Origin of the sequence: Halobacillus andaensis (assembly GCF_014636475.1) — a bacterium.
In the GTDB taxonomy this organism is placed as follows: Bacteria; Bacillota; Bacilli; order Bacillales; family Halobacillaceae; genus Halobacillus_A; species Halobacillus_A andaensis.
Genome location: NZ_BMEL01000001.1, coordinates 115,344 through 346,029 on the forward strand (window position 1 = coordinate 115,344; position 230,686 = coordinate 346,029).

Annotated in this window: 242 protein-coding genes, 7 tRNA genes, 1 other RNA gene, 1 pseudogene, 2 riboswitches and 5 other annotated features (2 of these 258 only partly in view); of the genes and pseudogenes, 212 read left to right on the top strand and 39 right to left on the bottom strand. The window is 39.1% G+C overall.

Translation table 11 applies throughout. The features are described from left to right. From IEV27_RS00575 to uvrC, 8 genes are all read left to right on the top strand, one after another. Nucleotides 1-129: the 3' portion of a DUF350 domain-containing protein gene (locus IEV27_RS00575; RefSeq protein ID WP_188375520.1), read on the top strand. The gene continues 279 nt to the left of window position 1, outside the view; 129 of the gene's 408 nt are visible here — the last part of the coding sequence; the start codon falls outside the window, past its left edge; it ends in the stop codon at nucleotides 127-129. A 357-nt stretch (nucleotides 130-486) separates the two neighbouring features. Continuing rightward, nucleotides 487-2,196 carry a long-chain-fatty-acid--CoA ligase gene (locus tag IEV27_RS00580; protein ID WP_188375521.1) on the top strand — a complete coding sequence of 570 codons (1,710 nt, stop codon included), beginning with the start codon at nucleotides 487-489 and terminating at the stop codon, nucleotides 2,194-2,196. 85 nt (nucleotides 2,197-2,281) lie between these two features. Next, the gene (gene fadR, locus IEV27_RS00585) at nucleotides 2,282-2,869 is read left to right on the top strand and encodes a fatty acid metabolism transcriptional regulator FadR (RefSeq protein WP_188375522.1); all 588 of its coding nucleotides are present in this window, start codon (nucleotides 2,282-2,284) and stop codon (nucleotides 2,867-2,869) included. A gap of 17 nt (nucleotides 2,870-2,886) precedes the next feature. Beyond that, nucleotides 2,887-3,660, top strand: a complete 774-nt coding sequence (locus IEV27_RS00590) for an enoyl-CoA hydratase (RefSeq protein ID WP_188375523.1) — start codon at nucleotides 2,887-2,889, stop codon at nucleotides 3,658-3,660. A 17-nt stretch (nucleotides 3,661-3,677) separates the two neighbouring features. After that, nucleotides 3,678-4,451 (top strand): electron transfer flavoprotein subunit beta/FixA family protein, encoded by a 774-nt coding sequence (locus tag IEV27_RS00595; protein WP_188375524.1) that lies wholly within the window; start codon nucleotides 3,678-3,680, stop codon nucleotides 4,449-4,451. A 27-nt stretch (nucleotides 4,452-4,478) separates the two neighbouring features. Next, nucleotides 4,479-5,459: an electron transfer flavoprotein subunit alpha/FixB family protein gene (locus IEV27_RS00600; RefSeq protein WP_188375525.1), complete on the top strand. Its 981-nt coding sequence runs from the start codon at nucleotides 4,479-4,481 to the stop codon at nucleotides 5,457-5,459. A gap of 188 nt (nucleotides 5,460-5,647) precedes the next feature. Continuing rightward, nucleotides 5,648-5,962 (top strand): thioredoxin, encoded by a 315-nt coding sequence (gene trxA, locus IEV27_RS00605; protein ID WP_082233655.1) that lies wholly within the window; start codon nucleotides 5,648-5,650, stop codon nucleotides 5,960-5,962. Nucleotides 5,963-6,077: 115 nt separating this feature from the next. Further along, on the top strand, nucleotides 6,078-7,871 hold the full coding sequence (gene uvrC / locus IEV27_RS00610) for an excinuclease ABC subunit UvrC (RefSeq protein ID WP_188375526.1): 1,794 nt from the start codon (nucleotides 6,078-6,080) through the stop codon (nucleotides 7,869-7,871). 15 nt (nucleotides 7,872-7,886) lie between these two features. Here the strand turns inward: uvrC and IEV27_RS00615 are convergent, their stop codons facing one another. Then, nucleotides 7,887-8,324: a YslB family protein gene (locus IEV27_RS00615; RefSeq protein ID WP_229734778.1), complete on the bottom strand. Its 438-nt coding sequence runs from the start codon at nucleotides 8,322-8,324 to the stop codon at nucleotides 7,887-7,889. A 292-nt stretch (nucleotides 8,325-8,616) separates the two neighbouring features. On the opposite strand from IEV27_RS00615, the gene IEV27_RS00620 reads away from it, so the two are divergent. The 23 genes from IEV27_RS00620 to IEV27_RS00730 all read left to right on the top strand — a co-directional run bounded on the left by IEV27_RS00620 (nucleotide 8,617) and on the right by IEV27_RS00730 (nucleotide 32,000). Further along, on the top strand, nucleotides 8,617-9,237 hold the full coding sequence (locus IEV27_RS00620; protein ID WP_188375528.1) for a succinate dehydrogenase cytochrome b558 subunit: 621 nt from the start codon (nucleotides 8,617-8,619) through the stop codon (nucleotides 9,235-9,237). 54 nt (nucleotides 9,238-9,291) lie between these two features. After that, nucleotides 9,292-11,043, top strand: coding sequence for a succinate dehydrogenase flavoprotein subunit (sdhA, locus tag IEV27_RS00625; protein WP_188375529.1), 1,752 nt, complete (start codon nucleotides 9,292-9,294; stop codon nucleotides 11,041-11,043). Between the two features lie 15 nt (nucleotides 11,044-11,058). Further along, entirely contained in the window at nucleotides 11,059-11,823 is a 765-nt protein-coding gene (gene sdhB / locus IEV27_RS00630) for a succinate dehydrogenase iron-sulfur subunit (protein ID WP_188375530.1), read from the top strand. Between the two features lie 648 nt (nucleotides 11,824-12,471). After that, complete coding sequence (locus IEV27_RS00635) at nucleotides 12,472-14,796, top strand: sensor histidine kinase (RefSeq protein ID WP_188375531.1); 2,325 nt, start codon at nucleotides 12,472-12,474, stop codon at nucleotides 14,794-14,796. Further along, nucleotides 14,793-15,440, top strand: coding sequence for a response regulator transcription factor (locus tag IEV27_RS00640; protein WP_188375532.1), 648 nt, complete (start codon nucleotides 14,793-14,795; stop codon nucleotides 15,438-15,440). The genes IEV27_RS00635 and IEV27_RS00640 overlap by 4 nt, the downstream gene beginning before the upstream one ends. Nucleotides 15,441-15,533: 93 nt before the next feature. Next, nucleotides 15,534-15,758, top strand: coding sequence for a helix-turn-helix domain-containing protein (locus IEV27_RS00645; protein WP_101844523.1), 225 nt, complete (start codon nucleotides 15,534-15,536; stop codon nucleotides 15,756-15,758). Between the two features lie 151 nt (nucleotides 15,759-15,909). Beyond that, on the top strand, nucleotides 15,910-16,353 hold the full coding sequence (locus IEV27_RS00650) for a MarR family winged helix-turn-helix transcriptional regulator (RefSeq protein ID WP_188375533.1): 444 nt from the start codon (nucleotides 15,910-15,912) through the stop codon (nucleotides 16,351-16,353). Between the two features lie 26 nt (nucleotides 16,354-16,379). After that, the gene (gene racE, locus IEV27_RS00655; protein ID WP_188375534.1) at nucleotides 16,380-17,201 is read left to right on the top strand and encodes a glutamate racemase; all 822 of its coding nucleotides are present in this window, start codon (nucleotides 16,380-16,382) and stop codon (nucleotides 17,199-17,201) included. A gap of 84 nt (nucleotides 17,202-17,285) precedes the next feature. Then, entirely contained in the window at nucleotides 17,286-18,353 is a 1,068-nt protein-coding gene (locus IEV27_RS00660) for a GerMN domain-containing protein (RefSeq protein WP_188375535.1), read from the top strand. Nucleotides 18,354-18,471: 118 nt separating this feature from the next. Beyond that, nucleotides 18,472-19,239 (top strand): ribonuclease PH, encoded by a 768-nt coding sequence (gene rph / locus IEV27_RS00665; RefSeq protein ID WP_188375536.1) that lies wholly within the window; start codon nucleotides 18,472-18,474, stop codon nucleotides 19,237-19,239. Nucleotides 19,240-19,242: 3 nt separating this feature from the next. Beyond that, on the top strand, nucleotides 19,243-19,839 hold the full coding sequence (locus tag IEV27_RS00670; RefSeq protein ID WP_188375537.1) for an XTP/dITP diphosphatase: 597 nt from the start codon (nucleotides 19,243-19,245) through the stop codon (nucleotides 19,837-19,839). A 12-nt stretch (nucleotides 19,840-19,851) separates the two neighbouring features. Further along, nucleotides 19,852-20,376, top strand: a complete 525-nt coding sequence (locus tag IEV27_RS00675) for a metallophosphoesterase (RefSeq protein WP_188375538.1) — start codon at nucleotides 19,852-19,854, stop codon at nucleotides 20,374-20,376. Nucleotides 20,377-20,530: 154 nt separating this feature from the next. Continuing rightward, nucleotides 20,531-20,604 (top strand) — tRNA-Gly (locus tag IEV27_RS00680). Nucleotides 20,605-20,627: 23 nt separating this feature from the next. Continuing rightward, nucleotides 20,628-20,701: transfer RNA gene (locus IEV27_RS00685), tRNA-Arg, on the top strand. Nucleotides 20,702-20,896: 195 nt separating this feature from the next. After that, the gene (locus IEV27_RS00690) at nucleotides 20,897-22,090 is read left to right on the top strand and encodes a C40 family peptidase (RefSeq protein ID WP_229734780.1); all 1,194 of its coding nucleotides are present in this window, start codon (nucleotides 20,897-20,899) and stop codon (nucleotides 22,088-22,090) included. Nucleotides 22,091-22,290: 200 nt separating this feature from the next. Continuing rightward, a complete protein-coding gene (locus tag IEV27_RS00695; RefSeq protein WP_188375540.1) occupies nucleotides 22,291-23,025 on the top strand; it encodes a hypothetical protein in 735 nt (244 codons plus the stop codon). A gap of 148 nt (nucleotides 23,026-23,173) precedes the next feature. Then, the gene (locus IEV27_RS00700) at nucleotides 23,174-23,776 is read left to right on the top strand and encodes a YitT family protein (RefSeq protein ID WP_188375541.1); all 603 of its coding nucleotides are present in this window, start codon (nucleotides 23,174-23,176) and stop codon (nucleotides 23,774-23,776) included. A 281-nt stretch (nucleotides 23,777-24,057) separates the two neighbouring features. Next, nucleotides 24,058-25,038: a tetratricopeptide repeat protein gene (locus IEV27_RS00705; RefSeq protein ID WP_188375542.1), complete on the top strand. Its 981-nt coding sequence runs from the start codon at nucleotides 24,058-24,060 to the stop codon at nucleotides 25,036-25,038. 172 nt (nucleotides 25,039-25,210) lie between these two features. After that, nucleotides 25,211-26,497, top strand: coding sequence for a trigger factor (tig, locus tag IEV27_RS00710; protein WP_188375543.1), 1,287 nt, complete (start codon nucleotides 25,211-25,213; stop codon nucleotides 26,495-26,497). A gap of 299 nt (nucleotides 26,498-26,796) precedes the next feature. Further along, nucleotides 26,797-28,074 carry an ATP-dependent protease ATP-binding subunit ClpX gene (clpX, locus tag IEV27_RS00715; RefSeq protein ID WP_188375544.1) on the top strand — a complete coding sequence of 426 codons (1,278 nt, stop codon included), beginning with the start codon at nucleotides 26,797-26,799 and terminating at the stop codon, nucleotides 28,072-28,074. A gap of 302 nt (nucleotides 28,075-28,376) precedes the next feature. Continuing rightward, complete coding sequence (gene lon / locus IEV27_RS00720; RefSeq protein WP_373868071.1) at nucleotides 28,377-30,641, top strand: endopeptidase La; 2,265 nt, start codon at nucleotides 28,377-28,379, stop codon at nucleotides 30,639-30,641. After that, on the top strand, nucleotides 30,631-31,218 hold the full coding sequence (yihA, locus tag IEV27_RS00725; protein WP_188375546.1) for a ribosome biogenesis GTP-binding protein YihA/YsxC: 588 nt from the start codon (nucleotides 30,631-30,633) through the stop codon (nucleotides 31,216-31,218). Before lon ends, yihA begins: the two co-directional genes overlap by 11 nt. A gap of 47 nt (nucleotides 31,219-31,265) precedes the next feature. Continuing rightward, on the top strand, nucleotides 31,266-32,000 hold the full coding sequence (locus IEV27_RS00730; protein WP_245345277.1) for an amino acid ABC transporter ATP-binding protein: 735 nt from the start codon (nucleotides 31,266-31,268) through the stop codon (nucleotides 31,998-32,000). Nucleotides 32,001-32,257: 257 nt separating this feature from the next. Here IEV27_RS00730 and IEV27_RS00735 read toward each other — a convergent pair whose 3' ends face one another. After that, complete coding sequence (locus IEV27_RS00735) at nucleotides 32,258-32,740, bottom strand: LiaI-LiaF-like domain-containing protein (protein ID WP_188375547.1); 483 nt, start codon at nucleotides 32,738-32,740, stop codon at nucleotides 32,258-32,260. A gap of 258 nt (nucleotides 32,741-32,998) precedes the next feature. Between IEV27_RS00735 and hemA the strand changes: the two genes are divergently transcribed. From hemA to hemL, 6 genes are read left to right on the top strand one after another with little or no spacing between them, the layout of a single operon-like run. Next, nucleotides 32,999-34,372 (top strand): glutamyl-tRNA reductase, encoded by a 1,374-nt coding sequence (gene hemA, locus IEV27_RS00740; RefSeq protein WP_188375548.1) that lies wholly within the window; start codon nucleotides 32,999-33,001, stop codon nucleotides 34,370-34,372. Between the two features lie 14 nt (nucleotides 34,373-34,386). Next, the gene (locus IEV27_RS00745) at nucleotides 34,387-35,205 is read left to right on the top strand and encodes a cytochrome c biogenesis protein (protein WP_188375549.1); all 819 of its coding nucleotides are present in this window, start codon (nucleotides 34,387-34,389) and stop codon (nucleotides 35,203-35,205) included. Nucleotides 35,206-35,224: 19 nt separating this feature from the next. Next, on the top strand, nucleotides 35,225-36,154 hold the full coding sequence (gene hemC, locus IEV27_RS00750; protein WP_188375550.1) for a hydroxymethylbilane synthase: 930 nt from the start codon (nucleotides 35,225-35,227) through the stop codon (nucleotides 36,152-36,154). Then, nucleotides 36,154-36,912, top strand: a complete 759-nt coding sequence (locus tag IEV27_RS00755) for a uroporphyrinogen-III synthase (RefSeq protein ID WP_188375551.1) — start codon at nucleotides 36,154-36,156, stop codon at nucleotides 36,910-36,912. The genes hemC and IEV27_RS00755 overlap by 1 nt, the downstream gene beginning before the upstream one ends. A 4-nt stretch (nucleotides 36,913-36,916) precedes the next feature. Continuing rightward, on the top strand, nucleotides 36,917-37,894 hold the full coding sequence (gene hemB, locus IEV27_RS00760) for a porphobilinogen synthase (RefSeq protein ID WP_188375552.1): 978 nt from the start codon (nucleotides 36,917-36,919) through the stop codon (nucleotides 37,892-37,894). Between the two features lie 22 nt (nucleotides 37,895-37,916). Further along, nucleotides 37,917-39,200, top strand: coding sequence for a glutamate-1-semialdehyde 2,1-aminomutase (gene hemL, locus IEV27_RS00765; RefSeq protein WP_188375553.1), 1,284 nt, complete (start codon nucleotides 37,917-37,919; stop codon nucleotides 39,198-39,200). Between the two features lie 235 nt (nucleotides 39,201-39,435). Here the strand turns inward: hemL and IEV27_RS00770 are convergent. After that, nucleotides 39,436-39,593 (bottom strand): annotated as a pseudogene (locus IEV27_RS00770) (transposase); the annotation flags it as partial. Between the two features lie 97 nt (nucleotides 39,594-39,690). On the opposite strand from IEV27_RS00770, the gene IEV27_RS00775 reads away from it, so the two are divergent. After that, nucleotides 39,691-40,614, top strand: coding sequence for a LysM peptidoglycan-binding domain-containing protein (locus tag IEV27_RS00775; protein WP_188375554.1), 924 nt, complete (start codon nucleotides 39,691-39,693; stop codon nucleotides 40,612-40,614). Here IEV27_RS00775 and IEV27_RS00780 read toward each other — a convergent pair. Then, on the bottom strand, nucleotides 40,611-40,799 hold the full coding sequence (locus IEV27_RS00780; protein WP_188375555.1) for a YszA family small membrane protein: 189 nt from the start codon (nucleotides 40,797-40,799) through the stop codon (nucleotides 40,611-40,613). The two genes, IEV27_RS00775 and IEV27_RS00780, sit on opposite strands and share 4 nt — an antisense overlap. Before the next feature lie 86 nt (nucleotides 40,800-40,885). Beyond that, nucleotides 40,886-41,110, top strand: a binding site (T-box leader). Nucleotides 41,111-41,161: 51 nt separating this feature from the next. On the opposite strand from IEV27_RS00780, the gene IEV27_RS00785 reads away from it, so the two are divergent. From IEV27_RS00785 to yajC, 33 genes are all read left to right on the top strand, one after another. After that, complete coding sequence (locus tag IEV27_RS00785; protein WP_188375556.1) at nucleotides 41,162-43,804, top strand: valine--tRNA ligase; 2,643 nt, start codon at nucleotides 41,162-41,164, stop codon at nucleotides 43,802-43,804. A 65-nt stretch (nucleotides 43,805-43,869) separates the two neighbouring features. Beyond that, nucleotides 43,870-45,150 carry a bifunctional folylpolyglutamate synthase/dihydrofolate synthase gene (locus IEV27_RS00790; RefSeq protein WP_188375557.1) on the top strand — a complete coding sequence of 427 codons (1,281 nt, stop codon included), beginning with the start codon at nucleotides 43,870-43,872 and terminating at the stop codon, nucleotides 45,148-45,150. Nucleotides 45,151-45,223: 73 nt separating this feature from the next. Continuing rightward, the gene (locus IEV27_RS00795) at nucleotides 45,224-46,960 is read left to right on the top strand and encodes a sensor domain-containing diguanylate cyclase (RefSeq protein WP_188375558.1); all 1,737 of its coding nucleotides are present in this window, start codon (nucleotides 45,224-45,226) and stop codon (nucleotides 46,958-46,960) included. Nucleotides 46,961-47,183: 223 nt separating this feature from the next. Next, entirely contained in the window at nucleotides 47,184-47,939 is a 756-nt protein-coding gene (locus IEV27_RS00800) for a prepilin peptidase (RefSeq protein ID WP_188375559.1), read from the top strand. Between the two features lie 351 nt (nucleotides 47,940-48,290). Then, on the top strand, nucleotides 48,291-49,124 hold the full coding sequence (locus IEV27_RS00805; protein ID WP_188375560.1) for a hypothetical protein: 834 nt from the start codon (nucleotides 48,291-48,293) through the stop codon (nucleotides 49,122-49,124). A 191-nt stretch (nucleotides 49,125-49,315) separates the two neighbouring features. Continuing rightward, a complete protein-coding gene (gene radC, locus IEV27_RS00810) occupies nucleotides 49,316-50,005 on the top strand; it encodes a RadC family protein (protein WP_188375561.1) in 690 nt (229 codons plus the stop codon). 151 nt (nucleotides 50,006-50,156) lie between these two features. Further along, nucleotides 50,157-51,197 carry a rod shape-determining protein gene (locus tag IEV27_RS00815; RefSeq protein WP_188375562.1) on the top strand — a complete coding sequence of 347 codons (1,041 nt, stop codon included), beginning with the start codon at nucleotides 50,157-50,159 and terminating at the stop codon, nucleotides 51,195-51,197. Between the two features lie 12 nt (nucleotides 51,198-51,209). Next, nucleotides 51,210-52,091 carry a rod shape-determining protein MreC gene (gene mreC, locus IEV27_RS00820; RefSeq protein ID WP_188375563.1) on the top strand — a complete coding sequence of 294 codons (882 nt, stop codon included), beginning with the start codon at nucleotides 51,210-51,212 and terminating at the stop codon, nucleotides 52,089-52,091. After that, nucleotides 52,088-52,615, top strand: coding sequence for a rod shape-determining protein MreD (gene mreD, locus IEV27_RS00825; protein WP_188375564.1), 528 nt, complete (start codon nucleotides 52,088-52,090; stop codon nucleotides 52,613-52,615). The genes mreC and mreD overlap by 4 nt, the downstream gene beginning before the upstream one ends. A gap of 44 nt (nucleotides 52,616-52,659) precedes the next feature. Beyond that, a complete protein-coding gene (gene minC, locus IEV27_RS00830) occupies nucleotides 52,660-53,346 on the top strand; it encodes a septum site-determining protein MinC (protein ID WP_188375565.1) in 687 nt (228 codons plus the stop codon). Further along, nucleotides 53,339-54,136 (top strand): septum site-determining protein MinD, encoded by a 798-nt coding sequence (gene minD, locus IEV27_RS00835; RefSeq protein WP_188375566.1) that lies wholly within the window; start codon nucleotides 53,339-53,341, stop codon nucleotides 54,134-54,136. The genes minC and minD overlap by 8 nt, the downstream gene beginning before the upstream one ends. A 120-nt stretch (nucleotides 54,137-54,256) precedes the next feature. Further along, on the top strand, nucleotides 54,257-55,009 hold the full coding sequence (locus tag IEV27_RS00840; RefSeq protein WP_188375567.1) for a M23 family metallopeptidase: 753 nt from the start codon (nucleotides 54,257-54,259) through the stop codon (nucleotides 55,007-55,009). After that, nucleotides 54,996-55,853 carry a site-2 protease family protein gene (locus IEV27_RS00845; protein WP_188375568.1) on the top strand — a complete coding sequence of 286 codons (858 nt, stop codon included), beginning with the start codon at nucleotides 54,996-54,998 and terminating at the stop codon, nucleotides 55,851-55,853. The genes IEV27_RS00840 and IEV27_RS00845 overlap by 14 nt, the downstream gene beginning before the upstream one ends. Before the next feature lie 16 nt (nucleotides 55,854-55,869). Then, nucleotides 55,870-57,285 (top strand): ribonuclease E/G, encoded by a 1,416-nt coding sequence (locus IEV27_RS00850; RefSeq protein WP_188375569.1) that lies wholly within the window; start codon nucleotides 55,870-55,872, stop codon nucleotides 57,283-57,285. Nucleotides 57,286-57,320: 35 nt separating this feature from the next. After that, nucleotides 57,321-57,393 (top strand) — a sequence feature (ribosomal protein L21 leader region). Between the two features lie 13 nt (nucleotides 57,394-57,406). Then, complete coding sequence (gene rplU / locus IEV27_RS00855) at nucleotides 57,407-57,715, top strand: 50S ribosomal protein L21 (protein WP_188375570.1); 309 nt, start codon at nucleotides 57,407-57,409, stop codon at nucleotides 57,713-57,715. An 8-nt stretch (nucleotides 57,716-57,723) separates the two neighbouring features. Then, nucleotides 57,724-58,053, top strand: a complete 330-nt coding sequence (locus IEV27_RS00860; RefSeq protein ID WP_188375571.1) for a ribosomal-processing cysteine protease Prp — start codon at nucleotides 57,724-57,726, stop codon at nucleotides 58,051-58,053. A 13-nt stretch (nucleotides 58,054-58,066) separates the two neighbouring features. Then, the gene (rpmA, locus tag IEV27_RS00865; RefSeq protein WP_079530402.1) at nucleotides 58,067-58,357 is read left to right on the top strand and encodes a 50S ribosomal protein L27; all 291 of its coding nucleotides are present in this window, start codon (nucleotides 58,067-58,069) and stop codon (nucleotides 58,355-58,357) included. A 145-nt stretch (nucleotides 58,358-58,502) separates the two neighbouring features. Then, nucleotides 58,503-59,018, top strand: coding sequence for a Spo0B domain-containing protein (locus IEV27_RS00870; RefSeq protein ID WP_188375572.1), 516 nt, complete (start codon nucleotides 58,503-58,505; stop codon nucleotides 59,016-59,018). 13 nt (nucleotides 59,019-59,031) lie between these two features. Next, nucleotides 59,032-60,315, top strand: coding sequence for a GTPase ObgE (obgE, locus tag IEV27_RS00875; protein ID WP_188375573.1), 1,284 nt, complete (start codon nucleotides 59,032-59,034; stop codon nucleotides 60,313-60,315). Nucleotides 60,316-60,329: 14 nt separating this feature from the next. Continuing rightward, the gene (thrR, locus tag IEV27_RS00880) at nucleotides 60,330-60,779 is read left to right on the top strand and encodes a transcriptional regulator ThrR (protein WP_188375574.1); all 450 of its coding nucleotides are present in this window, start codon (nucleotides 60,330-60,332) and stop codon (nucleotides 60,777-60,779) included. A gap of 18 nt (nucleotides 60,780-60,797) precedes the next feature. Then, entirely contained in the window at nucleotides 60,798-61,664 is an 867-nt protein-coding gene (gene pheA / locus IEV27_RS00885) for a prephenate dehydratase (protein ID WP_188375575.1), read from the top strand. Nucleotides 61,665-61,849: 185 nt separating this feature from the next. Continuing rightward, nucleotides 61,850-62,866: a SafA/ExsA family spore coat assembly protein gene (gene safA / locus IEV27_RS00890; RefSeq protein WP_188375576.1), complete on the top strand. Its 1,017-nt coding sequence runs from the start codon at nucleotides 61,850-61,852 to the stop codon at nucleotides 62,864-62,866. Beyond that, entirely contained in the window at nucleotides 62,856-63,818 is a 963-nt protein-coding gene (locus tag IEV27_RS00895; RefSeq protein ID WP_188375577.1) for an aminoglycoside phosphotransferase family protein, read from the top strand. The genes safA and IEV27_RS00895 overlap by 11 nt, the downstream gene beginning before the upstream one ends. Before the next feature lie 34 nt (nucleotides 63,819-63,852). Next, complete coding sequence (gene nadE / locus IEV27_RS00900) at nucleotides 63,853-64,590, top strand: NAD(+) synthase (protein WP_188375578.1); 738 nt, start codon at nucleotides 63,853-63,855, stop codon at nucleotides 64,588-64,590. 70 nt (nucleotides 64,591-64,660) lie between these two features. Then, nucleotides 64,661-65,227, top strand: coding sequence for a YhcN/YlaJ family sporulation lipoprotein (locus IEV27_RS00905; RefSeq protein ID WP_188375579.1), 567 nt, complete (start codon nucleotides 64,661-64,663; stop codon nucleotides 65,225-65,227). A gap of 74 nt (nucleotides 65,228-65,301) precedes the next feature. Next, on the top strand, nucleotides 65,302-66,054 hold the full coding sequence (locus IEV27_RS00910) for a YebC/PmpR family DNA-binding transcriptional regulator (protein WP_188375580.1): 753 nt from the start codon (nucleotides 65,302-65,304) through the stop codon (nucleotides 66,052-66,054). A 74-nt stretch (nucleotides 66,055-66,128) separates the two neighbouring features. Next, nucleotides 66,129-66,452: a BofC N-terminal domain-containing protein gene (locus IEV27_RS00915; protein WP_188375581.1), complete on the top strand. Its 324-nt coding sequence runs from the start codon at nucleotides 66,129-66,131 to the stop codon at nucleotides 66,450-66,452. Between the two features lie 120 nt (nucleotides 66,453-66,572). Beyond that, nucleotides 66,573-67,190, top strand: coding sequence for a Holliday junction branch migration protein RuvA (ruvA, locus tag IEV27_RS00920; protein ID WP_188375582.1), 618 nt, complete (start codon nucleotides 66,573-66,575; stop codon nucleotides 67,188-67,190). Nucleotides 67,191-67,209: 19 nt separating this feature from the next. Then, complete coding sequence (gene ruvB, locus IEV27_RS00925; RefSeq protein ID WP_188375583.1) at nucleotides 67,210-68,211, top strand: Holliday junction branch migration DNA helicase RuvB; 1,002 nt, start codon at nucleotides 67,210-67,212, stop codon at nucleotides 68,209-68,211. Further along, on the top strand, nucleotides 68,208-68,408 hold the full coding sequence (locus tag IEV27_RS00930) for a DUF2905 domain-containing protein (RefSeq protein ID WP_373868060.1): 201 nt from the start codon (nucleotides 68,208-68,210) through the stop codon (nucleotides 68,406-68,408). The genes ruvB and IEV27_RS00930 overlap by 4 nt, the downstream gene beginning before the upstream one ends. 20 nt (nucleotides 68,409-68,428) lie before the next feature. After that, complete coding sequence (gene queA, locus IEV27_RS00935; protein ID WP_188375584.1) at nucleotides 68,429-69,454, top strand: tRNA preQ1(34) S-adenosylmethionine ribosyltransferase-isomerase QueA; 1,026 nt, start codon at nucleotides 68,429-68,431, stop codon at nucleotides 69,452-69,454. A gap of 30 nt (nucleotides 69,455-69,484) precedes the next feature. Continuing rightward, a complete protein-coding gene (tgt, locus tag IEV27_RS00940) occupies nucleotides 69,485-70,621 on the top strand; it encodes a tRNA guanosine(34) transglycosylase Tgt (protein WP_188375585.1) in 1,137 nt (378 codons plus the stop codon). A 14-nt stretch (nucleotides 70,622-70,635) separates the two neighbouring features. Beyond that, a complete protein-coding gene (yajC, locus tag IEV27_RS00945; protein WP_188375586.1) occupies nucleotides 70,636-70,899 on the top strand; it encodes a preprotein translocase subunit YajC in 264 nt (87 codons plus the stop codon). Between the two features lie 111 nt (nucleotides 70,900-71,010). On the opposite strand, the gene IEV27_RS00950 is transcribed toward yajC, so the two are convergent. Continuing rightward, nucleotides 71,011-71,391, bottom strand: a complete 381-nt coding sequence (locus tag IEV27_RS00950; protein ID WP_188375587.1) for a TIGR04086 family membrane protein — start codon at nucleotides 71,389-71,391, stop codon at nucleotides 71,011-71,013. 124 nt (nucleotides 71,392-71,515) lie between these two features. Between IEV27_RS00950 and IEV27_RS00955 the strand changes: the two genes are divergently transcribed. From IEV27_RS00955 to IEV27_RS00965, 3 genes are all read left to right on the top strand, one after another. Then, on the top strand, nucleotides 71,516-72,805 hold the full coding sequence (locus tag IEV27_RS00955; RefSeq protein WP_188375588.1) for an ArsB/NhaD family transporter: 1,290 nt from the start codon (nucleotides 71,516-71,518) through the stop codon (nucleotides 72,803-72,805). A gap of 57 nt (nucleotides 72,806-72,862) precedes the next feature. Beyond that, nucleotides 72,863-73,510 (top strand): DUF421 domain-containing protein, encoded by a 648-nt coding sequence (locus IEV27_RS00960; RefSeq protein WP_188375589.1) that lies wholly within the window; start codon nucleotides 72,863-72,865, stop codon nucleotides 73,508-73,510. A gap of 206 nt (nucleotides 73,511-73,716) precedes the next feature. Continuing rightward, nucleotides 73,717-74,994 (top strand): Zn-dependent hydrolase, encoded by a 1,278-nt coding sequence (locus tag IEV27_RS00965; RefSeq protein ID WP_188375590.1) that lies wholly within the window; start codon nucleotides 73,717-73,719, stop codon nucleotides 74,992-74,994. 19 nt (nucleotides 74,995-75,013) lie between these two features. On the opposite strand, the gene spoVB is transcribed toward IEV27_RS00965, so the two are convergent. Then, entirely contained in the window at nucleotides 75,014-76,567 is a 1,554-nt protein-coding gene (gene spoVB / locus IEV27_RS00970) for a stage V sporulation protein B (RefSeq protein WP_188375591.1), read from the bottom strand. A 125-nt stretch (nucleotides 76,568-76,692) separates the two neighbouring features. On the opposite strand from spoVB, the gene IEV27_RS00975 reads away from it, so the two are divergent. The 7 genes from IEV27_RS00975 to dtd all read left to right on the top strand — a co-directional run bounded on the left by IEV27_RS00975 (nucleotide 76,693) and on the right by dtd (nucleotide 85,513). Further along, nucleotides 76,693-76,992, top strand: coding sequence for a post-transcriptional regulator (locus IEV27_RS00975; RefSeq protein WP_188375592.1), 300 nt, complete (start codon nucleotides 76,693-76,695; stop codon nucleotides 76,990-76,992). A gap of 115 nt (nucleotides 76,993-77,107) precedes the next feature. After that, nucleotides 77,108-79,381: a protein translocase subunit SecDF gene (secDF, locus tag IEV27_RS00980; protein ID WP_188375593.1), complete on the top strand. Its 2,274-nt coding sequence runs from the start codon at nucleotides 77,108-77,110 to the stop codon at nucleotides 79,379-79,381. A gap of 103 nt (nucleotides 79,382-79,484) precedes the next feature. Beyond that, on the top strand, nucleotides 79,485-79,817 hold the full coding sequence (locus tag IEV27_RS00985) for a LapA family protein (protein WP_188375594.1): 333 nt from the start codon (nucleotides 79,485-79,487) through the stop codon (nucleotides 79,815-79,817). Nucleotides 79,818-79,873: 56 nt separating this feature from the next. Then, the gene (recJ, locus tag IEV27_RS00990) at nucleotides 79,874-82,201 is read left to right on the top strand and encodes a single-stranded-DNA-specific exonuclease RecJ (protein WP_188375595.1); all 2,328 of its coding nucleotides are present in this window, start codon (nucleotides 79,874-79,876) and stop codon (nucleotides 82,199-82,201) included. Beyond that, on the top strand, nucleotides 82,191-82,703 hold the full coding sequence (locus tag IEV27_RS00995; RefSeq protein ID WP_188375596.1) for an adenine phosphoribosyltransferase: 513 nt from the start codon (nucleotides 82,191-82,193) through the stop codon (nucleotides 82,701-82,703). The genes recJ and IEV27_RS00995 overlap by 11 nt, the downstream gene beginning before the upstream one ends. Before the next feature lie 146 nt (nucleotides 82,704-82,849). Continuing rightward, on the top strand, nucleotides 82,850-85,051 hold the full coding sequence (locus IEV27_RS01000; RefSeq protein ID WP_188375597.1) for a RelA/SpoT family protein: 2,202 nt from the start codon (nucleotides 82,850-82,852) through the stop codon (nucleotides 85,049-85,051). Nucleotides 85,052-85,066: 15 nt separating this feature from the next. Continuing rightward, complete coding sequence (gene dtd / locus IEV27_RS01005) at nucleotides 85,067-85,513, top strand: D-aminoacyl-tRNA deacylase (protein ID WP_188375598.1); 447 nt, start codon at nucleotides 85,067-85,069, stop codon at nucleotides 85,511-85,513. A gap of 29 nt (nucleotides 85,514-85,542) precedes the next feature. On the opposite strand, the gene IEV27_RS01010 is transcribed toward dtd, so the two are convergent. After that, entirely contained in the window at nucleotides 85,543-87,024 is a 1,482-nt protein-coding gene (locus tag IEV27_RS01010) for an N-acetylmuramoyl-L-alanine amidase family protein (RefSeq protein WP_188375599.1), read from the bottom strand. Nucleotides 87,025-87,191: 167 nt separating this feature from the next. Further along, nucleotides 87,192-87,423 (top strand) — a binding site (T-box leader). Nucleotides 87,424-87,493: 70 nt separating this feature from the next. Here IEV27_RS01010 and hisS point away from each other — a divergent pair. The 3 genes from hisS (at nucleotide 87,494) to ssrS (ending at nucleotide 90,806) form a co-directional block, all read left to right on the top strand. Next, entirely contained in the window at nucleotides 87,494-88,771 is a 1,278-nt protein-coding gene (hisS, locus tag IEV27_RS01015) for a histidine--tRNA ligase (RefSeq protein ID WP_188375600.1), read from the top strand. Next, a complete protein-coding gene (gene aspS / locus IEV27_RS01020; RefSeq protein ID WP_188375601.1) occupies nucleotides 88,771-90,540 on the top strand; it encodes an aspartate--tRNA ligase in 1,770 nt (589 codons plus the stop codon). Before hisS ends, aspS begins: the two co-directional genes overlap by 1 nt. Before the next feature lie 77 nt (nucleotides 90,541-90,617). Then, nucleotides 90,618-90,806: non-coding RNA, 6S RNA (gene ssrS, locus IEV27_RS01025), on the top strand. 50 nt (nucleotides 90,807-90,856) lie between these two features. Here the strand turns inward: ssrS and IEV27_RS01030 are convergent. Further along, nucleotides 90,857-91,465 carry an RsfA family transcriptional regulator gene (locus tag IEV27_RS01030; RefSeq protein WP_188375602.1) on the bottom strand — a complete coding sequence of 203 codons (609 nt, stop codon included), beginning with the start codon at nucleotides 91,463-91,465 and terminating at the stop codon, nucleotides 90,857-90,859. An 85-nt stretch (nucleotides 91,466-91,550) separates the two neighbouring features. Continuing rightward, nucleotides 91,551-92,825, bottom strand: coding sequence for a replication-associated recombination protein A (locus tag IEV27_RS01035; protein WP_188375603.1), 1,275 nt, complete (start codon nucleotides 92,823-92,825; stop codon nucleotides 91,551-91,553). Nucleotides 92,826-92,947: 122 nt separating this feature from the next. Between IEV27_RS01035 and IEV27_RS01040 the strand changes: the two genes are divergently transcribed. From IEV27_RS01040 to IEV27_RS01130, 19 genes are all read left to right on the top strand, one after another. After that, nucleotides 92,948-93,640 (top strand): YczE/YyaS/YitT family protein, encoded by a 693-nt coding sequence (locus IEV27_RS01040; protein WP_188375604.1) that lies wholly within the window; start codon nucleotides 92,948-92,950, stop codon nucleotides 93,638-93,640. After that, nucleotides 93,585-94,004, top strand: a complete 420-nt coding sequence (gene cymR, locus IEV27_RS01045) for a cysteine metabolism transcriptional regulator CymR (RefSeq protein WP_188375605.1) — start codon at nucleotides 93,585-93,587, stop codon at nucleotides 94,002-94,004. The genes IEV27_RS01040 and cymR overlap by 56 nt, the downstream gene beginning before the upstream one ends. 16 nt (nucleotides 94,005-94,020) lie before the next feature. Further along, entirely contained in the window at nucleotides 94,021-95,160 is a 1,140-nt protein-coding gene (locus IEV27_RS01050; RefSeq protein WP_188375606.1) for a cysteine desulfurase family protein, read from the top strand. A gap of 14 nt (nucleotides 95,161-95,174) precedes the next feature. Continuing rightward, a complete protein-coding gene (gene mnmA / locus IEV27_RS01055) occupies nucleotides 95,175-96,287 on the top strand; it encodes a tRNA 2-thiouridine(34) synthase MnmA (RefSeq protein WP_188375607.1) in 1,113 nt (370 codons plus the stop codon). A 65-nt stretch (nucleotides 96,288-96,352) separates the two neighbouring features. Continuing rightward, a complete protein-coding gene (locus IEV27_RS01060; RefSeq protein ID WP_188375608.1) occupies nucleotides 96,353-97,015 on the top strand; it encodes a tetratricopeptide repeat protein in 663 nt (220 codons plus the stop codon). Between the two features lie 21 nt (nucleotides 97,016-97,036). Then, nucleotides 97,037-99,367, top strand: a complete 2,331-nt coding sequence (gene recD2 / locus IEV27_RS01065; RefSeq protein ID WP_188375609.1) for an SF1B family DNA helicase RecD2 — start codon at nucleotides 97,037-97,039, stop codon at nucleotides 99,365-99,367. A 52-nt stretch (nucleotides 99,368-99,419) separates the two neighbouring features. After that, nucleotides 99,420-99,596: a YrzR-like zinc ribbon domain gene (locus IEV27_RS01070; RefSeq protein ID WP_188375610.1), complete on the top strand. Its 177-nt coding sequence runs from the start codon at nucleotides 99,420-99,422 to the stop codon at nucleotides 99,594-99,596. Then, nucleotides 99,596-100,663 (top strand): AI-2E family transporter, encoded by a 1,068-nt coding sequence (locus IEV27_RS01075; RefSeq protein ID WP_188375611.1) that lies wholly within the window; start codon nucleotides 99,596-99,598, stop codon nucleotides 100,661-100,663. Before IEV27_RS01070 ends, IEV27_RS01075 begins: the two co-directional genes overlap by 1 nt. A 46-nt stretch (nucleotides 100,664-100,709) precedes the next feature. After that, nucleotides 100,710-100,920, top strand: a binding site (T-box leader). A 66-nt stretch (nucleotides 100,921-100,986) separates the two neighbouring features. Further along, the gene (gene alaS / locus IEV27_RS01080; RefSeq protein WP_188375612.1) at nucleotides 100,987-103,623 is read left to right on the top strand and encodes an alanine--tRNA ligase; all 2,637 of its coding nucleotides are present in this window, start codon (nucleotides 100,987-100,989) and stop codon (nucleotides 103,621-103,623) included. Between the two features lie 66 nt (nucleotides 103,624-103,689). Then, nucleotides 103,690-103,959 carry an IreB family regulatory phosphoprotein gene (locus IEV27_RS01085; RefSeq protein WP_188375613.1) on the top strand — a complete coding sequence of 90 codons (270 nt, stop codon included), beginning with the start codon at nucleotides 103,690-103,692 and terminating at the stop codon, nucleotides 103,957-103,959. After that, nucleotides 103,959-104,375, top strand: a complete 417-nt coding sequence (ruvX, locus tag IEV27_RS01090; protein WP_188375614.1) for a Holliday junction resolvase RuvX — start codon at nucleotides 103,959-103,961, stop codon at nucleotides 104,373-104,375. The genes IEV27_RS01085 and ruvX overlap by 1 nt, the downstream gene beginning before the upstream one ends. 13 nt (nucleotides 104,376-104,388) lie before the next feature. Beyond that, nucleotides 104,389-104,673 (top strand): DUF1292 domain-containing protein, encoded by a 285-nt coding sequence (locus tag IEV27_RS01095; RefSeq protein ID WP_101844373.1) that lies wholly within the window; start codon nucleotides 104,389-104,391, stop codon nucleotides 104,671-104,673. Between the two features lie 164 nt (nucleotides 104,674-104,837). Continuing rightward, nucleotides 104,838-105,992: an endolytic transglycosylase MltG gene (gene mltG, locus IEV27_RS01100; protein WP_229734784.1), complete on the top strand. Its 1,155-nt coding sequence runs from the start codon at nucleotides 104,838-104,840 to the stop codon at nucleotides 105,990-105,992. A gap of 100 nt (nucleotides 105,993-106,092) precedes the next feature. Further along, complete coding sequence (locus tag IEV27_RS01105) at nucleotides 106,093-106,722, top strand: O-methyltransferase (protein WP_188375616.1); 630 nt, start codon at nucleotides 106,093-106,095, stop codon at nucleotides 106,720-106,722. Nucleotides 106,723-106,753: 31 nt separating this feature from the next. After that, nucleotides 106,754-107,398 carry a uridine kinase gene (gene udk / locus IEV27_RS01110; RefSeq protein ID WP_188375617.1) on the top strand — a complete coding sequence of 215 codons (645 nt, stop codon included), beginning with the start codon at nucleotides 106,754-106,756 and terminating at the stop codon, nucleotides 107,396-107,398. 248 nt (nucleotides 107,399-107,646) lie between these two features. Next, complete coding sequence (gene greA / locus IEV27_RS01115; RefSeq protein WP_188375618.1) at nucleotides 107,647-108,129, top strand: transcription elongation factor GreA; 483 nt, start codon at nucleotides 107,647-107,649, stop codon at nucleotides 108,127-108,129. A 110-nt stretch (nucleotides 108,130-108,239) separates the two neighbouring features. Continuing rightward, the gene (locus tag IEV27_RS01120) at nucleotides 108,240-108,971 is read left to right on the top strand and encodes a YrrS family protein (protein WP_188375619.1); all 732 of its coding nucleotides are present in this window, start codon (nucleotides 108,240-108,242) and stop codon (nucleotides 108,969-108,971) included. Between the two features lie 30 nt (nucleotides 108,972-109,001). Then, nucleotides 109,002-109,694 carry a 5'-methylthioadenosine/S-adenosylhomocysteine nucleosidase gene (mtnN, locus tag IEV27_RS01125; protein ID WP_188375620.1) on the top strand — a complete coding sequence of 231 codons (693 nt, stop codon included), beginning with the start codon at nucleotides 109,002-109,004 and terminating at the stop codon, nucleotides 109,692-109,694. A gap of 66 nt (nucleotides 109,695-109,760) precedes the next feature. Further along, the gene (locus tag IEV27_RS01130; RefSeq protein WP_188375621.1) at nucleotides 109,761-109,988 is read left to right on the top strand and encodes a YrhC family protein; all 228 of its coding nucleotides are present in this window, start codon (nucleotides 109,761-109,763) and stop codon (nucleotides 109,986-109,988) included. A 50-nt stretch (nucleotides 109,989-110,038) separates the two neighbouring features. Here the strand turns inward: IEV27_RS01130 and sigK are convergent, their stop codons facing one another. The 8 genes from sigK to IEV27_RS01170 form a co-directional block, all read right to left on the bottom strand. After that, entirely contained in the window at nucleotides 110,039-110,752 is a 714-nt protein-coding gene (sigK, locus tag IEV27_RS01135) for an RNA polymerase sporulation sigma factor SigK (RefSeq protein ID WP_188375622.1), read from the bottom strand. A 112-nt stretch (nucleotides 110,753-110,864) separates the two neighbouring features. After that, nucleotides 110,865-111,242, bottom strand: a complete 378-nt coding sequence (gene mnhG, locus IEV27_RS01140; RefSeq protein ID WP_188375623.1) for a monovalent cation/H(+) antiporter subunit G — start codon at nucleotides 111,240-111,242, stop codon at nucleotides 110,865-110,867. Beyond that, entirely contained in the window at nucleotides 111,223-111,534 is a 312-nt protein-coding gene (locus tag IEV27_RS01145) for a monovalent cation/H+ antiporter complex subunit F (protein ID WP_188375624.1), read from the bottom strand. Before IEV27_RS01145 ends, mnhG begins: the two co-directional genes overlap by 20 nt. Continuing rightward, on the bottom strand, nucleotides 111,534-112,010 hold the full coding sequence (locus IEV27_RS01150; RefSeq protein WP_188375625.1) for a Na+/H+ antiporter subunit E: 477 nt from the start codon (nucleotides 112,008-112,010) through the stop codon (nucleotides 111,534-111,536). Before IEV27_RS01150 ends, IEV27_RS01145 begins: the two co-directional genes overlap by 1 nt. Before the next feature lie 7 nt (nucleotides 112,011-112,017). Beyond that, the gene (locus IEV27_RS01155; protein WP_188375626.1) at nucleotides 112,018-113,505 is read right to left on the bottom strand and encodes a Na+/H+ antiporter subunit D; all 1,488 of its coding nucleotides are present in this window, start codon (nucleotides 113,503-113,505) and stop codon (nucleotides 112,018-112,020) included. Further along, nucleotides 113,498-113,836 (bottom strand): Na(+)/H(+) antiporter subunit C, encoded by a 339-nt coding sequence (locus tag IEV27_RS01160; protein ID WP_188375627.1) that lies wholly within the window; start codon nucleotides 113,834-113,836, stop codon nucleotides 113,498-113,500. Before IEV27_RS01160 ends, IEV27_RS01155 begins: the two co-directional genes overlap by 8 nt. A gap of 3 nt (nucleotides 113,837-113,839) precedes the next feature. Then, the gene (locus IEV27_RS01165) at nucleotides 113,840-116,173 is read right to left on the bottom strand and encodes a Na+/H+ antiporter subunit A (protein ID WP_188375628.1); all 2,334 of its coding nucleotides are present in this window, start codon (nucleotides 116,171-116,173) and stop codon (nucleotides 113,840-113,842) included. A gap of 235 nt (nucleotides 116,174-116,408) precedes the next feature. Beyond that, nucleotides 116,409-116,561: a sporulation histidine kinase inhibitor Sda gene (locus IEV27_RS01170; protein ID WP_188375629.1), complete on the bottom strand. Its 153-nt coding sequence runs from the start codon at nucleotides 116,559-116,561 to the stop codon at nucleotides 116,409-116,411. A 333-nt stretch (nucleotides 116,562-116,894) separates the two neighbouring features. Here IEV27_RS01170 and IEV27_RS01175 point away from each other — a divergent pair, with 333 nt between their 5' ends. Genes IEV27_RS01175 through IEV27_RS01210 form a run of 8 tightly spaced genes read left to right on the top strand, consistent with a single transcriptional unit; the run spans nucleotide 116,895 to nucleotide 121,895 of the window. Further along, complete coding sequence (locus IEV27_RS01175) at nucleotides 116,895-117,413, top strand: YqeG family HAD IIIA-type phosphatase (RefSeq protein ID WP_188375630.1); 519 nt, start codon at nucleotides 116,895-116,897, stop codon at nucleotides 117,411-117,413. Then, entirely contained in the window at nucleotides 117,413-118,513 is a 1,101-nt protein-coding gene (gene yqeH / locus IEV27_RS01180) for a ribosome biogenesis GTPase YqeH (RefSeq protein WP_188375631.1), read from the top strand. Before IEV27_RS01175 ends, yqeH begins: the two co-directional genes overlap by 1 nt. A gap of 10 nt (nucleotides 118,514-118,523) precedes the next feature. Then, complete coding sequence (aroE, locus tag IEV27_RS01185) at nucleotides 118,524-119,360, top strand: shikimate dehydrogenase (RefSeq protein ID WP_188375632.1); 837 nt, start codon at nucleotides 118,524-118,526, stop codon at nucleotides 119,358-119,360. A 1-nt stretch (nucleotide 119,361) separates the two neighbouring features. After that, the gene (gene yhbY, locus IEV27_RS01190; protein ID WP_188375633.1) at nucleotides 119,362-119,652 is read left to right on the top strand and encodes a ribosome assembly RNA-binding protein YhbY; all 291 of its coding nucleotides are present in this window, start codon (nucleotides 119,362-119,364) and stop codon (nucleotides 119,650-119,652) included. A 15-nt stretch (nucleotides 119,653-119,667) separates the two neighbouring features. Further along, nucleotides 119,668-120,237, top strand: a complete 570-nt coding sequence (locus tag IEV27_RS01195; RefSeq protein WP_245345279.1) for a nicotinate-nucleotide adenylyltransferase — start codon at nucleotides 119,668-119,670, stop codon at nucleotides 120,235-120,237. Next, nucleotides 120,221-120,781 (top strand): bis(5'-nucleosyl)-tetraphosphatase (symmetrical) YqeK, encoded by a 561-nt coding sequence (gene yqeK, locus IEV27_RS01200; protein ID WP_188375634.1) that lies wholly within the window; start codon nucleotides 120,221-120,223, stop codon nucleotides 120,779-120,781. The genes IEV27_RS01195 and yqeK overlap by 17 nt, the downstream gene beginning before the upstream one ends. Nucleotides 120,782-120,816: 35 nt before the next feature. Continuing rightward, nucleotides 120,817-121,170, top strand: coding sequence for a ribosome silencing factor (gene rsfS, locus IEV27_RS01205; protein ID WP_188375635.1), 354 nt, complete (start codon nucleotides 120,817-120,819; stop codon nucleotides 121,168-121,170). Next, nucleotides 121,167-121,895 carry a class I SAM-dependent DNA methyltransferase gene (locus IEV27_RS01210; protein WP_188375636.1) on the top strand — a complete coding sequence of 243 codons (729 nt, stop codon included), beginning with the start codon at nucleotides 121,167-121,169 and terminating at the stop codon, nucleotides 121,893-121,895. The genes rsfS and IEV27_RS01210 overlap by 4 nt, the downstream gene beginning before the upstream one ends. 66 nt (nucleotides 121,896-121,961) lie before the next feature. On the opposite strand, the gene comER is transcribed toward IEV27_RS01210, so the two are convergent. Further along, on the bottom strand, nucleotides 121,962-122,765 hold the full coding sequence (gene comER, locus IEV27_RS01215; protein WP_188375637.1) for a late competence protein ComER: 804 nt from the start codon (nucleotides 122,763-122,765) through the stop codon (nucleotides 121,962-121,964). Between the two features lie 75 nt (nucleotides 122,766-122,840). On the opposite strand from comER, the gene IEV27_RS01220 reads away from it, so the two are divergent. The 3 genes from IEV27_RS01220 (at nucleotide 122,841) to IEV27_RS01230 (ending at nucleotide 126,335) form a co-directional block, all read left to right on the top strand. Continuing rightward, on the top strand, nucleotides 122,841-123,440 hold the full coding sequence (locus IEV27_RS01220) for a helix-hairpin-helix domain-containing protein (protein ID WP_188375638.1): 600 nt from the start codon (nucleotides 122,841-122,843) through the stop codon (nucleotides 123,438-123,440). Between the two features lie 71 nt (nucleotides 123,441-123,511). Beyond that, entirely contained in the window at nucleotides 123,512-124,096 is a 585-nt protein-coding gene (locus tag IEV27_RS01225; protein WP_188375639.1) for a ComE operon protein 2, read from the top strand. 70 nt (nucleotides 124,097-124,166) lie between these two features. Beyond that, nucleotides 124,167-126,335, top strand: coding sequence for a DNA internalization-related competence protein ComEC/Rec2 (locus IEV27_RS01230; RefSeq protein WP_188375640.1), 2,169 nt, complete (start codon nucleotides 124,167-124,169; stop codon nucleotides 126,333-126,335). 43 nt (nucleotides 126,336-126,378) lie between these two features. Here IEV27_RS01230 and IEV27_RS01235 read toward each other — a convergent pair whose 3' ends face one another. Next, complete coding sequence (locus tag IEV27_RS01235; RefSeq protein ID WP_188375641.1) at nucleotides 126,379-126,513, bottom strand: YqzM family protein; 135 nt, start codon at nucleotides 126,511-126,513, stop codon at nucleotides 126,379-126,381. A 333-nt stretch (nucleotides 126,514-126,846) separates the two neighbouring features. Between IEV27_RS01235 and holA the strand changes: the two genes are divergently transcribed. Further along, complete coding sequence (holA, locus tag IEV27_RS01240) at nucleotides 126,847-127,869, top strand: DNA polymerase III subunit delta (RefSeq protein WP_229734785.1); 1,023 nt, start codon at nucleotides 126,847-126,849, stop codon at nucleotides 127,867-127,869. Nucleotides 127,870-127,966: 97 nt separating this feature from the next. Here the strand turns inward: holA and rpsT are convergent, their stop codons facing one another. Beyond that, nucleotides 127,967-128,227: a 30S ribosomal protein S20 gene (gene rpsT, locus IEV27_RS01245; protein ID WP_188375642.1), complete on the bottom strand. Its 261-nt coding sequence runs from the start codon at nucleotides 128,225-128,227 to the stop codon at nucleotides 127,967-127,969. Nucleotides 128,228-128,379: 152 nt separating this feature from the next. Between rpsT and gpr the strand changes: the two genes are divergently transcribed. The 36 genes from gpr (at nucleotide 128,380) to IEV27_RS01425 (ending at nucleotide 164,381) form a co-directional block, all read left to right on the top strand. Beyond that, nucleotides 128,380-129,477 (top strand): GPR endopeptidase, encoded by a 1,098-nt coding sequence (gene gpr / locus IEV27_RS01250; RefSeq protein WP_188375643.1) that lies wholly within the window; start codon nucleotides 128,380-128,382, stop codon nucleotides 129,475-129,477. A 79-nt stretch (nucleotides 129,478-129,556) separates the two neighbouring features. Continuing rightward, nucleotides 129,557-130,726, top strand: a complete 1,170-nt coding sequence (spoIIP, locus tag IEV27_RS01255; RefSeq protein WP_188375644.1) for a stage II sporulation protein P — start codon at nucleotides 129,557-129,559, stop codon at nucleotides 130,724-130,726. 14 nt (nucleotides 130,727-130,740) lie between these two features. Then, nucleotides 130,741-131,010: a hypothetical protein gene (locus IEV27_RS01260; RefSeq protein ID WP_188375645.1), complete on the top strand. Its 270-nt coding sequence runs from the start codon at nucleotides 130,741-130,743 to the stop codon at nucleotides 131,008-131,010. Between the two features lie 91 nt (nucleotides 131,011-131,101). Beyond that, entirely contained in the window at nucleotides 131,102-132,916 is a 1,815-nt protein-coding gene (gene lepA / locus IEV27_RS01265) for a translation elongation factor 4 (protein ID WP_188375646.1), read from the top strand. Between the two features lie 66 nt (nucleotides 132,917-132,982). Then, nucleotides 132,983-134,122, top strand: coding sequence for a radical SAM family heme chaperone HemW (hemW, locus tag IEV27_RS01270; RefSeq protein ID WP_188375647.1), 1,140 nt, complete (start codon nucleotides 132,983-132,985; stop codon nucleotides 134,120-134,122). 98 nt (nucleotides 134,123-134,220) lie between these two features. Continuing rightward, nucleotides 134,221-135,243 (top strand): heat-inducible transcriptional repressor HrcA, encoded by a 1,023-nt coding sequence (gene hrcA / locus IEV27_RS01275; RefSeq protein ID WP_188375648.1) that lies wholly within the window; start codon nucleotides 134,221-134,223, stop codon nucleotides 135,241-135,243. A gap of 137 nt (nucleotides 135,244-135,380) precedes the next feature. Then, nucleotides 135,381-135,932 carry a nucleotide exchange factor GrpE gene (grpE, locus tag IEV27_RS01280; protein ID WP_188375649.1) on the top strand — a complete coding sequence of 184 codons (552 nt, stop codon included), beginning with the start codon at nucleotides 135,381-135,383 and terminating at the stop codon, nucleotides 135,930-135,932. A 39-nt stretch (nucleotides 135,933-135,971) separates the two neighbouring features. Further along, nucleotides 135,972-137,801 carry a molecular chaperone DnaK gene (gene dnaK / locus IEV27_RS01285; protein ID WP_188375650.1) on the top strand — a complete coding sequence of 610 codons (1,830 nt, stop codon included), beginning with the start codon at nucleotides 135,972-135,974 and terminating at the stop codon, nucleotides 137,799-137,801. A gap of 155 nt (nucleotides 137,802-137,956) precedes the next feature. After that, nucleotides 137,957-139,084, top strand: a complete 1,128-nt coding sequence (gene dnaJ, locus IEV27_RS01290; RefSeq protein ID WP_188375651.1) for a molecular chaperone DnaJ — start codon at nucleotides 137,957-137,959, stop codon at nucleotides 139,082-139,084. Nucleotides 139,085-139,195: 111 nt separating this feature from the next. Continuing rightward, nucleotides 139,196-140,128 carry a 50S ribosomal protein L11 methyltransferase gene (gene prmA, locus IEV27_RS01295; RefSeq protein ID WP_188375652.1) on the top strand — a complete coding sequence of 311 codons (933 nt, stop codon included), beginning with the start codon at nucleotides 139,196-139,198 and terminating at the stop codon, nucleotides 140,126-140,128. 11 nt (nucleotides 140,129-140,139) lie between these two features. Then, the gene (locus IEV27_RS01300) at nucleotides 140,140-140,886 is read left to right on the top strand and encodes a 16S rRNA (uracil(1498)-N(3))-methyltransferase (RefSeq protein WP_188375653.1); all 747 of its coding nucleotides are present in this window, start codon (nucleotides 140,140-140,142) and stop codon (nucleotides 140,884-140,886) included. A 150-nt stretch (nucleotides 140,887-141,036) separates the two neighbouring features. Continuing rightward, a complete protein-coding gene (deoC, locus tag IEV27_RS01305) occupies nucleotides 141,037-141,708 on the top strand; it encodes a deoxyribose-phosphate aldolase (protein ID WP_188375654.1) in 672 nt (223 codons plus the stop codon). Nucleotides 141,709-141,833: 125 nt separating this feature from the next. Then, nucleotides 141,834-142,007 carry a 30S ribosomal protein S21 gene (rpsU, locus tag IEV27_RS01310; protein ID WP_082233792.1) on the top strand — a complete coding sequence of 58 codons (174 nt, stop codon included), beginning with the start codon at nucleotides 141,834-141,836 and terminating at the stop codon, nucleotides 142,005-142,007. Between the two features lie 20 nt (nucleotides 142,008-142,027). Beyond that, nucleotides 142,028-142,474 carry a GatB/YqeY domain-containing protein gene (locus tag IEV27_RS01315; RefSeq protein ID WP_188375655.1) on the top strand — a complete coding sequence of 149 codons (447 nt, stop codon included), beginning with the start codon at nucleotides 142,028-142,030 and terminating at the stop codon, nucleotides 142,472-142,474. A gap of 169 nt (nucleotides 142,475-142,643) precedes the next feature. Continuing rightward, a complete protein-coding gene (locus IEV27_RS01320; RefSeq protein WP_229734894.1) occupies nucleotides 142,644-143,939 on the top strand; it encodes an NfeD family protein in 1,296 nt (431 codons plus the stop codon). A 3-nt stretch (nucleotides 143,940-143,942) separates the two neighbouring features. Further along, on the top strand, nucleotides 143,943-144,932 hold the full coding sequence (gene floA / locus IEV27_RS01325; protein ID WP_188375657.1) for a flotillin-like protein FloA: 990 nt from the start codon (nucleotides 143,943-143,945) through the stop codon (nucleotides 144,930-144,932). Between the two features lie 29 nt (nucleotides 144,933-144,961). Then, the gene (locus IEV27_RS01330) at nucleotides 144,962-145,486 is read left to right on the top strand and encodes a YqfB family membrane protein (protein WP_188375658.1); all 525 of its coding nucleotides are present in this window, start codon (nucleotides 144,962-144,964) and stop codon (nucleotides 145,484-145,486) included. 67 nt (nucleotides 145,487-145,553) lie between these two features. Next, complete coding sequence (yqfC, locus tag IEV27_RS01335; protein ID WP_188375659.1) at nucleotides 145,554-145,853, top strand: sporulation protein YqfC; 300 nt, start codon at nucleotides 145,554-145,556, stop codon at nucleotides 145,851-145,853. After that, a complete protein-coding gene (gene yqfD / locus IEV27_RS01340) occupies nucleotides 145,850-147,034 on the top strand; it encodes a sporulation protein YqfD (RefSeq protein WP_188375660.1) in 1,185 nt (394 codons plus the stop codon). The genes yqfC and yqfD overlap by 4 nt, the downstream gene beginning before the upstream one ends. Before the next feature lie 2 nt (nucleotides 147,035-147,036). Continuing rightward, the gene (locus IEV27_RS01345; RefSeq protein WP_188375661.1) at nucleotides 147,037-147,993 is read left to right on the top strand and encodes a PhoH family protein; all 957 of its coding nucleotides are present in this window, start codon (nucleotides 147,037-147,039) and stop codon (nucleotides 147,991-147,993) included. Between the two features lie 54 nt (nucleotides 147,994-148,047). Further along, complete coding sequence (locus tag IEV27_RS01350; protein WP_229734788.1) at nucleotides 148,048-150,174, top strand: HD family phosphohydrolase; 2,127 nt, start codon at nucleotides 148,048-148,050, stop codon at nucleotides 150,172-150,174. A gap of 4 nt (nucleotides 150,175-150,178) precedes the next feature. Continuing rightward, nucleotides 150,179-150,646: an rRNA maturation RNase YbeY gene (gene ybeY / locus IEV27_RS01355; RefSeq protein ID WP_188376780.1), complete on the top strand. Its 468-nt coding sequence runs from the start codon at nucleotides 150,179-150,181 to the stop codon at nucleotides 150,644-150,646. Beyond that, nucleotides 150,621-150,995, top strand: coding sequence for a diacylglycerol kinase family protein (locus tag IEV27_RS01360; RefSeq protein ID WP_188375662.1), 375 nt, complete (start codon nucleotides 150,621-150,623; stop codon nucleotides 150,993-150,995). Before ybeY ends, IEV27_RS01360 begins: the two co-directional genes overlap by 26 nt. Before the next feature lie 28 nt (nucleotides 150,996-151,023). After that, nucleotides 151,024-151,929: a GTPase Era gene (gene era / locus IEV27_RS01365; protein WP_188375663.1), complete on the top strand. Its 906-nt coding sequence runs from the start codon at nucleotides 151,024-151,026 to the stop codon at nucleotides 151,927-151,929. A gap of 98 nt (nucleotides 151,930-152,027) precedes the next feature. Further along, nucleotides 152,028-152,168 (top strand): YqzL family protein, encoded by a 141-nt coding sequence (locus IEV27_RS01370; RefSeq protein ID WP_188375664.1) that lies wholly within the window; start codon nucleotides 152,028-152,030, stop codon nucleotides 152,166-152,168. A gap of 14 nt (nucleotides 152,169-152,182) precedes the next feature. Next, entirely contained in the window at nucleotides 152,183-152,935 is a 753-nt protein-coding gene (gene recO / locus IEV27_RS01375) for a DNA repair protein RecO (RefSeq protein ID WP_188375665.1), read from the top strand. A 41-nt stretch (nucleotides 152,936-152,976) separates the two neighbouring features. Further along, nucleotides 152,977-153,153 (top strand) — a binding site (T-box leader). A gap of 59 nt (nucleotides 153,154-153,212) precedes the next feature. Further along, nucleotides 153,213-154,100, top strand: coding sequence for a glycine--tRNA ligase subunit alpha (glyQ, locus tag IEV27_RS01380; RefSeq protein WP_188375666.1), 888 nt, complete (start codon nucleotides 153,213-153,215; stop codon nucleotides 154,098-154,100). Further along, nucleotides 154,093-156,177 (top strand): glycine--tRNA ligase subunit beta, encoded by a 2,085-nt coding sequence (glyS, locus tag IEV27_RS01385; protein ID WP_188375667.1) that lies wholly within the window; start codon nucleotides 154,093-154,095, stop codon nucleotides 156,175-156,177. Before glyQ ends, glyS begins: the two co-directional genes overlap by 8 nt. Nucleotides 156,178-156,259: 82 nt before the next feature. Further along, nucleotides 156,260-156,889: a transcriptional regulator CcpN gene (gene ccpN, locus IEV27_RS01390; RefSeq protein ID WP_188375668.1), complete on the top strand. Its 630-nt coding sequence runs from the start codon at nucleotides 156,260-156,262 to the stop codon at nucleotides 156,887-156,889. Nucleotides 156,890-156,921: 32 nt separating this feature from the next. Beyond that, nucleotides 156,922-157,731, top strand: a complete 810-nt coding sequence (locus IEV27_RS01395) for a pyruvate, water dikinase regulatory protein (protein WP_188375669.1) — start codon at nucleotides 156,922-156,924, stop codon at nucleotides 157,729-157,731. Between the two features lie 198 nt (nucleotides 157,732-157,929). Then, the gene (locus tag IEV27_RS01400; protein WP_188375670.1) at nucleotides 157,930-158,388 is read left to right on the top strand and encodes a YaiI/YqxD family protein; all 459 of its coding nucleotides are present in this window, start codon (nucleotides 157,930-157,932) and stop codon (nucleotides 158,386-158,388) included. 41 nt (nucleotides 158,389-158,429) lie between these two features. Continuing rightward, the gene (gene dnaG / locus IEV27_RS01405; protein WP_188375671.1) at nucleotides 158,430-160,256 is read left to right on the top strand and encodes a DNA primase; all 1,827 of its coding nucleotides are present in this window, start codon (nucleotides 158,430-158,432) and stop codon (nucleotides 160,254-160,256) included. A gap of 30 nt (nucleotides 160,257-160,286) precedes the next feature. Further along, nucleotides 160,287-161,414, top strand: coding sequence for an RNA polymerase sigma factor RpoD (gene rpoD, locus IEV27_RS01410; protein ID WP_188375672.1), 1,128 nt, complete (start codon nucleotides 160,287-160,289; stop codon nucleotides 161,412-161,414). Nucleotides 161,415-162,138: 724 nt separating this feature from the next. After that, nucleotides 162,139-162,504: a cytochrome c550 gene (gene cccA / locus IEV27_RS01415; RefSeq protein WP_188375673.1), complete on the top strand. Its 366-nt coding sequence runs from the start codon at nucleotides 162,139-162,141 to the stop codon at nucleotides 162,502-162,504. A gap of 63 nt (nucleotides 162,505-162,567) precedes the next feature. Then, the gene (locus IEV27_RS01420; RefSeq protein WP_188375674.1) at nucleotides 162,568-163,266 is read left to right on the top strand and encodes a tRNA (adenine(22)-N(1))-methyltransferase; all 699 of its coding nucleotides are present in this window, start codon (nucleotides 162,568-162,570) and stop codon (nucleotides 163,264-163,266) included. Continuing rightward, complete coding sequence (locus IEV27_RS01425) at nucleotides 163,266-164,381, top strand: Nif3-like dinuclear metal center hexameric protein (RefSeq protein ID WP_188375675.1); 1,116 nt, start codon at nucleotides 163,266-163,268, stop codon at nucleotides 164,379-164,381. The genes IEV27_RS01420 and IEV27_RS01425 overlap by 1 nt, the downstream gene beginning before the upstream one ends. Nucleotides 164,382-164,421: 40 nt before the next feature. Here IEV27_RS01425 and IEV27_RS01430 read toward each other — a convergent pair whose 3' ends face one another. Continuing rightward, nucleotides 164,422-165,369 (bottom strand): 4-hydroxy-3-methylbut-2-enyl diphosphate reductase, encoded by a 948-nt coding sequence (locus IEV27_RS01430; RefSeq protein WP_188375676.1) that lies wholly within the window; start codon nucleotides 165,367-165,369, stop codon nucleotides 164,422-164,424. A 166-nt stretch (nucleotides 165,370-165,535) separates the two neighbouring features. Between IEV27_RS01430 and IEV27_RS01435 the strand changes: the two genes are divergently transcribed. Together IEV27_RS01435 and IEV27_RS01440 are read left to right on the top strand one after the other, a co-directional pair. Further along, nucleotides 165,536-166,858 (top strand): DEAD/DEAH box helicase, encoded by a 1,323-nt coding sequence (locus IEV27_RS01435; RefSeq protein WP_188375677.1) that lies wholly within the window; start codon nucleotides 165,536-165,538, stop codon nucleotides 166,856-166,858. 14 nt (nucleotides 166,859-166,872) lie between these two features. Further along, nucleotides 166,873-167,766, top strand: a complete 894-nt coding sequence (locus IEV27_RS01440) for a deoxyribonuclease IV (RefSeq protein WP_188375678.1) — start codon at nucleotides 166,873-166,875, stop codon at nucleotides 167,764-167,766. Between the two features lie 233 nt (nucleotides 167,767-167,999). Here IEV27_RS01440 and IEV27_RS01445 read toward each other — a convergent pair whose 3' ends face one another. After that, complete coding sequence (locus IEV27_RS01445) at nucleotides 168,000-168,284, bottom strand: DUF2624 family protein (RefSeq protein ID WP_188375679.1); 285 nt, start codon at nucleotides 168,282-168,284, stop codon at nucleotides 168,000-168,002. Between the two features lie 165 nt (nucleotides 168,285-168,449). Here IEV27_RS01445 and IEV27_RS01450 point away from each other — a divergent pair, with 165 nt between their 5' ends. Both IEV27_RS01450 and IEV27_RS01455 read left to right on the top strand, forming a co-directional pair. After that, on the top strand, nucleotides 168,450-169,154 hold the full coding sequence (locus tag IEV27_RS01450) for a lytic transglycosylase domain-containing protein (protein WP_229734791.1): 705 nt from the start codon (nucleotides 168,450-168,452) through the stop codon (nucleotides 169,152-169,154). Between the two features lie 118 nt (nucleotides 169,155-169,272). Continuing rightward, nucleotides 169,273-169,689: a CD225/dispanin family protein gene (locus IEV27_RS01455; protein WP_188375680.1), complete on the top strand. Its 417-nt coding sequence runs from the start codon at nucleotides 169,273-169,275 to the stop codon at nucleotides 169,687-169,689. 36 nt (nucleotides 169,690-169,725) lie between these two features. On the opposite strand, the gene ispG is transcribed toward IEV27_RS01455, so the two are convergent. Next, nucleotides 169,726-170,835 carry a flavodoxin-dependent (E)-4-hydroxy-3-methylbut-2-enyl-diphosphate synthase gene (gene ispG / locus IEV27_RS01460; protein ID WP_245345282.1) on the bottom strand — a complete coding sequence of 370 codons (1,110 nt, stop codon included), beginning with the start codon at nucleotides 170,833-170,835 and terminating at the stop codon, nucleotides 169,726-169,728. A gap of 252 nt (nucleotides 170,836-171,087) precedes the next feature. Here ispG and IEV27_RS01465 point away from each other — a divergent pair, with 252 nt between their 5' ends. Continuing rightward, on the top strand, nucleotides 171,088-171,732 hold the full coding sequence (locus IEV27_RS01465; protein ID WP_188375681.1) for an NfeD family protein: 645 nt from the start codon (nucleotides 171,088-171,090) through the stop codon (nucleotides 171,730-171,732). An 8-nt stretch (nucleotides 171,733-171,740) separates the two neighbouring features. Here IEV27_RS01465 and IEV27_RS01470 read toward each other — a convergent pair whose 3' ends face one another. Continuing rightward, the gene (locus IEV27_RS01470) at nucleotides 171,741-172,241 is read right to left on the bottom strand and encodes a DUF1189 family protein (protein ID WP_188375682.1); all 501 of its coding nucleotides are present in this window, start codon (nucleotides 172,239-172,241) and stop codon (nucleotides 171,741-171,743) included. Nucleotides 172,242-172,460: 219 nt separating this feature from the next. On the opposite strand from IEV27_RS01470, the gene IEV27_RS01475 reads away from it, so the two are divergent. The 15 genes from IEV27_RS01475 (at nucleotide 172,461) to phoU (ending at nucleotide 184,703) form a co-directional block, all read left to right on the top strand. Next, a complete protein-coding gene (locus IEV27_RS01475) occupies nucleotides 172,461-174,098 on the top strand; it encodes a Na/Pi cotransporter family protein (RefSeq protein WP_188375683.1) in 1,638 nt (545 codons plus the stop codon). 197 nt (nucleotides 174,099-174,295) lie between these two features. After that, nucleotides 174,296-174,369 (top strand) — tRNA-Met (locus IEV27_RS01480). 111 nt (nucleotides 174,370-174,480) lie between these two features. Further along, nucleotides 174,481-174,556, top strand: a tRNA-His gene (locus IEV27_RS01485). Between the two features lie 4 nt (nucleotides 174,557-174,560). Next, nucleotides 174,561-174,637: transfer RNA gene (locus IEV27_RS01490), tRNA-Ile, on the top strand. Nucleotides 174,638-174,650: 13 nt separating this feature from the next. Further along, a tRNA-Ser gene (locus tag IEV27_RS01495) sits at nucleotides 174,651-174,743 on the top strand. Nucleotides 174,744-174,816: 73 nt separating this feature from the next. Then, nucleotides 174,817-174,892, top strand: a tRNA-Phe gene (locus IEV27_RS01500). Between the two features lie 194 nt (nucleotides 174,893-175,086). Further along, nucleotides 175,087-175,701, top strand: coding sequence for a superoxide dismutase (locus IEV27_RS01505; RefSeq protein WP_188375684.1), 615 nt, complete (start codon nucleotides 175,087-175,089; stop codon nucleotides 175,699-175,701). A gap of 105 nt (nucleotides 175,702-175,806) precedes the next feature. Beyond that, nucleotides 175,807-177,042 (top strand): MFS transporter, encoded by a 1,236-nt coding sequence (locus IEV27_RS01510; protein WP_188375685.1) that lies wholly within the window; start codon nucleotides 175,807-175,809, stop codon nucleotides 177,040-177,042. Between the two features lie 89 nt (nucleotides 177,043-177,131). Next, nucleotides 177,132-179,264: a peptidoglycan D,D-transpeptidase FtsI family protein gene (locus IEV27_RS01515; RefSeq protein ID WP_188375686.1), complete on the top strand. Its 2,133-nt coding sequence runs from the start codon at nucleotides 177,132-177,134 to the stop codon at nucleotides 179,262-179,264. 207 nt (nucleotides 179,265-179,471) lie between these two features. Beyond that, nucleotides 179,472-180,377, top strand: coding sequence for a phosphate ABC transporter substrate-binding protein (locus tag IEV27_RS01520; RefSeq protein WP_188375687.1), 906 nt, complete (start codon nucleotides 179,472-179,474; stop codon nucleotides 180,375-180,377). A 140-nt stretch (nucleotides 180,378-180,517) separates the two neighbouring features. Further along, nucleotides 180,518-181,438: a phosphate ABC transporter permease subunit PstC gene (gene pstC, locus IEV27_RS01525; protein ID WP_188375688.1), complete on the top strand. Its 921-nt coding sequence runs from the start codon at nucleotides 180,518-180,520 to the stop codon at nucleotides 181,436-181,438. After that, nucleotides 181,438-182,325 (top strand): phosphate ABC transporter permease PstA, encoded by an 888-nt coding sequence (gene pstA, locus IEV27_RS01530; protein WP_188375689.1) that lies wholly within the window; start codon nucleotides 181,438-181,440, stop codon nucleotides 182,323-182,325. Before pstC ends, pstA begins: the two co-directional genes overlap by 1 nt. A gap of 96 nt (nucleotides 182,326-182,421) precedes the next feature. Next, on the top strand, nucleotides 182,422-183,189 hold the full coding sequence (gene pstB / locus IEV27_RS01535) for a phosphate ABC transporter ATP-binding protein PstB (RefSeq protein WP_188376783.1): 768 nt from the start codon (nucleotides 182,422-182,424) through the stop codon (nucleotides 183,187-183,189). Between the two features lie 75 nt (nucleotides 183,190-183,264). Next, a complete protein-coding gene (gene pstB, locus IEV27_RS01540) occupies nucleotides 183,265-184,023 on the top strand; it encodes a phosphate ABC transporter ATP-binding protein PstB (RefSeq protein WP_188375690.1) in 759 nt (252 codons plus the stop codon). Between the two features lie 20 nt (nucleotides 184,024-184,043). Further along, nucleotides 184,044-184,703 (top strand): phosphate signaling complex protein PhoU, encoded by a 660-nt coding sequence (phoU, locus tag IEV27_RS01545; protein WP_188375691.1) that lies wholly within the window; start codon nucleotides 184,044-184,046, stop codon nucleotides 184,701-184,703. A gap of 45 nt (nucleotides 184,704-184,748) precedes the next feature. Here phoU and IEV27_RS01550 read toward each other — a convergent pair whose 3' ends face one another. Both IEV27_RS01550 and IEV27_RS01555 read right to left on the bottom strand, forming a co-directional pair. Beyond that, nucleotides 184,749-185,258, bottom strand: a complete 510-nt coding sequence (locus IEV27_RS01550) for an endolytic transglycosylase MltG (protein ID WP_188375692.1) — start codon at nucleotides 185,256-185,258, stop codon at nucleotides 184,749-184,751. Beyond that, nucleotides 185,255-185,626 (bottom strand): hypothetical protein, encoded by a 372-nt coding sequence (locus IEV27_RS01555; protein WP_188375693.1) that lies wholly within the window; start codon nucleotides 185,624-185,626, stop codon nucleotides 185,255-185,257. The genes IEV27_RS01550 and IEV27_RS01555 overlap by 4 nt, the downstream gene beginning before the upstream one ends. A 179-nt stretch (nucleotides 185,627-185,805) precedes the next feature. On the opposite strand from IEV27_RS01555, the gene rpmG reads away from it, so the two are divergent. The 4 genes from rpmG (at nucleotide 185,806) to IEV27_RS01570 (ending at nucleotide 188,849) form a co-directional block, all read left to right on the top strand. Continuing rightward, a complete protein-coding gene (rpmG, locus tag IEV27_RS01560) occupies nucleotides 185,806-185,955 on the top strand; it encodes a 50S ribosomal protein L33 (RefSeq protein WP_188375694.1) in 150 nt (49 codons plus the stop codon). A 45-nt stretch (nucleotides 185,956-186,000) separates the two neighbouring features. Further along, nucleotides 186,001-186,576, top strand: a complete 576-nt coding sequence (locus tag IEV27_RS01565; RefSeq protein ID WP_188375695.1) for a 5-formyltetrahydrofolate cyclo-ligase — start codon at nucleotides 186,001-186,003, stop codon at nucleotides 186,574-186,576. 58 nt (nucleotides 186,577-186,634) lie between these two features. Further along, nucleotides 186,635-186,817: a protein YqgO gene (gene yqgO / locus IEV27_RS20180; RefSeq protein WP_507762583.1), complete on the top strand. Its 183-nt coding sequence runs from the start codon at nucleotides 186,635-186,637 to the stop codon at nucleotides 186,815-186,817. A gap of 490 nt (nucleotides 186,818-187,307) precedes the next feature. Then, entirely contained in the window at nucleotides 187,308-188,849 is a 1,542-nt protein-coding gene (locus IEV27_RS01570; protein WP_188375696.1) for a rhomboid family intramembrane serine protease, read from the top strand. Here IEV27_RS01570 and IEV27_RS01575 read toward each other — a convergent pair. After that, nucleotides 188,833-189,690 carry a hypothetical protein gene (locus tag IEV27_RS01575; protein WP_188375697.1) on the bottom strand — a complete coding sequence of 286 codons (858 nt, stop codon included), beginning with the start codon at nucleotides 189,688-189,690 and terminating at the stop codon, nucleotides 188,833-188,835. The two genes, IEV27_RS01570 and IEV27_RS01575, sit on opposite strands and share 17 nt — an antisense overlap. A 138-nt stretch (nucleotides 189,691-189,828) precedes the next feature. Here IEV27_RS01575 and IEV27_RS01580 point away from each other — a divergent pair, with 138 nt between their 5' ends. From IEV27_RS01580 to IEV27_RS01605, 6 genes are all read left to right on the top strand, one after another. Continuing rightward, nucleotides 189,829-191,283: a spore germination protein gene (locus IEV27_RS01580; RefSeq protein ID WP_188375698.1), complete on the top strand. Its 1,455-nt coding sequence runs from the start codon at nucleotides 189,829-189,831 to the stop codon at nucleotides 191,281-191,283. Between the two features lie 64 nt (nucleotides 191,284-191,347). Then, a complete protein-coding gene (locus tag IEV27_RS01585; protein WP_188375699.1) occupies nucleotides 191,348-191,572 on the top strand; it encodes a YqgQ family protein in 225 nt (74 codons plus the stop codon). Then, on the top strand, nucleotides 191,565-192,518 hold the full coding sequence (locus tag IEV27_RS01590; protein WP_188375700.1) for an ROK family glucokinase: 954 nt from the start codon (nucleotides 191,565-191,567) through the stop codon (nucleotides 192,516-192,518). The genes IEV27_RS01585 and IEV27_RS01590 overlap by 8 nt, the downstream gene beginning before the upstream one ends. Nucleotides 192,519-192,755: 237 nt before the next feature. Continuing rightward, a complete protein-coding gene (locus IEV27_RS01595; RefSeq protein ID WP_188375701.1) occupies nucleotides 192,756-194,615 on the top strand; it encodes an LTA synthase family protein in 1,860 nt (619 codons plus the stop codon). Nucleotides 194,616-194,754: 139 nt separating this feature from the next. Beyond that, the gene (locus tag IEV27_RS01600; protein WP_188375702.1) at nucleotides 194,755-195,441 is read left to right on the top strand and encodes an ABC transporter ATP-binding protein; all 687 of its coding nucleotides are present in this window, start codon (nucleotides 194,755-194,757) and stop codon (nucleotides 195,439-195,441) included. A gap of 14 nt (nucleotides 195,442-195,455) precedes the next feature. Further along, complete coding sequence (locus tag IEV27_RS01605) at nucleotides 195,456-196,241, top strand: ABC transporter permease (protein WP_188375703.1); 786 nt, start codon at nucleotides 195,456-195,458, stop codon at nucleotides 196,239-196,241. A 47-nt stretch (nucleotides 196,242-196,288) separates the two neighbouring features. Here the strand turns inward: IEV27_RS01605 and IEV27_RS01610 are convergent, their stop codons facing one another. After that, entirely contained in the window at nucleotides 196,289-196,453 is a 165-nt protein-coding gene (locus IEV27_RS01610; RefSeq protein WP_188375704.1) for a DUF2759 family protein, read from the bottom strand. A gap of 156 nt (nucleotides 196,454-196,609) precedes the next feature. Between IEV27_RS01610 and IEV27_RS01615 the strand changes: the two genes are divergently transcribed. Beyond that, entirely contained in the window at nucleotides 196,610-197,233 is a 624-nt protein-coding gene (locus IEV27_RS01615) for an MBL fold metallo-hydrolase (RefSeq protein ID WP_188375705.1), read from the top strand. Nucleotides 197,234-197,271: 38 nt separating this feature from the next. Here IEV27_RS01615 and IEV27_RS01620 read toward each other — a convergent pair whose 3' ends face one another. After that, nucleotides 197,272-197,517 (bottom strand): DUF2626 domain-containing protein, encoded by a 246-nt coding sequence (locus IEV27_RS01620; protein WP_188375706.1) that lies wholly within the window; start codon nucleotides 197,515-197,517, stop codon nucleotides 197,272-197,274. A 252-nt stretch (nucleotides 197,518-197,769) separates the two neighbouring features. Between IEV27_RS01620 and IEV27_RS01625 the strand changes: the two genes are divergently transcribed. Beyond that, nucleotides 197,770-198,153 (top strand): Spx/MgsR family RNA polymerase-binding regulatory protein, encoded by a 384-nt coding sequence (locus IEV27_RS01625; protein ID WP_188375707.1) that lies wholly within the window; start codon nucleotides 197,770-197,772, stop codon nucleotides 198,151-198,153. A 363-nt stretch (nucleotides 198,154-198,516) separates the two neighbouring features. Here the strand turns inward: IEV27_RS01625 and comGF are convergent, their stop codons facing one another. The 6 genes from comGF to comGA are packed head-to-tail and all read right to left on the bottom strand — an operon-like array spanning nucleotide 198,517 to nucleotide 202,003. Beyond that, nucleotides 198,517-198,963, bottom strand: a complete 447-nt coding sequence (comGF, locus tag IEV27_RS01630) for a competence type IV pilus minor pilin ComGF (RefSeq protein ID WP_188376784.1) — start codon at nucleotides 198,961-198,963, stop codon at nucleotides 198,517-198,519. Continuing rightward, a complete protein-coding gene (locus IEV27_RS01635) occupies nucleotides 198,926-199,243 on the bottom strand; it encodes a type II secretion system protein (protein ID WP_188375708.1) in 318 nt (105 codons plus the stop codon). Before IEV27_RS01635 ends, comGF begins: the two co-directional genes overlap by 38 nt. After that, entirely contained in the window at nucleotides 199,233-199,700 is a 468-nt protein-coding gene (gene comGD / locus IEV27_RS01640) for a competence type IV pilus minor pilin ComGD (protein WP_188375709.1), read from the bottom strand. Before comGD ends, IEV27_RS01635 begins: the two co-directional genes overlap by 11 nt. After that, complete coding sequence (gene comGC, locus IEV27_RS01645) at nucleotides 199,666-199,962, bottom strand: competence type IV pilus major pilin ComGC (RefSeq protein WP_188375710.1); 297 nt, start codon at nucleotides 199,960-199,962, stop codon at nucleotides 199,666-199,668. Before comGC ends, comGD begins: the two co-directional genes overlap by 35 nt. Nucleotides 199,963-199,977: 15 nt before the next feature. After that, nucleotides 199,978-201,036 (bottom strand): competence type IV pilus assembly protein ComGB, encoded by a 1,059-nt coding sequence (comGB, locus tag IEV27_RS01650; RefSeq protein WP_188375711.1) that lies wholly within the window; start codon nucleotides 201,034-201,036, stop codon nucleotides 199,978-199,980. Then, nucleotides 201,011-202,003 (bottom strand): competence type IV pilus ATPase ComGA, encoded by a 993-nt coding sequence (gene comGA / locus IEV27_RS01655; RefSeq protein ID WP_188375712.1) that lies wholly within the window; start codon nucleotides 202,001-202,003, stop codon nucleotides 201,011-201,013. The genes comGB and comGA overlap by 26 nt, the downstream gene beginning before the upstream one ends. 100 nt (nucleotides 202,004-202,103) lie before the next feature. Between comGA and IEV27_RS01660 the strand changes: the two genes are divergently transcribed. Continuing rightward, nucleotides 202,104-202,589 (top strand): shikimate kinase, encoded by a 486-nt coding sequence (locus IEV27_RS01660; RefSeq protein ID WP_188375713.1) that lies wholly within the window; start codon nucleotides 202,104-202,106, stop codon nucleotides 202,587-202,589. A 46-nt stretch (nucleotides 202,590-202,635) separates the two neighbouring features. Further along, nucleotides 202,636-202,809: a YqzE family protein gene (locus IEV27_RS01665; RefSeq protein WP_188375714.1), complete on the top strand. Its 174-nt coding sequence runs from the start codon at nucleotides 202,636-202,638 to the stop codon at nucleotides 202,807-202,809. On the opposite strand, the gene IEV27_RS01670 is transcribed toward IEV27_RS01665, so the two are convergent. Both IEV27_RS01670 and IEV27_RS01675 read right to left on the bottom strand, forming a co-directional pair. Beyond that, nucleotides 202,806-203,615 carry a YqhG family protein gene (locus IEV27_RS01670; protein ID WP_188375715.1) on the bottom strand — a complete coding sequence of 270 codons (810 nt, stop codon included), beginning with the start codon at nucleotides 203,613-203,615 and terminating at the stop codon, nucleotides 202,806-202,808. The two genes, IEV27_RS01665 and IEV27_RS01670, sit on opposite strands and share 4 nt — an antisense overlap. After that, nucleotides 203,612-205,249, bottom strand: coding sequence for a DEAD/DEAH box helicase (locus tag IEV27_RS01675; RefSeq protein WP_188375716.1), 1,638 nt, complete (start codon nucleotides 205,247-205,249; stop codon nucleotides 203,612-203,614). The genes IEV27_RS01670 and IEV27_RS01675 overlap by 4 nt, the downstream gene beginning before the upstream one ends. 168 nt (nucleotides 205,250-205,417) lie before the next feature. Continuing rightward, nucleotides 205,418-205,508: riboswitch (glycine riboswitch) on the top strand. A 3-nt stretch (nucleotides 205,509-205,511) separates the two neighbouring features. Next, nucleotides 205,512-205,597: riboswitch (glycine riboswitch) on the top strand. Between the two features lie 63 nt (nucleotides 205,598-205,660). Between IEV27_RS01675 and gcvT the strand changes: the two genes are divergently transcribed. From gcvT to gcvPB, 3 genes are read left to right on the top strand one after another with little or no spacing between them, the layout of a single operon-like run. Next, complete coding sequence (gene gcvT, locus IEV27_RS01680; RefSeq protein WP_188375717.1) at nucleotides 205,661-206,761, top strand: glycine cleavage system aminomethyltransferase GcvT; 1,101 nt, start codon at nucleotides 205,661-205,663, stop codon at nucleotides 206,759-206,761. A 19-nt stretch (nucleotides 206,762-206,780) separates the two neighbouring features. Beyond that, nucleotides 206,781-208,130, top strand: a complete 1,350-nt coding sequence (gene gcvPA, locus IEV27_RS01685; protein WP_188375718.1) for an aminomethyl-transferring glycine dehydrogenase subunit GcvPA — start codon at nucleotides 206,781-206,783, stop codon at nucleotides 208,128-208,130. After that, the gene (gcvPB, locus tag IEV27_RS01690) at nucleotides 208,123-209,586 is read left to right on the top strand and encodes an aminomethyl-transferring glycine dehydrogenase subunit GcvPB (RefSeq protein WP_188375719.1); all 1,464 of its coding nucleotides are present in this window, start codon (nucleotides 208,123-208,125) and stop codon (nucleotides 209,584-209,586) included. The genes gcvPA and gcvPB overlap by 8 nt, the downstream gene beginning before the upstream one ends. Nucleotides 209,587-209,619: 33 nt before the next feature. Here the strand turns inward: gcvPB and IEV27_RS01695 are convergent, their stop codons facing one another. Then, nucleotides 209,620-210,000, bottom strand: a complete 381-nt coding sequence (locus IEV27_RS01695; RefSeq protein WP_188375720.1) for a rhodanese-like domain-containing protein — start codon at nucleotides 209,998-210,000, stop codon at nucleotides 209,620-209,622. A 418-nt stretch (nucleotides 210,001-210,418) separates the two neighbouring features. Between IEV27_RS01695 and IEV27_RS01700 the strand changes: the two genes are divergently transcribed. From IEV27_RS01700 to IEV27_RS01710, 3 genes are all read left to right on the top strand, one after another. After that, entirely contained in the window at nucleotides 210,419-212,989 is a 2,571-nt protein-coding gene (locus IEV27_RS01700; RefSeq protein ID WP_188376785.1) for a vitamin B12-dependent ribonucleotide reductase, read from the top strand. A 135-nt stretch (nucleotides 212,990-213,124) separates the two neighbouring features. Then, a complete protein-coding gene (gene mntR, locus IEV27_RS01705) occupies nucleotides 213,125-213,562 on the top strand; it encodes a transcriptional regulator MntR (RefSeq protein ID WP_188375721.1) in 438 nt (145 codons plus the stop codon). 78 nt (nucleotides 213,563-213,640) lie between these two features. Continuing rightward, nucleotides 213,641-214,534, top strand: a complete 894-nt coding sequence (locus IEV27_RS01710) for a patatin-like phospholipase family protein (protein ID WP_245345283.1) — start codon at nucleotides 213,641-213,643, stop codon at nucleotides 214,532-214,534. 15 nt (nucleotides 214,535-214,549) lie between these two features. On the opposite strand, the gene IEV27_RS01715 is transcribed toward IEV27_RS01710, so the two are convergent. Then, nucleotides 214,550-214,948, bottom strand: coding sequence for an SA1362 family protein (locus IEV27_RS01715; RefSeq protein WP_188375723.1), 399 nt, complete (start codon nucleotides 214,946-214,948; stop codon nucleotides 214,550-214,552). A 306-nt stretch (nucleotides 214,949-215,254) separates the two neighbouring features. Here IEV27_RS01715 and IEV27_RS01720 point away from each other — a divergent pair, with 306 nt between their 5' ends. The 21 genes from IEV27_RS01720 to IEV27_RS01820 form a co-directional block, all read left to right on the top strand. After that, entirely contained in the window at nucleotides 215,255-215,746 is a 492-nt protein-coding gene (locus tag IEV27_RS01720; protein ID WP_188375724.1) for a YqhR family membrane protein, read from the top strand. Nucleotides 215,747-215,816: 70 nt separating this feature from the next. After that, nucleotides 215,817-216,248 (top strand): type II 3-dehydroquinate dehydratase, encoded by a 432-nt coding sequence (gene aroQ, locus IEV27_RS01725; RefSeq protein WP_188375725.1) that lies wholly within the window; start codon nucleotides 215,817-215,819, stop codon nucleotides 216,246-216,248. A gap of 19 nt (nucleotides 216,249-216,267) precedes the next feature. Then, the gene (locus tag IEV27_RS01730) at nucleotides 216,268-217,329 is read left to right on the top strand and encodes a M24 family metallopeptidase (protein WP_188375726.1); all 1,062 of its coding nucleotides are present in this window, start codon (nucleotides 216,268-216,270) and stop codon (nucleotides 217,327-217,329) included. Nucleotides 217,330-217,343: 14 nt separating this feature from the next. Further along, nucleotides 217,344-217,901, top strand: a complete 558-nt coding sequence (gene efp / locus IEV27_RS01735) for an elongation factor P (protein WP_188375727.1) — start codon at nucleotides 217,344-217,346, stop codon at nucleotides 217,899-217,901. 643 nt (nucleotides 217,902-218,544) lie between these two features. Next, nucleotides 218,545-219,522: a stage III sporulation protein AA gene (gene spoIIIAA, locus IEV27_RS01740; protein WP_188375728.1), complete on the top strand. Its 978-nt coding sequence runs from the start codon at nucleotides 218,545-218,547 to the stop codon at nucleotides 219,520-219,522. Further along, nucleotides 219,467-219,976 carry a stage III sporulation protein SpoIIIAB gene (gene spoIIIAB, locus IEV27_RS01745; protein WP_188375729.1) on the top strand — a complete coding sequence of 170 codons (510 nt, stop codon included), beginning with the start codon at nucleotides 219,467-219,469 and terminating at the stop codon, nucleotides 219,974-219,976. Before spoIIIAA ends, spoIIIAB begins: the two co-directional genes overlap by 56 nt. A gap of 18 nt (nucleotides 219,977-219,994) precedes the next feature. Beyond that, a complete protein-coding gene (gene spoIIIAC / locus IEV27_RS01750; protein ID WP_101844256.1) occupies nucleotides 219,995-220,201 on the top strand; it encodes a stage III sporulation protein AC in 207 nt (68 codons plus the stop codon). A 6-nt stretch (nucleotides 220,202-220,207) separates the two neighbouring features. After that, nucleotides 220,208-220,606 (top strand): stage III sporulation protein AD, encoded by a 399-nt coding sequence (gene spoIIIAD / locus IEV27_RS01755; RefSeq protein ID WP_188375730.1) that lies wholly within the window; start codon nucleotides 220,208-220,210, stop codon nucleotides 220,604-220,606. A gap of 15 nt (nucleotides 220,607-220,621) precedes the next feature. Next, nucleotides 220,622-221,782, top strand: a complete 1,161-nt coding sequence (gene spoIIIAE, locus IEV27_RS01760; RefSeq protein ID WP_188375731.1) for a stage III sporulation protein AE — start codon at nucleotides 220,622-220,624, stop codon at nucleotides 221,780-221,782. A 12-nt stretch (nucleotides 221,783-221,794) separates the two neighbouring features. After that, nucleotides 221,795-222,403 (top strand): stage III sporulation protein AF, encoded by a 609-nt coding sequence (spoIIIAF, locus tag IEV27_RS01765; protein ID WP_188375732.1) that lies wholly within the window; start codon nucleotides 221,795-221,797, stop codon nucleotides 222,401-222,403. Next, nucleotides 222,396-223,007 (top strand): stage III sporulation protein AG, encoded by a 612-nt coding sequence (gene spoIIIAG, locus IEV27_RS01770; RefSeq protein ID WP_188375733.1) that lies wholly within the window; start codon nucleotides 222,396-222,398, stop codon nucleotides 223,005-223,007. Before spoIIIAF ends, spoIIIAG begins: the two co-directional genes overlap by 8 nt. A gap of 12 nt (nucleotides 223,008-223,019) precedes the next feature. Continuing rightward, nucleotides 223,020-223,553 carry a SpoIIIAH-like family protein gene (locus tag IEV27_RS01775; protein ID WP_188375734.1) on the top strand — a complete coding sequence of 178 codons (534 nt, stop codon included), beginning with the start codon at nucleotides 223,020-223,022 and terminating at the stop codon, nucleotides 223,551-223,553. A 154-nt stretch (nucleotides 223,554-223,707) separates the two neighbouring features. Next, nucleotides 223,708-224,199, top strand: a complete 492-nt coding sequence (accB, locus tag IEV27_RS01780; protein ID WP_188375735.1) for an acetyl-CoA carboxylase biotin carboxyl carrier protein — start codon at nucleotides 223,708-223,710, stop codon at nucleotides 224,197-224,199. Nucleotides 224,200-224,215: 16 nt separating this feature from the next. Beyond that, entirely contained in the window at nucleotides 224,216-225,571 is a 1,356-nt protein-coding gene (accC, locus tag IEV27_RS01785; RefSeq protein WP_188375736.1) for an acetyl-CoA carboxylase biotin carboxylase subunit, read from the top strand. A gap of 17 nt (nucleotides 225,572-225,588) precedes the next feature. Next, on the top strand, nucleotides 225,589-225,987 hold the full coding sequence (locus IEV27_RS01790) for an Asp23/Gls24 family envelope stress response protein (protein WP_188375737.1): 399 nt from the start codon (nucleotides 225,589-225,591) through the stop codon (nucleotides 225,985-225,987). 121 nt (nucleotides 225,988-226,108) lie between these two features. Continuing rightward, entirely contained in the window at nucleotides 226,109-226,489 is a 381-nt protein-coding gene (gene nusB / locus IEV27_RS01795) for a transcription antitermination factor NusB (protein WP_188375738.1), read from the top strand. Between the two features lie 16 nt (nucleotides 226,490-226,505). Beyond that, nucleotides 226,506-227,357 carry a bifunctional methylenetetrahydrofolate dehydrogenase/methenyltetrahydrofolate cyclohydrolase FolD gene (gene folD / locus IEV27_RS01800; RefSeq protein WP_188375739.1) on the top strand — a complete coding sequence of 284 codons (852 nt, stop codon included), beginning with the start codon at nucleotides 226,506-226,508 and terminating at the stop codon, nucleotides 227,355-227,357. A 13-nt stretch (nucleotides 227,358-227,370) separates the two neighbouring features. Then, nucleotides 227,371-228,717, top strand: a complete 1,347-nt coding sequence (xseA, locus tag IEV27_RS01805) for an exodeoxyribonuclease VII large subunit (RefSeq protein WP_188375740.1) — start codon at nucleotides 227,371-227,373, stop codon at nucleotides 228,715-228,717. After that, a complete protein-coding gene (locus IEV27_RS01810) occupies nucleotides 228,714-228,950 on the top strand; it encodes an exodeoxyribonuclease VII small subunit (RefSeq protein ID WP_188375741.1) in 237 nt (78 codons plus the stop codon). The genes xseA and IEV27_RS01810 overlap by 4 nt, the downstream gene beginning before the upstream one ends. Next, nucleotides 228,950-229,831 carry a polyprenyl synthetase family protein gene (locus IEV27_RS01815; protein ID WP_229734805.1) on the top strand — a complete coding sequence of 294 codons (882 nt, stop codon included), beginning with the start codon at nucleotides 228,950-228,952 and terminating at the stop codon, nucleotides 229,829-229,831. Before IEV27_RS01810 ends, IEV27_RS01815 begins: the two co-directional genes overlap by 1 nt. A gap of 704 nt (nucleotides 229,832-230,535) precedes the next feature. After that, nucleotides 230,536-230,686 carry the start of a hypothetical protein gene (locus IEV27_RS01820; RefSeq protein WP_188376787.1) on the top strand. 449 nt of this gene lie beyond the right edge of the window, so 151 of the gene's 600 nt are visible here — the first part of the coding sequence; it begins with the start codon at nucleotides 230,536-230,538; its stop codon lies off the right edge, out of view.

Consider the following 230,686-nt stretch of genomic DNA (forward strand, 5'->3'; position numbering starts at 1 on the left):
ATCTTTGAATTTCTTACTCCTTCTTTTAAAATTGATGAAGAGATCGCAGCAGATAACCGTGCGGTAGGCTTTATTTCTCTGATTATCTCTGTCGGATTGTCATTTGTAATCGGAGCCAATATTATGTGAGGAGGCTGATGTTGGAGACTTTAGCAAAGGTTTTAATGGTAGTGGCAGCCCTTTTTATCATTATTGGGGTTATTTATATGGTGATTGTTTAAGCTTTCCTGTTACAGGAAAGCTTTTTTTCGCTGGTGATGTTTCTATTAATGGTTTCGGAATTCACTCCTTGTTAGCGGACCCACGGGCAACCCTTTTTGCGAAGTACGCGATGCAGGGTCTCGACTCGTCCATTTCCCTGTATGTAATGAACAGAACCAAAAAAATTAAATTTAATTCTCAATATTTACAATAATTTAAATAATATTTCAAATTTTTGAGATATATCGTTATAATGAAGGTACAATACAGTGGGAGGGAAGTAAAATGACAATTGGAACACGTCCATGGCATGTGCATTACCCACCTGAGATTCCTACTAGCATGACGTATGATGAGAAGCCGCTGCACCAGTATTTAGAAGAGAGTGCTAAAAATTACGGAGAAAAGAAAGCGCTTTATTTTTTAGGGAAAGAATTAACCTACAATGATGTTTATGAAGATACTAAAGCGTTCGCAAGCTATTTGCAAAAGCTAGGTCTTGAGAAAGGCGATCGCGTTTCGATTATGCTGCCAAACTGTCCGCAGTCAGTCATCGCTTATTATGCTATTCTGATGGCAGGCGGAATCGTCGTTCAAACAAATCCTCTTTATATGGAAAGAGAGTTGGAATATCAGCTTAAAGACTCAGGAGCTAACATGATCGTATGTTTAGACGTTCTTTACCCGAAAGTGGCTAATGTAAAAGCGAACACAGAGCTTGATCATGTAATTGTAACCGGGATAAAAGATTATTTGCCTTTTCCAAAAAATAAGATTTACCCTTTTATCCAACGTCGGCAATACCAAATGTTAGTGAAGCCTGAACAAACGACAGACACGCATTTGTGGCACCACATGTTAAACGAAAGCAGTGGTCAAGTATCGCCAGTAGACATTAATGCTAAAGAAGATTTAGCTTTATTACAATACACTGGAGGTACAACTGGGTTTCCTAAAGGGGTCATGCTGACTCACTATAACCTTGTTGCTAATACTCAAATGTCCATGAAGTGGCTCTACAAATGTGAACCGGGAGAAGAATCGGTATTAGCGATTTTGCCATTTTTCCATGTGTATGGAATGACTTCTGTCATGAATCTATCTGTGATGATGGGGAATAAGATGATTCTAATGCCTAAGTTTGAACCTGAAGATGTGCTTAAAGTAATTAATAAACAGAAGCCAACTTTATTTCCAGGAGCCCCAACCATTTATATAGCTCTTTTGAATCATCCGGATCTAAAGAAGTATGACCTGTCATCTATTGAAGCTTGTCTAAGTGGGTCTGCTCCTCTTCCTGTAGAAGTTCAGGAGAGATTTGAAGAGGTAACCGGTGGGAAGTTAGTAGAAGGCTACGGTTTAACGGAGACATCTCCAGTTACACACTCCAACTTTATTTGGACGAATCGAGTGAGTGGCAGCATTGGTGTACCTTGGCCGGATACCGATGCGAAAATTTTTAAAATGGAAGCAGATGAAGAGGCTGATCACGGAGAAATTGGAGAAATCGCAGTAAAAGGTCCACAAGTTATGAAAGGTTACTGGAAGAAGAAAGAAGAAACGGATCAAGTGTTAAGTGAAGATGGCTGGTTCCGTACAGGTGATATGGGGTATATGAGCGATGATGGATATTTCTACGTGGTCGACCGTAAAAAAGATATGATTATTGCAGGAGGATTTAACATTTATCCTCGTGAAGTAGAAGAAGTCCTATATGAGCATGAAGCCGTTCAAGAAGCTGTCATTATCGGTGTACCGGACCCATATAGAGGGGAAACGGTGAAAGCATTTATCGTTAAAAAACCAGGTAAAACCGTTACTGAAGAAGAGCTAAATGAGTTTTGTAGAAATAACATGGCTGCTTTTAAAGTGCCTAGAATCTATGAATTCCGTGACGAACTGCCGAAAACAGCCGTAGGTAAAATCTTAAGAAGGACTTTGGTGGAAGAAGAAAAAAAGAAAATGGAGGATTCTGAACCGCTGCAGAGTTCCTAGTTTTCTTTATTGACAGAACTATTTTTGGAATGTAATATAATAAGTGAATGACCATTCATTCATTTTCGTTAAGGCAGGGGATTACATGAATAAAAACAAACCTAAGTACAAACAAATTATCGATGCAGCGGTTGTAGTTATTGCTGAAAATGGATATCACTCCTCGCAAGTATCTAAAATCGCTAAAAAAGCAGGAGTGGCGGATGGAACCATTTACTTGTATTTCAAAAATAAAGAAGATATTTTAGTTTCACTATTTCAAGACAAAATGGGCCAGTTCATAGAGAAGATTGAACATGAAACCACATCCAAGCAGTCAGCTGAAGAGAAGTTATTGACTTTAGTTGAAACTCATTTTAAACAGTTGGCTGCTGATCATCATTTGGCTATTGTAACACAGCTCGAGCTTAGGCAATCCAACAAGGAGCTCCGTTATAAGATTAATAATGTGTTAAAACGTTACTTAGCTGTTATAGATCACATCGTGGATGAGGGGATTCAAGAGAAACTGTTTCGAAATAACCTGAACCGCAGGCTCGTTCGTCAGCTTATCTTTGGAATGATGGATGAAGCCGTAACAAATTGGGTAATGAAGGAACAGAAATATAACTTAGAAGACCAAGCGAAAGACGTCCATAGCTTAATTGTCTATGGCCTGGCCGAACCAAAATGACGAAGGAGAGATAAAGTTTGTCTACTTTACACGTTGAAACAACTGGAAACGTAGCAACCATCACGATCCAGAGCCCGCCAGCAAATGCACTTTCCAGTTCGATATTAAATGATTTATCAATTGAATTAGATAGTATTGAAAAGAATAAAGAAATTAAAGCCATTTTACTAAAAGGTGAAGGGAAATTCTTTTCAGCTGGAGCTGATATTAAAGAATTTACATCTTTTCAAAGTTCCTCAGATTCAGGTGGATTAGCCGGTAAGGGGCAGGAACTGTTTGATCGAATTGAACATTTTCATATTCCAATTATCGCAGCTATTCATGGAGCTGCGTTAGGGGGCGGACTAGAGCTCGCTATGGCCTGCCATATTCGTTATGTAGCTGATGATGCAAAACTTGGTCTGCCTGAGCTAAACCTTGGAATTATTCCTGGGTTTGCAGGTACTCAGAGGCTGCCTAGGCACGTAGGAGCCGCTAAAGCTTATGAAATGATTTTAACGGGAGTGCCAATATCAGGTGAAGAGGCTGTTAAAGTTGGCTTAGCTAACCAAAGTTTCAGTAATGACAGCCTATTACAAGAAGCTGAAAAAACTGCACATCTTATCGCTTCTAAGAGTGGGCCAACCATTAAACAGGTGATGAACTTAATTCCTTATGCGTATACGACTCAATTAAAAGATGGAATTAAGAAGGAAGCAGAAGCCTTTGGCGATGTTTTTAAAAATGAAGATGCGCGCGAGGGTGTGCAAGCTTTCATCGAAAAAAGAAAACCCGAATTTAAGGATCAATAGTTTAGGAGGGAATAGCAATGAACATTTATGTACTGCTAAAAAGAACATTTGATACGGAAGAGAAAATTTCTATAAACAATGGAAGAATTGATGATGATGGTGCTGAATTTATCATTAATCCTTACGATGAGTATGCGGTAGAAGAAGCAATTAACTTGCGTGATGTTCACGGTGGAGAGGTGACCGTTGTTACAATTGGCGAAGAAGATGCGGAGAAACAGCTGCGAACAGCTTTAGCTATGGGCGCGGATAAAGCTGTCTTAGTGAACACGGAAGATGATCTCGAGGAAGGTGATCAATTTACAACCGTAAAAATTTTGGAGGCCTTCTTTGAAGACAAAGAAGTGGATCTCATCCTTGGTGGTAATGTGGCCATCGATGAAGCGAGCGGACAGGTAGGACCCCGGCTGGCTGAACGATTGAATATGCCTTGTGTAACAACAATTACAAGTATTGAAATTGATGGCAGTGACGTTCAAATCGAACGCGATGTGGAAGGTGACGTTGAAAAAGTAGAAACGACCTTGCCACTTATAGTGACGTGCCAGCAAGGATTAAATGAACCTCGCTATCCTTCTTTACCAGGTATTATGAAAGCGAAAAAGAAACCATTAGAAGAACTTGAAATTGACGACTTAGATTTGGATGAAGATGAGGTGGAAGCTAAGACGAGAACGACTGAAATCTTCTTGCCTCCGGAAAAGCAAGCAGGTAAGGTACTTGAAGGAGAAACGGATGATCAAGTAAAAGAATTAGTATCGCTATTAAAATCAGAAGCTAAAGTTCTTTAAGAAAGTTTTTCGGAAAGGAGACTTATAATGAGTAAAAAAGTATTGGTAATAGGTGAAGCTCGTGAAGGTACGCTAAGAAATGTAACATTTGAAGCAATCGCAGCAGCGAATATTATTAGTGATGGTGGAGAAGTAGTTGGTGTTCTGTGTGGTGAAGGGCAGTTAGAAGAAATGGGTAAAGAAATGATTTATTATGGTGCTGACCGTGTAACTACTGTAGCAAACGAAAATTTGAAAACGTATACATCCGATGGATACGGCCAAGCTCTACAAGCCGTGATTGATGATGAATCTCCTGAAGGGATCGTCATGGGACATACTTCTATTGGTAAGGATATAACACCTAAGCTTGCCAGCAGATTGGAATCAGGGCTGATTTCAGATGCTACAGAAGTTGTGGCAGAAGACGGAAAGATTGTATTTACGAGACCGATTTACTCTGGTAAAGCATTTGAAAAGAAAGAGATCACTGACGGTATTATTTTTGCGACGATCCGCCCGAATAATATTCCGGCTGGTCAGCGAGATGATTCTCGCATGGGAGAGGTTACAGAGAAAAGCGTAGAAGTCGGTAATATTCGTACCATTATTAAAGACATTATTCGTAAGTCTTCGGATGGTGTGGATCTATCAGAAGCAAAAGTCATTATAGCTGGGGGACGCGGTGTGAAAAGTGAGGAAGGCTTTGAGCCGTTAGAACAGCTTGCCGAAGTTCTAGGAGGTACAGTTGGGGCTTCTCGTGGAGCGTGTGATGCGGGTTACTGTGATTATTCCTTGCAAATTGGTCAAACAGGAAAAGTAGTTACACCAGATCTTTACATTGCTTGTGGCATCTCAGGAGCCATTCAACACTTAGCAGGAATGTCTAATTCGAAAGTCATTGTTGCCATTAATAAAGATCCAGAAGCCAATATTTTCAACGTTGCAGATTACGGTATTGTAGGAGATTTATTTGATGTCGTACCAAAACTGATTGAAGAGATTAAGCAAATGAAGGTAAACGCGTAAGTTTTAGCTCGAATAAAAAAGGTTAAAGTAGGAGTGTATCTGCTTTAGCCTTTTCTATTTTAAGAATGTTTTAATGGATGTTTTTCTTTCGTTAGCTTCTGCTTTTGTCGCATAAACAAATTGTTAGTCAGTTAAAATAGAAAGTGATATACTTTGTAAAGACTAAAAGAACGAGGAGGTTTTTTATAATGGCACTTGTTAAAGCAACAGATCAAAACTTTACAGAAGAAACTGGCGAAGGCTTAGTCCTTGCAGATTTTTGGGCACCTTGGTGCGGCCCTTGTAAAATGATTGCTCCAGTACTTGAAGAGCTTGATGAGGAAATGAGTGATCAAGTTAAGATTGTTAAACTTGATGTAGACGAAAACCAAGAAACGGCAAGTAAGTTCGGGGTAATGAGTATCCCTACGTTACTGCTTTTCAAAGATGGTAAAGTAGTAGATCAAGTAATAGGCTTCCAACCAAAAGAAGCGCTAGCTGAATTAATTACAAAGCATTCCTAATCTTAATGAACATTACAAGGCCACGCTGCTAAGCAGCGTGGCTTTTTGCTGTATAACATTTCCTAAATGTGGTACCTTTTCTATAAGAACCTCTAGGAGAGCGGGGTGTACAACCATGAATAACAATATTAAAGAAAAGCTGGCTGTACTACCTGGACAGCCGGGCTGCTATTTGATGAAAGATAGACACAATACCATTATCTATGTAGGGAAAGCTAAAGTGTTAAAAAATAGAGTGAGATCATATTTTACTGGAGCTCATGATGGGAAGACGCAGCGCCTTGTGCAGGAGATAACAGACTTTGAGTATATAGTGACGACTTCAGAGATTGAAGCATTAATCTTAGAAATGAATTTAATTAAGAAGCATGACCCTAAGTACAATGTAATGCTGAAGGATGATAAAACTTATCCATACTTAAAAGTAACTTCTGAACGTCATCCGAAGCTGATTGTTACTCGTAAAGTGAAAAAAGATAAAGGGAAATACTTCGGTCCTTATCCAAATGTTATTGCAGCAAGAGAAACAAAGAAGTTGTTAGATCGATTATATCCACTCCGAAAATGTAATACCATGCCCGATCGCGTTTGCTTATATTACCACATGCACCAATGCCTTGGACCGTGTGAATTCCACGTATCTAAAGAAACCAATCAGGATATTGTTCAAAGCATAACCTCCTTTTTAGGAGGGGGACACAAAGAGATAAAGAATGATTTGAAAAATAAAATGCACGAAGCTTCAGAAAAACTGGATTTTGAAAGAGCAAAAGAATACCGTGATCAAATTGAACATATCGAATCTGTTATGGAGCAGCAGAAAATGACGATGAATGATCAAGTAGACCGTGATGTGTTTGGATACTCTTACAATAAAGGTTGGATGTGCGTTCAAGTATTTTTTATACGTCAAGGAAAGCTAATTGAGCGCGATGTAGCTTTATTTCCATTTTTTGATGACCCTGAAGATACGTTCTTAAGTTATATTGGACGATTTTACTTGCATCAAAACCACCCATATCCGAAAGAAATGCTAGTACCTGTAGGAACGAATACAGAAGTTCTAGAAGGCGTGGTAGATTCAAAAGTAGTCATACCAATGCGTGGACGTAAGAAAGAGCTTGTGCAGTTAGCTATGAAGAACGCAGAAATTTCATTAGAAGAGAAGTTTGCTTTGATAGAAAGAGACGAAGAGCGAACGATAAAAGCCGTGGAAACACTTGGAGAAAAGTTAAATATAGAAACACCTCACCGAATTGAGGCCTTTGATAACTCGAATATCCAAGGAGCCGATCCTGTTTCAGCCATGGTAGCGTTTATAGATGGCAAGCCGAATAAAAAAGAATACCGTAAATACAAAGTGAAAAATGTGCAAGGACCGGATGACTATGACACGATGAGAGAGGTTATTAGAAGACGCTATACACGCGTTTTAAAAGAGAAGCTCCCGCTGCCAGATTTAATTGTCGTCGATGGAGGCAAAGGACAAATGACAGCAGCCTTAGATGTGTTGGAAAATGAGCTTGGGCTTGAAATTCCACTTTGTGGATTAGCAAAAGACGACAAACACAAAACGAGTGAATTACTTTATGGGTCCCCTCCGGTGATTGTAGATCTAGAGCGTAACTCTCAAGAATTTTATCTCGTCCAGCGGATTCAAGATGAAGTTCACCGTTTTGCTATATCATTCCACAGACAGCTTAGAGGCAAAGGAGCCATTCAATCAGAACTGGATCAAATTCCAGGAGTTGGTCAAAAGCGTAGAAGATTATTATTACGCCACTTTAAGTCTATTAAAGAAATCAAAGAGGCTTCTCCAGACGATTTAACTAAGCTGGGGGTGCCTACGCCAGTAGCTCAAACAATATTAGACGCTTTAAATCAAGAAGAAGAGCCAGCTGATGAATAACAGCTGGCTCTTTTTTTATTTTTCTTTTGTTGCTGTGATTTCAATTATGTTTTCTTTCGTTAGTACTTCTTCCATGCATTCATATGTATCTCCGGTTATCGATTGTGCAGTTTCTGCAAGAAATCCGCATTCCAGTCTAAAATCTACGGGGAAAATTTTTTGGTTTAGCCTTTTCTCTACAATGTGACCCTGCAGGTGAAAAACTAATTCTCTTCTTTTTTCTTTTTTTAGCTGAAGTTCGCCCCAACCCATGTATTGAAAGAATTCATATAATTCTTCAAACGTTTCTATTGTCGTTTCGCGAGCAATATTCTTGCCCATAAAATAAAGCAGGTAAGGAGCATCTTTACCAAGAAAGTCTGGCAAAGTATAATATCGCAATAAATCGAAGCCCGCTCCGGTAGCAACTAGCGATGAAATATTTTCTGTTGATAACTTAGCTGTATCTTTCATGACGCTCATTCCTTTCTACCCATTATTATCGCTTGAAAAAGAAAAACTCGCAATAGTATTTCATACATTTTAAGGAATTGTGATAAATGCTTCATTTCCTGAATTTATGAACAGGTTTTCTTGACGGTATTACTCGATAGAAGTACAATAAACGTGTCACAAATTGTACATTTAGCAGTTTTGAAAAAGGAAACATGGGGATTTCCTATCTTTTTTATTCGCTTATAAAAGCGCTTAACTGACTGAAAAGTGTGCATCATTATATTTTGCAATCATCTTGAGGGGGGTAAACATGGCAGGAACACGCGGATACGTTAACCGAAGATTACATTCACTATTAGGGGTAGTCCCAATCGGAATATTCCTAATCCAGCACTTAACTGTGAACTTTTTTGCAACACGTGGCCCAGAAGCGTTTAACTCGGCAGCTCATTTTATGGAGAGCTTACCGTATCGTTACGTTCTGGAGATTTTTATTATCTTCTTACCACTGTTGTTTCACTCCATTTATGGAGTATACATTGCATTCACGGCTAAAAGTAATCTGAAGACCTTTGGTCACTTTAGAAACTGGATGTTTATGTTACAAAGATTCACAGGTATCATAACGCTCATTTTCATTGCGTGGCACGTGTGGGAAACTCGTATAGCGATTGGATTTGGCTGGGCAGAATTGAACTATCAGTTGATGGAAGGCATCCTTACTGATCCATTCTTTTTCTGGTTCTACATAGTAGGGGTAATCTCCACTACGTTCCACTTCTCTAATGGCCTATGGTCCTTCTTTGTAAGCTGGGGTATTACAGTTTCACCACGTTCACAACAAATCATGACTTATGTGAGCATTATTGTATTTGTTGCTATTTCCTACGTAGGTGTACGTACATTAATTCAATTTGCCTACGGAGTTTAAAAGTTTCATTGCACTGAAACGCGATAGAGAAAGTCAAGGGAGTGAGCATTAATTATGAGTAATCGAAATATAGTAATTGTTGGTGGAGGTCTTGCAGGCCTGATGGCAACAATTAAAGCAGCAGAGCAAGGTGTTCATGTTGACTTGCTCTCAGTAGTGCCTGTTAAGCGCTCTCACTCTGTTTGTGCACAAGGTGGTATTAACGGTGCCGTTAATACAAAAGGTGAAGGAGATTCACCTTGGGAACACTTTGATGATACGGTATATGGAGGAGATTTCTTAGCAAACCAGCCGCCAGTTAAAGCAATGTGTGATGCGGCGCCAGGTATTATCCACTTATTAGATCGTATGGGTGTTATGTTTAACCGTACACCGGAAGGGCTTCTTGATTTTCGCCGCTTCGGAGGTACGCAACACCATAGAACAGCATTTGCCGGAGCAACTACTGGCCAGCAGCTGCTCTACGCTTTAGACGAACAAGTTCGTCGTCACGAGGTGAATGGTCTTGTAACCAAGTATGAAAATTGGGAGTTCCTATCCGCCATTATTGATGATAAAGGGGTAGGACGTGGTGTTGTAGGTCAAAACTTAAGCAACCATGAGATTAAAGCATTTCCAGCAGATGCCGTGATTATGGCGACTGGTGGTCCAGGGATTATCTTCGGAAAATCAACAAACTCAGTTATTAATACAGGTTCAGCTGCTGCTGCCTTGTACCAGCAAGGTGTTGATTATGCGAACGGGGAGTTTATTCAAATCCACCCGACAGCTATTCCAGGAGATGATAAGCTTCGTTTAATGAGTGAATCTGCTCGTGGTGAAGGTGGACGAGTATGGACTTATAAAGATGGAGAGCCATGGTACTTCTTAGAAGAGAAATATCCGGCTTACGGAAACCTTGTACCGCGAGATATTGCAACACGTGAAATCTTCGATGTCTGCGTGAACCAGAAGTTGGGGATCAACGGAGAAAACATGGTTTATCTTGATTTATCACACAAAGATCCTAAAGAACTAGATGTAAAACTTGGCGGTATCATCGAAATCTATGAAAAATTTGTAGGAGAAGACCCAAGGAAAGTTCCGATGAAGATCTTCCCAGCTGTTCACTATTCGATGGGCGGCATGTGGGTTGATTTTGATCAAATGACAAATATCCCGGGCATTTTTGCTGCAGGTGAGTGCGATTACAGTCAGCATGGAGCAAACCGTTTGGGAGCAAACTCTCTATTATCTTCTATTTATGGCGGAATGGTAGCCGGCCCTAATGCCGTGAAGTATACGGAAGACTTGGAAACGATTTCTGATGAGATGACGTCAGCTTTGTTTGACCAAAAGGTTAAGGAAGAGCAGGAAAAATTCGAAGCGATTATGAATATGGACGGCGACGAGAATGCTTACCAGCTTCATAAAGAATTAGGTGAATGGATGACCGATAATGTGACGGTTGTTCGGGATAATGAGAAGCTTCTTCAAACCGATGAGAAGATTGTGGAGTTAATGGAACGTTATCAACGGATTAACATTAATGATACATCAAGATGGAGTAACCAAGGTGCGATGTTTACTCGCCAGTTATGGAATATGCTTCAGCTTGCCCGCGTAGTCACTCAAGGAGCGTATAACCGTAACGAAAGTCGTGGAGCTCATTATAAACCAGCGTTTCCTGACCGTAATGATGAAGAATGGTTGAAAACTACTGTTGCTAGTTATGACAAAGAAAATAATAAACCAGTTTTCCGTTACGATCCAGTAGACACGAGTCTAATTGAGCCTCGTAAACGTGATTACTCGAAGAGCAAATAAAGGAGGTCCATCATCATGAGCGAAGATAAATCGATAACGTTTATTATCACTCGTCAGGACGATCCGGAATCCCAGCCGTATGAGGAAACCTTTGAGATTCCTTATCGTAAGAATATGAACGTTATTTCTGCTTTAATGGAGATACGCCGTAACCCAGTGAATGCAGATGGAAAATCAACTACTCCTGTGTACTGGGATATGGGATGTTTAGAAGAAGTATGTGGAGCTTGTTCGATGGTTATCAATGGTTCCCCCAGACAATCATGTACAGCTCTAGTGGATAAATTAGAGCAGCCAATTCGTTTGGCTCCGATGACAACATTCCCGGTAATGCGTGACCTAGCTGTAGATCGCAGCCGTATGTTCGATTCATTGAAAAAGGTGAAAGCTTGGGTTCCCATTGATGGAACTCACGATTTAGGTCCAGGACCTAAAATGCCCGAAAGTAAACGTCAATGGGCTTATGAACTTTCTAAATGCATGACTTGCGGCGTATGCTTAGAAGCCTGCCCGAATGTAAATAGTAAGTCTGACTTTATTGGTCCAGCCCCTCTTTCTCAAGTACGTCTGTTTAACTCACATCCAACAGGAGCCATGAATAAGAGTGAACGATTGCAAACCATTATGGATGAAGAAGGCTTAATGGGATGCGGTAACGCTCAAAACTGTGTAGAGTCTTGTCCTAAGGGGATTCCTCTAACAACGTCTATTGCAGCCTTAAACCGTGATACGGCAATCGAATCATTTAAAAGCTTTTTTGGAAGTGACCAGCGCGTGTAATAGTAAGAATAAAAAAATACCTCTGCGATTTAGCAGAGGTATTTTTTTAGGTTGTTGAAAAAGCTTTGACGGATAGAGTAGGGTATTAGATTATGGTTCCTTCATAGTTGCCTGGTGAAAAGGAACAGGGAAAAGCGCCGCTTTCCACGGGGCAAGATGGAAAGTCTCCTCGGTCTGAGACCTCCGGTGTCTTTCCTGTCTGCTCGTCCCGAAGGAGTCGTCACTTTTTCCATTCCTTTTATCAAATTGGGGTTTGGAACCATCGTAGATTGAATGCCCGGCTGCAAACTCTGTTTCCGTAAGTGCACAGATTATTTTTTAAAAATGATCGATTATTAAAAAAGGATTTTAGGAAACGGCGAGACTCCTAAGGGAGATACGAATCAGGTGTGACTCCGGAAGGCTTAAGCTTGAGGAGGCACACCATTCGCACCTGGAAAGGGAGTCGTTTCCTAAAACCCTTTATTCTATCAAAGGAAAGAACCTTACACATGGGAAAAAAATGTAGAGACACCTAAAGTTTCTCTACAAACTGTAAAGCTATCTTTGCGATTTAGCGGAGGTATTTTTTTATGGGAGAAAAGGGTTGTCGCACTTGATGTGAGTAGTATAATAGAAGGGATTCACAAGTTAAAAGGTGGAGTACGAATGGCTTCAATTAATAAAAAAGAACTATTAATTCTTTTATTTATTTTAGGATCTGCAAGTTATATTACATTTATTTCTATCACCCAGCCATTTCTAGGAATTGAAGTGGTCCAGAAAGAAGACGATTGGATTATTTCTAAAATAAATGGGGACAGTTGGGCGGATAAAGAGAATGTACCCGTTGGTGCCACGATTGAATCTGTGAACGGGGAAGCACCCGAACAGCACTATTCTATTACAATGTTTCAAAACCTTGAAAATGCGAATTCTTTTACTTTAGAAGATGAGGGGACGCGTTTATCTTATAACGGCATTGAGCAGACTTCAGCTACTCACTGGATATTCTTTGTTATTATTCCAGTATTGTTTTTGATAGGTGTGCTCTGGATTTCTCATCTTGTGTATCAAAAGGTTGATCGCCGCTATTCCGTACATTTACTCATGCTCTTTTTTCTAACCATTGGTTTGGGCTACATTAGCAATAGCGGAGCTGTAAGGGATAATATGTATAGCGTGTTTTTAAACACGTTTCTTTTCTTAATCTCTATAGTGATTTTAATTCATTTCTTATACAAGTATTTTTCAGAACTTGGCATCTTCTGGTTCTCTAAACGATGGTATTATGCCCTTTATTGGATGGTAGGGATTGTTACTATTGTTGAAAGTATATTTTTAATGAGCGGGCAATATCCGACATTTATTTACCATATTCCACGAATACTGTTGTTAGGTCTATATAGTGTCTTGTTTTTCATTATTTACCGAGGGCTTTATTTACACAGGAATGATTCATATCGTACGTTGTTTAAATATGTATGTATTGGAATGACGATTGCATTCCTTCCTTATATTTCCCTTTACCTTATCCCTGCATTATCCATAGGAGTTAAATTGATTCCTATAGAATTTGCAGCCTCGTTTCTCATTGCTCTGCCTGTAACGTTTATGTACCTGGTTACTCGAGAGCAGTTAATAGATATTAACTTCTATATGGGAAGGTTAAGGTATTACGTATTATTATCAGTGGTACCGAGTCTTTTAATTACCATTGCGCTCTCTATTATTTTAAATCAATCGTTATCGTTTGTTTATTATTTTGAGATTTTTATCGTGATCAATGTGATTCTTATTCTTTTTCTCTCAATTAAAGAAGTGCTGGACTTTAAGCTGCAGCAATATCTATTTGCAGCACGCTACAGTTACCAAGAAAGTATGCACCGCATGTCAAAAAATATGAAAGATCAAACGAATGCGGTGGATTTAATGAAAGTGCTAAGAAATGAAATTAGCAATGTTTTAAATGTGCGTGACATCTATATTTATTCGAAACATAACAAAAAAACGTTGTATTGTGTGTATGACCCTATTCCTGAAGATATATTAGATCATTTTGAGAAATATTTTTCTACTCATAGTTATGATATTGGATCGATTATTGAAACTGAAAAAGGCTTTGGCGTTATAGTAGGATACTCATTAGAAAAAATTACAATGCTCTGGTGTAGAGGTAAAAAAGACTTCACTACCTTAAATCGTGATGAAAAAACGTATTTACAAACGATTTCTCACAATGCCAATATCGCTATTGAAAATATGAACCTCATCGAAGATCTTCTTAAGGAACTCAGAACTTTAAGAAGCGATCAAACACAGCAGTATCCAGCGTGGTTGTCGCGACTATTATTTTCCATTGCAGAGAACCAAAGAAAACAGCTTTCTATCGATCTTCATGATACTGTATTACAAGAACAGCTTTATTTATACAGGAGAATGGATGATTTGATCGGTAAGCGCAAAGATTTACCGAAAACGTTAAACTCTGAGTTAAACATGTTCAAAGAATCCATTTTAGATAGTATCCATCTCATTAGAGAGACATGTAATGAACTGCGTCCTGCTTTTATTGAAGAATTAGGATTAGTTCATGCATTGGAAGACTTAATTGAACAATATCAGTTACGTTCGAACTTTACCGTTTATTTTACACATGAAGGCTTTCATGCAGACTTGGATCAAGAAAGGGTCCTGGCCATTTTTCGAATCGTGCAAGAGCTATTATCGAATGCCATGAAACATTCGGAAGCGAAAATTGTTAAATTAAGCCTTGCGAATGATCACGAAGGGGTTACTCTTATTTACTCTGATGATGGGCAAGGTATGGATTACTCTTTTCAAAGAGACTTGTTTTCCCACATTGGTTTATCGGGTATCGAACAACGTGTGCATGGTCTAAATGGAAGTCTTACGATAGACACTGCCCCGGGCAAAGGGTTTAAATCAACGATTTCCTTCCCTTACACCGTTAGCAAGGAGGCAACAGTATGACGCAAGTATTAATTGTAGACGACCACCCTGCAGTAGGGGCCGGGACGAAAGCAATGCTGGAACAGGAAGAAGATATGAAGGTTGATGTGATCGATCAACCGGAAGAGGCGGAAGCGATGTTAGCTTCCAATATGTATGACATCGTGCTTCTTGATTTATATATGCCTGGAATGAGCGGGGTCGATCTCGCAAAAAAATTACGTAAACATCATCCGGATTTAGCTATCCTTATTTATACGGGGTTTGATCTGAGTACTCATTTTAATATGTTGGTTGAAGCGAACATTAACGGGTTTGTAAGTAAAACAGCCTCTAGTGAACAGCTTATCAATGTGATTCGTTGTGCGCTTCGTGATGAAGTGGTGCTTCCGCTGCACCTTTTTAAGCAACTGCGGCGTTCTGAAGCTAGCGTCAGCCACCATTCGGAAAATGAGGGGATTAATTTATCTTTAAATGAGAAAGAACAATCCATTCTAAAAGAAGTCGCCTCAGGTCTGACCAATAGAGAAATCGCTCAAACTCTTCATATGTCACAGCGAAGCGTTGAATACACGCTTACCGGAATATTTAATAAACTGTCTGTAAAATCGCGAACGGAAGCCCTTTTTAAAGCGCAAGAACTAGGACTAGTGTCTAAAACGTAAACGACCGGCACAGGGCCATCCCTCCCTTCATACGATATTATGACTAAATAATTCCCTCCGATAAAGCTCTAGATAACAAGGAGGGGTACGCTTGTGAAGGAGGAGGGCTATAGGCCAGCACAAATTCTTACGAAACGCGAGCGCGAGGTTTTCGAGCTTTTAGTGCAAGATAAGACGACGAAAGAAATTGCTGAAGAATTGTTCATTTCGGAAAAAACGGTGAGGAATCACATCTCTAATGCGATGCAAAAGTTAGGCGTAAAAGGGAGATCTCAAGCAGTAGTGGAGTTACTACGTATGGGTGAACTTAAACTTTAGCGGAATAAGACGTCGTAGAAAACCTTTCAGGCATTGGAAGCTTATATTTTCATGCCTGGGAGGATTTTCATTTTTATGAAGTTTACCTTGAATTATGGAGAAAAAACAGTGAGAATATAAGGAATAGACTAATTTGCGAGGAGTGCTTTATGTGTCACATCCATCATCTACTATTGCTGATATTGAAAAAGAATTAAGGTACATAGCAGGAATTATCAAACAGAAGGGTAGAGAGATTTTAGACCATTATCCGATTACTGCCCCTCAGTTCGTTGCGCTCCAATGGTTATTAGAAAAAGGCGATCTAACGATTGGAGAACTTTCTAATCACATTCATTTAGCGTGCAGCACAACGACAGATTTAGTAGATCGAATGGAGAAGAATGCTTTAGTTGAACGTGTGCGTGATCCTAAAGATCGCCGCGTCGTCCGTATTCACGTTTTAAATAAAGGAAAACAAATTATACACGAGGTGATAGAAAAGCGACAAGAGTACCTCCAGGGTGTGCTTAACGACATGCCAAAAGAGGACGTGGAAACACTTAATAAATTATTAAGCCTTTTGCATGAAAATATGTTGGAGACATCTAAGTAGAAACAACAACGAAAAGAGGGGTTGAATTGCGACAGCCAATTGGAGTTATTGATTCAGGCGTCGGCGGACTTACAGTAGCAAGAGAACTAATGAGACAGTTACCTAAAGAAAAGTTTATTTACTTAGGTGATACTCAGCGCTGTCCTTATGGTCCTCGTCCTAAAGAACAGGTGAAACGCTATACGTGGCAAATGGTCCATTATTTATTAGAAAAAGATATTAAAATGTTAATCGTAGCCTGTAATACAGCAACAGCTTATACCCTGCAGGAACTTCAATCGACATTGTCTATACCGGTGATTGGTGTGATTGAGCCGGGTGCACGAGCAGCCATTAAAAGCAGTCAAAACAAACAGATTGGTGTAATTGGGACAGAAGGTACCATAAGCAGTGAAGCTTATCCAAGAACATTAAAAGCGATTGACCATTCTATTTCAGTGGATGGATTAGCTTGTCCTCCTTTTGTTCCCATGATTGAAAACGGTATTTTATCGGGGAATGAAGCTGAAAAGATCGTGGCAGAAACATTACAGCCTTTAAAGAATAAAAATGAGATGGATACATTAATCCTTGGCTGTACCCATTATCCACTCATTAAACATTTAGTCCAAACTGAGATGGGACCAGCTATTCAAGTGATTAGTTCAGGGGAAGAGACAGCCCGGGAAGCGAGTTTAATATTAGCTTATCACGGTTTGCTTGAACAAGGGAATATACTGCCAACCCATGAATTTTACACTACAGGTAATATGGAGAAATTTCGGAACATAGCCAATCGTTGGTTTGAGGCCCCTATTCAAATATTAGAACGTGTTAATCTTGATACAAAGCAAAGCTCCGCTAACTAATGCGGAGTTTTTTATTTGTGCATGGTCTATTCCCACAAATAGCTCGTATATATGATAGTACAAACTATCATGGGAGGGAAAGGCATGAAAACATGGGGGATTAAGCCCTTATCTATTATTGCTTTTATAAGTATTGGGTTGCTGACAGGCTGCCTGTTTGAGGGGGAGCAATCCTTAGAGGAGATGGATGGACCTCCTGAGGAAGAAGCAACCAATACAGAGGTAACTAGCGATAATATGGAGAATGATGAGGGAGAAGACATAGAAGAAGAGACATCAACTACTGTACAAAGAGAGTTATATTTACTTGATTCAAATGGAATGGTCGTTCCTCAAACGCTTGAACTACCAGCGTCTGAAACAGTGGCGGCACAAGCTTTAGAATATTTAGTGAAAGATGGACCAGTAACAGAGTTATTGCCATCAGGTTTTCAAGCCGTCCTTCCAGCTGGTACTCAAATACAAGGAGTGAACCTGAAAGACGATGGCACGATGATCGTAGACGTATCTCAAGAATTTGAAGAATACGAAGCGGAAGAAGAAGAAAAAATTCTTCAAGCGATGACGTATACACTGACACAGTTTGATGGAGTAGATCGGATTAAGCTATGGATAAATGGGCACGAGCAAGAGACAATGCCTGTGAGTGGAACCCCAATTTCTGAAGGGGTTTCCCGCTCTGACGGGATTAACTATCAAGAAAGTTCAGTGAATGATTTAGTCAATAGTGAGCCTGTAACCGTCTACTATCCTTCTCAACAGGATGGACAAGAGGTTTACCAAGTTCCAGTTACTACACGAGTCACTAGTGAAGACGACCTTTACACTTCGGTGGTACAATCGCTACTTAATGGCCCGGAACTTGGTACGTCTCTTTTGCAGCCCTTTAATGCTGGTGCTGAAGTGATGGATACTGAATTAAGTGAAGGTGTGCTGACTGTTTCTTTCAATGAAGCTATGCTGACTGGAGAAGAAACGAAAGCTCTCTCTGAAGAGGCGCTAACCAGCTTAGTCATGAGTCTAACGAATTTACCTGACGTTGAATCCGTTCAAGTCAAAGTTGAAGGTGTAGAAGAAGTTTTGAATGAAGCCGGTGAAGTAATAAGCGAACCAGTAACGTTAAATGATGTGACAAAAGTGAAAGGCTTATAATTTTATTCCTGGAGAGCCACTCTAAAACATAGTGGCTCTTTTTTGATTCTGTAAACCGGAAGTCGATTATGTTAAGATTAGCAAGGATGAACCTTGACTGCATAAGGAGGAAACGTTAATGAGAAGTGACCAAAGAGAAAATAATGACTTAAGAAAAATTACTATAGAGACAGACTATGTAAAACACCCTGAGGGCTCCGTTTTAATTAGCTTTGGGGATACAAAAGTTATATGTAACGCAAGTGTTGAAGATCGTGTACCTCCTTTTCTTCGAGGACAAGGTAAAGGTTGGATTACAGCCGAATACGCTATGCTTCCTAGAGCAACGGAACAAAGAAACATAAGAGAATCATCAAAAGGAAAAGTGTCTGGCCGTACGATGGAAATTCAACGGCTAATTGGTCGTTCCTTACGGGCGGTTGTAGATCTTGATAAAATCGGTGAACGAACGCTGTGGGTAGATTGTGATGTTATTCAAGCTGACGGCGGCACAAGAACAGCATCGATCACTGGTGCGTTTGTGGCCGTGGTTTTAGCATTTGGGAAATTAGTAGATAAAGGCACGATTAAGGAGCTTCCAATACAAGATTATCTAACGGCAATTTCTGTCGGCGTCATTGAAAATGAAAAAGAAATCTTGGACCTTTGTTATGAAGAAGACAGCAAAGCTGAGGTTGATATGAATGTAGTCATGACTGGCAAAGGAGAATTTGTTGAGCTTCAAGGAACAGGAGAAGAAGCCACATTCTCAATGAATCAATTACAAAAAATGCTCTCATTAGCTGAAAATGGGGTAAATGAATTAGTAGGTTTACAAAAAGAAGCGATTGGAAAATGGGCAGAAGTAATCGATCGTAAACAAACTTCCAGCGTAGCAGGTGAATAATTGATGAAGGAACTTGTCGTAGCTACTAAAAACGAAGGTAAAGTGGCAGAATTTCGGTCTATGTTTTCTAAGTATGGAATTGAGGTAAAATCATTATTAGACTTCAATGAACCAATCAAGGACATTGTGGAAGACGGGGATACTTTTGAAGAGAATGCAGCAATTAAAGCTGAAGCTATAGCCTTCCAATATGAAATCCCTGTCGTGGCTGATGACTCTGGATTAGAAATTGATGCTTTAAATGGGGAACCAGGCATTTACTCAGCAAGATATGCCGGCGAAGAGAAAAATGATCAAAAAAACCTTGAGAAGGTACTTAGCCAGATGGAGGGTGTACCAGAAAGTGAACGCACAGCTAGATTCGTTTGTGCGGTAGCTGTCGCTCGTCCAAATCACGAGACATTTGTGAAAAGAGGAACATGTGAAGGGGTAATTGCCAATTGCCCGCGCGGTACTGAAGGATTTGGATACGATCCAATTTTTATTCCTAAAGGATCAAATCGTACGATGGCTGAGCATTCAGCAGAGGAAAAAAATTCGATCAGTCATCGCAAAAATGCTATTGTAAAGATAGAGCAATGGCTGCAACAACTTTCCTAAGAGGTGATCACCATGCCAAAAGTTTTAATTATAAGTGATACTCACGGACTCACTGATGAAATTTCTGAGGTTAAACAACGTCACCAGGACGTAGATGCGATGATCCACTGTGGAGATTCTGAGTTAGATTGGGACTCTAAAGAACTAAAAGGTTTCTACTATGCCAAAGGGAACTGTGATTTTGAAGCTGAAATGGAAAATGAACAAGTTTTTTCGGTAGGGGATGTAACCTTTTTGGTCGTTCATGGTCATTTGCATCAAGTGAAATCCACACTGATGCCTCTATCCTACCGGGCGGAAGAAACGGGCGCCTCTGTCGCATGTTTTGGACACTCCCATATGGCAGGAGCAGAAAAGGTTGACAACAAGCTTTTTATTAACCCGGGAAGTGCCCATCTTCCTCGTGACCGTAAAGAGCCAACCTATGCCATTCTAGAGTGGGAAGACTTAAATAAGGTTAACCTGCAATTTTATCATGTAAACGGCGAACCATTGCCGGAGCTTAAAATGGAAACATCACTTACAGCAAAGAATTAAATTCTTTGCTGTGAGGTTGTTGACAAACAGCTAATAAATTTATATACTTATTCTTGTCCGAAAAAACAGGGCATTACATAATTATTTTACAACACTGCTTCAGCTTCATTTAGAAGAGGTATGAAAGAACATGGCTAATGAAATTTTATTTAATGCGGGTGTAGTTTAATGGTAAAACCTCAGCCTTCCAAGCTGATGACGAGGGTTCGATTCCCTTCACCCGCTCCATTACAATATACATACTATTTTTTGTCCCAGTAGCTCAGCTGGATAGAGCAACAGCCTTCTAAGCTGTGGGTCGCAGGTTCGAATCCTGCCTGGGACGCTAACTCCAAAAACGCTGAATCTCTTGTGTATCAAGGGATTCAGCGTTTTTCTTGTTTTAATATATAAATAGCTTAACACCAATTTTCTGTCCTATACTGGGATTTGATACAATAGAGATAAATTTTTGTGAAAATAAACTAACTATACTATTTAAGGAGATCTATATTTGTGGAAGTTCTTCAAGAGACCAATAGTGATTATTATTATAATAGCTTTAGGAATAGGAATTTTTATTTCTAAAACGGATTTTTCACCTTCAGACCCATTGATTGAAGAGGCGGAGAAGCACATAGGAATTGCACACCGGGAAGGTGGAGCATTCCCGGAGCAAGGCTTTGACAGTTCAGGTTTTGTTCAATACGTCTTTAATGAAGTGCTCGGTTTTATGCTTCCTCGTACTCTAGATCAACAAATGGAACAAGGTAAAGAAGTGAATCGTGAAGACATTGAAGAAGGTGATGTCTTGTTCTTCAGTAAAGATGGTGGAAGCGTTTCTCATTCGGCCATCTATATGGGAGATGATCGGCTTATCCATCCTACCGTTTCAAAAGGAGTAGAAGTAACCCATTTTAATGATAACAGCTATTGGAGCGGCAACTTCATTGAAGCAAGGAGAATATCAGAACCGCCTGATATAGCTGAAGATAACGATATTGTGGCTGTGGCTCAGCAATATCTAGATGTTCCTTATGAATTTGGAGGAGAAACACCAAATGGCTTTGACTGTTCTGGTTTTGTGCAGTATGTGTTTGATGAAGTAAGTGATATTTATCTGCCACGAACTACCGATCAGCAGTGGCAAGCGGGTGAAGAAGTAAATATAGAAGATATACAGCCAGGCGATGTTTTATTTTATAGTGATACGTACCGCGAAGGGATCTCTCATAATGGAATTTATATAGGAGGCGGTCAATTCATCCACGCTTCAAGAACTCAGGAAGTCACGACATCCTACGTGAGTGAAGAATATTGGCAGGAGAAATTCACGGGCGTTAAAAGGTTTAATCAGCTGAAAGTTTCTAGTGACGATCCCGTCGTATCTGAAGCTGCCAGGTACATCGGAGAAGTCCCGTATCAAAGTGGAGGGACAACCCGCGCAGGATTTGATACAGCTGGATTTATTCAATATGTGTTCCGTGAAGCAGAAGGGATCCAACTTCCGCGAACTGCTGATGAGCAGTGGGAAAAGGGCGCACATATTGATAAGGAAGACCTTCAACCAGGAGACCTCGTGTTTCTCGAAGCCACTCATTTAAATCCTGCAATTTATGTTGGAAATCATCAAGTCGTTCACGTGACGCCAGATGATGGTGTGACAGTGACGAATATCGAAGCTAGCAATTACTGGGGACCGAAGTTTTTTGGTGCGAAACGAGTGGAAAAATGAGTAAGGTCTCTCGTCAAAATTTACGAACTCCCCTAAAAATGCTGAATCCTTAAAAAGGTTCAGCATTTTTTTATATTGTAAAACTAATTAAGGTGATCGGGTAATATAGTGTAAATAGAGGAGGGGGAAGCCTGATCATTATCTTCGAGCAAACGAGTCATGTTAACTGGTGGGCAATTGCAGGATCAATCGCTTCGGTTTTGGCGGCAATTGTTGCAGTGATTACGGTGTGGTTTCAAAAGTATAAATACGATAAGGAAAGAAAACCTATAATTTCTCCCTTGGTAAAGAAGTATGAATTAACCATTGTAGACATATTAACGGATTGGGAGACTCGTCGTAAAGTAGATAAGAAGTGGTCAGAGATTACTTTTCAACTTAAAAACTTTGGTAAAGAGCCAGTTATTGATATGAACTATAGGTATTCATTTAAAAACTACGAAATCATTAAAACTTACCTTAAGAATATCCAATTAAATAATGAATGTAACTTAGAACTCAAAGAACCGACGTTCATTAAAAGAAAAAAAGAGTTACTTTTAAAAGAGGCATCATTAACCGGTATTGACGGGGAAATGAAAATTAATTATAAGATTAGCAGGCCTATTTTAAATGGAAATCCTATTAGTCCTGAGAAAGAGATCGAGGTGAACCTGCCCAGTTACTTTATTATTCTAACTAATTTTTTACTAAAAAACCCTAACAGTAGATTGGATTTTTTCTCTTTATCAAGTATTCCTTTTCCAAAGTTAGAGTTAACGATTTATTGTAAAGACACGGATCAAAGGATTTGGATGACCGTTTATGAATTATATTGGGATAGTAGAATGAGCAGTTCATTAGGTATTAACGGCGGCCATTATCAACTGATATTAAATTCAAAACATACTTTTACGAAGAAAATGAAAAAGAGGAATATCTTTCTAATAAGTTAACAAAAGAAGACAAACCAAATTTTAACGTTTGAATTGTCTTCTTTATATTTTTTAAATGATTGCCGGATTATCGTTCGACCTGATTTTCATGAAGCCTCTTACCGCGACATAGGTATAGAGTAAGATATCAACCCTAAGGAGAATAGACATGAAAGTTCTCTATAAAAAAATGATGGCTATCGTTGTAGGGAGTTTGCTCTTATCTGTAGGAATCAATTTATTTCTCATTCCTGATCGAGTGTTAGACGGAGGAGTGATCGGGCTTGGATTAATCGCAAACTATATGTGGAATATAAAAGTAGGCTTTACGATTATTTGTATTAGTTTTCCGATCTTTATGCTGGCATGGTTTAATTTTCGTTCTTACTTCTATAACAGCTTACATGGATTATTAATTTCGTCTTTTCTCATAGACTTTTTTAGCAATGTGAGAGCTTATCACTTTCCATTAGATCCTGCCATAAGTTCTATTATTGGCGGGATATTCGTCGGAGGTGGTATCGGATATATGCTGAGACATCAGACAAGCACTGGTGGAACAGATTTACTCGCTCAAATGATTGCCAAGCTTTTTAAACTCAATGTTGGTTTCGTTATATTATTTATCGATTTGGCTGTGATCATAGCAGGAGGTTACTTGTTTTCCGCTCAAACTTTAATGTTATCAATTATTACTATTTCTAGTGTGGCACTAACAACAATGCTAATCACATCTAATAAAGTAACATCTCTTTTCACTCATTTTGGGTAACAGGTTTAGAAAAGTGTGGTGAAATGAAATGAAGCGACGTTATGTGCTATAATTGCCGCAATACATACTTCGAAGATAGTAGAGAAAAAGAGGCGTCTAGATCGACGCCTCTTATCTGTTCTATATTTATTAGGGGGGGTACGTTAATAGCTGTTCGGCCTCCTATTTTAATATACGGGTGTCCACGAAAATTTATATTTGAATTTGTGAGTTTTCGTTTAATGGTGGACCAATTGGATAGAATAAATGGGTGATGGTAAAGAAAATAGGAAGGGTGTCTTATGGAAAAACATAACGGGGATATTGTATTGTTCCCAAAATGGAAATCGACATTAGAAAACACTGGATTTCAAGCGGTTAAAGAAAAAAGGTATAAAGATGCCGTGGAAAGTTTTGTACCACTTGTAGAACACCAAGTAGCTAATCATGAGGTTATTACAGGGCTGCTAATGAGTTGGATTGAATTAGGTAATTATGCGGAAGCTGAAGATTTGTGTCAAGAACAGATGAAAAATGAAGAAGATCATTATTATGAGTATCTACATATATATATTACGATTTTGTTCCAGTCTAATCGTTATCGAGAATTAGTTGATCTAATAGACGAAGTATTTGAGACAGAAGATGTTCCGACTCAGAACAGAACACAGTTATGGCAGATGTATGAAGTGACGAAAAAGCTTCTGCAAGATGTACATAAAAAAGAGAGTGATCAGCTCATCGATGAGTTGAAAAAGGCTATGGAGAAAGGTGACCTTCACAAACAATGGGTAGCTGTTAACCAGTTGAAGAAGCAGCCTTTACCTTCAGATTTAACGTCCTTTCAAGAGTGGCTGGTTGATGAGAAAGTACATCCGATTATAAAGACAGGGATTGTTTTCTGGCTAAGAGATGAGGGGTTTTCAGAAGAAGTAGCTATTCAAAAATTTGGTCATCAAGTGAGAATATCTCCTTCTAAATTAAACAGCTTTCAATCTGATTATATTATTCAGCAAATAAAAATGAGACTGGGTTCTATAGAACAAAGCAATCCAACGATGTTTAAATTGATCAATGATTTGTTAAAACATTATTGTTATGTCAGATACCCACTATTTCCTTCTGAAGAAGAAGTCGATAATATTGTTGAAGCGTTGAAGCAGTTAGGTCATGATTATCTTCAATTACCTTATGAGGCACAAGATAATATGCCAGAAGTAGCTAGATATAAGGAAGAAATTGAACTTTGTGAGCAGCATTATATGATTCTAATAGGGGAGTAATCCTTTTTTCATTAAGTTTTTGCTCGTAGCTATAGGACAATTGTTGAAAGCACGTTACATTATGTTATAATGTAATGGTTGCAAATGAGATTCGTTGAAAATAGAATCATAGAAACAATCATTGATCGTCATTTGGCGAACAGGAAATTATAGATGTTGGAGGGAATTTTTTATGTCAGCAAAGTGGGAAAAAAAAGAAGGTAACCAGGGGACACTTACTGTAGAAGTGCCTGCTGAAGATTTTAACAAAGCCTTAGACGAAGCATTTAAAAAGGTAGTAAAACAGGTTCAGGTACCAGGATTCCGTAAAGGGAAAGTACCTCGTAAACTATTTGAACAGCGTTTTGGTGTAGAATCCCTTTATCAAGATGCGATTGATATCGTACTTCCAAAAGCTTACTCCGATGCTGTAGAAGAAACTGGAATTGAGCCAGTTGATCGTCCAGAAGTTGATGTAGAGCAAATTGAAAAAGGTCAACCCCTTGTATTCACAGCTGATGTTATTGTAAAACCTGAAGTGAAGCTTGGAGACTACAAAGGCCTTACGTATGAAGAACAAAGCACAGAAGTTACAGATGAAGATGTAGAGAATGAACTTAAACAACAGCAAGAACGCCAGGCTGAACTAGTCGTTAAGGAAGACGGAAAAGTTGAAGATGGCGATACAGTCGTTATGGATTTTGAAGGCTTCGTTGATGGAGAAGCATTCGAAGGCGGCCAAGCAGATAACTACTCTCTAGAAATCGGTTCTGGATCTTTCATCCCTGGTTTTGAAGAGCAGCTTATCGGTAAAGCAACTGGTGAAGAAGCAGACGTTCAGGTAACATTCCCTGAAGAGTACCATGCAGAAGACCTTGCTGGTAAAGAAGCTACTTTCAAAGTTAAAATTCACGAAGTTAAAGGGAAAGAACTTCCTGAGCTTGACGACGAATTTGCTAAAGATGTGGACGAAGAAGTTGAATCTTTAGATGAACTTAAAAAGAAAACACGTGAACGTTTAGAAGAGCAGAAGAAAACAGATGCTGAAAATCAAAAACGTGACACACTTGTTCAAAAGGCTTCTGAAAATGCAGAAGTTGAAATTCCGCAAGCTATGGTTGATACAGAGCTTGACCGCATGGTTAGTGAATTTGAACAACGTCTTCAAATGCAAGGCATGACAAAAGACATGTACTTCCAGTTTACTGGTCAAGACGAAGATGCTTTACGCGAGCAAATGCAAGAAGACGCTGGCAAGCGTGTGAAGACAAACTTAACTCTTGAAGCTATTGCTGAAGCTGAGAATGTTGAAGCAAATGAAGAAGACGTTAACGCTGAGCTAGAAAATATGGCTTCTATGTACCAAACAGATGTTGCTCAGCTAACTCAAATGCTAGGTGGCAATACAGATATGGTGAAAGAAGATCTTAAAGTACGTAAAGCAATCGACGTACTAGCGGAAAATAGTAAAGCTGAATAATAAGTTTAGAAGACAAGGGAGCAATTGCCCCTTGTCTTCTCCTATATTTTTCATTCCTTATGTAAGATGAATGAATCTCTCTTGTTTTTACATATACTAATCATGTACCTATTATTTGACTTATAGTCCATATGTCTACATAATGAGGTTGATGTAATAGTAAACGCACACCTCTATATAGGTATTGCTTTTTTGTTTTTAGTTAATCTGGTATGATGGGCAAAAGACACGAATGCACAGCAGCCAAGATTGATTTCGTAGTCGCAGCTATTGCGTCATTTTATAAAGGGGTGAATGGTATGTTTAAATTTAATGAAGAAAAAGGTCAGCTTAAGTGCTCATTTTGCGGAAAAAGCCAAGAACAAGTTCGTAAGTTAGTAGCTGGTCCTGGCGTTTATATATGTGACGAGTGTATTGAATTATGTACAGAAATTGTAGAAGAAGAGCTGGGAAATGAAGAGGAAGTGGAATTTAAAGAAGTTCCAAAACCTCAAGAAATCCGCAGTATCTTAAATGATTACGTTATTGGTCAGGATCAAGCGAAAAAGAACTTATCTGTGGCCGTTTATAACCACTATAAGCGTATTAATTCTGGAGTTAAAAATGATGATGTAGAACTTGCAAAAAGTAACATTCTTATGCTTGGACCAACGGGTAGCGGTAAAACATTACTTGCTCAGACATTGGCCCGCATTTTAAATGTTCCTTTTGCCATTGCAGATGCCACATCATTGACAGAAGCTGGTTATGTTGGTGAAGATGTAGAGAATATTCTTCTAAAACTTATCCAAGCAGCAGATTATGATGTAGAAAAAGCAGAAAAAGGTATTATTTATATCGATGAAATTGATAAGGTTGCTCGTAAGTCCGAGAACCCTTCAATCACTCGTGATGTTTCAGGTGAGGGTGTTCAACAAGCATTGCTCAAAATTCTTGAAGGCACGCAAGCCAGTGTGCCGCCTCAAGGAGGAAGAAAGCATCCTCATCAAGAATTTATTCAAATCGATACGACAAATGTACTCTTCATCGTTGGGGGAGCGTTTGATGGTATCGAACAAATTATTAAGCGTCGTTTAGGTAAGAAAGTTATCGGCTTTGGCGCGGGTCAAACGGACGTAGAGGCAGAGAAAAGTGAGCTTCTTACTAAGGTGCTTCCAGAGGATCTGTTAAGCTATGGCCTTATTCCGGAATTTATTGGACGTCTGCCGGTCATTGGAAGCCTTGAACAATTAGATGAGGAAGCCCTTGTTGAGATTCTAACTGCACCGAAAAACGCTCTCGTTAAACAGTATCAGAAGCTTCTTCAGATTGACCACGTAGAATTAGAATTTGAAGAAGATGCATTACGTGAAATTGCACGTCTGGCGATTGAACGTAAAACGGGAGCACGTGGATTGCGTTCCATTATTGAAGGTATTATGCTTGACGTGATGTATGAACTGCCTTCTCGTGATGATATTGAGAAATGTATTATTACGAAGGATACCGTCAAAGAAGAGAGCAGTTATCCAAAGTTAATTCTAACGGACGGAACAGTGGAAGATGAGAATAAAGAAACTCCGAAAGAAAGTGCTTAAACAGCCTACTTTTAGGGCAATTTAATCTTTATTTAAAAACCGCGCTGCGAATAATTGTAGCGCGGTTTCTGTTTTACATAACTGTTTTGTTGGCATGATAATGTTACTGCGTGTTTATAATAAAACTAAGCTTCATTAAAGAAATTGCAGGCTTTAGGCCTATTCCTTACGTTTTACTTTCTCATTAGATTTCTATATGATTAACTTACAATTCGCATTATTTGGAGGTGCACACATTGTCTGAAAAACATAATATTAAGCTTCCCCTCCTTCCTCTAAGAGGTCTTTTAGTGTACCCTTCGATGGTACTGCACCTTGATGTAGGTCGAGATAAATCTGTCAATGCACTAGAACAAGCCATGATCGAAGATAATCAAATTTTTCTTGTATCTCAAAAAGAAGTAAATATTGATGATCCTTCAATTAGTGATATGTACGAAATTGGTACTGTAGCACGTGTGAAGCAAATGGTAAAGCTCCCTAACGGTACAAATCGAGTGTTGGTCGAAGGTCTTTTTCGAGCAACTGTTGACCATATCCAAGAAGGCGAGACATACTACGAAGCTGATATTACGAAGCTGGAAGATATCCACGAAGATCGAAATGAAGAAGAAGCCCTTATGCGTACGCTTCTTAGCCAGTTTGAGCAATATGTCAAAGTGTCTAAGAAAGTAAGTAAAGAAACGTATAATACTGTAGCGGATGTTGAATCACCTGGACACTTGGCTGATTTAATTACTTCTCATTTACCTATTAAAATTAAGGATAAACAGAAAGTTCTCGAAACACCGCACGTGAAACAGCGTTTGAAACACTTAATTGAATTGATTGGTAATGAAAGAGACGTACTTCAAATCGAACAAAAGATTGGCCAGCGTGTGAAGAAGTCTATGGAGAAGACACAAAAAGAATATTACCTTCGTGAACAGATGAAGGCCATTCAAAATGAATTAGGCGATAAAGACGGAAAAACAGGTGAAGTCAGCGAGCTTCGTGAAAAAATTCAAGAAGCACAAATGCCTGAGCGTGTACTCAAAGTAGCAGAAAAAGAGTTGGGTCGATACGAAAAAGTACCTCAAAGCTCTGCGGAAAGCTCAGTTATTCGTAACTACATTGAATGGCTGGTTTCTTTGCCTTGGGTCCAAGAAACCGAAGACAACTTAGATGTCAATCATGCGGAAACTATTCTTGATGAGGATCATTATGGATTAGAAAAAGTTAAAGAACGTGTATTAGAGTATTTGGCAGTTCAGCAGCTGACTCAATCCATTAAAGGACCAATTTTATGTTTAGTAGGCCCTCCAGGTGTGGGAAAGACATCGTTAGCGAAATCGATAGCTCGAGCCATTAACCGTAAATTTGTAAGGATTTCTCTTGGCGGGGTGCGTGACGAGGCTGAAATTCGAGGTCATAGAAGGACGTACATTGGAGCCATGCCGGGTCGAATTATTCAAGGAATGAAACGGGCAGAGACCATCAATCCTGTATTTTTACTTGATGAAATTGATAAAATGGCGAGCGACTTCCGTGGGGATCCATCTTCAGCGATGCTGGAAGTGTTAGATCCGGAGCAAAATAGCACGTTTAGCGATCATTTTATTGAAGAACATTACGATTTATCTAACGTCATGTTTGTTGCCACAGCAAATACAATGACTTCCATACCTGGCCCTCTCCTGGATCGTATGGAGGTTATATCAATTGCTGGGTATACAGAAGTGGAAAAGCTTCACATTGCGAAAGAACATTTGCTTCCAAAACAAATTAAAGAAAACGGATTAACGAAAAGTAAGGTTCAATTTAAAGATGAAGCCTTATTAAAATTAATTCGGATGTATACGCGGGAAGCCGGCGTGCGTAATTTAGAACGTCAGTTAGCCGGTGTGTGCAGGAAAGCGGCTAAAATCATCGTCTCAGGGCAGAAAAAGCGCGTTGTCGTCACAGAGAAGCAGCTAGAAGAGCTTATAGGACGTCCTAAGTTCCGTTATGGTCAGGCAGAGCTTGAGGATCAAATAGGGGCTGCTACAGGCCTTGCTTACACAGCTGCTGGCGGAGATACATTATCTATTGAAGTCTCCATTTATCCAGGCAAAGGAAACCTTACGCTTACAGGTAAGCTAGGAGACGTGATGAAGGAATCAGCTCAAGCTGCCTTTAGCTATATACGATCTCGAGCAGACGACTTGAAAATTGACCGTGACTTTGTTGAAAAAAATGATATTCATATTCATGTGCCAGAAGGAGCGACACCAAAAGATGGTCCCTCTGCAGGGATTACAATGGCTACCGCTTTAGTTTCAGCCTTAACAGGCAGAGCTGTGAAAAAGGAAGTTGGAATGACAGGTGAGATTACACTCCGTGGCCGCGTTCTCCCTATTGGCGGACTAAAGGAGAAATCGTTAAGTGCTCACCGAGCTGGTTTATCAAAAATCATTATTCCGTCAGATAACGAAAAAGATTTAGAAGATATTCCTGAAAGTGTCCGTGAGGGGCTTACTTTCATCCCTGTTAAACATTTAGATGAAGTTCTTGAGCAAGCATTAACGGAGAATGGCTATGAAGGTTAATCATGCTGAGATTATTATTAGCGCTGCAAGTAAAAAACAATATCCTAATGAGCCCATTCCAGAGATTGCCCTCGCAGGTCGCTCAAATGTTGGGAAATCATCCTTTATTAATAAAATGATTCAACGAAAAAATTTGGCGAGAACTTCCTCTAAACCTGGAAAGACACAAACATTGAATTTCTATCGTATCAACGAGAAGTTTCATTTCGTTGATGTGCCAGGTTATGGTTATGCTAAAGTGTCAAAGAAAGAACGTGCCAAATGGGGAAAGATGATGGAGGAATATTTTGCAGAGCGTGAGCAGTTACGTGCGACTGCTCTTGTGATTGATATTCGTCATAAACCTACTGAAGATGATTGTATGATGTACGACTACCTAAAACACTTTGATTTGCCTGTCATGGTAATCGCTACGAAGCTTGATAAGATCAAAAAAGGACAGCGTAATAAGCAAATCCAGTTGATCTCCACTACCCTTGAAATGGAAGAGGAAGATCAGCTAATCCCGTTCTCATCTGAAACCGGGGAAGGAAAGGATTTGGCTTGGAGATCTATGCTGTCTCATTTAGAGTTATAAGCAGCACCACTCCTTAAGGGGTGGTGCTTTTTCAGGAGGTTATTCGTATGAGTGAGAAAATACTTGAAGTAAGGGGCTTATATAAGTCATTCGGTGATTTGCAGGTACTGCAGAACATAAATTTCTCAGTACAGCAGAATGAAGTCGTCTGTTTAATTGGAGCTAGTGGTTCCGGTAAAAGTACATTACTAAGGTGCTTGAATTTTTTAGAAATAATGGACAGCGGTGAAGTGATCCTCCAAGGGAAACAAGTTAATCCTAACAAAGATCGTTTAAATAAAATCAGGCAAAATATAGGAATGGTGTTTCAACAATTTAATTTATTTCCCCACAAAACCGTGATTGAAAATGTAACAGAAGCACCTATACACATAAAAAAAGTGAAAAAGAAACAAGCAGAAGAAGATGGAGAAGCTCTTTTAAGAAAGGTAGGTTTAAGAGAGAAAGCCTATGAGTACCCTTCAAGGTTGTCGGGAGGCCAACAGCAGAGGGTCGCTATTGCACGAGCACTCGCCATGAAACCAGAAGTTATGCTGTTCGATGAACCAACTTCTGCCCTAGACCCCGAACTTGTCGGCGAAGTTCTCCAAACGATTAAGACTCTGGCGAAAGAAGGGATGACCATGGTTGTGGTTACTCATGAGATGGGATTTGCGAGAGAGGTAGCTGATCGAGTTGTTTATATGCATGAAGGGAAAATAGTAGAAGAAGGTAGTCCTCTAGAAATATTCGAAGATCCAAAAGAAGAACGCACAAAATTGTTTTTACGTTCGATGTTATAAAAATGAAGCTGCGTAATTACCGCAGCTTTTTTTATAACCCATCCATACAGATCGTAAAAATGAAAGGTTTCCTTGCGTTAGGAAGAGTAAAGGATTGGGGAAACGATTTGCTTTCCGTGACCATATACGACGTACCGGACTTAATTGAACTTAGGTCCTTTTCTCTAGTAAAAAATGAAGGAACTGTATGATCATGTTTACATGGGTATAACATTTTTTGACAGCGTGAATGAGCTTCATTATAGCAGCTGATTTTTTTAAGAACGCTTCTTTAACAGATAAATTCCTAAGATAACTAATACAATTGGCCAGAACTGTTCAATCCAGCTAATAAGAGTGTAAATGAAGCTGAACCAGCTGGGATTAGAAGTGGAAAACAATCCAAATCCAGCTAAACCTAATAACACTAGAGCAGGAAGGATCCCGGATTTTGTTTTTATGTACTTCAATAAAAAAGCAAAGCCGACGATCATAGGATAAATCGCCCAATGATCGATCCAAAAAGAATAACGGTCCTTACTGTGAAAATGAAGTCCTAACCCGAGTAAAATAACCCCGGCTATAATATTTGAATAGTCTTTCGTCAGGTAACTATGTAGTAGGAACGCTGCTCCAATTATGATTAAGATGGTGGGCCATGAGTAAAAAGCACTGAAATAGGGTATATTTAATTGGCGAAGAAGAAAATATATTCCTAAACCAATTAATAGGTAGCCGGCAAAAGCATTTTGTTTTTTCATTGTTAAAATCCTCCAACAGTACATACTTTCGGTTGCTTATCTTGCGCAATTCGGCATGATTTGATATATTACAGACGGGTTATAATTTATACTCGTTCTAATTTGAAAATAATTTAATAAATATTAATAATTTAAGATAAATATATCCTAACATAAGGATTTCAAAATCTGTTCATATTTTTCTCTTAGAATAGTGAATGCTCATGTTATAATAAGTGATATGTGATTAGATAGGAACGTTGAGATGGGGTGGATGGAATGCATATTTTAACAATAGGCCTAAATTTTAAAACAGCCCCTGTGGAAATTCGAGAAAAGCTTACATTTTCCGAAGAGCAGCTTCCAGAGGCGATGAAGGACTTGAATCGTCAAAAAAGTGTGCTCGAAAATGTAATTATATCTACCTGCAATCGTACGGAGATTTACGCAGTGGTGGATCAGCTTCATACTGGACGTTACTATATTAAACAATTCTTAGCAGACTGGTTTGATATAGATAAAGAAGATTTCTCTCCATTTCTTACGATTTATGAAGCAGATGGAGCAATGGAACATTTATTCCGTGTAACGTCTGGTCTTGATTCCATGGTGCTTGGTGAGACGCAAATTTTAGGTCAGATTAAGCAAGTCTTTCATAAGGCGCAGCAGGTTAATACGAGCGGGACAATTTTTAACCAGTTGTTCAAGCAGGCTATTACGATGGCTAAGAAAGGCCACAAAGATACAGGGATCGGTGAAAATGCTGTATCCGTTAGTTATGCGGCTGTAGAGTTAGCACGTAAAATATTTGGCGATCTTGTTCATAAGCACATTGTCATCATTGGTGCTGGTAAGATGGGCGAGCTTGCTGCGAAGAACTTACATGGTTCTGGAGTAAAAAAAGTTACAGTAATGAACAGAACGTTATCAAAAGCCCAAGTGGTTGCTAAACAATTTAATGGACAAGCTACAACAATGGAAGACCTTAATCATGTATTAAGGGATGCTGATATCGTGATTAGTTCTACTGGTGCTTCCGATTATGTTCTGACGAAAGAACAAATGGAACCTATTCATAAAAGCCGTAAAGGTAAGCCGCTTTTCTTTGTAGATATTGCGGTTCCACGAGACCTTGATCCTGCAATGGAAAACTTGGATAGCGTGTTTTTATATGATATTGATGATTTACAAGGGATCGTCGATGCAAACTTGGCGGTTAGAAAACAAGCCGCAGAAGAGATTGGATTAATGATCGAAGCGGAAATTGTGCAGTTTAAAGAATGGCTTCAAACGATTGGGGTCGTTCCGGTAATTTCTGCCCTGCGTGCAAAAGCATTGAACATTCAATCAGAAACCATGGAGAGCATTGAGCGGAAGATGCCAGATTTAACAGAGCGGGAAAAGAAAGTATTGCGCAAGCATACGAAAAGCATTATCAATCAAATGCTGAAGGAACCGATTCTTCAAGCTAAAGAATTAAGCGCTAAACCTGAAGCTGAAGAATCTTTACGCTTGTTCACTCAAATCTTTGGTATTGAGGAAGAAGTAGAAAAGGAACTGCAAGAACAAGAGAAAAAAAACGAGAATATAGCAAAGTCGAATGAAGAAGGAACATTTTCCATTCCCACACTTAGTAAGATTGTGAACTCTTAAGGGTGGAGACAGCCATGTTTGATTTTAAATGGGTTTATGAATTAGTCCTATTGCTATATGGTCTAAGTTTAATTGGATATTTTATTGATTTTATTCAAAATAACCGGAAGGCCAACCAAGCTGCCTTCTGGTTACTTAGTTTGGTCTGGGGGTTGCAAACCCTTTTTTTATTCGTTCAAGTTTTTGTGAATGAAAATTTTCCTATTATGAACATTTATGATGGACTTTTTTTTTACGCTTGGATTCTAGTAACGTTTTCGTTAATCATTAACCGTCTATTTAGAGTGGACTTCCTTGTATTTTTTACTAATTTACTCGGTTTCTTTGTGATGTTGATCCACATATCAACTAGAGCTCAAAGTGTGTTGGACGACCAGGGAGTTGCACTTGTTCATGAAATGTTAGTCGTTCATATTACGCTCGCTCTTATCTCGTATGGATTCTTTACACTCTCATTTATTTTCTCACTGCTGTATTTATTGCAATATCGATTATTAAAACAAAAGAAATGGAATGCAAAGTTGTTTCGTTTAGGTGATTTGACGAGACTCGATCACTTTTCATATATAGCTGTGATTTCAGGTATGCCGCTCCTTCTCATTGCACTTATTTTAGGGGTGACCTGGGGATACGTCTCTGAAGATACATTCTATTGGTACGATTCTAAAACATTAGGTTCAATATTAGTTCTTATCGTATATGGAATTTATTTATTTTTAAGAGTGGTAAGAGGTTACCAGGGAAGAGCAATATCTATTTTTAATAGCGCAGCATTTCTATTTCTACTTATAAACTTCTTTTTATTTGGCTCATTATCAAACTTTCATTTCTAATCCTTGAGGAGGACTTTCAGTGCGTAAAATCGTTATAGGCTCGCGTAAAAGTAATCTAGCCATTACTCAAACAGAATGGGTAATTGAACAATTAAAAAAAGTGGACCCATCTTATGATTTCGAAATTAAAAGAATTTCAACCAAAGGAGATCGTATTTTAGATGTGACACTTTCTAAAGTAGGCGGCAAAGGACTTTTTATTAAAGAAATCGAACAGGCAATGTACGACAAAGAAATCGACATGGCTGTTCATAGTATGAAAGATATGCCGTCTGTAGTAGCTGAAGGATTAATGGTGGCGTCCGTGCCAGAACGTGAAGATCATCGAGATGCTTTTATTTCAAATGGAAACATTGGGTTGAAGCACTTAAAAGAGGGAGCAATTGTAGGTACAAGCAGTTTGCGCAGAGGAGCACAAATTAAAGCCTTTCGCCCTGACCTGGAAATTCAATGGATTCGCGGAAATATTGATACTCGTCTTAGAAAGCTTAAAGAAGAAGGTTTTGATGCGATCATACTAGCTGCTGCTGGATTAAAAAGAATGGGCTGGAGTGACGACCTTGTTACAGAATACTTAGAGCCAGAGGTATGCGTTCCTGCCGTTGGTCAAGGTGCCTTAGCCATCCAATGTCGTGAGGAAGATACTGAGCTTGTAGAGTATTTAAAAAAGATTAATCATGACTATACCGACATTACCGTAGCTGCGGAGCGTAAATTTCTTCATGACTTAAATGGAGGGTGTCAAGTTCCGATCGGTGGCTATGCCTATTTAAAAGGGGATGAGATCACGCTTACCGCATTAGTAGGTAAGCCGGATGGTTCAGTTATCCTGCATGAAACGGTAAAAGGTAAGGATCCAATTGCTGTAGGAAAGCAAGCTGCTGACCTTCTTAAGGAGCAAGGGGCTGTAGAGATCGTCGAGAAAGCTAAAGAGGAGTACGGTCAATAATGAACCCCTTAGAAGGCAAGAAGGTCTTAGTCACAAGGCCTTCTTCTCAAGCGGGTGGATTACTTCAGAGGTTAGAGAGAGCTGGTGCCAGCCCTCTCCATATACCTCTCATTGAATTTCAATTACATGATTCTAAAGAAAATGAGCGTATTTTATCTAAACTTCACGACTTTAAATGGGTGTTTTTTACAAGCTCCAATGGCGTGAAGTTTTTTTTCGAATGGCTACAAAAAGCGAGTGAGACTTTTCCGGCTGCTTGTCAAATTGCTGTAGTGGGTGAAAAAACGAAGAGAGCCGTTGAACGTTATCAATTAAAAGCAGATTTTATTCCCTCTGAATTTCAAGCAGAGAAAATGGCTGAAGAATTCTTTCGTAACTATGAAGAGCCAGGCTCCATCCTTTATGTTAGAGGAAATCGCTCGCGAGAAACGCTATTGAATGAATTTAAAAATCGTAGCATTCTTTTTCAATCGATGACAGTGTATGATACTCTACTAATAAAAGAGTCAGCCGTCATTTGTAAGCACTTAAATTCTTTAGATGCAGTTACGTTTACTAGTCCTTCGACCCTGCAAGCTTTCATTCGTTCTGTAGGGATGAATAGAGAAACAGCTTTATCAAAGCCTTGTTTTTGTATAGGTTCTACAACAGCAGATGAAGCAGTAAAACTTGGGTTTAAGAAGGTATATTATCCCGCTATCTTCATTGTAGAAGAAATGGTTCAGCAAATGATCGATTACTTTTCGAAAGAAGGTTAACAGTATGAATGATTTACAATTTAAAAGACACCGACGCTTAAGAAGAACAGAATCGATGCGTTCTTTAGTGCGTGAAACGAAACTACAAAAAGAAGATTTAATTTATCCGATCTTTATTGTGGAAGGGGAAAATGTCAAAAATGCTGTAAAATCGATGCCTGGTGTACATCAAGTTTCCCTGGATTACTTATCAGACGAAATGTCTGAATTAGAGCAGCTAGGCATTCGTTCTGTCATTGTATTTGGCGTACCTCAGGAGAAGGACGAGGTAGGAAGTGAAGCTTATCATGACGCGGGTATTGTGCAAAAAGCCATTCGTCATATTAAAGAAGCTCACCCATCGTTGACGGTGGTAGCTGATACCTGTCTGTGTCAATACACTGATCACGGCCATTGTGGAATTGTGCGTGATGGAGATATTGCAAACGATGAGTCATTGGAGTTACTAACGAAGACAGCTGTTAGTCAAGCAGAAGCTGGAGCTGACATCATTGCTCCTTCAAATATGATGGATGGATTTGTCGCTGCCATTAGAAAAGGATTGGATGAGGCAGGGTATAGTCAAATCCCAGTTATGTCTTATGCGGTCAAGTATGCTTCTGCCTTCTACGGACCGTTCCGTGATGCGGCACACAGTTCACCTCAATTTGGGGACCGTCGAGCTTATCAAATGGATCCTGCGAACCGTATGGAAGCTATTCGGGAAGCTGAATCTGATGTGGAAGAGGGAGCCGATTTTCTTATAGTAAAACCTGCTTTGTCTTATTTAGATATCATGCGTGAAGTAAAAGACCGGTTTAACCTTCCTCTCGTTGCTTACAATGTAAGCGGAGAATACTCAATGATTAAAGCTGCTGCAGCCAATGGATGGGTGAATGAAGAAGAAATCGTTATGGAAAAATTAACTTCTATGAAACGAGCAGGGGCAGACTTGATCATTACTTATTTTGCAAAAGATGCAGCCAATTATCTAGATCAGTAATGGAAGGGAATGATAGTTAGTTATGAGAAATTTTGATCGTTCGATTGATGCATACAAAGAAGCCGTTCATTTAATGCCAGGGGGCGTGAACTCTCCAGTACGTGCGTTTAATTCAGTAGATATGGACCCCATTTTTATGGAAAAAGGCAAAGGTTCAAAAATCACTGATATTGACGGAAATGAATACATTGACTATGTGTTGAGCTGGGGTCCTCTTATCCTGGGTCATGCGGATGATCGTGTAGTCGAGTCGCTGAAAAAGACGGCAGAGCTTGGGACGAGTTTTGGAGCTCCTACTACTTTGGAAAATGATTTGGCTAACCTTGTCATTGACCGTGTGCCTTCTATAGAAATGCTTCGTATGGTGAATTCAGGTACAGAAGCAACGATGAGCGCTCTTCGTGTAGCGAGAGGGTATACTGGGAGGAATAAAATTCTGAAATTTGAAGGGAACTATCATGGCCATGGTGATTCTCTGCTAATAAAAGCAGGATCTGGAGTAGCTACATTAGGCCTCCCTGATTCACCTGGTGTGCCCGAGTCTATTGCTAAAAATACGATTACCGTCCCATATAACGATTTAGAGAGCGTAAATTATGTATTTGAAGAATATGGTGATGATTTAGCTGCTGTGATTATCGAACCTGTCTCAGGCAATATGGGAGTGGTCCCGCCTAAGCAGGAATTTCTTACAGAGCTTCGTCAGTTAACTAAAGATAATGGTACGGTGTTAATTTTTGATGAAGTGATGACCGGTTTTAGAGTAGGATATCACTGTGCACAAGGCCACTTTGAGGTTACACCTGATATGACGTGCTTAGGAAAAGTAATTGGAGGCGGCCTCCCAGTTGGAGCTTATGGAGGGAAACGCGAGATTATGGAACGTGTGGCACCAGTAGGTGATATTTATCAAGCTGGTACCCTTTCTGGCAACCCATTAGCGATGACAGCAGGCTATGAAACGCTTAAAGCTATGGACGAAACTGCTTATAATGAAATTAATAAGAATGTGGATCGTTTAGTAGAAGGCTTTAAAGTCGCAGCTGAGAAATATGACATTCCATTAACCATTAATCGAGCCGGTTCAATGGTTGGCGTTTTCTTCACAGATGGACCTGTAGAAAATTTTGAGTCTGCTAACCAATCGGATCTGAAACGGTTTGCTAAATATTACAGAGGAATGATTGAGCAAGGTATCTTCTTACCGCCATCTCAATTTGAAGGATTATTTTTATCTGTTGCTCATACAAAAGAAGATATCGAACAAACCATTGATGCGGTTGAAGCCGTATTTAAAACCTTATAAATATAAGAAAGCCATAGTCCTTGAATATGGCTTGAGCTTGTGGAGAAACCCCTGTTTTCCCGCAAGCTTTTTTCTTGCAGCCAGGAGCGAAGGCCCCTTCCCTTTCCGCGGACGAGCGCCCGATCTTCCTCACGAAACCCACGCTCGACGATCTCGGCTCACTCGTTCTTACGCAGGAGTGGAAGGGGCCTCGCTCCTTGGACTTTCTTTAAGACAGAAAAAGACTCTCCTTCACCTAGCTCACCCTTACTAGATGGAGGACAATCTTTTTCATGTTCTGGCAGGCAGCCGTCAACAGCGCCTGTTCCCTCACTTTCTCTTTTCCACGCAAGCGGCTCTAGCGCAGCCCATGCAGTTTTTTAAATCTGCGAAGCTACGCTCACCCTTATCTTTTTCTATGAAATCTTCTCCTTCGTATGTATATCATCAAAGCTGATGCATAGAGTGGTAATAGTTGACTTTGTTGATTAACTAGGGAGGGGACATTGTTATGCAGAATAATCAGGAGTTTTCTTTTTATTTAGATGAATCACTCTGGTTTAAGGAAGGACAGGGCGTCAGTGAATTAATTGGCATTTCACTTGAACCAAATGTATCGATTGCTGATTTAGGTGATGAGGTGAGGCTCCATGGAACAGTAGAGTTATTTGGAGAATATATGGCTAATGAAAAAATTGAGCCTTATAGGAATGCAGATACGCCTCCAGTTGGGCGAGTATTAGAAGTGGACGATGGAGAAGAAGAAGGTGTATCTGAATTCACCCATTCTTTCCCAGTGGAAATCACCGTCTCAAAAGATCGCGTGGCGAATCTAGAAGAAGTTGTGATTGATATTGAGACCTTTGATTACGAACTTCCTGAGCCAAATAATTTAACACTTCACGCTCAGTTGAGCATGAATGGCATTCTTCAAGAGCGAAGTACTGATCCTTTAGAAGAAGAACATAATGTTATTACCATAGGGCCAGTTCAATATAAAGATGAAGAACAGGAAGCTACTGCAGGAGAGGAGTTTAGGGAAGAAGACAATGTAGATCAAGAAGAAAGCGGTCGAAAGGAACACACTCAATCATTTTCCGATTTTTTCAAACCTCAAATGGCAGAAGAAGTAGAGGAAAACGAACAAGAATTTACAGATCAAGAAGAAGGTGCTGAACCTTACGAAGAGGTGGAGTCAGCAGAAGTTGAGCAAGATGAACCCTCTCCATCCGTTAACGGATTCAAGCAAATTTTTCAGCACCTATTTCCAAACAGAGATGAAACGTACTCACAAATGAAAATGTATATTGTGCAGGAAGACGAAACGATTGAGATGATTGCTGAACGCTATGAAGTACCCGTTAAGCAATTAGAAAAGGTGAATCAAGTTGAAGAAGAAGTAGCACCAGGTCAAATTGTTTATATCCCGAATTAAATCCATTTAAAACGGAAAGCTAAGTGCAGACCGATGCATAATCCAAGTAAAAATACGTCTATAGTAGTGGGGAATATTAAAGTACGGATCAGCTGATACACACATATTGGCATTGTTGCTTTTTCAATCACATATAACCAGTGGCGGCACCATGGGGGGAGACGATAACGATACATGCGGCTCATTATTTTCCCTCCTTTCATTTTATTTTTAGAAATAGTTGACTTCATACATACATTCTATATACAATATGAATATTAATGACTATATGTGAAATGCCGTGATTGGGAAGAGTACATTAATCGAGCCTTCAGAGAGGGAGACAGCTGGTGAGAGTCTTCTAGGATTTGGATTTATGGAATGTCGCCCGGGATGCAGCTTCTTTGAACACATAGTAAAAGAAGCCGGTTAGAAGCCGTTATCTGTTATGAGTGTGCAAATAATTTTTTGCAAATAAAGGTGGTACCACGGAAAAGTAATCCTTTTCGTCCTTTCTAGGATGAAGAGGGTTTTTTTATTTTTTAACAGAAATGAAGGAGGATAATTAATGGAACATAAAGAACTATCAATGCCGACAAAATATGATCCTTCAGCTGTCGAGCAAGATCGTTATCAATATTGGGTAGATGGAAAGTTTTTTGAAGCAACAGGAGATAAGGAGAAAGAGCCATATACGGTTGTAATCCCGCCTCCAAACGTAACTGGAAAATTGCACTTGGGTCATGCTTGGGATACAACGCTGCAGGATATTTTAACTCGTGTAAAGCGTATGCAAGGCTATGACGTGCTTTGGCTGCCGGGGATGGATCATGCAGGAATTGCTACTCAGGCTAAAGTAGAAGCTAAATTAAAGGAACAAGGAACGTCACGCTATGATCTAGGTCGTGAAGCGTTTTTAGAGAAATCTTGGGAATGGAAAAAAGAGTATGCTCAGTTTATCCGCACTCAATGGGAAAAACTTGGTCTAGGATTAGACTATTCGCGTGAACGATTTACGTTGGATAAAGGGTTATCTGAGGCGGTAAAAGAGGTTTTCGTTAAATTATACGAACGTGATCTTATTTACCGTGGAGAATACATTATCAACTGGGATCCTTCTACAAAAACGGCACTTTCTGATATTGAGGTTGAATACAAAGATGTGCAAGGTGCCTTTTATCACATGCGTTATCCTCTTAAAGACGAAGAAGGTTCTATCGAAGTTGCAACGACTCGTCCAGAGACAATGCTTGGGGATACAGCTGTGGCTGTTCATCCTAACGATGAACGATATAAGCATTTGATTGGCAAGAAAGCCATCTTACCTATTATTGGCCGTGAAATTGAAATTGTTGCAGACGATTATGTCGATATGGATTTTGGTTCTGGTGCAGTAAAAATCACACCTGCTCATGATCCAAACGACTTTGAAATCGGAAACCGTCATGACCTGGAACGTGTTCTCGTAATGAATGAAGATGGCTCGATGAACGAGAATGCAGGTAAATATAAAGGAATGGACCGCTTCGAGTGCAGGAAGCAAATTGTAGCAGATCTTCAGGAAAGCAATGTTCTATTTGAAATTGAAGAGCATGTTCATTCTGTCGGACATTCTGAGCGCAGTGGAGCAGTAGTAGAGCCTTATTTATCCACTCAATGGTTTGTTAATATGGCACCTTTGGCCAAGCAAGCAGTTGACCTGCAATCTTCAGATGATAAGGTGAACTTCGTACCTGATCGATTTGAGAAAACGTATTTAAACTGGATGGAAAATATTCGTGACTGGTGTATCTCTCGTCAGCTTTGGTGGGGCCACCGTATTCCTGCATGGTATCATAAAGAAACAGGTGAAATTTATGTAGGTAAAGAAGCTCCTGAAGATGAAGAAAATTGGGAACAGGATGAGGATGTACTAGATACGTGGTTCTCCTCTGCGTTATGGCCTTTTTCAACGATGGGCTGGCCCGATGAATCCAATGAAGATTTTCAGCGTTATTTTCCTACCAATGTACTCGTAACAGGATATGACATTATTTTTTTCTGGGTAAGTCGAATGATTTTCCAATCCATTGAGTTTACGGAACGTCGTCCTTTCGAGGATGTATTGATTCACGGACTTGTAAGGGATGCAGAGGGAAGAAAGATGAGTAAATCATTAGGAAATGGCGTTGACCCTATGGACGTCATTGAGAAGTACGGTGCCGATTCCCTTCGTTATTTCCTATCAACTGGATCTTCACCAGGTCAAGACTTACGTTTCCAATGGGAAAAAGTTGAGTCTACTTGGAACTTTGCGAATAAGATTTGGAATGCTTCACGCTTTGCTCTTATGAACATGGGAGACATTAAGTATGAAGACATTGATTTAACTGGTGACAAATCAGTTGCTGATGAGTGGATATTAACTCGTTTGAATCAAACCATAGAGCAAGTGACGAAAAATATCGATCGTTATGAATTTGGAGAAGCTGGCCGCCATTTATATAACTTCATTTGGGATGAGTTTTGTGACTGGTATATTGAAATGGCAAAACTACCTCTATACGGAGAAGACGAACAAAGAATTCATACTACTCGATCAATCTTGGCCTACGTTTTGGATCAGACGATGAGAATGCTTCATCCATTCATGCCATTTATCACTGAAGAAATTTGGCAGCATTTACCTCATGAAGGGGAGTCTATTACTCAGGCATCATGGCCAAAAGTAAATGATGATTTCCACAACGAGCAAGCTGTTGAGGAAATGGAACGTCTTGTCTCTATTATTCGTTCGGTTCGAAACATTCGAGCAGAAGTAGACACCCCAATGTCTAAAGAGATCCAGCTTATGATACAAGCAAAGGATGATAAAATCGTAGCTGAGCTTGAGAAAAATCGCAGTTATCTAGAGCGTTTCTGTAATCCTAGCGAATTAGCCATCGGCACGGATCTTCAGGCCCCTGAAAAAGCGATGTCTGCTGTTGTAACCGGTGCTGAATTGTATCTGCCACTTGCTGGACTCATTAACATCGATGACGAAATCAAGCGTTTAGAAAAAGAATGGGAAAAGTGGGATAAGGAAGTCAATCGAGTTCAGAAAAAATTATCTAACGAAGGCTTTGTACGTAAAGCTCCTGAACATGTCGTTGAAGAGGAACGTAAGAAAGAAAATGATTATTTAGATAAGCGTGCGAAGGTCGAAGCACGTATGAAAGAGTTAAAAGCTTAAAATGGAGATGGAGGGTATTCTAAGTAGAATACTCTCCTCTTTTATGAAATGAGGAGTTAAATAAAATGAAGTACGGTGAAGCATTACACTGGATACATACAAGAGAAAAATTCAAAGTAAAACCTGGTTTAGTTCGCATGGAATGGATGTTAGAAAGGCTGCAAAACCCTGAAAAAAGTTTAAATGCTATTCATGTAGCAGGGACGAACGGTAAAGGCTCCACTGTTTCCTTTTTAAGAAATCTCTTGGAAGCTCAAGGTTACACAGTGGGTACGTTCACATCTCCATATATCATACGCTTTAATGAGAGAATGAGTATTAATGGGCTGCCTATATCAGACTACGAACTCATTGATTTAGTAGAGTTGGTTAAACCTTTAGTTGATGAGCTCCGTGAATCAAAAATAGGGGAGCCCACTGAGTTTGAAGTTATTACAATCATGGCCGTACTTTTTTTCAAACAAAAAGGTGTAGACTTTGCCCTTTTTGAAACAGGTCTGGGAGGAAGATATGATTCAACAAACATTATTCACCCTATTCTCTCAATCATCACGAATATCGGAAAAGATCACACGGCAATATTAGGTGAGACCTATAAAGAAATTGCGTATCAAAAAGCTGGCATCATTAAGAAAGATCGTCCTGTGTTTACTTGTGTAAAACAAGAAGATGCTTTACAAGTGATTACAGAAGAGGCTGCTAAGCAAGGAGCTCCTCTTTCAGTAGAAGGAAAAGACTTCTTTCTCAAGCACGTAGCCCATACATCAGACGGAGAATCTTTTTACTTTAGGATCGACGACTATTCTTCACCGTTAATGGTTACTGGAATGAAGGGAGTACATCAAATATACAATGCTGGGCTAGCATTGGGGGCGATGGAACAGTTGAGAAAACTCGGCTATTTAGTCCAGCAAGATTTTTATGCCGATGCCATTCAATCCACAACTTGGCCTGCAAGGTTTGAGATCGTTCAAAAAAATCCAGCCGTTATATTAGATGGTGCTCACAATCAAGAAGGCACAGAAGCATTAGTTCAAACATTAAAGGCTCACTTTCCTGATAGGTCGATATACCTTCTTTATGCAGCCGTCCAAGATAAACCGATTGAACAGATGTTAAATCAATTAAAACCCATTGTTAAAGAAGCTTGGTTTACAAATTTCCAATTTCCAAAAGCTATGAAAGCAAGGGATATAGCAGAGATATCTTCGATCAATACTAGTTACGTGGCAGAGAAACAAGAAGAAGCATTACAACAAATTATGGATAAACTAACTGAGGAGGATGTCCTAGTTATTTCTGGTTCACTTTACTTCATTTCCGATATTAGGAAATATTTTGAATAGAAAGGACGGTTGTGTTATTATTGTAATTGTTTGAAATTTCTAATTCGATTGAAAGAGAAGGAGTGAAGCTCTATTGATATCCTTGAAAAAGAAGCTCACCATATATGGAATTTGGGTGGCTGTGTGGCCGCTTACTTTGTATATGGTTTTCGCAAATACTTCCTTCCCTATTTTTGACTATAAGATAGATATCATAGGATTTATGATTCTAGCCTCTATTGTTGCCATATTTCCATTATTAATGGGCGACCATCCTGTCTTTCTAACGAATGGAGTCAGCTTTGCAGCTTTTTTATTTTTTGGACTACTCGTTGAGATACTTGTTATTCAAGTATCTCTCATTTTTCTAATGATCAAGCTAAGAGTGGGAAAGACAAATTTCATTCGCATTCCTTTGAACATGCTCATGTTTCTTATTATCTCTCTTATTACAGCAGGAGTGTTTTACTCCCTTGGCGGAAGTCATGGAGAAAATGCACTTCAATCAGGAGCGGATGCTGTTCCTGTTATGGCTTATGCTCTTACACAGATTGTTATTAATCAGGTTTCACTTAAGTTGATTGGACGGTATCTGTATAGAAGAAAAGTAAAGTGGGTCGACCAAGGTGTTAAGTGGGAGCTTCTTACTACTGCTCTAGTTGCCCCTGTAGGGTTAATGCTGTATTTCGTTTATACAGAAATCGGCCCTTCTGCCATTTACTTAATTGGATTCCCGTTTTTACTCATCTCCATTATGTTAAGACAATTTCATAAAACGAGCCAAGTCAATCAATACCTTCAAAAAACAGGGGACATAGGTCATGAACTTACCGGAAAACTGGGGGTGAAGGAAGTCCTGGATGTCTTTGTAGAAAGAGTCACATCTTTACTCCCATTAGACTATTTATACATATTCGATGTGAAATCTGACAATACAATGACTTTAGTACGCTTTTTTGATCGAATTGAGAATGTACAACTTCCTGAACTTGATTTAGTGGAAGGGAAGAGCATAAGCGTTGATACCTTGAAACAGGGAAAAGGAAAGCATTATCATACGAGGAAAAAATGGAAGCAGTTAGAGAATATTTATACACCGGAGAATGTAGAAAGCGTCATGTCCATTCCTATTACCCGTCAAAACAAAACCGTCGGTATTATCACCATGTATTCGACCCAGCCTCGTGCTTTTTTTAAGTATCAGTACATGATATTAAATATCCTCGGGAGTTATTTAGCTGTAGCTATTGAAAATGCACGACATTATGAAAAAACAAAGACTGAAAGTGAACGCTGTCCGTTAACTTCTTTATACAATTACCGTTACTTTGAAAACTATTTACAAATGATTGCAGAAGAGTGGAGAAGGGAAGAAAAACATCGTCCTGTTTCCCAGATTCTATTAGATATCGATCATTTTAAACTCGTGAACGATGATTACGGCCATGAAGCAGGGAATGAAATTCTTTGCGAGTTAGCTAATCGTCTAGAAGCTATAATAGGTCCTAGTGGTGTAGTTGCACGTTATGGAGGCGAAGAGTTTGTTATCTTGCTTCCCGATTACCCGAGCTCTGAAGCCTTGAAGGCAGCAGAAGAAATGAAAGAAATGATTACAAGTTCTCCTTTTATCATTCACGATCACATCTTACATATTGAGGAACCTGTTGAAGTCTTTATTTCTGCTAGCATTGGGGTTGCTTCTTATCCTGAGAATTGCGAGGACTTATTAGAATTAACGCGTCACGCCGATCGCGCGATGTACGTTGGTGCGAAGCAAAGAGGGAGAAATCGTGTCGCGAGTTATGAAAAAATAAAGCAGACAGCTGAATAATCGCATTCAGCTGTCCTTTCCATAGAAGGGGAGTATATGGATTGAATACTAACGATCTTTAAGATAATTTTCCAGACACAATTAAAACGTTTCATCTTCTGCGGAAGTGCCTTTACTTGGGGGCTTATGTATCCCTCACGAATTAGAAAATGCTGAATAAATCCTTTCAGGAAAGACACTCTTGATCGGGTGATTTTCCTCTATACAAAATGAGGAGCGAAACATGACACTATTTCTAACATTTTATTTATTATTAATCGGTTTGATTCTTGGCTCATTTTATAACGTTGTAGGTCTTAGAGTTCCAAAAGGGGAGCTTTTTAAACAAGAACGGTCTTATTGTCCAAATTGTCATCAATCATTACGTTGGTACGAGCTTATCCCGATCTTCTCTTATATTCTTCAAAAAGGACGTTGCCTTCATTGCCAGCAAAAAATTTCACCTCTTTATCCTCTTATGGAACTATTCAGTGGCTTAAGCTTTTCTTATAGTTACTGGGTATTCGGATTTCAACCTTCTCTCATCCTCGCTTTATTGTTATTGTCCATGTTCCACATTATTATAGTAAGTGATTTACGGTATATGGTAATCCCTGACAAGGTATTGCTTTTCTTCACCGTCTTATTCGTTATTTATCGCTTCGTTTATCCAACTGTTCCGTGGTGGGGATCAGTAGTAGGAGCACTGACTGGTCTTATTGGAACAGCGGTTATTATAGTGATCAGCCGAGGGGGGATGGGAGGAGGAGATATGAAGCTATTTGCAGTTATAGGATTAGCATTAGGAACAAAACTGCTTTTACTAACCTTCTTTCTCGCAACCTTTATTGGAGCCATTGTTAATTTAACCTTGATCTTTTTTAAAGTTATTTCCCGGGATAATCCTGTACCATTTGGCCCTTACATTGCAGCGGGAGGAGCAGTTGCCATTTTTTATGGGTCCGATCTTATAGATTGGTATCTCAATCGTTTCTTTTAAGCGCTTTATAATTTATTTTACCTTAAAGGATATCCCTCCTATCGCAGTGAATTCATAACTTTGCTGCATTTCTCGACGTTTTGTCTAATCATGGTCGAATGATGATTGCTGACGGGTTCAGTTTTATGTGCAAATGGTTAAAACTCGAAGAATTAGAGGCCGAGCAGCCATCTTATAATTTTGGGCAAGAAGCATACAAATTTTGTATTTTGAAGATAATTCAAGAAAAGACTTGTGAGTCAAGTCTTTTTTTGTGTGGAATTATTGTCGAATTGCTACTGACAAATTTCAACGTCCTTTTCCTATGAGCTGTGGTACGTTGTATAAAAGATAAAGGAGGGGAAACGACCATTGGCTGAAAAAAATAATAAAATAATTATTTCCTACAATAAAGATAAAGAGACTCAGCAGGAAATAGTACAAGCAAAAAAGGAACAAGCTGCTGCGGATGTGAAAGAATTACAACAGTCTGACGAGCTCGGCTCATACTCTAAAGTATATAAAATCCCTTCTTTCCGTAAGAGGTTATCTCCTTATTCTTTGAAACACGTCAGTTTATCGGTGATGACAGCTATAATCGTAAGCTTTGCACTTGGCTTTATTTTATTAAAATTATTTGTATCGGTAACAGATGAGACATCTCCACCTGTAGAAAGTGTGTCAGGAGGACAAGTCCAAAGTACATCTGCCGAAACAGTACAGGTAGATTTGCCAAGCCTTAAATCAGAAGTAGTGCAGAGCGGAGTTTTCACGAATGAAGAGACAGCGGAAGAATGGCAAGGAAAGCTAGAAGAACAATCGGTCCCATCGATGATATGGAAGAAGGACGAGCAATATTTCTTATTATCAGGAAGCGAAGATGCGGAAACAAATATTGCTCAGGTAGCTGACGAGTTAGCAGAACTAGACATTCCTACATACCTAAAATCGTGGGAAGTAGCCGGAGGACAATTAGAAATACCTGAATCGCTGCTTTCTACTATAGAGAACTTGCTTTCTCATATTCAGAATCATACGTTACACACTGTGCCGATTGAAGAGCGGGAACAGTTATTAAGTGCATGGGAAGATTCAGGTGCTGGTAATGAGCAATTTGAAAAAGCTCTTCAAGCGTGGGTGAGCGAAACGGACAATGGGGTAAGCTGGCTAAATATAGCTCAGTCACTAGAATCTTTGAAAAACTGACTATTTTTGTTTTTATATAGGAATGACAGGGAGTAAAACCAAAAGATTTTCTATAAAGAAATGCTTTATTCTCTAAATAACTGCTTCTATTATTAAATAATCTATGCTCTCTGAAATACCAGATTTTTAATAAACTGTTAATACCTCAATGAATTGGTTGAGGAATTTGACGGAAAGGAAGCGAACTAGCAATGTCTTCAACGAGTATAATGATTCGAGACGTCCCAAAAGAAGATCGGCCTAGAGAGCGTTTAGTGAAACATGGCGCGCACCACCTATCCAATCAGGAACTGTTAGCAATTCTTCTAGGAAGCGGGTCAAAAAAAGAATCAGTTACGTCGCTGGCTCAGCGTATTCTTATTCATTTTGAAGGAATTATGTTATTAAAAGATGCTACGATTGAGGAATTGACGGCGATTAAAGGAATAGGTTCCGCCAAGGCTGTTTTATTGCTTTCAGCTATTGAATTTGGAAGAAGACTGCAGCAAATGAAACCTGTCGAAAGGTATGTCATTCGAAGTCCTGAGGACGGAGCAGATTTTGTAATGGAAGAAATGAGAGATTTAAAGCAAGAACACTTCGTCTGCCTTTTCCTAAATACAAAGAATCAAGTGCTCCACCGGCAAACTGTATTTATCGGCAGTCTGAATGCATCGATTGTACACCCTCGCGAAGTTTTCAAGGAAGCGGTGAAACGTTCCGCCGCTTCGATTATCTGTGCCCATAACCATCCCTCAGGGGACCCATCTCCATCGCAAGAAGATATTCAAGTTACGCGCAGGTTAAATGAGTGCGGGAAAATGATAGGGATTGAATTGCTCGATCACTTAGTTATTGGTGACCGGAAATTCATTTCTCTCAAAGAAAAAGGATATCTATAACACTATCTATTTTTTATTATTTTTCGTATAATTGAATAGATGAAAAAAATTAAGCGCCATTTATAAGGATTATCTTATAATATGGCGCTTCTTCTCATGATATATTGATTATTGAATTCAACATGAATGTGTAGGAGAAAGGAAGATATTATTGGGTTTATTTGGTTTTTCGCAAGATTTAGGTATTGATTTAGGAACCGCAAATACACTAGTCTTTTTAAGAAATAAAGGAGTTATTCTAAGAGAGCCTTCTGTTGTAGCAAAAAACATCCAAACAGGCGATATTGAAGCAGTTGGAAATGATGCAAGAAACATGATTGGACGTACCCCGAACTACATATCTGTTATTCGTCCTATGAAAGATGGGGTCATCGCAGACTATGACACGACGGCCCAAATGATGAAATATTACATTAAGCAGGCATTACGCAATCGTTCATCTTTTGCAAGCAAGCCTAATGTTATGGTGTGTGTACCTTCAGGCATTACGATGGTCGAGGAGAGAGCTGTCATTGATGCAACTAAGCAAGCAGGGGCAAAAGAAGCATTTCCGATAGCGGAACCTTTTGCAGCAGCCATTGGAGCTGGCTTACCTGTATGGGAGCCGACAGGAAGCATGGTTGTTGATGTCGGTGGAGGAACAACTGAAGTAGCGATTATTTCACTAGGTGGGATCGTTACTAGTCAATCGATTCGAGTGGCAGGTGACGAGATGGATGACGCGATCATTCAACACGTGCGCAAACAATATAACTTGATGATTGGTGAGCGCACAGCTGAAGAGATTAAATTCGAAGTCGGCGGTGCTGGAAAAGCAGACGTGAATCAAACGATGGAAATTCGCGGTCGTGATCTGCTTAGTGGACTTCCAAAAACAATTGAAATCCATGCGGATGAAATAGTTCGAGCGTTAAAAGATACCGTCGATTCTATTGTAGAGACGGTCAAAAATACATTGGAGAAGACACCTCCAGAACTTGCGGCGGATATTATGGAACGAGGAATAGTGCTTACAGGCGGTGGAGCACTTTTGAAAAATCTTGATCGTGTTATAAGTGAAGAAACGAACATGCCGGTATTCATTGCGGATGAACCTCTTGATTGTGTAGCTATTGGGACTGGGAAATCACTCGAATACATTCAACACTTCAAGTCTCAACCTAATGTTGCCACCCGACCGAAAACGGATTAAGGAGTCTTTTGTATGCCCTCATTGTTTCGAAGAAAAAGACTTATGACCGTATTAATTGGATTTATTATTTTAGTAACCCTCATTGGTTATTCTACGAGGGACCGCAGTGAGTTATCCGTACCAGAGAAGTTTCTTCAAGATTCTGTAGGGTGGGTGCAAACCGTCTTTCATTCACCTGTCCAACTCGTGGATAATGCTTATCAAAATATACAGAACATGTTGAATGTATATGAACAAAATGAAGTATTGAAAACTCGATTAGACGAATACAAGGGACTTATTCAAGAGAATCAGCAATTAAACAAGGACAACCGTGATTTAAGAGCTACATTAGAAAAAACAGAATCAATGCGTGACTATACACCTATTCAAGGAACTGTCATTGCTCGCAGTTCCGATCGTTGGTTTGAACAAATGACGATCAATAAAGGAGAAGAGCATGGTGTAGAGAAAGACATGGCGGTCATTACAAGCGAAGGTATGGTAGGTAAAATACAATCTGCTGGAGCTTTCCACTCCAATGTCCAGCTTCTGAGTGGTTTTGATGAATCCAATAAAATTTCTTCCTGGGTAGTAAGAGAAGATGAAGACAACGCATTTGGCTTAATTGAAGGCTATGATAGTGAAAGCGGCAGATTGCTGCTTGAAGGGATTAATCTAGATGAGGAGTTGGAAGAAGGCGATGTGGTGATGTCTACAGGTCTTGGCGGGGTGTTCCCGAGTGATTTACGTATTGGTACTGTCGACGAAGTACAAAATGATCGTTCAGGATTAACGAAGACAGCTTATGTTGAACCCTTTGCGGATTTGTTTGACATTAGTCATGTGATGGTAGTTGATCGAGATATGCAGCCCGTTAGTGAAGAAGAGCAAGAAGAAGGCGATGACCAATGATTAGGTTTTGGATCTCCATATTCCTCGTCATACTGCTTGTTCTGCAAGGGATGGCAATGAGCCTCTTACCAGCTAGAATTGTATATTCAGAGCTGCTAGTCACTCCTCACTGGGTTTTATGTTTAATTATGCTAATTGCTATATTCTTTGATAAAGATGAGACATATCACTGCGTGTGGTACGGCCTTGTATTCGGACTACTTATTGATGTGGTATATACAGGGGTATTAGGTGTTTACATGGTAACGTACGCCAGTGTAGCTTATATTACTCATGGTCTTAAGAAGTGGTTTCATGCTAATTTTACCGCTTCCTTGCTGTTGGCCATTTTCGGCGTAGCTTTAGCAGATGCGATTTTATATGTGATTTACTCGTTTGTACAAGTTACAGATATGGCTTGGGGAGATTATATATCCTTACGGCTTCTCTCTACTGTTTTAGCGAATGCTATCTTTTTCTTATTGCTATATCCTCTGTTGAAAAACCGAGTAGAACAATGGTCAGATCGCTGGCAAAGCGCGTAATCGCGTAATAATGTATAAATGTGCAGAGTTTGAGGTGAAGCCCTATGTCGGCTAATAGTCAAATGGTGACTATAAAAGGGACAAGAGATGGTCTGACTCTTCAGTTAAATGATCAATGTTCCTATGATTCTATATTACAAGAGTTAGAAGAGAAGCTTTCTGTTAATGGAATTGATGACAATCAACCGATGATTCGAGTTACCATTCAATTAGGTAATCGATTTTTAACCAATGAGCAGCAAGAAACGTTAAGAAAGATTGTAAGAGAGAAGCAAAAGTTGGTTGTGGATCAAATCGAATCTAATGTTATAACGAAAGATGAAGCATTATCATGGAAAGAAAATACAGAAATTACTCCAATGACAAAAACGATTCGCTCTGGACAAGTGATTGAAGTAAAGGGTGATTTGCTATTATTGGGTGATATAAATCCAGGGGGAAAGGCTGTTGCTTCTGGAAACATCTTCATATTAGGTCATTTACGAGGGATCGCTCATGCCGGCTCTCAGGGCAATGAAGAAGCTGTGATTGCGGCCTCTTATATGAAGCCTAATCAGCTGAGAATTGCGGATCAAATTTCAAGAGCCCCTGATCAAGATTCGGATGGTCTATATATTGAATGCGGGTTCGTAGATAAACAGAATGAGGCTATTCGGATTGCTCCCCTTCAGGACGTCCTGAAACAGAAGCCTGATTTAGTGAGCTTTGAAAGGAGAATGCTTAATGGGTGAAGCCATCGTTATTACATCTGGAAAAGGTGGCGTAGGCAAAACGACCACAACAGCGAATTTAGGTACAGCTTTAGCGTTACAAAATAAAAAGGTGTGTCTCGTGGATACGGATATAGGACTACGCAATCTAGATGTAGTTATGGGGCTTGAGAACCGGATAATTTATGACATCGTGGATGTTGTAGAAGAACGCTGTAAAACCAAACAGGCGCTCATTACAGATAAACGATTTGATTGTCTCCACTTATTGCCTGCTGCCCAAACTTCGGACAAAACTTCAGTTACACCTGAAGCTGTAAAGCAAATTATTGATGAGCTTAAAAAAGAGTACGATTATGTGGTGATCGACTGCCCGGCGGGTATAGAACAAGGGTATAAAAACGCAGTCGCTGGTGCAGACAAGGCTGTAGTCGTTACAACTCCTGAGAAGTCTAGTGTTAGAGATGCCGACCGTATTATCGGCTTATTAGAACAAGAAGATCTCGAGCCTCCTAAATTAGTGATTAACCGAATTAGAAATCATATGATGAAATCAGGAGAAATGATGGATGTCGATGAAATCGTGAACATTTTAGCGATCGATTTATTAGGGATCGTCGTTGATGACGATGCTGTAATCAAAGGGTCTAATAGTGGGGAGCCAGTGGCTTTTACACCGGATACAAAAGCTTCGCTCGCCTACCGTAATATAGCTAGAAGAATCTTAGGAGAATCGGTTCCTCTATTAAACTTGGAAGAAGACCCGGGGCTGTTAGCAAAAGTGAAAAAGTTTTTCGGAATGCGTGCTTAGCCATACTGCGAACTTTGTTCGCAGTTTTTTTGTCTTTTTTAATCTCCCCTAAACCTAATCATATTCTGTACTCTCTCGCCATAGATTAGTAAAAACGGTTGAAGAGAGAAGGGGTTTAAATTGAGGAAGAACATTCATAATGTGAGAAAAAATATTGCAGATCGAAAACGGAAGAAAGTAGTTCATTCTGATCACCGGAAGAAAAGCCCCGTATTTTCTGCTCCTCAAGATGAAGAAATGCATGGATACCCTCCACTTGTAGTAACTGAAAAATTAAAAAGCAATTCTAAGAAAACGTCATCTGTTATTCGTGTACAAGCTTTAGCATCTATTCTATTTTTTGTGGCTGTTTTAGTTAGTGAACAGTCGTCTGTAGCTATTGCTGAAAAGCCTAGAGAATGGGTATCGTCTCAGTTGCAGGAAGAATTTCCATTTGCTAAAGTAACGGCCTGGTATAGTGAACGTTTTGGAGGAGCTTTGCAGCTAGTAGAACCTAAAAATGGTGAGAGTGCTGAAGAGATAGCATTGCCTGTAAATGGGGTAGTCACCCAGCCCTTTGAACATCATGGACGCGGGGTCATAATGAGTACAGAACAAGGAGAACAAGTGAAAGCGGTAAAAGGGGGAACGGTTATTTTCGCTGGAAATGATCCAGAAACTGATAAGACGATTATTATCCAACACGAAGATGATACAAACACGACTTATGGTTATCTATCGACCATTGATGTGCATTTATATGAACACATCCCTTCCCAGGAAACAATTGGCACACTTGATAATAAAGAAGAAAATGAATTTTTCTTTGCCGTTGAAAAAGACAAGCAATACTTAGACCCGATTGAAGTGATAAAAGTCGATGAAGGCTCTTAGAATCAATCAATCGATTCATGTACATCCACTTTTCTTTCTGCTAGCTTTATCCGCAATGTTTACAGGAGCTATTTATGAATTTATCATTCTTTTTAGCATTGTGGCTATCCATGAAATCGGACATTATGTCACGGCCCGAGTTTATGGTTGGCGAGTTTCTCATATTGAGTTTTGGCTTCTTGGTGGAAAGGTAGTCAGTGAAGAGCACACGACTCGGCCCGTGAAGGAACAGGTGAATGTGACATTAGCAGGACCACTTCAGCATGTCTGGATATTTCTATTTCTTCAAGTACTTACGGTGACGATTGGCCCGCACCCATTGCTTTCCGTCGCCTTTACTTACAACAGCATTATCTTGCTGCTTAATCTTTTACCTGTATGGCCGTTAGATGGAGGAAAGATATTATTTTACGCATTATGTCAGCGTATGAGCTTTAAGCAAAGCTTAAGGCTCTCGCTCTTTATCTCGATGACCAGCTTATTTCTCTGTCTCACATGGTTGATGACAGTCGATAGAATGACGTTAGCTGGAACATTACTTGCAGGGTTTTTACTTTTGGAAAATGTGTTAGAGTGGAAACGTCAAATGTACGTGTTTATGCGCTATATCGTACATTGCTTAGAACGTGACGTTTCTAAAATGAAAGTTAGATATTTAACCGTTCACCCAAAAACGACGATCTATGCCGTTATTAAAAACATAAGAGCCAACCGTCATCATTATTATGTGTTGAAACAAAACGAAGGTTTATATATAGTAGATGAACAGGAATGTCTCTATTATTTTTTAAGGAAAAAGCAAGCTAAGCTTTGTTTGGAAGACATTGCTAACTTTCCGAGGTGAAGAGGATGGCTTACTAGTGAGAACAATAGCTATACATACAAAAACTAGCGAAAAGGTCGGGCTCGTTATTGACAATGGTCAATTAATTGAATACGTTGCGACACGCCCGCAAGCCTTTCAGCTTTCGGGTTCTATTTTTAAAGGTACAGTTAAAACGATTCACAAAGGCATGCAGGCTGCATTTGTTGATATTGGGGAAGCAAAACACGCTTTTTTAAAGAAAGAGTTAATTCCTTGGGGCAGAAAAACGATAGAGAAGTCGATCACCGAAGGTCAAAGCCTCTACGTTCAAGTGACCAAGGAACCAACAGGTAACAAAGGCGCTCAAGTAACGGCTGATCTTACACTGCCTGGTTTGTTCACTATTTACCAACCGTTTGGCAAGAAAGTGTCCGTATCCAGAAAGATAGAAAAGCAGCAAGCAGCTCACTTAAAGGAACAAGTAAGTAACTTGCTCGAAGATGGGGAAGGGGCGATCTTGCGTACAAATGCAGCGGAGGCAGACATTTCTTTGATTAAAGGAGAACTGAAAAGGTTAAAAGACGAATGGACGTCATTTATCGATCGTAAAAAGCCTGGGCTAATTTGGATGGATGATGTTCTTCTTAATCAACTATTACGTAAATATGCGTGTGATAGTCATGAGGTTGTTGTTGATCAGAGCGAGGATAGCCAGTTGTTGAAAAAACGTTTCCCCTTCCTGGAAAATAAAATTAAATGGATGAAGAACCTGGAACAGTACACGAATCATTCAATTAATGAGCTTCAGGATCGATTAACGAAGCGAACGATTACAACGGATAAAGGAGTTCAACTCGTTTTTGATAAGACCGAAGCGATGACGGTAGTGGACGTGAACAGTCATCGATTTATGGACCGAAGCTTGTCCAATGGCGATACCCTTAAAATCAATAAACGTGCGGCCACAGAAATCGCTAAGCAAGTTAGACTGCGTAATGAATCAGGCATGATCCTGATCGATTTTATTTCCATGAAAAGCTCAGCGCATAATGAAGAGCTCGTCCAATGGTTACGACAAGAAATAAAGAAGGACCCCATTGCTTCTAAAGTACATGGAATGACAAAACTAGGCTTAGTTGAAATGACTCGTACTAGGCAGCTGCCAAGTTTACATGCTCAGATGCTTAAACTACCGGAGGCAGAATACAACCTTTCTACCCTTTGGTATCGTTTAGAGCGTTATTTAATGAGTCAGGATCATCAGGAAGCCGTTCTCTTAACAGTCAGTTCTGAACTATATAACATAAAAAAACAATTGCTTTCAGAGCCGATTTCTAGTAAAATTCCACAGGAGCTGTTTGTTAGGCAGAATGATAATCTAACTGGCTGGCAAATTGAGCTTGAAGGGTCGCTTGACATTGTACGAGAAGCGGCGCAGAGTCGCGGGTATAATGTTGACAAACTGTTTTGATCTGTGGTAACATCATTATGTTATTCAAGTAGCACTCCATGCTACAACCGCACAGAACAGGTTTACTAAACCGGACACGGTACCTGGATGGCGAGTCTGAGTAAATTGAGGAGGTGCAAGTATGTACGCAATTATTGAAACTGGTGGTAAGCAAATTAAAGTTCAAGAAGGTCAGGAGATCTACGTAGAGAAAGTAAACGTAGAAGCTGGCGAAACAGTAACTTTTGATAAAGTTCTTTTCGTAGGCGGCGATGACACTAAAGTTGGTGCTCCATTCGTAGACGGTGCTTCCGTTACGGCTAAAGTTGAAAAACAAGGTCGTCAGAAGAAGCTGACTGTTTTCAAATACAAGCCGAAAAAGAACTACAAACGTAAACAAGGTCACCGTCAACCGTATACGAAGCTTGTTGTTGAAAGCATCAAGGCGTAAGCGAGACGATGATTAACGTATCGATGTATCGCTCACAAGGTCATTTGAGTGGATTTGAAATTTCAGGACATGCTGAAAGTGGACCTTATGGTCATGACTTAGTGTGTGCTGCGGTTTCAGCGGTTTCATTCGGAGCCGTGAATGCCATCATAAGCCTTTGTGATATTGAACCTGACATTACTCAAGGCGGTGAAGGTGGATATTTGCAAGTCAAACTTCCGCTTCAAATAGAGCAAGAAGCTTTAACAAAAGCCCAATTGCTTCTTGAAGGAATGCTGGTTTCATTACAATCCATCGAAAATGAATATCATGAATATATAAAAATTACGAACATGTAAGGAGGTGGGACACATGCTACGTCTAGATCTTCAATTTTTTGCCTCTAAAAAAGGTGTAAGTAGTACGAAGAACGGCCGTGATTCTGAGTCTAAGCGTCTTGGAGCTAAGCGTGCCGACGGTCAATCTGTAACAGGCGGATCTATCCTTTATCGTCAACGCGGTACTAAAGTGTATCCTGGCGAGAACGTTGGACGCGGAGGAGACGACACTTTGTTTGCTAAAGTAGATGGTGTTGTTAAGTTCGAACGTTATGGTCGTAACCGTAAAAAAGTTAGCGTTTATCCTGTAGCTCAGGAAGCGTAATATTTTACGTATGATTGTCATACAAAAATGTAAGCCGCGCTATGCTATTGCATATGCGCGGCTTATTTATTTAACACTCATTTCAGTTTCCCGCCAATTTTGCTATACTTTTCTTAGTATGGCAAGCTAAGGGGAGCTGGTTGTTGTGGAAATCAAAGAAATCCTTCATATCTTAAGGCATAAGCGTCATGACTGGATGAATCAAATCCAACTTGTACAAGGATATGCATCCATGGATAAAATGGAGCGTGTGAAAGAGCACCTCTATCAAATTATAGAACAGTCTGAACACGAGAGACGGTTATTGAATAGTGGTGCAGAGGATTTCACACTTTGGCTGCTTACATTTAACTGGAGTCATAGCCACTATCAACTCACATATCTGCTAGACCGGGATGTTGATTTATCAAGTCATGACGAGCAACTAACAGCTTATGCGGAAAAGGTCATAACTGTATTGGATGAACATAGCTCATCTGATGAACTCTATGAAGGGTTCATCCATTTTTTAATAACGAATGAAAAGATTGAAATAAATTGGAGCTGGAATGGTGAATTTAAAGATACAGCAGATTTAGCCAATAAACTTACGAATGATGAGGGAATGACAGCTTTTGTCGACCACCATCATGAACTGAAAATTAATTGTAAGCTAGAATAAAGAGGTGGAAAATATGTTTGTCGATCAGGTTAAAGTATTTGTAAAAGGCGGCGATGGAGGAAACGGACTCGTTGCTTATCGTCGGGAAAAATATGTTCCTATGGGGGGACCAGCCGGAGGAGACGGTGGGAACGGAGGAGACGTGATTTTTGAAGTAGATGAAGGTTTAAACACCTTGATGGACTTTAGATATCAACACCACTTTAAAGCCAAACGCGGAGAGAATGGAATGAACCAGAAGCAACACGGTAAAAACTCTCCACCATTAGTTGTAAGTGTGCCGCCTGGTACAACAGTTAAAGATATAGAAACGGGAAGAGTACTTGCTGATTTAACGGAGCATAAACAACAAGCTGTTATTGCTAAAGGAGGTAGAGGCGGACGCGGGAATGCGCGATTTGCCACTGCTAGAAATCCAGCTCCAGAAATCGCTGAAAACGGAGAACCTGGGGAGGAATTAGATGTACAGGTAGAGCTTAAGCTGTTAGCAGATGTTGGGCTTGTTGGTTTCCCGAGCGTAGGTAAATCAACATTTCTTTCTACTGTGACCGCTGCGAAACCTAAAATTGCGGATTATCATTTTACTACATTAGCTCCCAACTTAGGTGTAGTAGAAAGTCAAGACCACCGCAGTTTTGTCATGGCAGACCTTCCAGGGTTAATCGAAGGTGCACATGAGGGTGTGGGTTTAGGGCATCAATTTTTACGTCATGTGGAGAGGACGCGTCTGCTTCTTCATGTAATTGACATGTCTGGCCTAGAAGGGCGTGACCCTTACGAAGACTTTTTGACGATTAACAATGAACTGTCTTCTTACGATGAACGATTAACTCGACGTCCGCAAATCATTGTTGCGAATAAAATGGATCTACCTGAAGCTGAAAAGCACTTAGAAGCATTTAAAGAAAAAGCAGGCGGAGACATTACGATCTACCCTATTTCAACGGCGACTCGAACAGGGATTGATGAACTTCTTTATGCGGTAGCTGATAAGCTTGATGAACTTCCTAAACAGGATACTGAAGAAATTGAGGAAGTTGAAGAAAGAGTAATCTATAAATATGAGAAAGAAGAAGCACCGTTTAAAGTTACAAGAGCTGATGACGGAGCTTACGTTCTTTATGGGGAGAAGATTGAGTCAGTCTTTAGAAAAACGGACTTTTCACGTGATCAATCCATCAATCGATTTGCTCGACAAATGCGCGGCATGGGTGTCGATGAAGAGCTTAGAAAACGTGGAGCCAAAGATGGCGATACCGTGAGATTGCTCGATTATGAGTTTGAATTTGTTGATTAATGAGGTGCTAAGTGATGGCGGATTATAATGAGAAGTTCTATTTAGTCCGTAGTGATATACTTCCTGAAGCAATGAAGAAAACAATTGATGCAAAAGCGCTTATTGAACGAGGAAAGGCTATTTCTATATTTGAAGCAGTGCAAGAAGTAGGTCTTTCCAGAAGTGCTTTTTATAAATATAGAGATGCGGTCTTTCCATTTCAAGCAATGGTTAAAGAACAAATGATTACGTTGTTTTTTCATTTAGAGGATAGAACAGGGACGTTGTCTAATTTATTAATAGCGGTCGCTGAGTCTGGCTGTAACGTACTAACGATTCACCAGACTATACCTTTACAAGGGAAAGCAAACGTTACTCTATCTTTAAATACAACAGGTATGATATATTCAATTGAACAATTACTACAAAGGCTTCATAAATTGGACTTTGTCGATCGAGTAGAGATTCTTAGTTCTGGGGCTTAGAAAGAAGGAGTTAGACATATGCAACGAGTAGGTTATTTAGGACCTAAAGGTACTTTTACGAAAATGGCAGTGGACGCTTTATTTGATCAAGGTTCTTTTGTAAGCTTTGACAGTATCCCTGCTTGCTTGGATGCGGTAGAGCGAGGAGAAATTGATACGGGAGTGGTTCCATTAGAAAATGCGATAGAAGGTTCCGTACATTTGACGATTGATTATTTAATTCATCAAGTGGATCAGTCAGTCATTGCTGAGTTGACCGTTCCTATTCGTCAGCATTTACTCGTGCATCCGGATTATAATGGGGAAGAACTTACCCATATTTATTCGCATAGCCATGCAATTGCTCAATGCCATCAGTATTTATATAAAAATTATCCGAATGCAGAACTTGAGTACACGGCCTCTACTGGCAGAGCGGCTGAAGTAGTTATTGAAAAGGGAGTACATGTGGCTGCTATCGGGAATCACCTGGCAGCTGAAGAAAATGGACTGAATATTTTAACACCAAACATCCATGACTATGACAATAATCATACACGCTTTGCAGTTGTTCAAAAAACCCAGAGGAAGCTTGAAGTGAAAGATCATCCAATTGCTACTCAAAAAACAACCGTTATGGTCACTTTGCCAAAAGACTTCGTTGGAGCACTTCACCAAGTACTTGCAGCCTTTGCGTGGAGGAAAATGAACTTATCTAAAATTGAATCCCGCCCCATGAAAACAGGGTTAGGAAATTATTTCTTTTTAATTGATGTCGATCAGCCGTATGATGATGTTTTGTTTCCTGGTGTTAAAGCCGAGCTTGAAGCTTTAGGCTGCACGTTAAAGCTGTTAGGTACTTACCCTAGCTACCAACTAGATATTCCATCACCAGTTTGCCAATAGTAAGGAAGAACAGAGTTTAAAATTTCTTAAACTCTGTTTTTTTTATTGGGTAAATTATAGAAGGACTTCTATTAACATAGAAAAACATTAGGCGCATTTATCATTCTTTTCCTCGGCTATGCATAAAGTGTTAGGAAACGATTATGCTCTTATACTTTATAGATCATAGGAAAGGAGTTGCAATTGTGAGAATTCACGTTGTGCAAAAAGGTGATACGCTGTGGAAAATTTCAAAAAAATATGGGGTGGACTTTGAGGAATTAAAGTCTGTGAACTCTCAATTATCTAATCCTGATATGATCATGCCGGGGATGAAGATTAAAGTCCCTCAAGGAAAAAAACAAGTGAAAAAAGAAGCACCGAAGAAAGAAGCCCCTAAAAAAGAAATGCCAATGAAGGAAATGCCGAAAAAAGAGATGCCCAAGAAAGAAATGCCGAAACCAAAACCTGTGCCAAAGCCGATGCCTCAAATCAAAGAGGACGAAAAAATGCCGAAGCCTGCGCCAATAATGGAAAAGCCAATGATGCCGATTCAAATGAATATGCCAATTCAAATGCCAATGGATCAGCACATGCAAAATTATTACACCACCTTCCACTTGCCGCAAATGCCTATGCCGGAAAAGGAAAAACCAAAAGGAAAAGTAAAAGGGAAAGCTAAAGAGCAAGTAAAAGCGAAACAAGTGAAAGAAGCGTATGAGGAAAGCGCGGAATTCTATCAGCCGAAACACGAAAACCAGCCACATGCCCAAGCGCTTCCATATTGTCCTCCAATGCACATGCCGTATCACCCGAGTCCGTGGGATTATTTCTGGTGCCCTCCTTATCCAGTAATGGGGATGCATCATCAGCCAATGAACCAACCAATGCATTACCCGATGCCCAATCATCCCATGGGTAACCAGCCTATGCCATACGTTCAAGGGATGCAGAATGAGGAGTCTTCATCCGAATATATGATGGGTGAAGGTGAGGGAGGCTGCGGGTGTGGAGCGAAGAAGCCTATGAACGAGTATATGAGCTTTGAAAACCAGCCCAACCCCCAAATGATGGCACCTAATATGAATGGTTGGTATCCGCACCCCATGATGAATGGGAATGATCAAATGAGAGGCTTTTTCGCTCAGCCTGTTCAACAGCCACCATTGAATAACTGGCAAGAAAATGAGCCTTGGCAGGATGATGATGGAGATGACACCTAACTTAAACAAAGGCGATTCTTACACGGATCGCCTTTTTAAATGGTTGGGAAATAGAAAAGCCTTACATGTAAAGAAAATGGTCGAGATTAAACCTAAAATTTATAAAATTTGGGTAGGGAACCGATGCTATTTATTAAAAGGGTATCGCCGTTCCAATATTTTATTGCAGCAAATGGATTTTTTTCAAAATTGGAAGCATGCTAGTGAATTAGCAGCTGCGCCTACTGCATTTCCTACAGGAGAAATGAGCGTTAGTAAGCTTGGGTGTGAGTGGGGGTTGTTTCCATGGATTGAAGGGCGTCACGCCGATTTTGATAAAAAAGAAGATCGATTGAAAGTGTACAGCTGTTTGAGGCAATTCCACCGTACCTCTAAGGGAGTACAAGTGCTGTCAATACCCAGAGACCCTCTTTATATTAAATGGGAGCGCCGCTTAGAACAGTTTAAGACGACCCAAGAGGTATTTATTACTTACAATAAAAAAAGCTTTTTTGAGGAAGTTTATACAACAACAGAGCGCCTTCTCTATACATTTTCACTTTTTCCATGGGGAGAGATGGAGAAGGATTCATGGGTAAAGCAGCAGTGGCTGCATGGAGATGTGGCCCATCATAACTTTATTGTTGATACCAGTAACCGAATAAAAATGATAGACTTTGACCTTCTTCATGTTGGTCCGAGGGTATATGACGAAATTCAGTTAGCTCATCGATATTTGCCTTTTCTTGAGCATAAAAAGACTTCATTTTTTCAACTTTTCCATCAAGTAGAATATCCGCAAATTTGGCTAAGCGGCATATTAGTGCCAGCTGACTTAATTCGGGAGTGGCTATACGGCTATAATAAGTATAGAAGAGGGGATGGTTCCCTTTCCAGCCATTTAGATAAATTTGAAGAAGCATGGTCGCGTCGGAAACTGTTTGTCCGTTATACAGAATTCATGCTAAGATAAATACTATCTTGAGTGTGAAAGGATGAACATGCAGGTGGAGCAAAAAGTTGAAGAAATCGTGCAATGGTTGAGAACGCAAGCTGAGAAAGCAAATGTTGATGGACTTTTAGTAGGTGTAAGTGGAGGCATTGACTCAGCAGTAGTGGCTCATTTAATTAAGCGTGCATACCCTGAGCATTCGTTAGGTGTTATTATGCCTTGTAAAAGCAATCCAAATGATCAAGACCATGCTCAAAAAGTGGTAGACTCTTGTGGTATTCAATCGATGGTGATTGATCTAACGGAAACTCATAACGTCATGTTTGGGAACATTGTAGAGCAATTAAAATCGAATGAAACGTATAACGGTGCGCAAGAGCAAATAGCTGATGCGAATCTACGCGCCCGCCTTAGAATGAGCACCCTCTACACGGTAGCAACAAATCATCGTTATTTAGTTGTTGGAACTGATAATGCAGCGGAGTGGTATACAGGCTACTTTACCAAGTTTGGCGATGGGGGAGTCGATTTAGTACCCCTTGTTAATTTAACAAAAGGTGAAGTTCGTGAGATGGCTCAATTCTTAGGTGTTCCGGATGAAATTGTGAATAAGAAGCCTAGCGCTGGATTGTGGGAAGGTCAAACAGATGAAAATGAAATGGGTACCAGTTATGATATGATTGATCGTCATTTAAAAGGAGAGAGCATACCTGATAAAGACCGGGAAATCATTGAAGCGATGCATAAGCGCACGGCTCATAAGCGTGATATTGCTCCTGGCCCGCCAAAATAAACCCCCTAAAAATTAACAGACTAAAACATTCTCCTTTTTCAAATAGTATGGAAAAAGGAGAATGTTTTTTATGTATTATAAAGGGACAATTTTTATCGGTTTCGCTCTGCTGCTTAGTGCTTGCGGCAATGATATTCCTGATAAAGTAAATGAGAGTCAAAGTGACGAGTTGTATCAGCCCATAGAATATACGGAGGATGATGGCAAAAAGGAAGGTAACCAAATCCCGACTGGAGAAGATCAATATTTTAAACGAACGAGTCAAGATGAAATGAGAGAGACGAAATATTCTAAAACCAATCGTTCGCACGACAATGCATTTAATAACGAAGAGTCGATGGCCATTACTCAAGAGGTTAACGAACTTAAAGAAATTACGATGACCCAAGCTTTTACGAATGGAGAAAAAGCGTATGTTGCGGTGATGGTAAATCCATATGACTGGCGTGACGAGGATATTGAGGAGAAAATATTAGAAAAAGCTCAGGCCGTTACCGATCTTCCGGTGGTCGTATATACAAACATTAACTCTTGGGAGAAAAAGAAAGATGTGAATGCCAGAAGAGCGGCAGACGAGGCTCCTGATAAAGTAAGAGAACGTATTAGAGACTTTTTTAAAGAGAATGAGGAAGAGTAGTCCCATTTAATTTGGAATGATTTATGTGATATATTGATATAGGAAAAAGAATAGCTCCAGGGGAGGAGATACCTATGGCTGGTCATTCCAAATGGAATAATATCAAGCGTCGTAAAGGCGCTCAAGATGCAAAAAAAGGTAAATTGTTTATGAAACACGCCAGAGAAATATTTATGGCGGCTAGAGAAGGCGGCGGAGACCCCGAAATGAACGCAAACCTCCGTTTAGCTGTGGATAAAGCAAAATCAAATAATATGCCCAATGATAATATTGACCGGGCTATTAAAAAGGCAACAGGGGACCTTGATGGGGTAAATTACGAAGAATTCACTTATGAAGGGTATGGTCCCGGCGGTGTTGCCGTAATGGTCAAGGTTTTAACGGATAACAAGAACCGGACAGCTGCGGAAGTACGCCATGCCTTTAATAAGAATGACGGCAACCTTGGGGAAAACGGTTGTGTAGCATTTATGTTTAACCGTAAAGGCTATTTAGTCATCAATCGAACAAGTGTAGAAATTGATGAAGAGGAACTTCTCTTAGAAGTCATTGAAGCAGGAGGAGAGGAATTAGAATCTAGTGAAGATCAATTCGAAATCTTTACGGCTCCTGAAGATTTTAGTGAAGTGAAATCTGTTTTAGAAGAGAATGAGTATACTTTTGAGACAGCAGAAGTAACGATGTTCCCAACCACTCATACCCATGTGGGTGAAGAAGCTGCATCCAAGATGCTTACTCTAATTGACATGCTTGAAGATAACGATGATGTCCAAGAAGTGTATCACAATTTAGATGCCGATGAAGAAGTATTAGAGAAACTATCATAATCCAGTACCTCTTATAAAAGCTGTTGTTTCTGAGCATACTAGAGACAACAGCTTCTTTATGAGGAGGGAAAATCGTGCATACTACATGGATGACGATCGTGATAATTATTAGTTTGGTTCTTCAGCCGTCCCCGGATATTATGGAAAAGGAAGCCAGCCATCATGGTTACGCAAGTTCTTCAACTTTTAATAAAGCTATACCTGCCTTTGCGTATTTAGAACCATTAGAATTAAAGGTTATTCTTAAAACGTATGACGAGGAAGAATTAATAGATACCAAGGTGACAAAGGAAAAGGTTTGGGCAATGGAGGATTTTTGGGCACAATATGATGGCTGGGTAGTAGAAGATCAGAAAATCGGAGAAATTGTGTTTCAACGCCAACTTGAACGTACGTGAAAAAGTAGAAAACCGCTGAACGATGGCGGTTTTTTTCTATGGGTTCATGCTTATGCGAACATGTGCTTGTGTGTTACAATGAAATGTAGATTATAAATTCGGAATTGAGGGGAATGCACCATGATCGCCTATGTAAAAGGGAATGTTACATCAATCGATGAAGAAGCAATTGCTGTTGAAACGCAAGGGGTCGGCTACGAAATTTTATGTGCCAATCCATTTAGCTTTCAATCGGACTTACATAAAGAGATTAAAGTTCATACGTACCATTACGTTAGAGAAGATCAACAGCTTCTATTCGGCTTTAAAAAAAAGGAAGACAAGCTTTTATTTGCTAAACTGTTAAACGTGTCAGGAATTGGACCTAAAGGAGCACTGGCTATTTTAGGAAGTGTCAGTGTGCCGGAGTTTGTTTCTGCAATTGAGCAAGAAGACGATAAATATTTAACGAGGTTTCCTGGAGTAGGAAAAAAAACCGCCCGTCAAATGATTTTAGATTTAAAAGGCAAGCTGATCGTATGGCTGCCGGATGAGCAAAACGAACAAACGATCTTTTTCCAAGAGGAAGGGTCAGATAAGCAAAAACGAGAGTATATCGATGAAGCATTGGAAGCATTGAAAGCCCTGGGGTATTCGGATAAAGAGCTTAAAATGGTTAAGCCTGAACTTGCCAAAGCAAATCAGGGCAATGTGGATGATTATATTAGGCAGGGCTTGCAGTTATTAATGAAAGTATAAATGAAAGGAGGAACAAAGAATGGAAGACCGGATGATCTCTGGAGAACAACAAGAGACGGAACGGGATATAGAGCTGAGTTTACGTCCTGAGTGGCTGCGTCAATATATTGGGCAAGATAAAACAAAAGAGAATTTACACATTTTTATTGAAGCAGCTAAGATGCGCGAAGAACCTTTAGATCATACGCTTTTGTATGGACCGCCTGGCTTGGGTAAAACGACCCTGGCTTCGATTATTGCGAATGAAATGAATGTCCAATTTAGAACAACAGCCGGCCCAGCGATCGAACGTGCGGGTGATTTAGCTGCTATTCTCTCCTCCCTAGAGGCGGGAGACGTTCTCTTTATTGATGAAATTCATCGGTTGCCGCGTTCAGTTGAAGAGATTTTATACCCGGCGATGGAGGACTTTTGCTTAGACATTGTAGTAGGTACGGGTCCGAGTGCTCGGTCTGTAAGACTTGATTTGCCGCCATTTACTTTAGTCGGTGCCACTACTCGAGCAGGGCTTCTCTCCGCACCATTAAGAGACCGTTTTGGTGTTCATAGCCGATTAGACTATTATGATACTAAGGCTCTCTGCGCCATTGTAGAAAGAACAGCAGATATCTTTCATATTGGGATTGATAAGGAAGCAGCTTCCGAAGTGGCTCGTCGCTCGAGAGGAACACCGAGGATCGCGAATCGCTTGCTTAAGCGAGTGCGTGACATTGCGCAAGTACGAGGAGAATCGGTTATCTCGAATGATACGACCCAAACAGCTTTAAAAATGCTTCAAGTGGATGGAGAAGGCTTAGACCATATTGATCATAAGTTTCTTTTAGCCATTATCGATAGTTTTAGGGGTGGTCCTGTCGGCCTTGATACTATTTCTGCTACCATCGGAGAAGAACCTCAAACCATCGAGGATGTATACGAACCATTTCTATTGCAAACTGGTTTCATTCAGCGTACCCCGCGGGGGCGGGTGGTTACACCTAAAGCTTACGCACACTTTAACCGGGAGGTGCCGAGCTCTTGACGGGCATGGGTAAAATCTTTATTGTAATAGGGGTTGTATTTATTGTCATCGGTTTAATTTGGAGTTTGTTTGGCAAACTGCCTGGTGACTTTAGTTTTAAGAAAGGTCCAGTGACCGTATATTTTCCAATTATGACTTCAATTATAGCAAGTGTTGTATTAACACTGATTTTTTATTTGATTAGTAAAATGCGATAGAGCAAGAATAGGAGTTTCACATGGATATTAATGCATATGATTTTCATTTACCAGAGGAATTAATTGCTCAAGTTCCTTTGAAGGATCGAGCTTCTTCCAGGCTTATGGTGCTTAATCGTGAAAAAAAGAATATCGAGCACCAACGTTTTGCGGACATCACAAATTATCTTCAAAAAGGAGATTGTCTTGTTCTTAATGACACTCGTGTTCTGCCAGCGCGGCTATACGGTGCCAAAGAGGATACTGGTGGAAAAGTTGAAGTTTTACTGCTGCATCAAACAGCAGGCGATGAATGGGAAGTGCTTGTAAAGCCGGCAAAAAAAGTAAAACAAGGCTCTCGTATTGTTTTTGGAGATGGGCAGCTTGTTGCTGAATGCACAGAAATTCAAGAACATGGAGGACGAAAAGTCCAATTTTCTTATGACGGGATCTTTCTCGAAGTATTGGAATCTTTAGGAGAGATGCCGCTTCCTCCATATATAAAAGAGCAGATATCAGATCAGGAGAGGTATCAGACGGTTTATGCAAAAGAGGAAGGGTCTGCAGCAGCCCCTACAGCAGGCTTGCACTTTACGAATGAGCTGCTTGAAGAGCTTGAAAGTAAAGGGGTGGAAATTGTCTATTTAACATTGCATGTGGGGCTTGGAACGTTCCGCCCAGTGAGTGTTGATACGGTTGAGGAACACGAGATGCATGCTGAGTTTTACCAGTTAAGTGATGAATCAGCAAACAAACTAAATGAAATCAAGAAAAACAATGGGCGGATTATTTCTGTCGGAACCACGTCTACACGGACGTTAGAGACAATCGTACGTGATCATGGGACGTTTAAGGAAGCCAGTGGCTGGACAGATATTTTTATTTATCCACCTTATCAATTGCAGGCGATTGATGGACTAATTACAAACTTTCATTTACCAAAATCCACCTTGATTATGCTTGTCAGTGCTTTTGCTGGGCGAGACTTTATACTTGAAGCTTATCAAAAAGCGGTAGATGAACGGTACAGGTTTTTCAGTTTTGGCGATGCAATGTTTATTTTTTAATGAAATGGCTTGTAAGAAAGGAACGAAAACATGGCAATTACTTATGAATTAATAAAAACATGTAAACAGACGGGAGCGAGACTTGGACGAGTTCACACCCCTCACGGGTCCTTTGAAACACCAATGTTTATGCCTGTTGGAACGCTGGCTACCGTTAAGACGATGAGCCCTGAGGAATTAGAACAAATGGGTGCACAAATTATTTTATCGAATACGTACCACCTTTGGCTGAGACCTGGAGAGGACATTGTAGAGGAAGCAGGCGGCCTTCATAAATTTATGAACTGGAACGGGTCGATCCTTACTGATTCTGGTGGCTTTCAAGTCTTCAGTTTGAGTGATCTAAGACAAATTGAAGAAGAAGGTGTGCATTTTAGAAACCACATTAGTGGAGAGAAGTTGTTCCTATCCCCGGAGAAAGCAATGCGCATTCAAAACTCTTTAGGTGCAGATATTATGATGGCTTTTGATGAGTGTCCTCCTTATCCGGCGGAATATGATTATATGAAAAAATCGGTTGAACGGACAAGCCGCTGGGCTGAACGTTGTTTAGAAGGTCACAACCGTCCAAATGATCAAGGACTATTTGGTATTGTGCAGGGTGGAGAGTATGAAGAACTGCGTCGACAAAGTGCAAAAGACTTAACGTCCATGAATTTCCCTGGGTATGCCATTGGAGGACTCTCAGTAGGCGAACCAAAAGACGTGATGAATAGAGTTCTTGATTTTACAACACCGCTTCTTCCCGATCACAAACCAAGATATCTTATGGGAGTAGGTTCACCAGACTCTCTTATTGATGGTTCTTTAAGAGGCATCGATATGTTTGATTGTGTGTTACCGACAAGGATAGCACGGAATGGAACACTTATGACTTCAGAAGGAAGATTAGTCGTGAGAAATGCTAAATTTGCTCGTGATTTCCGCCCGATCGATGAAAATTGTAATTGCCATACTTGCCGCAATTATAGCCGAGCTTATATCCGTCATCTAGTAAAAGCGAATGAAACGTTTGGTTTTAGGCTTACTACTTATCATAACCTTCATTTTCTGTTAAAATTAATGGGGCGAGTTCGTGAAGCCATTAGAGAAGATCGACTCGGGGACTTTAGAGAAGAATTCTTTGAACAGTATGGTTTCAACAAACCAAACGCAAAGAACTTTTAGAAAGGGGGATACGAATGGACACATTATTAGGGTTATTACCGATTATCTTAATGTTTGTCATTTTCTATTTCTTGCTAATCCGACCACAGCAAAAGAAACAAAAGCAAGTTCAAAATATGCAGTCGGAGTTGCAAAAGGGAGATAGAGTTATTACAATTGGAGGCCTGCATGGTACAATCCACGCTATCGATGAAGGCACGTTAATCGTTAGCGTACAGGATGGGTCTCAGCTTAAATTTGACCGTTCTTCAGTTAGAGAGAAGCTGAACCAAGACTAAGGATAAAGCGAGTAAGGTCTGTCCTTACATGAGGCAGACCTCAGCTTATCTACATACGAACTTTTTAGAAAAACCCCGTGTGCATGGGGTTTTTTATTTGTCTATTTACCACTATTGCGTACTGCGGTTTGGCATATTGACTCCAATCATTCCACCTAGCGAAGCAGCTAAAAGCAGCCCTCCAAAGTAACTCAACTGTGCAACAGAAACCAATCGGTTCTCAAAGATAATTTGAAACAACATAATAATAACAATAAACACGAGTCCAGTTAGCAGGCCTGTCAGCCATCCTTTTTTCTGACCTTTATAAGCTGCCAATAACCCTCCAAAAGCAAGAATGGTTAAGCCAGCTATTAAAGAAATTTGATTTAAGGTGTCTGTATCCATAGTGGTAAATCGCAGCAAGCTGGCTAAAATCGCTGAGAATAGAATCATTAAAATGAAAATGGAACCGACCCCATACCCAAGAACCCCTTGCAAAAAAACTTTCATTTCTTCTGCCCCCTTATTTAGCCTGTCTTCATAACTATATGCAACAACATTGTAAAGATAGAAGTAGATATTTAGACGAGCTTTTGAATAGATATAAAAAAAGCACGTTTAATGGGGGAGATTTATGACCACTTTGCTTACGATCATTATTTTCTTAATAAGTTATTGTTTGCTTATGGTAGAGAAATGGAACAGAGCTACTGTTGCATTAACAGGAGGGGTGCTTCTTCTTATTTGCAATGTTTATGAATGGGAAGAAGCATTTGGGTTTATTGATTGGGATACGATTGCTTTGCTGTTTTCGATGATGGTCCTGGTATCCATCACGAAAAAGACGGGGGTCTTTACTTACGTAGCTATTCGACTTGCTCAGTTAGTGAAAGGTCGTCCAGTCCCACTTCTTATTGTCTCAGCTTTGTTTACAGCAGTAGGATCTGCTTTTCTTGATAATGTGACGACCGTTCTTTTATTTGTCCCAGTTCTCCTATCTTTAGTAAAACAACTGCAATTACCGTCCTTTCCTTATCTTGTTACTACGATATTTGCTTCTAATATAGGCGGAGCGGCGACACTAATAGGAGATCCACCTAATATAATGATCGGACAGGCCGTAGAGCATTTTACATTTTTATCTTTTCTTAATAATATGGGGCCAGTCGTCTTAATTGTTTTCATTGTAACGTTAATCATCCTTATTTTTCTTTTTAAGAACAAATTGCATTACAATGAAAAACTCGCTCTAGAGTTTATGAAAAAAGATGCGAATGAGCATTTAGAAAAGAATCAGCTATTGGTGCGATCCCTATCTGTTCTTTTTTTAACCATCGCAGGGTTTATGCTCCATCCCTTTATACACATGGATATCACTACAATAGCGGTGAGTGGTGCGTTATTGCTGCTATTTACCACTGATCACCTTCTCGACGTGGAACACGTTTTTCAAGAAGTGGAATGGGTTACTCTATTCTTCTTTATGGGACTCTTTATGTTAGTTGGGGGATTACAAACTGTAGGATTGATTGATGAATTAGCCAGAGCCATGGTATGGGTCTCTGATGGAGATTTACCGTTCACTTCTATGATGATGCTATGGAGCTCAGGGATTCTTTCTGGGGTAGTAGATAATATACCATTTGTTGCTGCTATGATCCCGGTGGTTCAAGAGCTTCAAGGCTATGGAATGATGAATGTAGATCCTATTTGGTGGTCCTTAGCCTTAGGTGCCTGTTTAGGAGGAAACGGTACGCTTATAGGTGCCTCAGCAAATGTAGTAGTAGCAGGTCTTGCGGCGAGCTACAAAGAACCCATTCCGTTTCTTAAATTTGCGCTATATGGCATACCAATTCTTATCTTATCGTTATGTATTTGTACGGTTTACATTTTCTTAAGATATTTACTGCCATTTTTATCATAGAAATTCTAGGATAGGTCATCTTAAATATGAGAGTTTAAGAAGGGCTGATGAGAATTTATGGTTTTTGAACTGCTTATTCGAACGGTGGTAACTTATTTTTCTATTTTAATTATCTTCAGACTTATGGGAAAACGTGAAATTGGCGAGCTTAGTGTCATGGATTTAGTTGTTTTTATTATGCTGGCAGAAATTGCAGTGTTTTTAATTGAAAAGCCTGATGATTCGGTTTGGCGAGCGATCGTACCTATGGTTGTTCTCTTATCCATTCAATGGGGAAGTGCAGCTTTATCATTAAGAAGTAAAAAATTCAGGGATTGGTTTGACGGTAAGCCTTCTGTATTGATTAAGCATGGTAAAATAGATGAACGAGAAATGAGAAGGCAGCGCTATAATTTCTCAGATTTGCTGCTCCAATTAAGGGAACAAGAAATTCAACATATAGGAGACGTCGATTTTGCCATTTTAGAGCCTTCTGGTAAATTATCAGTGTTTAAAAAGAAAGAGAATGAGACGTCCGACTATGCTGTTGTTCTTATTGAAGACGGCAATGTTCAATATGCCGGCTTAAAAGAGATACAAAAAAATAAGGACTGGCTAATGAATGAAATTGAGAAAAAAGGATATCGGTCGGTTGAGGAGATTTCATTATGCACGATCAATTTAGATGGTGAAATTTGTATGGACGAAGAAGATGAACGTAAGTGAAAAATGTGTATAAATAAAAAGAGAATGTAAAAATATTCTATTGATAATATTCAGAATTCATTTATAATTTGAAAAAACACAATCTCCAGGGATGTGTTTTTATTTTTTAAAATTTTTTAATTTAATATATGGTTCAGCAATTATATTTCTTATTTATTGCTCACTTGGTTGATTATGGACCAATGTAGATAGACAGGAGTGGTACTATGACTGATTTAAAAGGAAAGCTTTTATCTTCCTATGATTATTCATGTGATAATAATGGGATAAGCGGTGAACGTGTGGCTGATAGGCTTTGCCAATTATCTGTTGTCGGAATGACAGAGAAAAGGGGATCCAATCGTCCTGGATATTCAAAGGAAGAAAAAAATGCGAAAGAGCTTGTGAAGGGCTGGATGAAAGAAGCGGGTTTAGTAGTAAAGGAGGACGAAGCAGGTAATGTCTTCGGTAGATTAGGTACTCAAAATGGACCAGCCGTCTTAACAGGATCTCACGTTGATACAGTGCCTGAAGGTGGCCATTTTGACGGAACATTAGGTGTTATAGCTGCTTTAGAAGTAGCTTCAAGCTGGAAAGAGCAAGGGTATCTACCGCCTTTTCCTTTTGAGGTGGTGGTATTTTCAGATGAAGAAGGCTCGCGTTTTGGCAGAGGGTTTACAGGAAGCGAAGCTGTTATCGGAGAATTGAATAAAGATCATTTAGCCCAATTAAAAGATCATGCGGGGAAAAGCTTTGAAGAGGTTATGCAACATGTGGATTTATCATTACAAACAATCGATAAGGCAAAACGTGAGGACATTTATGCCTTTTTAGAAGTTCATATAGAGCAGGGAAAACAGCTTGAGAGAGCGAATTATCCTGTAGGAGTTGTGACGGGGATAGCTGGCCCCTCGTGGATTGAACTCCGTTTTATCGGTGAAGCAGCTCATGCTGGAAACACGCCTATGAATGATCGACAGGATGCATTAGTAGCTGCGAGTGCTCTTATCCATGAACTCCCTAACATGACTAATGGTACCGCAGTTGCCACAGTCGGTAAATTAGATGTTTTTCCAAATGGGGTTAATGTAATTCCTGAAGAAGTTAAATTATATGTAGATGTTCGTGATATCGATGAAGAGAATCGGAATAAGTTAGTCGATAGCATTATTGAAAAGGCTCGCCATTTAGCTGATAAGCAGAATGTATTACTAAAGCAAACGGTAAAAACAAAGGTAAAACCAGTACCTGTTGATCCAAAGCTTAAGCAGATACTAATAAATTCTTTGAAAGAAATGAATTCAGAGGCTTTAGAACTGCCGAGTGGTGCGGCTCATGATGCCATGATTATAGGTCGACGCTTCCCTGTTGCAATGCTTTTTGCACGAAGTAAAAATGGAGTAAGTCATAATCCTGAAGAATGGACAACCTTAAATGATTGCGTAACAGCGATCCATGTATTAAAGAATAGTTTAGAACAGTTACCTTATCATCCTAAACAATAGCCAGAGAAAAGACTTCTGGCTATTGTTTTTTCAATTTGTGCCACGGGATCAAATTCCATTCATCTTTCGTTAATAACTTAAACTTGAATAATAGACAGAGATAAACGAGTGTGAGAATAACCCCAATACATAACAATTCCGATAATGGAGAGGAAGAAAAGAATCCTTGATCATGTAAAAGGAAACCAATACCTCCAGTTGTAAGTAATATTAAACTAAAACGGCCTACCATTTTAAAAGGAAAAACAAAACTCGTCGCTCGAATAAGAGCAAATAAATGGAGAAGGGTCACGATGACAGCACCTACAACCATAGCGATTGCCACTCCATTAATTCCAAACTCAGGGCGTGTACTCAAAGTAACTAGTACTATAAATTTGATGGCTGCTCCAATTAAAGTATTCCACATGGCGGCTTTTGCTAAGTCTAAAGCTTGTAAGCTTGCCTGGAGAGGAGTTTGAATATAATGCATCAAGAAAAAAGGTGCCATAAATTGAAGAAGAAATCCTCCTTGGTCCGTACCATAAACAATGGATAAGGTTGCAACAGGAAATAGAAAGTAAATAACCGTGATTAATCCGCCTGAAGCAAGAGAAAGCCTGATGGCTTGTAATATGCGGTAGTTAATTGTCCCGTATTGATCTTTAGCAGCTGATTCACTTATTGAAGGCACGAGTGAAACGCCAAGGGCATGAGTAAGAAATGTAGGAAGAAACAACAAAGGTAAAATATAACCTGTAAGTCCCCCGTATTGTTTTGTCGTTTCTATTGCGGTAAATCCAGCTATGGCTAAACTTTGTGCGACAAGAATGGGTTCAAAGAAATAAGTAAGAGATCCTATTAAACGACTACCAGAAGTAGGAAGGGCAATCGTCATTAATTGTTGAAGAGTTCTTTTTCCTTCCTGAATGTGTTTCTTCCATGCCTTTCTCCATTTAAATGTTTTATGGATAGCAAATTGCCTCGTCATATATAAAAGAGAGACTAATTCACCTATGATAACAGCGATCATAGCCCCTGCGGCTGCGTACTGAACGCCATATGGATAGAATAGTTTTGTTAAAAATGCCACAGTAGTAATACGAACGATTTGCTCGATGACTTGAGAGATGGCTTGAGGTTTCATATTTTGGCGGCCTTGAAAATATCCTCTTAATACAGCAGAAACCGCAGTGATTGGTATAATAGGAGTGACTGCCAGCAAGGGGGCTAGCGCACGAACGTCAGTTAAGAAATATTTTGCTACAACCGGTGCAAATAAAAATAATCCTGCTGTAAAAACGATACTTAAGCTGCCAGTAATGGTAAGAGATACAATCAATATTCGCTTAATTTGTAATTCGTCACCTATTGCTTCTGCTTCAGACACCCGTTTGGAGATCGCTACAGGCAGCCCAAACTGAGTGATCGTTGTTACTAAAATAAGAGTGGGAAGGGCCATCATATAAAGTCCCATTCCTTCTTCCCCCATAATTCTAGCAACTACGATGCGGTTAATAAAACCTAACAGACGGGTGATGAGTCCAGCAGCTACTAAAATTAAGGCACCGTGTAAAAAGGTTTGTTTTGTCATCGTGGGAATCCGCCTTCTCAAAGGAATAAAATTCATATACAATGAAGTATATGCATTGAGATGGACAAGGCATGACAAGGATTTAGCGAACCTATTTCACAACTTTTTAAAAGGAGTGCCAGGACATGGAAGAATTGAAACCCGTCAGCCAATGGAAAGAAACCATTTTGCCTGTTCTTGTAAGCAAGGCAAACGAATTTAGACTAATAGGTTATAAAAAGGCTAGTGTGGAAGATGTATGGCAGTGTATGCAGAAGAAAATATGGAAAAACAATCCACATAAACGACTTTATGAAGTGGTTCAAGATATATTTCACCTTAGTAACAATCAGTATGTAAGCTTTATTACGGTGGAGGCTTATCAAAATGACGATCTTATGGCATCAATAGAAGCTTTAGAGCATGGGTCTTCACAAGCTGAATAGCCACTTTATGATTGTTAAATATAAAAAAAGTAGTAAAATTGTATAGGGAAATAGAGTTTTGTATGATAATTTACATAAGATGGTTCGTTGAAAGTAGAAGGAGGCAAAGAATGGTATGGTGAAAAGAGGGCGGATTGTTGCCTTTTTTCTAGCCGTTATATTAGTAGCAGCTACGATTGGCACAACGGTAACAGGAGTAACAAAAGATATAAACCTTGGCTTAGATCTTCAAGGTGGATTTGAAATTTTATATGATGTCGAAACGATTGATGAAGATCAAGAAGTAAGCCAGCAAGTATTGGAATCAACCGTTCAATCTTTATATGAACGAGTCGATGTTTTAGGCATTAGTGAAACCAATATCTCTATAGAAAGTGGAGATCGGATTCGTGTTCAACTAGCAGGGGTTCAAGATCAGCAAGAAGCTCGGGAACTTCTTTCAACCACTGCGCAGCTGTCATTCCGTGATGTAGAGGGTAATGAATACATGGATGGTAGTGACATTAGGGAAGGCAGTGCCCAGCAGTCATACGACCAAAATAATGCTCCCATTGTTACATTAGAGGTAAAAAGTGCCTCAGAGTTCTATGATGTGACACAGGAGATTTCTAATAAGGAGCCTATCGAAGGTGCTACATATCCTCCGAATTTACTTGTTATTTGGTTAGACTATGATGAAGATATTGCTTTTGAAGAAGAGTATGGCTCTGAGGATCCGGCGTATGTATCCGCTCCTCAAGTAAGTCAAGGCATCAGGAGCAACACGGTTCAGATTGAAGGAGATTTCACTCAAGAATCTGCTCAACAATTGGCAGATATTTTAAATGCAGGTTCCCTTCCTGTTGAGCTTGAAGAGACATACTCAACCTCCGTAGGAGCGCAATTTGGAGAACAAGCGATGCAAAAGACGATTTATGCAGGCTTTATTGGAGTCGCCTTAATTTTCCTTTATATGCTGTTTTACTATCGTTTTCCAGGTGTTATCTCTGTTATTACCTTATCAGCCTATATTTATCTCATTTTAGTCGTATTTGAACTTCTAAACGGAGTGCTTACCCTACCTGGAATTGCTGCATTAATTCTAGGGGTAGGTATGGCGGTTGATGCGAATATTATTACGTATGAACGGATAAAAGAGGAGCTTAAGTCTGGTAAATCGATTATGGCTGCCTTTAAGTCAGGGAATAAGCGTTCCTTAGCCACGATTTTAGATGCGAACATCACCACGCTTATTGCAGCTACCGTACTCTTTATATTCGGAACCAGTTCGGTTAAAGGATTCGCCACGATGTTAATTGTTAGCATATTAGTAAGCTTTGTTACGGCTGTGTACGGAACAAGATTGCTGCTTGGTCTCTGGGTGAAAAGCCGCTTTCTCACAAAGCGTCCAGGTTGGTTTGGTGTGAAGAAAGATCAAATCCACTCCTTGGAAGAAGGAGAAGAAGTGGAACCTAAGTTTATGAACCGAAAACTGGACTTAATTAAGTACAGGAAGAGGTTTTTTGCTCTGTCGTTAGCATTATTAGCAGCAGGGGCTATCGCTTTAGGAATTTTCAAGCTTAATTTAGGTATTGATTTCACTAGTGGATCTCGTGTGGAAATTCTAGCTGATGAAAGTATAACTACGGAAGAAGTAGAGGAAGCTTTTGAAAACGAGTTAAACGTATCACCAAAGCAAGTTGTACTTTCTGGTGAAAGTAATGATATTGCCGTTACTCGCTTCGACTCAGAACTTTCACAAGATAAAATAGCTGAAATTCAAAATTATTTTTCTGAGGAATACGGCAGCAGCCCTAACGTGAGTACCGTTTCACCTATTGTCGGGCAAGAGCTTGCGAAAAATGCGGCGTTAGCTGTCTTGTATGCTTCCATTGGGATAATTATTTATGTAACCTTCAGGTTTGAACTCTTCTTTGCGATTACAGCAATTCTTGCTTTACTGCACGATGCGTTCTTTATTATAGCGTTGTTCAGTCTTACAAGACTCGAATTTGATATTACGATTATTGCGGCAATATTAACCATTGTGGGTTATTCCGTTAATGATACGATCGTAACGTTTGATCGAATCCGCGAGAATCTTAAATTTAAGAAAAAGGTGAAATCTTTCAAGGAATTAGCTAAAGTTGTAAATGACAGTTTGCTCCAGACGATGGCGAGAAGTTTAAACACGGTATTAACCGTTGTTTTCGCTGCCGCTATGCTGTTTATATTTGGAGCTTCGTCTATCACAAACTTTGCATTTGCCTTAGTGATCGGCCTTATTGCGGGAACATACTCTTCGCTCTTTATTGCAGCCCAATTATGGTTGGTTTGGAGAGGGAAGAACATTAAAAACAAACCGATTGAATACGTGAAGAAGAAAAATACTGGAGGACCTCAAGTTTAATCTGAAAGACCGCCTGTTTAATGGCGGTCTTTTTTGTTTGATTACCTTTTTACCAAAAAGGGTATAACTTTAAGTGAAGGCCATAGTAAAGGAGGACTTGTCATTGAAAGGTCAAACGTATTTTATCTTTGCACTTATAATTGCAATTTTAATCGCTATCTTTGCTGTCATTAATGTAGGATCCGTCCAAGTAAATTACCTTTTTGGAACAGGTGAAGCACCTTTAATATTAGTTATTTTAGGTTCTGTACTAATGGGTGGACTGATCACAGCATCTGTTGGGGCTGTTAGGTTTTATCAGTTGAAACGAGAGAATAAAAGTTTACGCAGTCAAACAAACTCTCATGCTGAGAAGACGAACACGCCAAAACGAAGTGATGTAAAAAAACAAAAAATTAACTCATTAGATGAAGACAAAGAATCGAGTACTAAATAATCGTGTTTGCTCCCCCTGATGGCGTCTTGTATAATAGATTAGTCAGGGGTGAACTTATGTTAAAAAGCAAAACAAAATGGAAATTTACATATAATGATAGTGTAACCGATGGGTATTCCAATAGCCTTCAAGGAGTTTCTACGTTAACCAGTCAATTGTTGAATAGAAGAGGGATTACCAAGCCCGAGGAAGTAAAACGATTCCTTCATCCATCTCAGGAAGACCTATACGACCCCTTTCTGCTAGATGGACTGTCAGAAGCTGTAGAGAGAGTACGAATAGCGATTGAGCGAAATGAGCACATTCTAGTATACGGTGACTATGATGCAGATGGTGTCAGCTCTACCACCGTGATGGTTGAAGCTTTAAGAGAAGCTGGTGCTATTTGTGACTATTATATTCCTAATCGCTTCACAGAGGGATATGGACCGAATGAAGCCGCTTTTCTCCAAGCTGCTCAAGATGGCTTTAGCGTAATTATTACGGTAGATAATGGAATTGCAGGGATTCATGAGGCAGATGTGGCCAAAGAAGCTGGAATTGATTTAATCATCACTGATCACCACGAAGTTCAAGAAGCATTGCCTGATGCTTTTTCTATTATTCATCCAAAAACGTCCAATGATTATCCATTTAAAGAGTTAGCCGGCGTTGGTGTTGCTTTTAAGTTTGCACAAGCTCTTTTAGATGAGATACCTTATCATTTATTGGACATGGTGGCGATTGGTACAATTGCAGACCTAGTACCATTAAAGGATGAAAATCGTGCGCTTGTTTTCTTAGGCCTACAAGCATTAAACCAAACTAAACGTGTAGGTTTCAAAGCCTTAAAAGAAGTATGCAGTATAGACGGAGAGATTGAAGAAGAAACAGTGGGTTTTAGTATAGGCCCTCGTGTGAACGCGGTTGGCAGGCTTCAGGATGCTTCACCTGCCGTCGATTTGTTTTTAACAGAAGATGTGTCTGAAGCGAGTCAGTTGGCAGAATTTATAAATGAGCTTAATCAAGAGAGACAAAAAATTGTCACGGAGATTGCTAAAGAAGCAGAGGAGCTATTAATAAGTGGAGATCAGCCTCTAGGGGAAGTCATTGTCGTAGCTAAAGAAGGATGGAATCCCGGCGTACTTGGAATCGTCGCATCAAAATTAGTTCGTCAATTTGACCGTCCGGCGATCGTACTTGGAATTGATCCTGAGAAAAACCAGGCAAAAGGTTCAGCGAGGAGTATCGATGCTTTTGATTTATTTCAAAACTGCATGGAAGTAAGGGACCAATTCATTCACTTTGGAGGTCATGCTCAAGCTGCCGGGATGACTTTGAATACAGAAAATATAGAGGAAGTACGACGTCAATTGTGTCAGAAAGCTCAGGAGAAATTATCTGATGATGATTATCAACAAGTACTGAACGTTGAGATGAATGTTGATATGGAAGAAGTTACTCTCGAACAAATCCAAGAAATAAATAAACTCCGTCCCTTTGGTATGGGAAATCCTAAACCTCTTTTTCATATTAAAGAAAAAGCCAAAGAAATACGATTAATCGGCAGTAGACAAAATCACTTAAAGTTAATGTTTAAGAAAAATCAAAAGAAACTCGATGGCATTGCTTTTGGTATGGGAGATTTATATACTAGGATATCCCCAGCTTCTGATCTTGAAGTCATAGGTGAACTAGGGATTAATGAATGGAATGGAAGAAAGAATGTACAAGTAATGATTAAGGATTTAAAAGTACAAACTTGGCAATTGTTTGATTATAGAGGATCAAAGCACCTTGAGAAAAAACTTGGATTTCCTAACGATCAGCACGTTGTCGCTTTAACTTTTAATAATGCACATAATGCTCCGCACGAATTACCGATTATTAATGGGGAAGAGATTGAAAGTTTTCAATCTTTTCCATTGCACGGGCTTGTACTATTAGATCTTCCGCCTAGTCTTGCTCAGTTATCTCAGGCCATTCAAAAATTAGCGCCTGACAACATTTACGCATGCTATCAGGTGGATGATAGTGCTTTCTTTACCTCATGGCCAACAAGAGATCATTTTAAATGGTTTTATGGTATGCTAATGAAGCGACACTCATTTGATTTAAATAAAGACCGGGAAAAGCTTTCAGCGCGTAAAGGATGGAACGGAAATATGATCAATTTTATTTCCCAGGTGTTTTTTGAGCTTGGTTTTGTTAAAATAAAAGATGGTCTTGTGACCATCGAGTCAAAGCCACAGCAAAAAGATCTTTCGGAATCAACAATCTATCAAGAAAGAAAAGAGCAGTTAGCTGTAGAACAAGCTCTTTACTATTCTACTTATAAAGAATTAAAGGATTGGTTCGATCAGCAGCGTGAACCCATCAAGGAGGAAGTTTTTAATGGATTATAAACAACATATTGCAATTGTAGAAGATTGGCCGAAGGAAGGCATTCGGTTTAAAGATATTACACCGCTTATGGACAATGGAAAAGCATTTAAGTCTGCAGTTGATGAAATTGTAGAATATTCTCGTGATAAAGAAATTGATATAATTGTAGGACCTGAAGCGAGAGGCTTTATTGTTGGCTGTCCAGTTTCTTATGCTCTAGAGATTGGATTTGCCCCTGTCCGTAAAGAAGGGAAGCTGCCTAGAGAGACCATCAAAGTAGATTATGGCTTGGAATATGGAAAAGATGTACTTACGATTCATAAGGATGCAATTAAGCCCGGCCAGCGTGTACTTATTGTCGACGACCTATTAGCTACAGGCGGTACTATAGAAGCGACCATCAACCTAGTAGAACAATTAGGCGGAGTTGTAGCTGGATGCGCTTTCCTTGTAGAATTAACTTACTTGGATGGCCGTGACAAGTTAGATGGTTATGATGTTCTAACGTTAATGCAATACTAAGAGTAAAGAGTGCCCTAATCCAGGGCGCTCTTTGTTTTAACCTTCCATTATTTAAACGTTTTTTCTTTACTTTTCATGAACTTTTTTTGATAATGAAACACAAACCATCACATTTTAAGGAAGCTTAGAGAAATCAGGGTGATCGAATGGCGAAGGATAAAATTTTAACTGCCGAAGAAGTGATTGAGCAGGCTGGTCAATACATGAATGAGGACGATCTGGGGTTTATCCGCAGGGCTTTTGAGTATGCCAATCAGGCTCATAGCGAGCAGTATCGTAAATCGGGAGAGCCTTATATCATTCATCCCATTCAAGTAGCGGGCATTCTCGTTAATTTGGAAATGGATCCCGAGACAATCGCTGGCGGATTTCTTCACGACGTAGTAGAAGATACGGATTATACGTTAGAAGATATAGAAAAAGAGTTTGGTGAAGAAGTCTCCATGCTCGTTGATGGCGTAACAAAGCTAGGAAAAATTAAATACAAATCGAAAGAAGCCCAGCAAGCTGAGAACCATAGAAAAATGTTTGTAGCTATGGCTAAAGACATGAGGGTTATTTTGATTAAGCTGGCTGATCGTCTGCACAATATGCGCACGCTTAAACATTTGCCATCCGAGAAGCAGCGGAGAATTTCTAATGAAACATTAGAAATCTTTGCCCCACTCGCACACAGGCTCGGGATTTCCACCATTAAATGGGAACTTGAGGATACAGCTTTACGATATTTGAATCCTCAACAGTACTATCGAATTGTACATTTAATGAAACAGAAGCGGAATGAAAGAGAATATTACATTGATGATGTTATGAATGAAATTAGAACTCAATTAAAGGATGTTAATATTGAGGCTGATTTGAATGGCAGACCAAAACATTTATACAGTATCTACCGTAAGATGGTGCTGCAAAATAAGCAGTTTAATGAAATTTATGACCTATTAGCTGTGCGGATACTAGTTAATAGTATTAAAGACTGTTATGCCGTTCTTGGTATAATTCATACGTGCTGGAAGCCTATGCCAGGGCGTTTTAAAGATTATATAGCAATGCCGAAACCTAATCTTTATCAATCCTTGCATACCACTGTAATTGGACCAAAGGGAGATCCTCTTGAGGTTCAAATTCGAACACATGAAATGCACGTTGCAGAGTATGGTATCGCGGCTCATTGGGCCTACAAAGAAGGCAGACAGGCATCTTCCAATCACTCTTTCGAAGAGAAATTAACGTGGTTTAGAGAAATTCTAGATTCTCAAAGTGAAACACATGATGCTGAAGAATTCATGGAATCGTTAAAAGTGGACCTATTTTCGGATATGGTGTACGTTTTTACACCTAAAGGGGAAGTGGTAGAGCTTCCTTCAGGTTCCGTACCTATTGATTTTGCTTATCGAATCCATACAGAAGTCGGTAATCAAACCATAGGAGCAAAAGTGAACGGGAAAATGGAACCGTTAGATTATAAGCTAAATACTGGTGACATTGTGGAAATGATGACTTCCAAACATTCTTACGGTCCTTCCAAAGATTGGATTAAACTGGCTCAAACCTCTCAAGCTAAAAATAAGATCAAACAATTCTTTAAACGTCAGCGCAAAGAAGAGAACATTGTTAAAGGTCGAGAATCGGTTGAACGTGAAATCCGAAACATGGGCTTACAACCAAAACAAGTGTTTACTTCTGAGAATTTGGATCGCGTTTCTGAAAAATTCAACTTTGCAAATGAAGAAGACATGTTTGCGGCAGTAGGCTATCAAGGGATCACCGCTTCCCAAATAGCTACGCGTTTAACGGAGAAGCTGCGAAAACAAATCCAAAAAGAACAAGACCTAGAACAGACTTTAGCTGATGTGTCTACGACGGAAATTAAAACTTCTTCTTCAAGAGGTAAAAAGGATTCTGGAGTTCGTGTAGAAGGGGTAGATAACCTTCTTGTCCGCTTATCAAAATGCTGTAATCCCGTTCCGGGTGATGAAATTGTCGGTTATATTACTAAGGGGAGAGGTGTATCTGTTCATAGGGCAGATTGTCCAAATGTGCAAACCGAAGAAGCAGAAACTCGGCTCCTTCCAGTATATTGGGAAAAAGGACCAAGTGATACTAAACAATATCACGTTGACCTGGAAATTTGGGGTTATGATCGACGAGGTTTGCTCAACGAGGTGCTCCAGGCTGTTAATGAAACAAAAACAAACATAACAGCTGTTTCAGGAAGATCAGATCGCAATAAGATGGCGACTATTCATATTACCATTCTCATTCAAAATACAGATCATTTAAGAAAAATTGTAGAGCGCATTAAACAAATTCATGATGTCTATACCGTGCGCCGAGTGATGCAATAAACGGAGGAATGAACAGTGAAAGCAGTGGTACAGCGTTCGGCTGAAGCAAGTGTAGTCGTACAAGAAGAAACTGTAGGGCAAATAAAGCACGGTCTCGTTATTTTACTTGGCGTAACTCAAGATGATACGGAAGAAGATGCTCGTTATTTAGCATCTAAGATTCCTCACCTAAGAATTTTTGAAGACGAGGAAGAGAAAATGAACCTTTCGTTGAAAGATGTGGGAGGCCAAATGCTTTCGATTTCCCAATTTACGCTTTACGGAGATACCCGTAAAGGAAGAAGACCAAATTTTATGAAAGCAGCGAAACCAGAGCAGGCCAGCCAATTATATGAGAAATTCAATGAATTAGTAGAAAATGATGGAATTCATGTGGAAACGGGGCAGTTTGGAGAAATGATGGACGTCCGTCTAACCAATAGCGGCCCAGTCACTCTCATTGTGGATAGCAAAGAACGTTAAAAAATCAAGGGATTCTATCCCTTGATTTTTTATTTAAAGTATTGAATTAGGCCATTGGTAATCCCCTGGCTTGCTTTGTTTTGATAGCTTGAACTTTTCACTGTTTTTTCTTCACTTGCGTCAGAAATAAATCCAAGTTCAACCATAATCGACGGTTTCTTGTTATATCGTATAACATGAAAATCACCATGACGTATCCCACGGTCGCGCAGACCAGTTGCTTGAGTAACACCGGACTGTACGTTTGAAGCTAACTTTCGCGTAGTAGAACTGTAAAAATAAGTGTTAATTCCAGTTGCCCTAATAGACTGGGGAACACTATTATAATGAACACTTATGAATGCGTCTCCCTTGGAAGCATTCGATAGGGCCGTCCGAGCTGAAAGCGATAAGTAAGAATCATTGGCACGAGTCATAACTACATCTGCGCCATTTCTTTCTAGCGTCGACTTAAGTTTTTGAGCGGTCTGCAAGGTAAGAGTTTTCTCATATGTTCCACTTCGCCCAATCGCTCCTGGATCAAACCCGCCGTGTCCGGCATCGACAACAATTGTTTTACCGGAAAGGTTGGACGAGGAAACAGGTGTCGGAGTAGTTGAATTGTTCTCATCTACAATCCATCCCGCTACATAGGCATGGCTGTTTTTGTAAGAGATTTTATACCACTTACCTTCTTTACTAATTACATTGAATTGGTCGCCTTTATTTGCTCTTCCAAGGACCTTGTAATTCGTAGAAGGACCTGACCTTAAATTTGTAGCATTGTATTGCATTGTAACCTTTGTTTCTTTGTCAGCTTTAGGTTCTGAAGAAGAACTATTTTTCTTCGTTACAAGCCAGCCTGCTACCCAGCCCGTTTTACTTCCATCAAGTTTGATTTTGTACCAGCCTTGTTTCTCTTCTAGATATTCAAAGCTGCTTCCTTTTCTTACTTGTCTTAAGATCGAACTGTTTGTCGTTGCTTTGCTTCTTACATTCAATACAGCTGTAGCCACGTTTACTTTGCCAAGTGATGTTTGGCTGCTATTGGAAGATTGGTTTCCGTTGTTCGATTGTTCGCTGTTGTATGTACTTAAATAATCCTTATGTACCCAACCCGAGGAACCTTTTGAACGATCAATTTTTATCCAATTTCCTGATTCACTGACCTTGGTCACTTTTTCGTTTTTCATTAAGTAACCTCGGACAGCGGCAGTTAAACTGCCTTTTGAACGAACCCGTAAATAATCTACTTTAGATATCACAGATTCGTCTTTCTTGATTTGAACGAGCCAATTAGCAACCCACCCTGTCTTATTGTTCCAATTGATCTTTACCCAGTCTCCTTTTTTATCAACGACTGAATAGGACTCATTTTTTTGGACTTTGCCCAAAACGGAATCAGAAAGACTTGGACCTGACCTTACGTTTAAGTTATTCACTTGAACGTTTGCGGTATCAGCGTGAGCTGTAGCCGGCATAACCCAAATCAAACCAGCCAAAATAAATAATAATGCCAGCCAACCTTTCATTTTTATGGATCCACCTCCAATATTTTGTAATGCATATAACATTTCGACAAAAAAGGTGATATACCTTTTTATTTCGTCAAAAAAATTAAAAAGGGAATTCTTTTTATTAAACTTGACATAATGTTAGTAGAAACCTTATGATAGTATCCATAATTCTAAATGAATCGATTAAACCGATTAGGAAAAAAGTAGTTTGGTTTTTAGTGTAAACAGAGAGGGAATGCCTTTAGGCTGGGAGCATTTCTTACACGATCCAAATGAAAGACATTTCTTAGGTATTCTATTGAAACTTCGCTGAAGCAGTAAATGGGATCGTACACAGGCGTTAACTGTTTAAAGTGGAGGCTGACTTCAGTCTCAATTAGGGTGGCAACGCGGGATTAAACTCCCGTCCCTTTCTAATCATGATTAGAAAGGGACGGGAGTTTTTTATTGAAAAATTTTAGCTTTGGTTAAGGAGGAATTTAAAATGAGAGCTCCTAGAGGAACTCAGGATATATTACCAGGCACGTCAGAAAAATGGCAGTATGTTGAAAAAAAGTTAACTGACATTTGTCGACGCTATAATTATAAAGAAATTCGCACTCCAATTTTTGAGCATACGGAATTATTTCAACGTGGCGTAGGGGATAGTACAGATATTGTCCAAAAAGAAATGTATACTTTTGAGGATCGTGGAGGACGCAGTATTACTCTTCGTCCAGAGGGCACAGCTTCTACAGTCAGATCTTTTGTTCAAAACAAGTTGTTCGGACTGCCTAACCAGCCGACAAAGTTATTTTACATTGGCCCCATGTTCCGGTACGAACGTCCACAGCAAGGGCGTTTAAGGCAATTTGTGCAATTTGGTATTGAAGCACTGGGAAGCGATGATCCTTCCGTTGATGCAGAAGTTATGGCTCTAGCTATGAATGCATACGAGGAACTTGGGTTGAAGTCGTTAAAACTAGTATTAAATAGTCTAGGAGATAAACAGAGCAGAGAAGATCATAAGAATGCTCTAGTTCAGCACTTTTCTCCTCATAAAGAAGAGCTATGTGCAGATTGCCAAGTTCGTCTAGATCAAAATCCTCTGCGAGTACTTGATTGTAAGAAGGACAAAGATCATCCTGCAATGGCGACAGCTCCTTCTATACTAGATTACTTAAACGAGACGTCTCGTGAGTATTTTGAAAAAGTAAAAGCACATTTAGATGTTATGGGAATTGCCTATGAGGTCGACCCTAATCTGGTTCGTGGCTTAGATTACTATAATCACACTGCATTTGAAATTATGAGTGAGGCCGAAGGTTTTGGTGCGATTACTACATTAAGTGGAGGCGGACGTTATAATGGCCTAGTTGAAGATATTGGCGGACCAGAAACCTCAGGGATTGGTTTTGCTATGAGCATTGAACGTTTACTAATGGCGCTTGAAGCAGAAGGTATTGAGCTGCCTATTGAAGATTCTTTAGATTGTTATATTGTTGCTTTAGGGGAACGAGCGGAGAAGGAAGCTGTTCGTTTAAGCTACCAGCTTAGGCAGGCTGGTGTTCAAGTAGATAAGGATTATTTGCAACGAAAGATGAAGGGCCAGTTTAAAGCAGCGGATCGTTTACATGCTAAATATGTTGTTGTTTTAGGTGAGCGGGAGATCGAACAAGATGCGGTCTCCGTTAAAGATATGAAATCAGGAGAACAAATTGAATTACCATTGGATAAGATTATTGGCTTTTTAAACAAAAAGCTGGCAGGAGGGAACGAATAATGGAACGAATACACTGTGGTACATTGCGGCCAGCAGATAAAGAAAAGAATGTGAAACTAAAAGGGTGGGTTCAAAAGCGCCGTGACCTTGGGGGTTTAATTTTTATTGATTTAAGAGACCGCTCAGGGTTGGTGCAAATCGTATTTAACCCTGATGAATCTTCTGAAGCGTTAAAGACAGCAGAAGACATCCGCAGTGAATATGTAATTGAAGTGATGGGAAAAGTCGTGATCCGAGATGAAAATACGATTAACCCAAACATGTCTACAGGAGAAATCGAAGTTCTTGTACATGACATTCAAGTCCTTAACAAAGCTAAAACCCCTCCATTTATGATAGAAGAAAATTCTGAAGTAGCTGAAGATATTCGGTTAAAATACCGATATTTAGACTTAAGACGGAGAGAGATGCAAGAAACATTCAAGCTTCGTCATCAGACGACGCAGGTTATGCGTAATTTCCTTAACGATGAAGGATACCTTGAAATGGAAACTCCTATGTTAACGAAAAGTACTCCTGAAGGTGCGCGAGACTATCTTGTTCCAAGTCGTGTGCATGAAGGTGAGTTTTATGCTCTTCCTCAATCGCCGCAGCTTTTTAAACAAATGCTCATGATGTCCGGTTTTGAGAAATATTATCAAATTGCACGTTGTTTCCGTGATGAAGACCTAAGAGCGGATCGCCAGCCAGAATTTACTCAAGTCGATATTGAAACGTCGTTTATGTCTAAAGAGGATATTATGGCTATGACTGAGAGAATGATGGCCAAAGTGATGAAAGAAGTGAAAGGAATTGACATTTCAACACCATTTCAACGCATGCCATACGATGAAGCGATGGAGCGATTCGGTTCTGATAAGCCTGACACTCGATTTGGATTAGAATTAATTACCCTTTCAGAAATTGTTAAAGATTCAGGGTTTAAAGTGTTTAGCGGAGCAGTAGCATCTGGCGGTAAAGTGAGCGGATTAAACGTAAAATCCCAAGCTGATGCTTTCTCTAGAAAAGACATCGACAAATTAACGGAAGATGTTAAAGTGTATGGGGCAAAAGGCCTGGCGTGGCTTAAAGTGAATGAAGGACAATTAAACGGTCCAATTGCTAAATTCTTCTCCGAAGAAGAAGCTGCTCAGATAATGAGCGCGATGAACGCAGAAGAAGGAGATCTCCTATTATTTGTAGCGGATAAAACTTCAGTAGTTTACGACAGTTTGGGAGCGCTGCGCCTTAAATTAGGTAAGAAGCTTGAGTTAATTGATCCGAATACATTTAATTTCTTATGGGTGACGGACTGGCCGTTATTTGAATACGATGAAGATGAAGAAAGATTTTTTGCAGCACACCATCCGTTCACGATGCCTGCTGATGGTGATGTAAGCCAAATTATTGATCATCCTCAGGAAGCAAGAGCTGAAGCTTATGATATTGTGTTAAACGGATATGAATTAGGCGGAGGATCTTTGCGTATATATGAAAAAGAAATGCAGGACCGCATGTTTGAAGCTTTAGGTTTCTCTAAAGAGGAAGCGGATGAACAATTTGGCTTTTTATTAGAAGCGTTAGAATATGGTACACCACCTCATGGAGGAATTGCATTAGGGTTTGACCGCTTCATCATGTTATTAGCGGGACGAACAAACTTGCGTGATACGATCCTATTTCCTAAAACCGCATCTGCTCAGGATCCATTAACAGATGCGCCTGGAAAAGTAAGTGAAGCCCAATTAGATGAGCTGAATCTGAAGCTAAAAAGAAAAAAACAGGACTGAAGTAGGAGAGATTATCGTTATCTCCATGCTTGATTAGCAAAATAATTTATGCTATGATTTGATTACAAAATAACAAACCAATCCTGATGTGTACGTTGTTCGAATGTACGTTTTGACCGAACATTTTTGAAACGGGAGCCTGCCGTCTTCACACGGAATGCACGCCTCTTTATTACATTCAGAGGACGCAAGAAATGTGAAGCAAGGCACCCACCTGCCTGGAGCGGGTTCAAAACTCATGATGCAACGGCACAATTGGGATTGGTTTTTTGTTTTATATGTGAAAGAAAGTGCGAGCTGATTAAGCTCGCACTTTCTATTTTGCTAAATGTTCAAGATTCCCGTTTTTTTCCATTCGAAAAAACGGCTTATTTACAATTTCCTGCTCTTCAAACATCGTCATTTTTCTAGCGCGATCCATAATAGAAATAAAGGCTTGGTAGTCTTCTTTTAATGAGTCTAATTGGCTTTGGAGCTTTTGATTCGTTTGAATAAGGGTTTGATTTTCCTCTTCAAGTTTCTGCAGCTCTTCATTTAAAGTAGTTTGTTTATGATCATTGTCTTGAAGTGTTTCTAAATAAGAAATAACTTGTGACAGATTCGTAACAGTTTCTTGCCTCTTCTTAGGCGGGGCACTCGACTTAGTAACCTTTGGCTGTGCTGTCATTACAGGCTGGGCAAATGAAGCCTCATTACGTTTCTTCTCTTTCCTCTGTTTCTTTGCAAGCTCAACGGCTTGTTCATATTTCTGTCGAATTTCAGCATTCCATCTAAATCCACAAGCAGCTGATGTGCGATTGAGTACATCTCCAACTTCATCAAATGCTTTTAGTTGAGTGCTTCCTTCTCTAATGTGACGGAGCACCGTTTCTGCTAATAATAGATCATCTTCATGAGACCAGGCATCTTGTCTTACCTTTGGCATAATAACCCTCCTGTTGAACTATTAGAACAATAGTTTGTCAGATTTTGCTACTATTGTGACCAAAGAAGACAAAGAATATACTTGATTACGATTTTTGTTGATTAATTTTATCAAATACTTGTTTTAGAGCTTGCTCAAATTTTCCTGTGGTCTTCGGTTCAAAATAATTGGCTTTCTTAAGAGAGTCGGGTAAGTATTGCTGGTCCACCCATGAGTTTGGATAGTTTGGCGGATATTTATATTCTGTTCCGCGCCCTAACGATGCTGCCCCTTTATAGTGTGAATCTTTTAAATGGATGGGGACGTCTCCACTTTTACCTTTACGAATATCTGCTAAGGCAGCGTCTAATGCTTTATAAGCGCTATTAGATTTAGGGGAGAGGGCTAGTTCTGTTACAGCATTCGCTAGAGGGATTCTTGCTTCCGGGAATCCTAATCGCTCAGCTGCTTCTACTGCTGCTAGCGCTCGCGGTCCGGCTTGGGGATTGGCTAAACCAATGTCCTCATAAGCGATTACGACGAGTCGTCGTGCTATACTATCTAAGTCTCCAGCTTCTATGAGTCGTGCAAGATAGTGTAAAGAAGCATTCACGTCACTTCCACGGATCGACTTTTGAAACGCTGATAAAACATCATAATGAGCATCGCCGTCCTTATCATGAGAAAAGCTTTTTTTCTGCATACATTCCTCAGCTGCATTTAAATCGATCATGATCTTTCCTTCTTTGTTTTCTGGTGTTGAAAACGCAGCTAGCTCTAAGCCGTTTAAAGCAGCACGTAAATCTCCATTTGCACTTAATGCTAAGTGGTCAAGCGCCTCATTTGTTAACTGTATGGGTAAGTTGCCTAACCCTTCTTTATCGTCTTGAATGGCCTTGTAAATGGCTTCTTTTATATCTTCTTTTTCCAATTGATAGAGCTCAAACAAATGACATCGGCTTCGAATCGCCGGATTGATTGAATGATAGGGATTGCTCGTTGTGCACCCAATCATAGTTAATCGGTTGCTTTCTAAATGGGGGAGCAAGAAATCTTGCTTAGCTTTATCTAACCGGTGAACTTCATCTAGAATAAGGACCATTGCACCATGCATCTTTGCTTCTTCTACAACTATTTCCATATCTTTCTTCTTATCGGTAACTGCATTAAGTGTTTTATGGGGCAATTGTAAATGCTTAGCTAAAGCAGTAGCCATAGAGGTTTTGCCTGTTCCCGGCGGCCCGAATAAAATCATAGAAGCTAGTCTGTTTGCTTTAACCATTCGGTTTATTGTTTTTCCTTCAGATACTAAATGTTTTTGGCCTATGATTTCTTCGATAGATGATGGTCTCATTCGATAGGCTAAAGGTTGAACACTCATGAGGAATAGCTCCTTTACATAGATAATCACGTTAAGCGTATGTCTAAAGCTATTAAAATGCAAGGGACTTGCTATTCATGCTATAATAACGTTTGGTATAATGAGATAAGGAGAGGTCAGCTATGAAGAATGATCGGTCAAATCGCCCGAATGCGGGATTGCGCTGGTCTTTTTTTATTGTAGGTTTAGTGGTATTAGGATTCGGAATATCGTTAACCATGCAAGTAAGAGACTTTGGTATAGGACCGTGGGATGTATTTCACTATGGTTTATATAAACAATTTGGATTAACAGTTGGTACTTGGTCTGTCATTGCAGGGATCGTGATTGTAGTTTTTAGTTCAATCGCTTTAAAACAAATCCCTCAAATTGGTACTATTTTAAATATGGTATTAATCGGTGTTTTTATTGATTTTTTTAATTGGTTGTTACCAGAACCTGAATGGCTGGTGTCTAAAATTATAGTGTTTATTTTGGGGACAGCTATTATTGCTTTAGGTATTGGATTATACGTGGCTCCGGATATGGGGGCAGGTCCAAGAGACAGTTTAATGTTAGTTCTCACCGACTGGCTGAAGTGGAAGGTCTCAACCGTGCGTAATGGAATCGAAATTACCGTTGCGTTAGCAGGCTGGGTGTTAGGGGGACCTGTAGGAATAGGAACCGTTTTTATTGCGCTATTTCTGGGAACCTTTGTTGGTTACGCGCTTCCGTTATCAAAACAGTTATTGAACTTCTTAATAAGGAAAGGTGAAGGATATGAAAATCTCTACGAAGGGTCGTTACGGCCTAACCATAATGATCGAATTAGCTAGAAAGTATGGAGATGGTCCAATTTCATTAAAACAAATCGCTAGAGATAATGAGTTATCAGAACATTATTTAGAACAGCTGATAGCTCCCTTGCGTAATGCAAGCTTAGTGAAAAGTGTACGTGGTGCATATGGTGGATATATGCTTACAAAAGATCCCCATGAGATTACGGCCGGTGATGTTATTCGGGTACTTGAAGGTCCTATTACCCCGGTAGAAGGAATCGAGGATGAGGAACCCGCAAAACAAGCTTTATGGAAAAGAGTGAGGGATGCCGTGAAAGACGTGCTTGATACGACAACCTTAGAAGATCTAAAAGATCATGTAGATGACCAAACGCAAGATGCGTACATGTTTTATATTTAATTAGGAGGTGGAGATAATGGATTCTATTTATTTAGACCATGCAGCTACCACTCCTGTTCATCCAGAAGTAATTGATATCATGATGACCTCATTTAAAGAAACGTTTGGGAATCCCTCAAGTGTGCATTTGTATGGTAGGAAGTCAAGAAAACTTTTAGATGAGGCTAGAAGGACAGTGGCCAAAAGTATAAATGCGCATGAAAAAGAAATCATTTTCACAAGTGGAGGAACAGAAGCAGATAATCTAGCTGTTATTGGTTCTGCTATAGCGAATCAACACAAAGGAAAACATATCATCACTACGCCGATTGAACATCATGCGACATTACATGCTGTGGAATATTTAGCGGACCAAGGGTTTGAAGTTAGCTATTTACCTGTTTATGAGGACGGCCGTGTTAAATCGCAAGATCTTCACAACCTATTAAAAGAGGATACAATATTAGTTACAGTGATGATGGTAAACAATGAGACAGGTGTGATTCAGCCGATTCAAGAGCTGGCCGAAATTGTGAAGGACCATCAGACTTATTTTCACTCAGATATTGTTCAGGCCTATGGTTTATATGAGATAGATACTCAAATCCTACCGGTTGATCTATTGGCGGTGTCGAGCCATAAAATCAATGGGCCTAAAGGTACCGGTTTTCTTTATATGAGAGAAGGAACTGTCGTTCATGCCCAACAGCATGGAGGAGAACAAGAGCGTAAACGCAGGGCAGGGACAGAAAATGTCCCAAGTATAGCAGGATTTGAAAAAGCAGTTAAAATCATGGAAAACGAACGTTTGGAAAAAATAGAAATGTTCCAGCGCTATAGAGATATTTTTGTAGATACACTTGAGAGCGAGCAGGTGAAGTTTTCTATCAATGGTTCTGAAGAAATGAGTGCCCCATCGATCATTAATATTAGCTTTCCTGGGATGAATGTGGAAACGCTGCTTACGAATTTTGATCTATCTGGAATAGCCGCTTCAAGCGGCAGCGCCTGTACGGCTGGGTCAGTAGAGCCTTCCCATGTTTTATCAGAAATGTATGGAGCTGAAGATGAAAGAACAACGAATTCCATTAGGTTTAGCTTTGGTATAGCGAATAGTGAAGAACAATTAGTTGATGCTGGAAAGAGAATCAGTCAAATTATAAAAAGACTGAGTTAGGAAGGTGAAATAAAATGAAAGAACCTAAAGACACGCGTGTCGTAGTCGGAATGAGTGGAGGAGTTGACTCATCTGTTTCCGCTTTGCTGCTGAAGCAGCAAGGTTATGACGTTGTAGGTATATTTATGAAAAACTGGGATGACACGGATGAAAATGGGGTCTGTACAGCTACGGAAGATTATGAAGATGTCATTCGAGTGTGTAACCAGTTAGATATTCCTTATTACGCGGTGAATTTTGAGAAACAATATTGGGACAAAGTATTTACGTATTTCCTAGACGAATATAAGGCAGGACGTACACCGAACCCTGATGTAATGTGTAACAAAGAAATTAAGTTTAAAGCCTTTTTAGACCATGCTTTAGCTTTAGGAGCTGATTATTTAGCTACCGGACACTATGCTCAAGTCCGCAACGTTAACGGTACCTATGAAATGCTTCGCGGGGTTGATAACAACAAAGATCAAACTTACTTTTTAAATCAACTAACTCAAGACGTGCTGTCTAAAGTAATGTTTCCATTAGGTCATTTAGAGAAAAAAGAAGTTCGACGACTTGCAGAGGAACATGACTTAGCAACAGCTAAAAAGAAAGATTCCACCGGTATTTGTTTTATTGGAGAGCGTAATTTTAAAGAATTTCTAAGCGAATATATTCCAGCGCAGCCTGGCGAAATGCAGACTCTTGACGGTGAAGTTAAAGGCCAGCATGATGGCTTAATGTACTATACTTTAGGTCAGCGCCAAGGATTAGGCATCGGAGGAGCAGGAGAGCCATGGTTTGTTGTAGGGAAAAATGTGAAAGAGAACATTCTCTATGTAGGACAAGGGTATCATCATGAAGCTCTTTATTCTGATGGACTAATAGCAAGCGATGCGAGCTGGACGAAAGGAACAACTCCTGAAAATTCTTTTGAATGTACGGCTAAATTCCGTTATCGTCAAGATGACAGTCCAGTTACCGTGACACCAAACGAAGATGGGACCTATAACGTTCAGTTTCATGAACGCGAGCGCGCTGTTACACCCGGTCAAGCGGTTGTATTTTATGATGGAGATGTATGCCTTGGCGGTGCTACCATTGATCAAGTGGTGAAAGAAAATAAAGCGCTCGATTATGTAGGATAAAAATAGCCCAACAAAGCCATGTCCATCTTGTTATGGACATGGCTGTTTTAAGTAGGAGGAGACCAATGAATAAACTAGAAAAAGCAATTGAACATATGCAAAATCAAAAATTTGAAGAAGCGACAAAGCTGTTTACTGAATCGATCGAAGAAAATCCGAAAGAACCTGTTGGATATATTAATTTTGGGAATTTATTAATGCATTTAAATGAACTAGAACGAGCAGAACGTTTTTATAACAAGGCGATTGAATTAGATGATACTGCGGCGACGGCCTATTACGGATTAGGTACTGTGTATTATGAACAGGAAAATTATACAAAAGCACAAAACGAATTTTTACAAGCTATAGAAAAAGGACTGGATCAAGCGGATGCTTATTTTATGCTAGGCATGACGTTTGTTCATCAAGAGTATGTTAAATTAGCTCTTCCGTACTTATTACGAGCTGTAGAACTTGATCCGAATGATGTAGATATACAGTTTCAATACGGTCTTTGCTTAGCGCAAAATGGACAAATTGAAGGTGCTGAAGAAACAATGAAGACTGTGCTACAATTAGAAGAAAACCATAGTGATGCTTATTACAATTTAGGTGTAGTCGCCTTGCACAAAGAAGATGCTGCACTGGCTCTTGATTATTTTAATAAAGCGTTAGAGTGTAATGAAGAGCACATGCTGGCAGCTCATGGGAAAGCTCAAATCGAGCAAGCTTTAAATGGTGAATAACGAAAAAGGAGAAGCTTGAAAATGGAAGAACGAACGCTTTTTTCTGATACAAATGAAAATGAAACACCTTTTGTGAAGGGTGAATTGAACCGGATGATCTTCCATAATGAAGCGGAGCATTTCTCGATTGCTTCCATACATGTCATTGAAACAAACGAAGACTTCTCGGAAAAAAGCTTAGTAATCAAAGGCCATTTTCCTCCTTTAGAAGACGGTGAAACTTATTACTTCCAAGGCGAATTTCAAGAACATAAGAAATTCGGTAAGCAGTATCAAGTAGAATTCTATCAGCGTATTATGCCTGAAACAAAAGACGGTCTTATTGTTTATTTATCTAGTGACTTATTTCACGGTATAGGTAAGAAAACAGCTGAGCGTATTGTAGAAGAGCTGGGAGAGCAGGCGATTTCTAAAATTCTTCAAGAACCTGAAGTGCTAGATCGTATTCCTAAGCTGGCGAAAGAAAAGAAGCAGCAGCTTATCGATTCTCTTAAAGAGCATCAGGGATTTGAACATGTTATGATTCAGCTTAATAAATATGGGTTTGGCTTAAAGCTTTCTCAAAAAATATACCAGGCTTTTAAAGATCAAACCTTAGCTATTATTGAAGAAGACCCCTATCAACTTGTTTTTAACGTCGAAGGCTTTGGTTTTCATCGCGCAGATGAAATGGCTAAAATGCAAGAGTTACCTGAGGATCATCCGACTCGAATTCGTGCCGCTTGTCTATATATTTTGCAGCAAAGTTTATCCGCTGGTCATGTTTATTTACCGACGAAGGATTGCTTACTACAAGTGGATGCTCTTTTAAATGGTGGAAACAAACAAGGGATCACCCTTGATGAGTTATCAAAGCAAATCATAGAGTTAGCAGAAGAACGCTACGTGTTTATTGATGAGGATAGAGTCTATCTGCCTTCTCTCTATCATGCAGAAAACGGTTTTTGCCATCAGTTAGAACGAATTACTGAGAATGAGATGGAAGAAGAGTACACTCAGGCAGATTTACTGAAGATTATAGGGGATATAGAAGAACAGGAAACGATGAGCTACGGAGAAGATCAATTCCGTGCGATCGAAAAAGCGCTGCATTCTCAAGTGATGATATTAACAGGGGGACCTGGTACAGGAAAGACTACAGTAATAAAAGGAATCATTCAAGCTTATGCTAAGCTGAATGATATTTCTATTGACCCGGGGGATTATGAACAAGGCGAACCTTTTCCTTTTGTATTGGCTGCACCTACAGGACGAGCCGCAAAACGAATGACAGAATCAACTGGTCTTCCTTCCAGTACGATTCATCGCTTGTTAGGTTGGGATGGTCATCAGAGCTTTGATAAGAATCAAAATAATCATTTGGAAGGGAAAGTACTCATTATTGATGAATTCTCCATGGTCGATATTTGGTTAGCTAATCAATTGTTTAGAGCCATTCCCCAAGACATGCAAGTATTGATCGTTGGAGATGAAGATCAACTTCCTTCAGTTGGGCCCGGACAAGTATTAACGGATATTATTAAATCTGAATATGTTCCTTCTGTTCAATTAACTGAGGTATATCGTCAAAAAGAAGGATCAAGAATTATTCAGTTGGCTCATGAAATTAAAAATAATGAGTGCAAGGCATCTTCTCTTCGAAAAGATAAAGATTTCAACTTTATTTCTGCTGGAGAACAGCAGATAAAAAGTTTGGTGACAAGTATTGTACAAAAGGCGATTGATAAAGGGATCGAATTAAAAGAGGTCCAGGTACTTGCGCCAATGTATCGTACAGAAGTAGGAATTCATAAGCTCAATGAAGAAATTCAGAAAGCAGTGAATCCAAAAAGTAAACAAAAAAGAGATTTGACTTATAAAGAAATCACTTACCGAAAAGGTGATAAAGTGATCCAATTAGTCAACCAGCCAGAGGATCACGTTTTTAATGGGGACATAGGTGAAATTGTAGCTATTTTTCGAGCAGAAGAGAACGTAGACCAGGTCGAACAAGTGGTAGTGGAGTATGATGGAAAAGAAGTCGTTTATCCAAAAAAGGATTTAAATAACATCATGCACGCGTATTGTACATCTATTCATAAATCTCAAGGTAGTGAATTCTCAGTCGTTATTCTGCCTGTTGTTCGAGGGTTTAAGAGAATGCTAAGGAAAAATCTATTATATACGGCCATCACGAGGTCAAAGCATTCACTGATTATTTGCGGGGATGAACGAGCTTTCCTGGAAGGTGTGCAAACGACCGATACGAACTTAAGGTTTTCTGCGTTAGCTGAGAAGCTGCAGTCCGAAGCAGTTCCGCAGATTGTGGAAGACGAAGAAGAAGCGGAACTATCACCTTATGATTTTATGTAAGGTATAAAATTACATTTCTAGGGCAGACTAGCAGGAAAAAGGAGTCTGACCTATGAAATGTCCAAACTGTGATAGTAAAAACCTCGGGCGCATTGGAAATGATCATTACTACTGCTGGAATTGTTGTTTGGAGCTTTCCGTGGAAAAAGGCAAAATTAATATCAATCAAATAGAAGAAGATGGCAGTTTAAGTTCGTTGAATGATATTTTTTATCAATCTGGTTCATAATGAATAAACGAATAATTAAGTGGGGAATACGTTTATCCATCTTTTTCGCTGTTTTACTAATGCTGCTTTTTTTGGCATGGCTGTTTCCACATTATGATCACGTGGTTTTATTAATAGGAAGGATTTTTCTGCCTTTCATTATCGCCATAGTTTTAGCTATGCTGCTTCATCCTCTCGTACGATATTTAGAGGAGTTAGGTTTAAAGAGAACCATTTCTATTCTCCTTATTTTCCTAGCTTTTTTTCTGCTCGTTGGTTATGGAGTATATCGCGGGTACCCTCACTTGGTTCAACAAATAAAACTATTAAATGAACAACTTCCAAACTTAATAGAGGCTTACGAGAGCTGGACAAAAGAAATGTATGAACAAACGGAACGCTTTCCAGACGGCATCCATGATCGTTTAGAAGAGAGCTTTGCTAGGTTAGAATCTTGGATGAATACTAGATTAATGGCTATTATCACCGGTATGAGTGGTTTATTTAATGTAATTGTTCTTGTAGCCGTTATCCCTGTGATGACGTTTTACTTCTTAAAAGACCACCATTCCATAATGAACGCCATGCTCTGTCTTATTCCAAGAAAGTGGAAAAGGGAAGCCGTTCACTTAACTAAGAAACTCAATCAATCATTAGGCGGCTATATTAGAGGTCAATTATTAATTAGCTTGTTTGTGGGAGTTTTAGCGACGTTAGGCTTTTGGGCAGCGGGATTACCTTATCCTCTTGTATTAGGCGTCGTCGCCGGAATAACAAATATTATCCCTTATTTTGGCCCTCTTATTGGTGCTGTTCCAGCGCTTATTGTAGCGATTACTCTTTCCATTAAAACCTTAATAATTACAGTTGTTGCTATTGTCGTTATTCAGCTGATTGAAGGAAATTTGTTATCCCCCTATATTATGGGAAAAAGCATTCACACTCACCCCCTCCTCATTATCTTTGCCTTGTTAGCTGGGGGTGAGCTTGCAGGAATTACTGGAATGGTAGTGGCTGTACCTGTATTAACCTGCCTGAAAGTAATAATTGAAGAATTTTATCAGGCACGGATGAACGTTGACAGATAAGCGGAAATTATCTATAATGGCGCTAACCATTACTATATGAACGTTAATCAATACGCTGAAGGAAATAAGTAAACAAGAGGCGGATTAAAGAGAATTTTCTCCACAGGCTGAAAGAGAAATAATCTAGCTTTGTTGAAAGCTATTCCTGAGTGCGGTTAATCGCCGCCGGTTTTACGTACCGTTACTAACGTCTAAGGTGATAGACGCTGAATGTCTATAATCAGGGTGGTACCGCGGATTACAATCCCGTCCCTGCCAATGTGCAGGGACGGGATTTTTTTGTTCATATAAAGAAGGATCGACTAATGAAGGAGGCAATTAAGGTGAAATCATTAACTTCAGCAGACGTAAGACAAATGTTTTTAGATTTTTTTAAGGAAAAAGGACATAGTGTTGAACCGAGTGCATCACTCGTCCCACATGAAGACCCGTCCTTATTATGGATTAATAGCGGGGTTGCTACATTAAAGAAATACTTTGACGGCCGAGTTATCCCAGAGAATCCGAGGATTGTAAATGCGCAAAAATCGATCCGAACGAATGATATCGAAAACGTAGGCTTTACAGCTAGACACCATACATTCTTTGAAATGTTAGGAAACTTCTCTATTGGCGATTACTTTAAAGAAGAAGCAATTGAGTGGGGATGGGAATTTCTAACGAGTGACGATTGGATTGGATTTGATGCTGAAAAGCTCTCAGTAACAGTTCATCCAGAAGACGATGAAGCCTATGCCATTTGGAGAGACAAAATTGGCGTACCAGAACAACGCATTATTCGCTTAGAAGAGAACTTCTGGGATATAGGTGAAGGACCAAGTGGACCGAATACAGAAATCTTCTATGATCGTGGAGAGAAGTATGGGAATAACCCTCAAGATCCTGAACTTTATCCCGGAGGAGAGAATGAACGCTACCTTGAAATATGGAATTTAGTGTTCTCGCAGTTTAACCATAATCCAGATGATACGTACACGCCACTACCTAAGAAAAACATTGATACAGGAATGGGACTCGAACGTATGGTCTGTGTAATTCAAGATACACCTACTAATTTCGAAACCGACCTATTCTTACCTATTATTAAAGCTACTGAATCTATTTCAGGACGTACGTATGAGGAAGATTTCCAGCAAGATGCAGCGTTTAAAGTAATTGCCGACCATATGCGAACCGTAAGCTTTGCTGTTAGTGATGGAGCTCTCCCATCAAATGAAGGAAGAGGTTACGTATTACGCCGGCTGCTGCGCCGTGCCGTTCGCTTTGCTAAACAAATTGGGATTGATGAGCCGTTTATGTATAAGCTAGTACCTGAAGTAGCTGAAATCATGAATGACTTTTACCCAGAGATTAAAAAGAAACAAGATTTTATTCAAAGCGTGATTAAAACAGAAGAAGAGCGCTTCCATGAAACATTAAATGAAGGCCTGGCTATATTATCTACAATTATGAAAGAAGAAACGGAAAAAGGGAGCAATGTTTTTCCAGGGAAAGAAGTATTCCGATTATATGACACCTTCGGATTCCCTAAAGAGTTAACAGAAGAGTACGTCTCAGAAGCTGGATTTACGATTGATGAAGAGGGCTTTCAGGAAGAAATGAAGAAACAGCGTGAACGAGCAAGAAGTGCACGACAAAAGTCTGATAGTATGCAAGTTCAAGCAGGGGTCTTAGGCGATGTACAGGTGGCAAGTGAGTTCGTTGGCTATGACCGCTTGACGGCAGAAGGTCGAGTAGTCGAAATGATTCTTGACAATCAATTTAGCGATTCTGCAAGTGAGGGCGACACTGTTTATTTCTTCTTAGATTACACGCCTTTCTATGCAGAAAGTGGAGGTCAAATTGCAGATAAGGGTATTGTACAAAGCGAACAGGCTGTATTAGAAGTAACAAACGTCCAAACTGCACCGAACGGACAACATATGCATGAAGCGTATGTAAAAGAAGGAACGGTGCATAAAGGAGACGACGTTAAAGCTTCTGTGTATCGAGAAACGCGCTCTTATATTGTTAAAAACCATACGGCCACTCATTTGCTGCATCAAGCACTAAAGGATGTTCTAGGAGAGCATGTCAATCAAGCAGGGTCTTTAGTATCACCTGATCGTCTTCGTTTTGACTTCTCCCATTTTAGCTCTCTTAGTGAAGAAGAGTTAAACCAAATTGAAAAAATTGTAAACGAGAAAATTTGGGATTCGCTGCAGGTAGGTATTGAACATAGCAGTATTGAAGAAGCAAAAGAAAAAGGAGCAATGGCTCTTTTCGGAGAGAAATACGGATCACAAGTACGAGTAGTTCAAGTTGGAGATTATAGTTTAGAACTTTGTGGGGGTTGTCACGTTTCGAATACAGCTGAAATAGGAGTATTCAAGCTAGTAAGTGAAGCAGGTATCGGAGCTGGCACAAGAAGAATTGAAGCGGTGACCGGTAAAGGTGCATATGAGTATATGAGTCAAAAAGAATCGGTTCTGAAGGAAGCTGGTTCATTACTTAAAACTAGACCTGAACAAGTACCGGAAAGAGTTCAAGCACTTTATCAAGAAATGAAAGAACTTCAGCGCGAAAATGATTCCCTGTCTTCAAAACTTTCCAATATGGAAGCGTCATCGATTCTAAACGATGTAGAAGAAGTAAATGGAGTAAATGTACTTGCGAAACAAGTCGATGTAAAAGATATGAATTCATTACGAACAATGATGGATGACTTAAAGCAACAAGTCAATTCAGGAATTCTTTTGTTAGCTGCAACCAATGGTGAGAAAGTTCAACTTATCGCGGGGGTATCAAAAGACTTAATTGACAAAGGCTATCATGCAGGGAACCTAATTAAACAAGCTGCTTCGATTTGCGGAGGTGGTGGTGGAGGCCGTCCAGATATGGCACAAGCTGGAGGAAAAGATTCCTCTAAAATCACAGAAGCCCTAGAATACGCTAAAGAATATGTTAAGCAAAATGCCTAGTTTTTACAAAAGGTAGAAACTAAGTATATAATAGAACAAAGACTAATTCGGGCGAGGTGACAAATGATGAGTTCAATGGACAAAACGATGCGCTTTAATTTCTCAGAAGAACCATTTGACGAAGATGTAAGAACCTTGTTACTTTCTGTTCACAATTCACTGCAGGAAAAAGGTTACAATCCGATCAATCAAATCGTAGGATATTTGCTTTCCGGAGATCCGGCTTATATTCCACGTCATAACGATGCGAGGAACCTAATCCGTAAAATGGAAAGAGACGAACTAATCGAAGAGTTAGTTAAATTTTATTTAGAACATAATAAAGAGGATAGTTAATGAAGAAACTAGGACTGGACGTGGGGGAAAAAACGATTGGTCTTGCCATCTCTGATGCATTAGGCTGGACAGCCCAAGGGTTAACTACGCTAAAATGGGATGAGAACAATTATACGACAGCAAAAGAGCCTCTACGCAAGATTATCGATGAGAATGAAATTAGCGAAGCAGTCGTAGGGTTACCAAGAAACATGAACGGAACGATTGGCCCTAGAGGTGAGGCAAGTCAAAGGTTTGGAAAATGGCTTGAAAAGGAATTTAAGGTTAGTGTGCAATATTGGGACGAACGTCTCACCACTATGGCTGCAGAGCGAGTATTGCTGGATGCTGATGTAAGCAGGCAAAAGCGAAAGAAAGTCATTGATAAGATGGCTGCAGTCATCATATTGCAAAGTTATTTGGATGCAAAACAATAAAGGAGGCCACAGCATGGCATTAGAAAAAGAAGAGCGAATTATCATCCCGGATGAAAACGGAGAAGAACATTTATTTGAAGTTTTATTCACTTTTGACGTGGAACAAACAGAACAGTCTTATATTGCGGTCGTTCCGGCTGAACAAAAAGAAGGCGATGAAGTTGAAGTTTTCGCTTTTAGGTATGAAGAAAAAGGAAACGAAGAAGACGACTTAGCGCTTTACCAGATTGAATCAGATGAAGAGTGGGAAATGGTGGAAGAAATGTTGAACACTCTAACTGAAGAGGATCTAACGTAAAATATAAAAAAGACTTGCAGTGAAATTACTGCAAGTCTTTTTTAATCGAGATTTTTTATAGTGGAGACGCTCTCAATTACAACGAAAACGTGAAATATGTCTAAATTCATAGAAAAAAGCTCATAATTTGTAGTATAATGAACCGGGCGGAAGGAGGAGCTTGGGTGTCAGATTTTAAAAAAAGCTACAAAGAACGATTAAAGAACCGAAGCGAAGAAGCGAGTAAAGTTCGAAAAATAGTCGCTATCGTTTTGGCGGTATTAGCTGTTTTACTTATCATCGCTCTAATTTCAGGCTATTTATATATTAAGTCATCATTACAGCCTGTGGATCCTGACGATGAATCGCAAATCAACGTAGAAGTCCCTATTGGATCATCTACCTCTCAAATAGCGAGCATTTTGAAAGAAAATGATGTTATAAAAAACGAGTTGATCTTTAGGTTTTACACGAAGTTTAAGAATGAAACTGGTTTTCAAGCAGGCGACTACAGTTTTACAGCGTCAATGACATTAGATGAAATTATCGAGTCTTTAAAGACAGGGAAAATTGTAAAAGAACCAGCTGTAAGAGTTACCATTCCTGAAGGACGCAATTTAGAACAAATAGCTGAAATATATGCAGAGGAATTCGACTTTACAGAAGAAGAATTTTTAGAACAAGCAAATGATGAAGAGTACATTAATCAATTAATGGAAGATTATCCTACTTTATTGAGTGACGAAGTACTTAACGAGGATATACGTTACCCTCTCGAAGGATATTTATTTGCAACGACCTATGATTATTTTGTGGAAGATCCCACAATTGAACAAATTATTGAAGAAATGGTTTCAAGAACAGAAGCGACTGTACTTGAGAGAAGTGAAGAAATTGAAGAAAGCGATTTGACGATCCATGAGATATTAACGATGGCTTCCTTAGTAGAAAACGAAGCCCCTAATGAAGATAGTCGAAAAGATATTGCGGGAGTTTTCTATAATCGACTGGATGAGGATATGATGCTGCAAACGGATCCCACCGTCCTTTACGCACTTGGAGAACATAAAGACCGGGTATTGTTTGAAGATCTAGAAGTTGATTCACCTTACAATACTTATCAGAATAAGGGTCTTCCGGTGGGTCCAATCTCGAGTTTTAATGTAAACTCTCTAGAGGCAACATTTAACCCTTCAGATAACGAATATCTCTACTTCTTAGCAAATAGTGAAGGTGAGATCTTCTACGCTGAAGACTTTGAGGAGCACAAAGAACTTAGGGAAGAACACATTGATAATGATGAGGGAGAAACACCTTTACCTGACGATACACCTGAATAATTTTTAAGGAATGCGAACTAGATCTCGCATTCCTTCTTTTTTTTATGTTAAAATAATAGGGTTGTAATGCGATGTTGATGAGAGAAAGGAGACAGTGTTTGTGAAAAATGAAGCTTATTTACATTCTTTACTGCCCCCTGTTTCTAAAGAGATAAAAGAATTAGAAAATTACGCCAGACAACATAAAGTACCGATTATGGAGCCTCTTGGAATTGATTTTCTAATGCAGCTTATACGAATTCATAAACCAGATAGAATCCTTGAAATTGGTACAGCGATTGGATATTCTGCATTAAGAATGCTAGAAGCTTATCCGATCGCTGAGATTGTAACCATTGAACGGGATTTTGTCCGTTATGAAGAGGCTAAAAAGCATTTTAAATCTTTTGGCAAGGAAGATCGGATTCAATTGATTCATGGAGATGCTCTAGCTGTACAAGATGAAGTGGCTGAGTCTGGGTGGTTTGATCTAATATTTATAGATGCGGCAAAAGGTAAATATGAAGAATTTTTTAATTTATATGCTCCCCTTTTAAAAGACAACGGCATAATAGTGTCTGATAACGTGTTGTTTAAAGGTGCTGTAGCTAACTCTGAGCAAGCACCTGAGCGTCTGCAAAAGATAGCTTCTAAAGTACGTACCTTTAATCAATTACTAAAAGATAATAAGAACTATCATACGTCTATTGTTCCTATTGGTGATGGAGTAGCAATAACAGTAAAAGCATAAATACAGATATGGTGAAAGGAGAACCATAAACATGAAAGATAAACCTGTTGTAATTGGAGTAGCTGGGGGAACAGGATCAGGTAAAACAAGTGTAACCCGCTCAATTATACAAAGATTTACAGATAAGACGATTTTAATGTTGGAACAAGATTATTATTATAAAGATCAAAGTCATCTTCCTTTAGAGGAAAGGTTAAAAACAAATTATGACCATCCTCTGGCCTTTGATAATGATTTATTAATTGATCATTTAAAGCACCTTCTTAATGAGCAACCAGTAGAGAAGCCTGTATATGACTATAAGATCCATACACGTTCAAACGAAACGATAGTCGTGGAACCAAAAGAAGTAATTATTGTCGAAGGAATCCTTGTTCTAGAGGATGAACGCTTACGGGACCTTATGGATATTAAAGTATTCGTTGATACCGATGCCGACGTTAGAATTATTAGACGCATGATGAGGGATATTAATGAGCGAGGAAGGACATTAGATTCGGTTATTGATCAATATATAAATGTAGTGCGTCCTATGCACTTGCAATTTGTTGAGCCAACAAAACGTTATTCTGATATCATTATTCCTGAAGGTGGACAGAATCATGTAGCTATTGATTTAATGGCCACAAAGATTCAAACAGTGCTCCACGAAAAAGGTCAGAAGTTAAGCAAATAAAATAGTTGAAAAGTTTTAAAAAATCTGGCATAGTTTTTGATAGAAGTTCTAGATACCCTGACTCATGTATACATTATATTAATTCCAATCCACCGTCAGCGTGTAATTTTATTAGGTATAAGTGTACAAGCAGTTATGAACATAAGGGTACGACTACTCATCAAAGTCCAAATTGGAGTAACTAATTCAGAGGGCACAAACCCTGAATACAATCAATTAACATTGTCGGATAGAAGGAGCGTGTTGGTATGGCCCAAGAAAAAAGCTTTTACATGACAGAAGAAGGCAAAGTAAAATTAGAAGAAGAACTAGAATATTTGAAAAATGAAAAAAGAAAAGAAGTTGTAGAGCGTATTAAAATTGCACGTGGATTTGGAGATCTCTCCGAAAACTCAGAATACGATGCTGCCAAAGATGAACAAGCTTTTGTGGAATCTCGTATTCAATCTGTTGAGAATATGATTCGCAATGCTGTTATTATTGAGAGTGATAATGATAACCCTGATCGTGTTTCCATGGGTAAATCCGTTACATTTCAAGAACTTCCTGATGGAGATGAAGAAACCTACACCATTGTAGGTAGTGCAGAAGCGGATCCGTTTGAAGGGAAAATTTCAAACGATTCTCCAATGGCCCAAAGCCTGATAGGTCATGAAGTAGGAGATAAAGTGACAGTGGCTACTCCAGGTGGAGAAATTAACGTAAAAATTATTACAGTTACTGTACAGTAAGGACAGGGGGTGAGCCCCTGTCTTTTCTATTTGATTATAAATTAAACCGTCTAAGGTTGGATGTACGCTACGAATGAACTATAATGAATTTTATAGAGGAGGTTTAAGAAATGAAAAAAAATGATACGCCATCTTCAAGATCTGGCCGATTTGAAAAAAGAAATAAAACAAAAAAACTTACGCTTATATTAACTGCCGCTGCAGTAATATTGCTTATGGTATATATAGGTCTGTTTACTTTTACTGGAGGGAGCGGACCGCAGTCTGAAGATACGGCTACTCAATCAGCAAATGAAGAACAAAATGAAGAAGAAAGTTCTGAGGAGTCAGAACAAAATGAAGAAGATGCCCAAGAATTAGAAGTGAAAGAAAAAGAAAAGGAAGAAAAAGAAGAAAAAGAAGAAAAGGAAGATAAGGAAAAAGAAGATAAAGAAAAGGAAGATGAAGAAGAAGAAAAATCAAACGACGACGAAGAATCTTCTGAGGAAGAAGATGACAGTCGTCAAGTAGAAGAAAGCTCTGAGGAGAACGTGGACCGCGTAATTACACAGGATTGGGAACCTGTGGGCACTGAACAAGATACGTCAGGAGAGCACACGCCTACCTTTCAACAAGGTTCTCAAGATTGGAATGAAATTATAGAGGCCGCAAGTGTAGCAACAGGTGTGGATTCTGCAAACATGATTGAGTGGCGAGTAGAGAATGCCGGCAACGGACGAGTCAATGCAGTCATTTCTGAAAAATCACAGGATCCTGTTTACCGAGTGTTAATTGAGTGGGTAGATGGCGAAGGTTATCGACCTGTTCAAGTTGAAGAATTAAATAATAACCCTTATAACTAGGGGGCTAGATGTGGAAGGGGAAGACGGTTAATGGCTATCGGAATAATTGGGGCAATGGATGAAGAAATCGAGTTACTGAAAAGTAAAATGAAAGTAAGAGAAGTACACCACGCAGCTGATAGTATCTTCATAGAAGGTGAACTGCATAATCACTCTGTTGTTTTATTAAAATCGGGAATTGGGAAAGTGAATGCTGCAATCGCAACGACTATATTACATGAAAGGTTTTCGATCGATCGTGTCATTAACACTGGTTCTGCAGGTGGATTCGCTAAAGATTTAGAAGTAGGGGATGTTGTGATCTCTTCTTTAGTCACGCATCATGATGTAGACGTGACGGCCTTTCAATATGAATATGGTCAAGTCCCTGGTCTGCCAGCTATGTATCCTGCTAGCGAGGAATTAATTGAGTTAGCGATGAAGGCAGTAAAAACAACAGATGCAAATGCTAAGAAAGGCATCATTGCAACAGGGGACTCGTTCATGCAAGAAGAGAGCCGAGTGAACTTTGTGCGTGGAAAATTTCCAGAAATGATTGCAGCTGAAATGGAAGCCGCAGCGATTGCTCAAGTTTGTTTTAAATATGAAACACCGTTTGTTGTGATTCGCGCGCTCTCTGATATAGCTGGGAAGGAATCATCCATTTCGTTTGATCAGTTCTTGCCTAAAGCAGCAAATAATGCAGCGACTATGATTCTAAGTATGCTAGATCAAATAGAGTAGTAGAAATTACCATCAAGTTTCACCTCCTTGTTATGTTACAATCAGTAACGTACAGGAGGTGGGTTGATGGATTCTAACAAGCAATTAGAAAAGAAGTTAGCAGACTATCGACGCTTTACGTTGACTCTCCTTATTCTAAGTGGATACATGTATATTGGAGTCATCATTAGCTTATATGAATACAAGACCGACGCTTATTATTATCTATTTGCAGTTATAGCTGTCTTATTGATGACTGCTTTCATTTTTATAAAAAAGATAAATCACTGGCAACAAAAGCTAAGAGAAGAATAACTAAAGCCACTGCAAAAATCGCAGTGGCTTTTATTTATTTGTATGAAATTTTACGACGAATTTCCATATTTGCTTTGTTTATAAAACTCATGAAAAATCTTCATAAGAGCTCTTTTTTCTATTCGAGATACATAACTTCTAGAAATACCTAGCTCTTTTGCTATTTCTCGCTGGGTTTTTTCGTCTTCATCATTTAAACCGTATCGAAAGACAATGACTTCTTTTTCTCTAGCATCAAGTACAGAAATATATTCTTTAATTTGCTCAATTTCCATATGAAGCTGAATTTCCTCTACAATATCAACGACATCTGCTTGCAAGATATCGAGCAGATTTAATTCATTGCCTTCTTTATCATGACCGATTGGATCTTGCAAAGAGATGTCCTTATTCATCTTTTTTGTGGAACGCAGATGCATCAGAATTTCATTTTCAATACATCTTGCTGCGTAAGTAGCCAATTTTGTCCCTTTCCCTGTAGAATAGCTCTCAATTCCTTTGATTAAGCCAATTGTACCAATAGAAATCAAATCCTCGAAATCTTCTTTCGTATTTTCAAACTTTTTTACGATATGAGCAACGAGTCTTAAATTATGTTCAATTAGCTTATCTCTTGCTTCTTTGCTCCCTTCCTTCATCAACTGCAGTTGTTTCGCTTCTTCTTCTTTAGAAAGAGGGTTTGGAAAAGCTTGATTTTTCACGTACGACACAAAAAATAAGGCTTCCTTAAAAAAATATAGAATTGAAGCTATTAAGCTGCTCAAACGCACACACCTCCTTGAATTTTGGGCATCTGCCTATCACAAGTGTATGTCGATTCAAGCATGACTGTGCCTGTACGCCTGTAAATAAAAAAGCAACCATCGAAATGGTTGCTTACTTACTTGTATCTTTTGATTGTTGATATACGTCTTTAAATTCATTATGGATACTCTTATCCCATAATTGAACCCCGCTGCGGTAAGCAGCTCTCCCGATCATATGACCGGATACAGGAGCCGTTAATAAGATAAAAAAGATTCCTAAGAGAAGCTTTCCGCTGACAACATCATGCTCTACATACATAAAGAGGAATGCACCAATGAGAATACCAGCGACTCCAAGTGTAGCGCTCTTAGTAGCCGCGTGAAGCCGTGTATAGACGTCCGGGAACCTTAATACTCCAAGTGAACCAGAAATAAGAAAGAAGGTGCCTAGAAGCAGGGAAATACAAATGAGTAAATCAAAGATGATACTAATCCATGTCCCGTTCAATAATAACACCCTTTTCTAAGAATTTTGCTAACGCAATCGTACCAATAAATAATAAAATCCCGATTAAAAGGATTACATCATTAAATTGAGTGGAGACAAGTAAAATGGCGATAACTCCGGCTAAAGCCATAATATTAACTCCGATTACATCCAGAGCGACTGCTCGATCTGCATTGGTAGGTCCTTTAATTGCTCTATAGAGCAAAATCATTACAGAGAGGGAGACACCTATAATGGCGATTGTCGCTGATATGTCGATCAATGTCTTTGTGAAGCTAATGGATCCTTCCATTATCGGGTCACCTCCATAATGGCTTTTTCAAATGTTTCTTTAATATCCTTGATGGACTGTTCAACGTCAGGAATGTCCATAGCATGAATATAAATTTTAGAATAATCCTCACTTACTTCAAGAGATAATGTGCCAGGTGTTAACGATATTAAGTTAGCAAGTAATGTAATTTCCCAGTTGCTCTTAAGATCAATGGGTAAAGCGAAAATACCTGGTTGTATATCTAATTTAGGCTTGTAAGCCAGCTTTACGATATCAATGTTGGATAGCAACAGTTCGCGAACAAATAACATAATGAGTTTTATAACACTGAACACTCTTTTAATATAGAAAGTATCAGGTATAAAACGCTGGAGGACAAACAGCATGAGAATACCGATAATATAGCCCACCAAGAATGAAGTGAAGTTATACGTCTCGCTTAAAAACATCCACATTACTGCAATAATAATATTGAGCAAAATTTGAAATGGCATGAATAGTCTACTCCTTTATCACAGAATCGATATACATTTGCGGATCCATTAAATATTCTCCCATCCATTCTACAGGAGGATAAAACCATTCAGCACCAACACCTAAGAGTACAGTGATGGAGAGAAGTACAGCGATCGGCCATATCATCTTACCAGCAGCTGCGCTGCGTTCAGGGTGTGGCGGAGCGTCTGTCTTTTCTCCCCAAAATCCTCTGATAAAAATGCGGATCATAGAGAATAAAATAAGCAGACTGGATACAAGTGATGCGATAACAACCATAATTTCTTCGTTCGCTAAACCACCTTGAATCAGAAGCAGCTTTCCTACAAAACCACTAAATGGGGGAATGCCGGCCAATACTAATGTAGAAACAAACATGAGCCATCCAAGCGTAGGATAGTGGTGAATAAGACCATTCATCTTTCTTAAATCAGATGTTCCTGCCACATAGGCGATAGCACCAACTAGAAGGAATAAAGCTCCTTTAATAACCATGTCATTAATTAAATAATAGATTGTACCACTTAGTGATACTTCCGAGAAGATCCCAATACCCATCATCATAAATCCAACAGCCGGGATGATATTATAAGCGACAATGAGCTTAATATTATGAGTGGATAAAGCACCGATAACTCCGAAAATCATGGTAAACGCCGCAAGATAGATGAAAATCGTATGAGTGATATCTACTTCCCCGACAAAGATAAGGGTAAATACTCTTAAAATGGAATAGATACCGACTTTGGTAAGCAGCGCACCGAACAAAGCTGACACTACCGGATTGGGTACAATATAAGGCCTTGGCAGCCAATAGTATAATGGAAAAACGGCAGCTTTAGTAGCAAATACAAAGAAGAACAATATCGCAATCGTCGTAAGGACTCCTTGTTGTTCAACTTCCTGAACTCGTTGAGACACTTGAGCCATGTTTACTGAACCTACAACCGAATAAAGAAAAGCGATGGTTGTAACAAATAACATAGAAGAAAACAGATTGATCAGTACATACTTTAAAGATTCACGAAGCTGTGCTTTTCCGTTTCCTAATACAATAAGTCCGTAAGATGCCATGAGTAGCACTTCAAAGAAAACGAACAGGTTAAATAAGTCACCTGTTAGAAAGGCTCCGCTGACCCCTGAAATGAGCATAAAGAAAAAACTGTAGAAGTAAAACGATTCCTGCTGTTCAGTTAATGATTTAGGTGCATAAAACACACAAGCAGTAGCTATTACGTTAGTAGTTAATACTAATGTTAACGCTATAAGATCTCCTACAATTACGATACCAAATGGTGCCTCATAACTACCTGTTTCTAACACAACCGTACCATTATTAGAAACCAAGTATAACATAACACCAGCTAAAACTAAGTTAAGAACAGCAAAAACCTGTGATAGAGGTCTTACTATTCGTTTTTTATTGTTTAGAAAGGCCGCAATAATTCCAGCGATTAACGGCCATATAATCGTTAAAGCTAATAAATTACTCATAGTCGTTACCCCTCAGTTGCTCCATATTGTCTGTGCCATTTATCTTTGCAGCTCTATAAGCTAACACTAACAGCAGGCTTGTAACTCCAAAGCTGATAACGATGGACGTAAGAATTAAAGCTTGAGGAAGAGGGTCTGTGTATTGTTCAATTCCATCCGTTAAGATAGGAGGCGCCCCTCTTTTTAATTCTCCCATCGTTAATATAAATAAGTGAGCCCCGTGAGAAATTAGGGCAGTACCTATAACAATTCGGAGCAGTTGTTTCTGGAGGAGGTTATATACGCCAGTCATAAATAATATTCCGGCAAGAGTGGCCATAACTAATTCCATGTTTTACTCCTCCTTTTTCTTTCCGCGTAATCGAATTAATGAGAAGATCGCCATCGCTGCAATACCTAGTACAGCGATCTCAAATAGGGTATCTAATCCACGAAAGTCCACTAGTATGACGTTTACAATATTATCTCCACCACCTAATTTATAGGAATTATCTACGAAATAACTCGACATCGATTCAAACATCTTGGAACTGTGAGAAGAGATGGCAACCATCGTCATTAATAACCCGAACGCTACAGAAATGATGATGTTAAGAGATTTAGTCATTGAGGACTCGTTTGTTTTCTCTAGCTTAGGCAAATGATAAAACACAAGTAAAAATAAGCCTACAGTAACTGTTTCAACAATTAGCTGTGTTAAAGCAAGGTCAGGAGCTCGATAAACGACAAAGAGCATGGCTAAGCCGTACCCGACAACACCTAAGATGAGGATCGCTGCAATACGATTTTTCGATACAATTGTACCGAAAGCTGCAATAACCATCACTACAGCAATGAGAAGTTCATGGACAGTAACATCTGATAAATTACTTGTGTCTACTGTAAACCCGCCTGTGAAGGCCATAACACCAAAAGTTACAATTAGTATCGCAGCCAGTATTAAACGAACATAACGGCCTAATGAGCCGTTCATATATCCATTGGTAATAAAAGTTGAGTATCTCTCTGTACGGTCTACAAGCCCATCGTAAAACTTATTTAAACTTAAAACTCCTGGTACGACATTATAAATCGATGCCCATTTAGGACGGACTAAAAATAAAATTGTACCGAATACAACCACTGTCATAGACATAATGAAAGCTGGAGAGATCCCATGCCAAAAGTAAATGTCCTTTGCAATTTCCGCTCCCCCTATAGCAGAGGCAGCATGTTCAACAAAAGGCTTATTAATCAAGTCAGGAATTAAACCAATTACAATTACTCCCACTACTAAAATCATAGGTGATACAAGCATTCCGATTGGAGCTTCATGTGGCTTTTTAGGTAATTCTTCAACATTGCTCTTTCCTCTAAATGTGCCAAAGAAGAAGTACATGGAGTAAACGAAAGTAAAGATGCTCCCGAATACAGCCAGGTAAGGGAATAATGATTGTAGTAAAGCAGTAATGCCTGCAACAGATCCATCTAAATTATATACGGCTTCAAAAAACATTTCTTTACTATAGAAACCATTGAAGATCGGTAAAGGTGCTCCAGCCATTGAGAATGAGGCTACTAATGCTAATGTAGCCGTAATTGGTAAGAAGGTCATTAAGCCGCCTAAGCGCCTAATATCTCGTGACCCTGTCTCATGATCCACGATGCCAGCTACCATGAAAAGGCTGCCTTTAAAGGTCGCGTGGTTAAGAATGTGAAACGCAGCTGCAAATATAGCAAGTTCAGTACCGAATCCAAGCATTGCCATGATCATACCAAGCTGACTGATGGTAGAGAATGCTAAGATTGCTTTTAAGTCTGTTTGCCGCACGGCCATATAGGAACCCCAGCATAATGTAAAGATACCTACTGTTGAGACAATAATGAAAAACCATTCGGATACTGAAAGCATTGGAAAGAAGCGGGCAACTAAGAATATGCCGGCTTTAACCATTGTGGCAGAGTGTAAATAAGCACTAACTGGAGTTGGAGCTTCCATAGCGTCCGGCAGCCAAATGTGAAATGGAAACTGAGCTGACTTAGTGAAAGCCCCTAACAAAACAAGACCTAGAATCAGAGGAAAGAATTCATGATTTAAAATTAATTCCTGTTGACTCATCATTTCTTGAATACTTGCCGTACCAGTGATGACACTCATATAAACTAAGCCGCCAAGTAAACTAAGTCCACCAAAGACAGTAATCAACATGGACTTTAACGCTCCATAACGTGACCCTTCTCGATGGTTCCAAAATCCAATAAGCAAGAAGGACGAAAGCGATGTGAACTCCCAGAATGTATACAATACAAATACATTGTCAGAAAGTACAACGCCTAGCATAGATCCCATAAACAATAAGAAGTACACATAAAAATGTCCCAGCTGCTCCGATTTATGTAAATAATAGATCGAATAAAAAGCAACTAGGGAGCCTATACCACTAATGAGTAATACAAACAATAAGCTCAATCCATCAAGATAAAAAAGTATATTCATATCTAGTGATGGAATCCAGGAATATTCTCTTTGCACAGGCTCGAATCCTGGTCCTATAAATCGAATAAAATAAATAAATATCACAACGGGTACTGCTGTGACGAAAAATCCTGTGTGAAGTTTATTTTTCCATTTGCTTAATAATGGAATGAAAATTGCAATAATAAAAGGCAATAATACAGCCAGTAGCATCTGGTTGTTCCTCCCTCGGCCTAAGTTCATCGTAATAGTTGGTTCACTCAATTGTAATCAAAAATTAGTCGAATATTCAACTGAATACTATTATAAACATAATTATTGTTTCCGGTTTCAACGGAATATATAAATATGAAGAAAGACGTCGTAATCATTTTTAAAAAATCTCAATAAAAAAACGCCAATCATAACATTGACGTTGTACAGGAGGTAGGTTTTCCTAATAATGGTACTAACCTACACGAAAATTCGAACGGTCTAATAGATGGTAGAGCTTTCTCTCGATGATTTCGCTTTCTATTTGTTTAATGAACTCGCGTGAAAGATTGAGTTGTATGGCTTTGTGGTAAGATTGTATTAATAGGGTATCAGATAATTGTTTCATCTTCCTCTGCCGAATGGCAGCCACCTCCTGAGTATTTAGGAATTGGAAGTTTTATTACTATTTCACCATATCACGGGAGGCTCATAGCTACAATAACCCCTTTATCAACAGCAGTTTGTAGATAACTCAGCTTGAATAACCATCAAATTCCTGTAGGTATCGTCACTTTTTCATGTGGAATGTGTGTATAAAGTTATCCACAGGTCTGGTCTGTCGCGATTTGTCGAACGATTTTTGGAATATCTGCGATAATTATAGGATTATTTTGAAACGTCGTCTTTTTTTGTTTATGATAGGTAAGGAGATTTTGTCGTGAAGGGTGGAATAAGGTTAATGTTAAAAAAATTTTTGCCAAATGAACATGTCGAGAGTGTCCATGATATTAACCCTCTCGTTTTAAAGGATAAAGGTATAAAAGGTGTAATTACGGATTTAGACAATACACTAGTGGCATGGGATGCCCCGGATGCTACGGAAGAGATCGTTGAATGGTTTCAACGTATGAATAAGCATGGTATTCAAGTTATAATAGCTTCTAATAATAATGAGAAACGTGTGAAACTTTTTTCTGAGCCTCTAGATACGACATTTATCCATAGTGCTAGAAAACCTCTTTCAAAAGCTTTTAAGAAAGCACAAAAAGAAATGAATGTTAAGAAAGAAGAACTTGTAGTAGTGGGAGATCAAATTATGACTGATGTTCTCGGTGGGAATTTAGCAGGTATTCATACGATATTAGTTGTTCCTATTGTAGAAACAGACGGATTCTTCACTAAATTTAATCGTAAAATCGAACGCAGAATTCTTAAATGGATGAAGCGTAAAGGGAAGATCAATTGGGAGGAAAATTAATGGAAGGTATTAAATGTCAAGGGTGCGGAGTAGAGATTCAAACTTCTGAACCTAAGAAGCCTGGCTATGCGCCAAAATCCGCACTTGAGAGAGAAGATGTTATATGTAAGCGGTGCTTTCGTTTAAAACATTATAACGAGGTTCAGGATGTTCCGTATCAAGACGAAGAATTTCTAAACATGTTAAATCAAATAAGTAAAAGCCGTGGTCTGATCGTACAGTTAGTTGATATTTTTGATTTAAGCGGCAGCTTTATTCCCGGTCTGCAAAGATTAACCGGTAATAACCCGATTCTTTTAGTCGGAAATAAAATGGATGTACTTCCACAGTCAGTAAACTCGAATAAATTAAAACAATGGCTTAGATTTACCGCCAAAGAGTATGGATTAAAAGTTGAAGATGTCCACTTGATTTCCGCTCAAAAGGGAACGGGAATGGAAGAACTATCTCAGGCAATTGATAAGCATCGTAAAGGTGAAAATGTCTATGTAGTTGGTACCACAAATGTAGGGAAGTCAACGTTTATTAATCAGCTTATCCATCAAAGTTCTGGAGTAACGAATGTCATTACAACATCATATTTTCCAGGAACCACGCTTGGATTTATTGATATTCCTTTAGATCATTCAACTTCACTTTATGATACACCAGGAGTTATTCACCGTCATCAAATGGCACATTATGTGTCAGACCGAGACTTAAAGCAAATCACACCTAGAAAAGAAGTAAAACCAAAAGTGTACCAATTGAATGAAGGTCAAACGCTGTTTTTTGGTGGATTAGCTAGACTAGATTTCACTTCCGGGGAGAGAAGTTCTTTTATTTGTTATCTTTCCAACGAAATGGAAATCCATCGTACGAAGCTTGAAAAAGCAGATGATCTTTATAAACATCATTTAGGCGAGCTTCTCACGCCTCCGGACGAAGAAACGATGAAAGAACTTCCACCGCTTAAAGCTCATGATTTTAAAATACCTGGCGAAAAAACGGATATTGTTTTCTCGGGTTTAGGATGGGTTACTGTACCACAAGGGGAAGTATCAGTTACAGTTCATGCCCCAGAGGGTGTAAAAGTCTCATTACGCCAATCTTTAATTTAGGAGGTTGTGTATGCTGCGTTTAGGGTTAATAGGTTATCCGATTGCTCATTCTTTGTCACCTTGGATTCATACAAGACTGATGAAGGACCAGCAAATGGAAGGCACTTACGAGTTATTTGAAATCGATCCTGAAAATTTTAAAACAGAGATTGTTGAATTGAAAGCTAAGAATTTAGATGGATTTAACGTTACTGTCCCATATAAAGAGCGAATCATTGAGTATTTAGATGACATCGATGAAGCTGCACGATTTTTAGGGGCGGTAAATACAGTGAAAGTAAAAGATGGCAAATGGATTGGATATAACACTGATGGGATTGGTTATGTTACTTCTATTGAGAATCGGTACCCTGACACCTTGAAAGAAACGAGTAAAGTTCTCATATTAGGAAGTGGCGGTGCCGCTCGGGGAATTTATTATTCCTTTTTGCAGAGGGGTGTAAGAAGAGTTGATGTTGCCAATCGTACCGTTGCTAAAGCAGATCAAATGATCAGTGAACTTAAGGGCGGAGATTTTTCTCAACCATTAAGTATAGAAGAAGCTGAGCATAATATAGATAACTACGATATTGTCGTACAAACTTCTTCTGTAGGTATGTCACCCAATGATCAGCAATCTATAGTAAGTGTGAGCCGTAACCTGCGAGGAGCCTTATTTAGTGATATAGTATATCGTCCTAAAATGACTGTTTTTTTAACACAAGCCCAGTCAATGGGGGCAGATCTTCATTTCGGGTATGAGATGTTACTGCATCAAGCCATTTATGCTTTTAAAATTTGGACGGGTACTAATCCGGAAACTGAAAACATAATGAAAGATTTTGAACGAAAGTTGGAAGGGGAATAGAATGTTAACTAGTAAAGAGAAAAAGTATCTGCGAAAACAATCTCACCATATTCAGCCGATTTTCCAAGTAGGAAAAGGTGGAGTAAATGAGAATATGACGGCTCAAATTTCTGAAGCCCTTGAGAAGAGGGAATTGATTAAAGTCAGCATATTGCAAAATAATTTCGAAGATAATCACGAAGTAGCTAATGAGATTTCAGCTCAAACTGATGCTGAAATTGTCCAAGTGATAGGGAATACGGTTATTTTATATAAAGAATCTAAGAATAACAAACAAATCGAACTGCCTTAAAGGAGAAAGGGTATCATGAAGATTGGTTTGCTGGGAGGGACGTTTGATCCTCCTCATTTAGGACATCTAATTATGGCTGAACATGTTCTTGAAGCTATGCATTTGGACGAAGTGTGGTTTGTTCCTTCTCATGTCCCTCCACATAAACAGGAATCAGCACTCGTTGCAGAAGACCGCTTAAGAATGGTTGAACGAGCGATTGAGGAGAATCCTCAGTTTTCAGTGTCTACCGTTGAATTGGAAAGAGAAGGGAAATCATTTACCATTGATACAATGAAGCAATTGCAGAACCAGTATCCGTCCTATGATTTTTGCTTTATTATAGGGGGAGACATGGTTCAACATCTAGATCGCTGGCACCGTATAGATGAATTGCAAGAGCTTGTCCAATTTATTGGAGTTGGAAGAGAAGGTTATCAATTAGATTCAAGCAGAGGTGTGAAATTGATTGATATTCCGCGTATAGACATTTCTTCATCTATGATTAGGAAGCGGTTAGCTAAAGGGAAGTCGATCAGATATTTAGTGACACATCAAGTTTACGAGTATATAAAGGAGCATTCATTATATGTATCAAACTCGTGAGGATTTATTAGAATTTGTACGACCTCACCTTAAACAATCACGCTTTGAGCATACCGTTAGAGTGACGGACACAGCTGTAAAGCTCGCTGAAAGATATGGGGCAGATGTGGAAAAAGCAGAAGTAGCTTCTATTTTGCATGATTTTGCAAAGCACAAGCCTAAAGAAGAATTAAAGAGTTGGATTTTACGTGAAGAAAAGCTGAATAATGATTTATTAAGTTACCATCATGAATTATGGCATGGTCCGGTAGGAGCGTTCATGCTTAAAGATGAGTTGCAAATTCAAGATGAAGAAATATTGTCAGCTATTGCAGCTCATACTACAGGTAAAAAGGATATGACCCTTTTGGATAAAGTTGTTTTTTTGGCTGATTATATAGAACCTGGTCGAAATTTTGAAGGGGTAGAGGAAGTAAGAGAAATTGCTGAAAATAATTTGAATGAAGCTTGTCTTCAATCTCTTGTTAATACCGTCCAATTTTTAACGAATAATAAAAGAACGGTTTATCCTGATACCATTCATGCATATAATGCATTAGTATAAATAAGCTGCGTTAACAATAATATGGGAGGAATAACATGGATAGTAAAGAGTTAGTGACAATTGCTGCTAAAGCATGCGATGAAAAACGCGCGAACGATATTGTCGTATTGGATATGGCTGACGTATCGCTGGTAGCTGATTATTTCTTGATTTGTGAAGGTTCGAATGAACGACAAGTACAAGCAATTGCTAGAGAAGTAAAGGAACAAGCGGAAGAGAATGGTATTGAAGTTAAAAGAATGGAAGGTTTTGATAAAGCGCGTTGGATCCTGGTTGATCTAAATGGAGTGGTATGTCACATTTTTCATAAAGATGAACGCCACTATTACAACCTTGAAAGACTTTGGGGCGACGCTGCTTCCATTTCCGTAGAAGGAATTCAAGGTTGAGTTACCACCGAATGGCTGAAGTGTATGACCGCTTAATGGAAGACGCGCCCTACACAGATTGGGTAAGTTGGACGAAAGAAGTCATGGCTCAACATCACCCTGCGGCAAATAAAATACTTGACTTAGGCTGTGGCACAGGAGAAATTACCACGAGACTTGCTGACAGCTACCAAATGACTGGCGTCGACTTATCAGAGGATATGCTTGCGATCGCAGCAAATAAAGATAAGCATCATCAGATTCAATGGTTATTACAGGACATCTCTCAACTGAATGGTTTATCGGATTACGATGCTGTTATTAGCTTTTGCGATGTGATGAATTATATAGTAAAAGAAGAGCAATTATTATCCGTATTTAAAAATGCTTATACCGCTTTACAATCAAATGGCTTATTTTTATTTGACGTTCATTCAATGGAACACATCGCAAATGACCTGATAGATCAGACGTTTGCTGAAGTATATGATGATTTATCCTATATATGGTTCTGTGATCAAGGTGAAGAGCAAGGTACAGTTGAGCACGACTTAACCTTTTTCGTGAAAAACGGGGAAGTTTTTGAACGTTTTGATGAAACTCATTATCAAAAGGGTTATTCGATAGACTTTTTGAAAGAGCAGTTACGACAAGTTGGATTTAACATCTTAGCTATACATTCAGATTTTAGTTATGAATCATCGATCGAAGGAGATCGGCTATTCTTTATATGTCAAAAAGTGTAGGAGGTGGCAGTAAGCCACCTTCGTTTTTTTTTGCAGGAAAATAAGGATAAATGTCGAATACTTTACCTATAGTTTAATGGATAATTTATCTCTGTAGTGTTTGTAATGAGTAGCTTGATACATCGCTAGAAAGGCATCATCAATGTTTTCTTCTAAAGCCACTAATCCCTCTCCAGTCACCCCACCCTTCACGGTCACCTTCTTAATTAATTCTGGAAAACTGTAAATTTTTTTATCTAAAAGAGCTGCTAATCCTATAATCATTTCCTCCATTAAAACCGTGGCTTTGTCTTCTGAAATTCCCCCAATCTTATGAGCCGAATCAATCATATTTTCAATTAGAAATCCAAGGAATGCTGGGCCGCATGAAACAATATCAGAAGCTACTCGTATATGTTCTTCTTCAATTTCAACAGGTTTAGAAAAAAATTCAAAAGTCGATAATAATTCTTTTTTAAAGGCTTCAGTTATATTATCTCCAAATGTAAATAAACTCACGCCAGCGTGGGCCCTGTTGGTTATAGAAGGGACGATACGAACGACTTGACTGCTCACGGCTTTTTCAAGGTCTGCTACAGAAACAGGACTAGTAATTGAAACTAAACATTGTGAAGAGGATAACGTTAAATCTTCAATAACAGCCTCGTAATGATGAGGTTTTACACAAATGAAGATAATATCACTAGTATTTCCTAACTCCTTAATGGAAGGAGCAATAGCAAGTTCAGAAAACTCGTTTTTTAATTCCTGGGCTTTAGCTGGGGTTCGATTGTAAATGGCAATATTATTCGCACGAACTGCTCCGCTTGAAATAAAGGCATGTGTGAGCATGCTCCCCATATTTCCCGTACCTATAATGCCGTATTTCATGGGAATCTCCTCCTTATCGTTTACCTAATTACTTTATTCACGTCATTTTAAATTATGAAGGGAAGTTGAGGCCTGTTGATTTTTTTAAAAAAATATGGATGGATTAGCCTGATCATATTTATATTTATGTTACTTATGTTTATTAACCTTAATCAGGAAGGTGTTGTACAGGTTGAAGAGGCGCTAACTGCTGAAAAAGGAGAGAAGCCTGCAATCGTGAAAAATGAATCAAAAGGTGTTCCTTCTGCTGGTCTTGTGGTGGATGTAAAAGGTGAAGTTATGCATCCAGGAATTTATGAAATGGGAGAAGGGGAAAGAGTAAATGAAGCCATTCAATTAGCTGGGGGATTAACTGAAAAAGCTGATGAGACGAGTGTCAACTTAGCTGAGAAAGTACAGGATGAAATGGTGATTTTAGTCACTAAAGAAGCAGAAGAAATGACGCCGGTTGAATCTGTAGAAAGATCTTCAATTGCGCCTGCAAAAGTGCGAATTAATTATGCTGCGTCGGAAGAAATTCAAACCTTGCCTGGAATAGGACCATCAAAAGCTGATGCCATCGTTCAATATCGGGACGAAAACGGATTATTTAAAGATACTGAGTCACTTTTAAATGTAACTGGGATTGGCGATAAAACGTTGGAAACGTTAGAAGAGCACATCCAGATTCCGTAAAAGGGTTTGTTGACGAGCATTCTTAGTCAGAGTACACTTGAAAAAATAGCGAAAGAAAAGGAGTCAGTAGGATGGAGAGAATATCTTGGGATCATTATTTTATGGCACAAAGTTATTTATTAAAAACACGCAGTACATGCCAACGGCTTGCAGTCGGTGCTGTCATCATCAGGGACAAACGCATGATTGCAGGAGGCTATAATGGAAGTGTCAGTGGCGGGGTTCATTGTATAGATGAAGGATGTTACGTCATAGATGGACATTGTGTACGGACGATTCACGCTGAAATGAATGCTTTACTGCAATGCTCTAAATTCGGTGTAGCTACTGAGGGTGCTGAGATATATGTGACACATTTCCCTTGCTTACACTGTACTAAAGCCATTATTCAAGCAGGTATTCAAGCGGTTTATTATAGTGAAGATTATCGTAATCATCCATATGCGATTCAGTTATTAGAGAATGCTAATGTTAAAATAATTAAAGTAGAACATACGATTGGAACAGCTGAGGAGTCGCTGGAAAAAGCGCAATTTGTAGACGAGCTTATTGAACAGCTAGAAAATAGCAATACTAATGATGAGAAAGTAACCGTATTAAAAGAACGTGCAAATCAATTATTTCATGCCCCATTTCAAAAAACGTATGAAAGGTAACTTACATCTTTTGGTATTTGCGTTTCTGTTTGGCAGCTTATTTACTATTCTTGATAGGTTAACAAGCCTATTGTTTCTAACAATATTTTTGTTTTGGTTGTTTAAAATTCACTACTGGAAATGGAGAGGAGGTTTCATACTCTTTTTCATTTTCGGTTTTATTTTGTATCTTCCTTCGAATCCCACTTCTGAAAGTAATGAACAAGATGTAGACCTCACAGGTAAAATCATTTCCCCCATAACACAAACAGATTCCACCATCCGAGTTCTATTTGAACATACCTCGTCTAATGAAACATCTATCCTTCAGTATTATAAGCGTGAGAAAACGAATGAAGATGTCATTTCCCAGTTAAAGTATGGTTCCTACTGTGAAGTAAACGGCATATACCGATCTCCCGAAACATCACGAAATCCTGGGCAGTTCAATTACCGTAATTATTTAGCTCATCAAGGAATTTATTCTGAAATCCTCCTCGACTCACCTCACCATCTATCTTGCCAGGGTTCCTCATTTTTAAACTATTTTTACCAGGCGCGACATTCCATTATTGAGCATGTAGAACGGACGATTGAAGAAGAAGCATTTATATGGGCTGCTGCGTTAGTCTTTGGGGACAGCAGTCTAATGAGTGATGAAATCATGAAGTGGTTTAGAGATTTTAATCTTTCTCATTTATTGGCGATCTCTGGGTTGCACGTAGGGTTATTTATTGGAGCACTATCTTTCGTTTTGTTTCGAAGCGGTGTAACAACGTTTGAGCAAACGAGATGGACCTTATTAATGATCATCCCTCTCTATTGCTTTATAGCCGGAGCTGAACCTTCTGTGTTACGAGCATCTTTTATGGCCATCATTCTGATCTTGCTTAGCATTGTTAGAATAAAAATAAACATGACTGATTTAATTTCTTTGATTGCGCTAGGTATTCTTTTCTTAAAACCCACTTACCTATTTCATTTAGGCTTTCAATTTTCATTTCTTGTTACTTTTGCTTTATTATTATCTATTCCTCTGTTTAGGAGTCAGCATCCTCTAGTTATTTCGGCTATTATTAGTTTAGTGAGTCAATTAGCAATTCTTCCTATCCAGCTTTATCATTTTTATGAATTTAATCCCCTCTCTTTATTCTTAAATTTACTCCTTGTTCCTTATTTTTCTTTCTTTGTCATCCCTCTTACTTTAATCATTGTATTCCTTTGTTTGATTCTTCCTTCGATAGCGAGCGAATTATCTTCTATTTTTCTCAAAGCCCACGAGTTTCTGCTGAGGGGCATCATGATTTTGAGCAGTGAATTGAATATTCAATGGGTAATAGGTCAGCTGCCGATAATTTTGGGCGTTCTTTATTTCGTAGCTTTTATTTTTATGATGATAAACTGGAACGAAGATCATTTGCAAAGAGCTTTTTTCTCAGGTGCCCTGCTTGTCAGTCTTTTGGTTGCTTTTTGCTTACTTCCTTACGTTAGCCCATTTGGTAAAGTTACGATGCTCGACGTAGGGCAAGGGGACACCTTTGTAATAGAACTGCCTTATCGGAGAGGAGTGATCATGATCGATGCTGCAGGTCCTTCTTTGTATACAAATAATCCCTCAAGCACTGCAGACTATATTATAGAACCTTTTTTAAAGTCTAATGGCTTGAAAAAGATTGATGCTTTAATTGTTTCTCATAATGATCAAGATCATAGCGGAAGTGTGGAATACCTTGAGTCCTCCTTTAATATTGAAGGAATATACGTTAGTCCTTACTATGATAAAGAACTCAAAACCAAACGAATAGTGAAAGAAGGAGATGCTTTAGTTTTTTCAGATTATACTTTCTATATTCTGCACCCTGGCGATGATCATGAAGATTCAAATGAAAATTCCTTAGTCATTTATACGGAGTTAGGTGGGTTGAGATGGGTATTTACAGGAGATATTTCAAAACAGATAGAAAATAAATTAATGAAAACTTATCCTGAATTAAGAGCAGATGTCTTGAAGATCAGTCATCATGGGAGCCATACCTCTACAGCTCCTAATTGGTTAAAGCACCTTAATCCAGAGGTTGCGTTAATTTCGGTTGGTCGCGAAAACAGTTACGGCCATCCGCATGCAGAGGTTATTGAATCCATTGAAGAACAAGGAAGTGTCATTTTCCGTACAGACAAGCATGGAGGTGTGAGGTTTTTATTTAGAGATGATAATGGAACGTTTTCGACTCAATTGACGTATAATGCGGAAAGAAATTAAAAAAGACTGCTTACATTAAGCAGCCTTTCATCTTCATTATGGATTATTGTCCAATAACTGAGAATAATACGCCTATCCCAAAAATGACGAAGAAGAAAACAAATGAAGCGACAAAACCGATGCCAGAATCAATGACGTCATTTGTTTTAGATTGAATATCTTTCTTAAATTCATTCATGGTTACCCCTCCTATATCATTTTCCATTATAAGTGATAAATGATTAAAAATCCACATGCTTTGTAAGTGATCCTCTATTCGCTTTTTCATTGCCTCTTCTAGCAAGACTTGTCAAAGATAATTCTCCCCTAAACGGTCACACTATACTCATGAGGGAGACAACATCGTTTGCTTTTATAGCGTCCGGGGCTATAAAAGTGACGTTTATATAGATGCTTGCGGTGGTGATGTTTTGACAGATGTGATAGTTAAACCATAAAATAGTATCACGAAAACATCCCTAATAAGGGACACCACCGCATCTTTTTTTACCAGGGGAAAGGGAGTCAAATTGTGGCTAAACAGATTTACTTATTATACGGAGCCGAAGATTATTTAATACAAAATCATAAAAAGAAAATCATTGAAAAGACGCTTGTACCCGAGGACCGTGAATTTAATATTTCTCAATATGATTTAGAAGAAACACCAATTGAAGATGTAATTACAGACGCTGAAACTTTTCCTTTTTTAGGGGACAATAAAGTCGTCATTGCTTATAACCCAGTATTTCTAAAAGCTAAACCAGAGCCATTAGCTTTTGAACACGATGTTGATTCGCTCATTCGTTACATAGAAAACCCACCAGAATATAGTGTGCTTCTTTTAATCGCACCTTATGAAAAAGTAGATGAGAGGAAAAAGGTATTTAAGCAATTAAAGAAACATGCTGAGGTGCACTCACTACAATCTGTAAAAGAGTGGGATATTGATAAGTGGATCCAATCCATTGCAAGAGATTTAAGTATAACAATTCCAGAATCCATCCATGAGCTCTTTGCACAAGAAGTGGGGACAAACTTGCTTGCCCTACGTAATGAAATGGAAAAGCTAGCTTTAAATGTTGGAGAAGGTGGAGTAGTTACTCGTGAATTAGCAGAAGATTTACTATCCCATAGCGCGGAAACATCAGGGTTAAAAATGGTGGATGCAGTAATGGAAAAGAACTTAGGCAAAGCCATCATGCTTTTTAAAGATTTATTGAAAGCGAACGAGGAGCCTATATCCTTAGTTGCTTTATTGGCTTCTCAGTTTAGGATTATAAGTCAGGTTAAAACATTAAAGCAAAAAGGATATGCTCAAAATCAAATGCGGGATTATGTGAAAGCTCACCCTTTTGTCATAAAAATGGCTTTAAAGAGGGAGAGAGCTTTCACAACAGAGGAGCTCAACCACATTATTCAGGAATTAGCGGAGACAGATTTAATGATGAAACAGGGGCTGATGGAAAAAGAGTTAGCTTTTGAAATGCTGCTTTACAAGTTGATTCACATTAAACAAAATGGTTCCTTCGATCAAGCAACTAGTTATGTATAAAAAGCCTTCAAGCAGATCATGCTTGAAGGCTTTTTTGTGTAGATAAAAAACGATCCTTTAGTAAGGATCGTCTGTTGGTCATAAAAAACGTAACACATTAAAGCGCGTTAACTTTTTTAGATAAACGAGACTTCGTACGATTCCCGTTGTTTTTGTGAAGGGCACCGCGTTGCACAGCTTTGTCAATTTTCTTAACGGCTGTAGCTAGTGCTTCTTTAGCTTGGTCTGCTTCTTTGCTTGCTGCTAACTTCTCTACACGCTTAACTGCCGAACGCATATCAGATTTGAAAGCAGCGTTAAGAGCGCGAGCATCATGGTTAACACGTACACGTTTCTTAGCTGATTTAATATTAGGCATGGTTTCACCTCCTAGGTAAAAACATCAAACTCGTTCATATCGAACAAGAGTCATTTTACCAAAGCGTCCGTGTGTTTTCAATAGGTTTCCTTTGAACATTTGCATAGTAACGATAATCAAAGGAAAAGTTATTCTTAAGGAGGTCTGAAAACATGTCAAATCAGGAAGAATTTTCGGTGCGTACGGATTTAGCTTTAGAAGCACAAGAAATGAACGTACATCCAGAGGAAGATCGTAGTCAATCCGAAGATGGGGTGACTGTTAACGAAGAGAAATTTGAAGATATTACCCTAACTTATGTGAAAGTGGATAAAGCAGGTGCGGAGCGAATCGGTAAAAAAGCTGGGAGCTATATTACGCTTGAGTCGCTTGCTATTCGCAAGCAGGATACTGATATGCAAGTGAGACTGGCAACTTGTCTTTCAAGACAATTAAAAAAGGTTTTGGAGGCTTTAGGCATTAAAGAGTCGGATCGTTGTTTAATAGTAGGGCTAGGGAATCATAACGTAACACCAGATGCCATTGGACCGCTTGTTATGAACGAAGTTGTTGTAACAAGTCACTTGTTTGAACTTCACCCTGAAACAGTGGCAAAAGGGTATCGTCCTGTATCGGCTGTCTCTCCGGGGGTTATGGGAGTTACGGGGATTGAAACAAGTGATATGATTCACGGGATTATCCATGAGATTAATCCAGACTTCGTCATTGCCGTTGACGCCCTGGCTTCTAGATCCATTGATAGAATTAACGCTACGATCCAAATTTCAGATACAGGCATACATCCAGGTTCAGGTGTAGGGAATAAGCGTAAAGAAATTAGTAAGGAAACGTATGGTATACCAGTTATCTCGATAGGAGTACCTACCGTAGTCGACGCAGTTACAATAACAAACGATAGTATCGACTATATATTAAAACACTTTGGGAGAGAGTGGCAGGAAAAAGATAGACCATCGAATGCTCTATCACCTTCTATGAACCCCTTCGAAAGAAAAACGCTCACCGAAGAAGATATGCCCGGAGAGAATGAGCGTAAAGCTGTTCTCGGCATGCTTGGCCAATTAGGGGTCGAAGAGAAAAAGCAATTAATAAAAGAAGTGTTAACTCCTTTAGGTCATAATTTAATGGTTACGCCTAAAGAAGTTGATGCTTTTGTTCACGATATGGCTAACGTCATCGCTTCTGGTATTAATAGTGCTTTACATGAAGAAATAGAAGAAGGCGAATCTTCGTCATATACGAGATTCTGATCTCTTTAAGAGAACTCGTTCTATTATAATTCTCCCTGACATAGGATTTACTAGAGTCCATGTTAGGGGGAATAGAACGATGGGATCTATTCAAAAATTCAGGAAAAGAAATCCAAATATATTTCAGAAATGGTCGATTTTATTAGCTGGTGCTATCATCATTATTTTACTGTTATTTCTAGGGATTGGTCTTCTCACAGGGGCTAAGACTACATACAAATTATACTCTTCAACCATACAAAACTTTACAACTCAAATAGATGGAGAGGCTTTTATCCATTTGTTTGAAATGGAAAACCGCAAATTTGCTGATGCCCACCCTGAGGGGTCGAAACTACCTAGTATCTCTACACTTTCCTTTCAGTTGTTAACCAATGTGAAGCCGCATGATCTAAGGAGTTTGTTAGGAAGGGAGATACCGGGGTTATCATCATATAACAGTGAAATTGTAATAGCCGGGGAAGGGACGGACTATACTACGCTGCCGGTTGAATCAGAAGCTCCAGTGGATGTCGTGCAGAAGGATAGGGAAGCAAAAGATGCGGAACAAGATGAACAAGAGAGTGAAGAAGAAAAAGAACCTCAAGAAGGGATGACTGATCCAAAAGTCTTTATTTACCATACGCATAATAGAGAATCATTTTTACCGCACTTACCTGATAATACCCCTGCTGCAGAAGCTTTTCACGGTGAAGTTAATATTACATTAGTTGGGAAGAGGTTAGCAGAAACGTTAGAAAGAAATGGAATTGGATCCTCTGTGGACTTCACAGATATGTCCGCTGTCCTTAAAGATAAAAACATGGAATACCACCAGTCTTATGATGCCGCACGTACCGTAGTGGAAAGTGCCATAGCAGAAACAAAAACCTTTACTTATTTCTTTGATCTTCATAGAGATAGTCTTCCTCGTGATGTAACGACAGTAGAAATCGATGGCAAGAATTACGCGAGAACGATTTTTGTTATAGGAGCAGAGCATAGCCAATATGAAAAGAATCTGAAGCTGGCTACAGAGCTGCATGAGCGCCTTGAAAAAGAGTTTCCAGGTCTAAGTCGTGGTGTTATTACGAAGAAAGGGTCTGGAGTCGACGGAGTATATAATCAAGATTTGGATCCAAATGCCAGCTTGATTGAATTTGGTGGTGTGGAAAACAACTTAGATGAGCTTTATCGTTCAGCAGAAGCAGTAGGCGAGGTGTTTAGTGAGTATTATTGGCAAGCTGAAGAAGTTTCTGAGAACGAGTAAAGGGAGGGATTACTTTGAAGATCCTGGTGCTCATTATGTGCGGATTGTTTCTCTTTGTAGGGGGATCACTTTATGGAATTAAACATGATACTCAAGGTGAACCGGTCCAAGAAGCTGTAAATAAAGAGACAGAAATAACCAAGGAAGATAAAGCTTGTGGTTCCAATAAATATAGTGAAGATCCACCATTCATTGCTGAAGTGGCTGATGGTCTTGGTGAAGGCGTCAGTCACGGATTTGATTTCATATTGCTATTACTGTATTCCTTTGTTGGTTCAAGCTAACCTTGAATTTATGGACTATTGATTGAATCAAGCCATTCCTATTGCTATAATCATCATAGATAGGTGTGCCGAAATAGTAGGAGTGATGAAGATGACAACACGATCAAAGCAGGAAAGGGTGCGCAATTTCTCGATTATTGCCCATATAGACCATGGGAAATCGACGCTTGCTGACCGTATTCTGGAAAAAACGAATGCTCTAACACAAAGAGAGATGAAAGAGCAGTTCTTAGATGCAATGGATTTAGAAAGAGAACGAGGTATTACAATTAAGCTAAACGCTGTCCAGCTTAGTTACACAGCGAATGATCAACAAGACTACACGTTTCATTTAATTGATACACCAGGGCATGTGGATTTTACATATGAGGTGTCCCGAAGTCTTGCAGCTTGCGAAGGGGCGATCCTTGTTGTAGATGCTGCTCAAGGGATTGAAGCGCAAACCTTAGCAAATGTTTATTTAGCTTTAGAAAACGATTTAGAAATCATCCCTGTTATTAATAAAATCGATCTACCTGGAGCTGATCCAGAGCGAATTAAACAGGAAATTGAAGATGTAATTGGAATTGATGCTTCTGACGCAATTCTAGCCTCTGCCAAAGAAGGGGTTGGCATTGATGAAATACTTGAACGTATTGTTTCAGACATTCCGGCGCCAGAGGGTAACCCTGAGGATCCTTTAAAAGCACTTATCTTTGATTCTTTATATGATTCTTACCGAGGGGTAGTCGCTTATACGTGTGTCCGTGAAGGATCTGTCAAAGTCGGCGATCAAATAAAGATGATGGCTACTGAAAAAGTATTTGAAGTAAACGAAGTAGGCGTGTTCAGGCCAACACCTACGCCGCTAAAAGAGTTGAATGTGGGTGATGTTGGATATTTAACAGCTTCGATTAAGAACATTGGTGATTCTCGTGTCGGTGATACCATTACTCAAGCGAACCGCCCGGCCTCAGATCCGCTGCCGGGTTACAAAAAAATGAACCCGATGGTGTTCTGCGGGCTTTATCCGGTAGATGCGAGTAATTATAATGACTTAAGAGATGCTTTAGAAAGGTTAGAATTGAATGATTCCTCTTTGCAGTTTGAGCCGGAAACTTCTCAAGCCTTAGGATTTGGTTTTAGATGTGGTTTTCTTGGAATGCTGCACATGGAGATTATTCAAGAAAGAATCGAACGTGAGTATAAGATCGATTTAATTACGACAGCTCCAAGCGTTATTTATTCAGTTAAACTTACAGATGGCAGTGACTTAGAAGTTGATAACCCTTCGATGATGCCGGATAACCAAAAGGTGGAAGAAGTTCAAGAACCTTTTGTAAAAGCGACCATTATGGTACCAAACGATTACGTGGGTCCAGTAATGGAAATTTGCCAGCGAAAGCGCGGTAATTTTATGGATATGCAATACCTGGACGACAATCGTGTCAACATCATCTATGAAATTCCTCTTTCTGAAATTGTTTATGATTTCTTTGATTCGTTAAAATCACAAACAAAAGGATACGCGTCATTCGACTATGAGCTTGTGGGATACCGTACATCTAATCTAGTTAAGATGGATATCCTGCTAAATGGTGATACGATTGATGCCTTATCATTTATCGTTCACCGTGATTTTGCTTATGAAAGAGGAAAAATCATTGCAGAAAAACTTAAAAAGCTAATCCCTAGGCAGCAATTTGAAGTGCCAGTGCAGGCAGCCATCGGTAATAAGATTGTAGCTCGAACAACAATAAAAGCTATGCGTAAAAATGTACTTTCTAAATGTTACGGGGGAGACATTTCCCGTAAGCGTAAATTGCTTGAGAAGCAAAAAGAAGGTAAAAAGCGTATGAAGATGGTAGGGTCAGTAGAAGTACCGCAGGAAGCGTTTATGTCCGTATTAGAAATTGACGATGATTAATATATGTAAGGTTAAGGACCGCAGGGGCATTACTCTTGCGGTTTTCCTTATGAAAGGTTGTGCAACATGAATATTTCTTCAGCATATATCCACATTCCATTTTGTCAGCAGATTTGTCATTACTGTGATTTCACGAAATTCTTTTATAATGAACGGCTTGCCGATGAGTATTTAGAAGCGTTAGAGAAAGAAATCCATACGTATGTTCCTTTAGAAAAAGCAGAGGTTCAAACGATATTCGTAGGCGGAGGTACACCTACGGCTTTAAATGCTCAACAATTGGAGAAGTTGTTGAAAATGATTGATGAACACTTTGATATTTCTCTATGTGTGGAGTATACCTTTGAAGCGAACCCCGGTGATTTAGATTTAGAAAAAGTGAAGCTGTTAAAAGCTTATGGAGTTAATCGTATTTCTCTTGGGGTTCAGGTTTTCGACGATGCTATGTTAGAAAAGATAGGAAGAGTTCACCGAGTAAAAGATGTATATACGAACGTTGACCGCTTAATTAACGAGGGTTTAACAAACGTTAGCATCGATTTAATGTATGCATTGCCTGGACAGTCAGTAAAAGATTTTGAGGCAACTATAGATGAAGCTCTGCAGTTTGATCTTCCTCATTATTCTTCTTATTCATTGCAAATAGAACCTAAGACGATTTTTTATCAACGTTACAAAAAGGGGAAACTTATTAAGCCTCCAGAGGAAGATGAAGCTGAAATGTACGAGCTCCTTCAAGCAAAATTAGCTGCTCACGGGGTCAACCAATACGAAATTAGTAATTTTGCTAAGCCCGGTTATGAGAGTCAGCACAATTTGACATACTGGAATAATGAGCATTATTTCGGAATAGGTGCAGGTGCTCACGGCTATCTGCCGGGAATACGTACGATTAATATTCGCCCGCTGCCAGCTTATGTAAAGCAGGCTATGGCTAATGGAAGACCTATTTTGCACGAAGAGTCTGTAGGTGTGAAAGAACAAATGGAGGAAGAAATGTTTCTTGGCCTAAGAAAAGTGGAAGGTGTATCTACTGGACGCTTTGAAGAAAAATACGGATGTACGATTGAAAGTGTATTTAAAAATGCTGTTCCACATTTGAAGCAAAGAGGATTATTAAAAGAAGGAAATGGAAATGTGTTTCTTACAGAACGCGGCAGACTGTTAGGAAATGAAGTCTTTCAGGAATTTCTATTAGAACGATAAAAAACGAAGTATATCCATTGACAACGTATAGGCCTTTTGATAATTTATTATTAGATTTAGCACTCACTTAAATCGAGTGCTAACAGGGGTGGTTATCGATGTTAACGGATAGGCAGTTATTAATTCTGCAAGTCATAATTGATGAGTTTATCCTGACTGCACAACCTGTAGGTTCAAGGTCATTGTCAAAGAAGGACGAAATCACTCACAGTTCTGCTACAATTAGAAACGAAATGGCAGACTTAGAAGAAATGGGATTTTTAGAAAAAACTCACTCTTCATCAGGACGTGTTCCTTCTGAGAAAGGTTATCGCTTTTATGTCGATCATTTGCTATCACCTCTTCGGTTATCTAACCAAGAGTTGAGGACGATTAAGCAAGCATTCAATGACCGAAGAATGGAATTTGAAAGAGTCGTTCAAAAGTCTGCCGGCATTTTATCAGAACTTACAAATTACACTTCCATTATTCTCGGTCCAGAAGTGTTTGAGACAAAATTAAAGCAGCTGCAAATTGTCCCCCTAAATGATCAATCAGCTATAGCCATTTTAGTCACAGATACAGGACATGTGGAGCACAGAGCCTTTAATGTACCTTTTGAAATGGATCAGTCTCAGTTAGAAAAAATGGTGAACATCTTAAATGATCGTTTAAGAGGAATTCCTCTTGTTCACCTTTATGAAAAGCTGCAGTCAGAGATCTTTGATTTAATAAAATCTCATACTGATCAGCATGAACACGCCTTTACGTATTTGCAAGCCGCTTTACTAGATGATCACCAGACGAAATTATATGTTGGGGGAAAAACGAACATCTTAAGGCAGCCGGAATTTAAAGATTTAGATAAAGTTCGTTCCTTATATGCCATTATTGAAAGAGAGAATGAAATGGCCGATCTTTTAAGGTCAGGTGAAAAAGGTGTCCATGTCCGAATTGGTCATGAAAACCCATTTGATGCTATGCAAAACTGCAGTTTAATTACTGCAAGTTATACGCTAGGGAACGAACAAGTGGGTACGATTGCTTTATTAGGTCCAACAAGAATGGAATATAACCGCGTTGTTTCACTTTTAAATGTGTTATCTAAGCAAATGACAGATACATTCCGAGCGTGGTATTAGTTTAGCTGCGTAGTGGAGAAGGAATAACAGATGGGGAAGTAAGATATCCCATCGCTTCTTTTTGTCTATTGCTTTTTTAAGAATATAAATTCATGTTATAGTCATAACGGTGAAAGGGAACCAAGGAGGTGTACGTCATGGAAGAAAAAAAGCAAGAAGAAGTATCAGAACAAGAAATTATTGATCAACCGAATGAAGATGAAACTACTGAAAATAGCCAGGCTGAAGTAGTCGAAGAAGATAGTGAACTGGATCAACTTCGTGAAGAAAAAGAAGAAATCCACAATCGCCTCCTTCGTCTTCAGGCTGATTATGATAACTTCCGTCGCCGCACTCAAAAAGAGAAAGAGGCCGATCGGAAATATAAAGCTCAATCTTTAGTTGAAGAGCTCATTCCTGTATTAGACAATTTTGAGAGAGCTTTACAAGTTGAAGTAGATGGAGAATCTGCTCAAAATTTTGCTAGTGGGATGAAAATGGTTTATGACCAGTTCCAAGCTGCTCTTGATAAAGAGGGTGTGGAAGAAATTCCAGCTCAAGGCGAAGTATTCGATCCTCACTTGCACCAAGCAGTTATGCAAGTGGAAGATGATAACTATGAATCCAATGTAGTTGTTGAACAGCTTCAAAAAGGGTATCGATTAAACGATCGTGTTATTCGCCCGGCAATGGTAAAAGTAAATCAATAATGAATTGAGATTTAAATAATGTAGAGGAGGATAAGATTTATGAGTAAGATCATTGGAATTGACTTAGGAACAACAAACTCTTGTGTAGCAGTTATGGAAGGTGGAGAAGCGAAGGTTATCCCTAACCCGGAAGGTAACCGTACGACTCCTTCAGCTGTAGCGTTTAAAAACGGGGAGCGCCAGGTTGGTGAAGTAGCTAAGCGTCAGGCGATCACAAACCCTAATACAATCCTTTCTATTAAGCGTTACATGGGAACTGACCACAAAGTAGAAGTGGAAGGCAAGGAGTATACTCCACAAGAAGTATCAGCCATTATCCTTCAATATATCAAAGGGTACGCTGAAGATTATCTTGGTGAAACAGTAGAAAAAGCAGTAGTTACAGTACCAGCTTACTTTAATGATGCGGAACGTCAGGCAACTAAAGATGCAGGTAAAATTGCAGGACTAGAAGTAGAACGTATTATTAACGAGCCAACTGCTGCTGCTCTTGCCTATGGTATTGATAAAGAAGATCAAGACCAAACGATTCTTGTTTACGACCTTGGTGGCGGTACGTTTGACGTATCTATTCTAGACATCGGCGATGGCACTTTTGAAGTTGTGGCTACAGCAGGTGATAACCGTCTTGGTGGTGATGATTTTGACGAAGTCATTATCGATCACATGGTAGCTGAATTTAAGAAGGAAAATGGAATTGATCTTTCACAAGATAAAATGGCTAAACAGCGCTTGAAAGATGCAGCTGAGAAGGCGAAAAAAGATCTTTCAGGTGTAGCTCAAACTCAAATTTCTCTTCCATTTATTACAGCGGGAGAAGCAGGTCCGCTTCACTTAGAAATGACGCTGACACGTGCTAAATTTGAAGAGTTGGCATCTGACCTAATTGAGCGTTCTATGAAGCCTACACGTCAAGCAATTAAAGATGCTGGATTAAGCTCTAATGAAATTCACAAGGTTATTCTTGTTGGTGGATCTACTCGTATTCCTGCTGTACAAGAAGCGATTAAGAAAGAAGTAGGGAAAGAACCTTCTAAAGGCGTAAACCCAGATGAAGTAGTAGCATTAGGTGCTTCTATCCAAGGTGGAGTCCTTCAAGGTGATGTTAAAGATGTTGTTCTTCTAGACGTTACACCACTTTCTCTTGGTATCGAAACAATGGGCGGTGTAACAACGAAGTTAATTGAGCGTAATACAACGATCCCAACTAGTCATTCGCAAGTGTTCTCTACAGCTGCTGACAACCAAACGGCTGTTGACATTCATGTCCTTCAAGGGGAGCGTGAAATGGCTCAAGACAACAAAACGCTTGGCCGTTTCCAATTAACGGATATCCCGCCAGCACCTCGTGGTGTACCTCAAATCGAAGTAAGCTTCGATATTGATGCGAATGGTATCGTTAATGTACGTGCGAAAGATATGGGTACGAATAAAGAGCAGTCTATTACTATTAAGTCATCATCTGGTCTTTCTGACGATGAAGTAGAAGAAATGGTTCGTCAGGCTGAAGAAAATGCTGAAGAAGATAAGAAGAAGCGTGAAGCGATTGAACTTCGCAACGAAGCTGACCAGCTTGTCTTCACTACAGATAAAACGATCAAGGATTTAGGTGATCAAGTATCTGATGAAGAGAAAGAAAAAGCTGAATCAGCAAAAGAAGAATTGAAAACTGCTTTAGAAGGGGAAGATCTTGAAGTTATTAAAGAGAAGAAAGAAGCTCTTCAAGAACAAGTTCAGAACCTTTCCGTTAAACTTTATGAACAAGCTCAACAACAAGCTGAAGCTGCTCAAGGCGAGCAAGGAAATGCTGAAGACGATGTTGTAGATGCAGATTATGAAGAAGTTAACGAGGATGAAAACAAAAAGTAATGGATTGAAATGAAAAAGTCAAAGTCAGGATCATCTTGACTTTGACTTTTTTCAGGTCCAGACCATTCTGTACAACTCTCTAAATAGTTGCTTGAACGTAAGAGAGAGTGTTAATATAAACCTTATGCAATAGTGTCCGGGAGAGTGATCGACAAGTGAGTAAACGAGATTATTACGAAGTGCTGGGTGTATCTAAGGATGCTTCTAAGGATGAAATTAAAAAAGCATACCGAAAATTAGCACGTAAATACCACCCAGATGTTAGTGAAGAAGAAAACGCATCAGAGAAGTTTAAAGAAGCTAAAGAAGCTTATGAAACGCTAAGCGATCAGCAAAAGCGTGCTCAGTATGATCAATTTGGCCATGCAGGCCCTCAAGGTCAAGGTTTCGGCGGCTTTGGTGGCGGAGGAGAAGACTTCGGCGGTTTTGGAGACATCTTTGATATGTTCTTCGGAGGCGGAGGCCGCAGAAGAGATCCTAATGCCCCAAGAAAAGGTGCAGACCTCCAATATTCCATGACGCTTCAGTTTGAAGAGGCGATTTTTGGTAAAAGCACGGACGTTGAGATTCCTACAGAAGAAACATGTGATACATGTGATGGTTCAGGGGCTAAGCCAGGAACCTCACCAGAAACTTGTTCTCATTGCCAGGGAAGCGGTCAAATTAATCAAGAGCAAAACACCCCATTTGGTCGAGTCGTGAACCGACGAGTCTGCCATTACTGTCAAGGAAGCGGTCAAATCGTTAAAGACAAGTGTAATACTTGCGGAGGAGATGGCCGAGTAACGAACCGTAAGAAAATTCACATCGACATTCCAGCTGGTATTGAAGAAGGGCAGCAAATTCGGGTACCTGGAAAAGGGGAAGCCGGAGTAAATGGTGGACCGGCTGGCGACTTATTTGTTGTCATTCGTGTACAGCCACATGAATTCTTCGAACGTGAGGGAGATCATATCTTTTGTGAAATCCCCCTAACCTTTGCTCAGGCAGCTCTCGGTGATGAAATTGAAGTGCCGACAGTTCACGGGAAAGTGAAACTAAAAATCCCTGGTGGAACGCAAACGGGGAAAACCTTCCGCTTAAAAGAGAAAGGGTCTCCGAACGTACATGGAAGAGGACATGGAGATCAACATGTAAAAATCCGTGTGATTACACCAAAAAATCTTACGGATCGACAGAAAGAATTAATTCGAGAATTTAATGAAATTAGTGGGAATGAAGCCACTGAAGAACAGCATGGTACCTTCTTTGAGAGAATGAAGCGTGCGTTTAAAGGTGATTGATCACAACTAAGAGTGTCTAGCAGTTATCATTGTACGGGATTGCCCGGAGCCTTGAGTGCTAGGCACTTTCTTTTTAATACTTAATCATATGAAAAGTGAGTTGATCCGATAATGAAGTGGTCAGAAATTTGTATACACACTACGAATGAAGCGATTGAACCAGTATCTAATATTTTGCACGAGGCTGGAGCGAGCGGGGTAGTTATTGAGGACCCTCGAGACATGATTAAAGAAGAGACTGCTTTAGGGGAAATCTACGAGTTGAACCCACAAGATTATCCTGAAGAAGGTGTGTATGTAAAGGCTTATCTGCAAATGAATAGCTTCCTTGGAGAAACGGTTGATTCTATAAAACAGTCAGTGACCAATTTGAAAATGTATGATATTGATATTGGGAACAATGCCGTTACTTTAAATGAAATTCACGAAGAAGATTGGGCAACGGCCTGGAAGAAATATTATAAACCTGTAAAGATCTCTGAACGGATTACTATCATCCCGACATGGGAAGAGTACGAGCCAGTGTCCAGCGATGAGCTTATTATTGAGATGGATCCTGGAATGGCGTTCGGTACAGGGACTCATCCTACGACTGTTTTAAGTATGCAGGCATTAGAGCAATATTTAAGTCCTGATGACCTTGTATTGGATGTCGGTGCTGGATCGGGCATATTAAGCGTGGCTTCTGTTCTTTTAGGTGCGAAACATGTTCATGCCTTTGATTTAGATGAAGTAGCTGTTAAAAGCACGAATAATAATGCTGAATTAAACCAAGTACAAAACCAAATCACATCCAAGAAAAACGACTTGCTCAAGGATGTATCGGTCGAACCTGATTTAATCGTGTCAAACATATTAGCAGAGATCATTATTAAGTTCGTAGATGATGCTTATCGTCTGTTGAAAAAAGATGGTTACTTTATTACTTCCGGCATTATTTCAGGGAAAAAAGAATTAGTTTTAGATCGTTTGAAGCAAGCAGGATTTGAAATTATAGAAACGAACAAAATGGAAGACTGGGTGTCAATTATCGCTAAGAAATAAGGTGTGATGTTATGCAAAGGTATTTTGTGGAGTCCTTAAATTGGGATCAATCTCACGTATACATTAATAGTGACGACGTTCATCATATTGTGAATGTTATGCGTATGGTGGAAGGAAATAAACTAATCTGTGTCCACCCCAATGAAGGAGCAGCTGTCTGCTCTATTTTACAAATTGAGGGGTCAGAGCAAGTGGTTTGTAAAATAGAAGAATGGATCACACAAGATATTGAACTTCCTGTTAAAGTAACGGTTGTCCAAAGCCTTGGTAAAGGCGATAAAGTAGAACAAGTGGTACAAAAAGGCACGGAACTCGGAGCTGATTCTTTTATCCCTTTTCAAGCTGACCGATCAGTTGCTAAGTGGGATGCGAAGAAATCAGATAAAAAGATTCATCGGCTTGAAAAGATTGCGAAAGAAGCAAGTGAGCAATCTGAGCGTACCTCTATACCTTCGGTGAAGAAATTAATGAAGATTAATGAGATTGTCAGCTTAGAGGGCTATGATTACAAGATTCTAGCGTATGAAGGGGAAGCAAGAAACGGTTATTCAGAAACAATCAAAATAATTTTTGGAAAAGTGAAGCCCGGGGATTCAATTATTGTTGTATTTGGTCCTGAAGGGGGATTCTCGGACAAGGAAGTGGAAACTTTTCTTCAATCAGGCTTTCAATCCATTCGCTTAGGCCCCCGAATACTAAGAATGGAAACAGCACCCCTTTATTTTCTATCAGCTCTTTCTTATCAACTTGAAGAATAATCAGTAATAACCCACTGCGTATTCATGCGGTGGGTTATTAGAATAAAGCTCATTTGTTATGGTAACCCTTTCATAATGATTCGCTTTTTAGTCATAATCGTGCTATGATACAATAGATGTACGTACAACCAGCCGAAAGGAAGATTAAATATGGAACAAAATTTAGCGAAACTCATCGACCATACACAATTAAAACCTGATACAACGAAAGACAAAATCGAGCAAATTTGTATAGAGGCACGTGACAACAATTTTATGTCTGTGTGTGTAAACCCTCACTGGGTGAGCTACTGTAATGAGTTGCTAGAAGGTACAGATGTTAAAGTTTGTACAGTGATCGGGTTTCCATTAGGAGCAACTACTACCGAAACAAAAGTATTTGAAACTCGCCAAGCCATCGAAAATGGGGCTACTGAAGTAGATATGGTAATTAATGTGGGTGAATTAAAATCTGGTCGTACCGACTTTGTTCTTCAAGATATTCAAGCTGTTGTTAATGAGGCAGAAGGAAAGGCTCTTGTTAAAGTTATTATTGAAACTTCCTTGCTTTCTGAAGAAGAAAAAGTTACCGCTTCTCAGCTGACTAAAGATGGGGGAGCTGATTTTGTTAAGACTTCAACTGGCTTCTCTGGTGGTGGAGCAACAGTTGAAGATATTAGTCTAATGCGAAAAACTGTGGGACCGAACTTAGGCGTTAAAGCTTCTGGCGGGGTAAGAGATTATGATGGTGCAAAAGCCGTAATTGAGGCTGGTGCGACACGTATTGGAGCTAGTGCTGGAATTGCAATCATTAATGGAGAGCAAGGTTCCTCTGATTATTAAAAACAGATGTTTTTCGAAAAAAGTTGACCATACCCTTCCAATATAATATAATTGTCGAAGGTATGAGTGGTGACACTCATACAAGCAGAGAAACAGTTTTTTTGCTTCGGAGGGAGGGAAATAGCATGTCAAAAACAACTCGCGTTCGTAAAAACGAGTCACTTGAAGATGCTCTTCGTCGCTTCAAGCGCGATGTATCAAAAAGCGGTGCATTAGCTGAATATCGTAAGCGTGAATACTACGATAAGCCTAGCGTACGCCGTAAGAAAAAGTCTGAGGCCGCTAGAAAGCGCAAGTGATCTAAAGAGGGTGCAAATAGATGTCTATTACTGAACGTCTAAACCAAGATATGAAAACAGCGATGAAGGCTAGAGACAAAAAGACTCTATCTGTTATTCGCATGGTGAAAGCTTCTATGCAAAATGAAGCGATTAAACTAGGTAAAAATGAACTATCTGAAGAAGAAGAACTTACAGTTTTATCTCGCGAGGTAAAACAGCGTAAAGATTCCCTCCACGAGTTTAAAGAAGCTGGACGCGAAGATCTTGTAGAAGAGCTTAATCAAGAAATTGAGATTTTACAAGTATACATGCCTCAACAGCTATCTGACCAAGAACTTGATCAGGTTGTTCAGGAAACCATTCAAGAAGTAGGAGCCTCATCTAAAGCCGATATGGGCAGAGTGATGAGTGCCGTGATGCCTAAAGTTAAAGGTAAAGCGGATGGTTCTAAAGTGAATCAACTCGTACTTAAGCAATTATCTTAATTGTAGGAAAGTCTCCCTTAAGTTAAGGGAGACTTTTTTAATTTTTATGAAACTTATTTTATAATAAATACGTATAGATACTATTCAACGGATAAGATAGAATGAGGGGGTGATGGGATTGTTCAGATCAATTCGACTGTTAACGTATTGGGCAAGCGCTTTACTTGCTGTGTTTCTATGTTTTGTTCAGGTTTCTTCATTCGTTCAAGCGGATGGTGAGGGAGACCAGGTTTACGTGATCCCCGTAGAAAGTACAGTGGAGCGAGGAATGACAGCTTTTCTAGAGCGCACAACTAGTGAAGCGATTGAAAACGGGGCTGATCATATCATATTTGAGATCGATACACCTGGCGGAAGAGTAGATGCTGCTGGTGCGATCGGTGAGCTGTTACAAGATTTAGATGTTCCGAATACAGCGTACATTACAAGCCAAGCGTATTCAGCGGGTTCATATATCGCGTTAAATGCAGATCAAATTTATATGAAGCAGCAAGCAACTATAGGCGCATCAGGTGTCATTAACTCTGATGGTACAGCTGCTGATAAGAAAGCTCAATCTGCTTGGATATCTTCTATGGTAGCTGCTGCAGAATCAAACGATAGAGATCCGTTATATGCGAGAGCGATGGCTGACAGTTCTGTGGACTTACCAGAATATGGAGCCCCGGAGGGAGAGTTTTTAACGCTCGGCCCTAATCAGGCTGAGGAAGTCGGCTACGCAGAAGGTATTGTGCAAGATCGTGTCGAATTACTTAGTGAACTAGGATTATCAGAAGCGAAAGTAGTGGAGAATAATCCAACGCCTGCGGAGAATTTTGCTCGATTTCTTACGGATCCAGTCGTTATCCCTATTCTACTATCAGTGGCCAGTATCGGCTTAGTCGTTGAATTGTATTCGCCTGGCTTCGGTATACCCGGAACAATGGGGGCTATATCTTTAGTACTGTTTTTCTACGGGCACATTGTTGCTGGACTCGCAGGGTATGAAGCGATTATTTTGCTCATACTAGGCATAGGGTTAATCATTGCAGAGTTTTTTGTATCCAGTGGTATACTCGGAATTGCTGGTGTGGTGGCTATTGTTACTTCCTTAATGCTTTCGTCGGCTGATATGGGACAAATGGCAATGAGCATAGGAATTGCATTAATTGTAACCATTGCAGTTTCCATCATTTTATTTAAAACAATCGGCTTAGAAAGAGGGTTCTTTAAACGGGTGATATTAAGCGATGCTACTTCCACTGAAAAGGGATATGTATCTTCTGTCACACGCCTCGAGTTGATTGGTTTACATGGAGAAACAATTACTCCACTTCGTCCAGCAGGCACTGCGGTGTTTGATAACGAAAGGTTAGACGTAGTTTCTGAAGGAAGTTTTATAGGAGCTAATCAGCCTGTTGTTATTGTAAAAACAGAAGGATCAAGAATTGTTGTGAGAGCACAAAACAAACTAGAGGAGGAATAAGAGATGACGATTCAAGAATTGATGCCTATCATCATCGTTGGGATTATCATTATTGTATTAGCGGTATTATTCACGTTTATACCAGTCATGCTATGGATTAGCGCCTTAGCTGCTGGAGTTAAAATCAGTATCTTCACACTAATTGGAATGAGATTAAGAAGGGTCATTCCTTCCAGAGTTATTAACCCTCTGATTAAAGCTCATAAAGCGGGTGTAAATGTAGACACGAACCAATTAGAGAGCCACTACTTAGCAGGAGGTAACGTAGACCGCGTAGTGAATGCTCTGATTGCTGCCCAGCGTGCCAATATAGAGTTAAGCTTTGAACGTGCTGCTGCTATTGATTTAGCGGGACGTGACGTGTTAGAAGCTGTACAAATGAGTGTAAATCCTAAAGTAATTGAAACTCCTTTTATTGCCGGTGTAGCGATGGACGGTATCGAAGTGAAAGCAAAAGCTCGTATAACTGTTCGTGCAAACATTGATCGATTAGTCGGTGGTGCTGGAGAAGATACGGTTATTGCTCGTGTAGGTGAGGGTATTGTATCAACTATCGGTTCTAGTACGAATCATAATAAGGTGCTTGAAAATCCTGATATGATTTCTCAAAATGTATTAGGTAAAGGTTTAGATGCAGGAACAGCTTTTGAGATATTATCCATTGATATTGCTGATATAGACATTGGTAAAAACATTGGAGCAATCCTACAAACTGACCAAGCTGAAGCAGATAAAAACATTGCTCAAGCGAAAGCGGAAGAACGTCGTGCAATGGCGATTGCTCAAGAGCAGGAAATGCGTGCACGTGTTCAAGAAATGCAGGCTAAAGTTGTGGAAGCTGAAGCTGAAGTACCACAAGCTCTTGCTGAAGCCCTTCGCTCAGGTAAAATGGGTGTCATGGACTACATGAACTACCAAAACATTAATGCAGATACAGACATGAGAAAGACATTAGGCGACCTATCAGAAGATAAGGAGAATGACGATCAATAATTTTCCTCATGACATAAAGGAGAATTGCTATGAATGAGCTATTTGAATTAATCTTTAGCAACTTCTTAATTGTGGCGGCTATTATTGGGGGATTAATAAGCTGGTTCTCAGGTATGAACAAGGAAGATTCTGAGAAACAGGATCGTGCTCCTAAACAACCTAAGCCTACTCGAACTCCTTCTGGTCCGATGCAGCAAAAACCGGTGAGAGAGAGAATGGATAAGGCGAAGGATGTTCAACGCCAGTCAAGAGAGGTTGCTCAAGATACCAAGGGACGTATAGAAGATTATTATGAGCAGAAACAAAAGCGCCTTGATGAGATGGCAGACTATCAAGGAGAACGAGCTCAAGAATCATTGACGTTTGATGAGAAAGATTTAAATAAAAATAAAATGGAAGTATTTGTTCAAGAAGAATCAAATACGAAAAAAACGCCTTTAAAGTATTCGACGAAGTTTAATCGAAATCGCCTTGCTGAAGGAATTGTTATGTCAGAAATTTTAGGGCAGCCTCGAGCTTATAAGCCGCATAGCTCTCATCCGAGAAAAAGATAAAGAAACGCACGAATTGTTGTGATACAATTCGTGCGTTTTTCGTATGTATAAGGGAGGGGGGATCGGCATGTCAAAATGGCAAAATCAATTACGCAATTGGGTGAGTCAGTATTTTGACCTGCCAGCTGATGTAATGCTAGACCTTCCAAGGATCACTACGATTGGATCTCTACACGCCTACGTAGAAAATTGCACAGGGCTGCTTCACTTTTCTGATCAAGAAGTAAGGATTCAATACCGCAGGGGCGAGCTATCTATTAAAGGAAAAGATTTAAGAATTAAGATGATGTTAAAGGAAGAGTTATTGCTGGAGGGTGAACTGCAGTCCATTGATTTTAAAGAGTTGAAGGAGGGAGGGGTGGAATGAGGAAAGGACAACTTGCAGTTTTACAAGGGAAATTAATCATTACCGCCGAAGGACAAGTCTTAGAAGCTTTTATGCACGCTTGTGTAAAACAAGGTTGTACCTTATCTAACATCAAATACTTAAGCGATAAAAAGGTTCAAATGGCGGTTTTATTGCAGGACTGGCCAAAGATAAGAAAACTAAGGAAGCATTATCGATGCAAAATAAAAATCATTTCTAAAAAAGGAGCTCCCTTTTTCTATAAGCGTCTAATTAGCAGAAAAGCGTTTGTCACCGCTTTAATTATTGGTTTTATGGCTGCTTTTTTATTGGCGAATACGTTATGGTCTATAAAGATCACTGGCCTTGATCCTGAGTTGGAAGCGGAAGTAGAGTCTAAATTAAGAACGTACGGAATACAACCAGGGTCGACAACATTTTCGATGAAACCACCTCGGGAAGTTCAGCGTTTGCTGTTGGAGGATATACCAGAATTACTGTGGGTTGGAGTGAAGAAGCAGGGGACAAGTTATCAATTATATGGTGTGGAGCAAACAAACTATGATGAAGCAGAAGAACCACGACCTTCCAACATTGTAGCTTCGAAAAAAGGGTTAATTACAAAGATGTTTATTTCCAAAGGACGTCCATTAGTCGAAGTGAATGATGTGGTTAAAAAAGGAACTTTACTAGCTACTGGTGAGCTAAAGGAAGACAGTGGAAAGTTTATTGAATCAGAGGGAGAAGTCATTGCGGAAACTTGGTACCGTGTCGAAATTGATCGGCCAAAAGAACAGAACTGGGGTTTAACAGATGGGGAATCATCCCAGTCATTCTCTTTAGTATTTGCTGATGTTTCAATTCCCATATGGGGTTTTTGGAGAAAGAATGAAAATAATGTAAGAAAGGAAAGCTATGACCATAGATTTAAGTTATTTGGGTGGGAATTTCCTGTTCAATTAAAACAAACAACTACATTTACAAATGAAAACAAACTTCAATCTTTATCTGAAGAAGAATCGATAAAAGATACCTTGAGAACAGCGAAGCAATCCCTTCTATTGCAACTTGAGGAAAACGCTAAAATTACAGAGGAAAAAATTTTGCACGAGAGTGAGGACCGTGGTAAAGTAAAATTAATCCTATTAGTGAAAGTTGAAGAAAATATAGCAGAAACCAAGTATGTTTCCCAAGGAGATTGAGTATGCAAGGAGAACTGAAAACAATAGATATACAATTAAATAATCCAACTGAAGCGTTGTCTTTATTTGGAACAGAAGACCGCCATTTAAAACGTATTGAAGAACAGTTGAAAGTGACGATTATTTCTAGAGGCGAACAAGTGAACGTTTCGGGTGAAGCTGAACATGTAAAGCTTGTAGAAGCAATCCTATTAGCTGTACTAGCATTAATTAGAAAAGGTTTATCTATTACTGAGCGAGATGTTGTGTACGCTGTTGAGTTAGCTAAAAAAGGGAAAATTAATCAATTTGAAGCTCTCTTCGAAGACGAAATTACAAAAAACGCCAAAGGTAAATCAGTTCGAGTAAAAACACTCGGCCAACGTAGTTACGTCGCGGCTATTAAAAATAATGATCTTGTATTTGGTATTGGTCCTGCCGGAACTGGTAAAACGTACTTAGCTGTTGTAATGGCTGTAAATGCATTGAAAAATGGTGAAGTCAAACGTATTATTTTAACACGTCCTGCTGTAGAGGCTGGAGAAAGCCTTGGATTCCTCCCAGGCGATCTAAAAGAAAAAGTAGATCCTTACCTGCGCCCTCTTTATGACTCTCTACATGATGTTTTCGGTGCAGAGCATACCGCACGTCTCATTGATCGAGGGACAATTGAGATCGCACCTCTTGCCTATATGAGAGGACGCACGTTAGATGATGCATTTGCTATTTTAGATGAAGCACAGAATACCACACCTGAACAAATGAAAATGTTCTTAACGAGATTAGGTTTTGGATCAAAAATGATTATAACTGGTGATATTACTCAAGTTGACTTGCCAAAAGGAGTTACTTCTGGACTTAAAGTGGCTGAAGATAAGCTTAGTCATGTGAAAGGGTCAGCATTTATTCATCTAGATCAGACCGATGTCGTCCGTCATCCCCTTGTTCAAAGAGTCATTGACGCTTATGAACAAAACTAAGGCCCGAAGAAGGGCCTTTATTATTATCATGTTTTGGAATAAAATGTAAGGTGGGTGAGTGAGCTGTTTAAGTATTTAAAATTTAAAAGAAATCGTTTTAAAAAGAAAAGCGGGAACGGCTTCAAGTTAGTGTCCGCAGCTTTTGTTCTTGCGTTATTTTTCTTTTTACTAGCTTCAACGAATGTACATACAGAAACTTATAATCTTGAGAAGTTTAGTGTAGCGAATGAGACCATCCACTCACCCATCACAATTGAGAACGAAAAAAACACAGAGCAAAGAATAAGGGAAGCCACTCAAGCTGTAGAAGATCTCTATCAGATCTCTCCTACGATTACGGAAGAAAGGCTTGGGTATATTACGGAAGTTTTTGAGGCAATAGAGGAAGTTAATTTGTCAGAAGGCCGTTCATCTGATGAAAAGCTGGATCAATTGAATGCTTTGCTTTCAGATAATATAACGAATGAATTACCTACCGAAATATTTCGTCCGTTTGTTCAAGCCTCTGAGGATGAACTGCAACAGAGTGAGGAAGTTCTTTTTGGATCGTTACAATCTTATTTTAATGAAGGCATACGCACAACAGACTTAGAGGATAAGGAGCAGACACTTCAGTTAAAAATACGTTATTCGTCTATTCCAGATCGTTTAAAAGAACAAGTAACTGAGCTTGGTAATTTTGCTTTAGTAGAGAATGCTTTTTTTGACGCAGAAGCTACGGATGAAGCTCGTAAAGAAGCAGTTTCTCAAGTTCAGCCTGATATGATCCAGGCTGGAGAGGTCATTGTGGCAGAGGGTGTGACCATAACTAGCGACATTTATGAGGAACTAGAAATCACAGGTCTTTTAAATGAAGAAAGAAATGTGATGCCTTATTTAGGATTGGCTATCTTTTCTTTACTGCTGGGTGCTGTTCTCTATTATCACTTTCGTAAGATGATGAAAGAAGAGTCTCTAACCTATCGACACATATTTGTAGTCGTTCTCATTTCGGTCATTCTTATGAGTCTAATGAAAGGCGTCAGCGTCATTTCCTTATCAAATGAATCGCTCTATTACGTCATGCCTGCAGCTATGGGAGCACTTTTAATAAAACTGCTTTGCAGCGAAAAATTTGCTTTATTAATGAGCGTTGTGTTCGCCTTAATGGCTACGGTTTTGTTTAACGGGGAAGTAGCTAGTACATTAAATGCCCATGCTGGAATCTATGTATTGCTCTCGCAATTTGCGGGAATATTTTTCTTATGGAATACAAGTGACCGCCTATTTATTGCAAAAACGGGGATCGGCATAGCTATAGTTAATTGTATGGTGTTAAGTTTTACAGTATTCCTTTCTTTTGAGAAGTATACGTGGACGGATTGGATAACATTTTCAGGGTATGGGATATTAAGTGCCCTGTTATCTGTGATCTTAACGTTTGGCTTACTGCCTCTGATTGAATCCACATTTGATATTCTTTCTGACAATAAACTGCTGGCGTTATCAAATCCCAATCATAAGCTTCTTAGAAAAATTTTAATGGAGGCTCCTGGCACCTATCATCATAGTGTCATGGTAGCGAATATAAGTGAATCTGCTTGTGAAGCTATAGGTGCAAGAGGCTTACTTGCCAGAGTTGCTGCTTATTATCATGACTTGGGTAAGACGGTTAGGCCCCACTATTTTATAGAAAACCAAATGGGGGTGAAAAACCCTCATGATTTTCTAAAACCTGAAGAAAGTGCTACGATAATAATCAGCCATCCATATGATGGTGCTACGTTATTAAGTGAAGAAAAACTCCCTAAAGAAATCATTGACATTGCTAAACAGCACCACGGAACGACATTGTTAAAGTATTTTTATTATCAGGCTAAGGATAAAGATCCGAATGTAAATGAAATGAAATTCCGTTATCCCGGCCCAAAACCTCAGTCTAAAGAAGCGGCTATCGTATGTATTTGCGATTCTGTAGAAGCAGCCGTCCGGTCCCTTGATCACCCTACCCAGGAGAAGATAAAGAACATCGTACAATCTATTATTGAAGACCGAATGTTAGATGGACAATTAAATGATTGCCATTTAACCTTTAACGAATTATCGAAGGTAGAGAATGCAATTTGTGAAACGCTTCAAGGGATTTTCCATTCGCGTATCAAATACCCACATCAGGATGAAGCCGTAAAGGAGGCAAAATAACATGATTCATATTGATTTTCATGACGAAACGAATTCAGTTGATGAAGCATTTGTAGATTTAGTAGAGAGAGTTATTCAGTTTGCTGGAGAGAAAGAAAATATTGCAGGTGAAAATGAACTTTCCGTAACATTTGTGGATAATAAAGAAATTCAGGAGTTAAACCGTAATTATCGACAGAAAGATTATCCAACTGACGTCATTTCCTTTGCTATGCAGGAATTAGGGGAAGGAGAAGTGGAAGTACAAAACGAAGATTTACCTGTTCTGTTAGGGGACATTGTTGTTTCTGTAGATAAAGCAAAAGAGCAAGCAGAGGACTACAAGCATTCATTAGAAAGAGAGTTTGCTTTTCTCGCCCTGCATGGTTTCTTGCATTTATTGGGATACGACCACATGAATGAGGAAGATGAAAAGAATATGTTTGCGAGACAAGAGGATATCTTAAATGAATTCGGATTACAAAGGTCGTAAAAAGTGGATAGGTTTATCTTATGCGTTGAATGGGCTAAAGGAAGCGGTGCGTGAAGAAAGAAACTTAAAGATTCATTTGATCATTAGCTTTTTCGTCATTGTATGCAGTGCATGGTTCCAGATCACGGCTATTGAATGGATCGTTTTAATTTTAATTATGGCATTAGTGATTTCGCTTGAGATGATTAATTCAAGCATTGAGCGAGTTATGGATTTCTTAGCGCCTGAATTTCATTCTTCAATAGGAATAATTAAAGACATTGCTGCGGGAGCTGTGCTAATAGCAGCAGGCAGCTCAATTGTTATAGGTTTAATTATCTTTTTACCTAAAGTCATGGTATTGTTGTAGGTTGATGCTAAAAGATGGAGGAAATACAATGGAAGAACAATTTAAATCAGGATTTGTTGCTATTATAGGACGTCCTAATGTTGGTAAATCAACATTTATGAATCGCGTGATTGGAGAAAAAATTGCCATCATGAGCGATAAGCCGCAAACTACTCGTAATAAAATTCAAGGGGTGCTGACTGAAAAGGATGCCCAGATGATCTTTATTGATACTCCCGGTATTCATAAGCCTAAACATAAATTAGGTGATTTCATGGTCAATGTTGCCGAGAATACGCTGAATGAAGTAGATGCCATTATGTTTATGATTAACGCGGAAGAAGGATACGGTCGCGGTGACCAATTTATTATTGATCGATTACAGAAAGTTAATCAGCCTGTTTTCTTAATTGTGAATAAAATTGATCGAGTACACCCAGATCAACTTCTTCCCCTAATTGACGAATATCGGGAGAAGCTTGATTTCGAGGAGATTATTCCTATTTCTGCGCTAGAAGGTAATAATGTCGATCATTTACTGGGCGTCTTGAAGTCTCACTTACCAGAAGGACCGCAATTTTATCCTGAAGATCATATCACCGATCACCCTGAACGCTTTATTGTAAGTGAACTGATTCGAGAGAAGGTTCTTCATTTAACTAGAGAAGAGATCCCTCATTCCATTGCTGTTGTGATCGAGACGATAAAACCACGAGAGGATTCAAACGCTGTTTTTATCCAGGCCGCTATAATTGTAGAACGTAAATCACAAAAAGGAATTATCATCGGAAAACAAGGAAGTATGTTAAAAGAAGTTGGACAGAGAGCTAGGAAGGACATTGAAGCTTTACTCGGCAGTAAAGTCTTCCTGGAACTTTGGGTCAAGGTTCAAAAAGACTGGAGAAATCGACAAATCCAACTCAGTGACTTCGGCTATAAGGAAGAAGAATACTAAGATTGGTAAAAATTAAGATTCATCATTTGTTGTAGATGAAGCAACCTAAGCTTGTCATTACATTTTCTTTTATGATTTATAGGAAAGGAGTGTTTCTTGTGCTAGATCTGTATTGGAATGTGTTTAGACAGACAGGAAACATAGAAACCTATTTGCTAATGAAGGAAGTAGAAGCCGACAATAAAAAGGGAAATGAAGATGCTTCATCTGCAATGGAACAAGAGGATCCTATCGGATAAAGCAGGTGAATGCTTTGTTAGAAAAAATTGAGGGAATTGTCATTCGTACGAGAGATTATGGGGAAACCCATAAGATCATTACTTTATTTACAAGAGAAAAAGGGAAAATTGGGGTCATGGCTCGAGGTGCAAAAAAGCCCAAGAGCCGTATGGCTTCGGTTACACAACCTTTTATTCATGGCCAGTTTTTGATTCAGATAGGTTCAGGGCTTGGGTCGCTTAGTCAAGGTGAAATGGTAACATCGCTTCGTTCGATAAGAGAAGATATCATTAAAACTGCCTATGCATCTTATTTAGCTGAATTGACGGATAAGCTGGTGGATGAGAAAAAACCAGATCCATTTCTTTATGAACAATTGCTTCAAACTTTTGTTTGGATGGCAGAAGGAAAAGACTGTGAAATATTATCCATGATGTACGAGTTAAAAATGTATCGTAAAGCTGGGTTTGCTCCAAAAGTAGATGCTTGTTTAAACTGCGGAGCAGCAGACGGTCCATTTTCTTTCTCTGTTGTGGAAGGCGGATTTCTTTGTTTTCGTTGCAAACAAATGGATCCCCAGGCATATGGGTTAACAGAGCCGCTAGCCAAACTGCTGCGATTATTTTTACATATGGATGTTAAACGGCTGGGGCAAGTTTCGATGAAAGACGAAAACAAGAAAAAGCTTCGTATGTTAATGGATGAATACTATGAACGTTATGGCGGATATTTCTTAAAGTCGAAAAAATTTCTTAAACAGATCGACTTGTTTACCGATAATAATTGACAAAATAAATAGGATTCAGTATGATTCTATTTACTAACTATATGATTGCTTTGAAGGAAAGTAGTAGCCGAAATCCTGTGTGAATAGAGAGCTCGTGAGGGTGGAAATCGAGTGACACAGTTCGGCGAAGGCGTTCTGGAGCAAGATACGTTTAAAGTGGCTTTCGTTTTTATGGAAGCAAATAGGGTGGAACCGCGGAGATCAACCCCGTCCCTATGTCATAATTGGCATAGGGACGGGGTTTCTTTATGCTTTAGAATAATAGGAGGTAAGTCGAATGAATATTCAAGATATGATTTTAACTTTGCAGAAGCATTGGTCAAATCAAGGATGTCTGCTTATGCAGGCTTACGATGTTGAAAAAGGGGCCGGGACAATGTCACCAATGACGCTTCTTAGAAGTCTTGGACCAGAGCCATGGAATGTAGCTTATGTAGAACCTTCTAGAAGGCCAGCGGATGGGCGGTATGGGCAAAACCCTAACCGATTGTATCAGCATCACCAATTCCAAGTCATAATGAAACCTTCACCAGATAATATTCAAGAATTATATTTGGACTCCCTTAAAGCGTTAGGGATTGATCCAGATCAGCACGACATTCGTTTTGTGGAAGATAACTGGGAGAATCCAACTCTTGGAGCTGCTGGATTAGGATGGGAAGTATGGCTGGATGGAATGGAAATTACTCAATTTACTTACTTTCAGCAAATAGGCGGATTAGAAGCTCGTCCTGTATCTGCAGAAATTACGTACGGGTTAGAACGTTTAGCTTCTTACATTCAAGATAAAGAAAATGTCTTTGAATTAGAATGGACGAATGGAGTAACGGTGGGAGATATATTTACTCAGCCTGAATACGAACATTCAGTCTATACTTTTGAAGAGTCGGATGATGAAATGTTGTTTGATTTATTTACAACTTATGAAAAAGAAGCGAAACGAATTATGGAAAAGGGGTTAGTGTTCCCTGCATACGATTACGTTTTAAAATGTTCTCACACATTTAACCTTTTGGATGCAAAAGGGATCATTTCAGTTACAGAACGTACAGGATACATCGGGAGGGTAAGAAACTTAGCCCGATCGATTGCTAAAACATACGTAGAAGAAAGAGAAAGGTTGGGCTTTCCAATGCTGAATAAGGAGGACGCTTCTCATGAGTAAAACCGTATTATTCGAACTAGGTCTTGAAGAATTACCAGCTCGTTTTATTGATGATGCGGAAATGCAGCTTGTAAAAAATACCGAAGCATGGCTGAAGGAGCAAAGAATTCCATATCAATCTGTAAAATCGTACGCGACGCCCCGACGATTGGCGATTCAAATCTTCGGTGTTGAAAACAAGCAGCCGGACGTTGAAGAAGAAGCTAAAGGGCCAGCGAAAAAAATTGCTCTTAATGATGAAGGAGAATGGTCAAAAGCGGCTATAGGCTTTTCAAAAGGTCAAGGAAAAAATGTGGAAGATATTTACTTTAAAGAAATTAAAGGTACAGAATACGTCCACGTGAAAAAGTTCATAAAAGGAAAACTGACAAGTGAATTATTACAAGATTTTAAAGATGTGTTAGTAGGATTGAATTTTCCTAAAAACATGAGGTGGGGAGATTTCAACTTGCGCTATGTCCGTCCAATTCGATGGATCATAGCTTTATATGAAGATGAAGTGATTCCCTTTCAAATTGAAAATGTAAAAACAAATAACGAGACATACGGCCACCGTTTCTTGGGTGGAAAGACTACAATAGCTGAGGCCGCCTCGTATGAGTCTGTCTTAAAAGCTGAATATGTATTAGCGGATAAGAGCGAAAGAAAGACTGAGATTGAAAAGCAGTTAAAACAAATGGAAGAAGATAAGGATTGGACCATCCTGATCGATGAAGATCTATTAAATGAAGTGACACATTTAGTAGAATATCCTACTGTATTCAGTGGTGCATTTAGTGAGGATTTTCTAGAGGTTCCCGATGAGGTTTTAATAACATCAATGAAAGAACACCAGCGCTATTTTCCTGTTCAGAGTAACGATGGGAAACTGCTTCCTTATTTTGTTGCTGTTCGAAACGGCAATGCTCAGCATATTGAAAAGGTTTCAAAAGGTAACGAAAAAGTATTAAAAGCCCGTTTAGCCGATGCGCAATTCTTCTATCAAGAAGATCAAAAAGGATCCATTGACGAGAAACTACAGAAACTTAATCGCATGGTTTATCAGGTCGAGCTAGGCACTCTTGCAGATAAAGTGGATCGAGTAAAGACGATCACGGCACACATCTGTAATGAATTAGACAGTCAAAGTGATCTAAAGAAAAAGGCAATTAGGACAGCTGAAATAAGTAAGTTTGATTTAGTCACTCATATGGTTGATGAGTTTACCGAATTGCAAGGGGTTATGGGTGAAAAATATGCGAAACTCTTTGGAGAGGACGAGGAAGTAGCGACTGCCATAAATGAACACTATATGCCTCGTCAAGCAAATGGCCAGCTTCCTCAAACTGAGATCGGGTCGATTGTGAGTATAGCTGATAAATTAGATACCATTATCGGTTCCATTGCTATTGGAAATATGCCAACGGGTTCTCAAGATCCATACGGTTTAAGACGTCAATCTCTTGGCATTTTACAAATACTAAAAACACAAAATTGGCAGATTCAAGTAGAATCCTTATTAAATAGTGTCATTGACCTGTATGTGGAGCGGGATTTACTGACTAAAGACAAAGATGAACTAGTAAAAGAAGTGCATGAGTTTTTCCGTACGCGTGCTTCCTTCTTATTTAAAGATGAAGGTATAGCTCCAGATATCGTAAAAGCTGTACTTAGTAACGGGATTCAACAATATTCTATTACATTAAAGAAGGCCGAACTGTTATCTGAAAAACGGAATGATTCGAATTTCAAGCCGGTCCATGAAGCCTTAGGACGAGTATTAAATTTAGCTAAGAAAACAGAAGAAGATACAATTACGACTGATTTGTTTCAAAATAGCAGTGAAGCTAATCTCTTTAAGACCTACGAAAAAATTCATGAGTTATATATTCGTGATTTGAAATCTGGTAATTTAGAGAAAGCTCTAGAACAATTAGGCGAACTTACCCAGCCTATCCACTCTTTCTTCGATCAAACGATGGTCATGGCTGAAGATCAAAAGGTTCGGGCTAATCGTCTGGCTCTTCTAAAAAATATTGCCCATGATATTTTACAATTTGCTGACTTAAATGAAGTGGAATGGAAGCAGCAATATTAAGACACGTTCTTTTACCCAACAAAATAAATGAGCTATAATAATTAAATAGTATGTCACAGTTGGTGATTAGGGTGGTGAAAGAATGGAACTATCCAACAGACAAGAACAAATTATTCAAATTGTAAAAGAGAACGGCCCGATTACTGGAGAAAGCATTGCAGAAAGCTTGAGTCTGACGAGAGCGACCTTACGTCCTGATTTAGCTATTTTAACGATGGCGGGTTATTTAGATGCCCGTCCTCGTGTTGGCTATTTCTTTACAGGTAAAACTGGATCTGAACTTTTAACGGAGAAATTAAAAAAGTTTAAAGTTCATGAGTACCAGGCACTTCCAGTCGTCGTACAAGAAGACGTGTCAGCTTATGATGCGATATGTACGATGTTCTTAGAGGATGTAGGAACCCTATTTGTGATTAATGAACAGTCTTTACTCGTAGGTGTGTTATCTCGAAAAGATTTACTTCGGGCGAGTATAGGAAATCAGGACTTAACTTCTGTCCCTGTTCATATCATTATGACTAGAATGCCAAATGTATCGATTTGCACAAAGGATGACCTCTTATTGGATGCAGCTCAAAAGCTTATTGAGAAACAGATTGATGGGCTTCCTGTTGTTAAACCAGTTGAAAACGGAATGGAGGTCATCGGAAGGTTAACGAAAACTAGTGTAACAAAAGCTCTCGTTGAACTTGCCACCGATCAACACTTATAAGGAATCCCTTCTAAGAAGGAGAGGAGAAAACATTGAAAAAACCCTTTATTTATATCATATCTGATTCTGTAGGAGAAACTGCTGAACTTGTTGTAAAAGCCGCATTAAGCCAGTTTGATGATGGACCATTTGAAGTACAAAGAATTCCTTATGTTGAAGATAAAGGGACAATAAATGAGGCTGTAGTTCAAGCTAAAGAACACAACGCTATGATCGGCTTCACTCTCGTAATACCGGAATTTAGATCTCACTTGATAGAGAAAGCAAAAGAGTATGAATTAGAGTGTATTGATATCATGGGCCCTATGATGGATGCAATGCAAAGATACTTTAATTCTGAGCCTCGACTCGAACCAGGGTTGGTTCATAAATTAGATGAAGATTATTTTAAACGAGTAGAAGCGATAGAATTTGCGGTTAAGTATGACGATGGTCGGGATTCAAGAGGTATTACTAAAGCAGATATTATATTAATAGGAGTGTCACGTACGTCGAAAACTCCACTTTCTCAGTATTTAGCTCATAAAAGGTTAAAAGTAGCCAATGTCCCTATTGTTCCAGAGGTCGAACCTCCGGAAGAGCTTTTTAAGGTAGATCCTAAGAAATGTATAGGCTTAAAGATTAGTCCCCAGAAACTAAATGATATTCGCAGGGAGCGGCTAAAATCACTAGGTCTAGGATCAGAAGCCAGCTATGCTAATATGGATAGAATTCAACAAGAGATTGAGCATTTTAATGAAGTAGTAGACCGAATAGGTTGCCAGGTCATTGATGTTTCCCATAAAGCCGTTGAGGAAACTGCAAACGTCATTATGAATTTAAAGAGGGAAAACTCCCTTTAATAACAAGTGAAGAAATGTCGCGCTTAAAAATAAGCGCGTTTTTTCTTGATATTTATATAGATTTTTCAAATCTTATGTATTATAATAATTATTTGTGTAAAAATAATCATATTGCTATTTACTTGAAGATACTTTTCTGAAAAATAAAACATTAAGAAAAGAGCAGGAATCTAACGATTATTGTAGAATTACTCAAGTATGCAAAAACAAAACATTAGTGTGTGGGTAGATGCCGATAGTTGTCCTGTACAGGAAGAAATTCGTTCTGTGTGTTCCAGTTTTCAGATTGAGCCAAAATTTGTGGCCACAGTGAATCATTTTAAACATGAGACGAACGGGGAAAACTGGACGTTTCTCGATCACGGATCTCAATCGGTGGATCTTTTTATTTTAAATCACGTTAAACCCGAAGATATAGTTATTACTCAAGATTATTCATTAGCGGTATTACTTACTCCCCGGGGGGTTTACGTTATTACGCCAAGAGGTAAACTGATTAAAGAGGGGGAAGCCTTTGATATTATGAATCAGAAGCATCTTCGACAACAAACCTTTAGGCGAAAGAAAAAATGGAAAGGTCCACGAGCGTTTACGGATGAGGACCGTAAAAACTTCTCGGAAGCTTTATATGAATTAATAGCTGATCGAGAGCTTTAGCTAGATAAAAGGAAACTATATAACTGGTACGGTGATGCAAAATGGCTGGACACATTCCAGAAGAAAAAGTAGACGAGATAAGAAAATCCGTTGATATTGCCGATGTGGTTGGTGAATATGTCCAATTAAAACGTCAAGGGAGGAACTACTTCGGCTTATGTCCTTTTCACGGAGAAAACACCCCGTCTTTTTCCGTTTCGAGTGATAAGCAAATCTTTCATTGTTTTGGATGCGGAAAAGGGGGAAACGTTTACTCGTTTCTAATGGAAATCGAAGGGTATAGTTTTCTACAAGCCGTTCAGAGAGTTGCAGAAAAAACGGGGCACTCACTTCCTGAGCAATTTAATGAAATGCCGGTTCAACAAACCGATCCTGAATCCCAAAGTATCCTAGATGCGCACGAATGGATGACCAAACTCTATCACCATATGCTGCGTAATTCTAAGGAAGGTAAGAACGCCTTGCAGTATCTGTTAGATCGAGGGTTTACGGAAGAGACGATTCAAAAATACCAATTAGGTTTTTCACCTACATCTCCAACCTTTGTCGCAACTTTCTTAGAGAAGAAAGGTTTTCATCCTCAAACGATGGTAAAAGCAGGCTTATTGAATGCCAATGAAAAAGGAGAATACTTCGATCGTTTCCGGGGTAGAATTATGTTTCCATTAAGAAATCATTTAGGCAAGACAGTAGCTTTTGCAGGGAGGTCATTAGGAGACCAAGAGCCAAAGTACTTGAATTCTCCAGAAACAGACCTATTTCAAAAAGGCAGGTTGCTTTTTAACTTTGACCTTGCTCGATCTTCTATTCGCAAGTCAAAGACAATGGTATTATTTGAGGGGTATGCTGATGTCCTTTCTGCCGATCAGGCGGGAATTGGTAATGGTGTGGCGACGATGGGGACCTCCATTTCAGAAACCCAAGCTCAATTAATTAAGAGATACGCTGATCGAGTGATCGTTTGCTATGATGGCGATGATGCGGGTACGACCGCAGCAGCAAAAGCGGCAAAGCTGTTAAAGCAAACGGGTTGTCAAACCAATGTAGCCCGATTGCCAGAAGGGCTGGACCCTGATGATTATATAAAGAAATTTGGCGGAGATCGCTTTGAAAGAGAAGTTATAGAAGCAAGTGATCCTTATACGTCGTTTATTATAAATTTTCTGCGAAGAAATTATAACCTTCAATTAGAAGGAGATCGAATTGCTTATATCGAAAAGGTATTACAGGAGATTGCTCAATTAGAGAGAGCCATTGAGAGAGAGCATTATTTAAAAGCTTTGGCAGAAGAGTTTCAGATGTCGATAGACACGTTAAAGAGTGAAGTGGAACATCTTAAAGCACAAAGCAATGCAAAGCCTCTTCAAACCTATGAAAGAAGACAGCAGCAAAGCGCACCGGTGAAACGAAATTCCACACACCGAAAGCTGCTTCCAGCCTTTCACAATGCAGAAAGAAAGCTGATTGCAAACATGTTGAAAAACCCTGTCATTGCTGATAAAGTGCAAGAGGAATTAGGCGGGGCCTTTAATATTTCTGAACACCAAGTTATTGTTACGCACTTATATGCATACTATGAAGATGGCCATGAACCAAACGTCAGTCAATTTATTGAGCGGCTGGAAGATCAGTCTCTTAAGGATTTAGTTATTCAATTGACGATGTCCTCTGGGATGGATGAAGAAATGTCTGATCAAGAAATATCGGATTATCTTCATAGAATTCGTTCAGAAAACACTGATCGCAATGATATAAAAAGTCTGGAAGCAGAACAAAAAAAAGCAGAGCAGCACAATGACCCCATAAAAGCTGCAGAAATTGCAATGGAAATATTGAGACGAAAGCAAGAGTTGAAAAATACTCATTAATGGTATGGATAGTTGGAAGGAGGGGGACTCATGGCAGATAAGCAACAACAGCCATCACGTTCTAAAGAAAATGAAAGTGAACTAACCCTGGAGCAAGCAAAGGAACAATTACTTGAAATAGGTAAGAAAAGAGGGATTTTAGCCTATGAAGAAGTGGCTGAAAAACTCTCTAATTTTGAATTGGAATCTGATCAGATGGATGAGTACTATGAGTACTTGAGTGAACAAGGTATTGAAGTAATTGGTGATTCAGACCAGGATCCAAGCATGCAACAGCTCAATAAAGAAGAAGAGTTCAATTTAAATGATTTAAGTGTACCTCCTGGTGTTAAAATAAATGACCCAGTTCGTATGTATTTAAAGGAAATTGGTCGAGTAAATCTCTTATCTGCTAACGACGAAATAAGCTTGGCCCATCGTATTGAAGATGGTGATGAAGAAGCGAAGAGAGAACTTGCGGAAGCTAACTTACGACTGGTTGTAAGTATTGCAAAGCGGTATGTTGGACGAGGTATGTTGTTTCTTGACCTTATTCAAGAAGGTAACATGGGACTAATTAAAGCCGTTGAAAAATTCGACTACCGTAAAGGGTTTAAGTTTAGTACCTATGCGACTTGGTGGATTAGGCAGGCGATCACACGTGCAATTGCTGACCAGGCGAGAACCATTCGTATTCCGGTTCACATGGTAGAAACTATCAACAAGTTGATTCGGGTACAACGTCAATTATTACAAGACTTAGGTCGTGAACCAACTCCTGAAGAAATTGCACAAGACATGGAACTAACACCAGATAAAGTAAGAGAAATTTTGAAAATTGCTCAAGAGCCAGTATCACTTGAAACTCCAATTGGTGAAGAAGACGATTCTCATTTAGGAGATTTCATTGAGGACCAAGAGGCTACTTCCCCTTCTGATCACGCAGCCTATGAGCTGTTAAAAGAACAGCTTGAGGACGTTTTAGACACGTTAACCGATCGTGAAGAGAATGTATTACGTCTTCGTTTTGGCTTAGATGATGGACGTACTCGCACCTTGGAGGAAGTTGGAAAGGTGTTTGGAGTTACGCGAGAGCGTATTCGTCAAATTGAAGCTAAAGCTTTGAGAAAGCTTAGGCATCCAAGTCGTAGCAAACGTCTGAAAGACTTTATGGAATAAAATCAAACCATTATCTTTAGGGACCTATACGATGGTCCCTAAAGTTTTATAACAAGTTTCGAGGTGATCATTATGGACCACCGAAAGGAAACGATTGTGAAAGAAATAACTTATTGGAAACACAATAAGTTGCTCCCAACCCAATATGGCGACTTTTTATTAGCCTTATATACTGAAGGAGAAGACAAAAGCGCTCCCAATGAAACCTCAACTTATCAGACAAGACATAAAGAAAACATAGTAACTTTTGTTTTTTTCATTATGAACCTTTTATTGTTACCACTTTCATTTCTTGTCATTTATTTTACTGAAATGGGTATTATAATGCAAACAGGTCTTTTGTCGATATTTGTTGGTATCGCTTACACATCGTCCCGGTATAGGTTTACTAACGACCTTCTGATTAGGCGCATGCTGGACTTTCTTATTTTGATTTTACTACTAACCCTTACCATTCACGTCATTAGTTATATGACATCTAGTAAGATAATTGTCTATTGGGCGATAACGATTCACTGCTTTGTTTGGATGATTCTAGGGACAATTAAGAAAGCGGTTTATTTGTTGATGTTTGGATTTCTTGGGTTAACTGCACTAGCAATATTAATAACTTTGTAAGATTTCACTGTTTTCCCTTTCCTAAGGGAAGAATTTCAAGTAAAATAAATATAGTCGATTAGACATCTCTCAAACTTTCAAGGGATACATAAGGAGGATGCAACTAATGAGAAGAAACCCTGTGATTCCTTTTGCACTTATTGCTGTGTTAGGAATTCTAGTGATGATTGTTGTATCATCAGTAGGAATTAATGAAAGAGAAGCAATTGAAAATGCAGAAGATGGAGAAGAAAGCGAAGAAACAGCCGCAGGACCAGAAGAAATGTATGAACAACAATGTTCAAGCTGTCATGGTGGAGATTTAGAAGGACAGAATGGACCGAGCCTTCAAGAAGTTGGCTCACAATATGATGCTGCTGAAATCCAAGACATCATTGAAAATGGTAAAGGGGATGGCGCTATGCCGGCCGGTCTTTACACAGGTGATGATGCTGCTACGTTAGCAGAGTGGCTTGCTGAAGAGCATCAATAAATATAAGAAAAGCTTTCTGGTACTCTCAGGAAGCTTTTCTTTTTATGAGAGGGAAGAAGTATAATGAACGCCGATCAATTATCTAAACGACTGGAAACCGTCGCTGACTTTTTGCAAAAGCCTATTCGGTTTGCTGATATAGGTTCTGATCATGCCTACCTGCCTTGCTTTGTGTGTCAAAATGATCCTGAAGCTTTTGCAATAGCAGGGGAGTTAAATAAAGGACCATACTTAAGCGCATTAGAAGAAGTGAAAAAGCGTCAGCTGAACCACCAAATTGAAGTGATTCAAGGGAATGGATTAGAAGTTATTGATAATCGAATAAATCAAATTGTTATTGCGGGAATGGGCGGTCCATTAATCACGGAGATCTTAGATGAGGGCAAGGACAAGCTTACTCATGTTTCTAAAATCATTACTCAGCCGAATATTGATGCTCGATCCATTCGAAAGTGGCTGATTGACCACGAGTATAATTTAGTAAATGAAGTTATTCTCGAGGAAGGCGGACACGTATATGAAATTTTAGTAGCTGAAAAAGGGGAGCCCAAAAAGAATTATGAGGAAAAGCTGCTAGAGAGACAGTTATGGTTAGGTCCGCATTTACTCAAGGAAAAGAATTCTGCGTTTTATAAGAAGTGGGAAGAGGAAAAAGAAAAGAAACATCAAATTGTTGAACAAATGAAACGAGCATCTGAACCTGACTTTGAGAAAATAAAACAATTTAAAAAAGAAATTAGCTGGTTAGAGGAGGTTCTATGATGAGTCTAAACGACGTAACAGTAGGTGATGTAATTTCAAAGCTGGAAGAAAGGGCACCTGCTAGCTTTGCATTTGACTGGGACAATGTAGGGTTGCAAGTAGGTTCTAAAAAGCAAACGGTAAAAAAAGTGATGGTTACATTGGATGTGTTAGAGAGAGTCGTAGACGAAGCGATAGAAAATGATATTGATCTCATCATAGCACATCATCCGTTATTGTTTGTTAAATTGGATAAGATTGATGTTTCTACCCCTAAAGGGAGAACGATCCAAAAACTTCTGACACATAATATTTGCGTCTATGCTTCTCATACAAACTTAGATATAGCACAAGGCGGAGTGAATGATGTAATGAGCGAGCTGCTTGAGATAGAAGATGCCAAACCGTTAATTGAAACTAAAAAAGATAACCTTATTAAGCTTGCCGTTTATGTGCCAGATACACATGTTGATCGAGTTAGAGATGCTATAAGTGAAGCGGGGGCTGGTCATATAGGTAATTATAGTCATTGCACTTATCAAGTTAATGGAGAAGGCACTTTTAAGCCTCAAGCAGGCAGTGAACCATATATTGGAAACCAAGGCGAGTTAGAAAAAGTACAAGAAAAAAGAATTGAAACTATTCTTCCAAAATCGAGCCTTCCCCAGGTTTTAGATGCGATGTTTACCGCTCATCCTTACGAGGAAGCTGCTTATGATCTCTACCCGCTGTTAAATGAAGGGTCATCAGAGGGGGTAGGCAGAATCGGATCCCTAAAAAACCCTGTGACATTAAAGAAATTGTGTGAACGTGTGAAAGAAAAATATAATATTTCCAGCTTGCGTTTCGTGGGTGATCCTGAACAAATGGTACAGCGAGTAGCTGTGCTTGGGGGGAGTGGAGAGAAATATTATGCTGCTGCATTAAACCAGGGAGCAGACGTTTACATTACAGGGGATATGACTTTTCACCTTGCACAAGAAGCTGAAGAAGATGGATTAGCAGTGATTGATCCTGGTCATCATGTTGAAAAAGTAATGATGCCTGAATTGAAGAAATGGATTAAATCTTGCTTTGAAACAGATGTTCAAGTTATGATTTCCCAATCGAATACCGAGCCTTTCCGCTTTTCATAATCAAAAGGCCGCTCGTTCGTTTAGAACAAGCGGCTTTTTTTTATTTTTTCTTTGCTCTTACTCGTGGAAGAATCTTTTTCTGTTCTACTTTGGATTCGCGAATCCAAGTATCCTCGTTTTCAGAGTCAAATTGTTCGATGAATTTAATAACTTCTTTAGTAATTGGTGTAGGAGTTGAAGCGCCTGCAGTTACAGCCACTTTTGAAACGCCTTTGAGCCAATCCAGATCAATTTCAGTAACATCAGCAATACGATAGGCTTGAGTGCCGGCGATTTCCATTGAAACTTGAGCTAATCGATTAGAGTTATTACTTTTAGGGTCACCTACAACTAGAGTTAAATCAGCATCTTTTGCCTGTTCAGACACAGCTTCTTGTCTGACTTGTGTGGCCATGCAAATTTCTTGATGTTTCTCTACGTGAGGATACTTTTCTTTAACTTTTTCCATCACGTCATAGACGTCCCATTGACTCATTGTTGTTTGATTTGTAATTAACAGCTTATCGTGATCAAGGTCAAGTTCTTCAACGTCTTCTTCTGTTTGCACGAGGTGAACCTTCCCGGGGGCAACTCCCATAGCTCCTTCCGGCTCTGGGTGGCCTTTTTTCCCAACGTATACAATTTCATACCCTTCTGCTACACGGTCTCTAATAAGATTGTGGGTATTTGTAACATCTGGACAAGTGGCATCAAGGGTCATTAATCCTTTTCTCTTTGCTCTTTCTTTAACTTCTGGTGAAACTCCGTGAGCTGTAAAAATAACAGTCCCATCGTTAATACCTTCTAATAGATCTAAACGGTTTTTACCATCGACGGTTATAATTCCTTCACTTTCAAATGCATCGGTAACATGAGAGTTGTGGACAATCATACCTAAAATATATATCGGTCTTGGCAGATTAGGGTCTTTTGCAGCATTTTGAGCAATAACCATAGCATCTACCACTCCGTAACAATAACCGCGAGGGGCGATTTTTATGACTTCCATTTCATAAATCCTCCTCTTCGTTCTAAAAACAACTTTGAAACGAATTAATTCATCCTCTATTATAAAGGCTAAAGCTATAGAAGACAAAGAATCTCTATGATTCGTGCAATTCCTCCTATAGTCGATTATAATAGGATAGGGATAATATACATTAAAGGAGTACGTTATGAGTAACCATTCATTTAAGGAATACGCAATAGGCTCAAGTGTAGAGCAAATTATAGAGGGGCTGGGTTTTACAAATCCTACGCCGATTCAACAGCAGGTCATACCCGCGGCTTTACGCGGTGAAAGTTTAATTGGGCAGTCACATACTGGCTCAGGTAAGACTCATGCTTATTTATTGCCACTTTTTAATCAGATGAACGAAGCAGAAGAGAGTGTGCAATTTGTTGTAACTGCACCTACTCGGGAACTAGCCATGCAAATATATAATGAAGTGAAAAAAGCTATTCAACTTGCTGGAAAAGATGAAGTTTGGCGATCCAGCTTAGTTATTGGAGGTACGGATAAGCAAAGAATGATAGATAAACTTTCCGCTAACCCTCCGCAAATAATTGTAGGAACACCCGGACGAATTTTAGACATGGTTAAGGAAGAAGCCTTAAACGTGCATCATGTAAAATCTTTTGTGCTGGATGAAGCAGACTTAATGCTGGATTTAGGTTTTATAGAAGATGTAGATCAAATTTTACTTCGTATGAATGAGGACCTTCAATTATTAGTTTTCTCAGCTACAATTCCAGAGCGATTGCAGCCCTTTCTCAAGAAATATTTAGTAAATCCAACTCAGATTGAGATTAAAGATGATAAACCGTCCCCGGAAACAATGGAGCATCGTCTAATTGCTCTAAGGCATAAAGAACCTGCTGATGTAATTTTCGAGATTTCAAAAAGCATCCAGCCGTATTTAGCGATCATTTTTACAAATGGCAAAGAACAAGCGGATGAGTTGGCTTCTTCATTGTTGGATAAAGGATTAGAAACAGGGGTTATTCATGGCGGATTAAGCCCGAGAGAACGGAAGCGTATGCTTAAAGAGCTTCAAAACTTACGTTATCAATACATTGTTGCCACAGATCTTGCATCTAGGGGGATTGATATTCAAGGCGTTAGTCACGTCATTAATGCCAGAATGCCAAAAGAAGAAGAATTTTATATTCATCGTGTAGGACGAACTGCTAGAGCTGGCTTAGAAGGAACGGCTATTAACTTATATACAGAAGAAGATTTGCCTTTGATTGAGAAGCTAGAAAAGCGTGGATTATCCTTTACATTTTATGAAGTAAGAAATGGAGAATGGGTGGAGGCGAAGTCATATAAAGAAAGACAAAAACGCACCCCAATCCAATCTGATCTTGAAAAGAAAGCAAAACGAATGGTCAAAAAGCCTAAAAAGGTTAAACCAGGATACAAGAAGAAAATGAAACAAGAAGCAGATAAAAATTATAAGAAACTCAAAAGAGACAGCTTTCGCAAGAAGCGATAGAGAGGAGTATAACTATGGTTAAAATTGGATCTCACGTTTCTATGAAGGGGAAAAAGATGTTGCTCGGAGCAAGTGAAGAGGCCGCTTCATATGGTTCATCCACCTTTATGATCTATACAGGGGCGCCTCAAAATACGAGAAGGCGTCCAATCGAAGAATTGAATATTGAAAATGGAACGAAGCATATGCAAGATAATGGTATTGAAGATATTATTGTGCATGCTCCTTATATCATTAATATTGGGAATACAACTAAACCTGAAACATTTGAGTTAGGAGTCGATTTTTTAAGAAATGAAATCAAGCGAACGGAAGCGATTGGCTCAAAGCAAATCGTGTTACACCCTGGTTCTCACGTAGGACAGGGAGCCGATAAGGGAATAGCGAAAATTATTGATGGTTTAAATGAAGTGCTGCACAAAGACCAAACGGCTCAAATTGCGTTAGAAACAATGGCTGGAAAAGGGTCAGAGTGTGGACGCAGCTTCGAGGAGATCGCTCAGATTATCGATGGAGTTACACTTAATGAAAAACTTTCTGTATGCTTAGATACTTGTCACATTCACGATGCGGGATATAATGTAGTGGACGATTTCGATGGTGTACTTGATGAATTTGACCGCGTGGTAGGAATCGACAGAATTAAAGTAGTACACGTTAATGACAGCAAAAATATCCAAGGTGCAGGAAAAGACCGCCATGAAAATATTGGATTCGGCCACATTGGTTTTGACGCTTTACATTACATTGTTCACCATGAAACATTTAAAGATATTCCTAAAATTCTTGAAACTCCATATGTAGGAGAAGATAAGAAAAATAAACAGCCTCCATATCAATTTGAAATTGATATGCTTAAAAAAGGAATATTTGATGAGGAACTAAAAGAGAAAATTAAGAATCAGTAAAGAAGTGAAACTTTAGTTTCTCTTTCATCTTGAATAAACATTCCTTGCATGACTAAGAGGAAAGGGTTTTAGGAAACGACTCCTTTTCCATGGGCGAATGGTGTGACTCCTTGGGCTGAAAAGCCCTCCGGGGCCTTATTCGTGTCTCCCATTGGAGTGTCGCCGTTTCCTGTTCCATTTCTCCATACCATAATGGAGAAACCCTGAGAGTGCTCAAAAGCACTCTCTTTTTTTTACTGAAGCCACTCTTCTACGCCATACTGTTTGGCCAAACGATGTAATAACATATCTAGAGAGCGGGCCGTTTCGTTAGATGTGATAGCTGCAAGTTTCCGAAGCATTCTCTTTCTACCTTGCTTTTCAAAGGGATTTTCCTTATTTTTCTTTAACTCTTTTACAATTTTCTCTGCTTCTTTATAAGTAAGGGAGATATCGTACATTTGACTGAAATAAATTAGCTCTTCTGTGGTTATGTTTTTTAATTTGTGGGTAATGTACTGTTGTGCCATGTTTTTCATCTATCCATTCTCCTTCTTTAACTATTCAGTACACCTTATGTTCAGAGGATAGGAATCGTTCTAAGTTTTACCATATGATTATTGATTGAGTTTTAAAGAAGAGTGGAGTATTATGATTCGATGTGTGCCATAAGTGAAGAATTGTGGGCAGAAGGAGTGTTCGTTTTGCGAGCTGTTACAATGTTTGCTCAAATTAGCTTTACGATTATCTTAATTACGGGTTCGGTTTTAATCGTTCATTATTATAAAGATAAAGATAATCGTTTATTAGCGGAAAAAAATGAGCAGCTTACGGAAGAAAATGAGAAGTTGCAGTCAGAATATGATTACTTAACATCTGATGCGGCAAAGCTTGAAGATCGTGATTTTGATAATTGGTCATACTTAGAAGAACAAGCCAATGCTTTTTACAAAGACAGTAGTGGTGAATTTAAAAAGCCCTGGGCTTTATTTCTAGTTAAACAAGCAGAAAAATATGGGGTAGATCCCATTGTTGTTTATGAATTGCTAAAAGTGGAAACAGGGGACACATTTGACCCTGAGCTTGTTGGACCAGAAACAAAATATGGTAAAGCATATGGAATGGCGCAGTTTATGAAGAATACAGCACCATGGATTGCTGATATGGCTGGCCTGCCTTATGAAGAAGAGTTATTATTTGATCCCTATTATTCAATTCAATTGTCTGTTGTATACCTCGATTTTTTATACAACAAGTACAATAATTGGGATGAAGCTTTAACAGCTTATCATCGAGGAGTGGGAGGTCTTAAGAATTATGTAGAAGAGAATGGGGATGCGAAAAGCTGGTATGCGAAAGAGATCCAGTCAAAAGCTAATGCACATGATACTTTAGCTAGTGCGAACTAATGAAATTTTCTACACGTGTAGAGGGTTTTCGCTTTATAATCCCATTATATACCTCACCTAAAAAAAGAGTTTCTTCACATACTAAACTTGATTCTCAAACAGAAAGTGAGGGTTTTGTATGGAAGAAACAAATAAGTCTGTAGGGGATCAGGAAGAACAAGAGCTTCAAAAGCATGGAGAAGAAATCGATTATTCTACAGAAGTAGAACGAGTCGCTAATCAACCTGTTTATGGCGAAAGCTATGATGAGGAATATGCTCAAGAAGCTGCGATGCCTATAAACGAACCTATTCGTTCTCAAGAAGCAGAGACGAACATGGAAGAGGAAGTTAAGTCAGGTATGGCTTGGGTGGGACTATCCGCTGCAATTCTTTCCTTCTTCTTTGCTCCGTTTTTACTTGGAATCGTGGGGATTGTATTTGGTGTTATTGGTAAAAGGCGTGGAGCGGATACGCTAGGTAATATGGCGATCATAATCAGTATCGTTTCCATCCTATTTTCGTTATTCTTAGCTCCCGTAACTCAAATATTTTAACCTAAAAAAGGTGGACCGCTTTGGTCCACCTTTTGTTTATGCTTTTTGTTCTTCTTTTTCCAGTCGTTCTTTCTCGTAATGTTCTTCGGCAAGTTTATCGACTTCTTTTTTCAATTCCTCAACCATAATGTCTTCAGGGACTTTACGAATGATTTCTCCGTGACGGAAGAGAAGTCCTTCTCCTCGAGCCCCGGCAATTCCAATGTCCGCTTCTCTTGCTTCGCCAGGGCCGTTAACTGCACAACCAAGGACTGCTACTTTTATAGGAGCTTTAATTGTTTGAATATATTCTTCAACTTCATTAGCGATTGAAATTAAGTCAATTTCAATACGACCGCAAGTTGGGCAAGAAATTAACGTAGCTGCGTTAGAAGCTAAACCGTAAGATTTTAACAACTCTTTAGCCACTTTAACTTCTTCAACAGGATCGGCACTTAAGCTTACTCGAAGAGTACTGCCGATTCCTTTACTCAGAATAGCTCCTAATCCTGCTGCGCTTTTTACTGTCCCGGCAAACAATGTTCCGGATTCAGTAATTCCAAGGTGAAGCGGGTAAGAAATTACTTCGGCTGCTTTTTCATAAGCATCAATAGCTAATTTAACATCTGATGCTTTCAGAGAAACAATAATGTCGTGAAAGTCTAGATCTTCAAGGATCTTAATATGGTGCAATGCACTTTCTACCATACCCTCAGCGGTAGGATAGCCGTATTTCTCGAGGATATGTCGTTCTAAAGATCCCGCATTAACTCCGATTCGAATCGGGATATTTTTAGCTTTAGCTGCTTCAACAACAGCTTCTACTTTTTCTCGTTTACCAATATTCCCCGGGTTAATTCGAATTTTATCGGCTCCGCCTTCGATGGCTTTTAAAGCTTTTTTATAATCGAAGTGGATATCCACCACTAATGGAATGTTAATTCTTTTTTTAATTTCAGGAATCGCGTCCGCTGCTCGATCGTCTGGACATGCGACACGAACAACCTGACATCCTGCTTCTTCTAAACGATGAATTTCAGCTACTGTAGCTTCTACATCGTGAGTTTTAGTTGTAGTCATGGACTGTATCACAACCTGATCTGCTCCACCTATGGTCAGATCGCCGACTTTAACAGGTCGAGTATCTTTTCTGTGAGTTATTGCCATTAATAATCGCTCCTTTGTATCTGGAAAAAAGCTCATTATAAATACCACTTTCATTATAAGGGGTATCATCTTAAATGAGAAGTATAGACACTTAAAACTTACGGTTTGTTTACATTACTTTCGACAAAATTGTACGTTAGCCTTTAAAATTATATCATGAGGATGAAGAGATGAAAAACTTTACAGCTAATTTGAAACAAAATGTTTCACTAAAACGTATATAATATAGAAGAATGGAAAGAAGGTGAATGAATGGGGTTATTATCGCACGATTGGATCGTTTTACTCGTCACACTATTTGGTACCTTGTTTTTAATCGGAGAGTTACTTGTTAACATGCGTGGTCTCTTTGGAGTACTCGGCTTAGGTTTCATTAGCGTTTATTTTTACTCCTTTCTAACGCCGGATATGTTTGCTCTTATGATGTTTGTTTATATTCTAGGGTTAACTTTAATTATTATTGACGGAAAAGTGGTAAATGACGGTACACTAGCTACAATTGGTGCAACTGCTATGATCATTGCAGTTGGTTTTAGTGCCCCTAACTGGGTATCAGGTTTGTACGCAGTGATTGGTGTGTTGATTGGCGGTGCTTCTTCTCTTATGTTCCTGAAAGTCTTCAAACGAAGGGAAATGTGGACGAAGATCGCTTTAGTTGACCAGCTAAGTTCCGAGATGGGTTATAACTCAATGAAGGAGTCATACGCTGACTTGGTAAACAAAACAGGAAAAGCACTGACCGATATGAGGCCTGTTGGAACCATTCAAATTGATGAGGAAGAATACAGTGCTGTTTCGAATGGACAATGGATTTATAAAGGAGACGAATTAAGAGTCGTTTCCGTGGATGGCACAAGGATATTAGTTAAAAAAACATCAAAACCAACAGAGGAATAGACCAGTGATTATGCTGGTCTATTTTTTGTGGGCAAATGTTGGAGGGCTAACCCTATATAGATAAGCGAAAAGAATAGGTGCAATATAATTAACCAGGAGCTTGAAAAAATAAATATTTCAAGAAGGACGAAAACTATGGTGGGGGCAGTGATGGAAAAAGCTGTTATATTCCATAACTGTTTATAATCAGTACGTAAGGAACGGATACGTGTGTATAGCAAAGCCATACTAGCAAGTATAGATACTAAGCAAAATAATGCGGCTGCTATAAAAAAATATAAAAATGGAAGAAAGATAACGATAAAGATGCCGCTTGAAACACCGCTGGCTGCTGTAAACTCTTCTTCTGTAAAAAAGTATGTAAACAATGACCCTAAAAGCACAGGGATTAAAATGACCACGCTTAAGAAAAACAAATAACTGATGGCTTTACCCATTGGTTGAATTCGAAAAGCAGCAAGCATCTTGCTATGATAAAAGCTTTTTATTAATTGTTGCGTTTTACTCATATGTAAATATCCCCTTTACATTAATCGATTCTATCGTAATCGACAACGCTCTATAAAGGCAAGTTAAAAAGGTGGAATAATTCGTCAAAATAACGCGAATGTAAATTTAATGTTAAGATTCGAAAAATACCTTTACAAAGCATTTTTACATCGTCAATAATGAGGAAGGTATTTTAAAAGAAAAAAAACAAACTTGGATGAAGAAAGGGTGGAGAAACTGTGGAAATCGATGTGCAACAGATGATATTTGAGTTCATTGGTGGTCTAGGTATTTTCCTATTTGGTTTAAAATATTTGGCGGACGGGCTTCAGCGTACCGCAGGAGAACGTTTAAGAGAGATATTAGACAAGTTTACTAGCAACCCATTTATGGGAGTTTTAGCTGGTTTGTTTGTAACCGTGCTTGTACAGAGTAGTACGACAACCACTGTCTTGACCGTAGGGTTAGTTAACGCCGGTTTTATGACGTTTAGACAAGCTATTGGAGTTATAATGGGTGCTAACATTGGTACCACAGTTACAGCATTTATTATCGGTATTGATATAGGGGCCTATGGGTTGCCTATTATAGCTGTAGGTTCTTTCTTGCTTTTCTTCTTTAAGAGCAAAAAAGTAGGAAATTGGGGACAAACGATCTTTGGTTTAGGTGCTTTATTCTTTGGACTTGACGTTATGAGTGGAGGTATGAAGCCGCTTAGAAGTCTAGAAGCCTTCCAAGAGTTAACAGTAAGTATGAGTGATAACCCAATATTGGGTGTAGTCATTGGTACTTTATTTACTGTAATCGTTCAAAGTTCAAGTGCAACCATTGGTATTTTGCAACAACTATTTGGTGAAGGATTAATGGACTTGCAAGCAGCGCTGCCTGTCTTATTTGGAGATAACATTGGAACAACAATTACAGCTGTGCTGGCATCTATTGGAGCTAGCGTAGGAGCCAAAAGAGCTGCTGCAGCTCACGTTATCTTTAACGTCCTCGGGGCAGCCGTCTTCTTAATACTGCTCGTGCCGTTTTACGCTTTCGTTGACTGGCTGCGTGTCACATTGGATCTAAATCCAGAGATGACTATTGCGTTTGCTCACGGATCATTTAACATTGCCAATACAATTGTACAATTCCCATTCATTGCCCTTTTAGCTTGGATTGTGATGCGAATCGTACCAGGTGAAGATTCTATTATTGAATACAAGCCGCAGCATCTCGATCCGATCTTTATTGAACAATCTCCATCTCTTGCATTGGATCAGGCGAAAGAAGAAGTTATTCGCATGGGTGAATATGCATACAAAGGCTTAGAAGAAACAAGCCTATATTTAAACAATAAACAACAGAAGCACTCAGAGCTTGCGATGCAAATCGAAGAAGCTTTAAACAACTTAGACCGTAAGATTACGGACTATTTAGTTGACCTGTCTCAGGCTCAGCTGTCAGATGAAGATAGTCACAAGCATACTGCACTTATGGACTCCGTTCGTGACATCGAACGTATAGGAGACCACTTTGAAAACATCATCGAGCTCATCGATTATAAGAATTCAAATAAAGTTATTCTTACTGAACAAGCCATTGATGATTTAAATGAAATGTTTGACTTAACGTTAATGACGGTTAAACAGGCTACGAAGTCATTAGAAGGAATGGACCGTGAAGAAGCTTTATCGGTTGTGCAAAAAGAAAATGAATTGGATCGAATGGAAAGAACTTTCCGTAAGAAGCATATTATTCGTATGAATGAAGGTGTATGTACGGGCCAAGCAGGAATCGTATTTGTTGATATGCTAAGTAACTTAGAGCGTATTGGAGATCACGCTGTAAACATTGCTGAAGAAGTTCTTGGAGAAAAAGAAAGTCTATAAAAAATTATTAAGCCGCTGATTCATTCAGCGGCTTTAATTTTTTGAAAAAATACGTAATAACTTATTGAAACTGGAGGAGCATCATGCTATATTAATTTTGTTGTCGAAAAAGACAAAAAAACTTTGTTGACAGCTTAAGTAAACCATGGTATATTTATTTGCGTCGCTTCATTGAAAGTGACCACGATTTCTCACATGGCGGTGTAGCTCAGCTGGCTAGAGCGTACGGTTCATACCCGTGAGGTCGGGGGTTCGATTCCCTCCGCCGCTACTACCAAGTGCTTCATGGCTTTGAAAAATGCGACATAGTATCACCTTAAGTGTCCAGCCTTGGAAGCATACTAATAACGCAATATACATATTACAATTTTATTTCTACATGGCGGTTGTGGCGAAGTGGTTAACGCACCGGATTGTGGTTCCGGCATTCGTGGGTTCGATTCCCATCAGCCGCCCCATGTTGGACCCTTAGCTCAGCTGGTTAGAGCTATCGGCTCATAACCGATCGGTCGCAGGTTCGAGTCCTGCAGGGTCCACCATTATTTTTTTTGCGGAGGAGTACCCAAGTCTGGCTGAAGGGAGCGGTCTTGAAAACCGCCAGGGGCTTCACGGCCCGCGGGGGTTCGAATCCCTCCTCCTCCGCCATTTACATATCTGCTTCATAAATAGATAAGCTACTTGGACTTGAAAACATCTACCACCAATTAAATACTGCGATGGCTCGGTAGCTCAGTCGGTAGAGCAACGGACTGAAAATCCGTGTGTCGGCGGTTCGATTCCGTCCCGAGCCACCATTTTTCAACAAGCAAATGAAGCTTGTTTTTTTATGTTTAAAAAAGCAAGAATCGGGAATGCATATAACCGGAGCTCAACAAACTAACTCATTTGGTGTGCAAATGAGTTGCAAGAAAATTTTCGTTTTGGTAATGTACAATTGTGAAATGAAAATTTTTCACAATGTACATACTATTATAAGGAGGAGTTAAACATGGCTAAATTTGAACTACCAGAACTACCTTACGCATACGATGCACTTGAACCTACTATTGATAAGGAAACGATGAACATCCACCATACGAAGCACCACAACACTTATGTTACAAAGCTTAATAGTGCGCTTGAGGGACATGCTGATCTTCAAGACAAGTCAGTAGAGGAACTTCTAGCAAATAATTTAGAAGTCGTACCTGAAGATATTAAGACTGCAGTTCGTAACAATGGTGGCGGTCATGCAAACCATAGTCTATTCTGGACGATTCTTTCTCCAAACGGTGGAGGAGAGCCGTCAGGTGAACTAGCTTCTAAAATCGAAGACGCTTTTGGCGGATTTGATCAGTTTAAAGAGAAGTTTGAAGCTACAGCACTTGGACGTTTCGGGTCCGGTTGGGCGTGGCTAGTTGTTAATAACGGCCAACTTGAAGTTATTGATACGCTTAACCAAGACTCTCCTTTAATGGAAGGTAAGACACCTATCTTAGGCCTTGATGTCTGGGAGCACGCTTACTACTTGAACTATCAAAACCGTCGTCCTGATTATGCTAAAGCATTCTGGAATGTAGTAAATTGGGAAGAAGTTTCTAAGCGTTTCGACGCAGCTAAATAATTTATTGAGCAGAAGGATACAGATTGCGATCTGTATCCTTCTTTTTGTATATCTCATATTGTTCTGATTACACTAAGAACAGATGGCTAAAGGAGATATACAATTATGCTGAAATTGTTAAAGGTGTGGTTAAAGCAAGAGAATGTATCGAAAGACCTTATCTTTTTGTTGTTAATTGGGGGTCTTTATTCTCTAGGGATTTTCTTATCGAGCACTTTTGTTAACATTTATTTATGGAAACAATCTAATAGTTATACTGATATAGCACTGTATAATCTAAGCATTTATGTAATGCAGCCTTTGACATTTATCGTGGCGGGCAAATGTGCTAAAAAAATTGACCGTGTAATCGTGCTGCGTGCTGGAGTCATTGTACTTTCAGCTTTCTTTTTGGCTGTTTTAATCATTGGGGAAAGGGCCGCGCAGTTTAACATTCTTTTAGGCTCATTATTAGGGATTGGCTATGGGTTTTATTGGCTGGCTTTCAACGTACTTACATTCGAGATTACAGAACCGGATACACGTGATTTTTTTAACGGATTTTTAGGAGTGCTCCAATCTTTTGGGGGAATGACTGGTCCGCTTTTTGCAGGTTATGTGATTTCAAGGCTGGACCAACTCACTGGATATACCGTTATTTTTGCTATTTCATTTAGCTTCTTTATACTGGCGGTTTTTATAAGTTTTGGTTTATCAAGAAGGAAAGCACGCGGAAACTTTTCGTTTAGAAGAATTATATTAGAGCGGAAATACAATTCGAATTGGAATAAAATTCTGCAAGCGCATGTATCACAAGGATTTAGAGAAGGAACTTTTTTATTCGCTGTAACCATTTGGATATTCTTACTAACAAGAAATGAGTTTACATTAGGTGTGTACAACCTCGTCTATTCTGGATTTTCATTTTTGTTTTTCTTTTTAGTAACGAAACTTGTGAAGCCTAGTCGAAGAAAACAAGCGATCTTTTATGCTGGATTAGCTCTATATCTGTCTGTGCTGCTTTTGCTGATGGGAGAAAGTTTATCATTACTGCTCTTTTATGGAGCGGTTACTGGAGTGTTTTTTCCGCTTCTGTATGTGCCATACCAGTCGTTAACGTATGATGTCATCGGCAAGTCATGGAACGCTGGAGAGATGCGGATTGAATATATTGTAGTAAGAGAAATCTTTTTAAATGCAGGACGTGTCTTATCAATAGGTGTGTTTTTACTATCTATTGTATTTATTCCACCAGAGACAGGTATTCCTTATATCTTGCTCATCATAGGTGGGGGGCATTTCCTCATTTACTTTCTTATTAAAGATATTCATTTTAAAACAAAACAACCGGCACAAAATTGAAACTTTTTCTCATGGATTGCTACTGTTTTCTAACCTTATATAAATGATATACTATAGGTTGGAATCATTAGAAGTAAGGGAGAGGAACCATGGGGAAGAATTCAAATCATAAAAAATCGCATTTACCTTTCCGTTTAAATATTATCTTTTTTATCGTTTTCCTTTTATTTGCAGGCCTGATTTTGCAATTAGGTGTCGTGCAAATTTTAACGGGAGAATCTGCACAAGAAGAAATAGACCGCACGGAAAATACAACGACGACTATTCCGGTACCGAGGGGAGAAATGTACGACCGGTATGGAAGAGTAATGGTGAATAACGAACCTCTTTACTCAATTACATATACACCACCTAAAGGGGTTCAGGCAGAAGATCGATTAGAAGTGGCTGAAGCCATGGCTCAATATATTAAGATGGATTTTGAAGATGAATTAACAGACAGAGATTTACGAGAATATTTCTTTTTAAAGAATGAGCAGGAAGTTACTGAACGCCTTTCAGAAGAAGATCTTGAAGACTTAGACAATGGAGAAGTTTATCAAGCGCAAATAGACAGTATTACAGAAGAAGAAATTAATGATTTTGATGATGAAACAAAAGAAATCATCGCTATAAAAAAAGAGCTGGATAAAGCGTACACCTTATCTCCTCACGTAGTGAAAAATGCAGATATTTCACAAGAAGAATACTCGACTGTCGCTGAACATTTATCTGAACTTCCAGGAGTTAACGTTACTTCCGACTGGGAGAGAGACTTTCCTTATGATAATACATTCAGAAGTTTTATCGGAGGAATCACGACAAGTGAACAAGGCATTCCTCGTGATGAAGAGGATTACTACATGTCGCTGGATTACAGTCGTAATGACCGCGTAGGTACCAGCGGATTGGAAGAGCAGTACGAGAGTGTACTGCGAGGAACGAAGGAAAAAGTTCAGTACACGACAGATAAAAATAATACTGTGATAGATACTGAAGTCGTACGGGAAGGTTCACGAGGTAAAGACCTTATGCTCTCTTTAGATGTTGAACTGCAGCAGGAAGTAGACGACATCGTTGAAGAAGAGCTTGTTAAAGCAATTGAAGAAGAACCGCAGGCGAATAGACATATGGAGAATGCGATTGTGGTAATGTCTGATCCTAACAATGGAGAGGTTCTTGCTGTTTCAGGGAAAGAATATAATCGAGATCGAGAGCCAGGCGATGATAAAGTATCGGATGCGTCTTACCAAGCTGTTTATAATGCTTATATGCCAGGGTCTACTGTTAAGGGTGCAACGGTGCTTACAGGACTTGAAGAAGGAGTTATCACACCAGGCACGGTTGTTAACGACAGGACATTAAGGTTTCAATCTTCACCTAATAAAAGCTCGTACCGCCCTGGTATCGGAAACGTAAACTACCGTCAGGCGCTTCAGCAATCTTCAAACGTTTATATGTTTTATATTGCGATGTGGATGGGCGGGCACGAATATGTTGAAAATAGTACACTAAACTTACAAAGTGATACGTTGCAAAGGTTTAACTACCACTTTAATCAATTCGGATTAGGGGTGGAGACAGGGATTGACTTTCCTTATGAAGCCAAAGGGTTTGAGGAAATGAATTTTCCTAATCCCGGTGTCGTATTGGACTATTCAATAGGGCAGTACAGCACATATACGGCTATGCAGTTGAATCAATATGTTTCGACGATCGCCAATGGCGGGAATCGCGTGCGGCCGAAACTAGTAAAGGAAGTTCATAATCCAAATGAAGAGGAAGAAGGATTAGGACCTCTATATAATAAGTATGATACGGAAGTAATGAACAGGTTAACAATGGATGAAACGGACATTACCCGTGTGCAGGAAGCGTTTCGAGATGTATTTAGACCTGGTGGTACAGCGTACAGCTATTTTGATGATGCAGAGTATCAAGTAGCTGGTAAGACAGGGACGGCTCAGGAGAGTAAATTTGTTCAAAATGACAATGGGACTACTGAGAGATATGATACCCTTAACTTAACGATGGTGGGCTATGCTCCTTATGAGAATCCAGAAGTTGCTTTCTCTGTAATGGTTCCTTATACGGGGACAGATTCCGATACAAGTATTAACGGTGTCATATCCCGTCGCATTATGGATGCTTATTTTGACCTTAAAGAAGAACGAGAAGAAAACGGAATAAATCTTGAGTTAACTGACGCTGATGAGAAGGTAGAAGAAGTAGAAGAGGAGTGATGCTATATGGCATCACTCTTTTTTTGCGGGTAATGTTCCCGAAACCTCATTAGAAAACAATAGTCCTGCTTTTTATACATAAAAATAAGCTTGTTTACAAAACCTTTACGTTGCTTTCATATGTACTTAAAACTTCACCTTTATTATATGAATTGTGAGTTGGTCAAGCCAACATCCATAACATTAGAGAATGTAGGGGGAGTTAAGATGAAGAATTTCAAAAGATTAGCACTACTATTCGCATTCTTATTAGTAGTCGGAGTACTTGCAGCATGTGGAGGATCTTCCGAAGAAGAAGGATCAGGGTCTGAAGATGGAGGATCAGGTGATTCCATCACTGTTGGCGGTTCAAGTGCGATGCAGCCTTTAGTTGCAGCAGCAGCAGAAGAATATATGGCTGAAAACTCTGATGCTCAAATCGACGTTCAAGGCGGCGGAAGCGGTACTGGACTAAGTGAAGTTGCAGCCGGCAACTTTGACATTGGTAACTCAGACTATTTCGCTGAAACTAAAGACGACATTGACGCTGAAGAGCTTGTTGATCACAAAGTAGCCGTTGTAGGTATGACGGCAGCTGCTCACCCAGAAGTTGGTGTTGATAACTTATCTAAAGATGAATTAAAAGACATTTTCACAGGAGAGATTACAAACTGGTCTGAAGTTGGTGGAGCAGATGAAGAAATCACTCTTGTTAACCGTCCTGATGGTTCTGGTACTCGCGCTACATTCAACGAGTTCGGTCTAGACGGTGAAGAGCCTGCTGAAGGAATTACTGAAGATTCTTCTAACCGAGTAATGCAAATCGTAAATGATACGCCTGGTGCAGTAGGTTACCTTTCTTTCGCTTATTTCGAGCGTAACGAAGATATCGTTCCTATGGGTATTGATGGAGTAGAACCAACTGATGAAAATGTTCAATCAGGAGAATTCCCGATCTGGGCTTATCAGCACAGCTACACACAAGGTGAGCCTGAAGGTCTAGAGAAAGATTTCCTTGATTATATGATGAGTGAAGAAGTTCAGACTACCATTCTTCCTGACCAAGGATATATTCCAGCAACTGAAATGGAAGTAGAACGTGATGCTGAAGGTAACGAATCTGAAATTGAATAAGCATAATAATTAAGAATTTAATCGGGATATCATAGGGTTGGCCTAAGCATCTGACATAAATTAATGAAGTTACTAACATTAATTCATTAATTATCAGATGTCTAGGTTCAGCCCATTTCCCATGCTTTAGGAGGATATTTATGGATAACGCTCAGAAAACTGAGACAAACAATCATAGATTACTAAAGAAAAACGGCTCTTCCAGTAAAAGAAATGAAAGCAGAGGTAAAGTCCTGGTTTATTCCAGTGCAGCTATAGTAATTATTGCTACTCTTGCGATCACAATTTTCCTAGGCTATAAAGGGATTCGTACATTCTTTGTATTTGATGTAAACGTGTGGAATTTCCTAACGACCACAGGCTGGGATGGAACAGAAAACAGCGGAGCCTTCTCGTTCATTTTCGGCTCATTTGCTGTTACTTTTCTTGCGGCTTTGGTTGCGGCTCCATTAGGTATAGGAAGTGCCATTTTTATGACGGAAATTGCGAAAAAATGGGGGCAGAAAGTACTTCAGCCTGTTATTGAAATTTTAGTCGGGATTCCTTCCGTTGTTTATGGATTGATTGGTGTTACTGTTATTGTGCCTCTATTAAGGGATAATGTAGGAGGACTAGGGTTTAGCTTGTTGGCCGGAATGATTGTAGTAGGTGTAATGATCCTGCCTACCATTACTAGTATTTCTGCTGATGCGATTAAAGCTATTCCGCAGGATATAAAAGATGCATCCTATGGACTTGGGGCTACAAGATGGCAGACGATTTATAAAGTTATTATTCCGGCGGCGCTGCCGTCATTAATGACAGCAATAGTTCTTGGGATGGCACGCGCCTTCGGAGAGGCTTTAGCTGTTCAAATGGTTATTGGTAACGTCAAAGGCCTTCCCGAGTCAATTATCGACCAGGCAGCAACGTTAACATCAATTATTACGCTTGATATGCCTCACACCACTTATGGAAGTGTGCATAACAGCTTACTATGGTCACTGGGACTGTTCTTATTAATAATGTCCTATGTGTTTATTATTATTATTCGTGTTGTGTCCTCAAGGAGGAAAGTGTAATGAGCAGAAGAATCGTAAACAATTTAGCCACGTCTGTATTCATTTTATGCGCCGTAATTATGACGGCTACTCTAGTTTATTTATTAGGTTACATCCTTACAAATGGACTATCCAACGTTGACTGGTCCTTCATTACTTCTAATTCTAGTTCATCCATGGAAGGCGGAGGAATTAAGAACCAGCTTTGGAATTCCTTTTATATATTAATCGTAACACTGATTTTTTCTGTTCCTCTGGGTGTATTAGGTGGCATTTACTTAGCAGAATATGCTAAGCCAAGTAAATTAACGAATGTAATCCGTACAAGTGTAGAAGTATTATCTTCACTCCCTTCAATTGTGGTAGGAATGTTTGGGTTGCTGGTATTCGTTCAATATGCAGGTTTAGGTTACTCAATTATTGCAGGAGCATTAGCACTGACTGTATTTAACCTGCCAATTATCGTTCGTGTAACTGAAGATTCGATTCGCTCAGTTCCTAAAAAACAGAAAAATGCTAGCCTTGCACTCGGGATTACTCATTGGCATACCGTAAAAACAGTGTTAGTGCCAGCTGCATTCCCTGGAATCTTAACTGGTATATTACTTTCTGCAGGACGTATTTTTGGTGAGGCGGCTGCTTTATTATTTACGGCTGGTCTTTCGACAAACAACTTACAGTTTGATACTTGGAATCCATTTAATTCTGATTCGCCGTTAAACCCTTTCCGCTCAGCCGAAACATTGTCCGTTCACATCTGGAAAGTAAACTCACAAGGGATTATGCCGGATGTAGACGAGATTGCAAGTGGATCTGCTGCCGTTCTGATTATTTTTGTACTTGTATTTAATGTTACAGCACGTGTTATAGGAAATGTTATTTACAACAAGATTACTGGGTCAAAATAAGAAAGGGGATCCCTCATGTTAAAAGTACAAAAAAAACATGCTGAAAAAGAATATGGCGAGAGCCAAACTAAAGAGAAAACCTTGGATAACAGTAAAATGAATCAACCTGAGATTAACTCACTTCTTGATTTGCGTAATTTGAGTGTTTATTACGGGAATCATCAAGCCGTAAAAAATGTATCGATGCCGATTGAGAAAAATAAAGTTACTGCGTTTATTGGTCCTTCAGGGTGTGGTAAATCTACTCTGCTACGTACAATAAATCGCATGAATGACCAAATTCCTATTGCTCATTATGATGGAGAAATTAATTATGATGGGGTGAACATTTTAAATCAGGATATCGATGTAGTGGCTTTAAGAAAAGAAGTTGGCATGGTGTTCCAGGAACCCAACCCATTTCCCAAACCAATTAGAAAGAACATTACCCATGCTTTGAAATTTATGGGTATGAATAAATTAAACATGAATGAAATTGTAGAAACTTCGCTGCAGCAAGCAGCATTATGGGACGAAATTAAGGACAGGTTAGACGATTCTGCTCTTTCTCTTTCGGGAGGACAGCAGCAAAGACTTTGTATTGCTAGAGCATTGGCACTTCAGCCAAACGTATTATTATTAGATGAGCCTACTTCAGCACTCGATCCTATTTCAAGTGCCAAAGTAGAAGACTTAGTTATGGAGCTTAAACAGCATTATACGATCGCGATCGTAACTCATAACATGGAGCAAGCAGCTCGGATTTCAGATAACACAGCTTTCTTATACAATGGTGATTTAATTGAATTTGGAAACACATCCGATCTGTTTACGAATCCTAAAGAAAAACGAACGGAAGATTATATCTCTGGAAAGTTCAGTTAATGATCATTAACTATTAAATATATTCGAGGGAATTTAAACTAAGAGTGATATTTTCTTGTAAAGGGATGAATTCAAATGGAGAAACACTCATATGAGATTGAAAACTTAAATTTATGGTATGGCAGTTCTCAAGCTTTACATGAAATAAAGATGGATATCCCTTCTAATCAGGTGACGGCGATTATCGGCCCTTCTGGCTGTGGGAAGTCCACTTTCTTAAAGGCGCTAAACCGTATGGTGGAAATGGTGCCAGGTGTTAAAGTTGCCGGGAATATTAAATATAACGGGGACGATATTTTATCATCTAAATATCATCCTGAAGAGTTAAGAACTAAAGTAGGAATGGTTTTTCAGCACCCCAATCCATTTCCTAAATCAATTTACGACAACGTTGCTTTTGGCGCAAGAGTAAAAGGTATTCGTAAAAAAGCTGTATTAGATGAAATGGTGGAGAAAAGTTTAAAGCGTGCAGCCATCTGGGACGAAGTGAAAGATCGATTAAATAAGAATGCTATGGGTCTATCTGGAGGGCAGCAGCAAAGAATCTGCATAGCCCGTGCAATTGCCAATGAGCCTGATGTTGTATTAATGGATGAACCAACTTCTGCACTTGATCCCATCTCTACCCTTCGTGTTGAAGAGTTAATTCAGCAGCTGAAAGAGCATTACACGATTGTTGTAGTTACACACAATATGCAGCAGGCGTCACGCATTTCAGATCGTACGGCTTTTTTCTTGAACGGTGAAATTATTGAATACGCGCAAACAGACCAAATCTTTTCTAACCCTAAAGATAGACGCACCGAAGATTATATCAGTGGAAGGTTTGGATAATTCAGAGGGGGAACCTATTTATGCAAACACGTCGTTTTTTTAATGAAGAGCTACAGCAGTTGAAGGTTGAAGTGGAAGAATTAGCAGAAGACACAAAGATTGTACTAAATAATTCAGTTGAAGCACTATATAATAGTGACCTTAAAACCGCACAACAAATAATTGAAGAAGATTACATCTACAATAAAAAAGAACAGCATATAAATGATTCTGCTTTAATTATGATTGCTAAACAGCAGCCTGTAGCTTCTGATTTAAGAAGGTTAATTGCCGCTATCAAAATATCCAGTGATTTAGAAAGAATGGCTGATCATGGAAAGAACATTGCAAAAGCTACTCTTTTTCTGGGAGATGACCACCCTATTTCTATTCACTCTACAATTAGAGAAATGATGGAGATTGCTTTATCAATGGTTGATATTGCGATTAAAGGGTATCACAATGAAGATGTTTCATTTGCAAAGGTATTAGCCGAAAAGGATGATAAAGTAGATGAGTTATACGGTCAGGTTACCAAAGATCTTCTGGAGCTAACCGCTAATAATCCTGATCAAATCCAATATATTATGCAAACTGCTTATACTTCAAGATATATTGAGCGGTTCGCTGATCACTTGACTAACATTGGGGAAAGTATTCTCTATTTAGTAAAAGGCGTTTCTTATGATTTGAACCAATAAAAGTAAAAAGGACCCTTGCCACAGGGTCCTTTTTATATAAATGAATTATCTTGTAATCGTATCAGCCACTTCATCTCTATTCATGTTTTCATTTAATTCAAACTCCCCAATTTGAATATATTGGGTTAATTTACGATCAGATAAGTAAATATCAAATGATTCAGCATTTTCAATAATACCTTGTTGTTCAAGAGTTTGGCTTATATCTGTTGAGCTGATTCCCTCTTCGATGACGAGAGTATAGGTGTTTGTTTCATTTTCTTCCTCCAGGCTTTCATCTTCTTCCTGAGTTTGTTCGTCATCATCGGTTTCATTTGTACTTTCTTCCGTAGAGGCAGCTTTCGTTTGTGAATGAATGGCTTCATTGATTTTTTCTTGAAGCTGCTCTTCGGTTAACACGTTATAATGGCTAGCTTCGATTTCACTTATCATATCTTCCTCATCCATAGTGACTGTGCTCTCAGCCTGCTCGTTTGGTCCAAGCCAGTAAGCCATTCCCATTATAACTGTAGAAACTAAGATTCCTAGTGAAAAAAAACGTATGGATTGTTTCATTGAGGGACACCCTCTGCAGCATAGCTATGAACAATGTTCTGGACATCGGAAACACTCATATTTGTTTCTTTAGCAATTCGTTCTGTTGAATATCCACCCTGGTACATACTTCTAATTGTTTGAGCGAGGGGAGGATGCTGGGAGGAAGAGGAGCGAGGGTGTTTTATCATTTCCTCTGTTAAATCCCCGGTCAACAGTTCTTCTTCCAAAACGTTTAATTTTTTCTTCACTTGATATGTATCTTGCATCACTTGAATCGACAATTGTTCGACTTGGTCTTCTACATCTTTTAAACGATCGTTCATGAAAAACGAGGCGATAAATAGAACAACACTTATCGCGGCTAAAGTAATTAAAATAGGTATCATTTTGTTACATTCCTCTCTTTCCACGTACAGTTATACCATATTTAAAGAGGGATTTCTATAAGCTAATTCGTCTATTTACATTTACACACTTGAAAGCTACTCGAAGTTTTGGTACGATTATTAAGTCTGATTATGTGGATAAAGACAGTGAATTGAATCATGATTTGGAGGGATAAACCATGCGTGTAAATATCACACTTGCTTGCACTGAAACTGGTGACCGCAATTATATTTCTACAAAAAACAAGCGTACAAACCCTGAACGTATTGAGCTTAAAAAATATAGCCCACGTCTAGGGAAGCATACGCTTCATCGCGAGACTAAATAAGCAGCGGAGTTTTATACTCTGCTGTTTTTTTATAGGGATGATGATATGAAAAAACAATTATTACGTGAGCAAGGAAAACTCACACTAAAGTCTTTTTCTAGGAAAGAGAAAAAGGAAATTGAGCAGCAATTATACAATCAACTATTTCAATCATCTTTTTACAAAGAAGCTAAGACCATTGGTGTTACGGTCTCTTTAAAAAGCGAATGGAACACTAATCCGATTATCGAAAAAGCGTGGGAAGATAATAAAAACGTAGTCGTACCTAAATGTGCCCCTCAAACTAAATCAATGACATTTTACGAGTTAACAGATTATAGTCAATTGGAGACCGTGTATTATGGCTTAAAAGAACCATCTCCTAGTCAAACTTCCGCTGTGGAAAAAGAGGCCATTAACCTTATTTTGGTCCCTGGTTTACTTTTTGATCGAAGAGGGTTCAGAATTGGTTATGGTGGAGGATTTTACGATCGATACTTAAAAGATTTTCAAGGTCATACAGTCTCTTTGCTATCTCATCGTCAGTTGATAGAAGAGATTCCTTATGAATCGTTTGATCAGCCTGTTCATCAATTAATTCTTGAAAACGAAGTCGTTCGCACGACATCATCAATAGAATAAACACTGCTTTACATGGAAAAACTAAGTAGAACGTAATTTCTACTGGAGGTTTCCATAGATGAAAAATAAAAGTATCTTTTTCACACTAATCCTTATTCCTGTTGGTACTGTCCTTTTCTCTTTAAGAAATAAGATCATCCCAATCGTAGCTTCCGTTCCTATCTTAAGAAGGTATAGTGTTCGTTTTGTAATGAAAATACCTTTTGTGAGGAAAAAGCTGATTGGAAATCTTTTTAAGTAAATACTAACTTTGTATAAGGTAGTCAGCTTGTAGAGAAACCTTCGTTTTCTCTACCTTGACAGTGTAAATATCCTTGAATTAGGGAGAGGAAAGGGTTTTAGGAAACAACTCTCTTTCCATGGCCCCACACGACGTGCGAACTTAATCGAACTTCCTATTTAAGACTTTCTCGGGCTTTATTAGCCCTCCATGGTCACACCTTATTCGTGTCTCCCTTAGGAGTGTCGCCGTTTCCTAAAACTCTTTTTCGATAAATAGCCATTAGTGTAAATGGAGGATCAGCCGTGTCCTAAGAGGAGATTTTCCGTCCTGCCCCGTGGAAAGCGGCGCTTTTTCCTGTTCCTTTTCTTCAAACTCTAATGAAGGACCCAGGGGATACCATGTTTTTCGACAGCCTGACTACCTTTATATAAGGTAGTTTTTTATTGCCTTTTTTTAGCTTACTTCATCGCGATCATGGTATGATTTTCTTAGGAGAGGGGGGAGAGTGGTGTTCATTAAACAAGAATTCTATTTGTGGAAGGTAACGTACGACTTAGTGGTTAAGCACGGGTATGAAATTGTTTATATAGATGAGCAAACGAGTGAAGTATGGCTCGCCAAAAACCAAAGAGGCGAACAGAACGTTTTGAGGATTGTGCATAAAGAATTAAACTGGAGAAATGAATTAAAAAGAGATGTGAACAATGCACAAGAGCAAATTAGAAAGAATAATCATTTGTTTAGGGGAGGACGAACTCATCTACACTGCATATTTATCTCTGAATATCCTCCTGTTGATGAGTGGGAAGAAGTTGAGATTCCACCAAAAAAGCGCATAAAACAGATAAGTGTATACTATCTGGATGATCAAGAGAAAGTAAAAGAACAGTCTCGCTTTTTTGAGAAGTTTCAATTAGAAATGACGAAGAGCGCTTATGAATTAGAAGATATAGAATATGAAAGTCAGGTTATTTATTTAAAGCAGCAGGTTAAGACGATTCAAAGAAAAAGAAGACAAGAACTTCAGGAAGTTTTTTCTCATGGAAAAACAGTAGTGGCTTTTATTCTTATTGTTATCAACCTCATTCTTTTTGCGCTTATGGAGTGGAAAGGTAATAGTACATCTGCTTTAACCCTGATTGAGTTTGGGGCTAAATATAATCCTGCTATCCTTAATGGGGAATGGTGGAGGATTGTAACTTCCATGTTTCTTCATATTGGAATCGTTCATCTTTTAATGAATATGCTCGCGTTATTTTATTTAGGAATAGCTGTGGAGAAGATTTATGGCTCCACGAGGTTTCTAACGGTTTACTTTCTAGCAGGAATATTTGGTGGAACAGCGAGTTTTATGCTTAATCCTCAAATTGCTGCAGGCGCATCTGGAGCTATATTTGGTTTATTTGGAGCGTTATTGTTCTTTGGTCTCAAAAATAAACGTGTCTTCTTTCAAACGATGGGCTACAATCTAATCATGATCATTGGAATAAATATTGCTTTCGGTATTATAGTGCCGCAGATTGACAATGGAGCTCACGTAGGAGGTTTAATAGGGGGCTTTATTGCTTCTATGATGGTAGGTCTTCCTAAGCGTTCCAACCAGCTTAAAAGCAAACTTTTAGCCGTATTTCTATATAGTCTATTAATGGTCTCAATGATCAGCATTGGAGTTTACAAAGGAGATGGTGATCAGTCAGCTCTCTCTCACTTGCAGATCTCACAGGAATTAAATGAAGCAAAGCGGTTTAATGAATCGATAGAAACAAGTACGAAGGCCTTGCATCATCCGGGAGATTATGAAGCTGAACTATTATTTAACCGTTCGTACGCATATTTTCAAAATGATCAGCTTTCCTTAGCAAAACAGGACTTAACCAAGGTCATAGAGCTTCAACCAGAAATGGCAGAAGCTCATTTTAACTTAGCACTTATTTATCAATCGGAGGGAGATTTGGATTCAGCTAAACAATTCGCTGAAGAAGCAGCTAACCTTCAACCTGACCATGAAAATTTCCAAGAATTAATCAATCAATTTAATAATATTGAATAAGCTGATTTTTCTCTCCTTGATCATCTTCATAGAGTACCATTAAATGCTTTCCTTTTTTATCAAATAAAAGAAGTGGAATATAACTTTGTATAGGGTGCTTTGATTTTGCATCTTTAATTCCTAGCACATAATTCTTATATAGGCCCTCCCATAGTTGTCCGGAAATTCTATTGTATTGACCTTGAGGTATATACGGGAATGGGTTTTCTTCATTGTAAGAAGGTAAGTCGGTTAATGGTACTTGTTCATATTGTTCTACGGGTATCTGGTAGTAAGCTTTAAGTTCATCCCACTGGGCTTTAAGCTGCTGGTGAATGGAATGGTCAAGTTTATTTTTCCATTTTTCTTCCTCTTGTGTTTCAGGTTTCTTAAACGCAATTCGGTTAGAATGGGGGGAATCAATAATGTATAGTAAATCCCCAGAAGTTGCTTGAATACTATTAATTACATCATCATCTTTATGTATTTCTCCATGATGAAAAGTAACGGCTTCATATTTCTTAGTATCTTCCCCGTGCAGGGTGGAGTGTTTATTTATTTCATCTGCATTTTCTTTCCACTTATTGACTACGCCTTTTAATCGGCCATTTACATATAGTAAAGAAACATCTTGTCTGAGATACACTTTTTCGTCACTTTTTGATTTAATCTTCCAACCGACCTCATACTCATCATCCCCTTCTCCTTCCTGGAACGAAAGAGACGTTTCTGCGCTTTCAAACTTCACTTCTTCATCAATTGGAAAATATTTAACTACGGATTCTTCTTTTGTAACTTGATAAAAGTAAAATAATGTTAAAGATAGCAGACTTACACAAATTGATACCCAAATGTATTTCAATCTCTAGCATCCCCTTTATCTGCTCTATGTTATAGACCTATGTGAGAAACTTGAAGGACATGCTTAAAAGTTATCAAGACGTATGTTTTTCTAGGAATGGTAAAGCCTAATCATCATAAGAAACATGGGGGTTATGGCATGAAAGAGAAACAGCCTATGTTTGAACATTACGAGAAAAATGTGAGTTACCTCAAAGATTACCTCGGGATTGAAGAAAGCTTTGACTTAATCCATTTGGATGTAGTCTACGCTAATCGGAAAATGTCCTTATTTATGGTGGACGGATTTGTTAAAGATGATATTTTACACTACCTCATGAGGGTATTATCTCACTTAGATGCTAACGACTTAAGTATTGATCCTCTTGAGAAATTGTTAAAGACGCACATCCCTTATGTGGAATTGGAGCAAGAGACAGATTTGAATAAAGCAGGAGATAGTGTATTAGCAGGGCCGACGGCTTTAGTTGTTGAAGGCGTGGATAAGATTATTATGATCGATGCTCGTACTTATCCCGTACGAGGTCCTGAAGAACCCGATTTGGAACGAGTGGTTAGAGGTTCAAGAGACGGATTCGTGGAAACGCTTGTATTTAACACAGCGTTAACGAGAAGAAGGGTTCGAGACCGTTCGCTGCGCATGGAATATTTACAAATAGGGCGAAGATCTCAAACGGACGTATGTCTCTGTTACATTAAAGACATCGCAGATGATGACCGTATTCAGCACTTACAGAGGGTGCTGAAAGAAATCGATACTGACGCTCTTCCTATGGCAGAGAAAACAATTGAGGAATTTATAAGCGGTCAGCATTGGAATCCTTATCCGGTCATCCGTTATACCGAACGCCCTGATACAGCTGCTGCTCATTTATATGAAGGTCATGTTTTGATCATTATTGATGGATCACCGAGCGTAATGATTACACCTGCTACCTTTTGGCATCACATGCAGCATGCAGAAGAATATCGTCAAAAGCCACTAGTCGGAGCTTATTTACGCTGGGTAAGATTTATTGCACTGTTTATGTCTCTATTTTTACTACCTTTGTATTATTTATTTTCCATACAGCCAGATTTACTGCCAGTGGACTTATCCTATATTGGACCTGAGGAAGAAGGATCCATACCGCTCATTGTTCAATTTTTAATTGCAGAGATTGGAATTGATATGCTGCGCATGGCCGCGATTCATACCCCTTCATCATTAGCGACAGCTTTAGGGCTCGTAGCAGCAATATTAATAGGTCAAGTAGCCGTAGATGTAGGGTTGTTCTCTGTTGAAGTTGTGCTTTATTTATCTATTGCAGCTATAGGAACATTTGCCACACCAAGCTATGAAGTAGGTTTAGCCGATCGTATCTCAAGAATTGCTTTATTAATGGTTACAGGATTGTTCGGACTAAAAGGTTACATTATAGGGATTACGTTGTGGATCCTTTATTTATCTAATATGCAAACATTTAAAACCCCGTACCTATGGCCTTTTCTACCATTCTCTTTACGAGCCTTTAGAGATATATTTGTTCGATCTCCGATTCCATTAAAAAATAGAAGACCTGCATTTCTGCATCCAAAAGACCCTGACCGATAAATTGGTTAGGGTTTTATACGTTTTCAATCCCATGATTGATTGGTATAATGGTTAAGGTGATAATATGAAAACAATCTATGACGTTCAGCAATTACTAAAAAAATTCGGAACATTTATCTATGTGGGTGATCGTCTGGCCGATATAGAACTAATGGAAGACGAGGTTCAAACGCTATATGAAGCTCAATGTATAACGAAAGACGATTATCAGATGGCTATTTTACTTTTGCGTTCGGAAATAGCACTTTTAAGAGATAAACAAAAAGGGGAGAATGGGTTAAATGAATGAAAAATATTGTATTGGAGCAGACATTGGCGGAACAACGATAAAGCTGGCCGTAATCTCAACTGAGGGAGAAATTATTAAAAAGTGGGAGATTCACACGGATACGAGTGACCGTGGAAAGAATATTACGAGTGACATTAACATAGCTATTAATGATGCTTTAGACGAGTTGCATTTACATAAAAGCTCCATCCTTGGTATAGGTGCTGGAGCCCCTGGTTTTGTAGACACGGACACGGGCTATATTAATGAAGCGATTAACATTGGCTGGAAGGATTTTGATTTTGGAATAGAGCTAAAGGAATTAACGGGGTTACCCGTCTGGGTCGATAATGATGCTAACTTAGCTGCTTTAGGCGAGAACTGGTTAGGTGCTGGGAGAGGCGTAGAGAATTTAATTGCAGTTACACTTGGTACTGGCGTTGGTGGTGGAATTATTGCTAATGGAGAAGTGTTGAATGGTGCAAATGGCACAGCCGCTGAGATTGGACACATGACAATGAAGAAGTCAGGAGGAGCTCCTTGTAACTGCGGGCGAACAGGATGTTTAGAAACGGAAACTTCTGCTACAGCCATCGTTAGGAAAGCGAAGGAAACTGTGAATCAATATCCCGCGTCCACTCTTTCTGAATTAGAAGCTATGACAGCTAGAGATGTATTTGAAGCGGCTGATAAAGGAGATCCTGCTGCTAAGGAAGTATTAGAAGATGTTATAGATACGCTTGGATTAGCACTTTCCAACTTAACGGTTACTATTAATCCGAACAAGATTGTGTTAGGCGGGGGTGTATCTAAAGCTGGAGAGCAATTATTAAAGCCGTTAAAACAAGCGTATATAAGTTACGCTTTACCAAGAGCGGCCGAAGCATGTAAGTTTGAGCTTGCTGAATTAGGAAATGATGCCGGCGTCATAGGCGGAGCATCGTTGGTAAAACAGTATTACAAATAAAAAAGCCATTTAGTTGGCTTTTTTTTAATGAAGTATAGGACCATCTAAAGAGTGAGCGGATACTCGTATGGAGGTTGAGATAATTAGTAATTATTGGAAAGTACTACATTCTGTGAAACTTTTGTGGTAAGATATTCGTCATATTAGGGGGAATTGTTTAAAAATCATACAGCGTGGAAATTAATAAAAGATAAACATCCTCGTAAATGCACATTACAGGGTGGAGGAGGAAACAACATGCAATTTAACAAATTGCGATTACCTTTATTTGTTATTGCATCGTTTCTCTTTGGTTTAAAAACATATTTTATGTACCGCTTTATGTTTGGCTTAACCATCGAAAACTTGATGCAGGAATTTATTTTATTTGTTAACCCCTTAGCAAGTGCTTATTTGGTTTTTGCGATCAGTGTTTGGCTCAAACCTAAAAATCAAATGAGGTATTTGCGTTGGACCGCTATTGCAGGTACATTAATTTTATATTTAAACTTAGTTTTTTATAGGAATTTTACTGACTTTATCACCATACCAGTCCTGTTTCAGGGAAACAATGCAGCTGATTTAACTTCAAGTATATTTACTCTTATACATTTTGAAGATGTGCTTCTTATTTTAGATATTATTATTATTTGGCTGCTAAGCGTTAAGTCAATTCATGCAGCTGTACACTTTAGTAGGCACTCTAAAATTGCAGCAACGGCAGTTACTTTCTTATTACTTGCGGGTAATGTAGTACTGGCTGAAATTGAACGTCCTATGCTCTTTGTTAGAGCTTTTGACCGTGAGTATTTAGTGAAAAATATAGGAATTTACAACTATCATATTTATGATGCTACCATGCAGACGAAAACGAAAGCACAGCGCGTTTTTGCGGATGATAGTGAGATTAGTGAAATTGAAACCTATATGAAAGAAGAAACTGGTTCTAAAGAATCGTCAGAAATGTTCGGTGTGGCTGAAGATAAGAATGTAATTTTTGTAAGTATCGAATCTTTCCAAAATTACTTATTGGATTCTGAAATTAATGGTACAGAAACCACCCCTTTCTTGAATGATCTTAAAGAAAGAAATGATACGATTTGGTTCGAAAACTTTTATCACCAAACGGCTCAAGGGAAAACATCAGATTCCGAATTTATAGTGGAAAATTCACTTTATCCGCTCGATCGTGGATCGGTCTACTTCACCCATGCTCAAAATGAGTACAATGCTCTTCCTGAAATCTTAAATCAAAATGAGTACGAAACTACTGTTTTTCATGCTAATAATAAAAGTTTTTGGAATAGAGAAGTCATGTATGACAACATTGGCTATGACGAGTTTTATGGGGAAGAATCTTTTGAAGAAACGGAAGAGAATTCATTTGGATGGGGACTAGAGGATAAAGATTTCTTTGAACAGTCCATTCCTTATTTAGAAGACCAAGAGCAGCCATTTTACAGTAAATTTATTACGTTAACTCACCATTTTCCGTTTGAGTTACCAGAAGAGAAAGCAAATATTGATAAGCATGATTCTGGCTCCCAAACTTTAAATGACTCCTTCCAAACGGCTAGATACACAGATGAGGCTGTAGAGGTTTTCTTTAATGAGTTAAAAGAGTCAGGATTATATGAGGACTCCATTATTGTACTAATGGGAGACCACTATGGCATTAGTGAGTTTCACAATAAGGCAATGGGTGAATTTATTGGTAAAGAAATTAATGGTTATGAACATATGCAATTACAAAGAGTACCTTTTATGATTCATATACCAGGCTATGAAGACGGAGAAAACAGCGACGAAGTAGTTGGACAAATTGACGTGAAACCGACATTGCTCAACCTGCTGGGTATAGAGGATGAAAAAGATCTTACCTTTGGAACGGACATGTTTTCCGACGATCGAAAAGGTTTTATTGCAATGAGGGATGGCAGTTTCGTAAGTGATGATTATATTTATACTGATTCAATTTGTTATGATCGAGAAACAGGAGAAGAAATTGACCCGGAAGAGGAAGCATGCGCCCCTGTAAGAGAAAAAGTTGATCAGGAACTACAATATTCCAACGACATTATTTATGGAGATTTATTTAGGTTTTATGATTTTAAATAAGATATGAAGTCATTATGAGTTCAATCTCATAATGACTTTTTACTTTTATATACGGTGAACTCGGGTATTATAAGAAGAGTGTCTAAAAAGATAACATTTTGGGGATGTTTCAAAATAGAGTGAAAGGGTGGAGATGAGAATGTTTCAATTTAAGGATGTTTCTTATGGGCCTTTAAAAGATTTAACATTTTCGATTAATAAGAAAGAAAAAGTTATGCTATTTGGTCCTTCAGGAGCTGGGAAAAGCACTTTATTGTTTTTATTCAATCGATTACATAGTCCAAGTAGCGGGTCTATTTATTTAGACGAAAAAGAGATAGCTGACTTTGAGGTTACAGATTTAAGAAAGCGTGTAGGGTTAGTGTTACAGGATCCTAATTTATTTCCGGGCACGGTTTTGGATAATATTAAATACGGTCCTTCCATATTCGGAGAATGGGATGAGCGAGAAGCAGAGAAGTTACTGCAATACGTTCAGCTACCGACATCCTATATAGACAGAGATGTAGAGCAGTTATCCGGGGGAGAAAAACAAAGAGTTTCTCTAGCACGTACCCTTGCTAACTCACCAGAGGTTCTCTTATTGGATGAGCCAACGAGTGCTTTAGACTACCGAACCGCTGAAGAAATAGAGGAATGCCTAGAGAATTTAATAGAAGAGCATAATTTAACAATGATTATGGTGACTCATAACTTACAGCAGGCCAGTCGATTGGGAGAAAGAGGCTTATTTATAGTTGATGGACAGCTCGTAGAAGATGGACGGATTCTGGAAATGCTTGAAAAGCCTAAGTCGAATGAATTGGCAAGATTTATTGAAGAATAAAGGAAGTGAATCTAATGGAACCAGAAATCTCTAATCAATCCTTACTATTTTTAATTGTATTTGTTTTTATTCCGCTCTCATTATCTTATTTTTATCAACTTGGCTTAAGTAAAAATATCTTATGGTCATCTGTACGTGGGACCATACAGTTGTTTGCTATTGGTTATTTATTAACTTATTTGTTTGATTTACGAGCGAGTATCGGAATACCTTTAATGATTAGTATTATGATTACGGTAGCTACTTTTCATGCTAGGTTAAAGGGAAAAGAGCTTCCCCATGTGTTTTGGTACATACTGGTTGGCTTGTTAGTAATCGAAATAAGCGTGTTAAGCATGTGGCTGTTATTTGATATGGTTGAATTCACGCCTTCAGAAGTGATTCCAATGAGTGGAATGGTGATTGGAAATAGTATGGTAGCCATGGGACTGGCACTAGAGCGAATGAAAAATGAATTTAAAGAGAACAATGGTCGATTATTAGCCGCCTTATCTTTAGGAGCTAAACCTAAAACAGCATCTAAACTAATTGTACAAAAAACGTTGAATGCTGCTCTTATACCTAACGTTGATCAGCTTAAGACGATTGGATTGGTACAGCTTCCGGGCATGATGACGGGCTTAATTCTCGGGGGAGTAGAACCGGTAATGGCGATTAAGTATCAGCTTGTCATCTCACTAAGTATATTTTCATCGGTATCTTTGAGTGCGATGTTTATTACATTAGCGATGTACCGATACTTTTTTAATGCTCAGGATCAATTATTGGAAACGGAAGAAGAAATTCGCACGCAGTCTTAATAAAAAAACTCCAGTTGCAAAAGCAACTGGAGTTTTTCTTTAAGTCTTTAACTAAATAAATTTGCATAAATGGTCATCACTGAGAACCAGCCAAACATTATAGCCGATCCAGCCGCAAAAAGAACAGCAAAGAAATTTTTTGTTTTAATTTCTCTAAATACAGCAATTACACATAAAATGGTTACGAGTAAAAGAAGGATTGCTGTTACCATAAGAAGACCTCCAATATCCTTTTCATTATTATCACCCGATATGTATGGATGTTATACTATATGTACCCGTTTTCTTTCCACACTTATTTTATAGTATTAAAGTTGATTTGTCGAGTAGTTATCAGTGAATATTTTAGGATATTGAGGTGTTATATAATGTTAAAAATTACAAGGCTGCCATTAGGGATGATGGGTACAAACTCTTACATTATCACGTCGGGAGAACAAGCGATCATTGTTGATCCTGGCGGAGATTTTGAGAAACTAGATCAGTTTATTAAGGACAAGAGTGTAAACGTTATTGCTATTCTATTAACTCACGCTCATTTTGATCACATTGGCGCTGTGGATCAGGCACGGGACGCTTATCAGGCCCCCGTTTATTTACACAAAGCTGAAAAAGATTGGCTGATGGATAGTACGTTAAACGGCTCGGCTCTTTTTCAATTAGGAGATATTACAGCTCGGCCAGCTGATTATGAACTTAACCCAGGTCAAATGGAGCTTGGACCCTTTACGTTTGAAGTTCGTCATACGCCAGGGCACTCCCCTGGAAGTGTATCATTTGTATTTCGTAATCAACGTTTTACTGTAGCAGGTGATACGTTATTCCAGCGAGGTATAGGGAGAACAGACCTCCCAGGGGGAGATCGAGAAATATTAGAGGATAGTATAACTACTCAATTATTTAGTTTAAGAAATGACATGAAAATTTATCCTGGACATGGTTTGCCAACAACAATAGAAGAAGAAAAGAATGAAAATCCTTTCTTCGCGTAAAAAAGAAAAAACAGCTCCCAATAAAGGGAGCTGTTTTTTTAGTGACCTCCGAAAGAAGGCACTAAAATGAATGAAGAATAATAAGTAAAACCAATCATAAACACTGTCAAGTACGAGAAAAATATGTATATGTACATACGTTCAGACAGTTTAAGGTAACCAATTGCAAGGAAAAAGGCAGTTTGAGCTAGAGATAAAAATGCAGCTTCCATCATGTCGCCAGCATAAAACATAACGGCAAAAATCCCTGTCCAGAACGCCAATACACGAAACATGCGATCCATGCTTCTTCCCCCTCCTTTATCATCTATCATCGTAACGCTATCATTCATATTATAAACGACCAAGTCACGATTGTAAATAAACCATATGTTTATCTCTTATACTCTATCCTAAATTATGAAATTTAAACGAAATTAAAATAAAAAAATTAAAAAAATTATAGGATATAGGTTTAATAAATTGTACAAAGGTTATACAATAACTGTACATGAGAAATTCGACAAAAAATTTAATTTATAAAAGGAGCGATCAAGATGGAAGCTTTAAAATTTTACAGCTACCCTAGTTGCACATCCTGTCGCCGCACTAAATCATGGCTTACTACTCAAGGAGTTAAGTTTGATGAGCAGCACCTTTTTAGAGAAACGCCTACTGTTGACGAGTTGAAACAAATTCTAACCCTTACAACGAATGGAATAGATGAAATTTTGGCGAAACGCAGCAAAGAGTTTAAGGAACTTAACATAGAAGTCGAAGATTTAACGGTAAGTGAGTTTCTACAACTAGTTAACGAAAAACCTAAGCTGTTAAGACGACCAATCCTAACTGATGGTGAGAAGTTAGTGATTGGATATAATGAGGAAGGGTTAAAAGGTTTAACCACAGAGCCGAACGAATTTAAAGCAAAAATTTCATAGCTCATAGTAGTAAAACCGATGCATGCATCGGTTTTTTACATGGAGTATTTTTTTATAAAATAATCGCTTTGTCCTGTAGAAAGCTTGAGGTGCCATTCGCATCTATAGGTTTTTTCTATAAGCGTCTCGCAGCTAACTTCCGCGATACCAGTAGGTAAGGTATAGCTTTTTATAAGGTTTCCCATATCACTTTTATTTCTCATCAACTCAATCTCCGAGTAATAATAAAGGTTTTGAAGTTGGTGGAAATGGACGATGGATTGAGTAGAGTACATTTGGTTTTTATATAGATTAATGGTAAACATGGTAATGAGGATCATAAGGTTTACTAAAATAAAGACCCAGGGAAAAATAATGCCTCTTTCATTGGTTGAAAAGAGAAACAGGGATTGTTTTATAATAATCATCTCCATTTCTGGTAGTGACATGAATATCCAAAAGGTGATTCTGTAAAGAAAAAGTAATATCTTTTAGGTCATGGATCAGCAGTTCATGACCTTTTTCATCTACTCTTCTACGAACATCATCTCCATATAGTGAAACCTTAATTTCTCTATTATCTACATCTGTTATAAGGATCTGTCGTTCACTAACTGTAATGTTGCTTGATGAGTTCATTTCGTCTTCAATGAACGTGAAAAATTGAAATACAGCTAATTCATCAAAATAAGCAGGACTCTTAACCATCTTTATAGTAGGTAAGCTGATACTTAAAAGAATGGCAACGACAATTAAAGATATAATTGTTTCGATAAATGTAAAACCTCTCTCATTATAAAGGTGCATATAAGCATTCTTTCTCTTCTTCATTTTGTTTAGTCTTCCATTCAGCACATCCTTCTCGATAATTCGGATGAACATTAAATGTATAATGTACCTGATCAATTGATTCGTTTACGGCTTCTTCAAAAGAACTGGTTGAATATTCATGAAGCTTGTTTTGTAAAGTAACCAAAGCGTTTCGTTTTATCGATAATGAATGCTGTGCTGTTCTCATCTCCATAAGTAGGGGGGTTATAAGTGAAGCTGCAATCATAAGAACGCTGAAGGCACTTATTACTTCTACTAGAGTAAATCCGTTATTGTTCATCAATTCTCACCCTGCTCTTTCCAAATGGAAATGTAATTTTGTAATTAGTGTAACCGGTTTTTAGTGTCATTGTTCCTGGACTTTGCATTGTACCGCTTGAATTAAAACGAATAGGAGAGGTAAGGCTTTGAAGACTTACCTCCCAATCATGGGGGAATTTTCTATGATAGACTGTTTCTTTATTTTGATAGTCGTATAAGTAATAGTCATTTTGTACAGGGCGAACCATGATCCAATAATTAGGATGGTCCGCCATCGTTAATTGTTGAGCGAGTAACATATCTTCTTCAAACTGCTCCAAGTAATGCTCGGTTTCTAATTTACTGACTGTACGTTGTTGAAGCGGAGTAAATAATAGGAGGAGGAGCGTAAAAGCTGTCAGGACCAGAATGACCTCAATTAGTGTATAGCCTTTTTGGTGATCAAGGGCTATCAACTTTTCCACTCGCAGAATCATAGTTAAGCTCCTCGCCATTTGGGCAAGTAGTTTGGGTAATGTAATTTTCATCAACTAAAACATTTAAATCAGTAGGGAGAGCATTGTGCTCAAGATAGTAAGACTCCACTTGGGCTTCTGTAGTTAAAACAAGCGCCTCACATCCTTTTGTGCGAATTGACTCTGTGTTTTCTGTTAAGTTTGGAATAGTGATGATCAAGAGCACCGAGATAATAAGAAGTACAATAAGCATTTCTATTAATGTAAAGCCTTTTTGGTTCATAAGTGAGCAACTCCTTCAAATTTGGTCCATCCATTGGTACAGGGGCAGCATAATGGAAGCATAGATGAGTACAACGATACATGCTACTCCGATAAAAAAGACGGGTTGAATGTATTGAACAATCTTAAGCATTTTTTCTTTTAATTGATCAATGAGAAGTTCTGATAGCATTTGTAATTCAGACTCGAGTGTTTCTAAGTCATTGGTGTGATGAAAAATAGAGGTAAGCTCTGGCCTAAATAATGTACAGCTATGCACAGAAGCGGCTAACGTTTGGCCATCCTGTAATAGATTTTCAATTCTTTTTCCATAAGCAGCTAATTCAAGGTATTTTGTTTGGTGGGAGATCACTTTTAACGCCTCTTTTAACGGGAGTCCTGCTTTAAGAAGAGAGCTTAAGTGGGTGGAAAATAGAAATGATAAAGTGAACATTTTATAGGAGCGCAAGAGAGGGGTTTTTTCATACATAAGTAGCCGGTGAGAGGCAGTTAATTTATGATTGGTTAGATAGAATCCAAGGCAAAGGCCTATTACAAATAAAACGATGAGGCCCATACTCGAAATAGCTAAGTCAGTTATTTTTAAAATGATAAGGCTCCATGGCTGGATTGTACTATTTGCGAATAATGTACTAAAGCTTGGAAGAATTGTTTGTTTGATTACGGTAAAAGCGATGGTTAAGAAAATAAGTAGAATAATGGGGTACCTCATTGCTTCTTGAAGTTTTTTCTTAGAATCGTGATGAAGCTGTAATATCTCAGCACACTGTCTAAACATAGAGGGAAGGTCTTTATGAATTCTTGCGAAATATAAGAATGAACTGACCTGTTTAGAAAAATTTGCTTTTTTAAATGCTTCGTCTAAAGGATTTCCTACATTAAGTTCATCGATAATATCTTCAGTGATTTTCTTGAAGTTGTGGTCCCAGCTGGTCATTCTAAGAGCCTTAAGCAAAGGGTATCCTTTAGTCAGGAGTTTGCAGAGCCGATTTAAAAAAATGATTTGTTTTTTGATAGGAAGAGAAGGAGACTTATTTGATAACGAGTGTCTAATCTTTGTAATAGCCGAGAGCATAAGCTTTCCTCCTTAATGTTTCAAATGGAAGAAAGGAGGGATCCTCTGAAGGCGGGGTATTATGAATAGCTTGCCTAAGGGTTGACTTCTCTAGCAGTTCCAGGATGGCAGCTCTTCGAGGTTTAGGATCAGCTAAATTTAGATTTATGAGCTGTTGGCAAGCGACAGCAATTAGCGTTTGTTCAAGTTCAACCGTCTTTATATTCATTTCTTTCAACCTTTGAATGGTGCCATAGGCATCTTTTGCATGAATGGTGCTGACGACTAAGTGGCCACTTAAAGCGGCTCGGATGGCAAAGTGGGCAGTATCCTTATCTCTAATTTCTCCTACCATAATGAGGTCTGGGTCATGACGGAGAGCAGCTTTTAATCCTGCATCATAGGTGATTCCTGCTCTTTCGTTTACTTGAACCTGGATAATGTCATCTAGATTCTTTTCAATGGGGTCTTCTAATGTAATAGCTTGCAACGGTTGGTCGTGAAGAAGGGTCTGAATTAAGGCATACATAGTAGTCGTTTTCCCGCATCCTGTTGCACCAGTAAATAAAATCATTCCACTTGGACGTGTAAGCCAGGATTTTAGGGTTTTTAATTGGTGGGAGAAAAGGAAGAGCTGTTCTAGCTTTAAGAGTTCGGCAGAGGGAAGGATACGGATAGCTAAGCTTTCACTTTTAATAGTGGGTAATGTGGAAAGCCTTAAATGATACAATAAGGGGGCGTCGCGATGTTCTAATGAAGCATTTTGGGGCTTAGTGACTTCACCAATGTCCATCCCTGAAGTAAACTTGAAATAAGCTAGTAACTTCTGATAAGTTGGATTAGGTAAAGATTTGTGAAAAGTCCGACGACCGAACATACGAAAGTAAACGTCGGTATTCTCTTCGTTAGGTGAAAAATGGACATCTGTAGCAGATTGATGAATAGCGGTGGAGAGTAAATCTCTAGCCATAGTAGCAATTTGACTCACGTTGAATTATCACCTCATTTCAATATCTTTGCCTATACTTACTTCGACATAAGTTGCTAAATTCCTGCAAAAATCTTTTAAAAAATGGAGTGATGGTCCTATGATTTTTTTAATTGGGTACATGGGCAGTGGTAAATCCACGGTGGCTCGTGAGCTAAGTGATAAGTTGAATATGCCATATATAGAGATGGATGAAGCGATTGAACAGCAACAGGACATGAGTATTCCGCAAATTTTTAATAAATATGGTGAAGCGCATTTCAGAAAGCTGGAGACGGATTTATTAAAATCTCTGCAAGCACCAGTCATTGTTTCAACGGGTGGAGGAGTCATATTAGCTTCTGAAAATCAAGAAATATTAAAAAAAGGTACGGTTATCTTTTTGGATGCGGCTTTTGAAACGATTGATGAGCGTCTTTCTAATGATCAAGACCGACCTCTATGGACGAATAATCGAGAAGAAAACCGACAGCGTTATGAAAAACGCTTGCCGATTTATCGTTCTCTAGCTAGCCATGTGATTCAAGTTGATCATAAGGAAACGACTGTTATTATAAATGAAGTTCTCAATTGTCTAAAAAGCTAACCCACCGGACATAATAAAAGTAGTTCTGATAAAGGTGGGGTCACTTATGAAAAAGAGTGAGTATGCGCAATTTTTAACAGAAGAAATGATGAAACACATGCATATGACTAAGCAGGAGAAAATTGAAAAGAAGCAGGCAAAAGTGTCCAAAAAAAGTACTTCTTATTGGTTTGGCCTCTTGCCATTCGCATTGAAAATGCTGAGAAAGCGACGCAATTAATGATAGTTGGTTAGCATTTTCTGAGACGTCTCATTGGTTAAATAGATTAAACCACCATTAGCTACACTCAACTGAATACGAGGCTGGTAACGTATATGGAGCTGTTCAAGCTCCTTTTCGTATTGCTCCGGATCAACATCCTTGGATTGAAAAAAACTTTCTAGCAATTTTCGCTCGTAATGGAGTTGGGAGAGTGATTGATCAGCCCATTGAGTATCAAGTTCAGAAAGGTAGTCTTCAATGTGCTGAAGCAAACGATTATATCCGCTTTCCAAACGAATTAATGGAGTCATTGGAAAAGTGTAATCAGATATGCTGGAAGTTAATGGCACATCTAAAAACTTGTTCATAGCCTCGTGAATGAGAGCTCCATTAATAAGGTTTAGACCAAGTGACAGCAATAAATCTTTAGACTGCTTTCCTCGAAATGTGAGTTTCACATTGATACATAACCACGGGTGAAGGGCAAGGTTTTGAGAAGGCGAATCCACCTTCTCATACAAACGGGTCGTGTACCCCTTTTCAAGGGCTACTTGATATATTTGTTGCAATTTAGGTGTTCCTGCGTGTAAAAATATACCCTCTTCCGCATCCCCTAGACTGATATCTTTAAACGATAAACTTAACGGTTCCCCTTCTCGATTCATCTTTTTCATATAATGCCAATAAAATGGACGATTCATAAGAGCTTCATCCATTTCTTTTGTGAGCTTAATTGTCATATGTTTAGGGTTTTTCTCTTTTATTGTACAACCGTTTAATTCAAAGAAACATTTTGTGAAGTCATAATGACTGGCGTTGTTCAACCTAATTCCTTCCTTTCTTCTACTGAATACTCAACATAGCTGACTAAATTCTTCATTTTAATATCAATCTCACCTTGAGACTCAGACTCTTGAAGGATCGTCTGAACGTGCTTTTCAAAACTACCACCCGGGATTTTTTCTAAAATGGCATCTAAGTCCCCCACTGCATTTTGGAAGAGTTGTATTTTTTCATAAAGTAAGGAGAGGATGTGGTCCTCAAGGGTATCTTTAATCGCGAAGTTAAAGACATTTACATCTTTCTCTTGGCCGAAACGGTGGATTCGGCCGATTCTTTGTTCTAAACGCATTGGATTCCACGGCAGGTCGTAATTAATCATATTGTGACAAAACTGCAGGTTTATACCTTCAGCACCTGCTTCAGTGGCAATCATTACTTGTGCATTATTTTTAAAAAGCTGTTTCATCCAGTCTCTTTTACTTTTATTGAATTTGCCGCTAAAAGGTACTGATGATATGCCCTGCTGCTGTAAGAACCATTGTAAATAAAATTGAGTAGCTCGGTATTCCGTGAATACTATAAATTTTTCTCCTGATTCTTTAATTAACTCTGTCATTTTTTGTGCTTTTGTATGGTGAGGTAATTCTCCAAGTCTCTCCATTAAATGGGTTTTAAGCTCAGACGGGTTTTGTTCATTCATGGATTTTAATGACATAAAGCAAGCTTCTCTCGAGGAGCAAAGCTCTTTAGCTAAGGTTAACCATGTAAAGGAAGGATAGTCTGTTTTAAGAGCTTCTAACTCTTGATAAAAGCGTTGTTCTTCTTCGTTGAAATGCAGCGTAATATTTTTAACTCTACGTTTTGAAGCATCTAGACCAGTATCTTTCCTTAAATTTCGTATCATTAGCTTGCTAAGCAGTGAATGAATGTGCTGCTGTGTTGTTTCTTCTTCTAAGGACGTATTTTTATATTTCTTCTTAAATTCTGTTAAATCACCAAGATAACCTGGTTTTAGTATTGAAACTAAGTTAAACAAGTCACTTAAATGATTTTGTATCGGAGTCGCTGTTAATAAAAGACAATATGTTTTTTTCAGTTGTTTCACAAATTGAAAGTTTTTTGTCTGATGATTTTTTAACTTGTGTGCTTCATCAATAATAATCATGTCGTAAGAAATAGAGAGAATTTCTTCCTTATGACGTTCTCTCTTAGCCATATCTATTGAAGTTACAGTTACGTCCCAATTTTTCCAGTCTGCATGTTTCTTTCTTGGAGAAGCAGCTTGTATATAAAACTTCTCGCTAAGTTCCTGAGTCCACTGATTAACTAATGAAGCAGGGGTTAAAATAAGTACTTTTTTGGCCATTCCTCTAATCATATATTCTTTTAAAATTAAGCCAGCTTCTAAAGTTTTTCCTAAGCCAACCTCATCAGCAAGAATAGCTCGGCCGTTCATTTCATGAACCACTCTTTCACAAGCATTTACTTGGTGATCTAAGAACTGAACATGAGGGAGCTGTTCTAACGCTAATACCCCTTCAAATTGCGGGATGGATTGTAGTTTCAACCCTTCCCACGCTAATTTAAATTCTTCAAAACTACAAAGCGAATCGGACGCTTCCAGTCTTTTGGTGAGGTTAGGTAAAAATTCGGAGTCTTGGTGGACTTTAATCAAGTTCAATCCCTCCTTATAGTGAGTTCATTAATAGATTTTTTTGAAATTTAAAAATCTAAACTGTACGTTTGAGATCGCTATGGTATAATGAAGCTGAAAATTAAGAGAGTTAGTCGCATGCTTTACAGGTTAGTATGTCCCGTTCCATCTAACTAAATACTAAAGCGAATGACTGCAGGGGGAGAGTCTACGTAATGTAGCGCCGAAGGAGCAAGCAAATGATTGTGAATCTCTCAGGCAAAAAGACCTCTGTAGGACGCAGCTCTGGAGAGAGTTTATCAAAATAGGTAAACCACCCAAGAAGCAAGCGTAAAAGATTGCGTGAAACTTTCTGGTGCACGGACAGAGACTCCCTATTAATGCGGTGGAGTCTCTTTTTTTTATGGCTAATAAGAGATAAGGAGTGATCGAATGACGGATTTAAAGCGCACACCATTATATCCTGAATATAAAAAACTTGGTGCTAAAACAATTGATTTCGGAGGCTGGGATTTACCGGTTCAATTTTCGAGCATAAAAGACGAACATCATGCTACGCGTCAAAAAGCTGGTTTATTTGATGTGTCCCACATGGGCGAAGTGCTTGTGGAAGGGGAAGAAAGTTTAGCCTTTTTGCAAAAAATGCTGACAAATGACGTTTCAAAATTGAAGCCTGGAAAAGCGCAGTATACCATTATGTGCTATGAAAATGGCGGCACTGTCGATGACCTTATCGTTTATATGTTAGACGAGAATAAATATTTGCTCGTTATCAATGCAGCAAATCGAGAGAAAGATGTGGATTGGCTTAAGCAACACATAGATGAAGAGGTAAATGTTGCAGACGTTTCTGATGAGTATGTGCAGTTAGCTTTGCAAGGTCCTAATGCTGAGGCAGCGTTGCAGAGTTTAACGGATACAAAACTATCAGAGATCAAGTTTTTTAACTTTGCTCAAGACGTTCGCTTTAAAGGAGTAGAGGGAGAAGCTATTGTATCGCGCACTGGTTATACTGGTGAAGATGGCTTTGAAGTATACTTGCCAAGTGGGTCAGGACCTGTATTATGGCAGGCTATCCTTGAATACGGTGAGGAACATGGGGTCCAGCCTATAGGATTAGGTGCAAGAGATACTCTACGATTCGAAGCTAATTTAGCACTCTATGGGCAAGAATTGAGTGCTGATATTACCCCGCTTGAAGCTGGTCTTCGATTTGCCGTGAAACTTAATAAAGAAGCTGACTTTATAGGGAAAGAAGCATTACTCCGTCAGAAGGAAGAGGGTCTAAAACGTAAGCTGGTCGGGATTGAAATGATCGATAAAGGAATCCCTCGGACGGGCTATGATGTAGTAGATGGAGATAAGGTGATTGGTTTTGTAACGACTGGCACACAATCTCCTACATTAGGAAAGAATATAGGATTAGCTTTATTAAATACTGAATATACAGAGCTTGGTACAGAAGTAAGTGTACAAATTCGCAAGAAAACGTTAAAAGCGAAAGTCGTATCAACCCCTTTTTATAAACGTTAATGGATTGGAGGAAAAATAAATGGAATTTCGATACTTACCAATGACAGAACAAGACAAAAAAGAAATGCTTTCGACTATTGGGGTGGAGTCGACGGAAGAATTGTTTGCGGACATTCCTAAAAATGTCCGCTACAGCGGCGATTTGAATATTAAGCCACCCAAAAATGAATACGCCCTAACTAAAGAATTAACGCAGCTTGCTCAACGAAACGTTGATACTAAGTCACATACTAGTTTCCTTGGTGCTGGTGTTTATGATCATTATATTCCATCGATTGTTGATCACGTCATTTCTCGTTCAGAGTTTTATACTGCATATACACCATATCAGCCAGAGATTTCACAAGGCGAATTGCAGGCGATCTTCGAATTTCAAACCATGATTTGTGAACTTACAGGAATGGATGTAGCTAATTCTTCTATGTATGATGGCGGCACGGCTTTAGCTGAAGCAGTAAATCTATCTGCCGGCCAGACGAAAAAGAAAAAAGTATTAGTATCAAAAGCGATTCATCCTGAATCCCTTTCGGTTATACATTCATATGTAAAAGGACCTGGGGTTGAAGTGGTAGAGATTGATCATAACAATGGCGTCACCGATTTAGAGCAGCTGGAAAACGAACTCGACGAAAATACGGCAAGTGTCGTTCTACAGTATCCTAATTTCTTTGGTCAAATTGAACGTTTAGACCGCGTACGAGAACTTGTGGATCAACAGAAGAAAACGATGCTTATTACCTCTAGTAATCCTTTAGCACTTGGTTATCTTACACCTCCAGGGGAGTTTGGAGCGGATATCGTAGTAGGTGACGCGCAAGTCTTTGGAATTCCTGCCCAGTTTGGTGGACCTCACTGCGGTTATTTTGCTACAACGAAGAAACTGATGCGTAAAGTGCCAGGTCGGTTAGTAGGTCAAACGAAAGATGAAGAAGGCCGCAGAGGATTCGTGCTTACATTACAAGCGCGAGAACAGCACATTCGACGTGATAAAGCGACATCTAATATTTGTTCAAACCAAGCGTTAAATGCTTTGGCTTCATCAGTGGCTATGTCTTCGCTCGGGAAGCAGGGACTGAAAAAAATGTCTTGGATGAATATTCAGAAAGCCTCATATATGAAGAAACAATTAGAGGAAACTGGTTTTGATATAGCATTTGACGGAGCGTTCTTTAATGAAATTGTCGTAAATTTAAAAGGTGACATAGACACCGTAAACCGAAAACTGTTGGATAAAGGGATTATTGGGGGTTACGATTTAAGCAGACGTTTTCCTGAGTTAAAAGGACATATGCTTGTAGCGGTGACAGAAATTCGTTCGAAAGAAGAGATCGATCAGTTCGTTAAGGAAGTGGGGGATATTTGTGGCTAATCAAGACTTTCCATTAATTTTTGAACACAGTCAAGAAAGTCGTACAGGCTTTAGTTTACCTGAATTAGACGTTCCAGAAACAAATATAGAAGACCAACTGGGCGAAGCTTTTATTAGAAAGAGTGAACCAGAACTGCCAGAAGTGAGTGAATTGCAGATCATGCGCCACTATACGGCTTTATCTACAAGGAACCATGGTGTGGATTCTGGGTTTTATCCTTTAGGCTCATGTACGATGAAGTATAATCCAAAAGTTAATGAGGATATCGCACGACTTACTGGTTTTAGTCATATCCATCCCTTGCAGCCTGTTGAAACTGCGCAAGGCGCACTGGAGCTTATGTATGACCTTCAAGAGACGTTAGCTGAAATAACAGGAATGGATACCGTGACACTACAGCCAGCTGCAGGTGCTCACGGTGAGTGGACAGGCTTAATGATGATTCGAGCATTTCATGAAGGGAACGGAGATTATAATCGAACCAAAGTGATTGTTCCTGATTCAGCACATGGGACGAACCCCGCTTCGGCTACCGTAGCAGGCTTTGAAGCGGTAACGGTAAAATCGAATCAGCAAGGTCTTGTAGACTTAGAGGACCTTAGACGCGTCGTAGATGAGCATACAGCTGCGCTTATGCTGACTAACCCTAATACATTAGGGTTGTTTGAAGAAAATATTGAAGAAATGGCCTCAATCATTCATGAAGCTGGAGGAAAACTTTATTATGATGGTGCTAATTTAAATGCGATCTTAGGTTATGCACGTCCGGGTGATATGGGCTTTGACGTCGTACATTTAAACTTGCATAAAACGTTCACTGGGCCGCACGGCGGCGGGGGGCCGGGTTCAGGACCTGTTGGAGTTACAGCGGAATTTGAACCATTTCTGCCAAAACCAATATTAACAAAACGTGAAGATGGCTACGATTTTGATTATGATCGACCAAAATCGATTGGACGAGTAAAACCATACTACGGGAACTTCGGCATTAACGTTCGTGCTTATACGTATATTCGCACGATGGGTGCAGAAGGACTTAAAAAGGTTAGTGAATATGCTGTTTTAAATGCGAACTATATGATGCGCCGTCTTCAAAAAGAGTTCGAGCTTCCGTTTGACCAGCATTGTAAGCATGAGTTTGTTTTATCTGGCAAGCGTCAAAAGAAATTAGGAGTTCGTACACTGGACATAGCCAAGCGTTTATTAGACTTTGGATATCATCCTCCTACGATTTACTTCCCAATCAATGTAGAGGAAGCCATTATGGCAGAACCAACCGAGACGGAATCTAAGGAAACTTTAGATGCTTTTGTTGACGCTATGCTGCAAATCGCTGAAGAGGCGAAAAATGATCCAGAAAAGGTTCAAGAAGCACCTCATACAACGATCGTTAGCCGTATGGATGAAACAACCGCTGCTAGAAAACCAATTTTGAGGTATCAAAAAGAGGAATAAAATTAAAAGACGCTGCAATAGCTGCAGCGTCTTTTAGTTTTTTGTTTTAATTTTTCCGTTCCATTTTTTAAAGCCGCCCTGTAGTTGGTTTAGGTTTTGATAACCTTTTTTATTGAGCATTAATGCTGCACGAGTCGAGCGTGCACCACTTTGACAATAAAGGTATACAGGCTTGTCCTTGCGAATTTCAACTAAGCGGTTTCTCATTTGAGATAATGGAATATTGCGAGCTCCTAAGATATGGCCCCCATCATATTCTTTTGGTTCACGTACATCAATAAGTTGGGCTTTTCTATAACCTTGTCGAAACTCATCTTCCGTTAAAGTGGTTAATATTTTTCGAGCCTTCATAAATCGGAAAATACCAAAAGCGATTAAGAAGACGATTGCACCAATTAAAATCCATAGTTCCATTTTCTCTCTACCCCCTCTTCCCCTATCTATTATATGGGGGAATACTTCTTATTTCAAAGTTTTTTTCCCGTTGAAATTATATGATGATGTATTTTATGATAGAGAAGCTTTATCTATATTTACAAAATAGTATTTTGAATCAAAAGCTATGCAAATGATAAAAAAGGTGGTTTTGAATATAAGAAAAGATGTTTCCTCTAAATATCTTCTGCTTACTTTATATTTTGAACGATTTTCAAATTGACAAAGTTCTACAATGTTGTTCAAAACACAATATATAGAAATATTTTTTATTTTGAGTACAATATATTGATTAAAAATTCATAGATGTGGTATGTTACTTATAGGTTAATAATCAATGTAGTAATTTATGGACATGCCTCAGGAAGCATGATTGAAGGGAGAGGTTTGTATGCAAATGACGTCCACAACGAGTGACGCCAATGCAAAAATCGATGTAGAACGGTTAAATGCTGATATAAGGCAATTCGACCAAGTGCATGAGATTACACCGGATATGCATGTAACACATAGCGGTGTATCGAGACTAGTCATGCTCGATCGTTATGCATTCAAAGACACAGAGAAATTAACTTTATCTGAAGGTGATTTCGTTGTGTTAACGGTGAAGGACGATCCCAAGTTTCCAGCACGCGGTTACGGTTTTATTCAATCAATCGATTGGGAAAAACACAAAGCTGTTGTCAAAGTTGAACCCGATTTTGTTAATGTGCTAGATAGTGAAGAAGAACGCGATTCAGGGTTAATTATACGCAACCTAGATATTATAGATAAGCCTTTGGAAGTTTATTATGAACAGATTGCGCTAAGAAATGCTGCTGGTTTATCAGCGGTTGAAGTAGATGAGGAGAAAAGACAACAAAGCTTTGAAGAATTTTATAGAGAGCTTTCTAATTTAAACTTTATACCTGCGGGTCGAGTTCTATATGGTGCAGGATCGAACACAGACGTTACTTATTTTAACTGTTACGTGATGCCATATATTCAAGATTCTCGTGAAGGAATTTCTGATCACCGAAAACAAGTAATGGAAATCATGTCCCGAGGGGGCGGGGTTGGAACAAATGGTTCTACTCTTAGACCAAGAAACACACTCGCTCGTGGAGTAAACGGTAAGTCATCAGGTTCAGTATCTTGGCTTGACGATATTGCGAAGCTGACACACTTAGTAGAGCAAGGCGGTTCAAGACGCGGTGCCCAGATGATTATGTTAGCTGATTGGCATCCTGATATCGTCGAATTTATTATTTCAAAAATGCAAAACCCTCGTATTTTGCGTTATTTAATAGAAAATACAGAAGACGAGCAAATTAGAAACTTAGCGAAAGAAAAATTAAAGTTCACTCCACTTACAGAAACGGAACGAGATTTGTACCAAAGTGTTGTCAATTACAAGGCGATGCCAGGTCAAGGTGGTTTTACAGAAAGCAGCATTCGGGAAGCAGAAGAAAAACTTCATACCGGCGGAACGTATACCGTGAATAATCCTGAATTCTTAACAGGCGCTAATATTTCCGTATGTATTACAAAAGAATTTATGGAAGCTGTTGAAAATGATCAAGACTATCGCTTACGGTTCCCAGATGTTGAATCTTATACAAAAGAAGAAATGGACATTTATAATGCAGAGTGGCAAGCAAGCGGAGACGTACGTGAATGGGAAGATAAAGGACTAGCTGTTCGTACGTATCGTACTGTCAAAGCTGCTGAGCTATGGAAGCTTATTAATATTTGCGCTACTTATTCAGCGGAACCAGGTATCTTCTTTATCGATAATGCAAATGAGAAAACAAACGCTAGTGCGTATGGCCAAAAGGTGGTTGCTACTAACCCATGTGGAGAACAACCATTAGCACCATTTTCAGTCTGTAATTTAGCTGCAGTTAACCTTGCAGCTGTTGCAGATAAGGAAGCTAAACAAGTCGATTTTGAAAAACTAAGAAAGACGGTAGCTACGGGCGTACGCATGCAGGATAACGTAATCGACGCTACTCCTTATTTCCTGGAAGAAAATAAGAAACAGGCCCTTGGAGAACGCCGTGTAGGCTTAGGAGTTATGGGATTACATGACCTTCTTATTTATTGTGAAACCGAGTATGGATCTGCAGAAGGGAATCAGCTCGTTGATGAAATTTTCGAAACGATTGCTACTACCGCTTATCGTGCGTCGATCGACTTAGCCAAAGAGAAAGGAAGCTTTCCTTTCCTTGTTGGAGAAACCGATGTAGAAACGAAGCAATTACGAGAAAATTTTGTGAATACTGGATACATGCAAGCAATGCCTGAAGATATAAGAGAAGGAGTCCGTCAATACGGGATAAGAAACTCTCATTTACTTACAGTAGCGCCTACTGGAAGCACAGGTACAATGGTGGGTGTGAGTACAGGTCTTGAGCCTTATTTCTCCTTCTCGTATTATAGAAGTGGTCGTTTAGGTAAATTCATTGAAGTGAAAGCAGATATTGTAAAAGAGTACCTGGACCGAAACCCGGACCAGGATCCTGATCAGTTGCCTGAATGGTTTATTACTGCTATGACGATGAGTCCTGAAGCTCACGCGGATACGCAGTGTGTTATTCAGCGCTGGGTAGACAGTTCCATCTCTAAAACAGTAAATGCACCAAAAGGCTATTCTGTAGAACAGGTGGAAAATGTGTACCAAAGACTTTATCGTGGTGGAGCTAAAGGCGGAACCGTATATGTAGACGGCAGTCGTGACAGTCAAGTACTAACGTTGAAAGCGGAAGAAAATGCATTTGATGGGGAACAAACAGAGTTTGAATTTGAAGAAGATACAAAACCTCGTTTTGTACTGATGGACACGGTACATGAACTTGAGAAAACTAATGTAACGATTGGGTCTGAAGTTGGAGATACCTGCCCCGTTTGTCGAAAAGGAACAGTAGAAGATATTGGCGGCTGTAATACGTGTACAAATTGCAATGCGCAGCTAAAGTGTGGGTTATAATATAGAAAGAATAGACACTTGCTTCATGCAAGTGTCTTCTTTTTATAACTGCTCCATTCCTTGTCATCAAAGGGAAACTAGTGTATCATTTTCATGAAAAGGTCTAGCGACCATATGCTGTATTGGGGGTTCAACATGCCGACACCAAGTATGGAAGATTATATTGAACAAATTTACATATTAATAGAAGATAAGGGTTATGCTCGTGTTTCTGATATTGCTGAGAACCTGCAAGTCCACCCGTCTTCTGTGACAAAAATGGTTCAAAAATTGGATCGTGACCAATATTTAAACTATGAAAAATACCGTGGGCTGATCCTTACTCCAAAAGGGAAAAAAGTTGGGAAAAGGCTCGTTTATCGTCATGAACTTCTCGAACAGTTTTTGGAAATAATTGGAGTAGAAAAAGATAAAATCTACGAAGATGTAGAAGGGATCGAGCATCATTTAAGCTGGGATTCCATAGATCGCATAGGTGATCTTGTACAATATTTCGAAGAAAATAAAAGCCGAGTATCTGATTTAAGAGATGTTCAACAAAAAAATGAAGATCAAAATAGTGAAGAAAATTAAAGGTGTTTCATAACGCCTTTTTTTTGTGCCTTCCTGTTCTATAAATGACGACTTCTTTCTATATATAAGTGTGGGGGGATGCGCGTGAATATAGACGGCGTTTTTTCTGGTGGAGGGGTGAAGGCACTTGCATTTATAGGTGCATTAGAAGTTTTAGAAGAGCAAAATTATTATTTCGAAAGAGTGGCAGGAACTTCAGCTGGGGCCATCATTGCGTCTTTAAAAGCAGCTGGCTATAATGCGAAAGATTTAAATGTCATTCTGGAGGAATTATCCTTCGAGAAACTGATCGACCAACCTCTTTCGGATCAAATTTTCCCTTTTTCAAAATGGTTATTTCTATACTTTAGAATGGGCTTGTATAAAGGAAACCGTTTAGAACAACTTTTAGCTAAATGGCTGCATAAGAAAGGGGTTCACACGTTTGCCGACCTCCCCAAGGGGAGCCTGAAAGTCGTTTGTTCTGATGTTACTTTAGGGAGAATGGTTGTATTTCCAGATGATTTAAAAGAGGTGTACGGCATTGATCCTAGGACGTTTTCTGTGGCAAAAGCAGCAAGGATCAGCGCGAGTTTGCCTTATTTTTTTATGCCTGTCAAAATCCATGGAAAGAAAGGAAAATCGCTGGTGGTCGATGGGGGCGTACTTAGTAATTTTCCGATTTGGTTGTTTGAAAATGAGCATGGGAGACGGAAGCGCCCCATAATTGGAATGCAGCTAAGTGATCCGCCTGATCAGCTCCCTGAGCGCAAAATAAAAAACTCTATTCAAATGTTTCAGGCATTATTTAGTACGATGAAGCAAGCTCACGATGCGCGGTATATATCAACCACAAAAAGTCGCGACATTATTTTTATCCCTGTAAAAGGTGTGGAAACCACGGATTTTTACCTAAGCCCTTTACAAAAAGAAAGATTACTTGAAATAGGCCGTGAACAGGCGATGGGATTTTTAAAAAGGTGGTCAAAATAAAAGATCGAGCCTGTGTTAGAAAGAGGCACGATCTTTTTTGTTATTTTTATTTCCTTCGATCACTCTTAAATGAGATGGCTGCTTTCGTTTAGCTTTTTTCTTTTGGAGCGAAGTAGATTTTGTAGTAGAAGTATTGGTTTTAGTTGATTTCACTGGCTTTGGCGCTTTGTATTTTTGTTTTGATTGTTTAACCGCTTGTTTGTACTTTTTCATTTCATTGCTGTTACCTCCAGAACCGATGCGCTGGCGGATAAAGAAAAAGTAGATGGCTCCGTAAATCAGAACTGCGATTCCAATCATCATTACAATAGAAGATAGAAAGCTCGATGTGTTAGTGAAGAGCTGCACGCCTACGTAGAATATAGCAAGGGCAATTAGTGTATAGATCATAGGGTTTACCCAGTTCCTCGTCATGGTTTATTCCTCCTTTACATAATTTCAATAAGGATGGTCTTACTTTCTGTATACCACTTTAGTCCTTGTTGTTATCATTTTTTTACACATTTATAAAATTATTCGTGTTAACTAACTCTTTAAATTCTTTCCAAGCACGCTTTAAATATGCATAGAATAGGAAATTTAACTCTAATATTTCACTGGAAAGGATAGAACTTCTATTCTTTTATTTTACAGCAATACGAAGAGTTTCACTACAGTTTTTATGCAAAGAAATTGGATGAAAAATGAGAAGTTGGAAAATATAACGATGAGGTGATGGAAATGTCAGATGAAGCAAAAGAACAAAGGAAAAAAGAGCCGCCGCAAAGTGTGCTGGCCAAGTCATTAACTATTGGTTTTGTCTCAGGTGTACTATGGAGTACATTAGGTGCGATTTCTTATTATTTTCATTTTTCTGAAGTATCTCCAGCTTCGTTCATTTTTCGATCGTTTTGGCAGACGAATTGGACGAGCTCTTTTTTAGCTGAAGTACTTGCGGTTATCATTGTAGGGTTATTGTCAATCTTAGTATCTCTTATATACTATTTAATATTAAAACGAAAAAATGGCATGTGGCCTGGACTGCTCTTGGGTGTGGTTGTATTTGCTGCTGTTTTCTTTGCTTTAAATCCTATATTTTCCGCTGTTCCTACATGGAGTGAAATAACAAGCGATACGTACGTAACGAGTGTTTGCCTATTCATCCTCTATGGAGTTTTCATAGGCTACTCGATTTCTTACGAGTTTCACGAGTATAATCAGCAGCCAAAGTGATGATATGCTCATAGTATGATAAAATAAATGAGGATATTCATTTTGGGAAAAGTAGGGTGGTTGGTTATTCGTGAAACGTTTGTTACTACTTAATGGACCTAATTTAAACAGGTTAGGTCAAAGAGAACCGGACACATACGGAACGGAAACTTTAGCTGATGTAATAAATAAGGTGAAAGCTGTAACGGATGAATACCAATATGAGTTGGAACATTTTCAGTCCAACCATGAAGGTGAACTTATCGATAAATTACACGAAACAGAAGGGGAAGTTTCGGGTATTGTTTTTAATCCAGCGGCTTATACTCACACGAGTGTTGCCTTGCGAGATGCTATTGCATCAATTACAGCTCCAGTTATTGAAGTTCATATTTCGAACGTTCATCAGCGAGAAGAATTTCGTCACCATTCGATGTTAGCGCCTGTATGTGAGGGACAAATTGTGGGCTTTGGCACAGACGGTTATCGGCTCGCAGCATTGGGGCTGCTAAAAAAGCTTTAAAAGCGAAGGGAGAATTTTTATGACTAAACTTGGTAAATTACGGGAAGCACTTGAAGAGCAAGGGATAGACGGATTACTTATCATGTCATCTAAAAATAGAAGGTATATCGCTAACTTTACAGGATCCTCCGGTGCTCTATTAATCACAGCAGATCAAGCACTTTTTATTACTGATTTTCGCTATACAGAACAAGCGGCTGAACAAGCAAATGGTTTTTCTATAATCGAGCATAAAATACCCTTACATGAAGAAGTAGCCGCTCAAGCAAATCAATTAGGAATCACTAAGTTAGGGTTTGAAAAAGAGTTACTTACATATGGGCAATATGATCTTTTCAACCAGCATGTGAAGGCGGATTTGACACCTACTTCAGGGCTGGTTGAGAAGTTACGCTTGATAAAGTCAGAAGATGAGCTTACTATATTAAAGGATGCAACTAAAATCGCTGATGACGCCTTCTCTCATATCTTAAATTACATAAAACCTGGGGTTAAAGAAATAGAAATTTCTAATGAACTTGAATTTTTTATGAGAAAACAGGGAGCTGCATCGTCTAGCTTTGATATTATCGTTGCTTCTGGATACAGGTCGGCATTACCACACGGTGTGGCTTCAGATAAAGAAATACAAACAGGTGAATTAGTAACGTTAGACTTCGGAGCCTTATACAATGGCTATTGCTCTGATATTACTCGTACGGTAGCGGTGGGCCAAATAAATGATAAGTTGAAAGAAATCTATGATACCGTTTTACAAGCTCAAATCAAAGGGATGGAAGGTTTAAAAGCTGGTATAACGGGGAAAGAAGCAGATGCATTGACTCGTGATTATATTAAAGGTAAAGGCTATGGTGACTATTTTGGTCATTCAACAGGGCACGGTATCGGACTAGATGTTCATGAAGGGCCGGGACTTTCTTATCGGTCTGATGTAGTTCTAGAACCAGGTATGGTTGTAACGGTTGAGCCAGGAATATATGTACCTAAAGTTGGCGGTTGTCGAATAGAAGACGATACAGTAGTGACCGAGACAGGCAATGAAACGTTAAGTCATTCACCGAAAGAATTAATTACGCTTTAATAGGAGGAATAAATATGATTTCAGTTAACGATTTTAAAACAGGACTTACAATTGAAGTAGACGGAAGTATTTGGCAGGTGGTTGAATTTCAACACGTAAAGCCTGGAAAAGGTGCTGCGTTCGTTCGCTCGAAGCTGCGAAACTTACGTAATGGAAATATCCAAGAAAAAACTTTCCGTGCAGGTGAGAAAGTAGAGAAAGCACATATCGAAAACCGTAAAATGCAGTATTTATATGGATCTGGAGATATGCATGCTTTTATGGATACTGAAACGTATGAGCAAGTTGAATTACCTACAGCTCAAATCTCTGAACAACTGAATTACTTGAAAGAGAATATGGAGGTTCAAATCCAAACATATGAAGGGGAAACCATTGGAGTAGAACTACCTAATAACGTTGAATTAAAAGTAGAAGAAACTGAGCCAGGAATTAAAGGTGATACGGCCAGCGGCGGTACGAAACCAGCGACACTGGAAACTGGATTAATTGTACAAGTACCATTTTTCATTAATGAGGGAGAAGTTTTACTCATTAATACCTCAGATGGTAAATATGTGTCTCGTGCTTAAATAAGAGACTAATAAGAGCAATCCCAACAGGGGTTGCTCTTAGGCTGTTGAACAAGCTTAGACAGATATAATGGATTGCATTTCTTCCATTTTGTGTGAAGAAAAGGAACAAGAAAAAGCGCCGCTTTCCGCGGGGCAAGACGGAAAGTCTCCTCGGTCTGCGACCTCCGGGGCCTCTCCTGTCTGCTCATCCCGCAGGAGTCGGCGCTTTTTCTGATCCTTTTATCAAAATGGCCTTTTGAAACCTTTGCAGAATGAATGCTCTGCTACTACCCCTGTATCCATAAGGGCACAGTTTGAGTAAGCGGCTTTTGCTAGTGACCTATTATCGGGAAAGGGTTGTAGGGAACGGGGAGACTCCTGTGGGAGGTACGAATAAGGTGTGACCTTGAGGGTTGTAAAGCCCGAGGAGGCACACCATTCGCCCATGGAAAGGGAGTCGTTTCCTAGAACCCTTTATTCTATCGAATGATTGAACCTTTCCCATGCATAAAAAAATGTAGAGAGAAAACTAAGGTTTCTCTACAAGCTGAGAGCAATCCCAACAGGGGTTGCTCTTTTTTTATCGTTCCTCTATCAACAGTCATATCTTTTAAGAGAGCACATACATATAAGGTAAAGAAGGAAAAGGAGACAACTTTTGATGAAGCAGATTATCCGTTTGTTTCCTGAGCATTATGCTCCTTTGTTAAGAAAACAAGTGAATTGGGACATCACTCAGGAGATTCGATTACGTGTGAATAAAGCACTAGAAGTAGTGGATGGAAATGGTGTGAAAACTATCGCGAATGGTGTCATCTCTTCTTCCGATCTATCATTTGTACTGAATCAAGTCAGTCAATTTTCGGTTTATAAATTTAAAGAAGAGATGAAGGAAGGATTTATCACCATTGAGGGGGGGCACCGAATAGGACTAGCAGGCAAAGCTAATGTGAATAACAGCGTGGTAGAAACTTTGAAGAATATTACGTTTATGAACATTCGAGTGGCGCATGATCATATCGACAATGCGAAGGAAATCATTCCTTATTTATTTAAGGAACGTAAGTGGTTGAGTACTCTTATCATTGGACCGCCTCATTCAGGTAAAACCACGGTTCTTCGTAATATTTCACGTTGGATAGGATGCGATAATAACTTTTCACAAGGCGCAAAAGTATGCATCGTGGATGAAAGGTCTGAACTGGCTGCCTGTCGAGAAGGAATTCCACAAATGAATGTAGGCAACCGTACTGACGTTATGGACAGCTGCCCGAAAGCTGTGGGCATGATGATGATGATTCGCTCTATGTCCCCTGAAGTTCTTATTGTAGATGAAATTGGGGGAATGGAAGATGCCTCAGCTGTAAAAGAAGCGGTGCACACTGGTGTTCAAGTGATCTGCAGTGTCCATGGACAAGATTTATCCACGGTAAAAAGAAGAAAAGACGTAGGACACTTACTTGAAGATGAAGTATTTGATCGTTACGTCATATTGGAGAGACTTAAAGCAAATTCTAGTTATTATTTAACTGTTTTAGATCGACAAGGCAAACAGATTGCCCAAGTGAAAGGGGAGGGAAATGATGGAATGGTTCGGGGCCCTAATCGTCTTAGTCGCCACAACATGGGTAGGTTTTGATATTGCGGCTAAATTTAGAAAGCGTCCTGGTCAGATCAGACAATGGAAAAGTGCTCTGCAAATGATTGAAGCTGAAATGGTTTATAGTCAGTCATCTTTGTGGGAAGTCTGTGAAAAACTTTCCGTTATACTTCCCCCACCCGTTTGTTATTTTTTTTCAGGTCTAATCAAAGAAAAAGATACTTGTACTGACTTTAGTGCATTATGGAGTTCAGAGTTAAGAAAGCATTGGTTCTGGAATGCAATGTCAAAGAGTGATCTTGATATTCTCATACAATTTGGAACAACAATCGGGCAGCACGATTTAACCCAGCAGCAAAAACAAATTAAGTTAACTACCCATCATCTAGACTTACAGCTAAATGAAGCAATTGAAAGTTCGAGCAAACATGAAAGACTAGCTCGCGGGGTGGGGGTGTTAAGTGGATTGTTAGTCGTTTTATTACTTATATGATGAGGGGGAGGGACCGTTGTGTTTCAAGACGCATCCATCCTATTTCAAATTGCTGGCATAGGAATTATCGTTGCTATGATCCATAGCATTTTGAAGCAAATGGGAAAAGAAGAGATCGCACAAGTCGTGACACTTACAGGATTTATCATCGTTTTATTTATAGTGCTGCACAGGCTGGCGGATTTATTTCAACAAATTAAATCGGTTTTCCTGTATCAAGGATAGACGGTTATGGATATTGTTCAAATCGTATCTTTAGGACTAGTTGCAAGCTTGCTCATTATTTTATTAAAAGAACATAAATCCTCTATAGCATTTTTGCTTTTGCTGTTCACAGTGATTCTCATATTTATAGCCGTCATTGATCACGTGAAATATATCTTCTCTCTTCTTCAATACATGGCTGAACAGGCACAAGTAGAGTCAATTTACTTCAAGACGATTTTAAAAATAATAGGTATCGCCTATATTACAGAGTTTGGCTCACAGTTGATTCGTGATGCTGGGTTAAACTCTTTAGCTTCTAAAGTAGAGCTCGCGGGGAAATTGTTTATCCTTATGCTGGCGATCCCTATCATTACAGCCTTAATTGAGACAATACTTGATTTTATACCTGGAGCTGCAGGTTAAGGATTGAGGTTTGAAATGAAAAAAATACTTTTACTTTGCTGTTTTAGTGTTGGAATAGTATTCATGCCAAATGTGTCGGAAGCCTCCACCTCTAACGATGAAGAAGTAAGGTCATTAATGGATCACGTCTCAACCGAAGAATTAGAGCAAAATTATGAGGAGCTTCATGAGCAATATGGTGAATATATGCCTAAAGTAGATTTTAATGATCTTAGTGGCTGGGGGAGCGAAGAACCTACAAATGCAGGTTGGATTTCTGGGATTGTATCTTTTTTATTCCATGAATTATTATCAAACGGCAAACTTTTAGGTGCGCTGCTGTTCCTCACTTTATTTAGCACCTTACTGCAAGCGATGCAATCTTCATTTGAGAATACTGTCGTTAGCAGAATCGCTTATATGGTGATCTATTTAGTGTTAATCGGCCTTGCGTTAGAAAGTTTTGGACAAGTTATTGAGTATACCCTAGGGGCCATAAACCAAATGAGCAGCTTCATGATTGGGCTGCTGCCTCTTTTATTAGGGATCATGGCGTCTTTTAGTCATCTTATGTCGATTTCTTTTTTTCATCCCATTATTGTGGCTTTAGTTCAATCAAGTGGGCTGCTCGTTAAATACGTTCTTATTCCCTTATTTGCGTCATCGGCATTACTACTTATCGTTGGCTCGTTGAATGAAGCTTTTAAGGTTGATCAATTAGCAGAATTAATGCGTAAGACTGGAATGGCGATCATGGGGGTCTACTTGACATTATTTCTAGGAGTTATTTCTGTGCAAGGAACAGTTACTGCTGTGCAGGACGGGGTCACGATGAAGACGGCGAGGTTTGTTACAGGCAACTTTGTACCTGTTGTAGGTCGGCTGTTTACGGATGCAACCGATACTATTTTAGGAGCCTCTCTCATATTGAAAAATACATTAGGAATCGCAGGCGTGGTCATTCTATTAGGCATTTCTTTATTTCCTGCATTGAAAATTTTAGCAATCGCCCTTATCTATAAACTGGCAGCTGCACTTCTACAGCCAGTAGGAGATGGCCCAGTGGTAACCGCAATGGCAGTCGTTAGTAAACACATGATGTATATATTTGCTGCATTGCTGATGGTATCCATGATGTTTTTCTTAGTTATCGTCATTATGGTCGCAGCCAGTAATATAACAATGATGGTTCGATAAGGTGGATGTCTTATGCAAGTTTTTATCCAGTGGATCATAGAAATCGTTCTATTTCTACTATTAGCGATGGTTGCCGATGCTCTGCTTCCATCTGGTCTAATGAAAAAGTACGCAAGATTAGTGATGGCGATTTTATTATTGCTTGTCATTGTAGACCCTCTGCTTCACTTCCTAAAGCTTGATCCTAACCAGATCCTATATTCAGTAGAGAGGCAAATGGAAGCAAGTATGGAAACGGAACAACTAACAGGGGAAATAGAAGAAAAGAAAAATGAAATATTGAATGGACAAGATGCATATACATTACAACAGGTGAAGGAAGCCATAGTTGATCAGCTTCAAGAGCCTATAGAAAGTAGTGAACAAGTAACGGTGGAAGCGGTGGATCTAACTTTTTTTCAAACCCCACACTCCTTAGAGTCACTGGACAAGCTTGTGTTATTCATATCCTCAACAGAAGAGGGGGGATCTGTTGAGGAAGTTATTATCTCAGCAACAGATGAAGAAAAGAGAGCTGAAAAGCCACAATTTGAAGAAGATTCAATTAAAGAGTTAGCGGCTCAACAATTGGATCTTACTAAGGAACAAATTGAAATACGCTGGGAGGAAGATCATGAGTAATTGGTTGAGTAAGCTGTTAAGTCCTTTATCTTCAAAAGAAGGACAGAAACTAAACAAGCCAAAATACCTGATCATTATAGGATTAGTAGGTGTGATGTTCATCTTACTTAGCAACTGGTTCCAAACGCCAAACCCTACTGCCCCGCCTCCTCCAACAAATGAAAGTTCAGCTTCAGAGGAGGAGACTGAAGACATATCACTATCTGTTGATCAGCTCGAAAGTGAGTATGAACAACAACTTAAGCCCCTTCTTGAAAACATACAAGGCGTAAGTGATGTGGATTTAATGATCAATCTAGCTGCCACGGAGGAGAAAGTGTATGACAAAAACTTAATTATTGGAAAGCAAACTACAAAAGAAACGGACAAGAATGGAGGCGAACGAGAGATTGAGGATTATTCGAAGGAACAGCAGTTAGTACTTGTAAGACAAGGTGATCGAGAAGTGCCTTTGCTTACAAAAACGAACAAGCCTGATGTTAGCGGGGTGTTCGTTACGGCAAAAGGAGTTGAACAGATGAAAGTGAAAGAATGGGTAGTTGAAGCTGTGTCTCGTGTACTTGATGTACCCAGCCACAGGGTTTCAGTATTACCTAAATCATAGGGAGGGTTTCTCTTGGTAAAAAAACAAACGGTATGGCTGTTAACGATGTTAAGTTTACTCATTGTATTAAGTGTTTATTACATGACGTCACCTGATAACGGGGAAATGGCTTTCATTCAAGACGATGAGTGGCAAGATGGAGAAAACGTAGAAGAAGGTACAACAGAAGATGTAGTAACTTCGGAATTATCTACTGATGAATTGTTTGCCTCGATCCGCCTTGAGAAGCAAAATGAAAGAGATCAGAAGTCAGAGCAGCTTTCAGAAATCGTAGCTTCTAGTGATTACTCGGCAGAAGAGAAAAATGATGCTATGGAAGAAATGGAGACTTTACAGGAAACTTCTTCTAAAGAATCCATTTTAGAAAATACTATTCGAGCAAGCATTCCATATGAGGATGTATTAGTAAGAGCTGAAGACGAAGTGATTCAAGTAACTGTTCAGGCCGAAGAGCTTACGAAATCCGAAACGAGAGAGATTATGCAAATGGTCTCAGACGAATTTGGTCAAATGCGTGTGGAAGTGAAGTTTCAACCAACATCATAAATATTAAATCTCCTTTGCCAATTGGCAAAGGAGATTTTTATTTAGCTTAGTGAAGTGAAAGGAAAGTTGCAGGAGAGTGGTATTATATCGTAAAATGTTAGAAGGAGTTATTAGTACCAGTTATAAAAGCTATATACATAAAGGGGTGCCCAACATGTTAAAGGTTCAAGAAATACGAGAACTAATTAAATTGATTGATGATTCACAAATCGATGAATTTTCATATGAAGCAAATGGAACAAAGGTATGTATGAAGAAGAGCGGAGGAAAAGTTGTAACAGAAGCTCCTGTACAACAAAAACCAGCACCAAAAGCTGAACCAGAGGTTAGCGAAGCATCTCAGCCGAAAGAAGAAGCACCAAAAGCTGAGGAAAAGCAAGAGCCACAGAAGGAGAAAGCAGACTACGATAAAGAAATTACTTCTCCGATGGTAGGGACATTTTATGAGTCACCTTCTCCAGATCAAGGCGCCTACGTGAAAGTTGGCGATCAAGTAAAACAAGATTCAGTTGTATGTATAGTTGAAGCCATGAAGCTATTTAACGAAATCGAAGCAGAAGTATCAGGGGAAATCGTTGAAATCCTCGTAAAAGATGGCGAGCTCGTCGAGTATGGTCAACCATTATTTCGAGTGAAGACAGCATAGTCGGGGGGTTATTGTCATGATAAAAAAAGTACTGATTGCGAACCGTGGTGAAATCGCGGTTCGGATTATCCGTGCCTGTAAAGAAATGGGATTAGAAACTGTAGCTGTATATTCAGAAGCTGATAAAGAAGCTTTACATGTCCAAATTGCCGATGAAGCCTATTGTGTTGGTCCTACGTTAAGTAAAGATAGTTATTTAAATTACACAAATATTATGAGCTTAGCTACATTAACACAAACAGATGCTATTCACCCGGGCTATGGCTTCTTAGCTGAAAATGCTGAATTTGCCGAGATGTGTGAAGAGTGCAGCATTACGTTTGTTGGTCCTTCATCATATGCGATTCAAAAGATGGGAACCAAAGATGTAGCTCGTGAAACGATGCGAGAAGCAGGAGTGCCAGTTGTACCTGGCTCTAAAGGAATTATTAAAGATGTTGAAGAGGGTAAGCAAATAGCTGAAGAAATCGGCTATCCTGTTATTATTAAAGCAACTGCCGGCGGTGGCGGAAAAGGTATTCGAGTGGCAAGAACGGAAGAAGATCTTGAAAAAGGGATTAGAGTAACCCAGCAAGAAGCGGAGACTGCTTTTGGAAACCCGGGTGTCTACATTGAGAAATTTATTGAAGACTTTCGCCATGTCGAGATTCAGGTGTTAGCTGATAATCATGGAAATGCCGTACATTTAGGTGAAAGAGATTGTTCCATTCAGCGCCGCTTGCAAAAATTAATTGAAGAGACACCATCTCCTGCAATTGACCCAACTATGCGTGCAAAAATGGGAGATGCAGCAGTAAAGGCTGCTCTTGCGGTTGATTATTCTGGTGCAGGAACCGTGGAATTTATTTTTGATCAGAAAGACCAAACATTCTATTTTATGGAAATGAACACTCGAATACAAGTAGAACATCCTGTGACAGAGATGGTTACAGGGGTCGACCTTATTAAAGAGCAATTAAAAGTTGCGAATAACGAGAAGTTATCTTTTACACAAGATGAGATTCAATTCGAAGGCTGGGCTATGGAGTGCAGGATAAATGCAGAAGATCCTTTTAAAAACTTTATGCCATCAGCCGGAACGATTGAGATGTATTTACCTCCAGGAGGGTTTGGTGTGCGTGTAGATTCTGCCGCTTATCCTGGATATATGATCCCTCCTTACTATGATTCAATGGTAGCCAAATTGATTACTTATGGTAAAGATCGTCAAGAAGCTGTACAAAGAATGAAGCGAGCCCTAGATGAATTTGTCGTGGAAGGGGTCAAGACTACGATTCCATTCCATCAACGAATGATGGAACATGACGTATTTGTACAAGGGGATTTCAACACTAAATTCCTTGAGAATTATAAAGTTCTGGAGGACGAATAATTAAGGAGTGGTCAGAAATGGACGAAAGACAATTGTTAAACGTTACAGAAGGTTCAACTCTTGGTAATGTAGAGATTGCTCCAGAAGTGATTGAAGTAATTGCTGGCATAGCTGTTTCTGAAGTGGCAGGCGTAGCAGCTATGCGAGGTAATTTCGCCACAGGTGTTGTTGAAAGACTAGGCAAAAAAAGCCATGGAAAAGGTGTAAAAGTGGAACTTGATGAAGAAGGAATATTAATTGATGCGTATGTGGTAATGGACTACGGAATTTCTATACCAGAAACCGCTCAAAAAATTCAAGATAATACACGTCAAGCACTAAAAAACATGACAGCGCTTGAAATTAAAGAAATTAACGTTCATGTTGTAGGAGTGCAAATGGAATCAAAAGAAGAAGCGGCAACAGAAGAAGAGTAATCTTAAAAGGCCAGCAGCAGGGTGTTCACCCTGGACTGGTCTTTTATTAATGGTGAATAGCATTTAAGAATTGAAAATGTTATGATTCTATCGGATATGACATTAAAGGAGAAAAAGACCGATGAAACGACGATTAGCAAGAGAAAAAGCATTTCAAGCGCTTTTCCAAATGAATTCCAGTGAAATAGGTGCTGATGAAGCCATTGCACACGTCCTCAATGATGAAGGGAAAGATGCCTTTTTAACCGAGTTGGTTGAAGGTGTGCTTGAACACAGGAATGAAATTGATGATTGGATTGAAACACACTTAGAAAATTGGACATTCACTCGACTAGCTCGGGTTGAAAAAACTTTGCTTCGAATGGCCGCTTACGAAATTAAATTTAATGAGGATGTTCCCTCTCAGGTGGCAATCAATGAAGCTGTTGAGCTTGCGAAAATATTTGGAGAAGATCAATCAGGTAAGTTTGTTAATGGCGTATTATCTAAAATGGTGAAGTAGGAAGGGGAATTTAAGTATGTCAGCAGAAGTTATTTACGGTAAAGATCTAGCTACTCAAATTCGACAAGAAATGAAAGAAGAAGTTGCCTCTTTAAGTAAAGAAGGGATTCACCCTAAGCTCGTAGTTATTATCGTAGGGGAAGATCCAGCCTCTCAATCGTATGTCAAAGGAAAGCAACGTGCCTCTGAGAATATAGGTATGGAATCAGATTTATTAGAACTTTCGGCAGATACTTCTCAAGAAAAATTATTAGAGACGATTGAGCAGTTAAATTCAGATTCTGCTGTACATGGCATTCTTGTGCAGCTTCCACTCCCTGACCAGATTGATGAGCAAAAAGTAATTGAAGCCATCGATCCCAAAAAAGATGTTGATGGTTTCCATCCTATTAATGTAGGAAAGTTAATGACGGGCCAAGAAACGTTTTATCCATGTACACCTTATGGAATACTTGTCATGCTTAAGCGAGCCAACGTTACGATTGAAGGCAAGCATGTGGTAGTCGTGGGGCGCAGCAATTTAGTTGGTAAGCCTGTGGGACAGCTTTTACTTAATGAAAATGCTACAGTTACCTACTGTCATTCGCGTACAAAAAACATGAAAGAATTAACACAACAAGCTGATATACTTATCGTTGCAGTTGGAAAACCTCATATGATAACAGGGGAAGATATAGCAGAAGGAGCTGTCGTGATTGATGTGGGAGTAAACCGCGTCGATGGTAAATTGACTGGTGATGTTGATTTTGAATCAGCTTCAGAAAAGGCTTCTTACATTACACCTGTGCCCAAAGGAGTAGGTCCCATGACGATCACAATGCTTCTGCATAATACCATTAAGGCTGCCAAGTGGATTCATAACCGGTAAGGAGACATGTGAAGTGAATGATCGTTATTTAACCGTTACGGCTCTTACAAAGTACATTAAGAAGAAGCTTTCCTATGATCCTCACCTTAAGGAAGTATGGCTGCGCGGAGAGGTTTCTAATTTTAAGCATCACACCCGCGGCCATATGTACCTTTCTTTAAAGGACGAACATGCAAGAATTCAAGCTGTCATGTTTGCGGGAAATAATCGAACATTAAAGTTTACTCCTGAAAATGGAATGAATGTCCTGGTCCGTGGTGAGATAAATGTTTATGAACCAATGGGCAGTTATCAGCTGTATATTCAGGATATGCAGCCAGACGGTATCGGGGCTCTATATTTAGCTTTTGAACAGTTAAAAGAAAAGCTTCAAAAAGAAGGGTTATTTAGTGTAGAAAGAAAGAAAACAATTCCTGCTTATCCCAAACATATAGGAGTTATTACGTCACCGACAGGGGCTGCCATCCGTGATATCCTAACGACGATAAAGCGTAGATATCCCATTGTGAAAGTATCAATCTTACCTGTACTCGTTCAAGGTAAATCGGCCGCCAATTCGGTTAATAAAGCAATACAATATGCGAACGACCATTTAGATTGTGACGTGCTGATTGTTGGAAGGGGAGGAGGTTCCCTGGAGGACTTATGGGGCTTTAATGAAGAAATAGTGGCTAGAGCAATTGCCAATTCCGAAACACCTATTATATCCGCCGTAGGTCATGAAACAGATACCACTATTAGTGACTTCGTAGCAGATATAAGGGCGGCCACACCGACAGGAGCTGCAGAACTAGCTGTACCTTCTCTTATTGAATTAAGAGATCGTGTCCAGAACGTAAAGAGAAGGTTACAAAGAGCAATGGACGTCGATCGTTCTACTGCTAAAGAAAAATTAAACCGACTAGTGAAGTCCTATGCGTTTAAATACCCTGAACAATTAATGAGGCAAAAAGAACAGGATTTAGATCGGATGATTGAACGTTTATCACAAAATGTAAACAATGTTAAAAAACAACAAACTGAACGGTTCGTTTATTTAACGAATCGTCTTCTTCAGCAGCATCCGCAAACAGAAATTGAAGCCAAACAAAAGCAGCTTCAAGAAGTGACGAAGCTTTTGCAAACACAATTTCAACATAAATTGACTACTAAAAAAGATCAATTTCGCTCAAAGCTTGAAAAATTGACCTTACTCAATCCTTTGGACACGATGAAGCGTGGTTATGCAATTCCGTATACGCACAACAATCAAGTGATTAAAACAGTGAATCAAGTAACTAAAGGCGATGATGTTAAAGTAACGGTTAAAGACGGTACCATAAATTGTGAAGTGGTTGATGTAAAGGAGGAGAAAAAATGAGTGAAGAACAAGAAGCAATTAGCTTTGAAGAAGCTATGCGTCAACTTGAGCAATTGGTAGAAAAACTCGAGACAGGAGAAGTTCCTTTAGAGAAAGCCATTCAATATTATCAAGAAGGAATGAAGCTGTCTAAAGTTTGTAATGAAAAATTAAGTACAGTAGAGAAACAAATGCACCAGATTTTAAATGAGCATGGAGAGTTTGAGTCGTTCGATGTTCAGGAGGAAGAGTAGTGGAAAGCTTAATGCCGTTTTTAGATAAGTATAAACGCTTAGTGAATTCAGAGTTAGAAAGACATATAAGGGTAAATACTAATGAAGGTCGTCTGCAGAATGCGATGCTCTACTCAATTCTAGCAGGTGGCAAACGCCTTCGCCCTATCCTTTTAATGGCTACCATCGAAGCTTTTCAAAAAGATGCTAGAAAAGGTGTAAGTGTAGCTTGCGCATTAGAAATGATTCACACATACTCCTTAATTCATGACGATCTTCCAGCTATGGATAATGATGATTTAAGAAGAGGTCAGCCTACGAATCATAAGAAATTTGATGAGGCGACGGCTATTCTTGCAGGCGATGCTCTTCTGACATTAAGTTTTCAAGTTATTTCTAATGCAGAAGAATTAACCAGTGAAGAAAAAGTCTTCATCATTAGTAAATTGTCTGCTGCTAGTGGACCTAAGGGGATGGTAGATGGTCAAATGAAGGATATGAATAGTGAGAACCAAACCATCCCCTTAGAAGAATTAGAAAACATCCATAAACACAAAACAGGGGACCTGTTAAAGTTTGCTGTGTTATCAGGTGCTTATTTAGCACATGCTAATGAGCACGAGATGTCCGAAATGACGACGATGGCCGAGGCTTTAGGACTCCTCTTCCAAATACAAGATGACATTTTAGATGTCATAGGAGATGCTGAAGCTATAGGGAAACCAACAGGAAGCGACGAAGGAAATTATAAAAGTACATACCCACAGCTTTTAGGTTTAGAAGGAGCAATTAATCAGAGAGATCACTATGGACAGATCGCACAAAACTCTTTACACCAAGCAGGAGTGAACGGAACGGTATTATCAGAATTAATCAACTATTTAAGCCAGCGTGACCGCTAAAGTTATGCCAGCGTTTTTTTATTGAGGAAGTTGAACGATTGTGGTATATTTGATCTACAAAAGGAATGGTGCAGTATTCTAGTCGGCCCTCCGTTCCTGAAGGCGGGCCTAAAAATCCGCCGAAGGGCACATCGATGAAGTTCCTTGTGTCGGCTTGAGGCGCCCAGCCTTGGGTCGGTGCTGGGAGTTAAGGTTGCAGGGCGATCCACAAAGGCATGTGGGCGTTGACCCTGCTTCCGCGGAGGCCCATCTTTGTAAGAGTTTCTAAGCCGGAGTCTCTTATGAAATGGGGTATGAACCTACTTTTATATGGAGGAATATCTGTATAAGTAGCGTAGCCTGCCTTGAGTGGTTTTGAGGGGATTATAGTCATGGACCATTCAAAACTTTAGATGGCCACTAGAGTTTGAATCGGTAACTATATGAAATCTAAACTGCAAAAGAGGCTAAGGAACGGCTAAAGGCTGTCGGGGAAATCCCCTAGGCTGTTCTATGGACGTGAATCGAGAATTATAGTACGGACTAAGTGGTAATCTAGTCCAACTTCCGGAAACGGAGTTGATTCGGATTTAAAGGGGAACCGCCAGAATGGTGACATTCGGTATCCGGATGGGAAAACCTACTAGACCTAAGCCGTAATTTTTACTCGATTGGCGACCATTCCTTTCTTACATAAGTCGTATTTATAAATATTGAGGTTGAAAATGGACAATAAATTTAGAAAATCCTTAAAGTTTAGTATTAGTATTGCCGTTATCACTTTTGTGTTAGCGGCTATTTTTTCAATAATCTCTTCTTCCGTATTAACTGAGGTTGTATGGGGGATTGGATTAATTATCGTACTCCTCATTGTAT

Coding starts and splice junctions, on each gene's coding strand:
- IEV27_RS00580 (WP_188375521.1), top strand. CDS start 487: ATGACAATTGGAACACGTCCATGGCATGTGCATTACCCACCTGAGATT.
- fadR (WP_188375522.1), top strand. CDS start 2,282: ATGAATAAAAACAAACCTAAGTACAAACAAATTATCGATGCAGCGGTT.
- IEV27_RS00595 (WP_188375524.1), top strand. CDS start 3,678: ATGAACATTTATGTACTGCTAAAAAGAACATTTGATACGGAAGAGAAA.
- IEV27_RS00600 (WP_188375525.1), top strand. CDS start 4,479: ATGAGTAAAAAAGTATTGGTAATAGGTGAAGCTCGTGAAGGTACGCTA.
- trxA (WP_082233655.1), top strand. CDS start 5,648: ATGGCACTTGTTAAAGCAACAGATCAAAACTTTACAGAAGAAACTGGC.
- uvrC (WP_188375526.1), top strand. CDS start 6,078: ATGAATAACAATATTAAAGAAAAGCTGGCTGTACTACCTGGACAGCCG.
- IEV27_RS00615 (WP_229734778.1), bottom strand. CDS start 8,324: ATGAAAGATACAGCTAAGTTATCAACAGAAAATATTTCATCGCTAGTT.
- IEV27_RS00620 (WP_188375528.1), top strand. CDS start 8,617: ATGGCAGGAACACGCGGATACGTTAACCGAAGATTACATTCACTATTA.
- sdhA (WP_188375529.1), top strand. CDS start 9,292: ATGAGTAATCGAAATATAGTAATTGTTGGTGGAGGTCTTGCAGGCCTG.
- sdhB (WP_188375530.1), top strand. CDS start 11,059: ATGAGCGAAGATAAATCGATAACGTTTATTATCACTCGTCAGGACGAT.
- IEV27_RS00635 (WP_188375531.1), top strand. CDS start 12,472: ATGGCTTCAATTAATAAAAAAGAACTATTAATTCTTTTATTTATTTTA.
- IEV27_RS00640 (WP_188375532.1), top strand. CDS start 14,793: ATGACGCAAGTATTAATTGTAGACGACCACCCTGCAGTAGGGGCCGGG.
- IEV27_RS00660 (WP_188375535.1), top strand. CDS start 17,286: ATGAAAACATGGGGGATTAAGCCCTTATCTATTATTGCTTTTATAAGT.
- rph (WP_188375536.1), top strand. CDS start 18,472: ATGAGAAGTGACCAAAGAGAAAATAATGACTTAAGAAAAATTACTATA.
- IEV27_RS00670 (WP_188375537.1), top strand. CDS start 19,243: ATGAAGGAACTTGTCGTAGCTACTAAAAACGAAGGTAAAGTGGCAGAA.
- IEV27_RS00675 (WP_188375538.1), top strand. CDS start 19,852: ATGCCAAAAGTTTTAATTATAAGTGATACTCACGGACTCACTGATGAA.
- IEV27_RS00700 (WP_188375541.1), top strand. CDS start 23,174: ATGAAAGTTCTCTATAAAAAAATGATGGCTATCGTTGTAGGGAGTTTG.
- IEV27_RS00705 (WP_188375542.1), top strand. CDS start 24,058: ATGGAAAAACATAACGGGGATATTGTATTGTTCCCAAAATGGAAATCG.
- tig (WP_188375543.1), top strand. CDS start 25,211: ATGTCAGCAAAGTGGGAAAAAAAAGAAGGTAACCAGGGGACACTTACT.
- clpX (WP_188375544.1), top strand. CDS start 26,797: ATGTTTAAATTTAATGAAGAAAAAGGTCAGCTTAAGTGCTCATTTTGC.
- lon (WP_373868071.1), top strand. CDS start 28,377: ATGGTACTGCACCTTGATGTAGGTCGAGATAAATCTGTCAATGCACTA.
- yihA (WP_188375546.1), top strand. CDS start 30,631: ATGAAGGTTAATCATGCTGAGATTATTATTAGCGCTGCAAGTAAAAAA.
- IEV27_RS00730 (WP_245345277.1), top strand. CDS start 31,266: ATGAGTGAGAAAATACTTGAAGTAAGGGGCTTATATAAGTCATTCGGT.
- IEV27_RS00735 (WP_188375547.1), bottom strand. CDS start 32,740: ATGAAAAAACAAAATGCTTTTGCCGGCTACCTATTAATTGGTTTAGGA.
- hemA (WP_188375548.1), top strand. CDS start 32,999: ATGCATATTTTAACAATAGGCCTAAATTTTAAAACAGCCCCTGTGGAA.
- IEV27_RS00745 (WP_188375549.1), top strand. CDS start 34,387: ATGTTTGATTTTAAATGGGTTTATGAATTAGTCCTATTGCTATATGGT.
- IEV27_RS00755 (WP_188375551.1), top strand. CDS start 36,154: ATGAACCCCTTAGAAGGCAAGAAGGTCTTAGTCACAAGGCCTTCTTCT.
- hemB (WP_188375552.1), top strand. CDS start 36,917: ATGAATGATTTACAATTTAAAAGACACCGACGCTTAAGAAGAACAGAA.
- hemL (WP_188375553.1), top strand. CDS start 37,917: ATGAGAAATTTTGATCGTTCGATTGATGCATACAAAGAAGCCGTTCAT.
- IEV27_RS00775 (WP_188375554.1), top strand. CDS start 39,691: ATGCAGAATAATCAGGAGTTTTCTTTTTATTTAGATGAATCACTCTGG.
- IEV27_RS00780 (WP_188375555.1), bottom strand. CDS start 40,799: ATGAGCCGCATGTATCGTTATCGTCTCCCCCCATGGTGCCGCCACTGG.
- IEV27_RS00785 (WP_188375556.1), top strand. CDS start 41,162: ATGGAACATAAAGAACTATCAATGCCGACAAAATATGATCCTTCAGCT.
- IEV27_RS00790 (WP_188375557.1), top strand. CDS start 43,870: ATGAAGTACGGTGAAGCATTACACTGGATACATACAAGAGAAAAATTC.
- IEV27_RS00800 (WP_188375559.1), top strand. CDS start 47,184: ATGACACTATTTCTAACATTTTATTTATTATTAATCGGTTTGATTCTT.
- radC (WP_188375561.1), top strand. CDS start 49,316: ATGTCTTCAACGAGTATAATGATTCGAGACGTCCCAAAAGAAGATCGG.
- mreC (WP_188375563.1), top strand. CDS start 51,210: ATGCCCTCATTGTTTCGAAGAAAAAGACTTATGACCGTATTAATTGGA.
- mreD (WP_188375564.1), top strand. CDS start 52,088: ATGATTAGGTTTTGGATCTCCATATTCCTCGTCATACTGCTTGTTCTG.
- minC (WP_188375565.1), top strand. CDS start 52,660: ATGTCGGCTAATAGTCAAATGGTGACTATAAAAGGGACAAGAGATGGT.
- minD (WP_188375566.1), top strand. CDS start 53,339: ATGGGTGAAGCCATCGTTATTACATCTGGAAAAGGTGGCGTAGGCAAA.
- IEV27_RS00845 (WP_188375568.1), top strand. CDS start 54,996: ATGAAGGCTCTTAGAATCAATCAATCGATTCATGTACATCCACTTTTC.
- rplU (WP_188375570.1), top strand. CDS start 57,407: ATGTACGCAATTATTGAAACTGGTGGTAAGCAAATTAAAGTTCAAGAA.
- IEV27_RS00860 (WP_188375571.1), top strand. CDS start 57,724: ATGATTAACGTATCGATGTATCGCTCACAAGGTCATTTGAGTGGATTT.
- rpmA (WP_079530402.1), top strand. CDS start 58,067: ATGCTACGTCTAGATCTTCAATTTTTTGCCTCTAAAAAAGGTGTAAGT.
- obgE (WP_188375573.1), top strand. CDS start 59,032: ATGTTTGTCGATCAGGTTAAAGTATTTGTAAAAGGCGGCGATGGAGGA.
- thrR (WP_188375574.1), top strand. CDS start 60,330: ATGGCGGATTATAATGAGAAGTTCTATTTAGTCCGTAGTGATATACTT.
- pheA (WP_188375575.1), top strand. CDS start 60,798: ATGCAACGAGTAGGTTATTTAGGACCTAAAGGTACTTTTACGAAAATG.
- IEV27_RS00895 (WP_188375577.1), top strand. CDS start 62,856: ATGACACCTAACTTAAACAAAGGCGATTCTTACACGGATCGCCTTTTT.
- IEV27_RS00905 (WP_188375579.1), top strand. CDS start 64,661: ATGTATTATAAAGGGACAATTTTTATCGGTTTCGCTCTGCTGCTTAGT.
- IEV27_RS00910 (WP_188375580.1), top strand. CDS start 65,302: ATGGCTGGTCATTCCAAATGGAATAATATCAAGCGTCGTAAAGGCGCT.
- ruvA (WP_188375582.1), top strand. CDS start 66,573: ATGATCGCCTATGTAAAAGGGAATGTTACATCAATCGATGAAGAAGCA.
- ruvB (WP_188375583.1), top strand. CDS start 67,210: ATGGAAGACCGGATGATCTCTGGAGAACAACAAGAGACGGAACGGGAT.
- queA (WP_188375584.1), top strand. CDS start 68,429: ATGGATATTAATGCATATGATTTTCATTTACCAGAGGAATTAATTGCT.
- tgt (WP_188375585.1), top strand. CDS start 69,485: ATGGCAATTACTTATGAATTAATAAAAACATGTAAACAGACGGGAGCG.
- yajC (WP_188375586.1), top strand. CDS start 70,636: ATGGACACATTATTAGGGTTATTACCGATTATCTTAATGTTTGTCATT.
- IEV27_RS00950 (WP_188375587.1), bottom strand. CDS start 71,391: ATGAAAGTTTTTTTGCAAGGGGTTCTTGGGTATGGGGTCGGTTCCATT.
- IEV27_RS00955 (WP_188375588.1), top strand. CDS start 71,516: ATGACCACTTTGCTTACGATCATTATTTTCTTAATAAGTTATTGTTTG.
- IEV27_RS00960 (WP_188375589.1), top strand. CDS start 72,863: ATGGTTTTTGAACTGCTTATTCGAACGGTGGTAACTTATTTTTCTATT.
- IEV27_RS00965 (WP_188375590.1), top strand. CDS start 73,717: ATGACTGATTTAAAAGGAAAGCTTTTATCTTCCTATGATTATTCATGT.
- spoVB (WP_188375591.1), bottom strand. CDS start 76,567: ATGACAAAACAAACCTTTTTACACGGTGCCTTAATTTTAGTAGCTGCT.
- IEV27_RS00975 (WP_188375592.1), top strand. CDS start 76,693: ATGGAAGAATTGAAACCCGTCAGCCAATGGAAAGAAACCATTTTGCCT.
- secDF (WP_188375593.1), top strand. CDS start 77,108: ATGGTGAAAAGAGGGCGGATTGTTGCCTTTTTTCTAGCCGTTATATTA.
- recJ (WP_188375595.1), top strand. CDS start 79,874: ATGTTAAAAAGCAAAACAAAATGGAAATTTACATATAATGATAGTGTA.
- IEV27_RS00995 (WP_188375596.1), top strand. CDS start 82,191: ATGGATTATAAACAACATATTGCAATTGTAGAAGATTGGCCGAAGGAA.
- IEV27_RS01000 (WP_188375597.1), top strand. CDS start 82,850: ATGGCGAAGGATAAAATTTTAACTGCCGAAGAAGTGATTGAGCAGGCT.
- IEV27_RS01010 (WP_188375599.1), bottom strand. CDS start 87,024: ATGAAAGGTTGGCTGGCATTATTATTTATTTTGGCTGGTTTGATTTGG.
- hisS (WP_188375600.1), top strand. CDS start 87,494: ATGAGAGCTCCTAGAGGAACTCAGGATATATTACCAGGCACGTCAGAA.
- aspS (WP_188375601.1), top strand. CDS start 88,771: ATGGAACGAATACACTGTGGTACATTGCGGCCAGCAGATAAAGAAAAG.
- IEV27_RS01030 (WP_188375602.1), bottom strand. CDS start 91,465: ATGCCAAAGGTAAGACAAGATGCCTGGTCTCATGAAGATGATCTATTA.
- IEV27_RS01035 (WP_188375603.1), bottom strand. CDS start 92,825: ATGAGTGTTCAACCTTTAGCCTATCGAATGAGACCATCATCTATCGAA.
- IEV27_RS01040 (WP_188375604.1), top strand. CDS start 92,948: ATGAAGAATGATCGGTCAAATCGCCCGAATGCGGGATTGCGCTGGTCT.
- cymR (WP_188375605.1), top strand. CDS start 93,585: ATGAAAATCTCTACGAAGGGTCGTTACGGCCTAACCATAATGATCGAA.
- IEV27_RS01050 (WP_188375606.1), top strand. CDS start 94,021: ATGGATTCTATTTATTTAGACCATGCAGCTACCACTCCTGTTCATCCA.
- mnmA (WP_188375607.1), top strand. CDS start 95,175: ATGAAAGAACCTAAAGACACGCGTGTCGTAGTCGGAATGAGTGGAGGA.
- IEV27_RS01060 (WP_188375608.1), top strand. CDS start 96,353: ATGAATAAACTAGAAAAAGCAATTGAACATATGCAAAATCAAAAATTT.
- recD2 (WP_188375609.1), top strand. CDS start 97,037: ATGGAAGAACGAACGCTTTTTTCTGATACAAATGAAAATGAAACACCT.
- IEV27_RS01070 (WP_188375610.1), top strand. CDS start 99,420: ATGAAATGTCCAAACTGTGATAGTAAAAACCTCGGGCGCATTGGAAAT.
- IEV27_RS01075 (WP_188375611.1), top strand. CDS start 99,596: ATGAATAAACGAATAATTAAGTGGGGAATACGTTTATCCATCTTTTTC.
- IEV27_RS01085 (WP_188375613.1), top strand. CDS start 103,690: ATGAGTTCAATGGACAAAACGATGCGCTTTAATTTCTCAGAAGAACCA.
- ruvX (WP_188375614.1), top strand. CDS start 103,959: ATGAAGAAACTAGGACTGGACGTGGGGGAAAAAACGATTGGTCTTGCC.
- IEV27_RS01095 (WP_101844373.1), top strand. CDS start 104,389: ATGGCATTAGAAAAAGAAGAGCGAATTATCATCCCGGATGAAAACGGA.
- udk (WP_188375617.1), top strand. CDS start 106,754: ATGAAAGATAAACCTGTTGTAATTGGAGTAGCTGGGGGAACAGGATCA.
- greA (WP_188375618.1), top strand. CDS start 107,647: ATGGCCCAAGAAAAAAGCTTTTACATGACAGAAGAAGGCAAAGTAAAA.
- IEV27_RS01120 (WP_188375619.1), top strand. CDS start 108,240: ATGAAAAAAAATGATACGCCATCTTCAAGATCTGGCCGATTTGAAAAA.
- mtnN (WP_188375620.1), top strand. CDS start 109,002: ATGGCTATCGGAATAATTGGGGCAATGGATGAAGAAATCGAGTTACTG.
- IEV27_RS01130 (WP_188375621.1), top strand. CDS start 109,761: ATGGATTCTAACAAGCAATTAGAAAAGAAGTTAGCAGACTATCGACGC.
- IEV27_RS01145 (WP_188375624.1), bottom strand. CDS start 111,534: ATGGAAGGATCCATTAGCTTCACAAAGACATTGATCGACATATCAGCG.
- IEV27_RS01150 (WP_188375625.1), bottom strand. CDS start 112,010: ATGCCATTTCAAATTTTGCTCAATATTATTATTGCAGTAATGTGGATG.
- IEV27_RS01155 (WP_188375626.1), bottom strand. CDS start 113,505: ATGAGTAATTTATTAGCTTTAACGATTATATGGCCGTTAATCGCTGGA.
- IEV27_RS01160 (WP_188375627.1), bottom strand. CDS start 113,836: ATGGAATTAGTTATGGCCACTCTTGCCGGAATATTATTTATGACTGGC.
- IEV27_RS01165 (WP_188375628.1), bottom strand. CDS start 116,173: ATGCTACTGGCTGTATTATTGCCTTTTATTATTGCAATTTTCATTCCA.
- IEV27_RS01170 (WP_188375629.1), bottom strand. CDS start 116,561: ATGAAACAATTATCTGATACCCTATTAATACAATCTTACCACAAAGCC.
- IEV27_RS01175 (WP_188375630.1), top strand. CDS start 116,895: ATGTTAAAAAAATTTTTGCCAAATGAACATGTCGAGAGTGTCCATGAT.
- yqeH (WP_188375631.1), top strand. CDS start 117,413: ATGGAAGGTATTAAATGTCAAGGGTGCGGAGTAGAGATTCAAACTTCT.
- aroE (WP_188375632.1), top strand. CDS start 118,524: ATGCTGCGTTTAGGGTTAATAGGTTATCCGATTGCTCATTCTTTGTCA.
- yhbY (WP_188375633.1), top strand. CDS start 119,362: ATGTTAACTAGTAAAGAGAAAAAGTATCTGCGAAAACAATCTCACCAT.
- IEV27_RS01195 (WP_245345279.1), top strand. CDS start 119,668: ATGAAGATTGGTTTGCTGGGAGGGACGTTTGATCCTCCTCATTTAGGA.
- yqeK (WP_188375634.1), top strand. CDS start 120,221: ATGTATCAAACTCGTGAGGATTTATTAGAATTTGTACGACCTCACCTT.
- rsfS (WP_188375635.1), top strand. CDS start 120,817: ATGGATAGTAAAGAGTTAGTGACAATTGCTGCTAAAGCATGCGATGAA.
- comER (WP_188375637.1), bottom strand. CDS start 122,765: ATGAAATACGGCATTATAGGTACGGGAAATATGGGGAGCATGCTCACA.
- IEV27_RS01225 (WP_188375639.1), top strand. CDS start 123,512: ATGGAGAGAATATCTTGGGATCATTATTTTATGGCACAAAGTTATTTA.
- IEV27_RS01235 (WP_188375641.1), bottom strand. CDS start 126,513: ATGAATGAATTTAAGAAAGATATTCAATCTAAAACAAATGACGTCATT.
- rpsT (WP_188375642.1), bottom strand. CDS start 128,227: ATGCCTAATATTAAATCAGCTAAGAAACGTGTACGTGTTAACCATGAT.
- gpr (WP_188375643.1), top strand. CDS start 128,380: ATGTCAAATCAGGAAGAATTTTCGGTGCGTACGGATTTAGCTTTAGAA.
- spoIIP (WP_188375644.1), top strand. CDS start 129,557: ATGGGATCTATTCAAAAATTCAGGAAAAGAAATCCAAATATATTTCAG.
- lepA (WP_188375646.1), top strand. CDS start 131,102: ATGACAACACGATCAAAGCAGGAAAGGGTGCGCAATTTCTCGATTATT.
- hemW (WP_188375647.1), top strand. CDS start 132,983: ATGAATATTTCTTCAGCATATATCCACATTCCATTTTGTCAGCAGATT.
- hrcA (WP_188375648.1), top strand. CDS start 134,221: ATGTTAACGGATAGGCAGTTATTAATTCTGCAAGTCATAATTGATGAG.
- grpE (WP_188375649.1), top strand. CDS start 135,381: ATGGAAGAAAAAAAGCAAGAAGAAGTATCAGAACAAGAAATTATTGAT.
- dnaK (WP_188375650.1), top strand. CDS start 135,972: ATGAGTAAGATCATTGGAATTGACTTAGGAACAACAAACTCTTGTGTA.
- prmA (WP_188375652.1), top strand. CDS start 139,196: ATGAAGTGGTCAGAAATTTGTATACACACTACGAATGAAGCGATTGAA.
- IEV27_RS01300 (WP_188375653.1), top strand. CDS start 140,140: ATGCAAAGGTATTTTGTGGAGTCCTTAAATTGGGATCAATCTCACGTA.
- deoC (WP_188375654.1), top strand. CDS start 141,037: ATGGAACAAAATTTAGCGAAACTCATCGACCATACACAATTAAAACCT.
- rpsU (WP_082233792.1), top strand. CDS start 141,834: ATGTCAAAAACAACTCGCGTTCGTAAAAACGAGTCACTTGAAGATGCT.
- IEV27_RS01315 (WP_188375655.1), top strand. CDS start 142,028: ATGTCTATTACTGAACGTCTAAACCAAGATATGAAAACAGCGATGAAG.
- floA (WP_188375657.1), top strand. CDS start 143,943: ATGACGATTCAAGAATTGATGCCTATCATCATCGTTGGGATTATCATT.
- IEV27_RS01330 (WP_188375658.1), top strand. CDS start 144,962: ATGAATGAGCTATTTGAATTAATCTTTAGCAACTTCTTAATTGTGGCG.
- yqfC (WP_188375659.1), top strand. CDS start 145,554: ATGTCAAAATGGCAAAATCAATTACGCAATTGGGTGAGTCAGTATTTT.
- yqfD (WP_188375660.1), top strand. CDS start 145,850: ATGAGGAAAGGACAACTTGCAGTTTTACAAGGGAAATTAATCATTACC.
- IEV27_RS01345 (WP_188375661.1), top strand. CDS start 147,037: ATGCAAGGAGAACTGAAAACAATAGATATACAATTAAATAATCCAACT.
- IEV27_RS01360 (WP_188375662.1), top strand. CDS start 150,621: ATGAATTCGGATTACAAAGGTCGTAAAAAGTGGATAGGTTTATCTTAT.
- era (WP_188375663.1), top strand. CDS start 151,024: ATGGAAGAACAATTTAAATCAGGATTTGTTGCTATTATAGGACGTCCT.
- glyQ (WP_188375666.1), top strand. CDS start 153,213: ATGAATATTCAAGATATGATTTTAACTTTGCAGAAGCATTGGTCAAAT.
- glyS (WP_188375667.1), top strand. CDS start 154,093: ATGAGTAAAACCGTATTATTCGAACTAGGTCTTGAAGAATTACCAGCT.
- ccpN (WP_188375668.1), top strand. CDS start 156,260: ATGGAACTATCCAACAGACAAGAACAAATTATTCAAATTGTAAAAGAG.
- IEV27_RS01400 (WP_188375670.1), top strand. CDS start 157,930: ATGCAAAAACAAAACATTAGTGTGTGGGTAGATGCCGATAGTTGTCCT.
- dnaG (WP_188375671.1), top strand. CDS start 158,430: ATGGCTGGACACATTCCAGAAGAAAAAGTAGACGAGATAAGAAAATCC.
- rpoD (WP_188375672.1), top strand. CDS start 160,287: ATGGCAGATAAGCAACAACAGCCATCACGTTCTAAAGAAAATGAAAGT.
- cccA (WP_188375673.1), top strand. CDS start 162,139: ATGAGAAGAAACCCTGTGATTCCTTTTGCACTTATTGCTGTGTTAGGA.
- IEV27_RS01420 (WP_188375674.1), top strand. CDS start 162,568: ATGAACGCCGATCAATTATCTAAACGACTGGAAACCGTCGCTGACTTT.
- IEV27_RS01425 (WP_188375675.1), top strand. CDS start 163,266: ATGAGTCTAAACGACGTAACAGTAGGTGATGTAATTTCAAAGCTGGAA.
- IEV27_RS01430 (WP_188375676.1), bottom strand. CDS start 165,369: ATGGAAGTCATAAAAATCGCCCCTCGCGGTTATTGTTACGGAGTGGTA.
- IEV27_RS01435 (WP_188375677.1), top strand. CDS start 165,536: ATGAGTAACCATTCATTTAAGGAATACGCAATAGGCTCAAGTGTAGAG.
- IEV27_RS01440 (WP_188375678.1), top strand. CDS start 166,873: ATGGTTAAAATTGGATCTCACGTTTCTATGAAGGGGAAAAAGATGTTG.
- IEV27_RS01445 (WP_188375679.1), bottom strand. CDS start 168,284: ATGAAAAACATGGCACAACAGTACATTACCCACAAATTAAAAAACATA.
- IEV27_RS01455 (WP_188375680.1), top strand. CDS start 169,273: ATGGAAGAAACAAATAAGTCTGTAGGGGATCAGGAAGAACAAGAGCTT.
- ispG (WP_245345282.1), bottom strand. CDS start 170,835: ATGGCAATAACTCACAGAAAAGATACTCGACCTGTTAAAGTCGGCGAT.
- IEV27_RS01465 (WP_188375681.1), top strand. CDS start 171,088: ATGGGGTTATTATCGCACGATTGGATCGTTTTACTCGTCACACTATTT.
- IEV27_RS01470 (WP_188375682.1), bottom strand. CDS start 172,241: ATGAGTAAAACGCAACAATTAATAAAAAGCTTTTATCATAGCAAGATG.
- IEV27_RS01505 (WP_188375684.1), top strand. CDS start 175,087: ATGGCTAAATTTGAACTACCAGAACTACCTTACGCATACGATGCACTT.
- IEV27_RS01510 (WP_188375685.1), top strand. CDS start 175,807: ATGCTGAAATTGTTAAAGGTGTGGTTAAAGCAAGAGAATGTATCGAAA.
- IEV27_RS01515 (WP_188375686.1), top strand. CDS start 177,132: ATGGGGAAGAATTCAAATCATAAAAAATCGCATTTACCTTTCCGTTTA.
- IEV27_RS01520 (WP_188375687.1), top strand. CDS start 179,472: ATGAAGAATTTCAAAAGATTAGCACTACTATTCGCATTCTTATTAGTA.
- pstC (WP_188375688.1), top strand. CDS start 180,518: ATGGATAACGCTCAGAAAACTGAGACAAACAATCATAGATTACTAAAG.
- pstA (WP_188375689.1), top strand. CDS start 181,438: ATGAGCAGAAGAATCGTAAACAATTTAGCCACGTCTGTATTCATTTTA.
- pstB (WP_188376783.1), top strand. CDS start 182,422: ATGAATCAACCTGAGATTAACTCACTTCTTGATTTGCGTAATTTGAGT.
- pstB (WP_188375690.1), top strand. CDS start 183,265: ATGGAGAAACACTCATATGAGATTGAAAACTTAAATTTATGGTATGGC.
- phoU (WP_188375691.1), top strand. CDS start 184,044: ATGCAAACACGTCGTTTTTTTAATGAAGAGCTACAGCAGTTGAAGGTT.
- IEV27_RS01550 (WP_188375692.1), bottom strand. CDS start 185,258: ATGAAACAATCCATACGTTTTTTTTCACTAGGAATCTTAGTTTCTACA.
- IEV27_RS01555 (WP_188375693.1), bottom strand. CDS start 185,626: ATGATACCTATTTTAATTACTTTAGCCGCGATAAGTGTTGTTCTATTT.
- rpmG (WP_188375694.1), top strand. CDS start 185,806: ATGCGTGTAAATATCACACTTGCTTGCACTGAAACTGGTGACCGCAAT.
- IEV27_RS01565 (WP_188375695.1), top strand. CDS start 186,001: ATGAAAAAACAATTATTACGTGAGCAAGGAAAACTCACACTAAAGTCT.
- yqgO (WP_507762583.1), top strand. CDS start 186,635: ATGAAAAATAAAAGTATCTTTTTCACACTAATCCTTATTCCTGTTGGT.
- IEV27_RS01580 (WP_188375698.1), top strand. CDS start 189,829: ATGAAAGAGAAACAGCCTATGTTTGAACATTACGAGAAAAATGTGAGT.
- IEV27_RS01585 (WP_188375699.1), top strand. CDS start 191,348: ATGAAAACAATCTATGACGTTCAGCAATTACTAAAAAAATTCGGAACA.
- IEV27_RS01590 (WP_188375700.1), top strand. CDS start 191,565: ATGAATGAAAAATATTGTATTGGAGCAGACATTGGCGGAACAACGATA.
- IEV27_RS01595 (WP_188375701.1), top strand. CDS start 192,756: ATGCAATTTAACAAATTGCGATTACCTTTATTTGTTATTGCATCGTTT.
- IEV27_RS01600 (WP_188375702.1), top strand. CDS start 194,755: ATGTTTCAATTTAAGGATGTTTCTTATGGGCCTTTAAAAGATTTAACA.
- IEV27_RS01605 (WP_188375703.1), top strand. CDS start 195,456: ATGGAACCAGAAATCTCTAATCAATCCTTACTATTTTTAATTGTATTT.
- IEV27_RS01610 (WP_188375704.1), bottom strand. CDS start 196,453: ATGGTAACAGCAATCCTTCTTTTACTCGTAACCATTTTATGTGTAATT.
- IEV27_RS01615 (WP_188375705.1), top strand. CDS start 196,610: ATGTTAAAAATTACAAGGCTGCCATTAGGGATGATGGGTACAAACTCT.
- IEV27_RS01620 (WP_188375706.1), bottom strand. CDS start 197,517: ATGGATCGCATGTTTCGTGTATTGGCGTTCTGGACAGGGATTTTTGCC.
- IEV27_RS01625 (WP_188375707.1), top strand. CDS start 197,770: ATGGAAGCTTTAAAATTTTACAGCTACCCTAGTTGCACATCCTGTCGC.
- comGF (WP_188376784.1), bottom strand. CDS start 198,963: ATGAAGAAGAGAAAGAATGCTTATATGCACCTTTATAATGAGAGAGGT.
- IEV27_RS01635 (WP_188375708.1), bottom strand. CDS start 199,243: ATGAACAATAACGGATTTACTCTAGTAGAAGTAATAAGTGCCTTCAGC.
- comGD (WP_188375709.1), bottom strand. CDS start 199,700: ATGATTCTGCGAGTGGAAAAGTTGATAGCCCTTGATCACCAAAAAGGC.
- comGC (WP_188375710.1), bottom strand. CDS start 199,962: ATGAACCAAAAAGGCTTTACATTAATAGAAATGCTTATTGTACTTCTT.
- comGB (WP_188375711.1), bottom strand. CDS start 201,036: ATGCTCTCGGCTATTACAAAGATTAGACACTCGTTATCAAATAAGTCT.
- IEV27_RS01660 (WP_188375713.1), top strand. CDS start 202,104: ATGATTTTTTTAATTGGGTACATGGGCAGTGGTAAATCCACGGTGGCT.
- IEV27_RS01665 (WP_188375714.1), top strand. CDS start 202,636: ATGAAAAAGAGTGAGTATGCGCAATTTTTAACAGAAGAAATGATGAAA.
- gcvT (WP_188375717.1), top strand. CDS start 205,661: ATGACGGATTTAAAGCGCACACCATTATATCCTGAATATAAAAAACTT.
- gcvPA (WP_188375718.1), top strand. CDS start 206,781: ATGGAATTTCGATACTTACCAATGACAGAACAAGACAAAAAAGAAATG.
- IEV27_RS01695 (WP_188375720.1), bottom strand. CDS start 210,000: ATGGAACTATGGATTTTAATTGGTGCAATCGTCTTCTTAATCGCTTTT.
- IEV27_RS01700 (WP_188376785.1), top strand. CDS start 210,419: ATGACGTCCACAACGAGTGACGCCAATGCAAAAATCGATGTAGAACGG.
- mntR (WP_188375721.1), top strand. CDS start 213,125: ATGCCGACACCAAGTATGGAAGATTATATTGAACAAATTTACATATTA.
- IEV27_RS01710 (WP_245345283.1), top strand. CDS start 213,641: ATGCGCGTGAATATAGACGGCGTTTTTTCTGGTGGAGGGGTGAAGGCA.
- IEV27_RS01715 (WP_188375723.1), bottom strand. CDS start 214,948: ATGACGAGGAACTGGGTAAACCCTATGATCTATACACTAATTGCCCTT.
- IEV27_RS01720 (WP_188375724.1), top strand. CDS start 215,255: ATGTCAGATGAAGCAAAAGAACAAAGGAAAAAAGAGCCGCCGCAAAGT.
- IEV27_RS01730 (WP_188375726.1), top strand. CDS start 216,268: ATGACTAAACTTGGTAAATTACGGGAAGCACTTGAAGAGCAAGGGATA.
- efp (WP_188375727.1), top strand. CDS start 217,344: ATGATTTCAGTTAACGATTTTAAAACAGGACTTACAATTGAAGTAGAC.
- spoIIIAA (WP_188375728.1), top strand. CDS start 218,545: ATGAAGCAGATTATCCGTTTGTTTCCTGAGCATTATGCTCCTTTGTTA.
- spoIIIAB (WP_188375729.1), top strand. CDS start 219,467: ATGGAATGGTTCGGGGCCCTAATCGTCTTAGTCGCCACAACATGGGTA.
- spoIIIAD (WP_188375730.1), top strand. CDS start 220,208: ATGGATATTGTTCAAATCGTATCTTTAGGACTAGTTGCAAGCTTGCTC.
- spoIIIAE (WP_188375731.1), top strand. CDS start 220,622: ATGAAAAAAATACTTTTACTTTGCTGTTTTAGTGTTGGAATAGTATTC.
- spoIIIAF (WP_188375732.1), top strand. CDS start 221,795: ATGCAAGTTTTTATCCAGTGGATCATAGAAATCGTTCTATTTCTACTA.
- spoIIIAG (WP_188375733.1), top strand. CDS start 222,396: ATGAGTAATTGGTTGAGTAAGCTGTTAAGTCCTTTATCTTCAAAAGAA.
- accB (WP_188375735.1), top strand. CDS start 223,708: ATGTTAAAGGTTCAAGAAATACGAGAACTAATTAAATTGATTGATGAT.
- accC (WP_188375736.1), top strand. CDS start 224,216: ATGATAAAAAAAGTACTGATTGCGAACCGTGGTGAAATCGCGGTTCGG.
- IEV27_RS01790 (WP_188375737.1), top strand. CDS start 225,589: ATGGACGAAAGACAATTGTTAAACGTTACAGAAGGTTCAACTCTTGGT.
- nusB (WP_188375738.1), top strand. CDS start 226,109: ATGAAACGACGATTAGCAAGAGAAAAAGCATTTCAAGCGCTTTTCCAA.
- folD (WP_188375739.1), top strand. CDS start 226,506: ATGTCAGCAGAAGTTATTTACGGTAAAGATCTAGCTACTCAAATTCGA.
- IEV27_RS01810 (WP_188375741.1), top strand. CDS start 228,714: ATGAGTGAAGAACAAGAAGCAATTAGCTTTGAAGAAGCTATGCGTCAA.